Raw genomic sequence first — 230,686 nt, 5'->3', positions numbered from 1 at the left:
TTCCGGGCTGATGGAAAACTGGCTGTTTGCCCCCGATTCGTTCGACCTGCATGCGGAAGCGCGGGACTACGTCGCTATTCTGCTGGAGATGTATCAATTCTGCCCGACGCTACGCGGCCCGGAGAGCTTGTCAGCTTAAAGGTAGCGCGCGGATGGGCGTGAATTTTTAGCGCCGTCCGCCGCTATTCGCCAGCGCTGAGAAGTGCTATTCTGCGCGCTTGCGACGACCCCCGGTATTCTCCGGCATTTGCATTCATTCATATTAACTATGCTGCACACGATCTCCAGGCAACGCGCCACGTTCATCTTTATTATCACGCTGCTCTGTTTTATTGGCCTTTTCAGCCCAGTCCAGGGCCGCGCCGCGGATCTCCCCGATCGGGCAGAGGTGCAGAGCCAGCTCAATACGTTAAACAAGCAAAAAGAACTGACTCCGCAGGACAAACTGGTCCAGCAGGATCTGACTCAGACGCTGGAAACGCTGGATAAAATCGAGCGTATCAAAAGCGAGACGGCACAGCTGCGACAGCAGGTCGAGCAGGCGCCGGCGAAGCTGCGCCAGGCGGTGGAGAGCCTCAATAACCTGAGCGATGTCCCGAACGACGACGCGACGCGCAAAACGCTAAGTACGCTCTCCCTGCGTCAGCTGGAGTCGCGCGTCACCCAGACGCTGGACGATCTGCAGAATGCGCAAAACGATCTGGCGACCTATAACAGCCAACTGGTTTCCCTGCAAACGCAGCCGGAACGCGTGCAAAATGCGATGTTCAACGCCTCCCAGCAGCTGCAGCAGATCCGCAATCGTCTGAATGGCACCTCGGTGGGCGACGAGACCCTACGCCCGACCCAGCAGGTGCTGTTGCAGGCTCAACAGGCATTGCTCAACGCGCAGATCGAGCAACAGCGCAAGAGCCTCGAAGGCAACACTATCCTGCAGGATACCCTGCAGAAGCAGCGTGACTACGTCACCGCCTGGAGCAACCGGCTGGAGCATCAGCTACAGCTGCTGCAGGAGGCCGTGAACAGCAAACGGCTGACCCTGACCGAGAAAACCGCCCAGGAGGCGGTTACCCCCGACGAAACGGCGCGTATTCAGGCCAACCCGCTGGTCAAGCAGGAGCTGGATATTAACCATCAGCTCAGCGAGAAGCTGATCCAGGCAACAGAGAACGGTAACCAGCTGGTGCAGCGCAATATCCAGGTCAAAAACTGGCTCGACCGCGCGCTGCAGTCTGAACGGGATATTAAAGAGCAAATTTCAGTTCTGCGGGGGAGCCTGCTGCTGTCGCGTATTCTTTACCAACAGCAACAGACATTACCGTCGGCGGATGAGCTGCAGGATATGACCAACCGCATCGCCGACCTGCGGCTTGAACAGTTTGAGGTGAACCAGCAGCGCGACGCGCTGTTCCAGAGCGATGCCTTTGTCGCCAAACTGGAGGAGGGGCACAGCAGCGAAGTGAACGATGAAGTCCACGCCGCGCTACTGGAAGTGATCGACATGCGTCGCGAACTGCTTGATCAGTTCAACAAACAGTTGGGCAACCAGCTGATGATGGCCATCAACCTGCAGATCAACCAGCAGCAGTTGATGAGCGTCTCGAGCAGTCTGAAGGAAATTCTGACCCAGCAAATTTTCTGGGTGAACAGCAATAAACCGATGGACTGGGAGTGGATTAAGGCCTTCCCGGAAGCGCTGAAAGGTCAGTTTAAGGCGATGAAAATCACCGTGAACTGGGAAAAAGCGTGGCCTGCGGTGTTTGTCGCTTTCCTGGCCGGTTTACCGCTGCTGTTGATTGCCGGCCTCATCCGCTGGCGTCTGCAGTGGCTCAAGGATTATCAGGCAAAGCTTGCTTCCCAGGTGGGACAGCTGCGCAACGATACCCAACTGCATACGCCGAAGGCGATCCTGATCGATCTGATCCGCGCCTTACCGGTGGTGCTGTTGATTCTGGCTATCGGTCTGATCTTACTCACCATGCAGTTAAATATTAGCGGACTGCTGTGGGCGTACAGTAAAAAGCTGGCTATGTTATGGCTGGTGTTTGGCCTGTGCTGGAAAGTGCTGGAAAAGAACGGCGTCGCGGTCAACCACTTTAATATGCCGGCGCAGTTGACCAGCCACTGGCGGCGGCAGATTGTTCGCGTCAGCCTAGCGCTGCTGCCGCTGAATTTCTGGTCGGTGATTTCCGAACTGTCGCCGCTGAACCTGATGGACGACGTGCTGGGGCAGTTGGTGATTTTCTTCAACTTACTGCTGATCGCGGTGCTGGTTTGGCCGATGTGCCGGGAAAGCTGGCGCGATAAAGAGTCGCACAGCCTGCGCCTGCTGACGATCACGGTGTTGTCTATCGTTCCGGTGGCCCTGATGGTGCTGACGGCAACCGGCTACTTCTACACGACGCTGCGTCTGGCGGGACGCTGGATCGAGACCGTGTATCTGGTGATGATCTGGAACCTGCTGTACCAGACCGTGCTGCGCGGCCTGAGCGTGGCGGCGCGGCGTATCGCCTGGCGCCGCGCGCTGGCGCGCCGTCAACATCTGGTGAAGGAAGGGGCGGAAGGCGCCGAGCCGCAGGAAGAGCCAACTATCGCTCTTGAGCAGGTCAACCAGCAGACGCTGCGCATCACCATGTTGGTGATGGTCGCGCTGTTCGCGGTGATGTTCTGGGCGATTTGGTCTGATTTGATCACCGTTTTCGCCTACCTCGACAGCATTACCCTCTGGCACTACAACGGCACCGAGGCGGGGGCCAGCGTGGTGCGCAGCGTGACGATGGGCAGTTTGTTGTTCGCCATTGTGGCGTCAATGGTCGCCTGGGCGCTGATCCGCAACCTGCCGGGTTTGCTGGAGGTGCTGGTGCTGTCGCGGCTCAACATGCGTCAGGGGACCTCCTACGCCATCACCACCATTCTCAACTATGCGATTATCGCTATCGGGGCGATGACGGTATTCGGGGCGCTGGGTGTCTCCTGGGATAAACTGCAATGGCTGGCGGCCGCGCTGTCGGTTGGTTTAGGTTTTGGTCTGCAGGAGATCTTCGGTAACTTTGTCTCCGGCCTAATCATTCTGTTCGAACGTCCGGTGCGCATTGGGGATACGGTCACTATCGGAACCTTCTCGGGGACGGTAAGCAAAATCCGTATTCGCGCCACCACCATCACCGATTTCGATCGCAAAGAGGTGATTATCCCGAACAAGGCGTTCGTTACCGAGCGCTTGATCAACTGGTCGCTCTCCGACACCGTGACCCGGGTGGTGATCCGCCTCGGCGTCGCCTATGGCTCAGACCTGGATAAGGTGAAAGAGGTGCTGCTGAAGGCCGCGCACGATCATCCGAAAGTGATGCAGGAGCCGGCGCCAGCGGTTTTCTTCACCACCTTCGGGGCCAGTACCCTGGATCATGAACTGCGTCTGTATGTTCGAGAACTGCGCGATCGCAGCTACACGGTGGATGAGCTCAACCGCGCCATCGACCGCCTGTGCCGGGAGAATGACATCAACATTGCCTTTAACCAGCTGGAAGTTCATCTGCGCAATGAAAAAGGCGATGAAGTCACCGAAGTGAAACGGGACGGGAAAGGCGACGATCTGGCGCCCACCACCGCGTCCTGATCGAAGAGGGGCGGCGCAAAGCCGCCCCTGCTGTATCAGGGCGCCAGCGCGGCGAGTTCTTCATCGCTCAGCCCGGTGAGCTCCTGCACGGTTTGACGTTCGAGGCCGCGCGCCAGCATTCTGGCGGCGATGCTGCGGGTAGCTTCCTGCTCACCCTCTTGCTGTCCCTGTTTACGGCCTTTCTCTTCCAGCCATTCGGCAATGGTCATCATCAGCTCCTTATGCCTGGGCGACTGCGCCGCCAGCGTGCGGATCAGCGCCCCCGGATGTTCCGTAGTTCCCGCCTGCAACATATAGCGCAGCAGCGTATTCAGCTGCGCTTCTGTCAGATAGCCTTGCGTCATCAGCGCAATCAGCGGCACCTGCAGCTCGGCCAGATCGCGATGGCGGATATGCTTTTGCAGCAGCTCCAGCATGGCCATCCGCCGATGACGGGCGATCTGATTATCTGGCATTACGGTGAGGTCCACCAGCGGAAAATCATTGCTATAGAGCGCCTTCGCCAGCGCCGGATCGGCGAATAGCTGTTGCCAGTTGCGGGCCCAGGGCCAGGGGCTCACTTTGCCGTGATAAAACAGAATCGGCGCCACCAGCGGCAGCGTGTCGTGGCCGGCGTCCAGATGACGCTGCGTGGCGGCCAGCGCATAGCGCAGCAGGCGAAACGCCATCAGCTTGTCCGGGGTACTCTGGTGCTCAATCAGCGCGTACACATAGCCCGGTCCATGACGCGTGCGCAGTGAGTAAAGGATATCGGAATAGCTGGCGCGCAGGTCCTCTTCAACAAAGCTACCGGAGACCAGCTGCAGCGAATCCAGTTCGCAGATCGCCAGAAACGGCGCGGGGAGGTACAACTGCAAAAAATCCTTCGCGACCGCCTGATGCATGAGCATCTGGCGAAACACCGCGTCGTGTGGGGTTTGACTGACTTTTTCCATCAATATTGTCTCCAGTGGCGTCATGCGCAGAGGACCAGACTGCCAGCACACTGCCGGAGACAACATCCTACTTCTCTGGGTTTTGCGACCCGCTTTCCGCGTTTTTTAACTTGTTTGCATAATCCCGCCGGACAATTTCCAGCGCGCTCAGCACGGTTTGCGCCGGGATCTGATGCGATTCCAGCAACATGATTAAATCGACGGCCAGTTTGACCTCATCGGATGCATTTTCCAGCGACATCGGGCTCTCCTGTTAGCGCGTCAGCCGCGCCAGTACGTTTTCAATCTTGTCCAGCGCCTGTCGGCAGCGCGCCAACCGGCCGCTGTAGGCTTCAACTTCTTTCCCCAGCCGCTGCTGCTCGTCAAGGCTGGTCGCCTGCGCCAGCTGACGCTGGCGTTGGTCGCGCATCGCCACCAGGCGGCGCTCATACTCCTGATGCTGCAGGCGACGGCGCTGCCAGCGGCTCAACGTTGGCGACGCGTGGTCCCAACTGCGCAAGGACCAGGTGGCGGTTTCACGGCGCAGCGCGGCGATTTGCGCCGCCAGACGCTCGGCAATCCAGACCACCTGCGGCAGCTGCTGGCGCTCGACGGCCTGGCTCAGTTGGGAAAAGTTTTGCCGGGCTTCCGCCAGATAGGCCTGCATCAGCGTGCTGCGGGTATGAAAGAGCTGGCGGTCAAAGCGCGGGCTGAGGGTCGCGTGCTCCGCCAGCGGCGCCACCAGCGCGGCCAGCTCACTCAGCTGGTCGTTCAGCGTTTGTAAAAGTTGAGCAGTTTTCACCAACCCCCTCCATTTTCCGTCAGCCAACTGTGCTACAGTAGCCTCATCTGTTTGATAACGATTCGCATTATGCCACCTGTTATTTTAACCATTATCGGCTGGCTGGCGGTAGCGCTGGGTACGCTGGGCGTCTTCTTACCGTTGCTGCCGACGACGCCGTTTATTCTGCTCGCCGCCTGGTGCTTTGCCCGCTCATCGCCGCGCTTTCACCAGTGGCTGCTGTATCGCTCCTGGTTTGGCGGCTATCTTCGCCACTGGCAACAGTACCGCGCCATGCCTCGCGGCGCTAAACCGCGCGCCATTGCGATGATCGTGGTGACTTTTGCTATTTCGCTATGGCTGGTTAAGCTTACGTGGGTGCGCATCATGCTGTTGGTCATTCTGGCCTGTCTGCTGATCTTTATGTGGCGCATTCCGGTGGTTGACGCAAAGCAACAAAAGCACTGATGCGCAATAATGCCTGTTGCAATTGTTGCCGACAGCCAGTAAATTCTGGCGTTTTCGAGCGCGGGTAAGCCAGGTCAAAGGTTAAACAAATGTTTCTTTGACCCATTTTGCATGCCCGTGGGTAACACCGTTTCAATCAGGCATACACTTATGACCGCAACTGCACAGCAGCTTGAATATCTGAAGAACAGCATCCAGAGTATCGAGGATTATCCAAAACCTGGCATTCTTTTCCGCGATGTCACCAGCTTACTGGAAGATCCGAAAGCCTACGCGCTTAGCATTGAACTGCTGACCGAGCGCTACAAAGACGCGGGTATTACCAAAGTGGTAGGGACTGAGGCGCGTGGCTTCCTGTTCGGCGCACCGGTCGCGCTGGCGCTGGGCGTGGGCTTTGTTCCGGTACGCAAGCCGCGTAAGTTGCCGCGTGAAACCATCGCCGAGACCTATGAGCTGGAGTATGGCACCGATCAGCTGGAGATCCACGTTGACGCCATTAAACCGGGCGATAAAGTGCTGGTGGTTGACGATCTGCTGGCGACCGGCGGCACTATCGACGCCACGGTCAAACTGATCCGCCGCCTCGGTGGCGAAGTGCACGATGCCGCTTTCATTATCAATCTCTTCGATCTGGGCGGCGAACAGCGCCTGGAGAAGCTGGGGATCCACTGCTACAGTCTGGTGCCGTTCCCGGGCCACTAAGCAAATCCCTCCACATAGCCTCGCCGATCGGGCGGGGCTGTGATAGCATGACCCCTTCGTGATTTCACCTTCCAGCGTTTCAGAGCCAGCCCATGAGTTATCAGGTCTTAGCCCGTAAATGGCGCCCACAAACCTTTGCTGACGTCGTCGGCCAGGAACATGTGCTGACCGCACTGGCGAACGGCTTGTCGTTAGGGCGCATTCATCACGCTTATCTTTTTTCCGGTACCCGCGGGGTCGGGAAGACCTCCATCGCCCGTCTGCTGGCGAAAGGGTTAAACTGTGAAACCGGCATCACCGCCACCCCCTGCGGCGTGTGCGATAACTGCCGGGAAATTGAACAGGGGCGCTTTGTCGATCTGATTGAGATTGACGCCGCCTCGCGAACCAAAGTCGAAGATACCCGCGATCTGCTGGACAACGTCCAGTACGCGCCGGCCCGCGGCCGCTTTAAGGTCTATCTCATCGACGAAGTCCATATGCTGTCGCGTCACAGCTTCAACGCGTTGTTAAAAACGCTGGAGGAGCCGCCGGCGCACGTCAAATTCCTGCTGGCGACGACGGATCCGCAGAAGCTGCCGGTAACGATCTTATCCCGCTGCCTGCAGTTCCACCTGAAGGCGCTGGACGTTGAACAGATCCGCCATCAGCTGGAGCATATTCTTGGCGAAGAGCAGATTGCCTTTGAGCCCCGCGCGCTGCAGCTGTTGTCGCGGGCGGCCGATGGCAGCCTGCGCGATGCCTTAAGCCTGACCGATCAGGCGATTGCCAGTGGGGAAGGGCAGCTGACGGCCGCATCGGTGAGCACCATGCTCGGCACCCTTGATGACGATCAGGCGCTGTCGCTGATTGAAGCGCTGGTTGCTGCCGACGGCGAGCGGGTCATGGCGGGCGTCAATGACGCCGCCGCACGCGGCGTCGAGTGGGAGGCGCTGCTGGTCGAGATGCAGAGCCTGCTGCACCGCATCGCCATGGTTCAGCTGTCGCCTTCGGCGCTGGGCGCCGACATGGCCGCGGTCGAAGTGCGGATGCGCGAACTGGCGCGAACCGTACCGCCCGGCGACGTTCAGCTCTACTACCAAACGCTGCTGATTGGCCGCAAAGAGCTGCCTTACGCCCCGGAGCGGCGGATGGGCGTCGAAATGACGCTGCTGCGTGCCCTGGCGTTTCATCCGCGTAAGCCGCTGCCGGAGCCGGAGGTGCAGCCGGCACAGGCCGCCGCGCCCGCGCCGCGTCAGCCGGTTGCCCCCGCCGCGCCGCCGCCACAGTCGCCGCAGAGTTTGCCGCCGACCACCAGCCAGGTGCTGGCGGCCCGCAGCCACCTGCAGCGCAGTCAGGGAGCAACCACCCCAAAAAAGAGTGAACCGGCAGCCGCTTCCCGCGCGCGGCCGGTGAATAACGCTGCGCTGGAGCGACTGAGTTCGATTACCGAGCGCGTCCAGGCTCGTCCGGCCGCGGCCGCGCTGGAGCAGGCCCCGGCGAAGAAAGAGGCCTATCGCTGGAAGGCGACGACGGTGGTGGAAGAGAGCAAAGTCGAAGTCGCCACGCCCAAAGCGCTGAAAAAGGCGCTGGAGCATGAGAAGACGCCGGAGCTGGCGGCCAAGCTCGCCGAAGAAGCGGTCGAGCGCGACAGCTGGGCGGGGGAAGTGAGCCAGCTGGCGGTACCGAAGCTGGTCGAGCAGGTGGCGCTCAACGCGTGGAAAGAGCAGGAGGGCAGCCGCGTCTGTCTGCATCTGCGTCCCAGCCAGCGCCACCTCAATTCCGCCAGCGCGCAGCAAAAGCTGGCTGAAGCGCTGGGGGTGTTGTACGGTACGCCGGTTGAATTGACCATCGTGGAAGACGATAATCCCGCGATGCGTACGCCGCTGGAGTGGCGGCAGGCTATTTATGAAGAGAAGCTCGCGCAGGCGCGCGAAGCCATTATCGCGGATAATAACATTCAGACCCTGCGTCGTTTCTTCGACGCCGATCTGGATGAAGAGAGTATTCGCCCCATTTGAATGCCAGTCTGACTGGCATTCAGTACCTTTAACGATGACTGACTGAGAGAGAAGCCTATGTTTGGTGGAAAAGGCGGCCTGGGTAACCTGATGAAGCAGGCCCAGCAGATGCAAGAGAAAATGCAGAAGATGCAGGAAGAGATCGCTCAGCTGGAAGTAACCGGCGAATCCGGCGCGGGTCTGGTGAAAGTGACCATTAACGGCGCGCACAACTGCCGCCGTGTGGAGATCGACCCAAGCCTGCTGGAAGACGACAAAGAGATGCTCGAAGATCTGGTGGCTGCCGCGTTCAACGACGCCGCGCGCCGTATCGAAGAGACCCAGAAAGAGAAGATGGCTTCCGTTTCTGCCGGTATGCAACTGCCGCCAGGCTTCAAGATGCCGTTCTGATGCAAACCAGCCCGCTGTTAACTCAGCTTATGGAAGCGCTGCGCTGTCTGCCGGGCGTCGGCCCGAAGTCAGCGCAGCGCATGGCGTTTACCCTGCTGCAGCGCGATCGCAGCGGCGGGATGCGCCTGGCGCAGGCGCTGACGCGTGCGATGTCGGAGATCGGCCACTGCGCCGATTGCCGCACCTTCACCGAGCAGGAGGTGTGCAATATCTGCAGCAACCCGCGTCGCCAGGAAAATGGCCAGATCTGTGTGGTAGAGAGTCCGGCGGACATCTATGCCATTGAGCAGACCGGGCAGTATTCCGGCCGCTACTTCGTGCTGATGGGGCACCTGTCGCCGCTCGACGGCATCGGGCCTGATGACATCGGGCTCGATCGCCTGGAGCAACGGCTGGAGGCGGAGTCGATCACCGAGGTGATCCTCGCCACCAACCCGACCGTTGAGGGCGAGGCGACGGCCAACTACATCGCGGAGCTGTGCGCGCAGTATGGCGTCGACGCCAGCCGAATCGCCCACGGCGTGCCGGTGGGCGGCGAGCTGGAGATGGTCGACGGCACCACGCTGTCCCACTCCCTGGCCGGTCGCCACAAGATTACTTTGTGAACAAATGGAGGCGGCCTTCGCCGCCTCCGCTTGAAAAATTTCCCCGCTGTCCCCATCTCCCACTCAACGGTTTTTTACCCATTTAAAATGGCATTGTTGAGGTTGAATCAGATGAAAGGACAAGAAACTCGTGGTTTTCAGTCAGAAGTAAAACAGCTTCTGCACCTGATGATCCATTCCCTCTATTCCAACAAAGAAATCTTTCTGCGTGAGCTGATTTCCAACGCCTCTGATGCGGCCGATAAGCTGCGTTTCCGCGCGCTGTCGCAGCCGGATTTGTATGAGGGAGACGGCGAGCTGCGCGTGCGGGTTTCGTTTGATAAAGACAACCGCACCCTGACCATCGCCGATAACGGTATCGGTATGAACCGGGAAGAAGTTATCGACCATCTCGGCACCATCGCCAAATCCGGCACCAAAGCGTTCCTCGAATCGATGGGTTCTGACCAGGCGAAGGATAGCCAGCTGATCGGTCAGTTCGGCGTCGGCTTCTATTCGGCCTTCATCGTGGCGGACAAAGTGACCGTGCGTACCCGTGCGGCGGGCGACAAGCCGGAAAACGGCGTGTTCTGGGAGTCCGCCGGCGAAGGCGAATATACCGTAGCTGATATCACCAAAGCCGATCGCGGCACCGAAATCACCCTGCATCTGCGCGAAGGCGAAGATGATTTCCTCAACGACTGGCGCGTGCGCTCTATCATCAGCAAGTATTCCGACCATATCGCGCTGCCGGTTGAGATTGAAAAACGGGAAGAGAAAGACGGCGAAACCGTGGTTTCGTGGGAAAAAATCAACAAGGCGCAGGCCCTGTGGACCCGCAGCAAATCCGAAGTTAACGACGACGAATACAAAGAGTTTTATAAGCATATCGCTCACGACTACAGCGACCCGCTGACCTGGAGCCACAACCGCGTGGAAGGTAAGCAGGAGTACACCAGCCTGCTGTATATCCCGTCGCAGGCGCCGTGGGATATGTGGAACCGCGATCATAAACACGGCCTGAAGCTGTACGTCCAGCGTGTGTTCATCATGGACGACGCCGAGCAATTTATGCCGAACTACCTGCGCTTCGTGCGCGGCCTGATCGATTCCAACGATCTGCCGCTGAACGTCTCCCGTGAAATCCTGCAGGACAGCAGCGTGACCCGCAACCTGCGCACCGCGCTGACCAAACGCGCGCTGCAGATGCTGGATAAGCTGGCGAAAGACGACGCTGAAAAATACCAAACCTTCTGGAAACAGTTCGGCCTGGTGCTGAAAGAGGGCCCGGCGGAAGATCCGAGCAACCAGGAAGCGATCGCCAAACTGCTGCGTTTCGCAACCACCCATACCGACTCCTCCGCGCAGACCGTGTCGCTGGAAGAGTATGTCTCGCGGATGAAAGAAGGCCAGGAGAAGATCTACTACATCACTGCCGACAGCTATGCGGCGGCGAAGAGCAGCCCGCACCTCGAGCTGCTGCGTAAGAAAGGGATTGAAGTTCTGCTGCTCTCCGATCGCATCGACGAGTGGATGATGAGCTACCTGACCGAGTTCGACGGCAAAGCGTTCCAGTCTGTCGCTAAAGCCGACGAGTCGCTGGACAAGCTGGCGGATGAAGTGGACGAGTCCACCAAAGAAGCCGAAAAAGCGCTGGAGCCGTTCGTTGAGCGGGTGAAAAACCTGCTTGGCGACCGGGTGAAAGAGGTGCGTCTGACCCATCGTCTGACCGACACCCCGGCGATCGTCACCACCGACGCCGACGAGATGAGCACTCAGATGGCGAAGCTGTTCGCGGCAGCGGGCCAGGCGGCGCCGGAAGTGAAATACATCTTCGAACTGAACCCGGCGCATCAGCTGGTGAAACGCGCGGCCGATACCCAGGACGACGCCCAGTTCGGCGAATGGGTGGAACTGCTGCTGGATCAGGCGCTGCTGGCCGAGCGCGGCACGCTGGAAGATCCGAACCAGTTTATCCGCCGTATGAACCAGCTGCTGGCTTCCTGACGCGAACCTGAACGAGTAGCCCGGCCGAGCGACGCGACGCCGGGAACGGGATAAATGCCCCGTCTGAGCGATGTGCTCAGGCGGGGCATTTCACATTGGATTGCATAAAATATCTCACCATTAACCGTTTCAGCCGCACCGCCTTCCTTGAGCCATCGCCGTTCTGGTGGTATGGTTTAGCGTTTTTGAAAAATTGAATCGACTTTTGAGGGGATTTTCGTAATGCGTATTATTCTGCTTGGCGCTCCGGGCGCGGGTAAAGGAACTCAGGCTCAGTTCATCATGGAGAAATACGGTATTCCGCAAATCTCCACCGGCGATATGCTGCGCGCGGCGGTAAAATCCGGCTCTGAGCTCGGTAAGCAAGCGAAAGACATTATGGACGCAGGCAAGCTGGTGACCGATGAGCTGGTCATCGCGCTGGTGAAAGAGCGTATCGCCCAGGAAGATTGCCGTAACGGCTTCCTGCTGGACGGCTTCCCGCGGACCATTCCGCAGGCTGACGCCATGAAAGAGGCGGGCATTACCGTTGATTACGTGCTGGAATTCGACGTGCCGGACGAACTGATCGTCGACCGCATCGTTGGCCGTCGCGTCCACGCGGCATCCGGTCGCGTATACCACATCAAATTCAATCCGCCGAAGGTGGAAGGCAAAGACGACGTGACCGGCGAAGAGCTGACCACCCGTAAAGACGATCAGGAAGAGACCGTGCGTAAGCGTCTGGTAGAATACCATCAGATGACAGCGCCGCTGATCGGCTACTACACCAAAGAAGCGCAGGCGGGCAACACCAAATACGCCAAAGTCGACGGCACCAAAGCGGTAGCTGACGTGCGCGCCGAACTGGAAAAAATCCTCGGCTGATAAAGCCTTTTCTCATCCTGCTGCGGCAGGATGAGAACTCCTCTCATTTCTACCTTTTGCTATGATTGGTTCCGTTTAGCGCCATTTCAGCTACAATTGGCTGCGATTCAAATGGTTAAGAGGCGGTAATGCATCAGACGAAAACAGGTATCTTGCTGGCCAATTTAGGCACTCCCGATGCGCCCACCCCCGGGGCGGTGAAGCGCTATCTGCGACAATTCCTCAGCGACAAACGGGTGGTGGATACGTCTCGTCTGCTATGGTGGCCGCTGCTGCGCGGCGTCATACTGCCGATTCGCTCCCCGCGCGTGGCGAAGCTCTATCAGTCCGTGTGGATGGAAGAGGGATCGCCGCTGATGGTGTATAGTCGTCGCCAGCAGCAGGCGCTGGCTGCCAGGCTGCCGGATACCCCGGTGGCGCTGGGCATGAGCTATGGTTCACCGTCACTGGCCAGCGCGGTGGATGACTTACTGGCGCAGGGGGTGGAGCACATCGTGGTGCTGCCGCTGTATCCGCAATATTCCTGCTCGACGGTGGCCGCCGTCTGGGACGAACTGGCGCGGATTCTGGCGAAAAAGCGCGCCATTCCGGGTATCTCGTTTATTCGCGACTATGCCGAACATCCGGACTATATCCATGCGCTGGCGGCCAGCGTGCGCGCTTCCTTCGCTGTCCATGGGGAACCGGATCTGCTGCTGCTCTCCTATCATGGGATCCCGCAGCGCTATGCCAACCAGGGCGATGATTATCCTCAGCGCTGTCGCGATACGACGCGGGAACTGGTTTCCGCGCTGGGGCTGCCGCCGGAGCGGGTGATGATGACTTTCCAGTCGCGCTTTGGCCGGGAACCCTGGCTGACGCCGTACACCGATGAAACGCTAAAGATGCTCGGCGAGAAAGGGACGAAGCATATTCAGGTGCTGTGCCCGGGGTTTGCCGCCGACTGTCTCGAAACGCTGGAAGAAATCGCTGTCCAGAACCGGGAAATATTCCTCGAAGCGGGCGGCAAGCAATATGAATATATTCCGGCGCTTAATGCGGACGCAGCGCATATTGAGATGATGGTCAATCTGACGGCGCCTTATCGCTGATCGCGCGCAGGGCGGGGAATATGCTACTATTTCCCGCTTGTTCCCTGTTATTTAAGCGCCACTATGAAATTTCCCGGTAAACGCAAATCTAAACACTATTTTCCCGTTAACGCCCGCGATCCGCTGCTGCAGCAAATTCAGCCGGAGAATGAATCCAGCGTCTCCTGGGTGGTCGGTATCGACCAGACGCTGGTGGATATCGAAGCGAAAGTGGATGAGGCGTTTATCGTGCGCTACGGCCTGAGCGCGGGCCATTCGCTGGTGATTGAAGATGACGTCGCCGAGGCGCTGTACCAGGAGCTGGTGCGCAACAATCTCATTACCCATCAGTTTGCCGGCGGCACCATCGGCAATACCATGCACAACTACTCGGTGCTGGCGGACGATCGCTCGGTGCTGCTTGGCGTGATGTGCAGCAATATCGAAATCGGCGGCTACGCCTATCGTTACCTGTGCAATACCTCCAGCCGCACCGATCTGAACTATCTGCAGGGCGTCGACGGCGCCATTGGCCGCTGCTTTACCCTGATCGGTGACAGCGGCGAGCGCACCTTCGCCATCAGCCCGGGCCACATGAACAAGCTGCGTCCGGAAAGCATTCCGGAAGCGGTGATCGCCGGCGCCTCGGCGCTGGTGCTGACCTCTTACCTGGTCCGCTGCAAGCCGGGCGAGCCGATGCCGGACGCCACGATGAAGGCTATTGAGTATGCCAAAAAGCACGATGTGCCGGTGGTGTTAACCCTCGGAACCAAATACGTGATTGCCGATAACCCGGCGTGGTGGCAGGAGTTCCTGCAGGAGCATGTCTCTATTCTGGCAATGAACGAAGAGGAAGGGGAAGCGCTGACCGGCTTTGCCGATCCGCTGTCAGCGGCGAATAAGGCGCTGGACTGGGTCGACCTGGTGCTGTGCACCGCCGGCCCGGCGGGCCTGTATATGGCGGGCTTCACTGAAGAAGAGGCGAAGCGTAAAACCCAGCATCCGCTGCTGCCGGGGGCGATCCCGGAGTTTAACCAGTTTGAATTCAGCCGCGCGATGCGTCACCAGGATTGCGTTAATCCGCTGCGCATATATTCCCATATCGCTCCCTATATGGGCGGCCCCGAGAAGATCATGAACACCAACGGCGCAGGCGACGGCGCGCTGGCGGCGCTGCTGCATGACATCACCGCCAATAACTACCACCGCAATAACGTCCCCAACTCCAGCAAGCACAAATGCAAATGGCTGACCTATTCCTCGCTGGCGCAGGTGTGTAAATATGCCAACCGCGTGAGCTATCAGGTGCTGAACCAGCACTCGCCGCGTTTAACCCGCGGCCTGCCGGAGCGTGAGGACAGCCTGGAAGAGGCGTACTGGGATCGGTAAGCGCGTCCCTCTCCCGGCGGGGAGAGGGCAGTACATCAGCCGGTGACCACTTCGCCGGCCGGTGGCGTTTCCAGAAGCCGCAGCATGGCGCGGGCAATTTCCCGTTCGCCCATCACCACCTGATTGGCTCCGCGATCGATAATGTAGTCCACTTCGTCATCATAATGGGCGCGGGCGATAATCTCGATATTCGGACATTTTTCCCGTGCGGAAGCGACAATCTCTCCGGCCTCGTAGCCGTTAGGGATTGTCAGCAGCAGCCAGCGGGCGCAATCGAGATGCGCCAGCTCCATGATCTCTTCATTGGCGGCATTGCCGAGCACCGCGCTGATCCCGCGCTCGCGTAGCTCATCCACGCGGGTGCGCGAGGTTTCAACCACCACCAGCGGGATCCCCTGGGCCATCAGCTTCTCGCCCAGCAGGCTGCCGACGCGGCCGAAGCCGACCAACAGCGCGTGGTTGCAGATATCGACCGGCACCTGCTTCTCGTCTTCCAGGACCTCTTCCAGCGTCTGCTCGTCGAGGGTTTCGGTTTTATCGAGATATTTTTCCAGCAGGGTAAACAGCACCGGGTTGAGCATAATTGAGATGATCGCCCCGGCCAGCACCAGATTTTGTCCGGCCTGCGGCAGCAGGTTAAGCGCCATTCCCAGGCCGGCGAGAATAAAGGCAAACTCGCCAATCTGCGCCAGGCTGGCGGCGATGGTCAGCGCGGTGCGCGGCGAGTGACCAAACATCCGCACAAGGAAAAAGGCGGCTGCGGATTTACCAAAGATAATAATCGCCAGCGTCGCCAGCACCGCCAGCGGCTGTTGGACCAGCACCATCGGGTCAAACAGCATGCCGACGGAGACGAAGAACAGCACCGCGAAGGCGTCGCGCAGCGGCAGGGTGTCATGGGCGGCGCGGTGGCTGAGCTCGGATTCGTTAAGCACCATGCCGGCAAAGAAGGCGCCGAGGGCAAAAGAGACATCAAACAGCTCCACGGCGCCGAAGGCGATGCCCAGCGCCAGGGCCAGCACCGACAGAGTGAACAGCTCGCGTGAGCCGGTGGCGGCGCTGCGCGACATGATCCACGGCACCAGCCGGCGGCCGACCAGCATCATAATGGCGATAAAGGCCACCACTTTGCCAATGGTGATCCCGAGGTCGAGGGCCAGGGACGCGAAGCCGACGTTGCCTTTCTCCGCCATACCGGCAATCGCTGGCAGCAGGACCAGCGTCAGGACCATCACCAGGTCTTCCACAATCAGCCAGCCGATGGCGATTTGCCCGCGCTGGCTGTCAATCAGTTGTCGTTCCTCCAGCGCGCGCAGCAGCACTACGGTACTGGCAGTCGAGAGGCACAGGCCAAAGACGATGCCGGTCATCAGCGACCAGCCGAGGGCGGCGGAGAGCGCCATACCCAGCAGCGTCGCCACGGCTATCTGGGCGATGGCCCCGGGGATGGCGATCGATTTTACCGCCATCAGGTCTTTAAGTGAGAAATGCAGCCCGACGCCGAACATCAGCAGAATGACGCCAAGTTCCGCCAGTTCCGGAGCCAGTTTGGTGTCAGCAACAAAGCCAGGGGTGAAAGGTCCGGCCAGCACGCCCGCTAAGAGATATCCCACCAGAGGAGAAATACGTAGCTTATTGGCAATCATGCCGAGAATAAAGGCGAGCACGAGGCCGCCGACAATGGTGGTGATAAGCGGTGTTGCGTGGTGCATTCCGTCTCCTTTCCAGTGGTGTATCGGTCCATTTTGCTACCCTGTCCGGGTAATAGTTTATGACAAAAACGTTCACTTTGTTTATGAATAATTCTTGAGTTGTGCAAAAAAATGCAATTAGCCGATGAAAAGGCACAGAAGGGAAAATGGCGGGGGGAAATCGTGGAACAGGCTGATGACACAAGGGTTAACGGCGGCCAGGGTTGCACTTTGGCCGCCGAATAATCAGGCTTTTTGCCGGTTATCAGGAAGGAATATCGTCAGGAATCCCAGCAGCGGCAGGAAGGCGCAGATTTTATAAACCAGATCGATGCTGGTATGGTCCGCCAGCAGGCCTAACACCGCGGCGCCAAGGCCGCCCATGCCAAAGGCGAAGCCGAAAAACAGGCCAGAAACCATGCCGATGCGTCCCGGCAGCAGTTCCTGCGCATAGACCAGAATAGCGGAAAAGGCCGAGGCGAGGATAAAACCAATGATCACCGTCAAAATACCCGTCCATTCAAGGCTGGCGTAGGGTAAAACGAGGGTGAAAGGCGCTACGCCGAGGATAGAGCCCCAAATCACATACTTACGCCCAATTTTGTCGCCAACAGGCCCGCCAATCACCGTCCCGGCAGCCACTGCGAACAGGAAGGCAAACAGATGAAGCTGGGCGTTTTGCACCGTTAAGCCGAATTTATGCATCAGATAAAAGGTGTAATAGCTGCTGATGCTCGCCATATAGAAATATTTCGAGAAAATCAGCATCAGCAGAATGCCTACCGCCAGAATGACCTTCTTGCGCGGCAGCGGATTAACGATGGCCGGTTTCGGTTTGCCCTTATTCATTCGATGCTGCGCGGCATACCAGCGGCTGATTTGCGACAGCACGACAATAGCCAGCAGAGCGGCCAGCACAAACCAGGCGACGTTGCCTTTGCCGTACGGGGCGATGATCACCGCCGCCAGCAATGGGCCAAGCGAGCTGCCGAAGTTGCCGCCCACCTGGAACAGCGACTGGGCCAGGCCGTGACGGCCGCCGGAGGCCATCCGCGCCACGCGGGAGGATTCCGGATGGAAAACCGAGGAGCCGGTACCTACCAGCGCGGCGGCCAGCAGCACCATGCCGAAGCTACCGGCCAGCGCGAGGAGAATCAAACCGCAGAGGGTGAAGCACATGCCCACCGGCAGCGACCACGGCATCGAGCGTTTATCGGTGATGTAGCCAATCACCGGCTGGAATAGCGATGAGGTGAGCTGGAAGGTCAGGGTGATCATGCCGATCTGCACGAAGGTAAGGGAGAACTCCGCCTGCAGCAGCGGGTAGATAGCGAGAATAAGCGACTGGATCATATCGTTAAGCAAATGGGACAGGCTGATCGCGCCTAAGATGCCAAACGAGGTGCGTGCTTTTTGCGGCGGCGCAGCGGGGCCGGACAAGGGTTGAGCGGTCTGATTGATTGCCATAGGTTCACGTCACTTTTTTATATAGCTTTCGTCTTTTGTCCGCCATGGCGACTGCCCTGATTTTCCCGGCCACTGCATGGGAAATATGACGAACGGGCTGCCGCAATGCCATACAACGCGAAGGCGTATAGAGGATGCAGGTAGAATTATTATCCAACTAACATACCTGTTGATAAGGTTTGAAGGAAGTCGCAATTCTGAAAACATATTTGTCAACGCGACTAACTCGCTATACTTTCGGCACTTGGGATTAAGTCAGGGAGTGAAGCATGCATTATTTCAAACACAGCGTAGCGCTGGCGCTATTCGCCGCTTTATCGCTGGGCAGCTTGTCGGCACAGGCCTATGAGCAGGATAAAACCTATAAAATTACCATCCTGCACACCAACGATCACCACGGCCATTTCTGGCGCAATGACTACGGCGAATATGGCCTGGCGGCGCAGAAAACGCTGGTCGATGGCATCCGGAAAGAGGTGGCGGCGGAAGGGGGAAGCGTCCTGCTGTTATCCGGCGGCGATATTAATACCGGCGTACCGGAGTCTGATTTACAGGATGCAGAGCCCGATTTTCGCGGCATGAACCTGATCGGCTACGACGCGATGGCGGTGGGAAACCATGAATTCGATAATCCGCTGAGCGTACTGCGCCAGCAGGAAAAGTGGGCTAAGTTCCCGTTCCTGTCGGCCAATATTTATCAGAAAAGCACCGGCGAACGGCTGTTCAAACCCTGGGCGTTGTTTAAGCGCGGTGGGCTGAAAATCGCGGTGATTGGCTTAACCACCGACGATACGGCCAAGATTGGCAATCCGGAATATTTCACCGATATTGAATTCCGCAAACCGGCGGAAGAGGCGAAGCTGGTTATCCAGGAGCTGCAGCAGAATGAAAAGCCGGACGTGATCCTGGCCACCACCCATATGGGCCATTACGACAATGGCAACCACGGCTCTAATGCGCCGGGCGATGTTGAAATGGCGCGGAGTTTACCTGCGGGATCGCTGGCGATGATCGTCGGCGGTCACTCGCAGGATCCGGTATGCATGGCGGCGGAAAATAAAAAGCAGGTCGATTATGTGCCAGGCACCCCGTGCGCTCCGGATCGTCAGAACGGCATCTGGATCGTCCAGGCGCATGAGTGGGGCAAATACGTCGGCCGCGCCGATTTTGAGTTCCGCAACGGCGAGATGAAGCTGGTGCACTATCAGCTGATCCCGGTCAACCTGAAGAAAAAAGTGACTTACGATAACGGCCAAAGCGAGCGGGTGCTGTATACGCCGCAGATCGCCGAGAACCCGCAGATGATGTCGCTGCTGACGCCGTTCCAGAACAAAGGCAAGGCGCAGCTGCAGGTCAAAATCGGCAGCGTGAATGGTCATCTGGAGGGCGACCGCAGTAAAGTGCGCTTTGTGCAGACCAATATGGGCCACCTGCTGCTGGCGGCGCAAATGGCGCGCAGCAACGCGGATTTCGCGGTGATGAGCGGCGGCGGGATCCGCGACTCCATTGAGGCGGGGGATATCACCTACAAAGATGTGATGAAGGTCCAGCCGTTCGGCAATGTGCTGACCTATGTCGATATGAACGGCAAGGAGGTAGTGGATTACCTGACCGCCGTCGCGCAGATGAAGCCGGATTCCGGCGCTTATCCGCAGTTTGCCAACGTCAGTTTCGTGGCCAAAGACGGTAAGCTGAACGATCTGAAAATCAAAGGCGAACCGGTGGATCCGGCGAAGACCTATCGGATGGCGACGCTGAGCTTTAACGCCACCGGCGGCGATGGCTATCCGAACATCGCCGATAAACCCGGGTATGTGAATACCGGCTTTATCGATGCCGAAGTGCTGAAAGAGTATATCGAGAAGAACTCGCCGCTGGATGCCGCCGCCTATGAGCCGAAAGGCGAGGTGAGCTGGCAGTAAGCCTGGGCTTCAGGTTGGCTATTTTCCCGGTGGCGCTACGCTTACCGGGGCTACAAGTTGGGTATCCCGGATAAGGCGCGTGCGCCGCTATCCGGGATCGTTTTATCAATCGCGGCGGGCGATATCGGCGAACTTCGCATCGAGAAGCTGCGCCAGATCGCTGGCCGCCAGCTCAATATCCAGCCCGCGTTTGCCGCCGGAAATATAGATGGTGGCAAATTCCTGCGCCGGGGCGTCAATCACCGTCGGCAGGCGCTTCTTCTGCCCCAGCGGACTGATGCCGCCCACCAGATAGCCGGTGATACGCTGCGCCACCATCGGGTCGGCCATGTCGACTTTCTTAGCGCCCAGCGCTTTCGCCACTTTCTTCAAATCCAGCTGCCCGGCGACCGGAGTGACGGCCACCGCCAGATGCTTCATATCGCCGTTCACGGCGACCAGCAAGGTCTTGTAAACCTGGTCGGCATTGAGGCCGAGCTTGCGCACCACTTCATCTCCGAAGTTGGTCTCATTGGGATCGTGATCGTAACTGTGGATCTGAAAGGAAATTTTGTTTTTTTCGAGTAATTTAACGGCGGGAGTCATAGCTATCCTTCTTACCAACCGGTTTTGCGTGACGTCAGAATACGCCCGCAGGTTGTCTAAAAAATAGTACCATCTTGCGCAATAGTGTTGGCAGTGATGGTCACTTTGAGCGACAATCAGACGATCCGGGATGCAAATCCCGGGATAATAATAATGATGAAATTCCTCTTTGACGGGCCAATAGCAATATTGGCCATTTTTTTTATGTCAGCATATCCGGCAGATTCCCTTCGCCATACAGGTGCAGCGCGCCGACGGCAACCACGTAGCGCCCCGGCGGCAAGGCCAGCAGCGTCTCGCGCCAGGCGAGGTTGCGCTGGTGCATCAGCACATCATATAAAGACTGGCTAAAGGTCGTCGGCAGCGATACCGCGCCGCGCGACGGCGGTTGCTCCAGCCACCAGCCGATCATGACCTGCAGTAAACGGGCGTTGGTGCGCCAGTGGGTCAGCGTATCCTCCAGCAGCGCCATCCCCCCGTCGGGCAGATCGCGCAGCAGCGCGATTTGGCTGTCGGCGCCTTCCAGCTCCATCACCGCTATGTTGCTCTCGCGGGCGGCCATCAGCAACTGATAATCGATGCCGTAATCTGGTCGCAGCCCCAGCTTCTGCGCCTGGGTGGCCTGCAGGACCATCGCCACCTGCCACAGCGGCTGGCTGTCGAACAGCCCGACCGACAGGCCCAGCTCGCCGGCTCGCGCCTCTAGCTCGCTCAGCTGCGCATCGCTCAGGCGTTCCGCCAGCGGTGGGTAAGTGGGGAGATTGCTAAACGGGGTTTCATTGCCGCTGATATCGGCCTCGACGATTAACGCATCGGCCTGGCGTATTTTTTTCAGAAGCTTCGCCGGCGGCGGCGCCATGTCGCGGGTGCCCATATGGATACTGCCGACGAGGTGCAAATAGCGTTCGCCGGGCAGGACGATATCCATCGCAGGCCAGGAATAAGACGAGCCGGCGGCGGCTCGCCACAGCATTTTTATCCGGTTTAACAGGCCCATACGCGCTCCGAAGTGTGAGGACTTCATGCTAGCGCATATGGTGATACACGTCACCCTTCCGGCGGGCTTTTCTTGTCCCGGCAAAAAAAGGGCGCCGAACAACGTCGGCGCCCGTTTCATCTGACGGCGTTTACTCTTTTGGTTTAAAGCGCAGCAGGCGGTTGGCGTTACTCACCACGGTGATCGACGACAGCGCCATCGCCGCGCCGGCGACCACCGGGTTGAGCAGGGTGCCGGTCAGCGGCCAGAGGATCCCGGCGGCAATCGGGATACCCAGCGAGTTGTAGACAAACGCGCCCAGCAGGTTCTGCTTCATATTGCGTAACGTTGCTTTCGAAATCGCCAGCGCATCGGCCACGCCGTGAAGACTATGGCGCATCAGGGTGATCGCCGCGGTTTCAATAGCGACATCGCTGCCGCCGCCCATGGCGATCCCGACATCCGCCTGGGCCAGCGCCGGGGCGTCGTTAATCCCATCGCCAACCATCGCCACTTTGTGCCCCTGGCTCTGCAGACGCTTAATGGCATCGGCTTTACCGTCCGGCAGCACGCCGGCGATCACTTCATCAATGCCGGCTTCTTTGGCGATAGCCTTCGCGGTGGTGGGGTTATCCCCGGTAAGCATCACCAGCCGGTAGCCCTGCCGATGCAAACGCGCCAGGGCGTCGACGCTGTCTTCGCGCAGCGGGTCGCGGATGGCGAACAGCGCGGCGGCCTGACCATCCACCGCCAGCAGCACCGGCGTGGCGCCGCGTGAGGCCTGGGCTGTCATCTCGCTTTCCACCTCGGCGGTATTGATATGCTGCTCGTTGAGCAGCGCCTGGTTACCGAGCAGTAGACGATGACCTTCCGCCTCGCCGCTGACGCCAAGGCCGCGCAGGGTGCGGAAGCCGCTGACTTCCGGCAATGGGCCGTCGGCAGCTTTATCAAGGATCGCTCGCGCCAGCGGATGGCTTGAGCCCTGCTCCAGCGCGGCGGCAAGACGCAGCGCGGTATGCTCATCAACGCCAGCGAAAGTTTTCACCGCCACCACCTGCGGCTTGCCTTCGGTCAGGGTGCCGGTTTTATCGAACACCAGCGTGTCGAGTTCACTGGCGCGCTGCAGCGCATCGGCATCGCGCACCAGCACGCCATACTCCGCCGCCCGGCCAACGCCGGAGATAATCGACATCGGCGTCGCCAGGCCTAAGGCGCACGGACAGGCGATAATCAGTACCGTGGTGGCAATGACCAGGGTATAGACGATCTGCGGCGCCGGGCCGAAGAAGTACCAGATCGCAGCGCTAATCAGCGCAATGACGACCACCGCCGGAACAAATACGGCGGAGATTTTATCCGCCAGCTGGCCGATCTCCGGTTTGCTGCTCTGCGCCTGGCGCACCATGCGGATAATTCTTGCCAGCGTGGTCTGGCTGCCGACGGCGCTGGCGGTAAACAGCACGCTGCCATCCTGCACCACGGTCCCGGCGTGAATAGCATCGCCATCGCCTTTTTGCTGCGGCACCGGTTCGCCGGTGAGCATCGCTTCATCAAACCAGGCTTCACCCTGGCTTATCATACCGTCGACCGGGACGCGGTCGCCGGTAGTCAGGCGCAGCGTCATGCCCGCCTGAACTTCCGCGAGCGGCAGATCTTTCTCGCCCTCGGGCGTGACGACCCGCGCCGAAGGCGGCGTCAGGTCGAGCAGTTTTTCCAGCGCTTTCGAGGAGCGCTGACGCGCGCGGGCCTCCAGCATATGGCCGAGGTTAATCAGGCCGATAATCATCGCGCTGGCTTCGTAATAGAGATGGCGGGCTTCCATCGGGAACCACTGCGGCCACAGGTTGACGCTCATCGAGTACAGCCAGGCGACGCCGGTGCCGAGCGCCACCAGCGTATCCATGGTAGCGGTGCCGTTTTTCAGGCTTTTCCACGCGCTGCGGTAGAAGTGGCCGCCGGCGAAGACCATGACGGCGAGGGTGACAAGGCCGATAACCAGCCACAGCGAACGGTTGTCGTCGCTGACCATCATGTTATCGCCGATCATGCCCCAGACCATCACCGGCACGCCGACCAGCAGGGCGACAATCGCCTGCCAGCGAAAACGCTTCATCGTCGCGAGGGCGGTTTCCTGCTGGCGTTCGCGGCGTTGCAGATCGTCTTCGATCGCCTCCGCGCCATAGCCGGCTTTCTCCACCGCCTGCACTAATTCTGCGGCGGACGCACTGCCCATCACCAGCGCCGTGCGTTCCGCCAGGTTAACCCGCGCCTGTGAGACGCCCGGCACCGCGGCAAGCGCGTTTTGTACACGGGAGACGCAGCTGGCGCAGCTCATGCCGTTGATCAGCAGCTGTTGACTGTCATCTTCGTCATGGGCTGCCGGAAGCTCAGGAGTGGCCGCTGTCAGTGCTTCCGACGGGATTGATGATTCTGCCAGCGGTTTAGCCTTTGGGTGGCTGAGCTCCGCGCCGTATCCGGCTTGTTTAACGGTATCAATCAGCGCTTGCGCGCTGGCGCTGCCCGTCACATGGGCTTCAGTGAGGGTGACTTCCGCTTGCTCAACGTCAGGACGCTGCTCCAGACTCTCTTTCACGCGTTTGACGCAGTGGCCGCAGGAGAGGCCATCCAGCGTCAGGTCGATAGTGTTAGACATAAATAACTCCTGAATAATTTTCCGGTCAACGATTGACCAGAACCACTCTTTCATCGAGTATTAAGAAGGTTAAACCTTCCAGCAAGGGGAAGGTCAAGGAGAAAAAATGAATATCAGCGATGTGGCGAAAAAAACCGGCTTAACCAGCAAAGCGATTCGTTTTTATGAAGAGAAGGGGCTGGTGACGCCGCCGTTGCGGAGCGAAAACGGCTACCGCACTTACAGTCAGCAGCATCTCGATGAGCTGACGCTGCTGCGCCAGGCGCGGCAGGTGGGGTTTAACCTGGAAGAGTGCCGCGAGCTGGTGGCCCTGTTCAACGACCCGTCGCGGCACAGCGCCGATGTGAAAAAACGCACGCTGGAGAAAGTGGCGGATATCGAGAACCATATCCGCGAGCTGCAAAATATGCGCGCGCACCTGCTGGCGCTGGCCGAATCCTGCCCCGGCGACGACAGCGCGGAGTGCCCGATTATCGATAATCTTTCCGGCTGCTGCCATCGCAAGGCGCAGGCTTAACGGACGGCGGGTCTGATTCGTAGCGTAATCCCTTCTACGGCAATCACTTCAACCTTGCTGCCCGCCGCGAAGTCTTCATCGGCAATCACCGGCCAGGAGCTGTCGCCCACGCGGACGTGGCCGCGGCCGTTCACCAGCGGGGCATCCAGCGTCAGGCGGCGGCCCACCAGTTGCTGCCCGCGCTGGTTGAGCTGGGCATCGGCCGGGCGCTGCGTTTTGACGCGCTTGCGCAGCCATTTCGACCACAGCCACGCCGCCAGCAGGGTGAGAACGGCAAACAGCGTGCCTTGCCATTCCCAGCTCAGCGGCAGGAGCCAGGTCAGGGCGCCGGTCACCACGCCGGCGACGCCGCTCCACAGCAGGTATCCGCTGCCGCCCAGCATCTCGGCCGCCAGCAGCAGCCCGCCGAGGCTTAGCCAGAACAGATGGGGGTGTGCGAGGATCATGCCGATCATGATTTTTTCCGATCGCCAGCGCCTTCTTTGATCAGCTCGCTGATCCCGGCGATCGATCCCATCAGGCTGCTGGCATCCAGCGGCATCAATACCACTTTGCTGTTGTTAGCGGCGCCAATCTGCTGCAGCGCATCGGTGTATTTCTGCGCCACGAAGTAGTTGATCGCCTGAATATCGCCCGAGGCGATCGCCGAGGAGACCATTTGGGTGGCGCGGGCTTCCGCTTCGGCGGACCGTTCGCGAGCCTCCGCCTGCAGGAACGCGGACTGCCGTTCGCCCTCGGCCTTGAGGATCTGCGACTGCTTTTCCCCTTCCGCTTTCAGAATTTCCGCCTGTCGCACCCCTTCGGCCTCAAGGATGTACGCGCGTTTGGTACGTTCGGCTTTCATCTGGGCGTTCATCGAGGCGATAAGCTCCGCCGGCGGGCGAACGTCGCGAATTTCGACGCGGGTGATTTTCACCCCCCACGGGTTGGTGGCGTCGTCAACGATATGCAGCAGGCGGGTGTTAATGCTGTCGCGCTGGGAGAGCATTTCGTCCAGCTCCATTGAGCCGAGCACGGTACGGATGTTGGTCATCGTCAGGTTGACGATCGCCTGCTCAAGATTGCTGACCTCGTAGGCGGCCTTTGGCGCGTCGATCACCTGAATAAAGCAGACCGCGTCGATGGTGACGTTGGCGTTATCCCGGGAGATAACCTCCTGCGAGGGGATATCGAGCACCTGCTCCATCATGTTCACTTTGCGGCCGATACGGTCCATAAACGGCACGACTAAGCTTAATCCCGGCTGCAGCGTCTGGGTAAAACGCCCGAAGCGCTCCACCGTCCACTGGTAACCCTGCGGGACAATTTTCACCGCCGCGGCCACAATAACCAGCGCGACGAAAATAAGGATAGGAATAAAAATCAGCATCAAAAACCTCCTGTCTTGTTGCCTGGCGGGGCGCTACAAGGAAATAGCGCATGTTTAAACTGAGTATATCTTTCTCCTCATCCTGGAGAAAGGAAAGTGCGGTAAACTAGCGGTGTTTCAGAAAATAATCAGGAAGACTCATGAAGGAAAATAACGCGCTTTTGCGTCTCGACGGTGTGGGGTTTAAGACCGACGACGCCGTTATTTTACACAATATCAATTTTCAGCTTCGCGCCGGAGAATTCAAGTTGATTACCGGCCCTTCCGGCTGCGGGAAAAGTACCTTGCTGAAGATTATCGCCTCGCTGCTCAGCCCAACCTCCGGGCGCCTGTTCTTCGACGATGCGGATGTCGCGACGCTGTCGCCTGAAAGGTATCGCCAACAGGTTTCTTACTGCGCGCAGACGCCGGCCCTGTTCGGTGATTCGGTTTACGATAATCTGATTTTTCCGTGGCAGATCCGCAATAAACAACCGGATCCGCAGGCGCTGCTGGCCGATCTGCAGCGCTTTGGCCTTGACGAAAATATGCTGGAAAAATCCATTAACGAACTGTCCGGAGGGGAAAAGCAGCGCGTATCGCTAATCCGCAATCTACAATTTCTGCCGCGCGTGCTGCTGCTGGACGAAATTACCAGCGCGCTGGATGAAAGTAATAAACAGAATGTGAATGAAATTATTCATGGCTACGCAACGGAAAAACAGGTCGCTGTTCTGTGGGTCACCCACGATCGCAATGAAATTTCGCATGCCGATGAAGTGATTACGCTGCAACCTGCCGGCGGAAATATGCAGGAGGTACAGCATGAACGGGCATAACATTACGAACGAATCGCTGGCGCTGTCGATGGTGCTGGTGCTGATCGCTATTCTGGTCAGCTATCGGGAAAAGCTGGCGCTGGAAAAAGATATTATCTGGAGTATTTGCCGGGCGATCGTGCAGCTGATAATCGTCGGCTATGTGCTGAAATATATCTTTAACGTCAATCATGCGGTTCTGACGCTGTTGATGGTGCTGTTTATCTGCTTTAACGCGGCGTGGAATGCGAAGAAGCGCAGTAAATATATCGACAAAGCTTTTATCTCGTCGTTTATCGCCATCACTACTGGCGCTGGACTAACGCTGGCGGTACTGGTGTTTTCTGGCTCGATCGCCTTCGTGCCGATGCAGGTGATCCCGATTGCCGGGATGGTGGCCGGGAACGCCATGGTGGCGGTGGGGCTGTGCTACAACAATATGGGCCAGCGCTTCAGCAGCGAGCAGCAGCAGATTCAGGAGAAACTGAGCCTCGGCGCGACGCCGAAGATGGCCTCAGCGCGGCTGATTCGCGAGAGCATTCGCGCGTCATTGATTCCCACCGTCGATTCGGCGAAAACGGTCGGTCTGGTGAGCTTGCCTGGGATGATGTCGGGGCTGATTTTTGCCGGTATTGACCCGGTGAAGGCGATTAAGTACCAGATCATGGTGACCTTTATGCTGCTGTCGACCGCCAGCCTGTCGACGATTATCGCCGGCTATCTGACCTACCGGAAGTTCTTCAACGCCCGCCATCAGCTGGTGGTGACGCAGCTGAAAAAGCGCCCGTGAACGATCCCGGGTTGCGGCGTTCACGCCTTACCCGGGCTACTTAGGCTACGTTCCGCATAGTTCGCGTAGCCCGGATAAGCGCAGCGCTATCCGGGGAAGGCAACGGATTAGTACAGCAGCGAATAGAGCTGACGACGATATTTGGCGGCCAGCGCATCGCCGGTACCGAGGGCGGCGAGGATCTCCTGCAGCATCTTGCGCGCCTGGCCATCGCCGGCGCCTAAATCTTTCTGCAGATGGCTGAACAGCAGGGCCAGCGCTTCTTCATTACGCCCGACCTGATGCAGCTGCAGCGCCAGCTGGGAGGCCAACTGCGCATCCTCCGGATTCTGTTCCACCTGCTGCTGCAGTTGCTGGATTTCCGGGGTGTCGGCGGCCTGTTTGAGCAGCTCAATCTGCGCCACCAGACCCTGATAGTGGGTATCCTGATCCTGCAGAGGAATGGTTTTCAGCACGCTTTCCGCTTCATCGGAACGGTGCAGAGCAATCAGCGTTTCCGCCAGCAGCAGGCCAATCTGGCTTTCCTGATTCGACAGCTGCCAGGCTTCCTTCAGCAGCGGCAGGGCATCGGCGTATTTTTCTTCCTGCATCAGGGCCAGCGCCTGCTGAGCTTTCAGCTCCTCTTCACGGGGCAGGACTTTATCCAGCAGGGCGCGGATCGCTTCTTCCGGCTGCGGGCCTTCAAAACCATCCACCGGCTGGCCGTTCTGGAACAGATAAACCGTAGGGATGGCGCGCAGACCAAACTGTGAAGCGAGCATCTGCTCGGCGTCGCAATCGACCTTCGCCAGCGTGAACTGGCCGTTGTATTGGGCTGCCAGGCGCTCGAGCACCGGGGTCAGCTGTTCGCAGTGCTGGCTGCGGGCAGACCAGAAATAAAACAGCACCGGAACGTTCATGGACTGCTGTAGCGTCTGCTGCAGGTTCGCTTCGCTAATGTTGACAATATTCTGTTCGGACATGGGCATTTCTCGTTAGTCGATTTCTGTTTTACATGGGGGCGGCATTCCGCGCTTCAACTCAGCCGTGGATAATTTTGTCCATCGCGCGGGCAGGCAGCAGGCGCTTAAGCAGCGCCACCGCGTGGGTGACCAGGGTGACCGGATAGCGCAGCTTTGGTTTATCGCTGGTAAAAGCATGGCGCACTTTTTCCACCACCGCCTCCGGCCCGAGGGTAAAGCGGGCGGCGATGCCCGGATTTTCTACGGGCTTATCGCTTTGCGTCTGGTTGACGTTATCGGTAAAGCGGGTGCGGATCGGGCCCGGTTCAATCAGGCTGACCTGAATACCGCTGTGGCGCAGCTCCATGCGCAGCGCGTCGGACCATGCCTCGAGGGCATATTTACTGGCGGCATAGGCTCCGCGGCCGGGACTGGCGATAAGCCCCATCACCGAGGAGGTCATCACGATGCGCCCTTCGCCGTGCGGCGTCATCGCCGGCAGCAGCAGCATGGTGAGCTGATGCGCGCCGAAAAAGTTAGCGGAAAATTGCTGTTCCATCTGCTGGCGGCTGATGGTGTTCAGCGGGCCATAGACGCCATACCCGGCGTTATTGAACAGGCCGTAGAGACGATTATCGGTCAGCGCAATCACCTCCGCTGCCGCGCGCTCCACGCTCTGCGGGTCATCCAGATCGAGCAAAATACCGGTTAGCCCCAGCTCCTGCATCCGCGCGACATCCTCTGCTTTGCGGCAGGCCGCCAGCACGCGAAAGCCCTGGCGGGTTAAATCCAGCGCGCTTTCCAGACCAATTCCGCTGGAACAGCCTGTCACTAAAACCGTTTTTTGCATAACTTTACCTGTCAGCGACCCCTGGCGTTCAGGAGTCATGATTAACTAAGGGAGCCAGCCGCTTCGCCATCCAGTCGGCGATAAACGGCTGCGCGTCGCGATTTGGATGAATGCCGTCGTCCTGCATCCATTGCGGCTTGAGATAGACCTCCTCCATAAAAAAGGGCAGGAGAGGAATAGCGAATTCTTTGGCCAGGGCCGGGTAAATCGCGCCGAAGGCTTCATTATAGCGGCGGCCATAGTTCGCCGGCAGGTGAATTTGCATCAGCAGCGGCTCGGCGTTGGCCGCTTTGATATCTTTAATAATGGTGCGCAGCGTCTGCTCGGTCTGCTGCGGCGGAAAACCGCGCAGTCCGTCATTGCCGCCGAGCTCAACCAGCACCCAGCGCGGCTGGTGCTGCTTAAGCAGCGCTGGCAGGCGAGCCAACCCCTGCTGCGAGGTATCGCCGCTGATGCTGGCGTTCACCACCGGCGTTTTCGCCTGCCACTGCTCATTGAGCAGCGCAGGCCAGGCGGCGTTGGCCGCCATCCGATAGCCAGCGCTCAGGCTGTCGCCGAGGATCAGCAGCGTGTCCGCCGCCATCGCGCGGCAGGTAAACAGGAACAACAACAGGAAAGGCACATGCCAGCGGAAAACATACTTGAAGTTCATCATCTTAAGAAGTCCGTCGGTCAGGGGGAGCATCAGCTCTCCATCCTTACCGGAGTTGAGCTGGTTGTCAAACCGCGGCAGACCATCGCCCTGATCGGCGAGTCGGGTTCCGGTAAATCGACCCTGCTGGCGATCCTCGCCGGCCTCGACGATGGCAGCAGCGGGGAAGTATCGATGCTGGGCAAACCGCTGCACCGGATGGATGAAGAGGCGCGGGCGGCGCTGCGGGCGCAGCACGTTGGTTTTGTTTTTCAGTCGTTTATGCTGATCCCGACGCTCAACGCCCTGGAGAACGTCGAGCTGCCGGCGCTGTTGCGCGGCGCCAGCGATAGCCAGAGCCGGGGCGATGCCCGCGCGCTGCTTGAGCAGCTGGGACTTGGCAAACGCCTGCACCACCTGCCGGCGCAGCTCTCCGGCGGCGAACAGCAGCGGGTGGCGCTGGCCCGGGCCTTTAACGGGCGCCCGGCCATTCTGTTCGCCGATGAGCCCACCGGCAACCTCGATCGCCAGACCGGGGACAAAATTGCCGATCTGCTGTTCTCGCTTAATCGCGAACACGGCACCACCCTGATCCTCGTCACTCACGATCCGCTGCTGGCGGCGCGCTGCGATCGCCGTCTGCGCCTGGTGGATGGCCAGCTGCGGGAGGAAGCATGATCGCCCGCTGGTTCTGGCGCGAATGGCGCTCGCCGTCGCTGCTGATCGTCTGGCTGGCGTTAAGCCTCGCCGTGGCCTGCGTGCTGGCCCTGGGGTCGATAAGCGATCGGATGGAGAAAGGCCTTAGCCAGCAAAGCCGTGAGTTTATGGCCGGCGACCGTACGCTGCGCAGTTCGCGCGAGGTGCCCGCCGAGTGGATCGCACAGGCGCGGAAGTCAGGGCTGACCGTCGGCGAGCAGCTGAGCTTTGCCACCATGACGTTCGCCGGGGATACGCCGCAGCTGGCGGACGTTAAGGCGGTGGACGACCGCTATCCGCTGTATGGCACCCTCGAGACGCAACCGCCGGGGCTGAAGCCGCAGGCGGGGAGCGTGCTGCTGGCGCCAAGGCTGATGGCGCTCCTGAACCTGAAAACCGGCGATACGATTGACGTTGGCGATGCCACGCTGCGCATTGCCGGGGAGGTGATTCAGGAGCCGGATGCAGGGTTTAACCCCTTCCAGATGGCGCCGCGACTGATGATGAATATGGCCGACGTGGCAAAAACCGGGGCCGTGCAGCCCGGCAGTCGCGTCGCATGGCGCTATAAGTTCGCCGGCGACGCTGAACAGCTGGCCAATTATGAGCAGTGGCTGCTGCCGAAGCTCGGCCCGGAGCATCGCTGGATTGGTCTTGACCAGGACGACAGCGCGCTGGGCAAATCCCTCGAACGCTCGCAGCAATTCTTGTTGTTATCCGCGCTGTTGACGCTGCTGCTGGCCGTCGCCGCAGTGGCGGTAGCGATGAGCCACTACTGCCGCAGCCGCTATGATCTGGTCGCCATACTCAAGACGCTGGGCGCCGGAAGGTCGCAGCTGCGCAAGCTTATCGTCGGCCAATGGCTGCTGCTGTTGACGCTGTCGGTGATAACCGGCGGGGTGGCGGGCCTGGCGCTGGAGCGTCTGCTGCTGCTGGTGCTCAAACCGGTGCTGCCCGCCGCGTTACCCGCTGCCAGCGGTTGGCCGTGGCTGTGGGCTATCGGGGCGACAGGCGTCATTTCCCTGCTGGTGGGCCTGCGACCCTATCGACTGCTGCTGGCGACCCTGCCGCTGCGAGTGCTGCGTCAGGATGTGGTGGCTAACGTCTGGCCGTTGAAAATCTGGATCCCGGCGGTTAGCGTCGTGGTGGTGGGCCTGTTGGCCTGGCTGCTGGGCGGCAGCCCGCTGCTGTGGTCGGTGCTGGCCGGGGCGGTGGTGCTGGCGCTGCTGTGCGGCCTGGTGGGCTGGGGATTGCTGTGGCTGCTTAAACGCCTGACGCTCAAAGCCTTGCCGCTGCGTCTGGCGGTGAACCGCCTGCTGCGCCAGCCGTGGTCGACCCTCAGCCAGCTGGCGGCGTTTTCCCTGTCGTTTATGCTGCTGGCGCTCCTGTTGGTGCTGCGCGGCGATCTGCTTGACCGCTGGCAGCAGCAGTTGCCCCCGCAGAGCCCGAACTACTTTCTGATCAATATCGCCCCTGAGCAGATAGTGCCGGTGAAGACCTTCCTCGCCGAACACCAGACGCGGGCGGCGGAATTCTATCCGATCGTCCGGGCCCGTCTGACGCAGATCAACGGTCAATCCACGGACGGGAACAAAGACGAAGCGCTGAATCGCGAGCTTAATCTCACCTGGAGCGAACAGCGTCCGGATCATAATCCGCTGGTGGCCGGCAGCTGGCCGCCGAAGCCGGGCGAGGTATCGATTGAGGAGGGGCTGGCGCAGCGGCTGGGGATAAAGATCGGCGATACAGTGACCTTTACCGGCGATACCCAGGAGTTCAGCGCGAAGGTCAGCAGCGTGCGCAAAGTAGACTGGGAGAGCCTGCGGCCAAACTTCTTCTTTATTTTCCCCGCCGGGGCGCTGGACGGGCAGCCGCAGAGCTGGCTCACCAGCTTCCGCTGGGATAACGGTCCCGCGATGTTGACCCAGCTGAACCGCGAGTTTCCCACCGTCAGTCTGCTGGATATCGGCGCCATCCTGCGTCAGGTCGGCCAGGTGCTCTCCCAGGTCAGCCGGGCGCTGGAGGTGATGGTGGGCCTGGTGACAGCCTGCGGCGTGCTGCTGTTGCTGGCGCAGGTGCAGGTCGGTATGCGTCAACGCCATCAGGAGCTGGTGGTCTGGCGCACGCTGGGGGCAGGAAAATCGCTGCTGCGCGCTACGCTGTGGGCGGAGTTTGCCCTGCTGGGGCTGGTTTCCGGCCTGGTGGCGGCGATAGGCGCGGAAGTGGCGCTGGCGATGCTGCAGACGAAAGTCTTTGATTTTCCCTGGGCGCCGGACTGGCGCCTGTGGGTGTTGCTGCCGCTGACGGGAGCGGTGTTGTTATCCCTGTGCGGCGGCGGGCTGGGGCTGCGTCTGTTAAAAGGAAAAGCGCTATTCCGCCAGTTTAGCCAGTAAGAATATTGCATTTTGATGATGCGCCGCCTTTTTTGGCGGCGCTTTTATTTTAAACGCACAAATTGATAAATCATTGATTTTTAAGAGCACAAAACATTAAAAACCCAACAACACGCTATGCTGATTCGCGGTTAATATTCAACTGGAAAATATAAGGTGGCTTATTAATCAAGGAAAAACTATGGCACACACAATAAAAGCGCTGGCGATCTCGATCGGCGCAGCATTAGCGTTAACGTCATTGCCTTCCCACGCGGAGATTACGCTGCTGAAACAAGATCCGCAGGCGGGCGATCCGTTAAGCCGGCTTAACTTTACCGTCGGCGGCAGTATCCGGCCGCAGTTCAACATGATGACCGGCGATGGCGACAAAGGCTCCTATAAGCGTAACGGTTTTGACGGCGGCACCCGCTTCCGCTTCGCGGCGGATTACTACCTGTTCGATGATATTAGCTGGATCAGCTACTATGAGCTGGGCGTGAACATTCCGGCGCTGTTTGACTGGGATAACCACTACGCGGAAGGCGCGAACAATACCACCCGCCGCATGCTGTATACCGGCCTGAAAAGCGATACCTGGGGTACGTTAACCTACGGGCAGCAGAACAGCATTTACTATGATGTGGTGGGGGTGAAAACCGATATCTGGGACTACGATATGATCGGTCAGGCCCCGGGGAACGGTATTAATGGCGATTACGATGGCTCCTATCGTTCACGTAATATGCTGAAATATAAGAAAACTGTAGGTGATGTCGATCTTTACGGCTCTTATCTGTTCGAAGACAGCGAATACCTGCCGGGTAACGGCCTGCGTTACAAGCGTAAAGGCGGTGGTTCTGTTGGCGCGGACTACCACATCATGAAGGATCTGACCTGGGGTACCGCGTGGAACTACACCCGCGCCGAAATGCGCGACCCGTCAAGCGCCGACAGCAAAACCTATGACCAGAATATCGTCGGTACCGCGCTGAGCTGGACCCCGGATAACTGGACCTTCTCCTTCGGCGGCGGCTGGTATCAGAACTTCCTCACCACCAAGAAAACCGATGTGCATAATTACTTTGCCGGTGACGCCTGGGGGATTGAATATTTTGCGGGCTATAAATTCCCGATCAATCAATACGCTGTTAAATCTATTCAGCCGTACTTTATGGGCGACCGTCTGGAATATGTGAACGGCCGCAACTATCAGCGTATCGATAACGGTCTGGGGATTAGCTTCCAGCTGGATTACGGTTTCCGCGTTGACTACGAACACGTGTTTACCTCCAGCACCGACAACCTTGGCGATATGAACCTGGTCCGTCTGCGCTACGACTTCTAAGCGGTCACAACTCCCCGGTCGCGCGCGCTTACCGTGGCTACAAATCGCGCCGACCGGTAGCCCGGCTAAGGCGTTTACGCCGCAAGCCGGGACAATAGAGCATGCGATTACTTCGCCAGCCAGGCGGCGACCTCCTGCCAGCTGCCGCGAAAGAGAATTTTCCCGGCTTTTTTCCCCAACTGATAGCGATACATCGGGTCGTAGTATTCTTCCAGCAGCGGTACCAGCCAGGCAAAGTGCGCCTCGGTGCTGGCGGTGCGCTGCTGCTGCACCAGCGCCTCATCGAGCCGTTCAGTGAGCTGAGCAAAACGCTGCAGCCCCAGGCGACGGCGGATGGCAAACAGGCCGTGATGCAGATACTCGCCGTATGCCTGCCAGCCTTTCTCTTCGCCATACGCGGCGATAAAGTCGCGATACATGCGATCGAAATACTCTTCGCGCAGCCGTTCGAGGCGAACGTCAAACGGATCTTCCACCACCGCCAGCGGCGACTGCGCCATGCGGAGGCGCAGGCTCTCCGGTAGATGATTGGCGCCGATCATATGGCCTTCATCTTCCAGCACCCAGCGGGTCTGCTGTTCGGCTTTTTTAAGCAGGCTGACCGCCAGGTGGTTTTCAAAGGTGGCCTGCGGATGCTGATCCTGCAGGGTTCGACCGAATGAAGAACCGCGGTGATGAGCAAGCCCTTCCAGGTCGATACCGTCCGGGCGCGAGCAGACCAGTTGAGTTTTGCCGTTGCCGGTGCAGCCGCCAATCAGCACGATCGGGCGCTGCACCAGTTCGTCGGTGGCCTGGATCGCCGCCTGGCGTAGCGCTTTATAGCCGCCGACGATCAGGGGGTAATCCACGCCAGCTTCTTTCAGCCACTGCTGGACGATATGCGAGCGCTGGCCGCCGCGGGCGCAGCACAGGTAACCGTGCGGGTAACGGGCGCACGCTTCCAGCCACGCCTGAGTACGGCTGGCGCGCAGGTCACCCTGGACCAGTTTATGGCCGAGCGCCAGCGCCGCTTCCGGCCCCTGGCGCTTGTAGCAGGTGCCGACCGCGGCGCGTTCTTCATCATTCATCAGCGGCAGGTTGATCGCCGCCGGCATCGCGCTTTGGCTAAACTCCACCGGGGCGCGTACGTCAATCAGTGGCGTATCGCTGGCGAGGATCTGCAGAATATTTTTGGGTACTGATTCCATCATTTTAACCGTTAGGCAATCCAGACGCGTCGCTCGACGCGATAATTTTCCTATTGTACGCGGTGAGCGCCCGGGAGGATTGATTTTTCACGGTGTATTGCTGAATAGCTTCAGGAAGCCCGCAATTTCCGGTGCAGAATGGCTGAACAATGAAGCGATATCCTGTACCGCTTTACCATGATGATCTTTACGCCAGGCGAGACTCAATGGCGAAGGGGGACGCATGGTCGGAATGTGTCGGGCGATCAGCTTGCCCTGAGCGATAAGCGGCAGGCACAGCGGTTCCGGTAAAAAGCCGATGCCGACGCCGGCGAGATGGGCGGCAACTTTGGTTTCAATATCGGGAACCACTATCTCTTTTTGCCCGGGCAGACGCCAGGCGACGCGCTTCGTCAGCCGTCGGGCGCTGTCCTCAATATTCACCGCCGGATAGCGCCGCAATTGAGCCTCTGATAGCGGGTCGGTTTGCTGGCTTAGCGGGTGATGCGGCGACATCACGAAGAGCCAGGTCACCTCACCCAGTGGGTAGACCGCCATGTTTTCCGCTAACGGTTCGGTGCCGGTCACGCCAATCGCCAGGGAGAAGTCGTCATGCAGCAGCGTATCCCAGACGCCCATATAGATTTGTCGTGAAAAATGAAATTGCGTAAAAGGGTAGCGCTGGGTGAGCCAGGCCAGCAGCCGGGCAATGGCCTGCGGGTCGTACATCAGATTATTCACGACAATGTTGACCTGGCGCTCTACCCCGTCGTTTATCTGCTGAAGCTCGCCGGGCATACTATCAATCCACCCCAGCCACTCTCTGGCTTGCGCCAGCAGGTGCATCCCGGCCGGCGTCAACAGTACGCTGCGCGTTGTGCGGGAAAAGAGAGCGACACCGGTGTTGTCCTCCAGTAATTTGATGCGATAGCTGATGGTGGCGGTTGTTTTATAAAGTTTTTCCGCTGCTCTTGAGAAGCTGCCGGTCTCAGCGACGCTGACAAAGGTGCGTAATGTTTCGGGATCGAGCATCGCCATATTCCTCGTTATTTAATAATTGACCCATGATTTTTAAGTATTTTTTCATAATAACCTTTTCAATAATGTGGGTTAAATCAGATTTTGGAAAATTATTCCAACTTATAGTGTTGTCACGCTTAGATGGCTGTGGATTGCGCAGCTTCTCTACCCCCTTCGACGTTGGGAAGGGGAACGGTTTTTAATGAATAAGGAACAGCTCATGAAGCTTGAAGTATTGCCCCTGACGCGAGATGCATTCCGCCCGTATGGGGATGTTATCGAAACGGAAGGACAGGATTTTTTTCACATCAATGATGGCAAAGTACAGCGTTTTCACGATCTGGCGATGGTGGAGACGTTACAGCAGGATCGTACGCTCATTAGCATTAATCGTGCGCAACCCGCCGTGCTGCCGATTATTGTCACCGAACTGGAGCGCCATCCGCTTGGTACCCAGGCGTTTGTGCCGATGCGGGGGGAGGCCTTTGTCGTGGTGGTCGCGGCAGGCGGCGATGAGCCGGACATGAACACGCTGCGTGCGTTTATCTCAAATGGCCGTCAGGGGGTGAATTACCACCGTAATGTCTGGCACCATCCGCTGTTTGCCTGGCAGACGGAAACCGATTTTTTAACCGTCGATCGCGGCGGAAAAGACAACTGCGATGTCGTAAAGATCCCGACCGTGGAGCTGAGCTTTGCGTGAGGTTACACGTGACGCTGTCGATTATCTTGCATAACATGTGGGCGCTTACACACTATTTATGCTCAGGTTTTGAGCCGGAGATAATCGAGGTATGACAGAAGTGAGAAGGCGTGGAAGGCCTGGCCAGCAGGAGCCTTCCGCGCAAAAAGGCGCACAGGCGCTGGAGAGAGGGATCGCGATATTGCAATACCTGGAAAAGAGCGGCGGCAGCTCGTCGGTTAGCGATATTTCCCTGAATCTGGACTTACCGTTATCGACCACCTTTCGCCTGCTAAAAGTGCTGGAAGGCGCGGATTTTGTCTATCAGGACAGCCAGTTAGGTTGGTGGCATATCGGTCTTGGCGCGTTCAATATCGGCTCGGCCTACATCCATAACCGGGACGTTTTATCCGTCGGTGGGCCCTTTATGCGGCGGCTGATGCTGATGTCGGGGGAGACAGTCAACGTGGCGATTCGCAATGGCAACGAAGCGGTACTGATTGGCCAGCAGGAGTGCAAGTCGATGGTGCGAATGTGCGCGCCGCTCGGCAGTCGACTCCCGCTCCATGCTTCAGGCGCCGGGAAAGCGCTGTTGTATCCGCTGCCTGCGGAAGAGTTGGTGGATGTGATTGTGAAGACCGGCCTGCAGCGGTTTACGCCGACGACGATTGTGGATTTGCCGGTCCTGCAGCGAAATCTAGATGAGGCGCGAGCCTGCGGCTACAGCATTGACCAGGAGGAGCATGTGACAGGATTAAACTGTATTGCTTCAGCGGTTTACGATGATGTGGGCTCCGTGGTAGCGGCCATTTCGATTTCCGGACCTGCGTCCAGGCTAACCCCGGACCGTTTTGTCAGCCAGGGCGAGCTGGTAAGGGAGACGGCAAGGAATATCAGTACCGCGCTGGGCCTTAAACCCCAGGCCGACTGATCGCCGATCCAACCCGCTCACTTGAGCGGGACTTTTTTGATTATGTTTAGATTTGGAAAAATTTTCCAATAAAGTGAGGTTGTAAAAATGGCAAAAATGAGAGCCGTTGACGCGGCAATGTATGTTCTGGAAAAAGAAGGGGTTAACACGGCATTTGGCGTGCCTGGCGCGGCTATTAACCCGTTTTATTCTGCGATGCGTAAGCACGGCGGGATCCGCCATATTCTTGCCCGCCATGTTGAAGGCGCGTCTCATATGGCTGAAGGCTATACCCGCGCGACTGCCGGTAATATTGGTGTCTGTTTGGGGACCTCCGGTCCGGCGGGTACGGATATGATCACCGCCCTGTACTCTGCCTCCGCGGACTCGATTCCGATTCTGTGCATCACCGGCCAGGCGCCGCGCGCGCGCCTGCATAAAGAGGATTTTCAGGCGGTGGATATTGAATCTATTGCTAAACCAGTTACCAAGATGGCGGTGACTGTCCGAGAGGCGGCGCTAGTTCCGGGCGTGCTGCAGCAGGCTTTCCATCTGATGCGCTCCGGTAGACCGGGACCGGTGCTCATCGATTTGCCTTATGATGTCCAGGTGGCAGAAATCGAATTCGACCCTGAGCTTTACTCGCCGCTGCCGGCTTATAAACCGATCGCCACGCGTCCGCAAATTGAAAAGGCACTGGCGCTGTTAGTCCAGGCTGAACGTCCGGTGATTGTTGCCGGTGGCGGGGTGATTAACGCCGATGCCGCCGCGCTGCTGCAACAATTTGCGGAAATCACCCATGTCCCGGTGATCCCGACCCTGATGGGCTGGGGCTGTATACCGGACGACCACGAACTGATGGCCGGAATGGTCGGCTTACAAACCGCGCATCGCTACGGCAACGCCACGTTGTTGGCCTCAGATCTGGTGTTCGGGATTGGCAACCGCTTTGCGAATCGTCATACCGGCTCGGTTGAGAAGTACACCGCAGGCCGCAAAATTATTCATATCGACATTGAACCGACGCAGATTGGCCGTGTACTGTGCCCGGACTTAGGCATTGTCTCCGATGCCAAAGCGGCGTTAATTCAGCTGGTAGACATTGCGCAGCAAATGCAAAAAGAGGGTCGCCTGCCGCGTCGCGAGAGCTGGGTTAGCGAGTGTCAGGCGCGCAAGCGTACGCTGCTGCGTAAAACCCACTTCGATAACGTGCCGGTTAAACCGCAGCGCGTCTATGAAGAGATGAATAAAGCGTTTGGCCGGGACGTATGCTATGTCACCACCATTGGCCTGTCGCAAATCGCCGCCGCGCAGATGCTGCATGTGTTTAAAGACCGCCACTGGATCAACTGCGGTCAGGCGGGGCCGCTGGGCTGGACGCTTCCCGCTGCGTTGGGCGTTTGCGCTGCCGATCCTGAGCGCAACGTGGTCGCGATTTCCGGCGACTTCGACTTCCAGTTTCTGATTGAAGAGCTGGCGGTAGGCGCCCAGTTCAATATTCCCTATATCCATGTCCTGGTGAACAACGCCTATCTCGGCTTGATCCGCCAGTCGCAACGCGCCTTTGACATGGACTACTGCGTTCAGCTGGCGTTTGAAAATATTAACTCCAGCGAAGTAAACGGCTACGGCGTCGATCATGTGAAGGTCGCGGAGGGACTCGGTTGTAAAGCAATTCGCGTCTTCAAGCCTGAGGATATTGCCCCCGCGTTTGAGCAGGCCAAAGCATGGATGAAAGCCTATCGCGTGCCGGTCGTTGTGGAAGTGATCCTCGAGCGCGTAACCAATATCTCCATGGGCAGCGAACTGGATAATGTCATGGAGTTCGAAGACGTTGCCGATAGCGCCATTGACGCACCAACCGAAACTTGTTTCATGAAATATGAATAAATGAGGTGACATTATGTTGCGCTTTTCTGCCAACCTTTCCATGTTATTTCAGGAATATGATTTTCTGGATCGCTTTGAGAAAGCGGCGGCCTGTGGTTTTCGCGCTGTTGAATTTATGTTTCCCTATGACTATGCCCCCGAGCTATTAAAGCAAAAGCTGAGCGACAACCAGCTGGAACATACTTTACACAATTTACCCGCTGGTGACTGGGCGGCAGGGGAACGAGGCATCGCCTGTATTCCAGGCCGCGAAGTGGAGTTTCGCGAAGGTGTCGACGCCGCAATCCGCTACGCCAAAGCGCTGGGCAATCGTAAAATTAACTGTCTGGTCGGCAAAACTCCGGTGGGTTATCGCGAAGAACATATTCGCTCAACGCTGGTGGCGAATTTACGTTTTGCCGCCGCCGCGCTGGCCCAGGAAGGTATCCTGCTGCTAATTGAGCCGATCAATTACTTCGACATGCCGGGCTTTTATCTGAATACCACGCATCAGGCGTTGGCGCTGATTGATGAAGTGGGTAATGATAATCTGAAAATTCAGTACGATATTTACCATATGCAGCGTATGGAGGGAGAATTAACCCATACGATGCAAACTTACGCTAATCGTATCGGTCACTTACAGATCGCGGATAATCCGAATCGAGGTGAGCCCGGGACCGGTGAAATTAATTATGAGTATCTTTTTAATTTCATTGATAAATCAAACTATGACGGTTGGGTAGGTTGTGAATATAAACCATTGACTACCACCGAAGCGGGACTGACATGGTTTAATCGCTACCGCTAATTTTTAATTTATCGTTGGGCAGTATTTATTATTCCAGACGCAGGGGATTTATTTCCTGACAACCGGAAGGGATAGCTATTGCCCAGATAAATCGAAATATACATTGTGAGAGGATACTTATGAAGCTGGGATTTATTGGTTTGGGGATTATGGGCACCCCGATGGCGCTCCGTCTTGCCAAAGCAGGCCATGCACTGCACGTTACCACTATTGGGCCTGTTGCTGACGAATTGCTCAAGCACGGGGCGCAACATCTGGCCTGCGCAGAACAGGTGGCGGAGCAGTCAGACATTATTTTTATTATGGTACCCGATACCCCGCAGGTTGCCGAGGTGCTGTTTGGCGAACATGGTTGTGCTAAAGCGGTTCTGAAGGGCAAAATTATTGTGGATATGAGTTCTATCTCGCCGATAGAAACGAAACGTTTTGCGCAGCAGGTGCGGGATCTGGGCGCCGATTACCTTGATGCGCCGGTCTCCGGCGGCGAAATTGGCGCACGTGAAGGCACGCTCTCCATTATGGTTGGCGGCGATGAAAATATCTTTGCCCGCGTGAAACCGCTGTTTGATATTTTGGGTAAAAATATCACCCTCGTCGGAGGGAACGGCGACGGTCAGACCTGTAAAGTCGCCAATCAAATTATTGTCGCGCTGAATATTGAAGCGGTGTCCGAAGCGCTGGTTTTTGCCTCTAAAGCCGGGGCGGACCCTGCTCGCGTTCGTCAGGCTTTGATGGGCGGTTTCGCTTCCTCACGTATTCTGGAAGTGCACGGTGAAAGAATGCTCAACCGCACCTTTAATCCAGGCTTTAAAATTTCTCTGCACCAGAAGGATCTCAATCTGGCTCTGCAGAGCGCTAAAGCCCTGGCGCTTAATCTGCCGAATACTGCTACCTGTCAGGAACTTTTTAATACTTGTGCCGCCAATGGAGGGAGCGAGTTAGATCATTCGTCTCTGATTCAGGCCCTGGAATTAATGGCAAATCATCAAATAGCGTAATAAGCGTAAAGCTGCCGAAACCGGCAGCTTTATTTGAACCTCACAGGTGACTTTATGGATACAATCAATAACAAAGGTGTCGACTATTGGAAGAAAATAGTCGTGGTAATGAGTCTGGGCTGGGTGGCAATTTGGATCTATCGTACCGTGTTAACGCCGATTTATCCGGAGATTCAGGCGTCATTAGGTAACGTCAGTAATGCTGAAATTGGCGCGATTGCCAGCTTCTATTTTCTGGCCTACTGCGGCATGCAGATCCCCTGCGGCATTCTGGTGGATAAACTGGGCCAGAAAATTATGCTGATGTGCGGTTTTTCGCTATTTATTATCGGTACCCTGAGTATCGCTAATGCCGGAAATCTGACGCTGATTTATATCGGCTCGCTACTGGCCGGCGCCGGTTGCGCCTCCTTCTTTAGTTCCGCCTATTCGCTCTCCTCGGCCAACGTGCCGCAGGAACGCCGGGCGCTGGCGAACGCCATCATCAACAGCGGCTCTGCCATTGGCATGGGGATTGGCCTGATTGGTTCAAGTATTCTGGTCAAAAGCATGCACATGGCCTGGCAAAACGTGTTGTTTATCGTCGCTGCGATTCTGCTGGTGATGCTCTGCGTGTTTACCCTGGTCATTCGCCGCAAAATGAAAGAACCCGCCGCAGCGGAAAATAAAACGAACGCAGCGGCGTCAACGCCGGTTGCGGAAGAGAAATCGGCGCCGCTGTTCTCGCCATTACTGTGCAGCGTGTACTTCCTCTATTTCTGTACCTGCTACGGCTACTATCTGATCGTGACCTGGCTACCCTCTTATCTTCAGACCGAACGCGGGTTTGACGGTGGGGCGATTGGTTTTGCTTCCGCGCTGGTGGCGGTGGTCGGGGTGCCGGGCGCGCTGTTCTTTAGCCATCTCTCGGATAAATTCCGCGACAGTAAAGTCAAAGTTATTCTCGGGCTGGAGATAGTCGCGGCGGCCATGTTGATGTTTACCGTTCTGTCGCCAAATACCGCCATGCTGATGATTAGCCTGGTACTGTACGGGTTGCTGGGCAAAATGGCCGTTGATCCGATTCTTATCTCGTTCGTCTCCGAGCAGGCGTCAGCGAAAACGTTAGGCCGCGCCTTTAGCTTATTTAATTTCTTTGGTATGAGTTCTGCGGTAGTTGCACCGACGCTCACCGGCTTTATTTCCGACCTGACCGGATCGAAAGAAATTAGTTTTGTGATGTCTGCTGGACTGGTTGTTACCGGGACGGTAATTTTTGCCCTGATTACCTTGCGCAAGAATAAAATACCGTCAAAGTCCATCACCGTATAATAAAAATAAATAATAAAAATTGTTGTTCCACATAGCTAAACCTACAAACGTAATCCGATGCGTATTAAGAGGGAATTATGGAACAAACTCAAGACCTATACAAAACCAGGGGCTATAGTGATGATCTATTGCCGAAATCAGACGCTCAGCGTAACTGGAAAACATTCAATTATTTTACGTTGTGGATGGGTTCTGTACACAACGTACCAAATTATGTGATGGTGGGTGGTTTTTTTATCCTTGGACTTTCCACTTTTAGCATTATGATGGCGATAATATTAAGTGCCTTTATTATTGCCCTGGCCATGGTGTTTAACGGTGCTGCCGGAAGTAAATATGGCGTACCCTTCGCGATGATATTAAGAGCCTCATATGGAGTACGCGGTGCATTATTGCCCGGACTGCTCAGAGGCGGTATCGCGGCGATTATGTGGTTTGGCTTGCAATGCTACGCCGGATCGCTGGCATTTCTGATCTTATTAGGCAAATTATGGCCTGCGTTTCTGACGCTTGGCGGTGATTTTAAGCTGCTGGGGCTGTCATTGCCGGGGTTGATCGCCTTTCTGGTGTTCTGGTTGATTAACGTCGGGATTGGCTTTGGTGGCGGAAAAGTGCTGAATAAATTTACCGCAATCCTCAACCCCTGCATCTATATCGTCTTCGGCGGCATGGCTATCTGGGCCATTTCGCTGGTAGGATTCGGCCCGATCCTCGACTACCTGCCGACCGGGGTGGCAAAAGCGGAACATACCGGTTTCTTGTTCCTGGTGGTGATCAATGCGGTGGTGGCCGTCTGGGCCGCTCCGGCAGTCAGCGCCTCGGATTTCACCCAGAACGCGCGCTCATTTCGCGAGCAGGCTATTGGTCAGACGCTTGGACTCGTGGTGGCCTATATTCTTTTTGCGGTCGCCGGCGTCTGTATTATCGCCGGGGCCAGTATCCACTATGGTATGGATACCTGGAACGTGCTGGATATAGTGCAGAAATGGGACAGCCTGTTTGCCTCGTTCTTTGCGGTGCTGGTGATATTGATGACCACGATTTCCACCAACGCTACCGGTAATATTATACCGGCAGGCTATCAGATCGCGGCGATTGCTCCAGCCAAACTGACCTATAAAAATGGCGTGCTCATCGCCAGTATTATTAGCTTACTGATTTGCCCATGGAAATTAATGGAGAATCAAGACAGTATTTATCTCTTTCTCGATATTATTGGCGGGATGTTGGGGCCGGTTATTGGTGTAATGATGGCTCACTATTTCATCGTTATGCGTGGGCAAATAAATCTTGATGAACTTTATACCGCACCAGGGGATTATAAATATTTTGATAATGGTTTTAATGTTACCGCATTCCTGGTAACCATTGTAGCAGTTATTTTATCTCTCGGTGGGAAGTTTATTCCTTTGCTGGAACCTTTCTCCCGTGTGTCATGGTTTGTCGGTGTTATTGTCGCTTTTGTTGCGTACGCTTTGCTGAAGAAACGGGCGCAACCCAATAATCTGACACGGCCAAATACTGTTAGTTAATTTAATTTTAACCAGGAAAGTTTATTTCATGGATGAAGCATTACCGGCCAAAGCCATTGTTATTGCGGCACGCAATGTCGCAGCAGAAGTATGGCGGCTGACCCATCTGTACACATACAAGGAGTTATTATGTCTTTTGATTTAATCATTAAAAACGGCACTGTTATTCTGGAAAACGAATCCCGGGTAGTCGATATCGCGGTGAACGACGGTAAAATCGCTGCTATTGGTGAGCACCTGGGCGAGGCGAAGCAGGTCATGGATGCCACGGGGCTGATCGTTTCGCCGGGCATGGTCGATGCGCATACGCATATCTCTGAACCTGGTCGTACCCACTGGGAGGGTTACGAAACCGGGACTCGCGCGGCGGCAAAAGGCGGCATCACCACGATGATTGAAATGCCGCTGAATCAGCTACCGGCCACCGTTGACCGGCAGACCATTGAGCTGAAATTCGACGCGGCGAAAGGCAAACTGACCATCGATGCCGCGCAGCTTGGCGGCCTGGTCTCTTATAACCTCGACCGACTGCATGAGCTGGATGAAGTGGGAGTGGTGGGATTCAAATGCTTCGTCGCCACCTGCGGTGACCGCGGGATCGATAACGACTTCCGCGACGTCAACGATTGGCAGTTCTTCAAAGGCATACAAAAGCTGGCCGAAATGAAGCAGACCGTGCTGGTGCACTGCGAAAACGCGCTGATCTGCGACGAGCTAGGCGAAGAGGCGAAAAGGGAAGGCCGCGTGACGGCGCATGATTATGTAGCCTCTCGGCCGGTCTTCACCGAAGTGGAAGCCATTCGCCGCGTTCTGTATCTGGCGAAAGTCGCCGGTTGCCGCTTGCATGTGTGTCATGTCAGCAGCCCGGAAGGGGTAGCCGAAGTGACCCGCGCCCGTCAGGAAGGGCAGGATGTGACTTGTGAATCTTGCCCGCACTACTTTGTACTGGATACCGATCAGTTTGCAGAGATCGGTACCTTGGCGAAGCGCTCTCCGCCGATCCGCGATGCGGAAAACCAGAAAGGCATGTGGGAAAAACTGTTCAACGGAGAAATCGACTGCCTGGTCTCCGACCATTCGCCGTGCCCACCGGAAATGAAGGCTGGCAATATCATGCAGGCCTGGGGCGGGATTGCCGGTCTGCAAAACTGCATGGACGTGATGTTCGATGAAGCGGTGCAGAAACGCGGTATGTCTCTGCCGCAGTTTGCCCGTCTGATGGCGACCAACGCCGCCGATATTTTCGGCCTGAAGCATAAGGGCCGCATTGCCCCGGGTAAAGACGCCGACCTGGTGTTTATTCAGCCGAACAGCAGCTACGTCTTACGGGCAGAAGACCTCGAATATCGCCACAAAGTCAGCCCTTACGTGGGTCGCAAGATTGGCGCTCGGATTGCTAAAACCATTCTGCGCGGCGAGGTGATCTATGACATCGAACAGGGCTTCCCGCGCGAGCCGAAGGGGAAATTTATCCTTAAGCATCAGCAGTAACGGGCGAATAAAAAGTTGGGGAAGGTTTTCTCCCTCTCTCTTTGGGAGAGGGCCGGGGTTAGGGCATTGGTGGGTACATTTCCCCTCACCCTATCCCTCTTCCTAAAAGGGGAGAGGGGACCGTTTCTCGCCCCATTCCATATTTAGCGTCTGTTTAACGGCAGGCGCTTTTTCAGGATTTCATCATGGTGGTATTGCCGCTAAATAAACGTAACACCCTGGCGGGGTTTCAATGGTTCTTCTTTATTTTCTGCAACACCGTTGTGGTACCGCCAACATTACAGTCTGCTTTTCAGCTCCCTGCCAGCGCGTTAATTACGCTTACCCAGTACGGGTTTATCACCACTGGATTGGCCTGTCTGGCACAAGCGTTACTGGGACATCGTCGGGCGATTATGGAAGGACCGACGGGCCTGTGGTGGAGCACCATTCTGACGGTCACCGTGGGCGAAGCCGCACGAGGGACGCCGTTCGACAGCATCGCCTCCAGCCTGGCTGTCGGCATATTTTTCTCGGCGGCGCTCACCATCATTATTGGCGTAAGTGGCATTGGCCATCGCCTGGCGAAGCTGTTCAGCCCAACGGTAATGGTCTTTTTCATGCTGCTGCTGGGCGCGCAGCTGACTACCATCTTTTTTAAAGGCATGCTTGGGCTGCCCTTTAGTTCGACGCAGGTTAATCCGGGTATTCAGCTGGCACCATTTTGCCTGGCGCTGTCGGTGATGATTCTGGTGCTGGGAATGATCATTTTTCTCCCGGATGGTATCGCTCGCTACGCCTTATTGATCGGCACTCTGGCGGGCTGGGCTGGCTGGTATCTGCTGTTTCGCATGCCTCCCGCTACGGTAGCCTCAGGCCCCATTCACTGGCAGTGGTTCCCGCTGGGTTACGGCGGCCAGCTACGACCCGGCATCATTTTAACCGCCCTGCTGGCGGGACTGGTTAATATTACCAATACCTATGGCGCCATTCGCAGCACCGATGTTTTTTACCCCCAACAGGGAGCCAGTAATACCCGCTATCGACGCAGCTTTATAATCTCCGGTTTGATAACATTAATAACGGTTCCGCTCAACGTGGTGCCATTTTCCCCCTTTGTTTCGTCGACAGCTTTATTAACTCAAACTGGCGACACCTCGTGCCGGCCATTTATTATCGGCTGTTTGTGCTGTCTGCTGGTTGGATTATTTACGCCGCTGACCCACTTTTTTACCACCCTACCTTTACCGATCAGCAGTGCGGTCATGCTGGTCTCTTACCTGCCGTTGTTATATTCCAGTTTATCTTTCAGTAAGCAAATTACCTTTACCGCGCGAAATATCTATCGGCTGGCTCTGCCGTTATTTGTCGGCATTTTTTTGATGGGGCTACCGCCGGTTTATCTCCAGACGTTGCCTCTGACAATCAGACCACTCTTAGGTAACGGCTTACTAATCGGGGTGCTGCTGGCGGTAGCCATGGAGAATCTCATTCCCTGGGATCGTATTAAGTCATGACATTAAAAGGATGAACAATGAAAATTATTATTGCACCAGACTCGTTCAAAGAAAGCGTCAGCGCCAGTCGCTGCGCTCAGGCGATTAAGGCGGGCTTCGTCTCCATTTTCCCCCAGGCGGAGTGCATCTGCCTGCCGATCGCCGACGGCGGCGAGGGGACGGTTGAGGCAATGGTTGAGGCGACCGACGGCAAAATGGTGATGCTGCCGGCGATGGGACCGCTGGGAGAGGTGGTAGGCGCCTTCTATGGCCTGAGCGGCGACGGGCAAACCGCGTTTATTGAAATGGCAGCAGCCAGCGGGCTGATGTTGGTTCCCGCCGGGAGACGTGATCCCTTGCGGGCCACCAGCTTCGGGACTGGGGAGCTGATTCGCCATGCGCTGGACGCCGGCGTTCGCCATATTATCCTCGGTATTGGCGGCAGCGCCACGGTAGATGGTGGAATGGGCATGGCCCAGGCCCTGGGGGCACGTTTTCTTGACGAGCGCGGCGAGAGCGTAGGATTCGGTGGCGGCGCGCTGGCGCGGCTGGCTAGCATTGACTTACGCGACCTCGACCCGCGCCTGCGCAAATGCCGGATTGATGTGGCCTGCGATGTTGATAATCCACTGCTCGGCGAACGCGGCGCGGCGGCGGTCTTTGGGCCGCAAAAAGGAGCCAGCGCTGAGACGGTCGCTGCCCTCGAGCGTGGTTTGCAAAATTACGCACAGGTGCTGCTCACGGCAACGGGTACGGAGGTGACGAAGATTGTCGGCGGCGGCGCGGCGGGCGGTATGGGCGTGGCAGCTTGCGTATTCCTTAACGCGGCGCTGAAGCCGGGCATCGATATCGTGATTGAGGCGATGCAACTGGAGGAGGCGCTGCGCGACGCGAATCTGGTAATTACCGGTGAAGGGCGAATGGATTCGCAAACCGTCGGCGGCAAAGCGCCGATTGGCGTGGCGCGGCTCGCGAAAAAGCATGGCATCCCAGTGATCGGTATCGCTGGCGTTCTGGGGGACGGCGTGGAAGCGGTGCATCAGCATGGCATTGATGCGGTATTTAGCATTCTGCCCGCGCTGGCGCCGCTTGCCGAAGTGCTGGAACGCGGTGAGCAAAATCTGTATGCCTGCGCGCGCAATATCGCCTGTGCTATCAAGCTCGGCCAGAACATTCCCGCCTGAATAAAAAATGCCACGGTTCTCACCGTGGCAAAATCCAACATAGCTAAACAAAAAAAATTTATGCGATGGGTAACAAATCCGCCTTTGCTATTGTGCCCGAATTTCGCCGGGTGGCGGCTGACGCCTAACCCGCCGACGAAAGCGGCGAGATTTCCCCGTAGGCCCGCGCAAGCAAAGCGCCGCCGGGTAATACCAACGAGCGCAGTTTGTTAGCAATCAGATCTCAACGTCGCGGTTGCAATCTTTCGAGTAGATATAGCTGAACGCCTCACGCCCGACGCCGTATCCCGCCTGTAGGGAATAAGCGCCCATAAAGATATAGTCGCCTTTCTTCACCGGAACCCAGTTGTTATCGAGGTTATACACGCCCTGGCCGGAAAGAATATAGGCGCCGTGCTCCTGCACATGGGTTTCGATATAGCCGTGGCTGGCGCCCGGCTCGAAAGAGAGGATATGCATATTCATATCGAAGCCCAGCTCTTTTGGCAGGAAGTCGATCAGAACAACATCTTCCATTCCTTCATAATGAATACGCTCCAGCTGGCTGACGTTGCCGGTGACCAGATAAGGCGCATGGTCCGCTGTCGGAATATAGCGGCGCTTATAGAGAAATAGCTGGCTGTCGGCTGAATGGCTATTACTGAAAGTCATCCGTTCACCCGGTGGGCAGTAAAGATAGCCGCCTTCGGTCAGCGCAAAGGTTTTACCCTGCGCACCGGCGGTGATTTTCCCCTTAATCACATACAGGAAGGGGCTTTGTTGAATAAATCAGATTTCGGGTAAGTCTCCCCCGTAGCGGGTTGTGTTTTCAGGCAATACGCACGCTTTCAGGCATACCTGCTTTCGTCATTTTGTTCAGCGCTCGTACCAGGGCCATAGCCTCCGCAACCTGACCATCGTAGTCACGCAGCGTCAGTGAACCCCCGAACAGCTCTTTTACCCGGTACATCGCCGTTTCCGCTATCGAGCGACGGTTGTAGTCTGTTGTCCATTTCCACCGCGCATTACTCCCGGTCATTCGCTGATTAGCCACTGCACGGTTACGGTCTGCATATTCACCGGGCCAGTAACCCGCACCTTTTCGGGGAGGGATAAGCGCGCTGATTTTCTTACGCCGCAGTTCATCGTGACATAGCCGGGTATCGTAAGCGCCATCGGCGGCGGCTGACCTGATTTTCCGGTGGGTTTGCCGGATTAACCCGGGGAAGGCCTCTGAGTCCGTAACGTTGTTCAGCGACAGGTCAGCGCAGATGATTTCATGTGTTTTACTGTCAACGGCGAGATGCAGCTTACGCCAGATACGGCGGCGTTCCTGGCCATGCTTTTTGACTTTCCACTCGCCTTCACCGAAGACCTTCAGCCCGGTGGAATCAATTACCAGGTATGCGATTTCACCCCGGGTGGGCGTTTTGAAACTGACATTAACCGACTTTGCCCGCCTGCTGACACAGCTGTAATCCGGGCAGCGTAGCGGAACGTTCATCAGAGAAAAAATGGAATCAATAAAGCCCTGCGCAGCGCGCAGGGTCAGCCTGAATACGCGTTTAATGACCAGCACAGTCGTGATGGCAAGGTCAGAATAGCGCTGAGGTCTGCCTCGTGAAGAAGGCGCTGCCGACTCATACCAGGCCTGAATAGCTTCATCATCCAGCCAGAAAGTTATGGAGCCACGGTTGATGAGGGCTTTATTGTAGGTGGGCCAGTTGGTGATTTTGAACTTTTGCTTTGCCACGGAACGGTCTGCGTTGTCGGGAAGATACGTGATCTGATCCTTCAACTCAGCAAAAGTTCGATTTATTCAACAAAGCCACAGGAAGGTCTCAATGCCATCGCCGCCAAACCCGCTTTTATTACCGCCATTTTCATGTAGCGTCACCAGATAATCAACGAAGGATGCGCCTAATTTCGGCGTCGACAGAATAGTCACATCACAGTTAGCAAAATCCGGAATAATATTTTTGACCAGACCGTCCGGCGTCAGCAGGGCATAATTGCCGTGGCGTACGATGGAACGGCTGGCCAGTAAATCATCGCGATAGCCAACCACATTATTTAAATAACCCATATTTTATTCCTTATTCAGTCCAGGCCAGTTGATGCAACATTAAGGCGAGCGTTTTTACCCCTTCCGCCAAATCCTCTATATGCGTACTTTCAGCCGGGTTATGGCTGATGCCTTTGATGCTTGGCATAAAGATCATGCAGGTGGGGAAGCAGGGGGCGAAAATTTGCGCGTCGTGTCCCGCGCCGCTGTGCATCACGCGGAAATTCACCTTCTCCTTTTCGCACAGGGCAGTGAGTTGGGCGACCAGTCTTTTGTCCATGGGAACCGGGGCTTCATCCATCCACAGGTCGATTTCGATGCCAATATCCATTTCCTCGCAGATCCGCCGCATATCGCCTTCGATCATTTCAGTAAATGCCGTTAATGCAAGGGCATCGGTGTGGCGGCAGTCCATGGTAAAGATCGTTTTACCCGGCACCACGTTGACCGTATTCGGCTGCGGGTCGACTTTACCGAAAGTAAGCACCAGAGGGTCGCCGTGGGCTTTCGCTTTGGCGATGGATTCGCAGCAGATGCGGCTGAAAGCATGGACGGTGTCGCGGCGGTAGCCCATTGGGGTGGTGCCGGCATGGTTAGATTCGCCGTTGAGGGTAATGGTGTAGCGGCGTTGACCGACGATGGCGTTGACCACGCCGATGGACTGCTTGTTGGTTTCCAGCACGCGGCCCTGTTCGATATGCAGTTCAACGAAGGCTTTAATATCCCGGCGCGGCGCCAGCGGGGCGGTGGGCAGGCTAAAGCCACACTGCTTCATAGCATCGACAAACGCCACGCCTTTGGCGTCTTTAATCTCACGCACGTCCGCCGGGTTAGCGATGCCGACGATATTTTTGCTGCCCCAGAAGACGTAAGGGAAGCGGCTGCCTTCTTCTTCCGCTAACGCCAGCACCTCCACGGTACGCAGCGGTGCCCCGTAGGTCTCTTTTAGCCAGCGGACCGCCAGCCAGGCCGCCAGCGCGCCAAACTGACCGTCAAGATTGCCGCCGTTGACGACGCTATCAATATGCGAACCGCTGAGGATAACGTCGTCGGGAAAACGGCTACCGGGCAGGCGGCCATAAAGGTTACCGACTTCATCGAAGCGTGTTTCCAGCCCGCTGTCGCTCATCTTTTGTTTAAACGCCTGCTGCGCCTGCAACCACTCCGGCGAATAAAGCAAACGGGTAAGTCCGCCGGTAGGGTCGGCGCCGAAAGAGGAAAGCCAGGGCAATGTCTCTTCAATTGCCTGTCGAAAAGAATGAGTCATACATAACTCCTGTTACTTATTTTATTGAGCAAAAGGGGAATTGGTTTCATAAGAGCGGTTATATAAAGCGTCTGAAACCAGATAGTCATAAATCTCATCAACGATTTCGATCCCGTTGACAGCGCTGTTTTTCTCATTGATATCCAGATTCTGCCCCGGGTAATAAACCTGACTAAATCCAGGTGCTGGCGTAATGGCGCTTAATTCGCGCATGGTGTCGCTAATGTGCTGGCGAAATAAAGCGCTGGAGGAGAAAAAGTCAGGATTAATCACGATATGCAATTGTCCTAACTCACGTCCCTGGCTAAGGTTGTCGTACATCGAGCTGACCTGGCGACCAAACGGAAGGTTGAGCAAAATGCCGGATAGGACGTCAATCATCATCATCAGCCCGTAACCTTTGGGACCGGCGGCAGGAAGCAGAGCATGGACGGCAAAAGGATCCGTGGTTGGGGCGCCGTTTTTGTCCACCGCCCAGCTATCGGGAATGCTTTCATGGCGAGAACGAGCATCAAGGATCTTTCCCCACGCCTGGACGGTGGTGGCCATATCGAAGGTGATGATATCGTCGCCCTCGCCGGGAGCGGCGAAGGCCAGCGGGTTGGTGCCGTAGTAGATCTCCGCTCCGCCAAAAGGGACGACCATCGGGTCTGACTGACACAGCGAGAGGCCAATCAGCCCGGCGCGAGCCGCCTGCTGCGTGAAGTACGAGATGGCCCCGCTGTGTCCCATGCGCCGGATACCCACTACGGCTATGCCATTTTGCCGGGCGATCTCAATGGCATGTTCCATGCCCATTTTGGCGGCGACCTGGCCGGCGGCGTTATCGGCATGCAAAATGCCGCTGCAGGGACCGGTTTTTTCAAAGCTAAAGGTGGGATGACGATTGGTGCCGCCTTTTGAAATTCGTTCAGCATAATATTCAACACGAACCGCGCCGTGCGAATGAATGCCTCTGGCATCGGCATAAACCAACACATCGGCAATAATATCCGCGTGATTATGAGTGAGTCCTGCTGCGTTCAGCTTATTAGCAATAAGCTGATGAAGTGTTTCCCGACTGACTTTCATCTGTCTTCCTTTTAACGACGGTGTAGAGCCTGACTGCTGACTAAAATACGGGGAAAAGAAACTGAAATTGTGATCTGTATAGTTAAATGACCAGTGTTAGATTTTATTTGATAATCGTAATGGATTTGTCATAAATGGCCGTGTAATCGATTTATTAAAAAATCACTGCTAATGTCAGGCGGTTTGTTTGAAAGCCTGTAGTAATAATCCTCATGTGATTTTGGTCACGCCATTGATAATTCCATCCCGTTAGCCTGATTGCAGATTAACCATGCTCATTCAATTGCAATGGGTGCAATTATTGGGGAGTTATTATGATCCATGCCTTTATTAAAAAGGGCTGTTTTCAGGATTCAGTCAGTTTAATGATTATTTCACGTAAGCTGAGTGAGTCAGAAAATGTCGACGATGTTTCGGTCATGATGGGCACGCCGGCAAATAAAGCGCTGCTGGAAACTACCGGTTTTTGGCATGACGATTTTGCCACGGCGACGCCGAATGATATTTGCGTGGCGATCCGTACCGATTGCGCAGATGCATCGGTGACGGAAATGATTATCGCCCGCCTGGATGACGCCTTATCCGCCCTGGCGCAGGGAAGCGGACAAAGTCAGAGTCTGAACGTGGTTCGCCGCTGGCAAAGCGCGATGCAAAAACTGCCGCAGGCCAATATGACCTTAATTTCTGTTGCCGGAGAATATGCCGCGGAGCTGGCCCATCAGGCGCTCAGTAGTGAGAAAAGCGTGATGATTTTCTCCGACAACGTCACCCTGGAAGATGAAATTGCCCTCAAAACCCGCGCCCGTGAGAAAGGATTGTTGGTGATGGGACCTGACTGCGGCACCGCCATGATCGCCGGCACCCCGCTGGCCTTCGCCAACGTTACACCAGAGGGCAATATCGGGGTGATTGGCGCCTCCGGTACCGGTATCCAGGAACTGGTCTCGCAAATTGCCCTCGGCGGCGAAGGGATCAGCCATGCGATAGGTCTCGGCGGCCGTGATCTGAGCGCGGAAGTGGGGGGCCTTAGTGCGCAAACGGCGCTGGAAATGCTAACCCAGGATGCGCAGAGCCAGGTACTGGCCTTTGTATCCAAGCCACCTGATGAGGCGGTGCGCCTGAAGATAATTAACGCAATGAAACGCAGTGCTAAACCGGTGGTGGCGCTATTTCTTGGCTATGTCTCGCCAGTCAACCGCGATGAAAACGTCTGGTTTGCCCGCACGCTGGACGAGGCCGGTCGGCTGGCGTGTCTGTTGGCCCGAGTGGTACGCCACCAGGAAAATCTGACCGCAGTCGCGGATAAGCATATCCGCGGATTATATACCGGCGGCACGTTGGCGGCGGAATCTGCCGGGCTGCTGGCTGAGCGCCTGAACATCACTCCCGATGAGCATCACCCGCAGGGCATGATGCTCAACGCTCTGGGCCACCAGATCGTCGACCTCGGCGATGATTTCTACACCGTTGGTCGTCCACACCCGATGATTGATCCCTCCCTGCGTAACCAACTGATTGCCGAGCTCGGCGAGCAAACGCAGGTGGGCGTATTGCTGCTGGATGTGGTGATTGGCTATGGCGCCACCGTCGACCCGGCGGGATCGCTGGTGGAAGCATGCCGGCTGGCCTGGGCATTGAGGAGTGAAAGCCATCCGCTGCACGTTATCGCGACCGTGACCGGTACCGAAAATGACCCGCAGTGTCGTTCCCGTCAGATTGCCGAGCTGGAAGATGCCGGCGTGGTGGTGGTCGATAGCCTCCCGGAAGCCGCACTGCTTGCTGTTGCGCTGATTAGCCCTCAGCGGATGGCGGAGCCCGCACCGCGTTCCAGTCTGCTGGATGGGGTGGCGGTAATTAATGCCGGTCTGCGCAGTTTTGCGATCGATTTACAGTCCGCCGGAACGCCGGTTGTTCACTATCAGTGGGCGCCGATTGCCGGAGGAAATAAAAAACTGGCTCGTTTATTAGAGCGTTTGCAATAAGAGGTCCCTATGTTTACATCAGTGGCGCAGGCCAATGAGGCAGTAATTGAACGAATTCGGAATGCACGTCCGCACTGGCTGGATGTGAAGCCGGCAGGTGCGCTAATCGGGGCGCTGAATCAGAACAAAACGTTGCTCCACGCCGGGCCGCCGATGCGCTGGCAGGCGATGACCGGCCCAATGAAAGGGGCCTGCATTGGCGCATGCCTGTTCGAAGGCTGGGCGCAGGATGAAAAAACTGCCCATGCGATGCTGGAAAGCGGCGAAATTACCTTTATTCCATGCCATCACGTTAACGCCGTGGGGCCAATGGGCGGCATTACTTCGCCGAACATGCCGATGCTGGTGGTGGAAAATATCGCTGAAGGCAACCGCGCCTATTGCAACCTGAACGAAGGGATTGGCAAGGTGATGCGTTTCGGCGCTTACGGCGAAGATGTGCAGCAGCGCCTGCGCTGGATGCGCGATGTGCTGATGCCGGTGCTTAGCGCGGCTCTGAAACAGATGGAGCGCGGCATCGATTTGACGGCGATGATGGCGCAGGGCATCACCATGGGGGATGAGTTTCACCAGCGTAATATCGCCACCTCCGCGCTGCTAATGCGCACGCTGGCGCCGCATCTGGCGCGCCTTAATCACGACAAACAGCAGATAGCTGAAGTGATGGATTTCCTCGCCATTACCGATCAGTTCTTTCTCAACCTGGCGATGGCCTACTGTAAATCGGCGATGGATGCCGGGGCGCAGGTCCGCGCGGGCAGTATCGTCACCGCGATGACCCGCAACGGCGATATGTTTGGTATTCGCGTCAGCGGGCTGGGCGACCGTTGGTTTACCGCGCCGGTCAATACGCCGCAGGGGCTGTTTTTCACTGGTTTCTCGCAGGAGCAGGCCAACCCGGATATGGGCGATAGCGCCATTACTGAAACCTTCGGCATCGGCGGGGCGGCGATGATCGCGGCCCCGGGCGTCACTCGCTTTGTCGGCGCGGGTGGGATGGAGGCGGCGAAATCGGTCTCCGAGGAGATGGCGGAAATCTTCCTTGAACGCAATATGCAACTGCAAATTCCGGGCTGGGATTTCCAGGGCGCCTGTCTGGGGTTGGATATTCGCCGGGTGGTTGAAACTGGCATTACACCGCTTATCAACACTGGTATCGCGCATAAAGAGGCGGGGATCGGCCAGATTGGCGCCGGAACCGTCAGAGCCCCACTGGCCTGCTTTGAACTGGCGCTGGAAGCGCTGGCGGACGAGTTGGGCGTGAGCTGAGGCACGCAATGGATAAGATCCGTCCGCTGACAGGCAGCATTGACGCGCCGGACCATCGCCAGCCGTGGCGAACCGGCGGCCTCTGGCAGCGCACCATCAATCTCTATGTTGCAGGCGGCGCGATGCTGACGCTGCATCATCGGGGACAAGGCGTGAGCCCCGGCGGATGGGTATTACGTCACCGTGATTTTATCCGTTTACACGCGGCGCTGAAGGCGGGGGGGTTGCCGATAGCGCGTGATGACGGCATTCAGGTCGATAACCTTTTGCTGTTACCGCCACGCAGGCGCTGCTCCCTGCGGCCTCGATATCAGCCTGATGGCCCTTATCTGCCGGCAGCGCTCATGAAGCGCCCGGAAGAGACGGGCCTGTTTGGGCCGCTGCGGCAGGCTATCCATCTGCCGCATCATCCTGAGTTGCGGCAATTACGCCACTGTTTTGCTTCTGCGTTGACCGGGAGCCCCGTTGACTGGCGGCTGTGGTTGGGGAAGGGGCCAGGCCTGACGCCGAGCATGGACGATATGCTGATCGGCATGATGCTGTCCGCGTGGTGTTCTGGACAGATGTCGCGCAACAGCGGACACCATTTCTTTCATGCCTCCGGCGATCTGCATGCTGCCACAACGCAGGTCAGCGTCAACTATTTACGCTACGCCAGTAAGGGATGCTTCGCTTCACCGCTACTGCATGTTGTTAACGCGCTTCAGTGCGGACGACGAATTGAACCTGCCGTCGAAGCCCTGCTGGCGATGGGGCACACCTCTGGTGCCGACACGCTTCTGGGGTTCTGGCTGGCGCAACAAATAATGTAAGGACTTTTATGAAAACGCTGGTTGTTGCCCTCGGGGGTAACGCTTTATTACAGCGCGGAGAAGCGCTGACGGTAGAAAATCAGTATCGCAATATTCACAGTGCCGTTCCCGCGCTGGCGCGTCTGGCGCAGCATTACCGTTTGGCCATTGTGCACGGCAACGGGCCGCAGGTAGGCCTGTTGGCGCTGCAAAATCTGGCCTATAGCGACGTTGAACCTTACCCGCTGGACGTGCTGGTGGCGGAGAGCCAGGGCATGATTGGCTATATGCTGGCCCAATGTCTGGCGCAGGAATCGTTGGTACCGCCGGTATCGACAGTGATGACGCGTATTACTGTGGCATCGAACGATCCAGCCTTTTCGGCGCCGGAGAAATTTATCGGTCCGGTCTATGACCCTGAGTTACAGCAGCAACTGGAAGAGGAGTATGGCTGGACGATGAAGCGCGACGGCAAATACTTGCGTCGGGTTGTCGCCTCGCCAAGGCCGGTGAGAATTGAGGAGAGCGACTCGATTGAGCGTCTGCTGAATGAGGGACATGTCGTGATCTGCTGTGGCGGCGGAGGCATCCCGGTGCTCGAGAGCGGACAGGGCGCAGAGGCGGTTATCGATAAAGATTTGGCCGCAGCGCTACTGGCGGAACAGATTGATGCCGATGGTCTGGTGATCCTCACCGATGCGGATGCGGTATATGAACACTGGGGCACCCCAATGCAGCGACCGATCCGTGAAGCGACCCCGGAAGCGCTGGCGCCTTTTGCTCGCGACGATGGCGCGATGGGGCCGAAAATTTCGGCAGTCAGCAGCTATGTTCGCCGCAGAGGCAAGCGGGCGTGGATTGGTGCGTTATCACGCATTGAGGAGACTCTCGCCGGGCGGGCGGGAACCTGTATCAAGCCCTGACGTGGGACTACCGGCGGTGAGGATGTCTGAATATCGTGCATTTTGCCCCGGGACGGCGACGGAGGCGCGTTGCCAGGGCGACGAGTTCTGAATAGCTGGGTTTTTATCGGCCGGGCAAGCGTCAGCCGCCGCCCGGCAAGACAAAGGTAAGGCGTTACGCCAGCTGCGATTGCGCCCAGAACAGGCCGCTGGTGTACTCCGGCGGCAGCAGCGGCTTGATCGCTTCCAGCGTCGCGCTCAGGCGATCGGTATCGCTGTCGGTGAGGTTCAGGTGGCCGACTTTACGACCCGGGCGCACCTCTTTGTCATACCAGTGCAGGTGCACCAGCGGCAGCTTCAGCCAGTCGTAGTTAAGATCGGTGCCGATCAGGTTGATCATCACCGACGGGCTGTTGACCACCGGCGGCGGCAGCGGCAGGCCGGTAATCGCCCGCAGATGCAGCTCGAACTGGCTGATAGACGCGCCGTTCTGCGTCCAGTGGCCGCTGTTGTGCACCCGCGGCGCCAGCTCGTTAATCAGCAGCCCCTCGGCGGTAACGAAGCACTCCATCGCCATCACGCCGACGTAGTTCAGCTCGTTCATGATCGCCGTCAGCATGCTTTCCGCCTGTTCCTGCTGGCGAGCGTTGGCCTGCGGGAAGGCGACGCTGGCGCGCAGAATACCGTCCTGATGCAGGTTACGGGTCAGCGGGTAGAAGACGGTGCTACCGTCATGAGCGCGGGCGCCCACCAGCGATACCTCGCCGGAGAAGTTAATCCCCTGCTCGACGATGCACTCGCCGTAGTTATCGGCCGGTAGCTGATCGATCTCGTTTTCCCGCAGACGCCACTGGCCGCGGCCGTCGTAACCGCCAACGCGACGCTTAACGATCGCCAGTTCGCCAAGGCGGGCAAACACCGCCGGCCACTCGCTTTTATCCGCCAGCAGCTGCCACGGGGCGGTGGCGAGGCCAAGCTTGTCAAACAGCTGCTTTTGCGTCAGGCGGTCGGCGATAATCGGGAAGACATCGCGGTTGACGAACGCCGGGTGGCGGGCCAGCTCGCGGGTGAGGGCGGTTTCCGGCCAGCGTTCAATTTCTGCCGTGATGACGCTCTGCTGGAACGGCACCGCTTCCGGGTCGGCTTCCAGGCCGACCGGCCAAACGGCGATGCCCAGCGGCTCGCCGGCCTGGCGCAGCATACGGCCTAACTGGCCGTTACCGAGCACGCATACCTGTTTCATGCCGCACCCCGCGGATCCGGATTATCCAGCACTTCATCGGTTTGCGCCTGACGCCAGGCGCTCAGGCGCTGGTGCAGTTCAGCATCGTGCTGGGCAAGGATCTGCGCGGCGAGCAGGCCGGCGTTCGCAGCGCCAGCTTTGCCGATGGCCAGGGTACCGACCGGAATGCCGCGCGGCATCTGCACAATGGAGTAGAGGCTGTCGACACCGCTTAAGGCTGCGCTCTGAACCGGTACGCCGAGCACCGGCACCAGGGTTTTCGCCGCAATCATGCCCGGCAGATGCGCCGCACCGCCTGCTCCGGCAATAATCACCTGATAACCGTGGCTTTCGGCGCTTTCAGCAAAGCTGAACAGCTTATCGGGCGTGCGGTGGGCGGAGACCACTTCGACATGGTACGGAACGTTCAGGGCATCAAGGATTTCTGCGGTAAATTGCATGGTAGCCCAGTCGCTTTTGGACCCCATCACGATGGCGATACGCGCCGAATTATTGCGGGAAGACATGCGTCTTAAAACTCCTGTGGGTGTGTTTCACACTGCTTTAGAGGCCACAGAGAATAGCATGAACTGCCAGCAAGGAAAACGGTTGCGTGCGCATGGTTAGCCGTCTTTTGTCTCGCCTGGAGGTGATGGCGTGGGTGCCTGATTGACCTTTATCTCCCTCATGATACAGGTGATAAGCAGCACTACCCCCCACGGGAGCATCAGGGTGCCCATAAGCAGTAAATAGATTTGTACCAGCCGGCTATCGTGAGGGCGGGTGCAGAGCAAATAAATGGCATAAAAATAGATAGCCCACGCCAGCATCGCACACCAGACAAACGTCAGCGTGTTGCCGATAACGACGCCGATTAAGGCGATATAACTTACCCCTAACGGGTTGAGGATCGCGATGATCATTCCCCACATCAGCGGCTGACTCCACTTTTTCCTGCTCATGCTCGTTCCTTGAGAGTGACGTTGTGGAAGACTAGCATGCAGGACGGGGGGAAGCGCGCACCTTCGCCCGGGCAAAAGGCGCTTTCGGAATTGTGCTCGCGCAGGAATTAGAACGGAAAGTGGATTAGTTCGACGTCGTCCGGCGTCACCTTGACCATCGAACCTTCGCTGTGCCAGGCGCCAAGTACCACGCGCCATGCGGGTTGGCCGTTGGCCTGCAGTTCATGGACCGCCGGGCGATGAGTATGGCCGTGGATCAGCCACTGCACGTGATGCCGCTCCATCGCGTCAACTACCGCCTGTGGATTTACATCCATAATTTCCATTGATTTACTGCTGTTGGCGGCTTTGCTGTCGGCGCGCATGCGGGCGGCGATGCGACGGCGGATAAACAGCGGCAGGGCCAGGAACAGACGCTGGATCCACGGGGTGTGGACTTTGGCGCGAAACGCCAGATAGCCTTGGTCATCGGTGCACAGCGTGTCGCCATGCATGATCAAGACTTCACGGCCATAGAGGTCCAGTCGCTCTTCTTCGGCGAGCAGGATCATCCCGCTCTGGCGGGCAAAGCGCTCGCCGACGAGAAAATCGCGGTTGCCATGGATGAAGTAGCACGGCACGCCGGCGTCGACGACGGCTTTGATTGCCGAGGCAATTTGTTGGTGCAGCGGGTTAGGATCGTCATCGCCGATCCATGCCTCAAACAGATCGCCAAGGATATACAGAGCGTCCGCCTGGCGGGCTTCGCCCTGTAAAAAACGCAGAAAACCGGCGGTGATCGCCGGTTCTTCTGTTTGCAGGTGCAAATCTGCAATGAAAAGTGTCGCCACGAATTACTCGCTGACGGTGACGCTTTTGATGATCACATCATCTTTCGGCACATCCTGGTGCATGCCGCTGCGGCCGGTGGCAACCGCTTTGATTTTGTCCACCACGTCCATGCCTTCAACCACTTCCGCGAAGACGCAGTAGCCCCAACCCTGCAGGCTTTCGCCGGAGAAGTTCAGGAAGTCGTTGTCAACCACGTTGATGAAGAACTGCGCGGTGGCAGAGTGCGGCGCCTGAGTACGGGCCATCGCCAGCGTGCCGCGGGTGTTTTTCAGACCGTTGTTCGCTTCGTTCTGAATCGGAGATTTGGTCGCTTTTTGTTTCATGCCAGGTTCAAAACCGCCGCCCTGAATCATGAAGCCGTTGATAACACGGTGGAAAATGGTGTTGTCGTAGAAACCTTCGCGGCAGTAGTCCAGGAAGTTTTTAACTGTTTCCGGCGCTTTGTCGTCAAACGTTTTGATTACGATATCGCCATGATTGGTGTGGAAAGTAACCATTTTTGCATCCTGTTCCGATGAGTGTGGTGCCAGCACCCGGTGTCGGGTGAGATATAGGGGGGTGTTATAGCATAACCGCGGGGGTCGATGCACCTTGCAATGTGTGCTGCGTCCGGTCTGAATTATGGGTATTATAGAGACTTCATTACCCACACACGTCTACACGGAATCTTCGATGTTAAAAATTTTTAATACACTGACGCGCCAGAAAGAGGAATTTAAACCTATCCATGCCGGGGAAGTCGGCATGTACGTGTGTGGTATTACCGTTTACGATCTCTGTCATATCGGCCATGGACGTACCTTCGTCTCCTTTGACGTCGTGGCGCGCTATCTGCGTTTTCTCGGCTATAAGCTGAAGTACGTGCGCAATATCACCGATATCGACGACAAAATCATTAAGCGCGCTAATGAAAACGGCGAAAGCTTTGTCGCGCTGGTCGATCGCATGATTGCCGAAATGCACAAAGATTTTGACGCGCTGAATATTCTGCGTCCCGACAGCGAGCCGCGCGCAACGCACCATATTGCGGAGATCATTGAGATCACCGAGCAGCTGATCGCCAAAGGCCATGCTTACGTGGCAGATAACGGCGACGTGATGTTCGACGTGCCGACGGACCCGAACTACGGTCTGCTGTCGCGTCAGGATCTCGATCAACTGCAGGCGGGGGCGCGCGTCGACGTGGTTGACGTCAAGCGTAACCCGATGGACTTCGTCCTGTGGAAAATGTCGAAAGAGGGCGAGCCAAGCTGGCCGTCGCCGTGGGGCGCGGGCCGTCCGGGCTGGCATATCGAGTGCTCGGCGATGAACTGCAAGCAGCTTGGCAACCACTTCGATATTCACGGCGGCGGTTCGGATCTGATGTTCCCGCACCATGAAAACGAAATCGCCCAGTCCACCTGCGCCCACGACGGCGAATACGTCAACTACTGGATGCACTCCGGCATGGTGATGGTTGACCGCGAGAAGATGTCGAAATCGCTGGGTAATTTCTTTACCGTCCGCGACGTGCTGAAGTATTACGATGCGGAGACGATTCGCTACTTCCTGATGTCCGGCCACTATCGCAGCCAGCTGAACTACAGCGAAGAGAACCTCAAGCAGGCGCGTTCGGCGCTGGAGCGTCTGTACACCGCGCTGCGCGGGACGGACAAATCCGTCGACGCGGCGGGGGGCGAAGCCTTCGAAGCACGCTTTATCGAGGCGATGGACGACGACTTCAACACCCCGGAAGCCTATTCGGTGCTGTTCGATATGGCGCGTGAAGTAAACCGCCTGAAAACCGAGGACGCGGCCGCGGCGAACGCCATGGCGGCCCACCTGCGTAAGCTTGCTGCGGTGCTGGGTCTGCTGGAGCAGGAGCCGGAGGCGTTCCTGCAGAGCGGCGCGCAGGTTGACGACGCGGAAGTGGCGGAGATCGAATCGCTCATCCAGCAGCGTCTGGACGCGCGCAAAGCGAAAGACTGGGCGGCGGCGGATGCGGCGCGCGACCGTCTCAACGAGATGGGGATTGTGTTAGAAGACGGCCCGCAGGGCACTACCTGGCGCCGTAAGTAAACGCCATATCTAATATAAAGGCCACGCTTGCGTGGCCTTTTTGCGTTCAGGGTTTATTGAACCTGGTGTTCAGGTATAAAAACGCAAACAGAGTCGGGTAGATTCAGATGCTGACAGCCGGGTATCGCCCGGCTGTAACGCGCGATAAACCGAATCACGCTATCGCCGCTATTTAAACCCACTTTACCTTGCGCCAATAGCTCATCCGGCTGATCGTCGGTAAAAACATTGCTGGCCACCACCTTTGCGCCCAGGCGCTCAAAAAGCGTGACGTTGACCAGCGAGGGTTGGTACGACTCCTGCGCCAGCCAGTCTCTGGCCTGCTGACGTGACCAGATATGGCCGTCGTTGGCGCGGGCGAAGAGTTCCAGCAGCCAGCCGTTAGAGTTTTGATACGGCCCGGAGAAGGGCCAGGCGATCAGGTTATAGCGCGGGCTGTGGAACAGGTTCAGTTTGACAGGACTGTGTAAAAGCTCTTGTAAGGCGGCGTTAAGTTCGCCGCGCGGGCGTAAAACCGCTATCTGCTGGTTAACCAGTTCATCGGCGAGAAACTCATAGAGCCCCTGCACGTACAGCGCTGACCGCGCCGTACCGCAGGTATTCAGGTTATGGTACACCCGCCAGCTATTATCGGCCTGTCGGAGGGCGTAACCTGCGTGAGACCAGGTCAGCCCGCGGCTGGACATATCCTGACCCTGGCGCACTAAAATAACCACCGGTTCCGGCTCGCTGTTCAATTGCTGTTTGAGCCGTTGCGCCTGATGCATGGTGGCGGCGATAGTTTCTGCCGATGGCGACCCCGCGCCGCAATCGGTGCTGGCAGCCGTCGCGCTTAACGATGCCGCGCCCAGGCATAGGGCGACCGCCAGGCGCTTCATTTCGCCGACAGCGGTTGGTTAGCGGAGAGCGACGCGTCCTCTTGATTTACCATGTGGGCCAGAACCTTATCCTCTTTTTTCAGCAATGCGCCGGTGCCTTCCGGGGCTTTCTCCAGCGTCAGCTTATCCCCGGTTTTGAGATCGGCCTTTTCGACAACCTGCAGCGGCAGCACCATTTTGACGGTGTTCTGCTTAGGGTCTTTGGTGGTCAGCAGCGCGGTTTTTTGCTTTTTGTTTTTGTCGACAGAAGCGGTGATCAGTGCGACGGGAACCAGGACCGGCGAGAGAATAATACCGCTCACTAATGCCGAACTGCCGATGCTGGCAATTCCCGAAGAGAGAGCATAGACGGCGGTGGTACGCTCATCGGCATGAGCGATGGACGAAATTACCAGCAATGCTGCGGCGAAGATGGACGTTTTACGCATAGTAGTCCCTTAACGTTGAATAGATTGACGATATAGCCAGAGGAGTAACGCCAGTACGCTTGCCGGCAGCCAGACCCACTGCAGCTCAGAGAGGATCACCTGATGGCCATAAGGCGTGGCATAACGCGATAGCGCGAATGGCGCCACTTTAATCACCTGCCAGGGCAGGAAGAAGCGCTCATCGGACCAGGGCCACAGCCAGCCGACGCCTTTACCGCCGTCGGTGATGGCATCGAGCAGGCTATGTGATAACAGGCAGACGCTAAGAAACGCCCAACTGCGCACCAGCCCGCAGCGAAATTTCCTGCCAGCTATCGCCAGACACAGCAAAGGAACCACCAGCGCGAACAGTAACGAGTGGGTAAATCCGCGGTGGCCGAAAACGTTGCCGTAGGCGACGCCGAACTTAAACGCCAGCACGTCGGCATCCGGCAACATCGCCAGCGCTACGCCGGCCAGCAGCAGGTGCGGGGGAATAATTTTGCGTCCCAGCCCTAACCCCAGACACAGTGGAACAGCGGCATGAGTGATGATAGTTGGCATTGGCTTATATTCTGCAAATAAAAGCCTATTATCAGTAGGGTATTTGAGGATTACATCCCCGCATTATTCTGATTTTCCAGCGGGAGAGAGTTGGCGCCGGATCCGGCGCCAGAGAGGATTAGGCAATCACGGTAATGCTTTGACCGTCAAAGGTCACCGTTTGCCCGGCAACGATTTTACAGCGTTTGCGGGTTTCCACCGCGCCGTCGACTTTTACCAGCCCGTCGGCGATGGCGATCTTCGCCTGGGCGCCGCTTTCGCTCCAGCCTTCCAGCTTCAGCAGATCGCACAGCTCAACGTGCGGGTGTTTACCTAAGGAAAATGTCGCCATCTCAGGCCTCCTCAACGTCGTGATACTCTTCGCACGCCTGCAGCGTGTTCTGGATCAGGGTGGCGACGGTCATCGGGCCAACGCCGCCGGGAACCGGGGTGATGTAGGACGCGCGTTCGGCGGCATCTTCATACACCACGTCGCCGACCACTTTGCCGCTTTCCAGACGGTTGATGCCGACATCGACCACAATCGCCCCTTCTTTAATCCACTCGCCAGGAATAAAGCCCGGTTTGCCCACCGCGACGATCAGCAGGTCGGCGTTTTCGACATGATGGCGCAGGTTTTTTGTAAAGCGGTGGGTGACGGTGGTGGTGCAGCCGGCCAGCAGCAGCTCCATGCTCATCGGGCGACCGACGATATTGGAGGCGCCAATGACCACCGCATTGAGGCCGTAGGTGTCGATATTGTAGCGTTCCAGCAAGGTCACGATACCGCGCGGAGTGCACGGACGCAGGCGCGGCGCGCGCTGGCACAGGCGGCCAACGTTGTAAGGATGGAAGCCGTCGACGTCTTTATCCGGCGCGATGCGCTCGAGAACTTTGACGTTATCGATCCCTGCCGGCAGGGGCAGCTGAACCAGAATACCGTCGATGGTCTTATCGGCATTCAGAGTGTCGATAAGCTCCAGCAGCTCGGCTTCGCTGGTGGTTTCCGGGAGATCGTAAGAGCGGGAGACGAAGCCCACTTCTTCACATGCTTTGCGCTTGCTGCCGACATAAATCTGCGAGGCAGGGTTGCTGCCGACCAGCACGACGGCCAGCCCAGGGGCGCGTTTTCCGGCCGCAACGCGAGCCTTCACTTTTTCCGCAACCTCAGAGCGTACCTGCTGCGCAATCGTTTTACCGTCAATAATTTTTGCTGCCATCAGAGAGAGGATTCCATCTGTATCTTTACGAAAGGGGGATGAGGATATTTTGTCAGAAGCGGGCCTCGCTGTCAGTCCTCGTTTGCTGTTTTATCCTGTCTGAGGCTAATTTAGCCTGTTATGACCATGGTTATTACATGGTTATAGGTGCGTTGCGCCAGGCCACTGAGTCGATTTACGCGCGCATTAGGCCCGGCGGTATGCTTCTTGTACAGTTGGTGGAGGATATTTCGCCAGCGTCGTATAAGCCCCGCAGTTTCCTGGTAAAATGGATTGACTCGACCGACGTGGACCGTATAATTCCACGCGTTTCACTCCGCGAAGCACTCGCTTCTCAGGGCGCCCTTAGCTCAGCTGGATAGAGCAACGGCCTTCTAAGCCGTAGGTCACAGGTTCGAATCCTGTAGGGCGTGCCATTTAATAATCAATCACTTATCAACTTCCTCCAGTCGCTGATTTTTCCTTGTGGGACATATTTGGGACATCTTCTGCAAAAATTTGCAAAAATTGAGTCAATTTGACGTGCGTGCTCAGTTAAATGGTTAGGTGCCAGGTGAGCATATCGACGGACCATTTCGATGATTCTAATGTCTTGTAGTATCTGTCGGACGATGGCCAGTCAGAGTACAGCATTACTGCTCTGTAATATCGAACAGAATGGTTAATGCTGGTTATAGCTGAGTGCAGAATAAGCGCTCTGCAGGAATGTGAAAATATGTTGCCGGTAACAGGCTAATAGTCATTATAGCTTTAGGTTCTGTCTGACTGGGTTAACTATCGCATTTTAAGCTGGCGTGAAGTACAGTTGTTATAGATCAATATTGAACACTATTTGAAAGCATACCCTCGATGTTCATCCACTGCCTGGAAAGATCCGAATGAACATCAAATTCGTCGCCATCTCCGTATTCGCTGTTGTGTGCGTCTTTGCATCAGATATTTCCATCGCCAAATCGAATTCCTTAAGCGATGATCAGGTCAGTCAAAGGATTATTGATGACTCTGTCGCATCCTACCCCGGTACTTGTGCCTGTCCCTTCAATACCGCCCGGAACGGCAGCTCGTGCGGTGGCCGCAGTGCCTGGAGCAAAGCTGGTGGGTACTCACCTATTTGCTACAAGAAAGAGGTAACAAAGGAGATGGTTAAGGCGTGGCGACAAGAGAATCAATGATAACGATCAATATCTGAACCAGGTGATTACTTACACTGGAATAGTAGTTTAAATAATATTAAATGATTATTTCGAATACTGCAGCCCATTTGCAGTAAGCACTGTTCTGGTAGAGGCGGCAGAGGCCACGGCGTTTGTCTTTTTACCTTGTGATATTTGAACCCAGCAAATCTATTTCCCCTGCCTGATAGACTTAGTGTCACCGTATCCTGTTACTAAGAGCACGGGGCTACCTACTCATAAGATACTTCCTCTTCTTACGAGGAAACCGGTTCAGCGTGTTGTGTGTGGAGACAGTACCCATCAACTCAAACTGATAACAAAAAGTTTAATTTTTTTCCCCGCCGTGCTGACTATAGTTAGGGCACTTTCACTTGCCCAATAAGGTCACGATTATGAAATTAGTTATCGCCTCCGTAATTTCTCTGCTCAGCTTCAGCGCGCTGGCGGCGCCAGAGGGGACGCTCAGCGTACACATTCTTAATCAGCAAACCGGGCTCCCTTCACCGGGGGTGCAGATTGAGCTGGATAAACAGCAGGGGGAGAGCTGGCAGCATATCGCCACCGGTAAAACGGATGCCGATGGGCGGATTAAATCGCTCTATCCGCAGGAGGAGAATATGGAGCCGGGGGTGTATAAAGTGACGTTTAAAACCGGTGACTATTTTAAAAGCCAAAATATGAATACGTTCTTCCCGGTGATTCCGGTTATTTTCAATGTCACAAAGCAAAATCAAAAACTGCATATCCCGCTGCTGCTCAGTCAGTACGGATACTCTACCTACCGCGGCAGCTGATGACCCAAGCCGCTATCCAGCCAACGCCTGCGCGGCTTCCGCAGGCGTCACGCTTTCCTCGCACCACGATGTCCACGCCTAACGCTCGGTCTCTTTCTCTTTAAAGTGTTTAACGGCTTCGTCGTACATCGCCAGCAGGCCGGAAATTTCGCCTTCATATTGCGGCACGCGCTGGGCGCGAACGAGCTCAATCAGCAGCGCATAGGCTGCTTCTTCCGGGGCCGCATGTGGATTGATCAGTCCAGACATATCACCTCCTTAACAGTGGGCCTTTAGCCTACCCCTCGGCGGGGAAACGCAACAGCCTGATATGCAACCAGTACTTCTTATATGGCTCTTGTGAAACCTCAGAGGCGAAGACCACGGCGGAAATCAATTGAAGGAGGGGTTATCCAGACCACTGGCGTGGCGGTTAGCGGTGCATCTACACCGGCAGGAGGCTCATCATCAGCCAGGCGATGGCGATGCAGATAAGGGTCATCGACAGCACAAAATTCATGGTAGCTCCTCTTCATCCTTTCTTTACTCAACGTAAATTTTGACAGCGATGATCGCCTTTATCCTTGGCGATTTGTGCCGCTATCCGGCGGTGGGCTGGGGAAAGACGGCCTGTTTCCCCGTGAAGGCCAGCAAAATATCCTCTTTGTCAGGGTTATAGTGATGACATCAATGAATAAGCTGCATCACATTGGTTATGTTGGTCTTTCCGCCTGAAGAATGACTTCGGGTCGCTGATAAGCTTGCTGGGGGACTAACAGGATGAGCACTACACCGTTAACGCTTTCTTTTGCCGGACAACAACCGCCCATCGCCCTGCCGCAGGTGCCGGGAACGCGGGGGCCGGTGGGAGTCGATATGCGCGGGCTAAATCAGTCCGGATTCTGCAGCTATGACCCCGGCTTCGCCAATACCGCCGGATGCCAGTCGGCGATCTCGTGGATCGATACGGAAAACAGCGTGCTATTGCACCGCGGCTATCCGGTGGATCAGCTGGCTCGCCAGTGCGATTTTCTCGAAGTGGCCTACATCATGCTGAACGGTGACGCGCCGGATGAGGCCAGCTATCAAACCTTTCGCGAGACCATCACCCGCCATACTCTGGTCCACGAGCAGATAGCCCGCATGTGCAGCGGCTTTCGTCGCGACTCGCACCCGATGGCGCTGATGTGCGCCCTGGTGGGGGCGCTGGCGGCGTTTTATCATGACGTCCTGGACGTGGAAAATCCGCAGCACCGGGCGCTGGCCGCCACCCGGCTGCTGTCGAAAATGCCCACTATCGCCGCCATGAGCTACAAGTACACCATTGAGCAACCCGCAGCATATCCGCGCAACGATCTCTCCTATGCCGGTAATTTCCTGCAGATGCTGTTTGCTATCCCGGCGGAAAAATACGTTCTCAATCCGGTTATCGAGCAGGCGATGAACCAGATCCTGGTGCTGCATGCCGATCACGGGCAGTGCGCCTCGACCACTACGGTGCGCGCGGCGGGTTCCTCCGGGGCGAACTTATTCGCCTGCGTCGCCGCCGGGCTGGCGTCGCTGTGGGGGCCGATGCATGGAGGAGCAAATGAATCGAGCATGCGAATGCTGGAGGAGATTGAAAGCGTCGATCAGGTTCCGGCGTTTCTTCGCCAGGCGAAGCGCGATCCGCAGGCATTTCGCCGGCTGGGTTTTGGCAACTCGCGCTACCGTCACCGTGACCCGCGCGCCGATATCCTGCGTGAAACCAGCCATCGGGTGCTGGCGGAGGTAGGCATGTCCGACCGCCTGCTGCAGGTGGCGATGGCCCTTGAGGACGTGGCGCTGACCGACCCCTATTTTGTGGACAATGGCCTGTCGCCAAGCGTGGATTTCTATACCGCGGTGATCCTTAAAGCGATGAATCTGCCTTCGTCGATGTTTGCGGTGGTCACCGCGGTCGGTCGGACGGTCGGTTGGGTGGCGCACTGGAACGAGATGCACCAGGCGCCGCTGACCATCTACCGGCCACGGCAGATTTACGTTGGCGAGGGCTATCGGGATTACGTCTCCCGACGCGGCGAGCGGTCAACGGGCCCGCAGTGACTGCGGGCGAAGCGAACGCCAGCGCGACCTTCGTGGTGACTTATAACTGATCTGCCTGGCGGCGCGGCGCCGTCAGGCATGCGCCAGTAAAGGAAACATCAACTTCCTGTCTTTAAACAGGTTTTCCTTCTGGTCATAGACGAAGAGGATATCTTCTCCCTCTATCTTCTCATACTCGCCGAGCCGGTCTTCACTGGGGGTAAAACCGAGGATGGCCTGGTAAACGTGGTCATCGGCCAGTTCGTTGACCAGCGTCGACAGGCTCTTGCCCACGTCGCAGAATAGATCAAAGCAGATCAGCACCGGACCGTTTTGCATGGCGATGACCACCGCCTCATTTTTTGCCGAGTAATAGACAAAATGCTTCATAAAGGCTGAGCAGTAAAACATCAGCAGGCCAAAGTTATGCTCCACCCGCAGCGGTGAGAACGGGTTGGATTTTTCATAGTAATGGCGGAGCAGGGCGACATCGTCAGGGCTGTCCATATCCAGTTTACGAAAATCACCGGCTCGCGGGGAGACTGGCATAATATATTGATACTCTTCGCTGCGGGTGAAGCCAAATTTGGGGTAAAAATCCACCGTGGTGGGATTGGCGAATAAAAAGAAGGCGTCCGCCTCCTGCTGCCAGTCCTGCAGGATGTGATGGATAAGCTGGCCGGCTAATCCCTTATTACGGTGGTCCGGTTCGGTCATCACGGTGCCAATCTGAATATAACGCCGGGGCTCGCCCTGCCAGCGCAGGTCGATGATGTTGGCCGAAGCGTTAGCGATAACTTTATTGCGTTCGACAAAAGCATAGGGGATATAGGCGTCGGTCCAGTAACCTTGCTGATACCACTCTTCAAAAGACAGGTCAAAAGTCTTAACGGCAAGGTCAATGAAGCTTTTTCTTAATGGGTTATTTTCTCTGACTTGCTTCACTAATTGATAATTCATTGTCATAGTTCCTTCTCACTATGGCTTCTGAAAGCGGCGACGTCGGCAAAGGCACTTGCGTCGAATGAGCGCTGTAAACGTAGCATATCTGGGAAAAGGATCAGCAATGTCGATGCTTAACCTTTGCCCCAGTCACAAATAACCGCATGCTGACCGTGTCAGACCGGTCTGAACGGCCTGTTTGCATTCACTACCGCCATAATAAAGCGTGAGTAAAAGAGGTATTGGTCGCGAGGCTGAGGCAAATGTACTGGCTATTTTATCGACAATCGGCCGGGCCGTAGAGGTTAGGTTTATTTATTTATGCATTAAACAGGAAATTTTACGCGTTGCGTCTAATAATAGAGTAGTCCCCAGCGTAAGGGCTGAATTTATCCTGGAATCGGCTTATAATAACGCGCTTTGTGATTGAGTATTACCGCACGAATTGGAAAAATACTACGTGCAGGATCCGCTACTTTATTTCGCGGTTTTTGCTCAGCTATTATTGAGTGAATTAACAGGATTACTATGTCAAATTTACCCAAATTTTCCCGCGCGCTGTTGCACCCGCGTTACTGGCTGTTGTGGCTGGGAATTGGCTTTTTGTGGCTGCTGGTGCAATTACCGTATCCGGTGATCTACCGTCTGGGAACGGCGCTTGGGCGGCTGGCAATGCGGGTGATGAAAAGCCGCGCGCGGATTGCCAGACGTAATCTCGAACTCTGCTTTCCCGAGATGAGCGCCGCCGACCGCGAGGCGCTGCTGGTGAAAAACTTTGAATCGCTGGGCATGGGGCTGATGGAGACCGGCATGGCCTGGTTCTGGCCGACGCACCGGGTAGCGCGCTGGACCGAGACCAGCGGCGTTAACGAGGTGGTGGAGCTTCTGGAAGAAAAGCAGGGCATTTTACTGATCGGTATCCATTTTCTGACCCTCGAAATGGGTGCGCGAATGTACGGCATGTTTACCCCAGGCATTGGCGTCTACCGTCCTAACGATAACCCGCTGATTGACTGGCTGCAAACCTGGGGACGCTTGCGCTCTAACAAGACCATGCTGGATCGAAAAAATCTGAAAGGGATGGTCAGGGCGCTAAAAGAGGGGGAAATTCTCTGGTACGCGCCGGATCATGACTACGGTCCGGCCAGCAGCGTCTTCGCCCCGCTGTTTGCCGTCGAACAGGCAGCGACCACCACCGGTACCTGGATGCTGGCGAAAATGTCCGGGGCGACGATTGTGCCGTTTGTTCCGCGGCGCAAGCCCAACGGCATGGGGTATGAATTGATCTCCCTGACGCCGGAGCGCACGCCGCCGCTGGCGAGCGCCGAGGTTACGGCGGCCTGGATGAATCAGATTATCGAACAGTGCATCCTGATGGCGCCCGAGCAATACATGTGGCTGCACCGGCGCTTTAAGACCCGCCCGGAAGGGGTACCGCCGCGTTACTGAACGCCTCGGCCAAAAAATAAGCGCATCGGTAGCACGCTTAGTAAATCGCCGTCTATACTGAAAGGGCCTGACTGAAGGCTAATTCCAAGGAGATTGCAGGATGAAAAAAGTGATAGTCGCGTTAGCCCTTTCCGCCGTTGCATTTGGCGCCTCCGCCGCGCAGTTGATTACCAAAGAAGAAGTGAAACACTTCAAACTGACCAAAGTCGGGCCGATCTCGGTGGGGCCGTCCGGTGGCGAATTCTCTTCGCCTTCCGATCTGCACGATCAGCTCTCCAAGCTGGCCGATGAGAAAGGCGGAAAGTACTACGTGATCACCGCTGCGCGTGAGCATGGCCCTAACTTTGAAGCCACAGCGGAAGTGTATAAATAACCTTTTTTTAAAGCGTGCCGTATCGGCGCGCAACGCATTGAGCCTGGAGCGCGTTAAGCCTCCGGGCTTATTTTTTTCTGCTATCGGAATTGCCTTAGGCAATAGCGGCAGCGGAAATGCGTTTTTATCGCTATATATAGATTTCATGATCACGATGTTAATGAATTATTGCTTTTTATTGTTAATAAAGAGCCAATTCCGGCCTAATGCCTGAGGGAGTGACCCCTGGCAAAAATAGGTAGGACAAATGTGTTATCATCGCGCCTTTCCCTTTTTGTCTGGGGCTTTCTTGTATGCTACAACCTGTTGTTCGCGTCGGTGAATGGCTGGTAACCCCCTCTGTAAACCAAATCAGCAGGAAGGGGCGCCAGCTTACCCTTGAACCGCGTTTAATCGATCTTCTGGTCTTTTTTGCCCGCCATCCGGGGGAAGTGCTTAGCCGGGACGAGCTTATCGAAAACGTCTGGACCCGGAACGTTGTGACCAGCCACGTCGTCACGCAGAGTATTTCTGAACTGCGCAAGTCGCTCAAAGACGGCGACGACGTTAGCCTTGAGTACATCGCGACGGTACCCAAACGGGGGTATAAGCTCACGGTGCCGGTGATCTGGTGCACCGAAGAGGGGGAGGAGCTAGCCCCGTCGATGGAGGCGCTGACGCCTTCGCCGTCGACCGCCGTTCCTGCGCCGCCGGCCGCCGGTGCGCCATCCGACGTCTCTGTCCCTCTCCCTGATGCCGCCGCGCCGCCACCGGCTCCTACCGTGGCCAGCGCGCCGTCAGGCCGCAAGCGCCTCACTACCGCCCTGGTGTGGGGGCTGTTCCTGTTGGCGCTGGGCACCTGCGTGGCGCTGGTGGCGCTGTCGAGCATGGAATCGCGGCCGCCGGTCAACAAGGCGCGTCTGCTGCTCAATCCGCGCGATATCGATATCCACCTGGTGAATGGCAACTCCTGCGCTAACTGGTCGTCGCAGCACTCCTACGCCGTAGGACTGGCCAGCCTGATCACCACCTCGCTGAACACCTTCTCGACCTTTATGGTGCATGACAAAACGGACTACAACATCAATGAGCCGAGCAGCTCCGGGAAAACGCTGACCATCGAGTTCGTCAATCAGCGCCACTATCGGGCGCAGCAGTGCTTTATGTCGGTCCAGCTGGTGGACAACGCCGACAGCTCGACGATGCTGGATAAGCGCTACTTTGTGACCAACGATAACCAGCTGACCATCCAGAACGATCTGATGAACAGCCTGTCGGATGCCCTGGCGCAGCCGTGGCCGGCGCGAATGCAGGCGATGCTCAGGCAATATCAGCCCTCGCAAAGCGTGGCGTTAACCTATTTCTACCAGTCGCATCAGCTGTTAATGAAGGGCGACGTCGATTCATTAAGTAAGGCTAGTAGCCTGCTGGATGATGTGATTAAGCGGGCGCCGGATTTTATTTACGCCTATGCCGAAAAAACGCTGGTGGATGTATTGCGCCATTCGCAACAGCCTCTGGACGATAAACAGCTGGCCGCCCTCTACAGTGAAGTTGAGCGGGTAGGGGCGATGCCGGGTATAAAAGACATGGCGATTTATTATCAAATAAAAGCGGTGGATTCATTGGGGAAGGGCAAAGTCGACGAAGCAAATACCGCAATTAATAGTGCGATTGATTTAGAGATGTCATGGCTAAATTATGTGCTGTTAGGCAAAGTCTATGAGATGAAAGGTGAGAACCGTCTGGCTGCCGATTCTTACATCACGGCGTTTAATTTACGTCCTGGCGAAGATACCCTGTACTGGATTGAAAATGGGGTTTTCCAGACATCGGTTAACCGAGTAGTTCCATATCTCGACAACTTTCTCTCTTCAGAATAAGTAAACCCTCATCATGCGCAAGGTTTTGGGCATGGTGAGGTTAAATTTATGTTTCTCATGAAGCCTCTTGTTGTTATTTTTATTTAGCATTCAGGAGGCTTTAAATAACAGTCAGATAACACGCTCTCCTTCTTCTAACTCACTGTAATTCAACGATGTTTATCTTTTTCTGACACCCTGTTGTCATGTTTATATGTTAAGCGAAAAAGGTCAAAATATCATTTGTCTGATGTTTGTTTTTATATCACTTTATCTTTAGGACTTATCTCGTACAAATCAGTAATCTTGTTGGCAGTTGGTCGGGTCAATTAATGGTTCTGTATCATGATCTGTACCTCCCAAATAAACTTAGGAGAAAAACAACCATGAGTTCTGCCAAGAAGATCGGGCTATTTGCCTGTACCGGTGTCGTCGCCGGTAATATGATGGGGAGCGGGATTGCATTATTACCTGCGAACCTGGCCAGCATCGGTGGTATTGCCATTTGGGGCTGGGTAATTTCAATTATTGGTGCGATGTCTCTGGCTTATGTTTATGCCCGACTGGCCACTAAAAACCCGCAGCAGGGCGGTCCTATTGCCTACGCTGGCGAAATATCTCCGGCGTTCGGTTTCCAGACCGGTGTCCTTTATTATCATGCAAACTGGATTGGTAACCTGGCCATCGGGATTACCGCAGTTTCTTATCTCTCTACGTTCTTCCCAATTTTAAATAACCCGGTGCCAGCAGGTATTGCCTGTATTGCCATCGTGTGGATCTTTACTTTCGTTAATATGCTCGGCGGGACCTGGGTCAGCCGTCTGACCACCATTGGTCTGGTACTGGTGCTTATTCCGGTGGTCATGACCGCGGTCGTGGGCTGGCACTGGTTTGATGTCGCCACCTATCAGGCAAACTGGAACACCTCCAGCACCACTGATAGCCACGCGGTTATTAAAAGTATCCTGCTCTGCTTGTGGGCCTTCGTTGGCGTAGAATCCGCCGCCGTGAGTACCGGGATGGTGAAAAACCCGAAACGTACCGTGCCGCTGGCAACCATGCTGGGCACCGCGATGGCCGGTATCGTCTACATTGCCGCGACTCAGGTTATCGCCGGTATGTATCCTGCTTCTCAGATGGCCGCGTCCGGTGCGCCGTTCGCAATTAGCGCCTCTACCATCCTCGGCGGCTGGGCTGCACCGATGGTATCCGCTTTCACCGCCTTTGCCTGCCTGACTTCTCTGGGCTCGTGGATGATGCTGGTTGGCCAGGCCGGTGTGCGTGCCGCCAACGACGGTAACTTCCCGAAAGTGTATGGCGAAGTTGATAACAACGGTATTCCGAAAAAAGGCCTGCTGCTGGCCGCAGTGAAAATGACCGCGCTGATGGTGCTGATTACCCTGATGAACTCCGCCGGTGGTAAAGCCTCTGACCTGTTCGGCGAACTGACCGGTATCGCGGTACTGCTGACCATGCTGCCTTACTTCTACTCCTGTGTTGACCTGATTCGTTTCGAAGGCATCAACATCCGTAACTTCGTTAGCCTGATTTGTTCGGTACTGGGTTGCGTGTTCTGCTTCATCGCGCTGATGGGCGCAAGCTCCTTCGAACTGGCCGGCACCTTCATCGTTAGCCTGATTATCCTGATGTTCTACGGTCGCAAAATGCACCAGCGCCAGAACAACGCATCGGATAACAACACCACCGCTAACGCGCACTAATCAGTAACCCGTTTTCCTGAGGCTCCTTCCATCACCTGTCATCACGCGACGGGAGGGGCTTTCTACATCTGGAGATTTGACTATGAACGTTATTGCAATCATGAATCACATGGGGGTTTACTTCAAAGAAGAACCCATCCGTGAACTGCATCGTGCTCTCGAACGCCTGGACTTCCGTATTGTCTACCCGAACGACCGTGACGACTTATTAAAACTTATTGAAAACAACTCTCGTCTGTGCGGCGTGATCTTCGACTGGGATAAATACAATCTCGAACTGTGCGAAGAAATCAGCAAAATGAACGAGTACATGCCGCTGTATGCGTTCGCTAACACCTACTCCACTCTGGACGTTAGCCTGAACGATCTGCGCATGCAGGTTCGCTTCTTCGAATATGCGCTGGGCGCTGCGGAAGATATCGCGAACAAAATCAAACAGAACACTGACGAATACATCGACACCATTCTGCCGCCGCTGACCAAAGCGCTGTTCAAATATGTCCGTGAAGGTAAATATACCTTCTGTACCCCAGGCCACATGGGCGGTACCGCGTTCCAGAAAAGCCCGGTAGGCAGCATCTTCTACGATTTCTTTGGCTCCAACACCATGAAATCCGATATCTCCATTTCGGTTTCTGAACTGGGTTCCCTGCTGGACCACAGCGGCCCGCACAAAGAAGCGGAAGAGTATATCGCTCGCGTGTTTAACGCAGAACGCAGCTACATGGTGACCAACGGTACTTCTACCGCTAACAAAATCGTCGGCATGTACTCCGCGCCGGCCGGCAGCACCGTGCTGATTGACCGTAACTGCCACAAATCGCTGACTCACCTGATGATGATGAGCGACATTACGCCGATCTACTTCCGTCCGACCCGTAACGCCTACGGTATCCTCGGCGGTATTCCGCAGAGCGAATTCCAGCACGCGACTATCGCCAAGCGTGTGAAAGAGACGCCGAATGCGACCTGGCCGGTACACGCGGTTATCACCAACTCAACCTATGATGGTCTGCTGTACAACACCGACTTCATCAAGAAAACCCTGGATGTGAAATCCATCCACTTTGACTCCGCGTGGGTGCCTTACACCAACTTCTCGCCGATCTATGAAGGCAAATGCGGGATGAGCGGCGGCCGCGTCGAAGGGAAAGTGATTTACGAAACCCAGTCCACGCACAAACTGCTGGCGGCGTTCTCCCAGGCGTCGATGATCCACGTGAAAGGCGACGTTAACGAAGAGACCTTCAACGAAGCCTACATGATGCACACCACCACCTCTCCACACTACGGGATCGTGGCCTCCACCGAAACCGCGGCGGCGATGATGAAGGGGAACGCTGGTAAGCGTCTGATCGACGGCTCTATTGAACGTTCCATTAAGTTCCGTAAAGAGATCAAACGTCTGAAAGGCGAGTCTGACGGCTGGTTCTTCGACGTCTGGCAGCCGGAGCATATCGATGGTCCTGAATGCTGGCCGCTGCGTTCCGACAGCGCATGGCACGGTTTCAAAAACATCGATAACGAACACATGTACCTCGACCCGATCAAAGTCACGCTGCTGACTCCGGGGATGAAGAAAGACGGCACCATGGATGACTTCGGTATTCCGGCAAGCATCGTGGCGAAATACCTCGACGAACACGGCATCGTGGTAGAGAAAACCGGTCCGTACAACCTGCTGTTCCTGTTCAGTATCGGTATCGATAAGACTAAAGCGCTGAGCCTGCTGCGTGCGCTGACCGACTTCAAACGCGCGTTCGACCTGAACCTGCGGGTGAAAAACATGCTGCCGTCGCTGTACCGTGAAGATCCTGAATTCTATGAAAACATGCGTATTCAGGACCTCGCGCAGAACATTCACAAACTGATTGAGCATCACAACCTGCCGGATCTGATGTTCCGCGCGTTTGAAGTGCTGCCATCGATGGTGATGACCCCGTATGCCGCGTTCCAGAAAGAGCTGCACGGTCAGACGGAAGAAGTGTATCTCGAAGAGATGGTCGGCCGCGTCAACGCCAATATGATCCTGCCGTATCCTCCGGGAGTGCCGCTGGTGATGCCGGGTGAGATGATCACCGAAGAGAGCCGTCCGGTGCTGGAGTTCCTGCAGATGCTGTGCGAAATCGGCGCCCACTATCCAGGCTTCGAAACCGATATCCACGGCGCCTATCGTCAGGCGGATGGTCGTTACACCGTTAAAGTGCTGAAAGAAGAGAATAACAAGTAATAGACGCACACCAGGGAAGTGGCTTGCCACTTCCCTTTTTCACGCTGCAAGGAGAACACATGAAAACACCCTCACAGCCGCGCGCGATTTACTACATCGTTGCGATCCAGATCTGGGAGTACTTCAGCTTTTACGGCATGCGCGCCTTACTCATCCTTTACCTTACCCACCAGCTTGGCTTCGACGACAGCCACGCCATCAGCCTGTTCAGCGCTTACGCATCTCTGGTTTACGTTACCCCTATTCTCGGCGGCTGGCTTGCCGACCGCCTGCTCGGCAACCGCACGGCGGTAATTGCCGGGGCGCTGTTGATGACCCTCGGCCATGTGGTGCTGGGCGTTGAGTCGACCTCCGCATGGAGTTTGTACGTCGCGCTGGCGATCATCATCTGCGGCTACGGCCTGTTTAAATCCAATATCAGCTGCCTGCTCGGCGAACTGTACGCTCACGACGACCCGCGTCGCGACGGCGGTTTCTCGCTGCTGTACGCCGCCGGCAACGTCGGCTCGATTGCCGCGCCCATCGCCTGCGGACTGGCGGCGCAGTGGTACGGCTGGCATATCGGCTTCGCCCTTGCGGGGATCGGTATGTTTATCGGCCTGATGATTTTCTTAAGCGGCAGCCGCCACTTCCGGCATACCCGCGGCGTCGATAAACCGGCGCTGCGGGCGGTGAAGTTCGTGCTGCCGACCTGGGGCTGGCTGCTGGTGATGCTCTGCCTGGCGCCGGTATTTTTCACGCTGCTGCTGCAAAACAACTGGTCCGGCTATCTGCTGGCGATCGTCTGCCTGTTCGCCGCCCAGATGGTGGCGCGGATCATGATCAAAGCCCCGGAGCATCGTCGCGCGCTGTGGCAGATCGTCCTGCTGATGCTCGCCGGAACGCTGTTCTGGGTGCTGGCGCAGCAGGGCGGGAGCTCGATTAGCCTGTTTATCGACCACTTCGTCAATCGTCGTCTGCTGAACTGGGACGTGCCGACCGCGCTGTTCCAGTCAGTTAACGCGATAGCGGTGATGGCGGCCGGCGTGGTGCTGGCGTGGCTGATGCGCCCGGAAGGCAGCGTGCGTTCTGTGCTGCGCGTCTGGCTGAAATTTTCTTTCGGCCTGCTGCTGATGGGCGGCGGCTTTATGCTGCTGGCGCTCAATGCCCGCCATGGCGCGGCTGACGGTCAGGCCTCAATGGGCATGATGGTCGCCGGGCTGGCGATGATGGGCTTTGCCGAACTGTTTATCGACCCGGTGGCGATGGCGCAGATAACCCGTCTGAACATGCCCGGCGTCACCGGCGTATTGACCGGCATTTATATGCTGGCCACCGGCGCGGTGGCCAACTGGCTGGCGGGCGTGGTCGCCCAGCAAACCACCGAATCGCAAATCAGCGATACAGCGATTGCCGCCTATCAGCATTTCTTCGCGCAGATGGGCGAATGGACCCTCGGCTGCGTGGCGGTGATGGTCATTATCGCCTTTGCCGCGGCCTGTAGCGTTGGCAAACGTCGTGCGGCTGCCGGTGAAATTACCGGCGGCGGCGCCTGACGCTCGTCCCGGCTCGTGGCGTAAACACCTTGTCCGGGCTGCGATTCGTAGCCCCGGTAAGCGCAGCGCGACCGGGGGCATTACCTCAACAGCGGAGCGCGAAGTCGCTCCTTGCACAGCTTAGTGAACAGGAGGAGGATATTCTGGCATGCGCGGAGGCCAACGATAAAAAATACCGTTACTGAAGCCATAGCTGAGTGAGATCAGCTTGGAGTGAATCCAGGATCGTTAAGATTGTGCTCTGGTGTCTTCCCAGAGACAGGCCGCGCGGAAGGGTGACCTGGTTCAATTTATCGAAGCTAGTTTGAAAGCAAGGTTATGAGGAATCCATATGTCTGAACAACAAGCACAAGGTGCCGATGAGGCCATTGACCTTAATAATGAACTGAAAGCTCGTCGCGAAAAACTGGCTGCGCTGCGTGAGCAGGGCGTAGCTTTCCCCAACGATTTCCGTCGCGATCATACCTCTGACCAATTGCATGCTGAATTCGATGCGAAGGACAACGATGAACTCGCTTCCCTGAACGTTGAAGTTGCGGTGGCTGGTCGGATGATGACCCGTCGCGTGATGGGCAAAGCCTCCTTCGTCACCCTCCAGGACGTCGGCGGCCGCATTCAGCTGTACGTGGCGCGCGATGACCTGCCGGAAGGCGTCTACAACGAACAGTTTAAGAAATGGGACCTCGGCGATATCATCGCCGCCCGCGGCAAGCTGTTCAAAACGCAAACCGGCGAACTCTCGATCCACTGCACCGAGCTGCGCCTGCTGACCAAAGCCCTGCGCCCGCTGCCGGATAAATTTCACGGCCTGCAGGATCAGGAAGTTCGCTATCGCCAGCGCTATCTGGATCTGATCGCCAACGAAGAGTCGCGTCATACGTTCCGTATCCGTTCGCAGATCCTCGCCACCATGCGCCAGTTCATGGTGGCCCGCGGCTTTATGGAAGTCGAAACGCCGATGATGCAGGTGATCCCTGGCGGGGCGTCAGCCCGTCCGTTCATCACCCATCACAACGCCCTGGATCTCGATATGTACCTGCGCATCGCGCCGGAACTGTATCTGAAACGTCTGGTGGTTGGCGGTTTTGAACGCGTGTTTGAAATCAACCGTAACTTCCGCAACGAAGGGATCTCGGTACGCCATAACCCAGAGTTCACCATGATGGAACTGTATATGGCGTATGCGGACTACAAAGACCTGATCGAACTGACCGAGTCGCTGTTCCGCACCCTGGCGCAGACGGTGCTGGGCAAAACCGAAGTGCCGTATGGCGACCAGGTGTTTGATTTCGGCAAGCCGTTTGAAAAACTGACCATGCGGGAAGCGATCAAGAAACACCGTCCGGAAACCAACATGGCGGATCTGGATAACTTCGACGCGGCGAAAGCGCTGGCGGAATCTATCGGTATTCAGGTAGAGAAAAGCTGGGGGCTGGGACGCATAGTTACCGAAATCTTTGACGAAGTGGCGGAAGCGCATCTGATTCAGCCGACCTTCATCACCGAATACCCGGCGGAAGTTTCTCCGCTGGCGCGCCGTAACGACGTCAACCCGGAAATCACTGACCGCTTTGAATTCTTCATCGGCGGCCGCGAAATCGGTAACGGTTTCAGCGAGCTGAACGATGCCGAAGACCAGGCGCAGCGCTTCCAGGATCAGGTGAACGCCAAAGCGGCGGGCGATGACGAAGCGATGTTCTACGACGAAGACTACGTGACCGCCCTCGAGTACGGCCTGCCGCCGACCGCCGGTCTGGGTATCGGTATCGACCGCATGGTGATGCTGTTTACCAACAGCCATACCATCCGCGACGTGATCCTCTTCCCGGCCATGCGTCCGCAGAAGTAATCCGTTGCACTCCCTCCCGGCCTGCGCCGGGAGGTTCTCCCTGTATTATCCCCGGCCTGTCGGCAGAGCGATGTTATTACAGGACTTTTTGCAACGTGCCGCGCTGGCTGCCGTTTGCCCATACGCCGTTAAAGGCGTCGTTCAGCGTAAAGGCTGAGCTTTTCACCCGGAAGGTCAGTTTACCCTGGCTGGCTTTCGCCGCCTCAACCAGATGGCCGCGGGTTTTCACCGTTTTAGCGGTGACGGTAATCTCATCAATTTTATCGCCATACTCCGTATAAACATACCAGGTGCCCACCCAGGGGCCGAAGCCGCTATCGGCGTGCTGTGCGGCGGCGGCATTCTCGGCTTTGGTTTTATGAATATCGCAGGTGATCCCGTCGGTCATCTGCGTGCAGCCGGAACGTTCAAGCTGTTCCCGGTATTTCGCGCTAATGGCGTGGGCCGGCGCGGCGGCGACCAGCGCCAGGGGGAGGGTGGTGAAAAGCCAGGTCTTATTCATCTTATTGTTTCTCATCGCGATAGCGGCGTGCCGGGCCAGAGAGAGGGATACACGTTGGTGTATTCTCCCGTTGGCGTCAGAATAAAATAACCCAACCAGTCCTGATAAGTAATTAGCAAGAGGCTCTGGGGTTATTTATTAGTAAAACATCAAATTTTCATGCTTATTTCGCAAGCCAACCTTCCCACTGCTTGTCATATTATTGCAGAGAGAATGTTAATTATTTGATGTTTTAAAAGCGGCTATGTGTCATTCAGGCAAATAACAGCAGGCCTGTCCTTGGCGCACGGCAAAAGCCCGCGCTGGTGCGGTGTTGAGTTTTTTTCATATTGCTATCATCATATTTCGAATGAAAGGGATAACCTCTGAAGCGGGTTATTAAGCCAGTAATTTTTATCCGCAAAATAAGCCGGCGGCAAGCATTATTTCCATTTATTTTTCAGGGTTACCTGAAATAGCGAATATACCGCCAGCGCAATGATGGATTTCCATCATTTCTCCGTTTTCATCGTCGGTCGTCACCTGCTTATAGTGACGCCAGACAAGACCACAGGGTGGAAAGGAGAACAAGATGGCGACAGAGCAACTGCGGTGGGGCGTGAGCCCCCTGTGCTGGACCAACGATGTACTCGAGGATTTAGGTGGTGATATTCCCCTGGATACCTGCCTGCGCGAGGCGCGGGAGGCGGGCTATCAGGGCATTGAGTTAGGACGGAAATTTCCCCGCCAGGCATCAACCCTGGGCCCGCTGCTGGCGGCGGCTGACCTGCGCCTGGCGTCCGGCTGGTACAGCGGCATGCTGGCCGACCGCAGCGTGGAAGCGGAGCTGGAGGCGGTGCGGGAGCACGCCCAGCTCCTCCGGCAGCTCGGCGCGAAGGTGATGGTTTACGGCGAATGCGGGCAACTGCCAGGTGAAACCCCGCTTGATGAGCCTATTTCGCTCTCGCCGCCGTTAAGCCGCGTCAGCCTTGCGGCGTATTGCCACAAGCTGAATACCTTTGCCGACCTGCTGCTGCGCGACTATGACCTCCAGCTGGCCTATCACCATCATCTGATGATGCTGGTGGAGCACGATGACGAGCTGGAGCGGTTTCTGTCTCACACCCATGACAACGTCGGGCTGGCGTTTGATACCGGGCACGCCTTTGTCGCCGGGGTCGAGATCCCGCGCGTACTGCACAAATATGGCCACCGTATCCGCCATCTGCATCTGAAAGACGTGCGTCCCCAGGTGCTGGGGCGTCTGTATCGGGAAAACCTGAGCTTTAACGAGGCGGTGCGCGCCGGGCTGTTTACCATCCCAGGCGACGGCTGCATCGACTATGCGCCGATCCTCGACTTTGTCCGGGACAGCGACTACCGCGGCTGGCTGATTATCGAAGCCGATCAGGACCCGGCGATGGCGCCGCCGCTGGCCACCGCCAGCCGCGCCTATGCCTGGCTGGCGCACCATTTATCTTCCCCTTCATCGTCAGAGGAGTACGCATCATGAGCGCGCGGTTAAATATCGGCCTTATCGGCTCAGGTTTTATGGGGCAGGCACACGCTGACGCTTACCGTCGCGCGGCAATGTTCTATCCCGATCTGCCCAAGCGCCCGCATCTCTACGCGCTGGCGGATCAGGATCAGGCGATGGCCGAACGCCACGCGGCGAAACTGGGGGCGGAAAAGGCCTACGGCGACTGGCGCGAGCTGGTAAACGATCCGCAGGTTGATGTGGTGGATATCACCTCGCCGAACCATCTGCACTACACAATGGCGATGGCGGCGATCGCGGCGGGTAAACATGTCTATTGCGAGAAGCCGCTGGCGGTCAATGAGCAGCAGGCGCAGGAGATGGCGCAGGCGGCACGGCGCGCGGGGGTGAAGACCATGGTGGCCTTTAACAACATCAAAACGCCGGCGGCGCTGCTGGCAAAGCAGATTATCGCCCGGGGCGATATTGGCGAACCGGTGCGCTTTCGCGGCACCTTTGATCAGGGGTTTTATAACGACCCGAACCTGCCCTGGTCCTGGCGCTGCTCGAAAACTCTCGGCGGCAGCGGGGCGCTTGGCGACCTCGGCGCCCATACCCTGTCCGTCGCCCAGTTTTTGCTTGGCGGGATCCGTGAAGTGACCGCCAGCGCGCAAACCTGCCTGCGCCAGCGTCCGGTGCCGCAAACCGATGCCGGGTATGCCAGCCGGGTCGCGGCCGATGCCGAGTGGCGGGAAGTGGAAAATGACGATCAGGTTCAGTGCCTGGTCAATTTCGACAGCGGCGCGGCGGGAGTGATTGAGGCCTCGCGCATCGCCGCCGGGCGGATCTTCGGCGTGTTCTGGGAGGTTTCCGGCACCGAAGGCACGCTGTATATGGACGGGGAGCGCTTTAACGAACTGCAGGTATATCGCTTCAACGATGATAAACACGACCGCGGCTTTAAGACGCTGTATGCCGGGAGCCAGATCCCGGCCTATGCCGGCTTCTTCGGCTTCGATTTTGGCGGCGGTGGGCTGGGCTATTTTGACGTCAAGGTGATCGAAGTGCATGACCTGGTGCAGGGGATTTGCGGGGACGACGACTGCTATCCCAACTTTGAATTTGGTTTGCAGAATCAGCGCGTGCTGTCGGCGATTGAAGCCTCGATGGTCAGCCGTCGCTGGGTGAACGTGGTTAAAGACTAAGGAGCCGCTATGTTTCCGTCACACTTACCAACCCCGCGCCGCCCGGCGGCGCAGAGCATTCCCATCCTGCGCTGGGGCATTATCGGTCCTGGCTGGATCGCCGAGCGCTTTGTGCACTCATTGAAAACCTACAGCCGGCAGCAGGTGGTGGCGGTGGCCTCCCGCAGCCAGGCGAAGGCCGACCGGGTGGCCGCGGAATGGGGGATCCCCCAGGCTTACGGCCAGGTGGAGGAGATGCTGGCGCGTCCGGATATTGATGCGGTGTATATTGCGACGCCGCACAACCATCACTTTCCCGACGGCATGCAGGCGCTGAAGGCGGGCAAACACGTGCTGATTGAGAAACCCTTCGCCCTCAACCTCGGCGAAGGACGTGAGCTGCAGGCTGAAGCCGCCCGCCAGGGGAAGCTGGCGCTGGAGGCAATGTGGTGCGATTACGCGCCGAAATATGATGTGATCCGCCAGCTGCTGGAGGATGGGGCGCTCGGCGACCTGCATACCCTGCTGGCCGATCACGGCGAGTATTTCACCCCCGAGCACCGCATCTTCAATGCCGATCTTGCCGGCGGGCCGATGATGGACCTCGGCAGCTATTTGACCTCGTTTGCGCTGATGGTGGGCGGCATGCCGCAGGAGATTGTCGCCCGCGGCAGCGCCACGGCGGAGGGACTGAACGGTCAGACGTCGATGCTGTTCGGCTGGCAGAACGGGATGCAGGGGTTGTTAAACACCACTTTGTTCAGCAACACGCCGGGCGGGGCGGTGGTGGCCGGACGCCAGGCGACCCTGACGATCGACGGCCAGTTTTACGCCCCCGGCGGCTTCACGCTCGCCGCCAGCCAGGGCGGGCAGGTGCTGCGCTGGGAAGAGCCGCGCAATCGCTACGACCAGCTGTTCTGGCAGGCGGAGCATTTTGCCTGGTGCATCGGACAGGGGGTGCAGGACTCGCCGCTGCGGCCGCTCAGTCGGGTGCTGCAGAATCTGCAGGTGATGGATGAGGTGCGGCGCCAGGTGGGCGCGGTGTTTAACGAAGAACGCTAAGGAGCCGGCCGGGCATTGGTTTGTAGATAGCGCGAGCGTATCTGCCATTGCCCGGCAAAAGGACGCGTACGATGCCTGATGTCTGTTGCCCGGCGGCGCTGCGCTTGCGCGGGCCTACTATTTTACTGCAACCGTTTGATATTCCAGTGTATTAATGCCTGTGTTATGTAGGCCGGGCAAGGCGACGCCGCCGCCCGGCATAAAACGGCTCCGCGCCCGCTGTTCTTGCCCGGCGGCGCTGCGCTTGCGCGGGCCTACGATTTTACTGCAACCGTTTGATATTAAATCAGATTAATGCCTGTGTTATGTAGGCCGGGCAAGGCGACGCCGCCGCCCGGCATAAAAGCGGCTCCGCGCCCGCTGTTCTTGCCCGGCGGCGCTGCGCTTGCGCGGGCCTACGATTTTACTGCAACCGTTTGATATTAAATCGTATTAATGCCTGTATTATGTAGGCCGGGCAAGGCATCGCCGCCGCCCGGCATAAAAGCGGCTCCGCGTCGGCTGTTCTTGCCCGGCGGCGCTGCGCTTGCACGGGCCTACGATTTTACTGCAACCGTTTGATATTCCAGTGTATTAATGCCTGTGTTATATAGGCCGGGCAAGGCATCGCCGCCGCCCGGCATAAAAGCGGCTCCGCGCCCGCTGTTCTTGCCCGGCGGCGCTGCGCTTGCGCGGGCCTGAGATATCTATGCAACTGTTTGATATTAAAGTGGATTAATGCCTGTGTTATGTAGGCCGGGCAAGGCATCGCCGCCGCCCGGCATAAAGGCTGGTACAGCGCCTGATAGCGGTTGCCTCGCACCCGCTCAGCGACAGTCGTCGACGGCGACAAACTGACCATGCTGCAGGGACTGAACCGCCGCTTCGGCAATGGCCTGCGCCTGCAGGCCGTCCAGCAGGCCGGGCAGGTCGGCGACGGTTTCACCATTCAGGGAGCGAATAAAGGCGTCAAGATGCTGGTAATAAGATCCCTGTACCCGGCTGAACCAGTCTGGCCACAGGCCCGGCTCAATGCGCTGATTGCCACGCCACAGGGTAGGGCCCGCGGGCGACTGGCTACCGGACTCCAGCGCGCCTTCGGCGCCCAGCAGGGTGATCCGTTCATCGTACCCGTGGCCGGTGCGGCGGGTATTGTCCAGCTGCGCCAGCGCGCCGCCGCGCATCTGCATCATCAGGATGGAGGTGTCGACATCGCCAAATTCGGCAATGTCCGGCAGGGCCAGCGCCGCGCCCATCGCTGCTACGGTGCGCACTTCATCGCCAGTGAGAAAGCGCAGGAGATCGAAGAAGTGGATCGCCTGATCGCGCATCTGGCCGCCGGAGCTGCGCAGATAGTCGAGCGGCGGCATGCTGGAGGCGCGGCAGACCATCTGCACCAGCTCGACCCGGCCGATCAGCCCTTGCTCCAGCTGGCGGCGGAGCTGCTGATGGCTGCTATCGAAGCGCCGGTTAAAGCCGACAGTGACCGGCACGTTCAGGGGGAGCACCCGCTCCACCACCTCACGGGCGCGCGCCAGGGAGAGGTCGATCGGTTTTTCGCAATAGACCGCCTTGCCCGCCCTGGCGGCGGCTTCCAGCAGTTCGGCATGCGACGGGGTTGAACTGGCGATCAGCACCGCGTCGATGGCGTCGCTATGGATCGCCTCGCTCACGGTCACCGCCCGGGCGCCATAGCGGGCGGCCAGCGCCTGGGCGCGCTCCGGGGCGGCATCGGCCACCATCGTCAGCGCACTTCCTTCATGACGGGCAAGACTGGCGGCATGAACCTGACCGATAAAACCACTGCCTACCAGGGCAAAACGTTTGCAGATCATTTTTTTCTCCAGAATGGCGAGGGGACGCTGCCACCATAATCGGTTTGCTAAACTCACTGACACTGCCGTTTTGATGGATTTCCATCATGAAGAGAGGGGCGATGAAAAACATTTCACTGGCGATGCTGGCCAGACAGATTGGCGTCGGCGTGGCCACCGTTGACCGGGTGCTGAACGAGCGCGGCGGCGTATCGCCGCAGACCACGCGCAAAGTGCTGCAGGCGGCGCGCGAGGCGGGACTGAAGCGGATCCTGCCGGAGGAGCACCGCTTTCCCTGGCAGATTGAGGTCTTTCTCAGCAGCAATGACTCGTTCTTCTTTCCGCAGCTGGCGCAGGATTTTGCCGCCGTGGCGGATAGCCTCGGCTATCGCCGTCTGACCTTGCACCGTACCTTTGTCCCGGAGTCGCAGCCGACGACACTGGCCCGGCGCATTGCGCGCAGTTGCCAGCAGCGTCAGGGGATCATCGTCTTCGGCAATGACCATCCCGCGGTGCACGACGCGCTGCGCCGCTGCCGGGAGGCTGGCGTCCCGGCGATCACCCTGGCGACGGACCTGCCCGGCGCCGACCGACTCTGCCACGTGGGGATCAATCAGCTACAGGCTGGCCGCACGGCGGGGTTAATGCTGGGGAGAATGACGCCACGGCCCGGCGAGGTGCTGATGGTCAGCGGCCGGCAAGATTACAGCGCGCATCGCCTGCGCATTCAGGGGTTCCGCGAGGTGCTGAGCCAGCGCTTTCCCCACCTGCAGCTCAGCGACGTGCTGGCGGGCGAGGAGCGGCGGGAGCAGATCACCCGCCTGGTGGAGCAAGCCCTGTGCCGCAGCCGAAATATTGTTGGGATCTATAACACCGGGCTTGGCAATACCCAGATTGCCGAGGCGCTGGCCCGCCACCGCCGCGAAGGCGACGTCTGCTGGATCACCCATGAGCGTTACAACACCACCCGGCAGCAGCTGGCGAAGGGCAGCCTGGCGTTAACGCTCGATCAGAACACCCGCCAGCACGCCCAGCTGGCGATCGACCTGATGCTGCGCCATCTGGAGTCCGGCTACCAGCCGCAAACCTATGCCGACGGTAAAGTCGACTTTATCCTCTACAGCGCCGAGAACGTGGACTAAGGCGTGCGGCGCCTCCCTTCCTGACAACACGGATTTCCCCGGCGGGTAAATGACCACCCCGCCGGGAGGGATCGCTTCAAAGCGTTGTCTGCTTCTCATTTTTCGCTCATTTATGCGGCAATGTTAGATGTCTGTCAAAATTCTGTTACTGCATAGTTTTAAAATTTTCATTTCAGTTATTTACTTATAAAAGTTTCAAATGTCTTGTTAATGAAATAAATGGTCTGAAATCCAGGTTGCGGCGTAAATGGACTGATGTTTCAAAATAGTGATGATAAAACAGCCGTTATTTGTGATTTAGATCACGATGGAGTGCGAGAGGTGCCGCAGCGTCGTCGATATACCAGCAGACATTTGCCGCAACGTAACTGAAATTAATTTTTCATTTTGTTTCATTCACCGGCGTACCTACAAAATCAAGGATCAACTATGAATATTAAGAAAACGATTGTTGCCTCTTTGTTAGCCTGCATGCTGCCTGCGGTGGTTATGGCAAAAGACGTCTCTATTGGCGTCTCGATGGCGCTGTTTGACGATAACTTCCTGACGATCCTGCGTACCTCGATGCAAAAAGAGATGAAAAAAGATGGCGTTAAATCGCAGATCGAGGACGCGAAAGGGGATGTCTCCCAGCAGCTGCAGCAGGTGCAGAACTTTATCGGCCAGGGGGTGGACGCCATTATCGTCAACCCGGTGGATACCAACGCGGTGAAACCGATCATGGATCAGGCCACCAAAGCCGGGATCCCGCTGGTGTTTGTGAACCGCCGTCCGCAGGCGGAGCTGACCGACAAGATGGCCTATGTGGGATCGGACTCCATTCTTGCCGGCCGTCTGCAGATGGAAGCGCTGGCGAAAGCGATGAACGGTAAGGGCAATGTGGCGATCCTGCTCGGCGACCTGGCGAATGAATCCACTCGCGACCGCACCAAAGGGGTGGAAGAGGTGGTAGCGAAATACCCGAACATCAAAATCGTCCAGAAGCAGACCGCGAAATTTACCCGCAATGACGCAGTGGATGTGGTCAGCAACTGGATGACCAGCGGTGAGGATATCCAGGCCATCGCCTCCAACAACGATGAAATGGCGATCGGCGCCCTGCAGGCGCTGGGCAAAAACCCGAACCATATTCTCATCGCCGGCGTGGATGGCACCCCGGATGCCCTGCAGATGCTGAAGAGCGGCAAGATGATCGCCACCATCTTCCAGGATGCGAAAGGCCAGGGTGAAGGCGCAGTCGACGCGGCCATCAAGCTGGCGAACGGCGAGAAAGTGGAAAAAATCATCGACGTGCCGTATCAGCTGATCACCAAAGAGAACATGGCTGAATTTACCAACCGTAATCAGAAATAGTCCTGGCCAACCTGTGGTACGGAGGTGGATGTATGAACGCTTTTGCCCTTGAAGCCGAAGGTATCAGTAAGTTCTTCCCCGGCGTGAAGGCGCTCGATAATGTCTCATTGCGCGTGCGTCCGGGAACGGTGCATGCCCTGATGGGCGAGAACGGCGCCGGTAAATCCACGCTGATGAAATGCCTGATCGGTATCTATCGCCCCGATAAAGGGTCGATTCGCGTGAAAGGGGAGCCGGTGGAGTTTACCGACACCATGGATGCGCTGCGCTCGGGGATCTCGATGATCCACCAGGAGCTCAATCTGGTGCCGCATATGACGGTGGCGGAGAATATCTGGCTGGGGCGCGAGCCGATGAAGTACGGCTTTGTCGACCACGGCCAGCTGACCCGCCAGACCCAGGCGCTGCTGGATAAGCTCAATATCCGCTTAACCGCTGACCGGCTGGTGGGCGACCTGAGCATCGCCGCCCAGCAGATGGTGGAGATTGCCAAAGCGGTCTCATGGAACGCGGATATTGTGATCATGGATGAGCCCACCTCGGCGCTGACCGAAGGCGAGGTGGCTCACCTGTTCACCATCATCCGCGACCTGCGCGCCCAGGGTAAAGCGATCATCTATATCAGCCACAAAATGGATGAGATCTTTGCCATCACCGATGAGATCAGCGTCTTTCGCGACGGCACCTGGGTGGGGAGCAAAAACACCACCGAATTTACCCGGCAGTCGCTGATCACCCAGATGGTGGGCCGCGAATTAACCCAGCTGTTTCCGAAATTTAATAACACCATCGGCGAAGAGGTGCTGACGGTGCGCAACCTGACGCGTCAGGGCGTGTTCCATGACGTCAGCTTTAGCGTACGCCGTGGCGAAATCCTGGGCGTGGCCGGGCTGGTGGGCGCCGGGCGCAGCGAGGTGATGGAAAGCCTGTTCGGTATGGAGCGCTTCGACAGCGGCGAAGTGCTGATCGACGGGGCGCCGGTGACCATCGATTCCCCCTCCGTGGCGATTGAAAAGGGGATGGCATTATTAACCGAAGACCGGAAAAAGTCGGGCCTGTTTCTGGTGCTGTCGGTGCTGGAAAATATGAGTATCGTCAAAATGCCGGAATATATCGGCAAGAGCGGTTTTGTCCAGCACGTGAAAATGGCCGAAGACTGCATGGAGCAAATACGCCGGCTCAATATTAAAACGCCGACGATGGATCAAATTATTAATAACCTCAGCGGGGGGAATCAGCAAAAGGTCCTGATTGCGCGCTGGCTGTTAGCGCAACCGAAAATCTTAATTCTCGATGAGCCGACCCGCGGTATCGACGTCGGGGCGAAGGCGGAGATTTATCATCTTATCAGTGAACTGGCGAATCGGGGGGTGGCGGTGATTATGGTCTCCTCTGAACTGCCGGAAATCCTTGGCATGAGCGATCGGGTCATGGTGATGCATGAAGGTCGTATCACCGGCATCCTGGAAAAAGACGAAGCCGACCAGGAAACCATTTTGTCGTTGGCATCCCATTGAGGCACAGAGAATGAGTAATATGAAATTAACGGCGGCTCCGGCCAGCGAGGGTTCCTCCTTCTTCGCTAATTTGCGGCATAAAATGCCGAAAGATACCGGCATCTTTGTGGTGATGCTGGTGATTGCCCTGACCTTTGAAATCGCCGGCTGGTATGTTCGCGACCAGTCGTTCCTGCTCAATACCAACCGGCTGGTGCTGATTGTGCTGCAGGTGGCGATTATCGGCATCATCGCCGTGGGCGTCACCCAGGTGATCATCACCACCGGGATTGACCTCTCCTCCGGCTCGGTTATTGCCCTTGCGGCGGTGGTGGCGGCCAGCCTGGCGCAAACCTCCGATAGCCTGTCACCAATGTTCCCGGCGCTGGTCAACCTGCCGGCGGTGATCCCCATTTGCGCGGGGATCGGCGTCGGCCTGCTGTGCGGCCTGACCAATGGTTTCCTGGTGACGCGGACCGGTATCCCGCCGTTTATCGCCACCCTCGGGATGATGGTTTCGGCGCGCGGTCTGGCGCAGTATTACACTCAGGGCAACCCGATCAGCTTCCTCTCCGACAGCTTTACGGCGATAGGCCAGGGGGCGATGCCGGTGATTATCTTCTTCGTGATCGCCGCCGTGTTTCACATTGCGCTGAAGCATACCCGGTATGGCAAATATGTGTATGCCATCGGCGGCAACATGACCTCGGCCAAAGTGTCCGGCATCAATGTGAATAAATATCTGGTGATCGTCTACACCATCGCCGGGGCGCTCTCCGGGCTGGCGGGGGTGGTGCTGGCGGCGCGCGTCAGTAGCGGCCAGTCGAGCATGGGGATGTCCTACGAGCTGGACGCGATTGCCGCCGCGGTGATCGGCGGCAGCAGCTTAATGGGCGGAGTGGGGCGCATTACCGGCACCCTGATTGGCGCGATGATCCTTGGCCTGATCAAAAGCGGTTTTACCTTTGTCGGCGTCGATGCCTATGTGCAGGATATTATTAAAGGCATCATTATCGTTGCGGCGGTAACCATCGATATGCGTCGCAACCGGAAAAAACACTAATCTTATCAACGGGCGGCAACGGCGAAGGATGCCGTTGCCGCCCGTCCTGTCCAGAAATAAACAAAATACTCCCCGCCAGGCTCCGCCTGTCTGTTTTGCCCGCGCTGCGCATCCTGTACAGTTTCGCCACTTCCGTTGTCCATTCGTCAGGGGCCACGCGTGGCCTGCGGTTTCTGGAGTCGTATGAATACACCATCCTTTGGCAAATTCTCGCCGCGCTGGCTAGCGGGAAAAAGGGGCCTTATCGTCACGCTGCTCGCGGGGCTGGCGATCCTGGCGCTCGGTCGGGGCATGAATTTGCCGGCCAGAGAGGTTTACCGTGAGAGGCAGATCCGCCAGCTGGAGGAGGATGCGCAGTGGGTGGCGGAACGCCTTGAGCGGCGGATGAACATTCCGGCGCCGCAGCGGGAAGCGACCTGGCCGCTGGCGGCGATGCGCGCCGCTCTCCGGACCCTCGCCCGGGAGCGGCATTATCAGCTGCTGCTGGTGAATGGCGACGGGCATCTGCTGGCGGCATCGCACGCGCTGCCGGCCAGCGTGCTGGCCCAGGTGCAGGCGCAGTTCCCGCGAGAGATGCAGCCCCCGCTGTTCGGCAGCCACTACCAGACCATTCAGCCATTCGCCCCGCATCAGCGGATGTTAAGCCGGGCGCTGAACGGCAACGCGGGGCTGGCGGGCTGGAATCTGGTGATGCTGGCGCCGGATGGTGGATTGCCCTCGTTGCTGGTGGCTTACCGCTGGCCGGTAACGATCGGCCTTGGCGCGGTGCTCGCCAGCGCGCTGCTGGCGCTGAGGCAGGCGGCGCGCGCCAGGCGAAAACGCTAATTGCCAACCGCGCCGTCAGGGATGGCGAATCTGCAGGGTGGCGGGCAGGTAGCGCTGAAGCGGCTCCGGCGCCTGGCCGTCGATCAGCTGGCTGAGCAGATCATAGCAGTGCCAGGCCAGCTGGCGATTATCCTGCTGCACGGTATCAATGCGCAGGGAAAGCGAATCATACAGATAGTGATCGTCGAAGCTGGCGAGATGAATATTGGAATCCAGCAGATGATGCTGGCTCATATAGCGCAGCACCCCTTCGAGCAGCCCGCAGGCCGCGGTGAAGAGCGCCTTCGGCGGACGCCCCAGCCGCGCGCAGAGCGCCGCGAACATCTCATAGCCGGAGCTGGGGTGGTAGTTGCCGTTGATCACCCACTCGGGGCGCAGCGTGATCCCCGCCTGGGCCAGGCCCTGGGTGAACCCCGCCAGCCGGTCGCGCGACGGCGACAGCCGCGGCTGGCCGCCGAGAAACCAGAACTCGTCCGCATGCTGAGGCGCGATACGGGAGATCAGCTCGGCCGTTGGGGTGACCGAGTCGGTCATCACCAGCGGCAGGGCGCTGTCGCTGGGGGAGCGGTCAAACAGCACCACCGGCAGCTGTTCGCTGAGCTTCTGATAGTCGGCATCGCTGTGCATACAAGAGGCGACAATCAGGCCGTCGACCTGGCGGGCGATCATGTTATTGACCACCACGCTCTCCTGACCTGGGTTTTCGTCGGTGCAGGAGATAAGCAGCTGCACGCCGGCTTCCCGGCAGAGCGTCTCAAGCTCGTGGGAGAAAACGGCAAACCCGTAGTTGGTGATCTCTGGCACCACCAGACCAATGGTATGGCTGCGGTTATCGCGCAGCGAGCGCGCGTGAATGCTCGGCTGATAGTGCTGTTCGCGAGCGATCGCCAGTACGCGCTCGCGCGTCTCCTGCGCCACGCGCAGCTCTTTACCACGACCGTTGAGTACCAGGCTGGCGGTCGCTTTGGAGACGCCCGCCAGTTCGGCGATATCTTTGATAGTTACGCGTTTGGTTTTCATCAGCACCCGGGAGCCTGAAAGCAAAACGCTTATTCTACCATGCATGGCCGCAGCAGCCAGCGGCAGAATGCCACCGGCGTCGCACCGCTGAAGATGAGCTGCCCCGGATAGCCCGGGAAGAAGCGGCTGCTCATCACCCCTTCGCCATCGTTGATGAAAATCTCCACGCTGGAGCGGTCGATAAAGATCCGCAGGCGTCGCGCCTCGCCGCGCCAGTAGCGGTGATGCATCTCTGCCGTCTGCAGGCCGCGGCGCGACAGACGCAGGCCGTCGCGATTGACGGTGAGCTGCAGGGCGCCGGCAAAGTCCAGCCCCAGCGTGCTGTCGGGGGAAAGGTCAAAGGCCAGCTCCATCGGGGCGAGGGGCAGGGTCTGTCCGCGCCAGCCCTGGGCTTCCCCGCGCAGGGCGACCAGCTCGCGCAGCGGACGCTGATACAGAGTGCCAGCCTGCCACTCCAGCTCACGCACGCAGGTCATCTGATGGATCCAGCCCTGCGCGCGGGTGGGCTGATGCATCTCGTCCCCGTCGGGGACGCCCATCCAGCCGACCAGCAGGCGGCGGCCATCGTCGGCCTGCATGGTCTGCGGCGCGTAGAACTCAAATCCGCTGTCCAGCTCGTGCAGCGGGCCGTGGTCGAAGATCCCGCGTTCGGCGTCGAAGCGGCCTGCCATCCACACCGCCGGATAGGTATTGAGAAAGCGCTGCGCTTCGCGGGCCAGCCCCTGCGGGCAGCAGATCAGCAGGTGGGTGTCCGCCAGCGGAAAGAGATCCGGGCACTCCCACATGTAGCCGGCGTTCGCCAGGCCGTTCACGTCGTGCCCGGCGATCTCGCCCACCAGGCGCCACTCCCGCAGGTTGCTGGCGGTAAACAGCAGCACTTTGCCGCGCTGTTGCACATCCTGCGCCCCAAGAACCATGTACCAGCGCCCGTCCTGCCGCCACACTTTAGGGTCGCGCACATGGCCGGTATAGCCTTCTGGCAGCGGCAGCACCGGCCCCAGCTTGCGGAAGGTGCCATCAGCATTCTCGGTCGCCAGACATTGCCAGGCGGTGCGCCCGCCGTCGGGGAATTTCACGTTGCCGGTGTAGCACAGAGTCAGGGCGCCCTCGAACTCGACCGCGCTGCCAGAGTAGCAGCCGTTGCGGTCATACTCTTCATCCGGCATCAGGGCGATAGGTTCGTGCCGCCAGTGCAGCAGATCGGCAGAGCTCCAGTGTCCCCAGCACTTATAGGTATGGTCGCAGGCGAGCGGGTTCCACTGATAAAACAGGTGGTAACGCCCGGCGACCTGGCAAAAGCCGTTAGGATCGTTCAGCAGTCCGTTGACCGGCGCCAGATGCCATTGCGGATAATGGCTGTCGGCCAGCGCCTGCGGCTGGCCCTGCATAACGGCCTGCAGGATCGCAGGCAGGCGTGACGGTAATGACATTATTCAGCGTCCGTTTTGTATTTCAGCGTCAGAGAGAGCGCGAAGGCCACGGCGAAGGCGATCGCCATTCCGATAATGTAGTTCAGCAGCGAGCTGGCCTGCACGATAGCCATCCCCGGGATCGCCGTCAGGCCCACCGCGGTCATGTAGACGTGCATCGACACCACCCAGGCGCCGCCGGCGGCACCGCCCACCAGCGCGGCGATGAACGGTTTCACAAAGCGCAGGTTAATCCCGAAGATTGCCGCCTCGGTGATCCCCAGCATCGCCGAAAACGCCGACGGCAGGGTGATGGCTTTTATTTTGGCATCTTTGGTTTTAAACCACACCGCAAAGCAGGCGCCGCCCTGGGCGACGTTGGCCATCGCCCAGATCGGCAGCAGGAAGTTGACGCCAATCGATGGGTTGCCCAGCAGTCCGGCCTCGATGGCATGGAAGCTGTGATGGATACCGGTAATGACGATCACCGAATAGAGGCCGCCGAACAGCAGGCCCGCCAGCCAGCCGGCATGGCTGATAAGCGTGCTGAGGATAAACGAAATGCCGTCGCCGAGCGCGCGACCGGCCGGGCCGATCAGCAGCAGGGCGATAAAGCCGGAGATAATCACCGTCAGGAACGGAGTGAGGATCAGGTCCAGCGCGTCAGGGATCACGCGGCGCAGCCGCTTCTCGACCATGCTCATAAACCACACCGCCAGCAGCACCGGGAAGACGGTGCCCTGGTAGCCGATCATCGCCACTTCGATGCCGAAGAAATTCATGGTGTGGAAGCCGGCGGCGACGCCCCAGGCGTTGGTCAGCGCCGGGTGGGTGAGGATCCCGCCGAGGGTCGCGCCCAGATAGGGGTTACCGCCAAATTCGCGGGCGGCGGTAAAGCCGATCAGGATCGGCAGAATGATAAACGCCGCCGAACTGCACATATCCAGCATGATATAGAGAGCGTTGCTCGGGTCGACCCAACCGTAGGTTTTCACCATCCCCAGCAGGCCCATCAGCAGGCCGGAGGCGACGATGGCCGGAATAATCGGCACGAAGATGTTGGACAGCAGGCGGGCGATGCGCTGGAACGGGTTCAGCTTTTTCGCCGCCAGGTCGGCGGCTTCGGATTTGCTCGATTCGCTGATGCCTGCGGCCTGGATAAAGGCGGCATAGACTTTATTGACCACCCCGGTGCCGAAGATGATCTGCATCTGTCCGGCATTGCGAAAGCAGCCTTTCACCCCGTCGATTTTGCCAATCGCCTGCTGATCGGCGAGCGCGTCGTCGACCAGCACCAGCCGCAGGCGGGTGGCGCAGTGCGCGGCGCTGGCGATATTTTCCTTGCCGCCCAGCAGGGGAAGCAGTGAGCGGGAAATCTGTTCAAAATCCATAGTACCCTCTAAATGCATGATGATATGGCGTGGGCGGCGCCAGCCGTGGCAGGCGCCGCGAACCTTATATTTATGTGTTATTTACCCTGTCGCCCCGGTTGCCGTCAGAACCAGGTCTCCATTTGCATACCGAACGACCATTCGCCGCCCGATTTGAATCCGTTGCTGCCTAACGCGTCATCGTTGGCGTAGTTGTCCAGTTTTTTGCTCCAGTCCATCCACGATGTATAGAAGCGGATCTCCGGCCGCGAGAAGAAGTCGCCGATGCTGCCCACCTTGAAGGTCGGGGCGAAGGTCAGCTTGTAGAAGCTGCCATTGACCGCATGGCGATCGTTGTAGCCTTCAGGCTGCAGATCCATGTACTGATAGCTGCCCTCCCAGGCGAGGGCGAAGTTCTGCGTCACTTCCTGAATCAGACGCAGGTTGAGGGTGGCCCACTGATAGCTGTCGCCATCGACATAACGATCTTTACTGCTCTGCGCCAGCACGGCCGGGGCAATAAACCAGCGATCGCTCAGCGGCGTGGTGCCATAGCTGGCGAAGCGCCAGGTATTGGCCCCCGGGCGCAGCGCGCCGTCGGAGCCGATGCCTTTAACCTCGGCGCCCAGCCCGTGGCCGTACAGCAGGGCCGTTTTGCTGGTCCCGTCGCGCAGGCCATAGAAGCTCTCATTGTGCAGGCCCAGCAGGGCATGAACCCCGGTGTTAGCGGCATCGCCTTTCACCAGATTGCCGTTCGCGTCCTGGCGGTCGTCATTATCTTTCGCCCGCATCCCGCTGACCATCATCTGCACCGGGCCGGCAAAGTTATTCATGCTGACGATATAGTTCTGCACGCTGTTGCTGCTGTCGGCGATATCGCCAAAGTTGCGGCCGTATAACGAGAAGTTGCTGCGCAGGCTGTCGTTCCATTTCACATCGTAGATCCCGCCGCCGGTCCCGGCGAGGAACACCACATCCGAGTCAATCCAGTGGATGTCGAAGTTGTCGCGGTCAAAGCGTTTCCCGGCCCACAGGGTCGAGCCTTTGAACGGGCCTTCGAAGGTCGGCAGGTTGCCCAGCTCGACGAACGCCTGGCGCACGTTCAGATCGCTGCTGCTTGCCGTCCAGTCGTTATAGGTGGTCTGTCCGTCGGCCACCATCACTTTGAAACGGGTGGTCGCCCCGTTGTCCAGGGTCTGTTTATGTTCGAGGTTCATTTCCACATAGGTGTCGGCCTGGTTGCCCAGGCGACCAATGGCGCCGCCGGTCTCCCCGGCGGGGGTCATATAAGCGCCGGATTTGGTACTGGCGGCCGAGTCGTTCATGATCACCCCGGAACGCGCATAGCCGTGGAACTCAAAGCCGCCGGGCCGTTCGGCTTTTTCTTCCAGTTGAGTGGTGCGCCTGGCCACCTGCTGGGTGGTGGCCTGGGTTTGCTGCTGCTGCTGGGTTAACTGCTGAACTTTCTGCTCCGCTGAGGCGGCGCGGCTTTCGGCAGTGCTGGCGCGGGTCTCGGCGTCCTGCAGGCGTTTTTCCAGGGCGGCGAGACGCGCTTCAATGCTGTTCAGGTCTGTCTGCCCATGGGCGGCGGCGGTGCCGGTTAGCAAAGCAATAAGAATGGCTAACTTCCGTTTTTTATACATGTTGGTGACATCCAAAGGTAAATCAGTGAGTGTGCTAATGTTTGCTAAACCGGTTTAGTTGATATGGTAAACATGTCGGTAACGCGGTGAAAATAAAAATTGCTAAACCGGTTTAAGAATTGTGATGTCGCCAGCAAAGTGGGCCGTTAACCGGCCCAAGGGGATCACAGCGAGCGCTGAAGATCGTTCCTGTAGGGCAGGGCGGTCATGGCGCCTTTGGCGGTGGTGGCCAGCGCGCCGCAGGTTTGCGCCAGCGCGAGGTCGGGAGCCAGGGCTGCGAGGTTGTCCGGGATACCGTGGGCGGCGAGGCCGGCGAGTAGCCCGGCGACAAAGGCATCGCCGGCGCCGGTGGTATCGACGGCCACCACCGGGCGGGCAGGGAAGTGGCTAACCTGCCCGCGCAGGGCGGCCTGGACCCCCGCTTTACCCTGGGTCACCAGCAGTAGCGTCGGCTGGAAGCGGGCGTTCAGCCGGGCGATGCCGCTGACGATGTCGTCGCTGCCGCTGATAAACGCCAGCTCCTCTTCCGAAAGTTTTATGGCGTCGGCGAGGGCCAGCGCCCGGTCGAGACAGTCGCGAAGGTCCTGCGGATCCTGCCACAGGTCGCTGCGGATATTGGGGTCGAAGCTGACATAGCCCCCGGCGCGCTTTATCGCCTCCATCGCCGCGAATGTCGTGCTGCGGCTCGGCTCCGCGCTGAGAGCGATGGAGCAGACGTGCAGCCACTGACCGGCGGCAAACGGCGGGAGATCCTCGGGCTGAAGGAACAGGTCGGCGCTCGGACGGACCATAAAGGTAAAGGTGCGCTCCCCGTGGCTATCGAGATCGACCACCACCGTGGAGGTGCGCTGCGCCGCATCGAGGCGCATATAGTTCACATCCACTTGCTCCTGCGCCAGGGTGTGACGCATAAAACGGCCGAAGGGATCGTCGCCGACGCGGCCGATAAACCCGCTGTCACCGCCGAGCCGCGCCACGCCGACCGCCACGTTGGCCGGCGCGCCGCCGGGGCATTGCAGCAGGCGGCCCTCTCCATCGGGCAGGAGATCGACGACCGCATCGCCGAGTACCCAGATTTTTCCATTCATACGACAAGCTCCTCTAAGCTAAACTTTATTAAACCGGTTTAGCTCATTAAAGCACAGCCCACCGGTAAGCGGAACGATTGGGTCACGAAACAGGGAGGCGAGGGTAAAAAATGTGAGCCAGGCGGAATATTTCGCCACTCCAGATCTGGACTTTTCCTTCCCCACCCGCTTAGGTATAGTTCAACAGGTCGCGGTTAGCCCCGCCGCGGTGGCCAAAGGTAAAGGAGTGCGTAGCGCGATGAACCCCAGTTTTGGCGATATTTACGATCGGTACCAGAAGCTGACGCTGACTACGCATCTGCCGGCGGTGATCGCCTGCAGTGAAACGCTGAGTTTGGGCAAAGACCAGGGCTTTATTCCGCAGCCGGGCTATCTCTACTTTCTGCTGCAGGGGCAAATGACATTGGCCTTTGGCGATGAGCAGAACCTGGTCGGGATTGTTATCGCGCATATGCCGTTAGGATTACTGGAACATTATTGTCCGTCGGTCGCGCTCTATTATCAGTGTCTGGGCGAGTGCCAGCTGGTGAAAATAACCGCCAGCGATTTTGAGCGAATATTCTTTCATTCGTCGCCGGGCTATATGCAAGAGCTGACCACGATCCTGGCCTATATGGGCATATTTGCCCTTGATGCCCACTATGAACGCGGCAGCCAGACCAGCTTTCAGACCATTAAATCGATGCTGTCGCGCTATTTATATCGCGGCGAAATTGATGGGGGTCAGCATGAGAGCCTGTCGGCATTTATTATTAAACGAACCAATCTCTCGCGCAGCTATGTGTACCAGGTGCTGGCCGCGCTGCGCGAGGGGGGATATATCACGGTGAAAAAAGGCAAGCTGATCTCCATCGACCGTCATATTCCTGAGAAATTCTAAATCCGATTCGGCAGATTCACGCCATCACGTTGCTATTACCGCCAGGGAAAGCGCTAAGCGCGCTTTTTCCCCCGGCCCCGTTACGCCTGAATCTGGCTGTTTTATTTATTTAACCTTGCACTCTGGAGTTATTTTATGACCCTGGACTATGTGGCGCTGGCCATTCTGATCGCCGTGGCCTTAATACTTTTTTATGGCGTGATTGTTATTCACGATATTCCTTATGAAATCGCCAAAGAGCGGCGTCATCCTCATCAGGATGCGATTCATTATGCCGGTTGGGTCAGCTTATTTACCCTCCACGCGCTGTGGCCCTTGTTATGGATCTGGGCGACGCTGTGGCGCGAAGACCGCGGATGGGGGATGCGCCACATTGCCGACGAGCAGCAGGCGCTGCATCAGCGTCTGGAAACGGTGGTCCAGCAGCTGGAACAGGTCCAGCGCGAGGTGGACGTTCTGAAAGCGAAGGAGGCAAAATAATGGAAACGTTAATGTTGCTGACCTACGCCGCGCTATGCATCGTGGTGTTTAAAGTTTTTCGTATCCCGCTCAATAAGTGGACCGTGCCGACGGCGGTGCTCGGCGGTATCGCCCTGATTGGCGCGGTGATCTTCGGGATGAACTACAACTTCCCTTATACCGACGTCGGTAACCAGGTGTTTCGCACCGTGCCGATTGTGTCGCAGGTACGCGGCCGGGTGCAGAGCGTACCGGTGAAGCCTAACCAGATGCTGCATAAGGGCGATGTGCTGTTTACCCTCGACCCGACGCCGTTCCAGGCGAAAGTAGACGATCTGCAGGCGCAGATAAAAGCAGCCAGTCAGGATGCGCTCTCCTTAAACGCGGCGTTAAGCCAGGCGCAGGCCGAGCTGAGCCGTGCGGTGGCCCAGCGCGACCAGTCGCGGCGAGAGTATGCCCGCTATCGGGAGGGCCATGCCCAGGGCGCCTTCTCCGATCAAATGGTTGATACCCGTCTGCAGACGTGGAAAGCCGATGAAGCCAGCGTCAGCGCGGCTCAGGCGAAGGTGGTTCAGGCGCGTAATGCGCTGGACTCGGTGGTGAAGGGCAAAAACACCACCGTGGCCTCCCTGCTGGCGCAGCTGCAAAAGGCGCAGTTTCAGCTGGAGAACACCGTCGTCCGCGCCCCGGAGGATGGCTATGTCAGTACCGTCGGCTTACGGCCGGGCACCATGTCCACTGCGCTGGGGATGATCCCGCTGATGACCTTTGTGCCGGTGGAGGGCGCCGCCTCGCGGGAGTACGTCGCGGCATTTCGCCAGAACGCCCTGCAGCGTCTGCACAAAGGCGAGCCCGCGGAGCTGATGTTTCCGGCTATCCCGGGCACCGTCTTTCGCGGAGAAGTGGCCGACGTGCTGCCGGCGATTGGCGAGAGCCAGTTCCAGGGGCAGGGCAAACTGCTGACCACAGACGCGCTCAATACCCATGGCCGGGCGCTGGTGGTGCTGAAGGTGACCGATCCGCGTTTTGCCGAATACGCTCTGCCGCAGGGGGCCACCCTCGAGGCGGCGGTCTACTCGGATCATCTGAAAGAGCTGTCGCTGATCAGGAAGATCCTGATCCGTATGAAAAGCTGGGAAAACTATATCTATCTCGATCACTAAGCCGGCGGGCGCGGGGCGGACGAACCGCCCCGCGCCGCGGTCAGGCCTCGCTGTCCACCAGGCCGTCAATAATCACCTGCCGCACCCCCTGCGAACAGGGTTCAATACGCCCGCGCACCCCATAGACGGCCGCCAGAGTCTCGGGGGTGATGACCGCGGCCGGGGTGCCGTCGCCGAGCAGCTGGCCCGCCTTGAGCATCAGCACGTGGTCGGCGTGACGCAGGGCAATATTGATGTCGTGCACCACCACCAGGGTCACGATGTTGCGCCGCCGGGTCTCCCGGCGCACCAGATCCATCACGTGAAACTGGTAGTTGAGGTCAAGGGCGCTGAGCGGTTCGTCGAGCAGCAGCAGGCGCGGCTGGCGGATCAGCGACTGGGCGAGACCCACCAGCTGCTTTTGCCCGCCGGAGAGCTGATCGAGGTAGCTCATCGCCAGATGGGCAATCCCCAGCTGTCGCAGCAGCGCCATCACTTCCTCCTGGCGCTGCGGACTGTGGCGTCCTCCGGCGGCGCGCTGGGCAACGATAATCGACTCCAGCACATGCAGATGCACGCCGGCGGGCAGCGTCTGCGGAAGATAGACCACCTGCTCTGCGCGACGTGAGAACGGCTGCGTCAGCAGATTTTCCCCCTCCAGCAGCAGCTCGCCGCGGCAGGGGCCCAGACCCGCCATCGCCCGCATTAACGTTGATTTACCGCTGCCGTTTGGCCCCAGCAGCGCGGTGATTTTCCCTCGCGGCAGATGGGGAACCGTCAGGTTCTCGATCACCTTGCGTCTGGGGTAGCCGGCGCTGAAGTGAGACAGCGACAGCCCGGATAATGTCTGGTCGCTCATACCTGCCCCCGATGACGTAAAATGATGCTCAAAAAGAACGGGACCCCGACCAGGGAAGTGACGATCCCCACCGGAATAATGGCCCCGGGGATCAGGTTTTTCGAGGCGATGGAGGCCAGGGAGAGCACCAGGGCGCCGATCAGCGCGCTGGCGGGCAGGTAAAAGCGATGGTCTTCGCCGAAGAGCATCCGCGCAATATGCGGCGCCACCAGGCCGATAAAGCCGATTGGCCCGACAAAGGCCACCGAAAGCGCTGACAGGATGCTGATCCGCAGCAGCGTGGTCAGGCGCAGACGGCGAACGTTAATGCCAAAGCTGATGGCCCGGTCCTCGCCCAACCGCAGGGCGGTCAGCTTCCACGCGCTGCGCAGCGACAGGGGCATCACCAGCGCCAGGGCGACCAGCAGGATGGCGACTTTGCTCCAGGAGGCGCGATCGATGCTGCCCATGGTCCAGAACACCAGCCCCTGCAGCGTGTCTTCGTTGGCGATGAACTGCAGCATCGAGACCAGAGCGTTAAAGGTAAAGACCAGCGCGATGCCGAACAGAATGACGCCGGAGGTGGCCACCTGGGTCCAGCGGGTGATGCCGTCCAGCAGCAGGGCCGCCAGCAGGGCGAAGATAAAGGCGTTGGCCGAGATAAACCACTGGCCGGGAATACCGGGCAGGCCAATACCGAGCACAATCGCCAGCGCGGCGCCAAACGCCGCAGCCGAGGAGACGCCGAGGGTAAACGGGCTGGCCAGCGGGTTATTGAGGATGGTCTGCATTTCGGCGCCGGCCAGTCCCAGCGCCAGACCGACGATAATCGCCATCACCGCATAGGGCAGGCGGATATCCCAGACGATGGCGCGCGTGCCCGGATCGGCGCTGGCCGGATCGGTTAACGTCTGCCACAGGCTCTGCAGCGGCAGACCGGAGGGGCCGAGCATAAAATCGAGCAGCAGCGACGCGACAATCAACAGCGCCAGCAGGAGGATCAGCAGCAGACGGCGACGCACGATACGGCGATAGTCATCCATCACGCCAGAGGTCCCGGCGGGCAGCCCGTCGAGCACGGGGTCGGAGGTTAAACGCATGCTGTATTACTCGCTCTGCTGCCAGGAGAAGACGAACGGCTGGTCCGGCAGGTCGGTGAAATGGCGCACGATATAATGGTACGTCTCATCCGGGTTGAGATCGCCGAAGGCCTGCGGGTAGATATCTTTCGCCAGGTATTCCATGCCGACAATATTCCACGGGTGGTTATAGAAGTGGTGATAAACGCCATAGGCCCGCTTTTCCTGTACCGCCGGGATCTGGCTGACCCCAGGTCGCGCCAGCAGCGTCTGCGCCTGGGCCTTCACCGCCTCTGGCTTAACCGCATAACCCAGGGGCAGCACCTGGCTGTTGCCGCGCTTCGAGCCGGTCATGATCCAGGCGTCGGGCTTCATGCTGATTATTTTCTCCAGCGAAACGAACCCGGAGGCGCCCGGCAGCAGCTGCGAACCGATATTGTTCGCCCCGACCGCCTCCACCAGCCCGCCCCAGCCGCTGTGGCCATGAGTAAAGCAGCAGGCGTCGCTGTTGCCGGCCAGCGCTTCCACGAAGACGTTGGCCTTCGGCGTGATGGCCGCGGTTTTCTGGCGAATCGTCTGCAGCTGCTGACGATAGTAATCGGTAAAGGCTTTGGCCTGGCTCTCGCGGTTAAGGACTTTGCCCAGCAGGTCGATGCTGGGGGCGGTATCTTTCGCCGGGGCGATCTCATAGTCGACAAACAGCACCGGAACGTGCAGGGCGCTGAGCTTGTCGATGACGCCGCTCTCCATCAGCGCTGGCCTGGCGCGCAGCTGGGCGATCATCAGATCCGGCTGACGGGCGATGACGCTTTCAAGATCGACGTTCCCTTTATCGCTGAAGCCCATGTCAAGGATCGTGGCTGACTGCGGCCACGTCGTTTTCAGCATCTGCCAGGTGGCAACATCCTGCTTTTTCGCCAGATTATTCCATGCCACCAGCCGTTTAAACGGATTGTCCCGATCCAGCAGGGCGAGGGTCATAATGTCGCGGCCATCCTGCAAAATAATACGCTGCGGCTCTTTGGCGAGGGTGACCTGCCGGCCGTCAAGGTCCGTGACCGTCAGGGGATATTGGGTTGCATAGCTGAGGAGGGGCGTCGCGAGCAGCGCAGTAAGTAACAGCGATCTTACTGATTTTCTTGCCATAAAATGAGTTCCGTTTGCCAATTTATAAATATAATGATTCTGAGAATTATTCTCGAGTAAACGTCAACGGCAAGTATATCAAGGGCAAATTTCATAAAATGTAACAAACATGTTGGAAATTATGCCAACGCCGACAGGGCGCGCGCGGCGGCAGCATTTTCTGCCAAGGCTGGAGGTCGAAGACGTTTTTCAGGCTAATTCCTAATGTCATCCCCGGTTCGTTGTGCCATCCTGAATGCGACTCATAACACGACACGTGAGAGAGGATATTATGAAAAAAGCAATGATTGCGTTATCGGCTATTCTGGTTGCGGCTCCGGTTTTTGCTGCGACAACACATGCAACAGATGATACCGTCGCGGCGGCGAATGCCAACGCCAACACCGCTAAAGAGAAGCTGCATCAGGCCCAGCACGAGGGCGAAGAGCAGCAGCTGAAGGCGAAACACGCCGCCGAAGGCAAGCAGGACAGCGTCGGCAGCCAGGTGAGCGAAGGCGCGCAGAAAACCTGGAACAAGACCAAAGAAGGCACCGAGAAGGGGTGGGATAAGACCAAAGAGGTCAGTGAAAAAGGCTGGAACGCCACCAAATCCGGTGCGGAAAAGGGCTGGGATAAAACCAAAACCGGCGCCGAAGAGTTAAAAAATAAAGTGACTGAATAAGTCCTTTTACCTGTCTGAATAAAGGTCGCGAAAGCGGCCTTTTTTATTGCCCCGCCATCAGCACAACCTCTTCCCGACAGCCGATGCCAGGAATCGTCCTGGTTAACCAGTTACTCACTCTTTCTTCACATTTGCCCGGTACAAAGGAGCTGAATCAGGAGGTGTACCATGAAAAAGATGATTTCTCTGGCAGTAATTTTATCCTGTGTGCTGAGCGTCCCGGCCTTTGCCGATGGCCCGAACGACGGCCATCGTCCGGGGCAACCCACGGTGTGGCAGAACGGTCCGGACCATGACGGGCATGCACCGCAGGGCGGACCTGACGCGCATCATCAGGGCGACCATGACCAGCATGGCCCGGATCGCGAAGGCCATGACAAACACGATCTGGCACGTCATGAGCAGGACCATTTCGCCTGGCGCGGGAACGATTTCCGCAAAGGCCACCCGGCTCCGGCGCCGTTCCGTGGCGATGAATATCGCGTCCGTGACTGGAGCGACCGCGGCCTGCCGCCCCCGCCGGAAGGCCATCACTGGTCCTATATCGACGGTAACTATGTGCTGATCGCCGCGGCGACCGGGATCATCACCTCGATTCTGGTAAGTGGCGCCCTCGGCCACTAAATGCGCTGCTCCGCGACGCCGGGTCAGGAAAAGCCTGATCCGGCGATGGCGCACTCGCGGAAAGCTACGGATCCAGCGCAGCATCCGGCCAGTATTTATAACCATTGATCGTTGCCTGGGTGGACAGTTCTTTTTCGGTCAGATGATAAACGTTGACCTTCGAGAGCAACGAGGCGGTATCTGACGCCACGCCGCTGGAAGCGGCGGCGATCGGCGCGCTGCAGCCCGCCAGCGCAACGATTGCGAGAAGGAAAAGCCTCTGTAATTGCCTGTCCGTTTATTTTATATAACGCTGGATGTGGCCGTGCAGGGTAGGGTAAATAACGGGAAATCCTCAAAAAAATAAACTTTTATTTTTTAATTGCACTATTTTGATTATTCATTGCGCTGTGATGAGTGAATTATTAAATAAGATGCGTCCATTCCAGGTATTAGAAATGCTGCTTGCATAAACTTTTCATCGCGATACCGTGATAAGTCCTTAATTTATTTCCCGGAGAGCGGCATGAGTGATTATGTAATTCCAGAAATTAAAGCGACGGAAGCGGAAATGATTTCTATCCGTCATTATTTACATGCCAATCCGGAATTAAGTCTTGAAGAGTTTAATACCAGCGAACTGGTCGCCAGCAAGCTGACGGAGTGGGGCTATCAGGTGACGCGCGGTCTCGGCAAGACCGGCGTGGTCGGCAGCCTGAGCAAAGGCGATTCTCCGCGCACCATCGGTTTACGCGCCGATATGGATGCCCTGCCGATCGAGGAAACCACCGGTTTACCCTGGGCCAGCACGGCGCCAGGAAAAATGCACGCCTGCGGCCATGACGGTCACACCACCATTCTGCTGGCGGCGGCGAAATATATCGCCTCGCCGGCCTGTCAGTTCAACGGCACGGTGCATCTGATTTTTCAGCCGGCGGAAGAGGCTATCGGCGGCGCGGATTTAATGATTAAAGACGGCCTGTTCGAGCAGTTCCCCTGCGAACGCATCTTTGGCTTGCACAACATGCCAGGCCTGCCTGTAGGCAAGCTGGGCTTCTACGCCGGCAACTTCATGGCCTCGGCGGACACCGTCAAAATCACGATTACCGGCTACGGCGGCCACGGCGCCCACCCCGAGCGCACCGTCGACCCGATCGTCGCCGGTGCGGCGCTGGTGATGGCCCTGCAGAGCATCGTGGCGCGCAACGTGCCGCCGGGGGAAACGGCAGTGGTCAGCGTCGGCACCTTCCAGGCCGGTATCGCCTCCAACGTCATTCCGGAGAGCGCGGTGATGGAGCTGAGCGTGCGGGCGATGAAGCCGGAAATCCGCGACCTGCTGATCAAGCGTATTCACGAGCTCGCTGACTTTACCGCCAAAAGCTATGGCGCCAGCAGCGTAGTGGAGGTTTACGACTCCTATCCGGTATTAACCAACAGTCCTGAAGAGACCGATTTCGCCCGGGCGCTGGCGCTGGAGGTGTTTGGCCGCGAAGGGGTCCTGGAGTCGGTCTCGCCGATGAACGCCAGCGAGGATTTCGCTTTTATGCTGCGCGAACGCTCGGGCAGCTACTTCCTGCTCGGCAATGGTGAGAAAGGGGAGAAGGGCGGTTGCATGGTGCACAACCCCGGCTACGACTTTAACGATGACATTATCACCATCGGCGCGACGCTGTTCGCCCGTCTGGTGGAAAAACACTGTCGCTAATCTCTGGAGAAGAACGCGAATGAAAAAATCACTGTTGCTATGGCTGGCATTAATGGCGTCGACGTCGGCGCTGGCCGAAGGGGGAAAGGAGATCCGCTTCGGCGTCGACCCGACTTTCGCGCCGTTTGAATGGAAAGATCCGCAGGGCAAGCTGGCGGGGTTTGATATCGATTTAGGCAACGCCATTTGTCAGCAGCTGCAGGCGAAATGCGTGTGGGTGGAAAGCAATTTCGACGGCATTATCCCGGCGCTGAAGGCGCGTAAATTCGACGCGATCCTTTCCGGGATGTACATGACCGAGAAGCGCAAAGCGCAGATTGCCTTTAGCGACAAGTTGTATAACGGACCGGTGTTCCTCGTGGCGCGTAAAAATACCCTGCAAGGCAATACGCCGGAACAGCTGAAGGGCAAAACCATCGGTGTGGAGCAGGGCTCGGCGCAGGAGACGTATGTTAACCAGCACTGGCGGCCGCAGGGGATAAACATTGTGGCCTACCAGGGGGCCGATAGCGTGGTGCGTGACCTGGAGTCGGGGCGCATCGACGGCGCGGTGCTCTCCGGGATGATGGCCGACTACAGCTTCCTGCAGCAGCCGCAGGGTAAAGAATTCGCCTTTGTCGGCGGCCATCTGCAGGACGATACGCTGTTTGGCGCCGGGGCGGCGATAGGTTTGCGTAAAGACGATGAGGCGCTGCGTCAGGAAATTAACGGCGCGATTGCGAAGATTCTTGCCGACGGCACCTATAAAAAATTAGCTGGCAAATATTTTAGCTTTGATGTTTATTCCGGGACATAATGTCAGAGTGTACCTGCGGGCGTGGAGCGCCCGCCGTAAGATTCCTTTTCTGATTATCCAATCGACCTCCTCTCCTGACCCCTGTGGTTACCTGAGGGAAGCAGAATATAAGCTAAGGAGTACTCGGCATGATGACACGTCCTTTGGGCAAAACCGGATTTTCCATCGCCCCATTAGTCTTTGGCGGCAACGTCTTTGGCTGGACCATCGATGAAAAAACCAGTTTTGCTCTTCTTGATGCTTTCGTTGACCACGGTTTTGACGCTATCGATACGGCGGATGTTTATTCCCGCTGGGCGGAGGGCAACCAGGGCGGCGAATCTGAAACCATAATCGGCCGCTGGCTACAGGCGCGCCCCGGCATGCGCGATAAAGTCAAAATTTTCACCAAAGTCGGCTCCGATCTCGGCCTCCCCGGCCATAAAGGGCTCAGCAAAGCCTGGATCCAACAGGCGGTTGACGACTCTCTGCGTCGCCTGAATACCGATTATATCGACCTCTACTTCTCCCACTGGCCGGATCCGCAAACCCCGGTGGCGGAAACGCTGGAGGCCTTCCACAGCCTGCAGCAGGCCGGAAAAATCCGCGCGATGGGGGCCTCTAACCTCGATGCGATGCAGCTGGCGGGGGCGCTGGAGGTGGCGCGTAAGGGCGGCTTGCCTGCGTGGCAGGTGCTGCAGCCGGAATATAACCTCTACCACCGCTCTGCGTTTGAAGGCGCGCTGTGCGATCTCTGCGTCAGCCGCGATATCGGGGTGGTGACCTACTACAGCCTGGCCTCGGGGTTCTTAACCGGTAAGTACCGCCAGCCGTCGGATCTGACACAGAGCCAGCGCGGAAGCGGGATTGGTAAGTACCTGAATCCGCGCGGCATGCGGATTATCGATACCCTGGCGGCGGTCGCGGACGAGCAGGGCGCGAAGCCGGCTGAGGTTGCCCTGGCGTGGCTGATCGGCCGCGAAGGGGTGACCGCGCCGATCGCCAGTGCCACCAGCGTGGCTCAGGTGGAGAGTTTTGCCCGCGCGGCGGCGCTGAGCCTGAGCGCGGAGCAAGTGGCGCGGCTGGACGGCGCCAGCGCCTGAGGCAATCCCTCTTCCCGGCGGGGATAGGTGGGAAGGCTAAACATGACGCGGAGCGTAGGCCGGGTAAGGCGCAGCCGCCACCCGGCAAAATAACGGCGCAACCGGAAATGTCCCTGTTCGCGCTGCGCTTAGCAGGGCTACAGCTTCTGTGTTACTTCCGGGCCGATTGCGCTCCCGGTTAATTGTCTGCGTTATGGCAGTCATGGTGCAGGGAGCGCACAGGGGGCGGCCAGTCGCCGCCGCCCCCTGTACCCCCGGGCTCCGGCCAGCAACATCGCCGCTGCGCGGTCCCTTCGACTTATCCCTGCAGGCTTCGGGTCGGGCCGAGGCAGCGTCCGTGCAAAACACGGCCCTCAGCCCGCATCCATGCGGGCTGCCCCGGCCTTCCGGGAACGTCTCAGCGATGTTGAGGCCGCAACAGCGGCAGTTTCAGCAGCCCCAGGCCCGGCGGTGATTTGGGACCGTAGGCCGGGTAAGGCGCCAGCCGCCACCCGGCATAAAAGCGGCTCCGTGTCTGATGGCATCGCCCGGTGGCGCTGCGCTTACCGGGCCTACGAGGTGTGAGCCTGTGAGAGGCTCCTGTAGGCCGGGTAAGGCGCCAGCCGCCACCCGGCAATAAAGCGGCTCTGTGCCTGATGGCATCGCCCGGTGGCGCTGCGCTTACCGGGCCTACGAGGTGTGATCCTGTGAGAGGCTCCTGTAGGCCGGGTAAGGCGCCAGCCGCCACCCGGCAATAAAGCGGCTCCGAGCCTGATGGCATCGCCCGGTGGCGCTGCGCTTACCGGGCCTGCGAGGTGTGAGCCTGTGAGCGGCCCCGGTAGGCCGGGTAAGGCGCAGCCGCCACCCGGCGAAATGACGGGTGCGGTGCCTGAAAGCGTGCCCGGCGGCGCCCTACTATTCCTGATGGCGGGTGACGTTGAGGATCTTCGCGCTGGCGCCGACCGGGAAATTGCTGAGGGCGCCGAAATCGCTGCCCTGATAGCCCATGATCTTGCCGTCAGTGCGCATCTGCTGCAGATCGATGAGGATCACCCCCAGCGTGGGAATGATTTTCTCCCGCCAGACGAACAAATAGAGATCCTCAGCCACCTGCACATAGTGGCAGCGATCGACATCCGCCAGCCCCTTTTCCACGCCATCCAGACACTGCCAGGCGTAAAAATTGTCGTTGAGATAGATGTGCTCATAGCGCTCGGTCGGGCTGTAGGTGTACTGATTGCGCATGCCAATGAGCGCATCGGTAAAGCCCGGCAGCGGCCCCGGCTGGGCATCCAGGCGGGCGAAGACGAAACGGGCCTCAACCGCGGTCAGCGGCAACCCTTGTTCTACCCGGCTGAAGGCGTCCAGCCGCGCGGCGGCTTCGTCCGGCAGCTGGCCGTATACCAGCGTGGCATTGCGCTGCGTCAGGTTGCATACCGCGCTAATGCTGGCGTTATCCCGCTCCGGGTCAAGGAAGTCGATAAACAGAATGTCCGGGCGCAAGGCGGTCGCCCGCCAGGGGGCGCGCTTGCCGTTCCAGCTTAGCGTCTGCTCATCTTCGATAACCAGCTGCTGCGGCTCGCTCCCGGCGACATAAAAGGTAAAGTTTTCGCCTGCGGGCAGGCTGGCGGTAGCCAGCAGGTTACCGTGCGGCGCAAAACCATCGGCCAGCGCGCCGACCTGGATAAATACGGCTTCTGAAGTCATAGGGGCTCCTGAACAGAGTAGGGCGTTAGGCAAACGCCAGAGTGGGAACATCGACGATACTGGCCCCGCCGTCGGCGACCAGCGTAGCGCCGCTGATGATGGCGGCCTGCGGTGAACAGAGAAACTGACAGGCCTCGGCTATCTCCTCGGGGCTGGCGGGGCGGCGCAGCGGAACATCGCGACAGACCCGCTGATAAGCCTCAGCCAGCGACAGCCCTTCCGCCTGCATCAGCGGGCGCATCTCTTCATCCGCCATCGGCGTCGTGACCCAGCCGGGACAGACGGCGTTAGCGCGTACCCCCTGGGGGCCATAATCGCGGGCGACGGAGCGCATCAGGCCGATTAAAGCGTGTTTGGCGGTGACGTAGCCGCAGGCCTGCGGCCCGGCGGCCAGAGAGGCGATGGAGGCGACAAACAGCACATTGCCGCGGCGGGCAATCAGCGAAGGCAGGCAGGCGCGAACGCTGGCGAAGGCGCTGGTGAGATTGCCGTCCAGCGCCTCGCGCCATTGGCGGTCGCTGGTCTCGGCGGCGGGGCTGTTGCCCATCCCGCCGGCGCTGCAGATGAGGACATCAATCCCGCCGGTCTGGTCGAGGATCGCCGGTAGCAGCCGCTGGCGCCACACCTCGCCGTCGGCGGCATCGCCCACCAGCGCCGTGGCGCCGGTCTCATCGGCGACAGCCTGCAGCGGCGCTTCGCGCCGTCCGGTAATAAACACCCGGTCGCCCGCGGCGCGCATCAGCCGCGCGCAGGCAGCGCCAATTCCGGTTCCACCGCCGGTTATCACCACGACTCTCGCCATCCGCACTCTCCTGTAATGGGGTTTCCGATTACCTTAAAAAGCGCGTCAGGTCCCGGCTATCGCCCGGAAGAACGATAGCCGTGGTGGTTAATGGATCTCGCTCACAGGGATCGCCTGCGGCGCAGGCACCGGCTTCATGGTGGCGGGGTCGACTGCCAGATAGCGCCCGGTTTTGCTGTCGATGCCGACGTAGTCGATCATCTTGCCCTGTGCCCGGGTGACCATGGTGCGCTTAGCAAATGCCTCGTAGGCCTCGCTCATGGCTTTGACCCGATCGGGATGTTCGGCCGCGACATCATGCGTCTCCAGCGGGTCGTCGTGCAGATTAAACAGCTGCCACGGCGCGTCGCCGGCGGTGAGGCCGCGCGGCACCAGCCGTCGCAGCTTCCATTCGCCATCGACCCAGGCCGCCTGATGATGCAGTTCAACCCCGTAGTTGCCGCGCGGCGGCTCCTGTACTTCGCCGGTGAGATAGCGCTTAAAGCTGACGCCGATCATCGGCAACACCGGCTTCTTCGCCAGCGACTTGTTCGGATCGATGCCGGCGAACTCATATAGCGTCGGCGCCACGTCATACACCGCCATCGTCGAGGCGTCGATTTTACCGTGGCGGGTGATCCCGGGACCGGAGATCATAAAGTCGGTATTGATGCCGCCCTGGGCGCTGGTGGTTTTGTGATAATTGGCGTAGGGGGCGTTGCTGACGTTGGCCCAGTGCGGGCCGTAGGAGACAAATGATCCTTTGCGGCCGACGTTGTCATAGCTGTTATCGAACTGCTTCCAGAATTCCGGGGTAGATTCGTAGTAGAAACCCTGCGCCGGGTTGGCGCCGTTATCGGTTAAAAAGACCAGCAGGGTATTTTTATCGCGCCCGGTTTGTTTCAGCGTCTCCATCAGGGTGCCGATTTGCGCGTCCATATTGGCGATCATCGCCGCATACACCTGCATCACTTTCGCCGTATATTTCTGCTGCTCTGGCGTTAGCGCCTCCCACTCTTTATCCAGCTCCAGATGCGGCAGCGGGGTATCGTCATGGATAATTCCCAGCGCTTTCAGGCGGGCGATGCGCTGGCGATAGACCTCGGCGTAACCCTGCTCATACTGGCCTTTGAAGCGCTTAATCCACTCGTCCGGCGCCTGCAGGGGATCATGAGGGGCGGTGAAGGCCAGCCAGGCGAAGACCGGCTGTTCCTTCGGCGTCGCTTTAATCCAGCTGTTCATCTGGCGGGCGTAGGCTTCGCTGGAGTAAAAATCATCCGGTAGGGAGACGCGCTCGCCGTCGCGGGTGTAGTAGGTGTGGAAGGCTTCAACGGTCCCCAGCGGTATCGCGTCGTTAAAGTGGCTGGTGCCGCCGCCCATAAAGGCGAAGGCGTGATTAAAGCCGCGATCTTTCGGCGTGGCGCCGGGAACAAAACCGAGGTGCCATTTACCGGCCATCAGGGTGTTATACCCCGCGTCTTTAAAGCGCTCGGCCATGGTGGTGACGCGGTCGGTCAGCCGCAGCTCGTAGCCCTCCTTGCCAATGGTGCTGTCGTACCACCACATGCCGCCCATCCCAGCCTGCTGGTTACTGTTGCCGGTGAGCAGCATTGAGCGCGCCGGGGCCGACATCGGCGAGGTGTAATACTGGCTCATGCGTATTCCCTGCTCGGCCATCGCCTGCAGGTTGGGGGTGGGGATCTCGCCGCCAAAGGGGCTGATGTCCGAGTAGCCCATATCATCGGCGATAATCACGATGACGTTTGGACGCTCCTGCTGCGCGGCGTGCGCGCCACCGGCGAGGATCATGCTGACCGCCGCGGCCATGGCTTTTTTGTTCACGACTGACTCTCCTGTTCAGAGGGGGATATCATCAGGGTAAGGCGCTACGCAGTATGCGCAGTCCCAACAAACGCGGCCCGCCAGGCCTTCAGGCCATTAAGGTCGCGGGAAAAGGGGCGTAATGGTGCGAGGATGTCGCTAAAGAAGCGGTAGTAGCCGCCGCAGAGGCGGTTGTTGCCTGCGGCGTTGAGATGCGCCGGGCAGCCGCCCTGGCAGACCATTTTTACCGAGCAAGTCTGGCATTCGCGGCGCAGACTTTTCTGCTGACCGAAAGGCAGTTGCACCGAGGCGTCAACTGCGGCGGCGAGCGTCTGCTCATCGAGGCGGCCCAGCCGATGTTCGGCGTTGATCAGGTGGTCGCAGGCGTAGAGCTGTCCATCGGGCTCCATCACCAGGTTGCTGCCGCAGCGGGCGCTGTGCACGCAGCTGCCGCTGGTATGAGTGAAATACTGCGCCCACGCCTGTTCGATATTGATAACGAACACCCGCCCTCTATCGCAGCGCTTCCGCCACTGTCGCCAGATGCCGACCATAAAACGTCCCCAGTTATCGGCGCTGAGCTGGTATCCTTCGCGCAGGGCCGCGCCTTCGCTCATCAGCGGCTGAAACTGCAGATAGCGCGCGCCGAGGCTGACCAGCCGGTCATAAATCGCCGCCGCGTGGGCCGCCATCTCGTTATGCACCACCACCAGCAGATTAAAGTCCACCTGATGCTGATGGAGCAGGTCAATGCCGCGCAGCGCCGCCGACCAGGTCGACCGGCCGCGTTTATCCGGACGATGGTAGTCCTGCAGCGCTTCGTTGCCTTCGAGGCTCAACCCGATAATAAAGCCATGTTCGCGGAACAGTCGGCACCATGCGTCGTTGATCAGCGTCCCGTTGGTCTGCAGGCTGTTGCTGATAGTCACGCCGTCGGGGGCATAGCGCGCCTGCAGGGCGAGCGCTTTTTTGTAGAAGCTCAGGCCGGCCAGCAGCGGCTCGCCCCCCTGCCAGACAAAGTTGATTTCCCGCGCGCCGGCGGGCTGGGCGGCAATATAGCGGCGGATAAACTGCTCCAGCCGCGCGTCATCCATCTTGTTGACCGGCGTTTCGTCCTGCGGGTAATAGCAATAGCGGCAGGCGAGATTGCAGGCGGGGCCAATCGGCTTCATCAGAATATGAAACGGCACCGGCGAGCGCGGCTCAGCGGCCAGCGGAATTTGCTGCTGGCGCAGGGCGGCGATATTCAGCATCGGCTTATCCTCGGTTAATGACCGGTACTGTTGATATTATTTTGGCAACAGCGGGTCAGGCGTAATCACATGATTAAGCCGCGGCGAAAATTAAATGCATCCTGTTAAGGGTATAAGTGAAAAAAAACAAAAATCCATCGTTCTTTAGGATGAGAATCACGCGTCGGGAATAGGGTTTTTTTATCACCAGGGGCAGGTACGCCGGGTGTTAATCTTATTTGTTTATGTTTTAACGCCGCTATCGTAAAGCATGGCCGGGGTGTTTTTTAAATGCTTTATATAACAATGTATTGCTGAAAATTTTGTAACGGCTATCACATTGTTAATATGTTAATGATTGTGTTACTTAAATGTGAAATGTATGCTTCAATTATCAGTAGTCATCCATGTGTCATGTACCATCATCTCGACGGGGAGGCCCTATCATGTCTGCTTTGTTAAAAGCCAGCCGTAATGATGCGATAATAGCCCGTTGTTTACAGACTATTTCCCAGTTAATTCCACTAACTTCAGCGGTGTTTTATCGAGTAAATAATCGTTTAAAACCCGAAAACTATATATTGCATAATATTTCCGATAATACGCACCAACAATATCTGGAAAACTTCCAGCCGCTGGATCCGCTTCTGCCGTCGCACTTTAGCCACCAGAACACCACCGTGGCGGCGATGACGCCGCGGCTCTGCGACCGCAACCGGCATTACTATCATGAATTTATGTTGCCGAATAACGTGCGCGACATGACCGAGATCTTTATCCGCCGCGAGCGGCGGATCGTCGCCGGTATCTCGCTGATGCGCGACGTGCCTTTCTCCAGCGAAGAGCGCCAGCGGGCCCAGGCGGTGCTGCCGCTGGTAGAGCTGGCCATTCGCGACTGCCTGCAGGAAGAAGATGATCTGCCCGCCATCCTGACGGCGAAAGAGCGGGAAATCGTCGGCATGGTGCGCGAAGGCGCCAGCAATAAGCTGATTGCCCGCCAGCTGGATATCTCGCTCTCGACGGTAAAAACGCACCTGCGCAATATTTTCGCCAAGACCGAAGTGGTCAATCGTACCGAACTGGTTTCCCGAACCTGGATGCCGGCCGCTCAGCGTACGCTGCATCTGTAATCTGACTTTCGCATCCCGCGCGCGCCGTGGCAGCACGGCGTTTTCCTGATGCCTGTGGGTATCACTCCCTGGAGGATCCTCCGGGGGGAGGCTTTTTTGACCGGAGCACGCCCTACGATGTCGAGTACACCTCTCACTGATAATGCGCTTTCCCGGCCCGCCGGGCTGATGGTGTCCCTGCGTTTGCTGGCGGCGATCGTGATTTTTGCCGCTATTGCGCCGGGTATTCTGATGACCGCGCCGGCGGTGGCGGCGCAGCTGGCCAGCGAATGGCAGCTAAAACCCGGGCAGATCGGCTGGCTGTTCTCAGCGGAGCTGGGGGCGATGAGCCTGGCGACGCTCCCGGCGTGGTGGTGGATGAGCCGCCTCGACTGGCGGCGGGTTGCCCTGACGGCCGGGGTGGTGTTTCTGGCCGCCAACCTCGCCTCGGCGGTGGTCACCCAGTATGAGACGCTGCTGGCGGCGCGCTTTATCGCCTCGCTGGCGGGCGGCACGTTGATGATTTTGTGCATCAGCTGCGCGGCCGGAACGCCGAACCCGTCGCGGGTCTACGCCTTCTGGGTGCTCGGGCAACTGCTGTTAGGGATGCTTGGCCTGCTGGCGCTGCCCGGCCTGTTCGCGACCTTTGGCCTGAAGGTGGTGTATCTGATTCTCGCTGCCATCATGCTCTGCTGTTTGCCGCTGGTATCCGCTTTCCCTCCGCGCTTTCAACCGCTTTCAGTCTCCCGCCAGCAGCCGTCGACGGCGCTGTGGCGTCAGGCGCTGGCGGTGCTGGCGGTGCTCACTTTCTATATCAGCCTCAGCGCCGTGTGGACCTTTATCGGCACCATCGGCAGCGCGGCGGGGCTGAGCCCGACGCAGGTCGGTCTGGTGCTGGCGGCGGCGACGGTTTGCGGCATTATCGGCGCCGGCGGCGCAGCCCTGCGCGGCACCCGGCGGGCCGATCGTTTACCGGTGTGGCTGGGCTACGGCCTGTTGATCGTCAGCGTTGGGCTGCTGATCGGCCAGCCGCTGCTGGTGCGTTACGCCATCGCGGCGCTGCTGTTTAAGTTCACCTGGACCTTCGTGCTGCCCTTTATTCTCGCCCGCGTGGCCGGGCTCGATAACAGCGGTCGGCTGATGAACAGCATCAATCTGGTGATCGGCGGCGGCATGGCGGCTGGCCCGGCGCTTGCGGGGGCCTTACTACAACACTTCGCCAGCGCCGACCCGCTGCTGGCGGCGGCAGGCGTCTGCGCGCTGCTGTCACTGATTTTAATTGTGGCGGCGTCCGCCGCCGGGAAGGCTTAGCCCACGGGAGGATAGAGTGAAAAGAAAAACCGGTTTCTTCTTTGATGAACGTTGTTTCTGGCACAGTACCGGTCTGCACGCGGTGACGCTGCCAGTGGGCGGGTGGGTACAGCCGCCCGCCGGCGGCGGTCATGCTGAATCGCCAGAGACCAAACGGCGGATGAAAAACCTGATGGATGTCTCCGGGCTGACGCCGCAGCTGGCGCTGCGCAGCGCGGCGCCGGCGAGCCTTGAGGACCTGCGGCGGATCCACCCCGACAGCTATCTGGAGCGCTTCAAGGCGATAAGCGATAACGGCGGCGGCATGCTCGGCAAAGAGGCGCCGCTGGGGCCGGGCAGTTATGAAATTGCCTGTCTTTCCGCCGGGCTGGCCTGTGCGGCGGTGGAAGCGGTGCTGAAGGGGGAGCTGGATAACGCCTATTCGCTGTCGCGCCCGCCCGGACACCACTGCCTGCCGGACCAGTCGATGGGATTTTGTTTCCTCGCCAATATTCCCATTGCCGTCGAGCGAGCGAAAGCGCAGCTGGGGCTGGGCAAGGTGGCGATCATTGACTGGGATGTTCACCACGGCAACGGCACCCAGCATATCTACCTGCAGCGCGACGACGTACTGACTATCTCCTTGCATCAGGACGGCTGCTTCCCGCCGGGCTACGCCGGCGAGGACGATCGCGGCGTGGGCGCGGGCGAAGGTTACAACATCAATATTCCGCTGTTGGCCGGGGCGGGGGATGACAGCTGGCGCTATGCGCTGGAAACTATCGTTATTCCGGCGCTGGCGCGTTTTGAGCCGGAGCTGATCATCATCGCCTGCGGCTATGACGCCAACGCCATGGATCCATTAGCGCGGATGCAGCTGCACAGCGATAGCTTCCGGGCGATGACCGAACAGGTCCAGCAGGCGGCGGATCGCCTGTGCGGCGGGAAACTGGTGATGGTGCACGAGGGCGGCTACGCCGAATCCTACGTGCCGTTCTGCGGCCTGGCGGTGATGGAAGCCCTGAGCGGCATCCGCACTGAGGTCCAGGATCCGCTGCTGGAATTTATTCAGCAGCAGCAGCCGCGCGCCACGTTCGCGCAGTTCCAGCGCCAGGCCATCGATCGGCTGGCGCAGCAGTTTGGTCTGCTATAGTCGCTCACGCTCACGTTGATCCCTAAAGTCCCAATATGGGACTTTTACTTTACTTAGTCCCGAAATGGGACTAGTCTCTGCCCATGAAGATAATCTCAGTGAAAACCTTAAGGGACTTCTGGGCGGAGAATCCCGACGCTGAACAACCGCTAAAGGCCTGGGTAGACGAAGCGACAAAAGCAGACTGGAAAACCCCGGCGGAGATAAAGGACCAATACCGCAGCGCAAGTATTCTGAAAAATAAGCGGGTGGTATTCAACATTAAAGGAAATGATTACCGGTTAATCGTAGCCGTTGCTTATCTGCGGGGGTGGGTGTTCGTTAAGTTTATCGGTTCGCATAAGGAATATGACGAGATAAACGCTGAGACGATAGAGAGGAAGTAAATGATGAATGTGAAGCCTATCCGCACTGAACAAGATTACGAGGCCGCGTTACGCGCGGTTGAACCTTTTTTTGATAATGAACCTGCGCCGGACACGCCGGAAGGGGATTTTTTTGAGGTGATGTGCCTGCTGATTGCTGAATATGAAAAAAAGCACTATCCCATCGAGCCGCCGACGCCGATAGAGGCGATCAAGTTTCGCATGGAGCAGCAGGGGCTGACCGTCAAAGATCTGGAGCCGGCGATTGGTAAATCGAATCGCGTGTATGAAATTCTCAATGGTACGCGCAACCTGACGCTCCCGATGATTCGCCGGCTTCACGCACAGTTCGGCATTCCTCTGGAGAGTCTGATCGGCGCGTGATGGCGCGGGCATCCGGCTCACTCATGCATCCACTGACTTACCGCCTGATTAACCATCGCCAGCACGCTGAGCAGCAGCATCCGCTGCTGCGCTTCCAGCCGCAGATAACGGCGCAGCGGCGGCATTTTACAGACCACTTCGCTGGCGGCCCAGGGTTCAATGCTGCAGCGCCAGCCGCTACTATCAAAGGTCAGCGAAAAGCGGCGGTAATCCAGCTCGCTTAAGGTCTGCTGGAGATTAGGAAAACCGTTGAGATAGCCAGCGAGTTCCGCGCTGTCTTTGCCGCCGATAAAGCGGATCGGCTGGCGTTTCCACCAGCCGGATTGATGGGCGCGAATGTTACCGCGCACGGGCCGGGTCACCGGCCCCTCGACGACAAACTCGCAGCTGTGAATGCTGGCCATAAACAGCCGCTTCTGACGTACGCTGAAGGTGACGGCGGTGGCGTCGTTCAAGCGCAGCAGCGCGCTGCGTTCGCTCAGCTTTTCGCTGGGCCAGCCCGCCAGATCGCGCTGCACCGCGTTCATTAACGGCGTTTCAAACCAGGGGACGGAGGACATCTGGCGTCATCTCCCCGCGGGTCTGTTTTTCATAATTGTTGATGGCGCGCTCCACCACCTCTTCCACTACCAGCGGCTTGAACGGATTGACGCGCTGCACGCACACCGTCCAGAACAGGGCGTAAGCGGCGGTCAGGCCGAGCATTATGCCGAAAGGCACCAGCACCTGGCGGCTGTCCATCCCGGGCGGCGTGATATTGACGATAGCGATGATGATCCCGACGCTGGAGATAATCTGCGGCAGCGGGAACCACGGCGAGCGGTAGGCGCGCGGCAGGTCCGGGCGGCGAATGCGCAGCATCACCACCGACAGAGTAACCAGCAGATAGGCGACGCCCCAGGCGCAGACCGCGGCGAGGATCAGCGGCACGATGCGGTCCAGATCGCCGTTCAGATACCAGGCGTGCAGGCAAGGGATCGCCACCCCGATGGCAATGGCGATCACCGGTGTCTTAAAGCGCGGATGCAGCCAGGTCAGGAAACGGGGCAGCGCGCCGTCCAGCGCCATGCCGTAGATAATACGCGGCACGGCGGCCATCAGCGTATTGATGGTGGCGCAGCCGGCCAACAGCAGCCCGACCCCCAGCCAGTACTGGCCGGCGTGGCCCATCACCCGTTCGGCGAAGGCCGGGATCGCCATCGGTGTATCCAGCAGATGGACGTTGTTGGCCGCGTCGAGCACGGTATTCTCCACCTGGCGGTTGATCGCCGCGCCGTAGATAAACATGCAGCTGGCGACCCCCAGCAGGCCCAGCGCCATCGCCCGCGGTATGGTGCGGTGGGCCTGTTTGATCTCCGGCGCCATCGGCGTCACCAGTTCGCAACCGACGAACATAAACATCGCCATGCCGATATAGCCGAACAGGCCGTTGATATCGCTAACGTTCAGCGGCGTGCCGAACCAGCCGGACAGATGGGTGACCGGCGCCATAAAAATGCCGCACAGGCCGAAAATGGTCAGCGTGGTCCACATGCCGAAGGTCAGCACCACTTCGACCTTGCCGAAGATTTCCACGCCGATGGCGTTGAGCAAGCCGAAAATCACCACCATGCCGACGCCCACCATCCAGGTATTCTGGTGAGCGGCCATCTGGGCGTTAATCGACTCGAAGTTCACCAGCGCCATAATGCCCGCCAGGATCGTCTCCGCCGTCCCGGCGAAGATATGGACGATCAGATAGGCGCACAGCGCGCCGGTGATAGCGAAGAAGCGGCCCATGCCGCAGGAGATATAGTCGTACACCGAACCGGTGGTGGGAATGAGCGTCGCCGCCTCGGCAAAGGTGGTGACCTGCGCCTGCATCATAATAAAGGCCAGCAGTACCGCCAGCGCGAAGGTATCGCCGCCCATGCCGAAGCCGCTGGTGACCGTCAGGATCACCGGGCTGGCCATGATCAGCCCGACGGAGCTGGCGAGGGTGGTCGGGAAGCCGACGACGCCGCGCTCAAGATGGCTGGCGAGTCTGTTACTAAACATAGTCAACCTCTGCACAATAATGGGGTAGGGCAGGGAATAGCCAGCGCCACTCCCGGATAGTCATAATTTAGGCGGGCATCCTGCTCAACGAATATCGTCCGGAAGGTGGAGGGCGGCGCATGATTCTGTGACGCAGTCGATGAATGTCGCGGCGGATAAACAATATGACCCCGAAAACCGGGGCCATCCGTCTTGCCACGTTGCGCCTGTTTCTGCCGGATGGCGGCTGCGCCTTATCCGGCCTACGGTCCGTGCGGCCTGCCTTTAATTTGGCCTCAAACCCCTCGGTGGCGCTGCCGCTTACCGGGGCTACAGCGCTGTGCGATTTGGTAGCCCGGAGAAGGCGTAATGCGCCGCCGGGCATTATCAGTTTGTTAGCGGGTCTCGACGTTCGCCAGGTAGTGCTTCACAAAGCGCGGCGTCAGAATTTTCCACTCTACTTCGGTGCCCTGTTTAACAAACCAGCTGTCGCCCGGCGCAAAGCGCTGCGGCTCGCCGCCGGCGACGGTCAGCTCCACTTCGCCCTCCAGCACGGTGGCGTGCTCGGTAAACGGATAGGTCATGGTAAAGCTCCCCTCAGTGGACGAAAACAGTCCGCAGGTAAAGGCGTCCTGCGGCTCGCCGTAGATCATCGCGCCCGCTACCTGCGGGTCGCCAGCGGTCGGCGTCGCGCCGAGCAGGCTGACGCTGCCGATCGGCTGCAGATCAGGTACCGGGTGTTTAAGTTTAAAAGCGTGCATAGCGTTCTCCTGGTTAACTCCGGCCTTTCCAGAAACCGGCGGTTTGATGCATCAGTTTTCCGGCCGTGACTAATAGCAAGCGCAGACTGTCACGACCGTGGATGGTCGCGTGGGGGATGCTGCTCAGCAGGCGATAGCGGTCGGAACCGCCGTTGATCCCTTCGGCGAGGATTTTGCACACGATGTGCGACGGGGTGACGCCGAAGCCGGAGTACCCCTGGACGTAAAAGACGTTGTTGTGATCGCGTAGGGTGCCGATCTGCGGGAACAGATTGGCGCTACAGGCCATCGGCCCGCCCCAGGCGAAATCGATCTTCACATCCCTGAGATAGGGGAAGACCTCCGCCAGCAAGGTGCGATTCCAGGCGGCGAAATCGTTCGGCGTATACTCCACAAAGCGGGTGGCGCTGCCGAACAGCAGGCGGTTTTCCCGGGTGACGCGGTAGTAGTTAATTACCGGGCGAATATCGCTGAAGGCGCCGCGCAGCGGGCTGATGCGTTCGATCAGTTCATCGGAGAGCGGCTCGGTCGACACCTGGTAGGAGTAAGTGACCAGCGTCTTGTTGTAGATCTCCGGCTCCATATTGTTGAGGAAGCTGTCGCAGGCCCACAGCAGTTTGGCGGCTTTGACGCTGCCCATCGCGGTGCGCACTCGTACCTGTTTGCCGTAATTCACTTCCACTACCGGTGAGGATTCGAAAATCTTCACCCCCAGCGAGTGCGCGGCCTGCGCCGAACCAAGCAGCATATTGAGTGAATGGATCTGGCCGCCGCCCATATGTTTCAGCGCGCCGCAGTAGACCTCGGAGCCCACCACCTGCTGCACCTCTTTTCCGGTATACAGTTCGATCTCTTCATCCGGGGTAGCGGCTTTAAACTCCTTCTCCCACTGGCGCAGCGTTTTAAGCTGTCGCTGGTTATAAGCGAGATAGCCGTAGCCGGGCACGAAATCGGCGTCGATGTTGTATTTGCGGATGCGTTCGCGAATGATGCCCGCGCCGAGGTTGGCGATTTTAAACAGCGTCTCCAGCCCCTCTTTGCCGACGTGCTTTTTTACCGCTTCGATATCGTGGCCGATACCGGCCATCACCTGGCCGCCGTTGCGCCCGGTGCCGCCGTAGCCGAGATGGCGCGCCTCCAGCACTACCACGTTGGTGATCCCCTGTTCCGCCAGCTCAAGGGCGGTGTTAATGCCAGAGAAGCCGCCGCCGATAATTACCACATCGGCTTCAATATCTTCCCGTAGCGCCGGGAAATGGAGGTGATATTTCTTCGTCGCGCCGTAGTAGTTCAGCGCATCGATCTTGATGTTCATCGCGTTACCCTGTGGTCTTGCCTGGCTCAAGACCCTCATCACAGCACGCCGCGCGGGCGTTGAATATCGTCCGGAAGAATGACGTTCTTTAGAACGATAGGCTGCGGCGGGAAGCCGTGCTGTGATGGGTTAACTTTGCTGAAAAACGGGTGCTGACGATGAGCGAGATAACCTTACTGGCGGAAGTGACCGCCTTCTTACGCCAGCCGCACGGGCAGTTTATTGCCGGTCAACGTGAGGCGGGCCGCGGCGCGCCGTTCGCGGTGATCAACCCGGCGACCGGGCGGGCGATTGCCGAGGTCACCGCGGCGGATAGTGACCAGGCGGATCGCGCTATGGAGAGCGCCCGCCAGGCGTTTAGTCAGTGGCGCGAGATGCCGACGCTGGCGCGCGGCGCGCTGCTGCTGAAGCTGGCGGACACGCTGGCAGAGCATCGCGAAGCGCTGGCGCAGCTGGAAAGTCTCTGTTCCGGCAAAACTATCACGCTGGCGCGGATGCTCGAGCTGGACCAGTCGGTGGCGTTCCTGCGCTACTTCGCCGGCTGGGCGGGGAAAGTCACCGGTGAAACGCTGGATGTCTCGCTGCCATCGATGGCCGGGGAGAAATATACCGCCTTTACCCGCCGCCAGCCGCTGGGGGTGGTGGTTGGCATCGTGCCGTGGAACTTCTCCATCATGATTGCCATCTGGAAGCTGGCGGCGGCCCTGGTCTGCGGCTGCACCATCGTCCTCAAGCCGAGCGAATATACGCCGCTGACGCTGCTGCGCGTGGCGGAGCTGGCAAAAGCGGTGGGTATCCCGGATGGGGTGATTAACGTGGTCAACGGCGCCGGCGGCGAGATTGCCCAGCGGCTGATTACGCATCCGGCCTGCGCCAAGGTGAGCTTCACCGGCTCGGTGGCCACCGGTGAAAAAGTCCAGCAGTCGGCCAGCGCGTCAGGTAAACGGGTGACCCTTGAGCTGGGGGGCAAAAACGCCGCGCTGTTCCTCGATGACCTGACGCCGGAGGCGATGGTCAACGGCATTATTGAAGCTGGCTACCTGAACCAGGGGCAGATTTGCGCCGCTGCGGAACGTTTTTATCTGCCACAGGGAAAACTGGATGCGGTACTGGCGCTGCTGAAAGACAAGCTCAGCGCTTTTGCGCCGGGGTCGCCGCTGGATGAACGGACGCTGATGGGGCCGCTGGCCAACGGCCAGCAGTATGACAAAGTTTTGCGGCTCATTCAGACCGCCCGCGACGAGGGCGATACCATCGTCTGCGGCGGCGAAGCGCTACCGGGGGAGGGCTATTTCCTGCAGCCGACCGCGGTCAAAGTGCGCAGCGAAGAGAGCACCCTGATGCGCGAGGAGACCTTCGGTCCGGTGTGCAGTTTTATCGGCTATTGCAGTGAAGAAGAGGCGCTGGCACGAATTAATGCCTCACCGTATGGCCTGGCGGCCAGCGTCTGGTCGGATAATATTCGTCAGGCGCTACGCTACTCGGAGGCGATTGAGGCCGGCATCGTATGGGTCAATATGCATACCTTCCTCGACCCGGCGGTACCGTTCGGCGGCATGAAGGGCTCGGGCATCGGGCGCGAATTCGGCAGCGCGTTTATCGATGATTATACGGAGCTGAAGTCGGTGATGGTGCGCTATTAATCGCCGTTCAGCGACATAGCGCTGTCATGTGTCGCTTTGCGCCAGATAGGCAACACATTGTGTGCCTTCTGGCCTGCAATCCGGGCGGTGCACGGCATCGCTTCCGGGACGCTTTTCCCGTCACGGATCCTTTCTTCCCCTCCTAATCCGCCATTGCCGTAAAAAAAATCAGCAGATTATCTTTTTTGCCCGCCAGGACTTGTTTGACATTAGATAATGAGTATAGTTCTCATTCTCTTTTTCATTCGTAATTTTGGCAAGGTTCGAGCTGCGCCAGTGAGTCGTTCACTAAGAGTCGCGAAGGCGTAGGGTGACGTAAAGACAGCAGGCTGGAAACACACAATATCGGCCGCTGCGCGTCCATCGGGTCATTGATTTTTTATAGGGTTGATCCAATGAAATACACACTTCCGGCGTTGACGCTGGCCATCAGCGCGGCGTTAAGCGGCTGCGCGACGCCTCATTCCTCTGCCGTTTCCCAACCGGTTGTCGACTCGCCAGTCCCTAACGTGGCGCAACCGCTGCAGCGCCAGCTAGCGGAAGGGCTGTACGAGATGGCGTTAAGCCCGCAGGGTGATGCGCTGTACGTCGCCAGCGCTGAAGGCTTTAAAAATGTACAGGGCGGGGCGGTTTACACACTGGATCCGCACACCCTCAATACCATCGGCCTGACGCATACCGATCTGAAAAACTTCGCTTTACAGCTCTCTGCGGAGGGTAAAACGCTGTATGTCAGCAATTCGCTGGACGGCGGCATCAGCGCTATCGACACCGCCACCGGCAAGGTAAAAAACCGCCTGCTGTTCAGCGAGCGCAATGAAAAAGGTCGCCCTTATGGGGCCCGTCAGCTGCTGTTGCTGAATAATACTCTCTACGTTGGCGCGGTCGCCGACCCGGCGCAAATCTGGGTGGTTGACGCCACAACCCTGAAGCTGAAAACGCGGATTAAAAATACCGGTAAATGGATGACCGGCCTGCACTACTCCGCGCAAACCGGTCGCGTGTACGCCGCTAACGGCAGCGGTGAAATTCTGGTGATCAACCCGCGTAACCAACGCATTGAACAGCGCTGGAAGCCGCTGGGCGACAAGCCGGCGCTGCTGCTTAATATGGCCGAAGATAGCGACACCGGCCGTCTGTTCGTGACCGACAACTCGAAAGCGAAAACCACTCTGGTGCTGGATATCCACAGCGGCAAGCTGCTTAAACAGCTCGACGTCGGCGATTCGCTGGCGGTGCAGTTCAATAAGAAACGCCACGAAATTTATATTTCACAGCGTGAATCCGGCAAGGTCATCAGCCTTGACGCCAGCCGCTACACGCTGAAGAAAAGCTGGGCGCTGCCGGCCAATCCCAACAGCCTGCTGCTTTCCGCCGATGGTCAGACGCTGTTTGTCACCGTCAAACAGCCCTTCAATAAAGACCACTCCACTAAAGGCCCGGACAGCGTCGTACGTATCGACCTGAACGCGCAATAAAAATAACGGGTCCGGCGACGGGCCCTTTGATTCATTTATCCTCATCCATGGGGCAAATTATGCACACCACGCACTATTCATCCTTCCCGCTGCGTAAAACGCTGCTGGCCTTAGCCATCGGCGCCGCCAGTCAAACGGCGATGGCCGCGGACGTTGCCGCCGCGAAGCAGCCTGGCGAAGAGACCCTCATCGTCGAGGCTAACGAAACCAGCGATTTTAAATCCGGCGGCGACCTGGTGGTTCCGGCATTCCTCGATGGCCAGATCGCCCACGGCGGCCGTCTGGGGATGCTTGGCGAACAAAAAGCGATGGACGTCCCGTTTAACGTCATCGGCTATACCTCGAAGCTGATTCAGGATCAGCAGGCGAAAACTATCGCCGATGTCGTCAGTAACGAAGCTGGCGTGCAAGCCGTACAGGGCTACGGCAACTTCGCCGAGACCTATCGAATCCGCGGGTTTAAGCTCGATGGCGATGACATGACGATGGGCGGCCTGGCGGGCGTGGTGCCGCGTCAGGTGATGGACACCCAGATGCTGGAGCGCGTTGAAATTTTCAAAGGGGCTAACAGCCTGCTTAACGGCGCGGCCAGCAGCGGCGTCGGCGGGATGATTAACCTCGAGCCGAAGCGGGCGGAAGATCTGCCGACCGCACGCGTTGGCGTCGACTATACCTCTGATTCTCAGGTGGGCGGCACCCTCGACCTGGGGCGCCGTTTCGGCGACAACAACCAGTTCGGCGCCCGGGTCAACCTGGTGCACCGCGAGGGTGAAGGCGCTATCGATAATGATAAACGCCGTACCACGCTGGCTTCGCTGGGGCTTGATTACCGCGGCGACCGTTTCCGCTCCTCGCTCGATTTCGGCTATCAGAAGAAAACGTTCCACGGCGGTACGATGGGCGTCAATATCAGCGGCGTGGATTTCGTTCCGGCGCTGCCGGACAACAGCAAAAACTACAGCCAGAAGTGGGGCTATAGCGATATTGAAAGCGAGTTCGGCATGGCGAAGGCAGAATATGACCTGACCGATAGCTGGACGGTATACAGCGCCCTCGGCGGCCAGCATTCGCATGAAATTGGTACCTACAGCGCGCCGAAGCTTCTGAATAAAAACGGCGATGCGACGGTGGGCCGCCTGGATACTAACCGCATTATCGACGCGATCAGCGGCATGGGCGGGGTACGCGGCGATTTCAATACCGGCGCGATTTCGCATAAGGTGAACCTCGGCTATGCGGCGCAGGTGCATACCGATGCGACCGCCTGGCGGATGTCGGCCAGAAACCCGACCACTAATATCTATGACAACCATGATGTGGCGATGCCGGATAACGCCTATTTTGGCGGCAACTACCACGATCCGCTGGTCACCTCGCGCAGCCGTACGCAGGGCTGGCTGCTGAGTGATACCCTCGGCTTCTTTAACGATAAAGTGCTGTTTACCGCCGCTGCTCGTCATCAGAAAGTGGTTGTGCGCAACTACAGCAACGCCACCGGGCTGGAAGATACCTCTTCGCGTTATACCCAAAGCCGCTGGATGCCGACGTTTGGCCTGGTGTACAAGCCGTGGGAGCAGCTGTCGCTGTATGCTAACCATACCGAAGCGCTGCAGCCGGGCTCTGTGGCGCCGACGACGGCGGCCAATGCCGGGCAGAGTACCGGGATCGCGCACTCGAAGCAGGACGAAGTGGGCGTCAAGATCGACTACGGTACGATCGGAGGATCGCTGGCGCTGTTTGAAATCAAAAAACCGAACGCCATTTCCGATACCGCTGGCAATTACGGCCTCGACGGCGAGCAGCGTAACCGCGGCGTAGAGATGAACGTCTTTGGCGAGCCGATGCTGGGACTGCGTCTTAACGCCAGTACCGTCTGGCTGGATGCCAAACAGACTAAAACCGCTGAAGGCGCAACCGACGGTAAAGATGCCATCGGGGTGGCTAACTTCTACGCGGTACTCGGCGCCGAATATGACATCAAGCCGGTGGAAGGCCTGACCGCCACCGCGCGCGTCAATCATAGCGGCTCGCAGTATGCCGATGCGGCCAATACCAAGAAGCTGGATAGCTACACCACCCTGGATTTAGGCCTGCGCTATCGTATGCGTCTGAACGCCGACCAGAACGAAATGATCTGGCGCGTCGGGGTGACCAACGTGACCAACGAGAAGTACTGGTCTGGCATTGACGATACCGGTACTTACCTGTTCGAAGGCGATCCGCGTACCGTCCGCGTCTCAATGAGCTACGACTTCTGACGCTAAAAAAAGCGGGGCGGGCGGCTGACGCTCGCCCCACGCAACTTGCGACAATCCCCCCTAAGTGATAAAAGGTGCCCCTTCACAAAAACACACAGGGGAACGACGTGAAAGACGCGTCAACGTCGTCGGAGACCGTCACGGAAAGTGGCCCGACGCTTCATCGCGGTTTACAGAACCGTCACATTCAACTTATCGCCCTTGGCGGCGCCATTGGCACCGGCCTGTTTCTCGGCATTGGTCCCGCTATCCAGATGGCCGGTCCGGCGGTCTTACTGGGCTACGCCGTGGCCGGGATTGTCGCTTTTCTGATCATGCGCCAGCTGGGCGAAATGGTGGTGGAAGAGCCAGTATCCGGTTCCTTTGCCCACTTTGCCTATAAATACTGGGGGCCGTTCGCCGGCTTTCTCTCCGGCTGGAACTACTGGGTGATGTTCGTGCTGGTAGGGATGGCGGAGCTGACCGCCGCCGGGATCTATATGCAGTACTGGCTTCCTGACGTGCCCACCTGGGTTTGGGCGGCGGCTTTCTTCATCATTATTAACGCCGTCAACCTGGTCAACGTACGCTTGTATGGCGAAGCGGAGTTCTGGTTCGCGCTGATCAAGGTGCTGGCGATTATCGGCATGATTGCCTTCGGCCTGTGGATGCTGTTCGGCGGCCACGGCGGCAGCAAAGCCGGGTTCGACAATCTGTGGAAACACGGCGGCTTCCTCGCCACCGGCTGGCACGGACTTATTCTGTCGCTGGCGGTGATCATGTTCTCCTTCGGCGGGCTGGAGCTTATCGGCATTACCGCCGCCGAAGCGCAAAACCCGGAAAAGAGCATTCCAAAAGCGGTCAATCAGGTGGTCTATCGTATCCTGCTGTTCTATATCGGTTCGCTGGTGGTGCTGCTGGCGCTCTACCCGTGGGTGGAGATCAAATCCGACAGCAGCCCGTTTGTGATGATTTTCCATAATCTGGACAGCAACCTGGTGGCCTCCGCGCTGAACTTCGTCATTCTGGTGGCCTCGCTGTCGGTGTATAACAGCGGCGTGTACTCCAACAGCCGGATGCTGTTCGGCCTGTCGGTGCAGGGTAATGCGCCGAAATTTCTCGCCCGCGTCAGCAAGCGCGGCGTGCCGGTGAACTCCCTGCTGCTCTCCGGAATTATCACTTCGCTGGTGGTGGTGCTGAACTACCTGCTGCCGCATGAAGCGCTGGGGCTGCTGATGGCCCTGGTGGTGGCGACGTTGCTGCTGAACTGGATCATGATCTGTATGGCGCACCTGAAGTTCCGCGCCGCCCAGCGCCGCAAAGGGCGCGAATCGAAGTTCAAAGCGCTGCTGGCGCCCGCCAGCAACTACTTCTGCATTGCTTTCCTTGGGCTGATCCTGGCGCTGATGTGCACTATCGACGGCATGCGTCTGTCGGCGATCCTGCTGCCGGTGTGGATCCTGTTCCTGTTTATCGCCTTCAAACTGCTGCGCCGCCCGGCGTAAGCGAGATGCCCCGCCGTCCGGCGGGGCTGCCTGCCTTTTTATTGTGATCCTCTTCGCAGGCGGCGCATTTGCCTGGCGATCTTCTTTTTGTAATCGATTACTTTTGTTTTGAGTGGTTTTGTAATCGATTACTTTTCTGAGGGCGAGCAACATGGTCACAACAACAGAAGGTCGGGAAAGTGTCCGCGTGAGCCACCGTTTTCTGGTGCCGCGGCTGTCGTTAATGATGTTTATGCAGTTTTTTATCTGGGGCAGCTGGTCGGTGACCCTGGGGCTGGTGATGACCCGCTATGAGATGTCATTGCTGATCGGCGATGCGTTCTCCGCCGGGCCGATCGCCTCCATCTTGTCTCCCTTTGTGCTGGGGATGCTGGTGGATCGCTTTTTCGCCTCGCAGAAGGTGATGGCGGTGATGCACCTGGCCGGGGCGGCGATCCTGTGGTTTGTCCCGCAGGCGCTGGTGGCGCAGAACGGCGCGCTGCTGATTGGCCTGCTGTTCGGCTATACGCTGTGCTATATGCCGACCCTGGCGCTGACCAACAATATCGCCTTCCACAGCCTGGCCAATGTCGATAAAACCTTCCCGGTGGTCCGCGTGTTCGGCACCATCGGCTGGATTATCGCCGGGATCTGCATCGGGGTGACCGGTATCTCTGATACCACCGGCATCTTCACGCTGGCGGCGCTCTGTTCGGTCGCGCTGGCGCTCTACAGCCTGACGCTGCCGCACACCCCGGCGCCGGCCAAAGGCATGCCGGTTCAGTTTCGCGACCTGCTGTGCGCGGACGCCTTCGCGCTGCTGAAAACCCGCCATTTCCTGATTTTCTCCCTCTGCGCCACCTTAATTTCCGTGCCGTTAGGCACCTATTACGCCTATACCGCGTCGTATCTGGCGGATGCCGGCGTCAAAGATGTCAGCACCGCGATGTCCTTCGGCCAGATGTCAGAGATCGTCTTTATGCTGGTGATCCCGTTGCTGTTCCGTCGCCTCGGGGTGAAATACATGCTGCTCATCGGCATGGCGGCGTGGTTCGTCCGCTACGCCTTTTTCGCTCTCGGAGTCAGCGAGGAGGGGCGCTTCCTGCTCTATCTGGGCATTTTGCTGCACGGCGTGTGCTATGACTTTTTCTTTGTCGTTGGCTTTATCTACACCGACCGCGTGGCGGGCGAGAAGGTAAAAGGCCAGGCGCAGAGCATGATTGTGATGTTCACCTACGGGATCGGCATGCTGCTGGGCTCGCAGATCTCCGGCGCGCTGTATAACCATCTGGTGGCCGGCCAGAGCGTGCCTCAGGCCTGGGTGACCTTCTGGTGGATCCCGGCGGTGGCCGCCGCGGTTATCGCGCTGATTTTCCTTTTCTCTTTCCAGTACAACGAGAAAGAGCCGCACTAATTTTTCAGGAGGGGGTATGAAAACGATTAAGGGACCGGGCATTTTTCTGGCGCAGTTTATCGGGCCGCAGGCGCCGTTCAACACCCTGGCGGGGATAGCGCAGTGGGCCGCCGGCCTGGGGTACAAGGCATTGCAGATCCCCTGCAACCACCCGGCGATTTTTGATGTCGAGCGGGCGGCGGCGAGCCAGACCTACTGCGACGAGGTCAGCGGCATCCTGGCGGAGCATGGGCTGGTGATCAGCGAGCTGTCCACTCACCTTGAAGGACAGCTGGTGGCGGTGCATCCAGCGTATGACGCGGCGTTTGATGCCTTTGCCCCGGCGGCGCTGCATGGCGATCCGCAGGCGCGCCAGCGCTGGGCGGTGGAGAAAGTGCGCCAGGCGGCGGTAGCCTCCGGCCGCCTGGGGCTGCAGGCGCACGCGACCTTTTCCGGGGCGCTGGCATGGCCCTTTTTTTATCCGTGGCCGCCGCACAATCAGCCGCTTCTGGATGAGGCCTTTGCCGAGCTGGCCCGGCGCTGGCGGCCGCTGCTGGACCTCTTCGACGAGCAGGGGGTCGATGTCTGCTATGAGATCCACCCCGGCGAAGACCTGCACGATGGCGTGACCTTTGAGCGTTTTCTTGCGCTGGTGGATAACCATCCGCGCTGCAATATGCTCTATGACCCGAGCCACCTGCATCTGCAGCAGATGGACTACTTGGCCTATATCGATATCTATCATGCGCGTATTAAAGCGTTTCACGTCAAGGACGCCGAATTTCGCCGCAACGGGCGCAATGGCGTCTACGGTGGATACCAGCCCTGGCAGCAGCGGGCCGGGCGTTTCCGCTCTCCCGGCGACGGACAGATCGACTTCAAAGGGGTGTTCAGTAAGCTGACCGAATATGATTTTGCCGGCTGGGCGGTGCTGGAGTGGGAGTGCTGCCTGAAGGATAGTGAGACCGGCGCGCGCGAGGGCAGCGAGTTTATCCGCCGCCATATCATTCCCGTTGCCGGACGGGCCTTCGATGACTTTGCCGCCGGCGGGAGGGAATAACATGATTCAGGTCGCGATTATCGGGGCAGGGTTTATTGGCCCGGCGCATCTGGAGGCGCTCCGGCGGCTGGGAGATGTCGAGGTGGTGGCGCTGTGCGACAGCCGCCTTGAGGCGGCGCAGCGCAAGGCGCAGGCGTTGAACATTGCCCATGCCTACGACAGCGTGGAGGCGCTGCTGGCCCATCCGGGGCTGCAGGTGGTGCATAACTGTACGCCGAACCATTTGCATGCCCAGATTAACCGGCAGATCCTCGCCGCCGGGCTGCACGTCTTCTCGGAAAAGCCGCTGTGTATGACGGCGGAGGAGGCGCGGGAGCTGGTGGCGCTTGCCGCCCGGGCCGGCGTGGTGCATGGCGTCAGCTTCGTCTATCGCCAGTTCGCTATGGTCCAGCAGGCGGCGGCGATGATCCGCCATGGCGAGGTCGGCAGAATCTTCGCGGCCCACGGCAGCTATCTGCAGGACTGGATGCTGCTGGAGACCGACTACAACTGGCGGGTCGATTCGGCGCAGGGCGGCGCGTCGCGGACGGTGGCCGACATCGGCTCCCACTGGTGCGATACCGTGCAGTTTATGACCGGTCGGCGGATTGTCGAGGTGATGGCAGATCTGTCTATCGTCTGGCCAACGCGTAAAGCGCCGGTCAATGGCAAAGCGACCTTCAGCGCCGTTCACGAGGCGCAGGCATATGAAACGCGGCCTGTCGATACCGAGGACTTTGGCTCGGTGCTGTTGCGTTTTGACGATGGCAGCAAGGGCAGCTTTATGGTCTCTCAGGTGAGCGCCGGGCGGAAAAACCGTCTGGCGGTGGAGATTAACGGCAGCCTCTGTTCTCTGGCCTGGGATCAGGAAGTGCCCCAGCGGCTGTGGATCGGCCACCGCGAGCAGCCGGATCGCCTGCTCAGCGATGACCCGAGCCTGCTGCGGCCGGAAATCGCTGACAGCGCCCATTACCCCGGCGGCCATATTGAGGGCTGGCCGGACGCTTTTAAGAATATGATGGGGCATTTTTATCAGGCGGTGCGCGCCGGGAAGATGCCGGCGGCCGGGGCCCGGCGCTTCGCCGCTTTCGACGACGGCGCCGATGTGATGTACATCATCGAGGCGATCGTCAAAAGCCATCAGCAGCAGCGCTGGGTCAGCGTCGAACGCTGAGCGCAGGCGGGGCGCAGGATTATTTCACCCCAAGATAGCCGTCGAGATAGGCACCGGAGAGCTCGTTGCCGAACAGGACGGCATCTTTATTTTCCATCGCATTATCCCATTTGTCGCTGGCATTGCCGGTGAAGGCGTGCTCGGTGCGGGTGCCCTGCGCCGCCTGCTGTTTGATGGCTTCCGCGGTGCGGCGGGCATCACTTTCGCTCATGCCAGCGGCTTTATCCTGCTGTCCGCGGGCATACATCGCCGTAAAGGTCGGCAGGTTTAAACGGTAATTTTCCTGGCGGTTGACGGTGAAGTTGCCGCCGACAAAATCGGAGCGGTGGGCGACGAAGGCGTAGGCATGGCGTTCCGGTGACGATTTTGACGAGGTGCAGCCGGTGATCGTTGCCAGGGCACAGCTGAGGGCGAGAACCGCGGTGGAGAGCCTCATGGGGATATCATCCTTAATCATAAAAGAAAAAATGGGGCGCAGGCGGTCTGTTGCGCCTCCTGCGCTAATGAGAATATGAAACGGCAAAAGGATGCGCGTTAACGGGGCGGGAGAGAAGCCCTGATTATTAATAGTTTCCCGGGACACCGTCTCGCTGAGCTACGCTTTCGCGCCAGGCTGGCAGGCCAATCAGAGGTCATTTATGATAGCCTGCAGGATCCACCTCTATCGCAGGAAGTGCAGGGTTTATGTCTATTCAGAAAATTGCTCGTCTGGCCGGCGTCTCGGTGGCCACGGTGTCGCGGGTGCTGAACAACAGCGATACGGTAAAAGCCAAAAACCGTGAGCGCGTGCTGCAGGCGATCAAAGAGAGCAACTATCAGCCGAACCTGCTGGCGCGTCAGCTGCGAACCGCCCGCAGCAATATGATCCTGGTGATGGTCTCCAATATCGCTAACCCCTTTTGCGCCGAGGTGGTGAAGGGGATAGAAGAAGAGGCGGAGAAGAATGGCTACCGCATTCTGCTGTGTAACTCCGGGTCGGATCTGGCCCGCTCGACCTCGGGCCTGCAGCTGCTCTCCGGCAAAATGGTCGACGGCATTATTACCATGAACGCGCTCTCCAGCCTGCCGGAATTGACCACCATGATTGGCGACGCGCCCTGGGTGCAGTGCGCGGAGTATGCCGACACCGGCAGCATCTCCTGCGTCGGGATTAACGACGTTGAGGCGGCTCAGGGGGCGGTATCCCGGTTGGCCGATAGCGGCCGCCGACGCATCGCGCTCATTAATCACGACCTCAGCTATCGCTATGCCCGTCTGCGCGAGCGCGGCTATAAAAGCGTGCTGCACGTGCACGGTCTGGCGTATCAGCAGGTGACCTACGCGCAGGATCTTAGCGCGGCGGCCGGTAAACGGGCGATGGAGCAACTGCTGTCGCAAGACGAGAAGCCCGATGCGGTGTTTGCCGTTTCGGACTCCCTCGCCGCCGGGGCGCTGCGGGCTATCGCCCAGGCCGGACTGCGGGTGCCGGAGGATATCGCGGTGATCGGCTTCGATGGCACCGAGCTGGCGGAAGTGGTCTCCCCGCAGCTGACCACCGTCGAACAGCCCTCCCGGGCGATCGGCCGCACGGCGGTGTCTCTACTGATGAAACGCATCGACGATCCCGACGCTGCCGTCGAGCGGGTGATGATGGACTGGCGCGTGATAGACCGCGCCAGCGTCTGAGGATCAGCGGGAGAAGGCGCCGGTCAGCGCGCGAATATCGTTGCCGGTGGGCGTTTGATGAATGCGTAAGCCAAACTCATCCACCACGGCGAAGACATGGTCGAAAATATCCGCCTGGATCCCCTCATATTCCGCCCACACCACGGTGTTGGTGAAGCAGTAGATCTCGATCGGCAAGCCGTTGGCATCCGGCGCCAGCTGGCGCACCATCAGGGTCATATCCTGGCGGATGCGCGGATGATGGCGTAAATACTCCTGCAGATAGGCGCGGAAGGTGCCGACATTGGTCATCCGCCGCTCGTTGAGAACCGACTGTTCCCCGGCGTACTGCTGGTTCCAGGCGCTAATCTCCTCGTGGCGCGAATCCATATAGGGTTTGAGTAATTTCGCCCGGATCAGGCGCTGCTGCTCCTGTTCGTCAAGAAAATGAATGCTGGTGGTGTCGATGTTAAGGCTGCGTTTGATGCGGCGGCCGCCGGAGGCCGACATGCCGCTCCAGTTTTTAAACGAGTCGGAGACCAGCGACCAGGTCGGAATGGTGGTGATGGTATTGTCCCAGTTGCGTACCTTGACCGTGGTGAGGCCGATATCGATCACCGCGCCGTCGGCGCCGTACTTTGGCATCTCCAGCCAGTCGCCAAGCTTGAGCATATCGTTGGCCGAGAGCTGAATACCGGCCACCAGGCCGAGGATCGGATCTTTAAACACCAGCATCAGCACCGCGGCCATCGCGCCGAGCCCGCTAATCAGGATCGCCGGCGACTGGCCTATCAGTAGCGAAATAATCAGAATGCCGATAATAATCGCCGTCACCAGCTTAATTCCCTGGAATATGCCCTTCAGCGGCAACTGAGAGGCGGCGGGAAATTTCTGCGCCAGTTTTAAAATGACATCCAGCAGCGAGAAGAAGGACAGCATGGCATATATCATCACCCATAGCTGGGCCACGGTGGTTAATATTTCCGCGGCCTCGCTGCCTTTTTGCAGCCACAGCACCGCCTGGACGTTGACGATGATCCCCTGCAGGGTAAAGGCCAGTCGGTGAAAGAGTTTATTCTGCGTGATGATTTGCAGCCACAGATGGCTGCTGGCCAGCGCCCGTTTTTCAAATGCGCGCAGGACCACTTTGTGCAATATCAGATGCACGACCACGGCGGTGAACAAGATAATGCCGAAGATAATCATCAGCGAGCGGGTGGGGGTTATTTCGATTCCTAAGGCGGCAATTTGCGATATTAATTCCTGCATAACGTCTCCTGAATATCCAGCGGGTATGATGACCGCTGGATAGCTATTATGCAAATTACCGCCGCCGGTATTACGAGGCCACCGTCGCCGGCTGTCGGTTGAGATGATGGCGCAGCCACAGCGCTATCGCCCCCAGCAACAGCATCATGGCCACCTCGACCAGCAGAAAATCAATCAGCGCCTGCGGATAGTTTCCGCCGCCGCGACGGGCCAGCGCCAGGAACAGCGAACCAAGGATAGCCGGTCCGAGACCGAGGGTCGCCTGCTGCAGGGTGCTGAGGATTGCGCTCCCGGCCCCGGCGTCGCTGGCGCTGATATCGCGCATACCAATCCGATAAAAGCTGTTGACGATCAGCGCCTGGCCATAGCCGATCAGCGCCGTGGCGGGAACCAGCGTCAGGGCGCTGGTGGCGACGCCGAAGCGGGAGAAGGTGGCGCACAGCAGCAGGAGACCGGCGATCTGCACCGCCAGACCGGTCAGCAGGATCCGCCCCATGCTGTAGCGGGCGATAAGCCGCGGGGCATACAGCGCCGAAATAAAATAGGCCACGCCGAGGGCGATAAAGCTATTGCCGGACTGCCACGGCGCCATCCCCAGCCCCTCCTGCATGGTCAGCGCCATGCAGAACATAAAGCCGGACCAGGCGCTGAAAAACAGCAGGGCGATGGCCATCCCGAAGCGGATGCTGGTCAACTGCAGCAGACGCGGCGGCAGCAGAGGATGGTCGCCACGCTGCTGCTGGCGCAGGGCGCTCTGACGCATGGCGAACAGCAGCGGCAGGACCGCCACCAGCATCAGCTGCAGCCACAGCGGCCAGTGCAGCTCCGGACCGAGGGCCATCGGGAACAGCAGGCAGCAGAGGATCAGCGCGAGGTACAGCGTACCCTGCCAGTCAATCCGCGACGGCGTCTCGCGACGGGTTTCCGGCACATAGCGGCGGCTCAGAGCCAGCACCAGCAGGCAGATCGGCACATTGATAAAAAAGGCGTTGCGCCAGCCCAGCCCGGCGATGTCCGCCGACACCAGCCAGCCGCCGCCCATCTGACCGACGATAAAGGCGATCCCGCCGATCCCGCCATACAGGCTGATGGCCCGGGCGTGGGCGGGGCCTTTGAGGGTGACGTGCAGGGTCGCGAGGATCTGCGGCACAATCAGCGCCGCCCCGGCGCCCTGCAGGGTGCGGGCCACCAGCAGGGCGCCGATGCTGTTCGCCATCCCGCACAGCAGGGAAGCGATGCCAAAGAGGGCGACGCCCCACATAAACAGGCGCCGGCGGCCATAGTTATCGCCAAGCTTACTGCCCATCGCCAGGCAGACGGCAAAGGCGACGCCGTACAGCGCGACGATAAGCTCCAGCTGCGTGGCGCTGGCCGCCAGGGTGTGGGTGATGGCGTCCAGCGCCACATTGGTGATCGAGGTATCAATAAGCGGCAGCATCTGGCCGCTCAGCAGCAGCAACAGACCGGCGCGGCCGGGTGAAACAGCAGACGTATTCATGGGATTCTCCATTGCGTCATTCAGCAGACCGACGTAGCATTACCGATAAATTAAACGGGTACCAGTTCCTGTCTATACTGGTATTGGCACTACTATGCTGGAGGGGTGATGACCACGATGCCGCAACGGGAGTCGACGATCGCCGTGCCGGACGATCGACGCAAACAGCTGGGGGCCTTTCTGCGCGCCCGCCGTGAAAGCCTCGATCCGCAGCGCCTGGGGTTGCCCCGGGTGGGCCGCCGGCGCACGCCGGGTCTGCGCCGGGAAGAGGTGGCGATGCTCGCCGACGTCGGCGTTACCTGGTACACCTGGCTGGAGCAGGGGCGGGAGGTGAATCCGTCGGAGGCGGTGCTGGTGGGGGTGGCGAATGCCCTGCAGTGCAGTCCGCTGGAGACCCGGCATCTGTTCGTGCTCGCCGTGCTGACCCCGCCGGAAGCCACCCAGGTGACGGTGTGCGAAGGCATCAGCCCAGGGACCCGCCGGATGCTGGACAGCCTGATGCCGCAGCCGGCCAGCATTCAGAAACCGAACTTTGATATTGTGGCGTGGAACGACAGCTTCTGCCGCCTGATGGGCATCGATTTCGCCACCCTCCCGGAAGAAGATCGCAACTGCATTTATCTCTATCTGACCCATGAGACCTGGCGCAGCCGGATCGAAAATCGCGATGTGCTGCCGACCTTCGTCTCCTATTTCCGCGCCGCGATGGCCGAGCACCGCGGCGATCCGGCGTGGGAAAACAAACTGGCGCGCTTTTTCGCCGCCTCGTCGGAGTTTGAAGCGCTGTGGCATCAGCGCTACGAGGTGCGCGGCGTGGAAAACCAGATTAAACATTTTAACCACCCGCAGCTCGGGCGATTCAGCCTGCAGCAGATGTACTGGTATTCGGCGCCGCGCAACGGCTCGCGCCTGCTGGTCTACCTGCCGATGGACGAGGCGGGCGAGCAGGCGCTGGCGTGGCTGGACCAACATTAATCACAGGGAATCAGATGGCTGGCAATGTGCCATCTTCGGGTATTGCCCGGTCGGCGCTGCTGGACGGTTCCCTCTCCCTCCGGGAGTAGGGGGGAAGGCAAAGCCCTGCCGGGAAGTCTTTTATGTTATCTGTGGCTTCAGCGCACATTGCGCTCCCGGTTAGTCTTCTGCGTTATGTCTCTTACGGCGCAGGGAGCGCACAGGGGGCGGCCAGTCGCCGCCGCCCCCTGTACCCCCGGGCTCCGGCCAGCAACATCGCCACTGCTTGGTGCCTTCGACTTATCCCTGCAGGCTTCGGGTCGGGCCGAGGCAGCGTCCGTGCAAAACACGGCCCTCAGCCCGCATCCATGCGGGCTGCCCCGGCCTTCCGGGAACGTCTCAGCGATGTTGAGGCCGCAACAGCGGCAGTTTCAGTCGCACTAGTGGGTAAGTTAACGGCTGGCTGATACGGACCGTAGGCCGGGTAAGGCGCCAGCCGCCACCCGGCAATAAAGCGGCTCCGTGCCTGATATCATGCTCGGCGGCGCTGCGCTTACGCGGGCTTACGGTAAGGAGTAACAATCTGATATATAAATGGTTAATTAGGCCGGGGAGGGCGACAGCCGCTGCCCGGCAGAAAGGCGAGCATATTAGCGAAAACAGGTTTGTCATCAGTCTCAAGGAATGCCTATGAACGTAACCCGAAAAGAGCAGCGCATTATTCAGCGCGCGCTGAATGCCTGGCAGGCCAGCGGGGAGTTAACCCCCTCGGACAGCCAGCGGCTGGCGCAAACGATGCGCGTCTTCCCCTTTGACTGGCGGCGCCTGAGCCGCTATGCCTTCTGGACCGCGCTGGCCTGCGTGCTGATTTCCCTGGGCAGTCTGTTCGCCGACAGCGAGCTGGTGGCGTGGCTGCTGAGCCTGTTCAGCCACTCGGCGCTGATGCGGATCCTGCTGCCTGCGCTGCTGGCAGTCGTCTGCTACGGCTGGGGTTTTCGCCGCCAGCGGCGGGAGACGCAGTGGCACTACAGCACCGAGGCGATTTTGTTTCTGGGCGTCGTCTTTACCGCGGTGGCGCTATGGCAGCTTGGCGAACGGCTGGATAACGGCAGCGGCCATATCGCACCGCTGTTTCTGGCCGGATGCGTGATTTACGGTGCCATTGGCTATATTGCCCGCTCCGGGCTGGTGTGGCTCTTTTTTCTGCTGGCGCTGGGCAACTGGTTCGGCGCGGAAACCGGCTACGTCTCGGGGTGGGGCGCCTACTGGCTGGGCATGAACTACCCGATTCGCTTCGTCCTGTTCGGCGGCGCGCTGCTGGCGCTCTGCTACGGCGCGCAATCCCTGCTTCGCCAGCGGCAGCTGTTTACCGTCAGCAAGGCGATGGGCCTCACGTACCTGTTTATTGCGCTGTGGATCATGTCGATTTTCGGCAATTACGACGCAGACAGCTGGTACCAGGTGAGCCAGGCGCGACTCCTGCCGTGGGGGCTGCTGTTTGCCGTAGCGGCCGGCGTCTGCATTTTTATCAGCCTGAAAACCGATGACGGAATGCTGCGCGGCTTCGGACTAACCTTCCTGGCGATCAATCTCTATACCCGTTTCTTTGAGTTTTTCTGGAACGGGATGCACAAGGTGCTGTTTTTCCTGATCCTTGCCGTCTCGCTGGCGGTGATTGGCCGCTATGCCGAGCGCATCTGGCATGCGGGGAACGTTAAGCCATGAAAAATTAAGCGTTTTTAAAGAAGTGTGGCTGGCGGCAGCGACGTCCTGCGCGAATTGTCGTATAAGCGAATTTTACGCTTTTGACAGGGGAGCGAGATGAATAAGGAGTCGATTTTTCGCCAACTAGAACAACGGATCGCCGGGCGAGCGCTGACGGCGGAAGCGCTGGGCGAGTTTAACGCTATGGCCATCGCCGATAGCTTGAAGCAAAAACGCAGCATCATCAGCCATCATCTGAATAATCTCCATCGCGAGCAGCGGGTGGTCAAAGTGAACGGTCGCCCGGTGCTGTTTTTACCCGTTACCGTTCTGCGCGATCATCACCGCCTGGCGGTTCGGCACGGCGAATACGCCTCCATTCAGGCGCTGTGCGCGGATCGTCAGGATAGTCTGGCGCAGCTGATTGGCGCGCAGGGCAGCCTGCAGGAAGCATTGCGCCAGTGCAAGGCTGCCATCAGCTACCCTGGCGCAGGTCTGCCGCTGCTGCTGCGGGGCCCTACTGGCACCGGGAAAAGTTTTCTAGCTCGCCAGCTCTGGCACTACGCAATAGATGAAGGTATTTTACCTGCCGATGCGCCTTTTACCGTATTTAACTGCGCCGAGTACGCGAATAATCCAGAACTACTGACCTCGAAGTTATTTGGTCATGCGAAGGGGGCCTTTACCGGCGCCGATAAGGCCGTTCCTGGTCTTATCGAGACCAGCAACGGCGGGGTGTTGTTTATCGATGAGGTTCATCGGCTGCCGCCCGAAGGCCAGGAAAAGTTGTTTCATTTTATGGATAACGGTAGCTGGCGCCGGCTGGGGGAGAGCGCCGACGAGCGCAGCGCCACGGTGCGGCTAATTTTTGCTTCAACCGAGGATCTGGAAAAACACTTCCTGGCGACCTTTATTCGCCGTATTCCGGTGATTGTAAAAATTCTGCCGATCGCTGAACGCGGCCAATTCGAGCGGCTGGCGTTTATCCACCACTTTTTCCGCCGTGAAGCCCAGCGTTTGAACCACGATCTGGAGCTGGATGGCGAAATCGTCAGCCAGCTAATGCGTGAAACGCTTGAAGGAAATGTCGGTGGGCTGGAAAATTTGATTCGCAATATTTGCGCCAGCGCCTGGACATTTGGCGAACGTGATAGCGGTCTTTTACATATAAAAGCGGGTTTGCTGCCCGACCGATTACTGGCGGATGCGCCTTTTACCCTTCAGCAAAATAGCGAGCGGGTTATGATTTACCGCGATGGCGACGCGCAGCCTCTTTTTTCTGGTCGTCACCATGAATACCAACGGCTAACGGAAAATATTTGTAGCCTGTGCGAGGAGTTGGCTCAGGATAATATTAGCGTGCGGACCTTTGAAAAGCTTATTTATCAGAACGTGACGCTCTATCTTGATGCGCTGATGAATCAGGAGAGTACGGTCTCTCTGCAGGACAAACGGCTGCGCTTTATTGAAGATGTGGGCAAAGCAATCGCTGTCAATTATGACCTTCAGCTAAATGTCGAATTCGCTTATCTTACCGGCCGCTACCTCACCAGCCTCCCTCTGGCGCCGCGCAGCGTTGCTGAGCCCGTGCGTCTGGTGATGCAGCGCTGGCTGGACTCCTCGGCGGGGCTGGCGCAACGCATCGCGGAGAAACTACTGGATGTCGTCAATAATAAATACGATCTGCTCATCGATACGCTTGACCGTCTGGCGATTACCGCCATTGTCAGTAATGCTATCGATGCGACCAGCGGCGGAAAAGTGAAAGCGCTGATAATCGCCCACGGTTATTCGACCGCCAGCAGCATTGCCGGCGTTGCCAACCGCCTGATTGGCGAGAAGATCTACCAGGCCATGGATATGCCGATGGAGGTGGCGTTTAACGATGTCAGTCGCGCCGTGGTTGATTATCTCCAGCATACGGACACGCGTGCGGGTGTGATGGTGCTTATTGATATGGGCTACACCAAGGAGATTGCCGATGCGCTTTTGTCGGTGATTAACGGCCCGCTGGTAGTGGTGGATAACGTCACGACCCGCATGGCGCTGAACGTTGCCAGCGAGATCGCGTTGGGAAAAAACATCGAACAAATCGCCGAAGAGATCGTGCCGCTTAATCAGTCGCGTTGGGATGTGTTCTGGCCCGCAGAAAAAAAAGAGCGTGTGCTGCTGGTGACCTGTATTACAGGTATCGGTACCGCATTTAAATTTAAAAATCTGATGGAGAAGAGCCTGCTCAACGATTTTGATATTAACATCATCGCCTGCGAGTATACGCGCTTAAAAAACAGTCGTACGGTGGTATCGTTGCTCCACCAGTATGAAGTTATTGCGGTCGTGGGTACCCACGACCCGCAGCTGGCCGGAGTGCCCTGGGTTGGCATTGAGGAACTACTTGGCGAGCAGGGGCATCGACATCTGAGTCAGCTCTTAAGCGGCTATCTTAATGAAAAGCAAATTGCGCTGATTAATAAAAATATGGTTCGTGAGTTTTCACTGCATAACGTTGTCAACTCTCTGACGATACTGAATGCTGGAAAAACCATGGGCCATATCGAAACCATTATCGCTGAGTGGCAAAATACGCTTGGTTTTCATTTTAATAATAACTTAATTATCAGTTTATATGTGCATCTCAGCTGTATGATTGAGCGTCTGGTAATGCGTAATGAAATTAGCCATTATAAAGATCTTGAGCAATTTACCCGCCAGCATGGCGAATTTATTGCCATGGTGAATCACTCGTTCCAGCGCCTGAAAATACTCTATAACGTGGCGCTACCGGTAGCGGAAATTGGCTATATTCACGATATTTTTGAATTACGTATTGAAGATTTTAGCTGGTAATCCTCAACGCAGCCCCGGAGAATTACGCCGGGGCTGGCAGGCGGTTAGCGAATCAATATTCGACTTTCCACATATAGCGGCGGGTGGTCAGCGGGTGGTTGCGAGCGGTGGCCAGCGCCAGGTTGTAAACATCCAGTACGCAGTTGTGCAGCAGGCCGCAGAAATATTCGCGCACGCTGGCGTGCAGTGCGTCGATTCCCACCTTTTCCACGTCAATAATCTGCAGTTTTCCCTGGTAACGTTCGATAAAGCGGATCGCGCGATCATCCAGCGGGCGGGTGCGGCCGCTGCTTTTTAATAAAATAAACGGCGTTCCCGTTTCGGTAATCTCAAAGGGGCCGTGGAAATACTCGCCGCTGTGGATGCTGGCGGAGTTAATCCACTGCATCTCCAACAGAATACAGATGGATTCCTGATGCGCGGCGCCGAATGAGGGGCCGCTGCCCATCATGTAGATGACCTTTTCGGTCTTCCAGGCTTCGGCAAAATGGCGCGCATCCGCCTGAACCTGCTGCTGAGCGCCGCGTACCACGGATTCAAAACTGGCAAAGGCGCTGACCATCTCATCGTAATGGGCGTATCCCTCAGTTTGCGCAAGCACTTCCAGCGCCAGCCACAGGCTGTATGCCGCTTTTTGCTGCGTCGGATCGACGGTTTCGGGATAGCGCGCCCAGCAGTATTCAATAGTGTAATCGCTGTGTTCGCACAGCGGCGTGCCGGGGGTATATACCAGTCCAATAGTGGCGGCGCCTTTCTGACGCGCGATGCGGGCGGCTTCCACCGTTTCAGCGGTGTTGCCCTGCTGCGAGGCGAGGATCACTACGCTGTTTTTACCTAACGCGTTCGGCGTCGCATGGACAAATTCATTACTGGTAACATAGCCGACGGCCAGCTTTTTAGCTTCACAATCGAGAAAATATTTCCCCGGCCAGAAACCGGTTAATGAACCACCGCAGCCAACAAACCATACGCGCTCAATGTGCTGCTTAGATAAAATATCGCGAATAATAGTATGTGCGTTTTGATGAGCTATAGACATATTGGTCTCCTTGGGATGTATCGGGTCCTCCGCTGAAACGCGGATAACTTTTACTATGCGTCAATTAATTGAGTTGTTTACTTTTCATTTTCTGGTGGAACTGCGGATCCTTCGGTATTGCGGGATCGATGCCCTTCACTGGCGGCAGTCGGGCACAAACCATTTGTAACGGAATAATATATTCAAAGACCGCAAAGTCGGGATCGTTAATAAATGCGAAGGGCATATTTTTGCCGTTATTTTCGACTTGTGGACCAATGCGATAAATATGCTGAGTCCAGCCGCCAAGTATTTCCGCCAGGCGATCCTGACGCTCATCGGGAAACGGATCGAGCATGATCAGGGTAGAGCGCTCGTCGAAGGCGTTATAGATCCCGTGGATGAACTCCTCAAATTCGTAACCGGCAACCGGACAGCGTAGCGTTTCAAGCATCTTTAGCGCACCTTCCTGAACGGTGCCAAACAGCCTTGCCGGACCGGTCAGGCGAATATCCGCGCTGTCGATAAGCGGTCGGGCATGATTGAGAACCCACGCCTGCGAGGCCTCAATGAGCGTCGGCAAATGATTAAACGTGGTATCCATGCGGACGAGTAGCGCCTTGCGCTCCTCATCGCTCAGGCGCCGCTGGCGACTGGCGACAGCAAGCCCCAGCAGCATCAGATTAAGTATGGTGCAGTGATACCCTTTGGTTTTGGCGCCAGCCCGCTCTTCTCCACAGGGTACTGTTAAGACCAAATCTGCCGCCCGGTCGATAACGGCTGGCGCTTCCCCGGCCATGGAAGCGGTAAGATGCCCGGCTGCCCGGGCGCGTTCCATTGCGGCGAGGGTAGAGAGGCTGCCGCCTCCCTGAGAAATGCCGATGACCAGCGCTTTGTCGCTGAGGGTCAGCGCCGAATCATCCAGCAGAAAAGGCCAGTAGACATCAACGGGTAGCCCGCACCACTGCTGCATAAACGAGCGGGCGGTCAGCGCGCCGTGATAAGAGGTACCGGAGCCGGTCAGGATAATACGCGTGACGCCGCGCTCCGTTAGCGCTTTTGCCGCCTGCCAGAGATCTTCCCGCGTCTGCGTCAGCATAGCGAGCAGACAGGCGGGTGTTTCATTCATATAGTCTTCTACGTGCATGGGTGATATTCCTCTTCTTAAAGCAGGCCTAGCGCGCTGGCCGCCATGCCAAACGCGACGGTTCCTAGCAGGATCCAGTTAATATTGACTCCCTTGCGGATCAACTTGTACATCCCAAGGGTGAAAAGCAGCGGCAGCAGCGAAGGAAGTATTTTGTCAATAAACTCCTGCGCCTTCATGGTGGTCTGCCCGGCGGTAAAGCTGAGCGGGGTGGTGATATCTATCATGCTGGCGGTCATCGCGCCGACGACCATGAGGCCAACAATTGATGCGATATAGGTCACCCGGTCCATAAGGCCGCTTTGGTAAATTCTCATCAGCCAGGTCGTACCCGCCCGGTAGCCGAGCTTCAGGCCATACCAGCGGCACAAAAGATGCGGCAGGTTATAAACTAACAGCGCCAGTATCGGTCCCAGCAGGCTGCCCTGCTGGGCGAAATAGATACCCATCCCGGCGGCGATAACCTTTAATGATCCCCAGAATATGGAGTCGCCGATGCCCGCCAGCGGCCCCATCAGGCTGGTTTTAATCGCGTTTATCGACTCCTCATTAAATTCGGGGTTACGCTGGTTCTCTTCTTCCATGGCAATCGACAGGCCGAAGATAAAGGTCGAGAGATGGGGCGTGGTGTTAAACAGCACCAGATGACGCTGCAGGGCGCGCCCCAGCTCCGTTGGGTCCTGATAGATGCGCTTCAGGGCTGGCGACATTGCGAAGGCATAGCCCATATGCTGCTGGCGCTCGTAGTTCCAGGAGCCCTGTAGCGTAAAGGAGCGCCAGAACACGCTGCGTAAATCGCGGGCGGTGATGCGGCTTGCATCATCGCTTTGCGGCTGGGTAGCGCCAGTCACAGTTTGCGTCATTTCGCTCATGATTAGCTCTCCTGCTGCTTAAGATTAAGGAACTGGCTGATGATAAATGCCAACACCACAGCGAACAGCGCGATGGCGATAATATCCAGTTTGGTATATGCCGCTATCAGAAATCCCAGACCGAGGTACGGCATCAGTTTGCTGCTGAGCATCATGCTGATCAGCAGGGCGAAGCCGAGCGCTGGCAGGATCTTACTGGCGACGATCAATCCATTGGTTATCACCGGCGGAATGGCCTCCAGGAACCAGCTTACCGCCGAAGAACCAAGCAGAATGGCAAAAAATACCGGTAGAAATCCGTTTAAAAAATAGAGTAGCGTCGGACCGGCGAGGTGCATCAGGCCGACCATTCGGGTATTACCCTGTGCCGCATAGCGGTCCGCCAGATGACCAAAGCGGGCGTTCACCACGCGCACCAGGATTCCCAGCGTCTGCGCCAGCATTGAGACAGGGATGGCGATGGTGAGCGCAGCCTCTGGACCACGACCGGACATGATCGAAAACGCGGTGGCCAATACGGAGCCGGTCACGATATCTGGCGGGTGCGCGGCGCCGATGGCGACGTTGCCGAGGAAAATAAGCTCCAGCGTAGCGCCAATCAGAATCCCCTCATGTAAATTACCGCAGACCAGACCGGTGAGGGCGCACATCACCAGCGGTCGATCGATCATTGATACCCCAAGCAGGCGGCCATCAAGTATCCCCAGGGCAGCGATCAGTCCGAGTAACGTTGCGGTGAGCAACATAGTGACCTCCGAAGTTAAAGTTGGTCGTTAAGGAGTTCAGCCGAGTGGGCGGGTACCTGACGCATCTCCAGCCGAATACCTTTTTCTTTTAGCGCTCTGCTATGGGCGATTTCCTCTTCGGTCAGATAGATGGCCTTGCCGAATTGTCTTGCCCCTTCCTTCTGTGGCAGACCGCCGTAATTAATTGCGCTAATTCCTGGGACTTTTTCTACTAGCGCGAGGGTTTCCGCAGTATTGCCCAGGACCACCATGACTTTTTTATGATCCAACTTGCCGCTGTTAAGCTTTTCCGCCGCCTGTTCAACGGTGGCGATGTCCAGCGTGACGCCCGCTGGCTTTGCCAGGTTAAGCGACATCGTAATGAAGGCATCCGCCGCGGCTTTGGCGTTGGCGACGATGATATGGTCGATATCCAGCGCTCGGGTCCAGGCAAAAACCACCTGGCCGTGCAGCAGCCGATAATCAATGCGCACGAGTTTAATCATGAGATTCTCCCTGTGGGTCAGAGGATGGTTGTGTTATTAGAGGATTGATGAAAACAATGGATTCACGCGCCGCGCTGGTGGCGTAGATAATCGCGGCCTCGGTAGTGGCTTCTTCGCACAGCAGAAACTCTAGCAGCAGAGTCAGATTGATGCCGGCGACCACGAAAACGTTGCGATGTCGCATCAAGACGCTCACGGCGCTATTGTTGATACTGCCGCCAAGCAGGTCGGTGAAGATCACCACTTCATCACCATTCGCCTGGACGATGAGATGCTCCAGGGTTTGCTCCAGCTGTTCGGTGGTCACGATATCTTCGTCATAGGCGCAGACCGGGATAACGCCGTGTTCGTCGCCAATCAGCAGTGACAAACTGTTCACCAGTCCGCGAGCAAAATGGCCGTGGCTGGCCACATAGATATGTTTCACCCGGTTTCTCCTTCATCCAGATAGCGGTATCTGTTAAGAGCAAAGGGCGTGCCAGAAATGAAAAGTATTATTTATCAATTAATTAAATCGTCTGGTTCACACTAAAGTCGTTATTCCTGGCACAAGCGGGATTATGAGCGCCAGAAACTTGGCACAAACGGCAGAAAAGAGGGGGAAAGAGTGGGTGAAGAAAGTCCCGGGCGAGACGCTGCTGCGCCATGGCCCGGGCGTCCCCGGCAGAAGGGAATTAAATCTCGGTAATGGTCGTCGACTGCGGCAGACGCGACTTCGGCAGGGTAGCGTTGAAATCTTCTACGCTATGGTGGCCGACCGGGACCACCACCAGGCTGGTGTAGCCCTGGGCTTTCAGGTCAAATTCCTCATCGAGGATCGCAAAATCGACCCCTTCAATCGGCACGGCGTCGAGACCCATCGCCGCTACGCCCAGCAGGAAATTGCCGACGTTGAGATACACCTGTTTCGCCATCCACTGATCGTCATCTTTCAGCTCTTTGCGGTGCATATCGGCAAAGAAAGTGCGACCCTTGTGGTTAGCGGCTTTTGCGTCCGGGGTGGCGAAACGGCCATCGGCCTCTTCCTGATCCACCACGCGCTGCAGCCAGGCGTCGTCCATCGCGGTTTTCGCGCAGAACACCACCACGTGCGAGGCGTCGAGAATTTTACGTTCGTTGAACACGTAGGTGCCGCTGGCGGCTTTCGCCACGCGAGCTTTCCCTTCATCGGTGCTGGCGACAATAAAGTGCCACGGCTGGGAGTTGGTGCTAGACGGGCTGTACTGCAGCAGCGTTTTCAGCTGTTCCGCTTCCCCGGCAGTCAGCTTTTTCGTGGCGTCAAAGGCCTTGGTGGAATAGCGCTTCAAAGCGACCGATACGATATCCATAACTCTTCCTCACAGTTTACAGCACCTTACCGGTGCGTTCAGGAGAGGAAGAGTACAGCGAAGATCGCAAAATGATAAGGGTGAAAAATGCGATAACACTTATCGCATTTGGCTGAAAATCAGCGCGGACGCAGGCGCTGCTGGGCCTTTTTACTCAGCTTGTTCACCACCTGATGCCACGAATCGTCAATCAGCTCGGCCAGCAGATCCTCGCTGATATCCTCTCCTGGCACCACCGTGATCCAGTGTTTCTTGTTCATATGGTAGCCGGGTTCGATACTGCGATAAATTTGCTGATTCAGCAGCGACTTCTGCGGCTCGGCCTTGAGATTGACCAGCGCCCGCCCGCGAATAGTCATGGTGATCATAAAGATGCGGCCGTCGACCTTAAACACGTCGTACTCTGGCCCAAAGGGCCAGCAGTGTTCGGTAAACGGGTAGGTCAGGGCGATACGGTGAGCGCAGGGATGCAGTGTTTCCGGCGTCATTAGGCGTCCGCCTCATGCAGGGCGTGCCACATGGCTTCAAAGCCGAGGGCGATAATCTCCCGGGCGCGCTGCGGATCGTGGCTGGCGAATTCGATGGTGGTTTCCGCCAGCGACAGAAACAGGGCGTCGCCAAAGGCGCGGTACGCCTCGCTGAGGAATATCTCTTTCACCGACAGCTGGCACATTTCGTTGAGCTCCGGAAAGCTCTCTTTTACCTGGCGGCGGGTTTCGTCGGTGATGCGCTCGCTGAGCGCCATCCGGCGGATCGCTTTGTGCTCCATCGGGTTGCGCACGCCCCAGTCGATATAGCTGTTCCAGATATTGCGCGCGTTCTCTTTCGGGCGCTTCTCGTCCGGATCCAGCCCGGCGATCATTGTGCGCACCAGGCGCAGCTTAATCGCGAGGTACAGCTCGTTGAGCAACTCATCCTTGGTGGCGAAATAGCGAAACAGCGTTCCCTCGGCCACACCGGCGCTGCGGGCGATGGCCGACGTCGAGGCGGCTATGCCGGACTGGGCGAAAGCCGCGGTGGCAGCTTCCAGTAACGCTTGCTTTTTATCTTCACTCTTTGGACGAGCCACTACTTTTTTCCTCACGCAGGTTTAAACAAACCGCCGATCTTGGCACGTCTGACCAGGTCGCTGCAACGGCGGAACGCAAAAATTGAAAATCGTCTTGACGACTTTCATCGCTTTCCTAATAATGAGTGCGTACTCACTCATAATCAAGTTATATCATAAAGCCTCCGGGATGGGGGCTTTTGTCTGGTCAGGATATGAACCGTGTCACTTTCAGCGTGGTCGCCATCATGTTACTCGCAGCAGCAACGACATTGCCGTTTGTTCTTAATGCCGGTTTTGGTAAAGCGCCGCAGGGGGCACAGCTTAGCCAGGTGGAAGCGTCTCCCCACTACCGGGACGGCCAGTTCCATAACCAATTGCCCACGCCAGGGTTCACCGGGCAGAAAAATATGCTGGCGGCGTGGTGGGATTTCCTGATGACCAAACGGGAAAACGCCCGTCCCGCGCAACCGCTGCCGCTGGTGAAAACCGATCTGGCGACGCTGCCCCTCGGGCAGGACGTGATGGTCTGGCTCGGCCACTCCTCCTGGTACCTGCAGCTGGCGGGAAAACGCATCCTGATCGACCCGGTGTTCAGCGATTACGCGGCGCCGTTCTCCTTTATCAATAAAGCCTTCCCCGGCGACTATCCGTGGCGGGCGGAAGGGATGCCGGAGATCGATCTGCTGATCATCTCCCACGATCACTACGACCATCTGGATTACGCCACCATTCGCGCCTTACTGCCGAAAATTAAGCGGGTCATTACGCCGCTGGGGGTCGGATCGCATCTGCGCTACTGGGGAATGGACGGGGCGCTGATTACCGAAGCGGACTGGCAGCAGGCGGTACCGGCCAGCGACGAGCTCACCGTCCACGTGCTGCCGGCGCGGCACTTTTCCGGCCGTGGGCTGAAGCGTAACCAGACGCTGTGGGCCAGTTTTCTGTTCGTTACCCGGCAGCAAAAGATTTATTACAGCGGCGACAGCGGGTATGGGCCGCACTTTAAAGCGATAGGCGATGAGTTCGGTCCGGTCGATCTGGCGATCATGGAGAACGGGCAGTATGACCAGGACTGGAAATATATCCACATGATGCCGGATGAAACGGCTCAGGCTGCCGACGACCTGCGCGCTCGCGCGGTGCTGCCTGGGCATGCAGGACGATTCGTTTTGGCGAAACACAGCTGGGATGAACCGTATCAACGGCTGGCGGCTGCCAGCGAAGGAAGGGCCTGGCGTCTGCTGACGCCTGTGCAGGGCGAGCCGGTGTGGGTCGCCGATAAGACGCAATCATTTAACGCCTGGTGGCGCTAAGCGCCAGTGCAGTATCAGAGGAGAGAGCATATGACGATTTCCGCTCAGGTGATTGATACTATCGTCGAGTGGATTGATGATAACCTGCATCAACCGCTGCGTATTGATGATATCGCTCGCCATGCCGGGTATTCGAAATGGCATCTGCAACGGCTGTTTTTACAGTACAAAGGGGAGAGCCTGGGGCGCTATATTCGCGAAAGGAAGCTGCTGCTGGCCGCCCGCGATCTGCGCGACACCGATCAGCGGGTCTACGATATCTGCCTGAAGTATGGCTTCGATTCGCAACAGACCTTTACCCGCGTCTTTACCCGTACCTTCAATCAGCCGCCGGGCGCCTACCGCAAAGAGAACCACAGTCGCGCCCACTGAGGCGCGCCTCTCCTGGTTTACCGCTCGAGGGAAAACCAGCGACGCCACACCCAGCGCAGCACCAGATACTCAATGGCGCCCAGCGCTAAGAACCACAGACAAAACAGCACCGTATAGAGCTGGTTGAGATCCATCATATGGAATGTCTCAACCAGCTTTTGCGCCAGCGTCAGGCCCAGCGAAGGCGCGGGCAACAGCAGACAGGAGAGCAGGGCCAGCAGTAAGATCCCGGCGGCGGAGAGCAGCGTTTCCAGTGGATGTTTCATGTCATGTTAATCATCAGTTAAAAAACATATTGTCCGGTAAAATAATGCTTAACGCAATATGCTTTGTTTTTTTACTCGCTATAACACGACTATTTTAAATATTATCGCCTGCCTTTCGCTCTCATGTTAATTAATCTGAAATAGTTTGTAATTAAGTTAATTTCAGCCGGGTGTAAATTAACGTCATTATTATGCCAGCGCTTTTACAAAACTGTAAGTGCTATATCCCACCAGCGTAGCAATGATGATGGCTAGCGCGATGTACAGCGCCAGACGGCGCCCGCGGTAGATTCCAAACATATTTTACCTCGTTTAGTTTTGGTTTATTAATATTCTGTAATAGTTGGTTTGTGGAATTAACTTATCACAAAATTTTTATTTTGCGAAAAATTTAGACTTGTATTGGTTCACATTTTTATCGGCATTTTTGCCCTCTTTTACTTCATTGGCCAGGAATGATTTCAGGCTTTCCGACTCACGGAATTTATAAGGAAAATGTAAATTGACCAAGATGAATAACCCAAAGTTTACGACGCCCTCGGGCGACACCGCGCCACGGCAGGTCTGGCAGCAGACCGTTGACGCAGTGCTGGCGCAGACCAAAAGCCAGGCCGCTGGGTTAAGTTCCGCAGACGCCGCCGAGCGCCTGAATACCTGTGGGCCGAATGCGCTGCCGGAAAAGAAAGGCAAACCGGGCTGGCTGCGCTTTCTCGCCCACTTTAACGACGTACTGATTTACGTGCTGCTGGCCGCCGCGGCGCTGACCGCCATCATGGGGCACTGGGTCGATACCCTGGTGATCCTCGGCGTGACGGTGATTAACGCCCTGATCGGTCATATCCAGGAGAGCAACGCCGAAAAATCGCTGCAGGGGATCCGCAACATGCTCTCCAGCGATGCCCGCGTCCAGCGTAACGGCAAGCATGAGACTATCCCGACGCGCGACCTGGTTCCGGGGGATATCGTTATCCTGCGCGCCGGCGACCGCGTGCCGGCGGATATGCGCCTGATTGAAACCCACAACCTGCGGGTGGAAGAGGCGATCCTCACCGGCGAGTCGACGGTGGTGGATAAAATCACCGACGCGCTGGAGGGCGATCTGCCGCTGGGCGACCGGGTGAACATGGTCTTTTCCGGGACCACCGTCAGCGCCGGCGGCGGCGTCGGCGTGGTGACCGCCACCGGCGCGCAGACCGAACTCGGCCATATCAACCAGATGATGGCGGGTATTGAGAAGCACCGTACCCCGCTGCTGGTGCAGATGGATAAGCTCGGCAAAGCGATTTTCGCCATTATTCTCGCCATGATGGTGGCGCTGTTTATCTTCAGCCTCGCGCTGCGGGATATCCCGATGGGCGAGCTGCTGCTGTCGCTGATTAGCCTGGCGGTAGCCGCGGTACCGGAAGGACTGCCGGCGATCATCTCGATTATTCTGTCGCTCGGCGTGCAGACGATGGCGCGCAAGCGGGCGATTATTCGTAAGCTGCCGACCGTGGAAACCCTCGGCGCCATGACCGTGGTCTGCTCGGATAAAACCGGCACCCTGACGATGAACGAAATGACCGTCAAAGCGATCATCACCGCCGACTGCTGCTATCGGGTGGAAGGCGACAGCTACGAGCCGCAGGGGCGGATCTTCCTCGAGGGGAGCGATGAGCCCGTGCAGGTTCAGCCCGGCACCGTGCTGGAGACCTGGCTGCGCACCATCGACCTGTGTAACGACAGCCAGCTTACCCAGGATGAGCGCGGTCTGTGGGGGATCACCGGCGGGCCGACCGAAGGGGCGCTTAAAGTGCTGGCGGCGAAAGCGCAGCTCCCGGCGGTGGAGGCCCGTCTGGTGGCCAAGATCCCCTTTGACTCGCAGTACAAATATATGTCGACCCTGCAGCACATCGATGGCGATGCCCGGGTGCTGATCACCGGTGCGCCGGACGTTATCTTCGCCATGTGCCGCGAGCAGATGAGCCGCCACGGCGCGGTGCCGTTCGAGGCGCAGTACTGGGAAGAGGAGATGGCGCGCTTCGCCCGTCAGGGACTGCGGATGGTGGCGGCGGCCTGTAAGCCGGCCAGCCTTGATGCCACCACCCTCAACCATGAGGACCTGCAGGAGGGGCTGATTTTCCTCGGCATCGCCGGGATGATGGATCCCCCGCGTCCGGAAGCCATTGACGCCATCCACGCCTGCCAGACCGCCGGCATCCGCGTGAAAATGATCACCGGCGACCACCCGCAGACGGCGATGAGCATCGGCCAGATGCTGGGGATCACCAACAGCAGCCAGGCCATGACCGGCTACCAGCTGGAGCACATGGACGATGCGGCGCTGGCGAAGGCGGCGGTGGAGTACGACATCTTTGCCCGTACCAGCCCGGAGCATAAGCTGCGCCTGGTGAAAGCCCTGCAGGATAACGGCGAAGTGGTCGGCATGACCGGCGACGGCGTCAACGACGCGCCGGCGCTGCGCCAGGCCGACGTGGGTATCGCCATGGGTATCAAAGGCACCGAAGTCACCAAAGAGGCGGCCGACATGGTGTTAACCGATGATAACTTCGCCACCATCGCCAGCTCGGTAAAAGAGGGCCGTCGGGTCTATGACAACCTGAAGAAGACCATCCTCTTCATCATGCCGACCAACCTGGCGCAGGGGCTGCTGATCATCATCGCCCTGCTGGCGGGGAACATTATTCCGCTGACCCCGGTGCTGATCCTGTGGATGAACATGGCGACGTCGGCGACGCTCTCCTTCGGCCTGGCCTTTGAGGCCGCAGAGCGCAACGTGATGAACCGTCCGCCGCGTAAAACCGGCCAGCATGTGATGGATGGTTTCGCCGTGTGGCGAGTGGCTTTCGTCGGGTCGATGATCGCGATTGCCGCCTTTATCCTTGAGGCCTGGCTGGCGCCGCGCGGCCACAGTCCGGAGTTTATCCGCACCGTGCTGCTGCAGATGCTGGTGACGGCGCAGTGGGTCTACATGATCAACTGCCGCAGCAGCGACAGCTTCTCCCTGAGCATGGGTCTGCTGCGCAACAAAGGCATCTGGCTGGTGACCGGCGTCCTGCTGCTGATGCAGCTGGTCATTATCTATGTCCCGCTGATGCAGAGCATGTTTGGTACGGAAGCGCTGCCGCTGCGCTACTGGTTTGTCACTCTGGTCATCGGCGTCGCCATGTTCCTGGTGGTGGAAGTCGAGAAGCGTCTGACGCGCCGGTTCCGCAAAACGGCCTGAACAATCTCGCGCGCCTCGCTGCAGGCGCGCGTTACTGTCGCAAGGATCCTCTATGATTAAAACCTTCCGCTTTGCTCTGCTGGCCTGCGGTCTGGTCGGCGGCGCCCTGACGGCGACCGCCGCGCCGGCGGTGCCGGTCCGCGTCGCCACGGTTGAACTGGCTCCTCATGCTGAAGAACGCGCTATCCCCGGGCGGGTCGAGGCGATCCGCGCCGTCGACATTCGCGCGCGCACCGAAGGGGTGATTGTTCAGCGCCACTTCCAGGACGGGCAGTATGTTACCGAAGGCGACCTGCTGTTTACCCTCGACGACGCGCAGCCCCGCGCGGCGCTGGCTCTGGCGCAGGCCGAGCTGAAAAGCGCCGAAGCCTCATTACGTCAGTCGCAGCAGTTGCTCACTCGCTACGAGCGGCTTATCAACAATCACTCCATCAGCCGCAACGACGTCGATACGGCCCGGATGCAGCGCGACGTCGCCGCCGCTGCCGTGCAGCAGGCCAAAGCCCGCGTCGAGGCCCAGCGGATAGTGCTCAGCTACACCCGGATTGCGGCGCCGGTGACCGGTCGCGTGGGCCATAGCGCCTTTCACGTCGGGACGCTGGTCAATCCGTCCAGCGGCGTGCTGGTGGACATTGTGCAGTTGGATCCGGTGCGGGTCTCGTTCGCCCTCGACGAAGCCGCGTTTTTCAGCAAAACCGGCCAGCACGCCGATATCCACGCTCTGAAGCAGGCGTGGCTGGCGCAGATTGAGGTTGATGGTAAACGGCGCGACGGGGTGTTGACCTCTATCGATAACCGGATCGACGCCCGCACCGGCAGCGTAGCGGTGCGGGCCGAGTTCGCCAATCCGCAGCACCGTCTGCTGCCGGGGGGCAGCGTGACGATCCTGTTCCGTCCGCAGGAACTGCCGTCGCGAGTGATGGTCCCTGCTGCCGCCGTGCAGCAGGATCCGCAGGGCTTTTTCAGCTGGGTGCTGAAGCCGGACCACACCGCCGGGCAGCGTCGTCTGACCCTCGCGGGGCAGCAGGGGCAGCAGTTTGCGGTCGAGAAAGGGCTGCAGGCGGGCGAGCAGGTGATCACCGACGGCGCGCAGCGGTTGCGCGAAGGCGCCGCGGTGCAGGTGCTGAACTAGCTAAGGAGAAGGGATGCTGACCTTTTTTATCCGTCGTCCGCGATTTGCCATGGTGATCGCGCTGCTGCTGGCCTTTGTCGGCGCGGTGTCGCTGAAGCTGATCCCGGTGGAGCAGTACCCGGCGATCACCCCCCCGGTGGTGAACGTCAGCGCCAGCTGGCCGGGCGCCAGCGCGTCAGACGTGGCGGAAGCCATCGCCGCCCCGCTGGAGACCCAGCTCAACGGCGTCGATCATATGCTGTATATGGAGTCCACCAGCTCGGATGAGGGGACGTACCGCCTGAGCATAACCTTCGCGGCGGGCACCGATGCCGACCTGGCGGCGATCGACGTGCAAAACCGGGTGGCGCAGGCGCTGGCGCAGCTCCCGGCGGAGGTGCAGCAGAATGGCGTCCAGGTGCGCAAGCGCGCCAGCAATCTGCTTATGGGGGTAAGCCTCTACTCACCGCTGGGCACGCTGTCGCCGCTGTTTGTCAGCAACTACGCCAGCACCCAGGTGCGCGAGGCGCTGGCCCGCCTGCCCGGCGTCGGCGAGGTGCAGATGTTTGGCGCCCGGGATTACAGCATGCGCATCTGGCTGCGCCCGGACCGCATGAACGCGCTCAACATCACCACGGATGATGTCGCCCAGGCGCTGCGCGAGCAGAATGTGCAGGGCGCGGCGGGGCAGGTGGGCACCCCGCCGGTATTTAACGGCCAGCAGCAGACGCTGACCATCAACGGGCTGGGGCGTCTGAACGAGGCGGCCAGCTTTGGCGAGATTATCCTCCGCCGCGGCGCGCAGGGGCAGCTGGTGCGCCTCGCCGACGTGGCGACCATTGAGCTGGGCGCCCGCAGCTACAGCTCCGGCGCCCAGCTGAACGGTAAAGCGTCGGCCTATCTGGGGATCTATCCGACGCCCACCGCCAACGCCCTGCAGGTCGCCAGCGCAGTGCGTGCGGAGCTTAACCGCCTGCACACTCGCTTTCCGGCGGATCTCACCTGGGAGGTGAAGTTCGATACCACCCGCTTTGTGGCGGCGACGATCAAAGAGATCGGCGTCTCGCTGGCGCTGACCCTGCTGGCGGTGGTCGTGGTGGTGTCGCTGTTCCTGCAGAGCTGGCGGGCGACGCTGATCGTAGTGCTGGCGATCCCGGTGTCACTGATCGGCACCTTTGCGGTGCTCTATCTGCTGGGCTACAGCGCCAACACCCTCAGCCTGTTCGCGATCATTCTCGCCCTGACGATGGTGGTGGATGACGCCATTGTGGTGGTGGAGAATGTGGAAACCAAAATGGCGGAAGGGCTGGATCGCCTGCAGGCCACCGCCCAGGCGCTGCGGCAGATCGCCGGGCCGGTGATCGCCACGACCCTGGTGCTGCTGGCGGTGTTTGTGCCGGTGGCGCTGCTCCCGGGGATCGTCGGCGAGCTGTACCGGCAGTTTGCCGTGACGCTCTCCACCGCGGTGGCCCTGTCGAGCCTGGTGGCGCTAACCCTGACGCCGGCCCTCTGCGCGCTGCTGCTGCGCCCGCGTCCTGCCCGGCCGGCGGCGGTGTGGCGGGCGTTTAACCGTCTTCTCGACGGCACCCGCGACGGCTATGGCCGGCTGGTAGGCTGGATGAACCGCCGCCCCTGGCTGGCGCTGGCGGCGACGGTGGCGGCAGGCGCGCTGGTGGCGTTCAGCTTCACCTCGATGCCGAAAGGCTTCCTGCCGCAGGAAGATCAGGGTTACCTGTTTGCCAGCGTGCAGCTGCCGGAGGCGGCGTCGCTGGAGCGTACCGAAGCGGTGATGGCCCAGGCGCGCAAGCTGCTGATGGCTAACCCGGCGGTGGAGGATGTGATTCAGGTGTCCGGGTTCAACATTCTCAACGGCACCAGCGCCTCTAACGGCGGGTTTATCTCGGTAATGCTCAAGGACTGGCATCAGCGGCCGCCGCTGGATGCGGTGATGGCGGATATTCAGCGCCAGCTGCTGTCGCTACCCGAGGCGACGATCATGACCTTCGCACCGCCGACCCTGCCGGGCCTGGGCAATGCCTCGGGGTTTGATCTGCGCATCCTGGCGCAGGCCGGTCAGTCGTCGGCGGAGCTGGAGCAGGTGACGCGGGAGATCCTCCAGCTGGCGAACCAGCATCCGCAGCTGAGCCGGGTGTTTACCACCTGGAGCAGCAACGTGCCGCAGCTGACCCTGACGGTCGACCGCGACCGGGCGGCGCTGCTGGATGTGCCGGTGGCGCAGATCTTCAGCAGCCTGCAGACGGCGTTCGGCGGCACGCGCGCCGGCGATTTCAGCCGTAACAATCGTGTCTATCATGTGGTGATGCAAAATGAGATGCAGTGGCGCGAGCGGGCTGAGCAGATTAGCGAGCTGTACGTCCGCAGCCGCGACGGCGAGCGGGTGCGGCTGAGCAATCTGGTCACCATTACGCCGACGGTGGGGGCGCCGTTTATTCAGCAGTACAATCAATTCCCGTCCGTGTCGGTGAGCGGTTCAGCGGCCGAGGGGGTCAGCAGCCGCACGGCGATGGCGGCCATGGAGCAGATTTTGCAGGCCCATCTGCCGCCGGGATATGACTATGCCTGGAGCGGGATCTCCTGGCAGGAGCAGCAGACCGGCAATCAGGCGGTGTGGATCGTGCTGGCGGCGGTGGCGATGGCGTGGCTGTTTCTGGTGGCGCAGTATGAGAGCTGGACGCTGCCGGCGAGCGTCATGCTCTCGGTGCTGTTCGCCATCGGCGGAGCGCTGCTCTGGCTGTGGACCGCGGGCTATGCCAACGATGTGTATGTTCAGATAGGGCTGGTGCTGCTGATCGCCCTGGCGGCGAAGAATGCGATTCTGATCGTTGAGTTCGCCCGCAGCCGGCGCGAGGAGGGGCTGTCGATAGTCGACGCTGCGCGCGAGGGGGCTACCCGCCGCTTCCGCGCGGTAATGATGACCGCGGTGTCGTTTATTATCGGCATCATGCCGATGATGCTCGCCACCGGCGCCGGGGCGCAGAGCCGGCGGATCATCGGCACCACGGTATTCAGCGGGATGCTGGTGGCGACGATGGTTGGCATCCTGTTTATCCCGTCGCTGTATGTACTGTTTCAACGTATGCGCGAGTGGGCGCATCGGCGGGGGTAAGCGCGGCGCTACCGGTCGGTAACGGGGATACTCCAGGCTGCAACGACTACCGGGCGGTCCCCTCTCCCTTTGGGAGAGGGGTAGGGTGAGGGTGGGTTTTGCGTTCACGTTGCGTTTGGGCGTGAGCCCCGCCTTATCTGCCGACCTTCGGTTCGCCGATTTCAGCGGGAATCGGCCCTGCTGCACGCCCGTAGATTTCAGGAGCCACACCATAGCGAACAGACTCTGTAGGCCCGGTAAGCGCAGCGCCACCGGGCAAGGACATCGGGCACGGCGGCAATACCTTGCCCGGCCTGTCGTTAATTTATTCACTCTCCTGGCTGGAATGGCCGCCCCCAAACGCGCCCGCTATTTTCTCTCCACCGTTATCATGGTCACGAACGGATGATACTGCCACGGCACGCTGCCGCCTTTGCGGTACATCTTCGACAGGGTGCCGTCGAGATAAAGCATCTGCCGCACGCCAAGCTTTGACTGCGCATAGCAGGCAAAATCGTAAAAGTTGGTCTCGCGATCGCTGAGCATAAACACCACCCGGCCCTGCTTATCGATACCAACCCCGTTGCGCAGCTTGCGCGAACTGGCGGAGGGCTTCAGTCGCCAGTTGATGACGCCATTTTCAATCAGCATCGGGCCGGACTGCACCGCATAGCGGATGGCGGGAGAGGGTTTGTACGCCGGCAGCGGCACGATTTTCGCCCGGCCGTTTTCCACCAGGAATACGCCGCCGGGGCGGATAAAGAAGTTCCCGCCGCCGGCGGAGCGGTTGACCGGCGTCAGCCGTTTGCCGTCTTCGATATACAGCCCCAGCGGCGCGTAGGCCTTATCGTAAATGCCGCCGTTCATCGCCATCTGCACTCGGCCGTCGCCATCGATACCCGCCAGCAGCGAACGCAGGGAACCCCAGGCTTTGCCGTGCCGATCCTGCCAGTACATCGCAATGCGCTCTTTCTGCGCATCCACCCGATAGCTCTGCAGGGTCAGCGTCGGGTCGGTGAGGGTACAGGCGGCGCTGGCGACGGCGGCCAGGGGCAGCAGCGCCAGAGGGAGCAGGCAACGTAATAACATGGGCAGTCCTTTCTATAGTCTGCGCCGAGTATACCCGCCTCGCTGCCTTATGCCGCCCAAATCTCACAGTGTTTTTGCACCAGCCCGGAAAGCGAACCGCCGTTGGCGATAAAGTCGCGCATCTGCTGCGCCTCGCTGTGCGGCGATTTCGCCTGGCGAACCACCGCCTCCAGCGCTGCCGTCGCCTTCAGCTGATGGGCGAAAGGGGCCAGCCGGTCGGCGAGCTGCAGGATCTCCTGGCGGATGCTGCGCTGCTCCCCGCTGCGCACGTCGGTGAGGGTCCCGTCCAGCCCGTAGCGGCAGGCCTGATAGCGGTTAAAGGGGTACAGCAGATAATCATCAGGCTGGTGCTTAAAAGGGCGCTCCGTCAACAGCCAGCAGGCCAGGGTCTGAATAAAGCCGGCGATGTGGATCGCCTGGGCAAGGGTCAAGGGGGTGTCCATCACCCGCACCTCGACGGTACCAAACTGCGGGCTGGGGCGAATATCCCAGTGCAGATCCTTCATGCTGTCGATCATGCTGGTGTAGCTCAGCTGGCGGAACAGGCGACGAAACCCCTGCCAGTCGGCCACCCACGGCATCGGACCGTTGTCGGGATAGGAGGAGAAGCGGTTCAGGCGTGAACAGGCGAAGCGGCTGTCGGTACTGTCAAACCACGGTGAGGCGGCGTTAAGGGCGATGAAGTGCGGTACAAAGCGCGACAGGCCATGCAGCAGATAGATGGCGTCGTCACCGCTCTGGCAGCCGACGTGCACATGCTGGCCAAAGACCGTCGCCTGCTGTGCCAGATAGCCAAAATGCTCGACGGTTTTGACATAGCGCGGGTTATCGCTGATTTGCTGGCGCTGCCAGGCATGAAAGGGGTGGGAACCGCCGCCGCAGATCTGCAGATGATGGCGCAGCGCCGCGCGCTGGACCGCCTGCTGGATGGCGCTGAGCTGGATTTGCGCATGGCTGATGTCGCGGCACACCCCGGTGGCGATCTCCAGCATGCTCTCGGTGATGTCGTGTTTGGCTTCTCCCACGGTCAGCTCATGCTGGACGTCGGCAATCAGCGTCGAGGCATCCTGGCTGAGGTCGTAACCCGGCGGGTTCACCACCTGCAGCTCCAGTTCGATACCGAGGGTAAAAGGATCGGAGCGGTGAAAATCGGCTAAAGGCATAGTCTCTCCCGGTCGATGTGTTCCCTGAAGTATATACCCGTCACACATTTACGTTGGCTTTGCTACGCAGCTTATCCATTCGCCTCGCGCCGCATCCCGCGATATTAGGCGACGCGTCAGGTCAATTGTTGCCCCCGTTCTCTTCGCCAACCCGCTGGCGGCCAAATTTGCGCGAGCCCACCACGCACAGCACCACGCCCAGCGTAACCGCCAGCATCAAAGGGCTGACGGTTTCGTGCAACAGCGCCGCCGACAGGCCAAGTCCGAAGAACGGCTGCAATAGCTGGAGCTGGCCGACGGCGGCGATCCCGCCCGCGGCCAGCCCTTTGTACCAAAAGATGAAACCGATCAGCATGCTGAACAGCGACACATAGCCGAGCGCCGCCCAGGAGGAGGCCGAGATGGCATGCCAGGATGCGGGCTGAACCAGCAGCGAGGCGGGGAGCATCAACGGCAGGGCAATCACCAGCGCCCAGCAGATCACCTGCCAGCCGCCGAGCTCCCGCGTCAGCTTCGCCCCTTCCGCATAGCCGAGGCCGCAGACGATAACCGCCGCCAGCATCAGCAGATCGCCGCTGAGTGAGGCCGCCGCATTTTGCGTCAGGGCGAATCCCACCACCAGCAGGCTGCCCAGCAGCGAAAAGATCCAGAAAGCCCGCCGCGGGCGTTCGCCGCCGCGCAGTACGCCAAAGAGGGCGGTCATCAGCGGCAGCAGGCCAATAAACACAATCGAATGCGCCGAGGTGATGCGCTGCAGGGCCAGCGCCGTGAGTAGCGGAAAGCCGAGCACCACCCCGGATGAGACGATGATCAGGGACACAAGCTGCGCCAGGCGCGGGCGTTTCTGGCGAAAGCCCACCAGCAGCGCGATGGCAAGCAGCCCGGCGATAGAGGCGCGCAGAAAGGTCAATAACAACGGATCCATATCCTGCACCGCCAGCCGCGTCGCGGGCAGCGAACCGCTGAAAATGATCACCCCCAGTAAACCATGAAGCCATCCGGACCAGGGGCCGGGCGCCGATTTATCCATTATTGAATCTACCACGTTAACCTCGCGTTATCAGATGTGCTGTGCCCGCTTGAGCATCGTCTGCGGCGATGGTAATGTGCCCAATCTAATACAATCAAATTATTGTCATAGATACATTTCACGATGAAAGCCCGATATAAAGCCGTTGTCGACCGATATGCGCAGGCGATCCGCAGCGGGCAGCTGCCCGCCGGCAGCCGTCTGCCGACGCACCGTACCCTTGCCGCCGGGGAGCGCATCTCGCTGGCCACCGCCACGCGCGTCTACCGTGAACTGGAAGAGATGGGGCTGGTTAGCGGCGAAACCGGCCGCGGCACCTTCGTGCGCGACCTCTCGCTGCCTCCGGGGCACGGGGTCGATCAGCAGGTGGTCGCCGCCGATGTCGTGGATCTCAATTTCAACTACCCTTCGCTGCCGGAGCAGGGCGATGCGCTGCGCGAGGCGCTCAGGCAGCTGGCGATGGCGGGCGATATTGACTCGCATCTGCGCTATCAGCCTCATGCAGGGCGGCTCGCCGAGCGGGACATTATCGCCCGCCATTTGACCTGCCAGCACTTTGCGCCGGACGCGGAAAATGTCCTGATCGTCAACGGCGCACAGCACGGGCTGGCGGTGACCGTCATGGGGCTGTTACGTCCGGGGGATGTGGTGGCGGTGGATGCGCTGACCTATTCGGGCTTCAAGGTTCTGGCGGCGCTGTATCATCTGGAGCTGGCGGCGATCCCCTGTCGACCGGAGGGACCGGACCTGCAGGCGCTTCAGACGCTGTGCCAGCAGCGGCGGGTGCGGGCGGTGTATACCATGCCGACGCTGCACAATCCGCTGGGCTGGGTGCTCAACACCGGGCAGCGACAGGCGCTGGCCGATCTTGCGCGCCAGCACGATCTGCTGATTATTGAAGATGCCGCCTACGCCCGGCTGGTGAGCCGTCCGCCGCCGCCGGTGGTCAGCTATGCGCCGGAAAGAACGGTGTATGTCACCGGATTTTCAAAAAATATCGCCACCGGACTGCGCGTGGGCGTGGTGATTTCTCCGCCGCGCTATCGGCCGGAGATTGAGCGCGCCATCCGGGCCACGACGTGGAATACGCCGACGCTGATAAGTTCGCTGATCTGCGCCTGGATTGAAGATGGCACGGTGGCGCGCTTTGAAACGCAGAAACGCCAGGATGCGCGACAGCGACAGCAGGTGGCCCGCGAGGTGCTTTGTGGGCTTCCCGTCGTCAGTCATCCCGATTCGTACTTCGTCTGGCTGCCGCTGGGTGAAGAGAGCCGAGCCGATCGGCTGGCGAATGCGCTGATGGAACGCCGCATTTCGGTATCGACCGCCGAGCCGTTCTGCGTCTCCGCCACGATCCCGCAGGCGTTGCGCATTGCGCTCGGATCGGTGCCTTTCGACAGCCTGCGCCCGGCGCTGCTCAGCGTGCGCGACGCCGTTGAGTATGAACAATACCGCTAACCCATCTGCTCCAGCTGGCCGCGCAGGACCTCCACCCCCTGGGCGATGGCGTCAGGGTTAATGGCGTGGAATCCCATGCGAAAATAGTTATCCGGCGGCGCGGCGTTAAGAAAATGGCGCGCCCCGGGCTCAATCAGCACGCCGGCGTGGGCGGCGCGCCAGGTGAGCTGCTGGGTGTTGATCTGCGCCGGGGTCTGCAGCCAGAAGGCGTTAGCATGTTCGCTCCCCGCCAGCGCGCGACACGACGGCAGATAGCGCTGCAGGGCGGCGTGCAGACGCTCCCAGCGCTGGGCGGAGTCATAGTGGTAGCGCCGCAGATGGGTCTCATAATGGCCCTGTGCAAGGAAGTGGGCCATCTGGTACTGAATGTTGGTCGGCGGATGGCGATAGACCAGCCGGCGCAGGGCGCGCGCCTCGTCGATCAGGTCCGGGTCGGCGACCATAAACCCCAACCGCAGCCCCGGTGACAGCGCTTTTGACAGGCTGCTGACATACACCACCCGGCCGCTGCGATCGCTGGCCTTCAGCGCCGGCAGCGGGTTGAGGGTAAAGTTACTCTCCGAGTCATAATCATCTTCAATAATGACCGCGTCATGGCGGGCGGCATGCTCCAGCAGCTGGCGACGCCGCGCACTGCTCATGGTCACCCCGGTGGGCACCTGATGACCTGGAGTGACATAGTAGTAATCGCAGGGACGCTCATTAAGCACGATCCCCTCTTCATCCACCGGGTGCGGCACCACCTCGGCGTCGGCGAGCAGAAAGGTGTTGATGGCTTCGCGGAAGCAGGGGTTTTCGACGCCAATGCGGGTGGTGGAAGAGAGCAGCAGTCGGGTCAGCAGGTAGAGGGCATTTTGCGAGCCAAGGGTGATGAGAATTTCATCCGGCGCGGCGACAATGCCGCGCTTGGGCAGCACCCGGGTGCGGATCTGCTCGATCAGCATCGGCACATCCTGGTCAATATGGTCGATGACCCACGCCGGGTCGCGCACCCCGCCGTGCAGCCAGTTCGCCGCCGAGCGCCAGGTGGCCAGCGGGAATTGCCGGGTATCGGGCTGGCCGTAGATAAACGGGTAGCGGTAGTGCATCCAGCCCGCCGGTTTGAGGATCGACTCCTGCTGGCTGGGGGTCATCTGCAGCCGGTCGCCCCAGCGTGGTGCAGCCGCTTCGCGCTGCGGTGCACTCTCGACGGCGGCAGGCGAAGCTTCATGATAGTCGGGATGCAGGTAGTAACCGCTGCGTGGGCGGCTAATCAGGTAGCCCTCGTTGACCAGACTTTCAAACACCAGCGCGGTGGTGTTACGCGAGACGCGAAGCTGGCTGGCCAGCTGGCGACAGGAGGGCAGCGGGGTGTCGGCGGCGAAGATCCCGCTGAGAATGGCATTCACCAGCGTCTCTCGCACCTGTTCCTGCAAACCGCGGCCAGGCTGAAAATCAACGTGTAACAGGTGACGGATCATACGGGGCTCCTCTGGCAATAACGCATTGCGACCACCCGTTACACTCAGCAAATTCCATACCACCCTGCCGCCATCTGACACAGCGATGCGGCCCATCTGGCTCTATACGGAATTGAAAAACGCTCCCACATTAAAAACGTATTCAGCCGCCGTGGACCGGAACGTCCCCGGCCACTATTTTGCAGAAACCTTTTCGCGTTCTGGAATGAACCCGTCTGGCCAATCCATCAGGGGTGAAATAATGAAAAAATAATTGGCATCAATGTGTCTGAGCGCTGTATTAACGGTCGCTTTTTCTTATCACGCCGTCGCGGCCGATCTTCCGGAAATAGAAAAGTCCGGCACCTTGAAAGTGGCGACGGAAGATGATTATGCGCCATTTAACTTTATGAATAATGGCCAGGCCGATGGCTTTAACAAAGATATGCTTGAGGAATTACGTAAGTACGCCAAATTCCATGTCGACCAGAGCATATTACCGTGGACCGGATTATTAGCGGCTGTCTCCACCGGGCAATACGATATGGCCTTAACCGGGGCGGTTATTACCGATGAGCGGCTGAAGGTCTTTGATTTCACCCCACCGTGGGCCTCCGCGCAGCACTATTTCGTCAAACGCGCTGGCGATACCTCGCTAAATACCATTGCCGATCTCAGCGGCAAAAAAGTGGGGTTACAGGCCGGGAGCGCGCTGCTGGCGCGTTTGCCGGAGCTGAAGGCGATGCTGGAGAAGACCGGCGGCAAGCTGGGGCCGGTGGTGGAGTATCCCTCCTATCCGGAAGCCTACGCCGACCTGGCGAACAAGCGACTGGATTACGTGATTAACGTGGTGATCTCGGTAAACGACCTGGCGAAAGCCAAACCGAAGGTCTTCGCCAAAGGGCTGGCCGTCTCCGGACCGGGGTATATGGCGTGGCCGATCCCGAAAAACTCGCCGCAGCTGCTGGCCTATATGACCAGGTTTATGAACCACATGAAGGAGACCGGCAAGCTCGCCGAGCTGCAGAAAAAATGGTTCGGCGAAACCTATGACAACCTGCCGACCGAGGCGATCACCAGCCCGGAACAGTTTCACAAACTCGCCGGACTGTAATATTCCGCGGCGGGCGACCGCCGCCTGTTGCTGAGAAGGAGGGCCTCATGGATGCAATTTCCTGGCAGTTATTAATCGAAGGCGCATGGACGACCCTCTGGATTTCGGCCATCGCTATCGCCTTCGGGGTGGTGGCTGGCCTGCTGATCGCCCTGGTACGGATGCTGCGCCTGCCGGTGATCGACCAGCTGCTGGTGGTCTATATCAGTCTGGCCCGCGCGACGCCGCTGGTGACGCTGGTGCTATTTCTGTTCCTTTCCCTGCCCACGATGGGCATTAACCTCGACAAGAACGTGGCCGCCATCGTGGCGCTGACGCTTAACACGTCGGCGTTTAACGCTGAGATCTGGCGCAATGCCTTCCGCACCTTTCCGCGCGAACAGCGGGAGGCGGCGGAGTCGGTAGGGATGCGCCGCTGGACCTACTTCCGCTACATCATGCTGCCGCAGATGTGGATCGAGAGCCTGCCGGCGCTGGTCAATGAGATGTCCTTTTTGATCAAAGGTAGCCCGGCGATCGCCGTGATTGGCGTGGTGGATCTCACCCGGGTCACCAACCGTGTCTCCTCGGTCACCTACGAGCCGCTGTCGCCGATCCTCGCCGCCGGCCTGCTGTATGTGGCGATCATCGGCTGTTTGTTGAAGCTGCAGGGTATCGCGGAACGTAAAGCCAGGCGTCTGGCGCGCTAGGAACGGGAGGCATTATGAATCAGTGGGGCGTTATCTGGTCGGTTCGCGATAGCTTTATTGCCGGGTTATTCGCGACCCTCGAACTGTTTATTACCGCCGCCCTGGCGGCGCTGATTATCGGTATTGCGCTGTGTTATTTTAGCGAATATCAAAAGAAAGTAATTAACCGGATTATTATTGGTTTCGTCAGCCTGATGCGCGCGATCCCTTTTTTGATCCTCGCTTATCTTCTGTATTACGGACTGCCGCAGCTCGGTATTAGCATGGAGCCGTGGACCGCCGGTTTACTGGCCCTGATTATTTATCATGGCGCCTATTTCTTTGAAATATTGCGCAGCCAGCGGCGGGTATTTTCCGGCGGATATATTGAAGCGGCGATTGCTCAGGGCTTTTCTCGCTATGCCATTTTTCGGCGGATTATTTTACCCAATATCGTCTCTTCCGCCTTACCGCTGATCGGCAATCAGCTGATTATTTGCCTGAAGGACACCGCTTTCCTGAGCATTATTACCGTTCAGGAGATCACCGCCGCCGCCAACAGCGTCCAGGCGACCTATTTTATTCCGTTTAACGCCTTTATCGTCGCCATTGGGCTTTACTGGGCGATCAGCATTCTACTGGAGCTGCTGATTAAGCGCCTGACCGCCTGGGGAGCCAAAAGAGGAATGAGCCATGCCTGAGTCTATTGCCGTAAGCGTCAAAAACGTCTCCAAACAGTTCGATAATGTGGAAGTCCTGCGGGATATTAACCTGACGGTGGAGAAGGGGACCGTGGTGAGTATTCTCGGCTCGTCCGGGTCGGGAAAATCCACCCTGCTGCGCTGTATGAACTGGCTGGAACAGCCGGACCGCGGTGAAATTCATATCGGCGGTCAGCGGCTGGGGATTGATGAACAGCGCGGCCGGGCGATGTCGCACCGCCAGCTGGCCAAAATCCGCGAGCGGGTGGGGATGGTCTTTCAGAGTTTTAACCTGTGGCCGCACCTGACCGTGCAGCAGAACGTCAGCGAGGCGCTGCTGCGCGTTAAGGGCATGAAACGAGACGAGGCGAAGGCCATGGCCATGCAGCAGCTGGAGAAAGTCGGCATGGCGCACAAAGCCGATGTCTACCCGATCACTCTCTCCGGCGGACAGAAGCAGCGGGTAGCGATCGCCCGTTCGCTGGCGATGTCGCCGGAAGTTATTCTCTTCGATGAACCGACGTCGGCGCTGGATCCGGAGCTGGTTAATGAGGTGTTGGGGGTAATGAAAGCCCTTGCCGCCGAGGGCTACACCATGGTGGTGGTGACCCACGAGATGGATTTTGCCCGCCAGGTGTCCAACGAGGTGGTGTTTCTGGAGAAGGGACTGCTGATTGAGAAGGCGCCGCCGGAGAAGTTCTTCACTCAGCCTGACTCCGAACGCGTCAGGCAGTTTCTGCAAAGCAGCCGTTAGTCCGGCCTGCATCCCCTGCCGGTATCGCCGGCAGGGGATGCGTCGGGTTTCGCTTAATCCCGGTCGATGGCGAACGGCTGCCACGCCTGACGCACCGGCATCACCTCCACCCGGTTAATGTTCATATGCGCCGGCAGCGTGGCGATATAAAACATCTGCTCGGCGATATCGTGCGCGCTCAGCGGCGTGGTGCCGCGATAGAGCTTATCCGATGCCGCCTGGTCGCCTTTGGTACGCACCAGGGTGAATTCGGTCTCGGCAATCCCCGGCGCCAGATCGGTGACCCGCACGCCGGTGCCAAGCAGATCGCAGCGCAGGTTATAGCTGAACTGCTTCACAAACGCCTTGCTGGCGCCATACACATGGCTGCCGGGATAGGGCCACTGCCCGGCGATCGAGCCGATATTGATAATACTCGCCCCGGCGCCATGGCGGATCAGCGTCGGCAGCAGGGCGTGAGTGACTGTCACCAGACCGGTGACGTTGGTGTCGATCATCGTTTTCCAGTCCTCCAGCGCCACCTCCTGCGCCGGCAGCGGCGACAGCGCCAGCCCGGCGTTGTTGATCAGGGTGGTGATATCGGCGAAATCGGCGGGCAGCGACGCCACGGCGGCAGCCACCGCCTCGCTGTCACGAACGTCAAGCTCAATAATATGCACCGGCACCCTGGCGGCGAGTCTGTCCTGCAAGGCCTTCAGTCGCGGATAGCGGCGCCCGCTCAGCACCAGCGACCAGCCCGCGTCGGCAAACACCTGCGCTGCCGCTTCGCCAAAACCCGAGGTCGCCCCGGTGATAAACACTACGTTGCTCGTTGCCATCTCATTCTCCTGTGCGGTTGTCCCTTCACTATAAAAACGCCGGCCGACAAGGCACAGGGCCAGACGACGGGCGGGGATGTGACACCGTGTCACATCGTTATGCGCGCACTGGCTCTATCCGATTTGCGCGGCCAAGGCCAATGATGAAGCCAACCACTACGACATGAGAGAGGGCAGGGTATGAAGCTGGCAATTCACAACGAGGTCGCGGTAAGCAATGACGAAGTTCGGCAATTAGATCGCGCCTATGTGTTTCATTCATGGTCGATGCAGGGCAATCTCAACCCGCTGGTCATCGCCGGGGCGCAAGGCTGCGAGCTATTGGATTATGAGGGGAACACCTGGCTCGATTTCAGCAGCCAGCTGGTGAACGTCAACATTGGCTATCAGCACCCCCGGGTACTGGCGGCCATGAAGGCGCAGCTGGAGACCCTGGTCACCATCGCGCCCGCCACCGCCAACCTTGCCCGCGGCGAAGCGGCGAAGCGCATCGTCGACCTGGCGCCGGCGGGCTTCAGTAAGGTGTTCTTCACTAACGCCGGGGCGGATGCCAATGAGAACGCGATTCGCATGGCGCGGCTCTATACCGGGCGCGACAAGGTGCTGTCGGCCTATCGTTCCTATCATGGCAACACCGGCAGCGCGATCGCCGCTACCGGCGACTGGCGCCGGGTGCCGAATGAGTTCTCCCGCGGCCACGTTCACTTCTTCAACCCCTACCTTTACCGCAGCGAGTTCAACGCCGCGACTGAGGAAGAGGAGTGCCAGCGCGCGCTGGCGCATCTGCGGCGGATCATTGAATGCGAGGGGCCGACGGCCATCGCGGCGATCCTGCTGGAGTCCATCCCCGGCACCGCCGGGATCCTCGTGCCGCCGGCAGGCTATATGCAGGGCGTGCGCGCCCTGGCCGACGAGTTTGGCATCGTGCTGATCCTCGATGAGGTGATGGCCGGCTTTGGCCGCACCGGCAGCTGGTTCGCCTTCGAGCAGGATGGCGTGGTGCCGGATCTGGTGACCTTTGCCAAGGGGGTTAACGCCGGCTACGTGCCGGCGGGCGGGGTGCTGATTAGCGAGCCGATTGCCCGCTACTTTGACGACCACTTCTTTGCCGGGGGGCTGACCTACTCCGGCCATCCGCTGGCGATGGCGGCGATTGTCGCCACCATCGACGCGATGAAAGAGGAGAAGGTGGTTGAGAACGCGGCCTATATCGGCAACGAGGTGCTGCGCCCCGGTCTCGAGGCGCTGGCGGAGAAGCACGCCATTATCGGCGAGGTGCGCGGTCGCGGCCTGTTCCAGGCGCTGGAGCTGGTGAGCAGCCGTGAACAAAAAACGCCGCTGACCGCCGCCGACATGGCTGCGATCAAAGGGGCCCTGACCGAAGCCGGGCTGCTGGCCTTTGTGGTGGAGAACCGCATTCACGTGGTCCCGCCGTGCACCATTACTGCTGAGCAGGTGGCGCAAGGGCTGGCGATTTTTGATGCGGTCTTTGCTCGCTTTGCCAGTCTGGCGAAGTAGGGGAGGGGGCCGGATACTGTTGCCCGGCGGCGCGCTTGCACGGGCCTACGGGGTGTGAGCCTGTGAGTGGATCCTGTAGGCCGGGTAAGGCGCAGCCGCCACCCGGCGAAATAACGTCACAACTGAATATTTCCCTGTTCGCGCTGCGTCTGGCAGGGCTACAGCTTCTGTGTTAATTCCGGGCAGATTGCGCTCCCAATATTTCTTCTGCGTTATGTCATTCATGGCGCAGGGAGCGCACAGGGGGCGGCCAGTCGCCGCCGCCCCCTGTACCCCCGGGCTCCGGCCAGCAACATCGCCGCTGCGCGGTACCTTCGACTTTTCCCTGCAGGCTTCGGGTCGGGCCGAGGCAGCGTCCCTGCAAAACACGGCCCTCAGCCCGCATCCATGCGGGCTGCCCCGGCCTGCCGGGAACGTCTCAGCGATGTTGAGGCCGCCAGCACCGGCAGTTTCAGCGACCCCAGCGCCAGCGGTGATTTGGGGCTGTAGGCCGGGTAAGGCGCAGCCGCCACCCGGCGAAATCAAGGATACCGTGCCTGATATCTTGCCCGGCGGCGCTGCGCTTGCCGGGCCTACGGGGTGTGAGCCTGTGAATGGATCCTGTAGGCCGGGTAAGGCGCAGCCGCCACCCGGCGAAATCAAGGATACCGTGCCTGATATCTTGCCCGGCGGCGCTGCTGGACTGACCCCATAAAGTTGGATGGTTCATATTAAGCGGCTCTCAGAGCCTGGGTTCGGTACTCTACCGGACTCAGGCCTTTTAATTTCAGGCTTATCCGCTCGTTGTTGTAGTAATGGATATAGTCCTCTACGGCTTTTCTTAGCGCACTGACACTCCTGAACTCCCTCAGATAAAAACACTCCGATTTCAGGGTACCGAAGAAGTTTTCCATCACTGCATTATCCAGGCAGTTTCCTTTACGCGACATACTCTGCGTCATCCCATGCGCCTTTAAACGTTCCTGATAGCTCCTCATCCTGTAATGCCAGCCCTGATCCGAGTGCAGCAGCGGAGCATCTCCCGGTCTGAGCTTCGGGAACGCACCGTCCAGCATCGTATTCACCATCTCCATCACCGGCCTTTCCGACAGGCTGTAGGCGATAACCTCCCGGTTAAACAGATCGAGAACTGACGACAGGTAAAGCTTTTTTCCCTGTACCGGGAACTCTGTCACATCTGTTACCCATTTTTCGTTGGCTTTTGACGCACCGAAGTTCCGGCTCAGGATATTGGGCGCGGCCTCGCCCGTTCTCCCTTTCCAGGCACGATATTTTTTCGCCCTTATCACAGACCGGAGTGACAGTTCTGCCATCAGCCGCTGCACTGTTTTATGGTTTATCCGCAGCCCCTGTTTTCTCAGTGCGAGCGTGATCCTGCGGTAGCCATAACGACCTTTGTGATAGTGGTATATCTTCCTGATGTTCTCTTTAAGACCCGCATACCTGTCCCCTTGCTTCAGTGCATTCATATTGTAATACCACGTGCTACGGGACATACCGGCCGCCCGCAGAAGGTCCCGCAGAGCGTGTTCATGCCTTAGTTCACTGATTATCAGGGCTTTTTGCCATTTTTTTCGCTCTGAACCAAGGCTTTCAACTTTTTTAGATAGGCATTCTCTGCCCGCAGATAACGCAGTTCGGCCCTGAGCTCTTCGGGGGAGAGTTTTTCCAGCTCTTTATCTGTCAGTGGTGGGATATTTTTTGGCTTTGTCATTTGTCCGGGCCGTCCGCATTGCATGTTTAAAAGACCTTCCGCTCCGGCATCGTTGTACACGTCGAGCCAGCGCCGGACAAGTATTTCTGCGGAGAGATTAAACCGGGCAGCCGCTTCACGCATCGTCAGGCGGTCACTGATAACCGCCCGGACGACCACGAGTTTAAATTCATCGGAATAATGATTATTTTTTGCAGTCAGGCCTTCTGCACCGTGGAACTGCCATGCCCTGACCCAGCGACGGACAGATGTTCTTTCAATACCAAAAAGGTCGGCTGTACTCTGTTCTCCGTCTTTACCGGACAAATAATGATTAACCACAGCCAGTTTTGTTTCAGGGGAATACTTTGGTTTAGCCATAAAACTGCACCTTACTCAGTTGGGTGTCCAACTTTTGGGGTGCAGTCCATGCGCTTGCACGGGCCTACGGGGTGTGAGCCTGTGAGTGGATCCTGTAGGTCGGGTAAGCGAAGCGCCACCCGACAAAACAACCGCGCATCCGCTGACCTCACCTCATCCGGTGCTCTCCGTTGACCAACGCTTCGCGATCGAAAAAGCGCTGGATCACGCCCTCCGCCATAAACGCCGCCCGATCGGACATATGGGCTATGACGTCGGCATCATGGCTGACCAGCAGATAGGTCATGCCGTGCTCCTGTTTCAGACGATTAAGTAGATTAAGGATTTCCGCCTGTACCGACATATCCAGCGCCGAGGTCGGCTCATCCAGCAGCAGGATCTGCGGGCGCAGCAGCAGGGCGCGGGCAATGGCCACGCGCTGCCGTTGGCCGCCGGAGAGCTGATGCGGATAGCGGCGCACGGCGTCGGCGGGCAGACCCACCTGCTCAAGGGCGGTGGTTACTCGCGGGGCAACGTCGCGGATGCCGTGGATCTGCAGCGGCTCCGCCAGGGTGCGCCACAGGGTATGGTTGGGATGCAGCGAGGCGTACGGATCCTGAAACACCATCTGCACGTTGCGCCGCAGATCGCCCTGAAAGCGGGCGCCCGGCGTAATGGCCTGGCCGAGCAGATCCACGCTGCCGCGCCATTCGCGCTGCAATCCGGCCAGCACGCGCAAAATCGTCGATTTGCCGCAGCCCGAGGCGCCGATCAGGCTGAAGGTTTCCCCGGCGTCGACACGGAAACTGGCGGCGGAGACCGCCGTCTTCGCGCCGAATGTAACCTGTAAATCCTGAAGATTAACGATCGCCATGGGCTGTCTCCGTAAAGTCCTGGGTTCTGTCGAGGGTCGGCAGCATCTGGCCGTAGGTGTGCGCATTTGGCCGGCAGGTCCACAGGGTGCGGGTGTAAGGGTGCGTCGCGCTCGGCAGCGCCCGCGCCGGCATCTCGTCGACCTGTCTCCCCTGGTACATCACCAGCACGCGATCGCAATGCGCGGCTACCAGCGGTAGATCGTGGCTGATCAGTAACATGGCCATCTGCCGCTGCGCGCTCTGCTCCACCAGCAGCTCGAGGATCTGGTTGCGCAGGCGGGCGTCGAGGGCCGAGGTCGGCTCGTCGGCTATCAGCACCTTCGGGTTATTGAGCAGCGCGAGGGCGATCATCACCCGCTGTCCCATCCCGCCGGAGAGTTCGCCGGGATAGCGGCTGAGGACCGGCAGATCCAGACCGACGGCGGCGATGGCGTCTTTGACCGCCTCGGCGCGCGCGCGGCGGCTGAGACGCTGATGCAGGGTTAACGCCTCCTCCAGCTGCGTCTGAATGGTCTGCACCGGATTCAGCGCATAGCGCGGGTCCTGCAGCACCATGGCGATATCGTTGCCGCGCAGCGCGCGCCAGCCGCGGGCGCTGAGGGTCAGCACATCGCGCCCCAGCACCTCCAGCCGTTCAGCGCTCACCACCCCGGGCTTGCGCACCAGGCCCATCAGCGCCCGGGCGGTCATCGATTTGCCGGAGCCGGATTCGCCCACCAGCGCCAGCCGCTCGTTGCCGAGGGTGAAGCTGACGTTGTCCACCACCCGGGCGGTGGGATAGTCGACGGCGAGTCCCTGGACGGTCAGTCGGATGTCAGTCATGTTGCGGCTCCAGAATATCGCGCAGGCCATCGCCCAGCAGGTTAAACGCCAGGCTGGCGAGCAGGATCGCCGCGCCGGGGATGGCGGCGATCCACCATTGGTCGAAAATCACCTGCATCCCGTCGGCAATCATCGCTCCCCACTCCGCCATCGGCGGGCGGGCGCCCAGACCGAGAAAGCCGAGCCCGGCGGCGGCAAGGATAATGCCCGCCAGATCGAGCGCCAGCCGGACAATCGCCGACGGCAGACACAGCGGCAGAATATGGCCGACCAGCAGCCGCCCGCCGCGGATGCCCAGCATCTCCGCCGCGGCGAGGTAGTCGCTATGGCGCAGGCGCTGAATTTCGCTGCGCGCCTGACGGGCGTAGGCCGGCCAGGTGGTCAGGGCTAACGCCAGCGCGCCGTTGACCAGCCCCGGGCCGAGCATCGCCACGAACGCGAAGGCGAGGATCAGGCGCGGCATCGACATCACCACGTCGGTAAAGCGCATCAGTATCCGCTCCAGCCACCCGCCATAGTAACCGGAGAGGATACCCACCAGCAGACCGACGGGCAGGGTAATGGCGGTCACCAGCGCCACCAGACCCAGCGCCGGGCGGGCGCCGTAGAGCAAGCGCGACAGCAGGTCGCGGCCGTAGCTGTCGGTGCCGAGCCAGTGTCCCGCCCCGGGCCCCTGCAGACGAGCGGCGGCATCCTGCCAGTTGGGATCGTGCGGCGCCAGCCACGGGGCGAACAGCGCGGTCAGCACCAGCAGGATCACCAGGGTCAGGCCGCTGAAGGCGGCGGGTGAGCGGCGCAGACGGCGTAAAAACAGATAAGTCGGCATCAGCGCACCCTCGGGTCGGTTAACCGTACCAGCAGGTCGGTCAGATTATTGATCAGCACAAAACTCACGCCGATCAGCAGCGTGCCGCCCATGATCGCCGTGGTATCCCCGGCGAACAGCGCCGTGGTGAGGTAGCGGCCGATCCCCGGCCACGAGAAGACGGTTTCGGTGAGCACCGCCCCTTCGAGCATGGAGGTCCAGGCGAGGGCGGTCACCGTCAGCAGAGTGCCGCGGATATTGGGCAGGACGTGGCGCAGCAGAATCGTCATCTCTCCGGCCCCTTTGGCCCGCGCCAGCAGAATGTACTCTTTGTTCATCTCGCTCAGGCAGGCGGAGCGGGTCAGGCGGGTGATGCTCGCCAGCGAGTAATAGGCCAGCACCAGCACCGGCAGCGTCAGATGGCCGATCGCATTTTTAAACGCCGCGGTATCGCCGGAGAGCCAGGTGTCGATCAGCGCAAAACCGCTGCGTGGCTCGACGGTGTACTGATAAATATCGTCGAGGCGACCCGGGCCCGGCGCCCACTGCAGCCGGGCGTAGAACAGGGCCAGCATCAGCAGGCCGAGCCAGAAAATGGGCACCGAGTTGCCCAACAGGGTAAAGGTGCGAACCGCCAGATCCCACGGCGAACCGGCGTAACGGGCGCACAGCACCCCGGCGACGATGCCCAGTACCGCGCCGACGATCAGCGCCAGGGTCGCCAGCTCAAGGGTCGCCGGAAAGACCGCCAGCAGGTCGTGGAGCACCGGCTGGCCGGTGGCGCTGGCGATGCCAAGATCGCCATGGGCCAGGTTGACCAGGTAGTGCCAGAACTGCACCGGCAGCGGCTGGTCGAGACCCAGCTGATGGCGAACCTGGTCATAGGTCGACTGGCTGGCATGGTCGCCGACGATCTGCAGTACGCGGTCGACGGGCGACAGCGCGGAGAGCGAGAAGGTGACCAGCAACAGCCCGAACAGCGTGAGCAGCAGCGTAAACAGCCCCTGCAGCAGGCGGGTAAGGTGAGTGGAAAACGATGGCATGGAGAATGGAAATTCCTGGTATATCAGCATTGTACCCGGCGGCGCGATGCCGACCGGGCCCGGGTGAGGAGTCGGTCATCCGGGCAGACAAGGCCGCCGTACCCGGTGACAAAACCCGCTTACTTGGTCACGTTATCGTACCAGACCATGTCGGCGTTCAGTCCCTGCTGATAGCCCTTCACGTTGTCACGCACCACGATCTGGGTTTTCCCCTGGTCAATAAAGACGTACGGCGAATGCTGGAGCAGGGTTTCCTGCATCGTTTTGTACAGGTCGAGGCGTTTCGCCGGGTCCGGCTCCGCCACCGCGGCGAGGGTGGCTTTATTCAGCTCAGGGATCTGCCAGCCGTTGAGCCCGGCCACGGTGCTGGATTTACCATCGTTCCAGGCAAAGGCGCTGGCATTGGAGTGGGCATCAAAGTAGTCGGGGATCCACAGGCGGATCGCCGCCTGATGCTGCTTCGCGCGCACCCGGGCATAGACCTGGCTGCCGGCGGCGGGTAGCAGATCCACCTTCACCCCGCCCTGGGCAAAGCTGGCCTGCAGCGATTGGGCGATGGTGATAAACGGCGGTTTATTCTCCACATCGAGGGTGAAGTGGGCATCCTTAATGCCCGCTTTATCGAGGATAGCCTTAGCTTTTTGCGGGTCAAAGGTGAACGGATTAGTCTCCAGCGCCCCCGGCAGGCCGGCCGGCAGGAAGCTTTGGTGAATAAAGTACTGGCCTTTCAGCAGATTTTTGGTGATGCCATCATAATCAACCAGCCAGCGCGCCGCCTCCCAGAAGGCCGGATTATTGAGCAGCGGGTTGGCGCTGTTGGCGGTATTAAACACCAGGTAGTTCTGCTCGGCGGACGGGATGCTCAGCACCTTCACGCCGGGTTTATCCTGCAGGGCGGCAATCTGGTCAGCGCCGAGATCGCGCGCCACGTCGGCATCCCCCTGCTGGATCAGCAGGCGGCGGGAAGCCGGGTCGGGGACGTTTTTAATAATGATGCTCTTGATCTTCGGCGCGCCGGTGGGGGAGCTGGCGTTGGCCTCCAGCACGATGGCCTGATGCGGCTGGTAGACGCGCATTTTATAGGCCCCGCTGCCCGCCGAGTGCATCTTCAGCCAGTCGTTGCCGAAGTCATTATTTTTCGCGTTCGGCGCCACCTGTTTTTCATCAACGATAGAGGCGATGGGGGTGGAGAGAATATTCAGCGCCACCGCCGGGCTGACGTCGGCGGTCCAGTGCAGCGTCAGGGTATGGTCATCAACCTTTTTCAGCTGGCTGGCGATGTTGTCCGGCTGCCAGCCGAGCACGTTGAGAATAAACGCCGGCGATTTATTCAGCGTCACCGCGCGGGTGTAAGAGAAAATCACATCTTCCGGGCGCAGCGGATTACCGGAGGCGAATTTGGCATCCGGCTTCAGTTTAATGGTCAGGGTTTTCGCCGCCGGATCGGCCTGCCAGCTTTCGGCGAGGATCGGTACGATTTTTTCAGGGTTGTTGCGGTCCGGCTGCACCAGACGCTGATAGAGGCTGGGGACCGTCTGAATGCTGGAGAGTTCGTTAGCTTCCGCCGGGTCGAGGCTGACGATATCGTCGAGACCCTGGGCGACCACCAGCGTGTTGGGCGGCGTGGCGGCATGCGCGGCGGCGGAGAGCGCCGACAGTAGCAGTAAAGGCAACAGTTTTTTGGTCATGTGCAATCCCTGAAGAATGGTTATTTTATTGTTTTATGCCTCGCTACGTTAGGCCGCTTGCCATAAGGCGTAAAGTCAAAATAAGGATATCCTTATGCTAAAAACGCATATTCAAGAACGACAGGTTATTGCCGGTCGCGCAGAAGCGCCTTTCTCCGCTGCGGGGTTCTTGCTATAACGCATTGTCTATTGCGAGGAGGTGGGTGTGCCGGAAATCAATGAGTATGGCCAGCAGGTGAACGACCTGGTCCCTGGCTGGCAGGGGGCGCAAGTCCTGCGGCGGACGGCGTTAAATGGCCGTTTTTGCCGCCTGGAGCCGCTGGACGTTGACCGTCATGCGGCGGATCTGTTTGCCGCCTATGCGCTCGGCGACAACAGCGACTGGACGTGGCTGGCGTCTACGCGGCCGGAGAGCGTGGCGGCGACCGCCCACTGGATCGCGGGCAAGGTGAATGATGATGCCCTGGTGCCGTATGCGGTGGTTGACCTGCGTAGCGAGCAGGCGGTGGGCATTGTCAGCTATATGGCGATCGAGCGGGAAATGGGCACGGTTGAGATCGGCCATGTCACCTGGTCGCGACGGATGAAAAACACCCCGCTGGGTACCGAAGCGGTCTGGCTGCTGCTCACAAACGGCTTTGACCATGGCTATCGTCGGCTGGAGTGGAAATGCGATTCGATGAATGTCGCCTCGCGCCGCGCCGCCGAGCGGCTGGGCTTTAGCTGGGAAGGACGTCTGCGGCAGAGGCTGGTGCGTAAAGGGCGGACGCGCGACAGCGATATGCTGTCCATCATCGACGGCGAGTGGCCTGCGCGCGATGCGGCGCTGCGGGCGTGGCTGGCGGCGGAGAACTTTACTGCCGACGGTCAGCAGATTAAGCGCCTGGAGGCGTTTCGCTAACATCAACCTATGGGGTCAAAACCCGGAACGGCACCCCGGTCGCGCTGCGCTTACCGGGGCTACGTTACATCGCCTCAGGGTAGGCCGGGCAAGGCGTAGTCGCCGCCCGGCATTGACCTGTTAGCGGCGAACCGGCGCGTCGCCAGCGACATAATACGTCGCGGTGCTGCGCGGCAGCGGCTGGCGGCCGCGAATGGCGTCGGCCATCTTCTCGCCGATCATAATGGTGGTGGCGTTGAGGTTGCCGGTGATGATCTGCGGCATGATCGAGGCGTCGACCACCCGCAATCCTTCCAGACCGTGGACGCGGCCCTCGCCATCGACCACCGCCATCTCGTCGTAACCCATCTTACAGGTCCCGCACGGGTGGAACGCGGTCTCGGCGTGGTTGCGCACAAACTCATCCAGTTCGGCATCGCTCTGGCATTCTATTCCCGGACTGATTTCGCGACCGCGATACTTATCCAGCGCCGGCTGGTTCATGATCTCCCGGGTAATGCGGATGGCGTCGCGGAACTCCTGCCAGTCCTGCTCATGGGACATATAGTTAAACAGGATCGCCGGATGGGCGTGCGGGTCGCGCGACTTCAGGCGCACGTGGCCGCGGCTGGGCGAACGCATCGAGCCGACGTGGCACTGGAAGCCGTGCTCTTTCACCGCGTTGGAGCCATTGTAGTTAATCGCCACCGGCAGGAAGTGGTACTGAATGTTCGGCCAGGCGAACTCTGCGCGGCTGCGGATAAAACCGCCCGCTTCGAACTGGTTGCTGGCGCCGATGCCGGTGCCGCCGAACAGCCACTCGGCGCCGATCTTCGGCTGGTTCCACCACTGTAGCGCCGGGTAGAGCGATACCGGCTCTTTGCACTCGTACTGCAGATACATCTCCAGATGGTCCTGCAGGTTCTCACCCACGCCGGGGAGATCGTGCACCACCGGGATATCGAACTGCCTGAGCAGCTCCGGGTTACCCACGCCGGAGCGCTGCAGGATCTGCGGCGAGGCAATCGCCCCGGCGCACAGCAGCACCTCTTTGTTGGCCGTCGCTTTTGACGGGATCGTGCTCTCTCCCTCCAGCCACTCGACGCCCACCGCGCGCTTGCCGGCAAAAATAATGTGATCGGTCAGCGCATGGGTGCGGATGGTCAGGTTCGGGCGACCGCGCGCCTGGTCGAGATAGCCGCGGGCGGTGCTGGCGCGACGGCCCTGCGGCGTCACGGTGCGGTCCATCGGGCCAAAGCCTTCCTGCTGGTAGCCGTTGAGATCGTCGGTACGCGGATAGCCCGCCTGCACCCCGGCTTCAACCATCGCCTCGAAGAGCGGATTATTGCCCGGCTTCGGCGTCGTCACGCTCACCGGGCCATCGCCGCCGTGGTAGTCGTTAGGCCCGATATCGCGGGTTTCCGCTTTCCGGTAGTAGGGCAGGCAGTCGAGATAGCTCCAGTGTTCCAGACCCGGCTCTTTGGCCCAGTTATCCAGATCCATCGCGTTACCGCGAATGTAGCACATGCCGTTGATCAGCGAGGATCCGCCGAGCCCTTTGCCGCGTCCGCACTCCATGCGGCGATTGTTCATGTACGGCTCAGGTTCGGTCTCGTAGGCCCAGTTGTAGCGCTTGCCTTGCAGCGGATAAGCCAGCGCGGCGGGCATCTGGGTGCGGAAATCGAACCGGTAGTCAGGGCCGCCGGCTTCCAGCAGCAGGACGGTGGTGTTTGGATCTTCAGTCAGTCGTGTTGCCAGAACGTTGCCGGCGGAGCCGGCACCAATAATGATGTAGTCAAATTGCAAAAAAACCTCCCGGTTAAAATATGGACTGGAATTTACCCATCTCAACCTGGATGGACTTCACCTGGGTGTAACTCTGCAGCGTCATCACGCCGTTCTCGCGGCCAATGCCGGAGTGTTTGTAGCCGCCAACCGGCATTTCCGCCGGGGATTCCCCCCAGCTGTTGATCCAGCAGATGCCGGCTTCCAGCTGGTGGATAATTCGGTGAGCGCGGTTGAGGTTGGGCGTCACCACGCCGGCGGCGAGGCCGTATTCGGTGGCGTTGGCGCGGCGAATGACCTCCGCTTCGTCGGCATAGCTGAGGATCGACATCACCGGGCCGAAGATCTCTTCGCGCACGATGGTCATCTCGTCGCTGCAATCGGTAAACACCGTCGGGGCGACCCACGCGCCGTTATCGAAACCGTCGCCTTTCAGCGCCTCGCCGCCGCACAGCAGGCGCGCGCCTTCGCGTTTGCCGCTCTCGATATAGCGCAGAACGTTGTCGCGATGGGGGAAGCTGACCAGCGGGCCGAAGTTGGTGTCATCGGCAAACAGATCGCCGGCGCGGATGCGGGCCACCCGCTCGAGGATCTTGTGCTCGAATTCCGCCTTCCGTTTCGCCGGGACAAACACCCGGGTGCCGTTGGTGCACACCTGGCCGGAGCTGTAAAAGTTGGCCATCATGGCAATATCGGCGGCGAGGTCGAGGTCGGCATCGTCGGCGATAATCAGCGGCGATTTGCCGCCCAGCTCCATGGTGACCTCTTTCAGTGATGAAGCGGCCGAGTTGGCCATCACTTTTTTGCCGCTGGCGACGCCGCCGGTGAAGGAGATTTTGGCGATGTCCGGATGCTCGGTCAGATACTGGCCGGTTTCCGCGCCGATCCCTGGCAGGACGTTAAACACCCCGTCCGGCAGGCCCGCTTCGCTGTAAATTTCCGCCAGCTTGAGGGCGGTCAGCGGGGTGACTTCGCTCGGTTTGAAAATCATCGCATTGCCAGCGGCCAGCGCTGGCGCCGATTTCCACAGGGCGATCTGGATCGGGTAGTTCCACGCGCCGATCCCGGCTACCACCCCCAGCGGTTCGCGACGGGTATAGACGAAGGAACTGTCGCGCAGCGGGATCTGGCTGCCTTCCAGCGCCGGGATCAAGCCAGCATAATACTCCAGCACGTCGGCGCCGGTGACGATATCGACGGCGGCGGTTTCGCTGAGAGGTTTCCCGGTATCCAGCGTCTCCAGTCGCGCCAGCTCGTCGTTGCGCTGGCGCAGAAGGTCGACGGCGCGACGCAGGATACGCGAGCGTTCCATGGCGGTCATCGCCGCCCAGATTTTTTGCCCACGCTGTGCGCTCTCGACGGCGCGGTCGACATCCTCGCGTCCGGCAGCCTGAACGGTCGCCAGCACCTCGCCAGTGGCAGGGTTGATGGTCTCGAAGGTGCGACCGCTGGTGGCCGATGTATAACCACCATTAATATAAAGCTGCTGTTCTGCCATTCGGGACATAACGCCTCCTCGGTTATGGGTTCGGTAAATGCTGACGAATAAAGTGGCTGGTCAGCGACTGCGCCAGCGTTTTATCCAGCGGTTTGCCGCTGAGCGCCGCCCGCAGCCACAGGCCGTCTATCAGCGCCGCCAGCCCGTAGCCGGCCTCCTGCGCCTGCTCGCGCGGCAGCTCGCGGCGGAATTCGTACACCAGGTTCGACAGCAGGCGACGGCTGCTGACCTGCTGTAACCGATAAAGCATCGGCTGATGCATGCTGCTGGCCCAAAAGGCCAGCCAGGCCTTCATCGCCGCGCTGCTGATCTGCGTCTCATCAAAGTTGCCGCCGACAATCGCCTGCAGGCGCTGGCTGGCGCTGCCGTCCGGCAGAGCGTGCAGACGGTTGAGCACCGCGTCGCGCAGCTGGCTGGTGATGTCGCGCATGGTCGCCTCCAGCAGACCATTTTTGTCTTTGAAATAGTGACTGATGATCCCCGTCGATACGCCCGCCCGCCGGGCGATCTGCGCGATGGTCGCGTCGTGCATTCCGACTTCATTTATTGCGTCCAGCGTGGCGTCGATCAGCTGCCTGCGCCGGATCGGCTGCATCCCCAGTTTGGGCATTTTTGCCACTCCATTCATCAGCGTTGGTTAACTATTAAAGCGGTTTTTGATTGGACGTTCAATATAAAATGTGTCTTAATTGTTGCGGATTTGGATTTTAATAGTTACAAAAACAGTGGGGATACTGGATGACAGATCTTTCGCAAAGCAGAGAAAAGGACAAAATCAATCCGGTGGTTTTTTATACCTCGGCCGGACTGATTTTGTTGTTTTCCCTGATGACGATCTTTTTTCGCGATTTTTCTGCCGAGTGGATTGGGCGCACCCTGGACTGGGTGTCGAAAACCTTCGGCTGGTACTATCTGCTGGCGGCGACGCTGTATATCGTCTTCGTCGTCTGCATTGCCTGCTCGCGCTTCGGCTCGGTGAAGCTCGGGCCGGAGCAGTCAAAGCCCGAGTTCAGCCTGCTGAGCTGGGCGGCGATGCTGTTCGCCGCCGGCATCGGCATCGACCTGATGTTCTTCTCAGTCGCCGAGCCGGTGACGCAATATATGCAGCCGCCGGAAGGGGCGGGGCAGACCATCGAGGCGGCGCGCCAGGCGATGGTCTGGACCCTGTTTCACTATGGCTTAACCGGTTGGTCAATGTATGCCCTGATGGGCATGGCGCTGGGATACTTTAGCTATCGTTATAATTTACCTCTCACCATCCGCTCGGCGCTGTACCCGATTTTTGGCAAACGGATCAATGGGCCCATCGGCCACAGCGTCGATATTGCGGCGGTGATCGGCACCATCTTCGGCATCGCCACCACCCTCGGTATCGGCGTCGTGCAGCTCAACTACGGTCTGAGCGTGCTGTTCGATATTCCGGACTCGCTGGCGGCGAAAGCGGCCCTGATTGCGCTGTCGGTGATCATCGCCACCATCTCGGTCACCTCCGGGGTGGACAAGGGCATCCGCGTGCTCTCCGAGCTGAACGTCGCCCTCGCGCTGGGGCTGATCCTGTTCGTGCTGTTCATGGGCGATACCTCCTTCCTGCTCAATGCGTTAGTGCTCAACGTCGGCGACTACGTCAATCGCTTTATGGGCATGACGCTGAACAGCTTCGCCTTCGACCGGCCGGTGGAATGGATGAACAACTGGACGCTCTTTTTCTGGGCGTGGTGGGTGGCCTGGTCGCCGTTTGTGGGCCTGTTCCTGGCGCGCATTTCGCGCGGGCGCACCATCCGCCAGTTTGTGATGGGCACCCTGATTATTCCCTTCACCTTTACCCTGCTGTGGCTGTCGGTGTTCGGCAACAGCGCGCTGTATGAGATCATCCACGGCGACGCGGCCTTTGCCCAGGAGGCGATGGCCCACCCGGAGCGCGGCTTCTACAGCCTGCTGGCGCAGTATCCGGCGTTTACCTTTAGCGCGTCGGTGGCGACCATCACCGGTCTGCTGTTTTACGTTACCTCCGCCGACTCCGGCGCGCTGGTGCTGGGGAATTTCACCTCGAAGCTGAAGGACATCAACAGCGACGCCCCGAACTGGCTGCGCATCTTCTGGTCGGTGGCCATCGGTCTGTTGACCCTCGGGATGCTGATGACCAACGGCATCTCGGCGCTGCAGAACACCACGGTGATCATGGGGCTGCCGTTCAGCTTTGTGATTTTCTTCGTGATGGCCGGACTGTATAAATCTCTGAAAGTGGAAGATTACCGCCGGGTCAGCGCGAGCCGCGACACCGCCCCGCGCCCGATGGGCCTCCAGGATCGTCTGAGCTGGAAGAAGCGCCTGTCGCGGCTGATGAATTACCCGGGCACGCGCTATACCAAACTGATGATGGAGACGGTGTGCTACCCGGCGATGGAGGAGGTGGCCCAGGAGCTGCGGCTGCGCGGCGCGGCGGTGGAACTGAAGAGCCTGCCGCCGGAAGAGGGTGAGAACCTTGGCCACCTCGATCTGCTGGTGCACATGGGCGACGAGCAGAACTTTATCTACAAGATCTGGCCGCAGCAGTACTCGGTGCCGGGCTTTACCTATCGGGCGCGCAGCGGGAAATCCACCTATTACCGGCTGGAGACCTTCCTGCTGGAGGGCAGTCAGGGTAACGACCTGATGGACTACAGCAAAGAGCAGGTGATCACCGATATTCTCGACCAGTACGAGCGGCACCTGAACTTTATCCATCTGCATCGGGAAGCGCCGGGGAACAGCGTGATGTTCCCGGATGGCTAATCAGGGAAGCCCCCGTCGGGGAAAGGCTGACGGGGGCGATGGTCGTTACTGGTAGTTAAAGGCGTCCGGGTGGTTGTCGAGGCTGCCGCTGAGGGCGGCAAACAGCACGGTTTTGCCATCGATGGACAGGGCATCGCTGACGTTAAGCCAGGTCAGCTTCTCCTGGTCGGTTTTTTCATCGACCACCGAGTAAACGCCGGACATCTGTTTGCTTTTTTCCGACCAGATCACCGCGATACGTTCATGGCCGCAGTCGTGGGGTTTGCAGGCGCTTAACACCTGCCAGGATTCGCTACCCAGTTTCACCGTCTGCGCGGGCGAACCGGTGCCGCCGGTGGTCACCCAGGCGGGCAGCTGATGGCCTTTGACCATCTGGTTAAACGACGCCCGGGTGGCGGCATCGTGAGCCAGACTGTTCAGCGTGACATCGCCTTGCGCCATAACGCTGGCGGAGGCGGCTAAGGCGACGATAGCGGTAAGAGCTTTAAACATGTTTCCTCCTGGACTTATTCCGTCCTCATAACAAGCCTCTTTATAGTGAGCGTAGAGAATGATTAATGCAAACTCTGACATATTTTCTGTGAATGATTAGAAGCGGTGCGCGCATGGACGTTACGCTAAGCGATATGCCATGATGCGGATTGATTTATTTTCCAAATATATGCCCTTGGGATAAAGCAGTTAGCGAAGTGGCATAGTTATTCAGGCGATAAAGCATGGCGTATGTGAATCATCTACTGACGTTTATTGAGAGTAATCCGGCGCTGGCGGTGGGGTTTAATCTTATTCTGCTGCTGCTCTCCGGCATATTTGCCCATCTTTTATGCAAGTTCTTGCTGATTAAAGTGGTGCGTAAGGTCTTCTTTAGTAGCCACAAACAGGATGTGCCGCTGGAGAAGGATCGACGCATCGCCGAAAAGCTGTCCAATTTCATTCCGGTTATTATCGTCTATTACGTTCTGCAGTTTATGCCGGCGATGCCGGCATCGCTGGTGACGGCGATTAATACTATCTGCGGGATCTTGTTTTTTATTTTTATGTCGGTGTTTTTCAACGAGATGCTGGATATTGTCAACAGCTCCTATCTGCGAAAGACCAAACGTAAAAATCATTCCATTAAGGGCTATATCCAGATAGGCAAAATCTTAGTCCACATCCTGGCGGCGATTATGATCCTCGCCGTGATGTCGAACAAATCGCCGATCATTATTATCTCCAGTCTGGGGGCCGTGGCGGCGGTACTGATGATCGTGTTCCAGCATACTCTGCTGTCGCTGGTGGCGAACGTTCAGCTGTCGTCCAACGACGTGCTCCAGCTGGGGGACTGGATTGAAATGCCTGACAAGAACCTCAGCGGTGAGGTGACGGATATCGCGCTGCACACCATTACCATCCGCAACTGGGACAATACCATCTCCCGTATCCCGACCAAGAATTTCCTCACCGAGACCTATACCAACTGGCAGGCGATGTTCTCCTCCGGGGCGCGGCGGATCATGCGCAGTATCGCCATCGATCAACACTCGGTGCGTTTTCTCGACCAGGAGATGCTCTCCTCGATGCTGACCATCCGCGGGGTGAGTGAGCCTCTGGCGACGCTGCTTGACGGCCGGGATCCCGGCGGCGTGGCCGACCGCTGGTTTGTCGATAACGGGCTGACCAACCTGACCCTGTTTCGCCACTATCTGATGCACTATCTCGCCGAGCGGCCGGATATTATTAAGGAGATGTACATTGTGGCGAGAACGCTGAAACCTTCGCCGTCGGGCATCCCGCTGGAGATTTACTGCTTCACCACCTCAACGCTATGGAAAGACTACGAAAACACCCAGTCGGCGATATTTGAGTACATTACTGCGGTGGCCGGACAGTTTTCCCTGCGCCTCTATCAGTATCCCGCCGGGCACGATTTCTGGCGTCTCTCCCAGGAGCACGCCGCCCGGACGGGCCTGCCGCCGTCGGCCGAAGGCTAAGCGCTGATATGCTGGCGCCAGAGGGCGATCTCCTCCTCCAGCCAGGCGATGAACCGGGCGACTTCCGGCCGGTTCTCCGCCTGCGGGGAGACGGTTAGCCAGTAGTGCCAGGGGTAGGGGACGGTGACGGCGGTGAGCTGCACCAGCTCGCCGCGGGCTATCGCCCCCGCCACCAGGGAGCGCCGCTCCAGCGCCACGCCGGCCCCCAGGCGGACCGCCTCCAGCACCAGATTGGAGTCGTTCAGGCGCAGGCCCGCGGGGACGATCGGCTTTTCCAGCCCCGCCTGGCTGCACCAGGCGTTCCAGGACTCCATGGAAAAAATAATATCGCTGGCGGCGATCGCCTGCGGGGTGGTCGGCAGGTTACCGCCGCGATAGCCGGGGGCGGCGACCACCAGCTGTTCATCGGCAAACAGATGCCGGCTTTCCATTCCCTCCCAATCGCCTTGCCCCATGCGAATGGCCAGATCGATACCCTCCTGTTGCAGGTTAACCACCGCCAGGCTGGTCAGCAGGCGCACCGCGATCTGCGGATGCCGCGCCTGAAAGCGCGCCAGCCGCGGCAGCAGCCAGTGACAGCCAAAGGAGGGGAGCGTCGCCAGGGACACTTCCAGGGTGCGGGGTTTGATCTGCACCATGCGCGTGGCGTCGGCGATGTGCTGTAACGCCTCGCGGATTTGCAGGGCATAGAGCCGTCCTTCTTCCGTGATGCGCACTCCGCGGCCGTGGCGGATAAAGAGCGTGACGCCGACCAGGGCTTCCAGCTGTTTGATGTGCTGGCTGACCGCCGAATGGGTCACGCTCATCTCGTGGGCGGCCTGCGTTACGCTGCCGAGGCGCGCCACCGCCTCAAAGCTGCGCAGGCTGGCGACAGGGGGAAAATCTGCCATGGTGATCTCTTAGTCAGTGAGTCGATACGTTAACGTTACTACCGGGTTAGCGGGTTTTATAGCCGCCGCGAACAGGCTGAAAAGGGGGCTAAATGCTGCCTCAGTCGGTATAGCACAAGGGGGAGTGGAGGGCTACAGCGAGTCGCCTATCTGTTAGTTTTACTAACCCTTGCGGTAAGTATCTGGTGATATTCGCGGCATCGGTTTTCCAGTAAGGTAAAGCCGCAACCTCTTTATCGCAGGCAGGAGTGACGATGAAACTCATTGGTATGATGGATTCACCTTATGTAAGACGCGTGGCGGTTTCTCTGGCGCTCTATGGCGTGGAATTCGAGAGCCTTCCGCTATCGGTCTTTAGCGGCTTTGACGAATTTTCCCGCATTAATCCGGTGGTCAAGGCGCCGACGGTGGTGCTCGATAACGGGACGCAGCTGATGGACTCCACGCTGATCCTCCACTATTTCGAAACGACCAATCCGGCCGGGCGCCGGCTGCTTCCCGCGCATCCCGAGGCGCTGGCCCGCGATCTGCACCTGCTGGGGGTGATCCTCGCCGCCTGTGAAAAAGCGGTCCAGCATGTTTATGAGCACCGTCTGCGGCCGGAAGAGAAGCAGCATCAGCCGTGGATAGCCCGGGTGACCGGCCAGCTGCTGGCCGCCTGTCGGGAGTGGGACGCCCGGCTGGCAGACCGCGCCGTCGCCGCGCAGCCGGATCAGGTGATGGTCACCAGCACGGTGGTCTGGTCCTTTATCCAGTTGATGATCCCGGCGGTGGTGTCGGCCGCGGCGTTTCCGCATATTCGCGCGCTGGCGGAGAAGGGGGAGGCGCTGCCGGCGTTTCAACAGTATCCGCTGGGTTAACGGCAGGGGGCGTTGGATTGCAGCCGGACGAAGACGTTATCGCCCGGCTGGGTTGCGCTCAGCGTCTTGCCAGCGTCACCGCGTGTTGCCAGGACTGCCATCGCTGCACAAGCCGATGATGCCGGAGCAGGTCTGGTGCATAAGTGATGTGTTCTGGTAAAAAGGGCTGAAGCTCTGCCACCGTCAGCTTGTGCAACGCTTTACGCGCCAGCAGTGCCGCGCCGGTCGCCGACAGCTCGGCCACATCGCTGCGCATCACCGGACAACCTAGCAGGTCGGCCTGGTACTGCATTAACCAGTCGTTTTTGGTGGGTCCCCCATCCACCAGCAGCGTGTTGAGCGTAAAGCCATGATGGGCACGCATCGCAGTGATTACATCGGCAATCTGGTAGGTAATTGACTCTAGCGCGGCACGAATGAGATGGGCCCGCTTCACGCCCCGGCTTAATCCATGGATCAAACCGCGGGCCTTATCGTCCCACCAGGGTGCGCCCATGCCGGTGAGCGCCGGCACAAAAAAGACGCCTAAGGTGGAATCTACCGAACGAGGCAGAGCATTCAGCGCCTGGGCCAGTTCGGCGGGAGAGCGTTCGCTCAATCCGGTACTGTCGGCCATCCACGCCACCGCATCGCCGGTATGGGGAATGTTCCCCTCGAGTGCGTAGACCAGCTTTTCTCCGTCGTGCCAGGCCACCGTGGTGGCGAGATTGCTGACGTGAAACGCCACCGAATCGACGGGCGCCATCACCGAGGTCCCTGTACCGTAAGTGGCTTTAACACAACCGGTGGCGCCCAGACCGTGGGCGAAAAGGGCGGCATGCGAATCGCCAATCATCGCCATTACCGGGATCCCATCAGGGAGGGTGGCTAAACCAGCGGTGTAACCAAACAGTCCACTTGAAGGTTTTATCACCGGGAGTGCTGCACGCGGAATGCCAAACAGGGCGAGCATATCGGTATCCCAGTCCGCTGTTTGCAAATTCATGAGCTGTGTACGAGACGCGTTGGCGTAATCACAACAAAAATGCTGGCCTTGCGTCAGGTGCCAGAGTAGCCAGCTATCCACCGTACCGAGGCAAATCTCGCCATCTTTCGCTCGGTTCAGACCATCCGGAGTGTGGTCCAGCAGCCAGCGCATTTTCGAGGCGGAAAAGAGCGGGGCGACTGGCAGGCCGGTTACCGCCTTGATCTGCGGCTCATGACCTTGTTCACGCAGCATGTGGCAAAATGCGGCAGTACGTGAACATTGCCAGCTCAGGGCAGGCGCTATGGCCTCGCCCGTTTCCCGATACCAGCCCACGACGGTTTCGCGCTGGTTGCTGATCGCCAGGGCCGCCACACGCTCCTCGCCAACGGCGGCCACTGTGCGAGAAATCACCTCCAGCGACGCGGCAAGCAGAAGCTCCGCTGACTGTTCAACCCATCCTTCCTGCGGCGTAGCGATCTCAAGCGCGCGGGAAAATTGCGCGATTACCCGCCCGTGGCTGTCGAAGGCAACGGCTTTGGCATTGGTTGTGCCCTCATCGAGGGCAATAATAATATCCTTGTTTACCGACATAGCGGCCTCCGGCCTTACTGGTGGAGATAGGTCGACACGCCCAGGTAGCGCGTAAATGCCTCGTGCAAAATTGCGGCACTGGCAGAATGGTTCATCGCGACATGGTGCTCAAAGCCGTTGCGGCAGATCCACGACAGCAGATTTTCCAGGTGGGGAACCTGAATGACCGCCCGACAGCCTACCGTATCGAGGGGATCGTCAACTGACTGACCTTCTCCGACGTAGGCCTTGATTTCGCCAGTCAGGTCGTCGGTGCTGAGGCGAAAATAGGTCAGCGCGCCGCTTTTCATGCGACCGTGCACGGCACCGCAGGTGTTTTCTTTGCCGACGGTGGTGCCGATAATATCGGCCGTTCCCATGTGCGGCGACTCAAGGCTGGCCGAGGCAAAGTTCCCACAATGGAACAGCACACATTTATCACGATCGTCGCCGAAGTTATTGTTCCAGTCTGCGATCGAGGCGGGGCTCAGGTTGCTGCTGGCGAGCGCGTACATGGAGAGCGCGCCCATGACATCGACCTCACAGGCGCTTGGCATCAGTTGTCCGGACATCACGCTCATGATGGAGCAGACGTTAATCCCCAGATTTTCCTGCAGCGAGGTCCAGCACTGAATTGCGGTGGTGTCGATGTCGTTGGCAACAATCCACTCGCTCAGGACCACAAACAGTTTCGCCATGGTGATCAGTTTATCTGCCGGAATACCGCTGGCGTCGGCATTATCGATCAGCAGGCGGCGCTTCTCATCGACACGAATATCGTCATCACGCAGGGCTTTAATCCGGGTAAATACCTCTGATAGATCTAACGTTTCCACTGCGATGCCTAAACGTTCGAGCAGTTTTTCACTGTAGCGAACGGTGTTAAAGCCCGCTGGACGGGCGCCAATCGCGCCAACGCGCACGCCGCGCATACTGTTCACCACGCGACATATCTGCGTGAAGCGCCGGAGATCCTGCTCAAACACCTCGCCGCTAAGCGCGCAAACGTGCTGGGTGGTCAGCGTAAACGGGATACCGTACTGGCGCAGGTTGTTGCAAAGGGAAATTTTGCCGCAAAAGCTATCGCGGCGAGTCGACAACCCCATTTTATCCAGATTATCCTCTTCGGCCTGAATAAGCACCGGGACGTTGAGACCGGAGAGGCGCAACGTTTCGGCGATGGCTTTTTCATCACCAAAGTTGGGTAACAGCACCACGACACCGTGAATGTTGTCGCGGTGGGTGCGGAACAGCTCGGCGCAAATTTTGGCATCCTGCCGGGTTTCCACGCCACCCAGTTCCGTCTGGGATGGATCAAGCATAATAGTGTTAATCCCAAGGCGGCTAAACAGCGCTACCGCCTGTTCGCGCGCTTCGGCGACCAGGTAGCTGGGGAAAAATCCCCGGTTGCCAATAATGACGCCCATGGTGAGTTGTTGAGGAATACGGGACATTGCGTTCTCTCCAGTAAGATGTTCTTGTTATTTTTCAGCATGCTTTTTTTGTGAGCAGCTTGCGGGCGTGCTTCACCACCCCGGCGGCATCAATTTCATGGCGCGCGCGCGTGGCGGCGCGATCGGCGGCAATGGCGTATTGCCCGTCAGGGATACCTAAGCGCCGCAACGGGATAGCGCACCCGGCCTCGGCCAGCACTTCCGCCACCAGGCTCCCGACGCCGCCGTTGACGTTGTGTTCTTCCACCGTGATTGCGGCCGGACAGGACTGGATTGCCGCCAGTAGCGCCTGGGTATCACAAGGACGAATAGATGGGACACTGATAACGGTGGCGTCAATACCTTCTGCAGCGAGTTGTGCGGCGGCTTCCACAATTTCATGTACCGTTGAGCCCATGGCAACCAGCGCAATATCGCGCCCCAGACGCAGCACATCAATGTTGCCCGGAATAAACCGGTAATGTTCATCATGCAGTTCCGGCAGCGCTTTACCGTCGAGGCGGATATACACTGGCCCGACGTGGGCAAGGGCATAATCAATAATCTGCCGGCACTCGCCGGGACTGGACGGTGCGTAAATTTCAATATTGCCAAAACCGCGCAGAATGGCGATATCGTCAATACTGTGGTGGGTGCTGGCCAGTGGACCGTAGCTGGCGCCCGCGTTCAGCCCGAACAGTTTGACGTTGGTGTTGTTGTAGCAAACGTCGACCTTAATCTGTTCATTAGCACGTGAAATAAGGAATGGCGCCGCGTTGCAGGTCACGGCCACTTTACCCCCCAGCGCCAGGCCGGCGGCAGTGCCAACCAGCGTCTGCTCGGCGATGCCGACGTTGACCAGCCGGCCAGGGAATCTTTTGATAAACGGGGCAATTTTCGCCGTTGAGGTGGAGTCGGCCACCACCGGCACCAGATCCACGCCGCGGTCTACAGCATCAATAAAGGCATTCACCATCACCGTGGCGAGATGTTCGCTATTACTCATCTTTCAGTTCCTCCAGCGCCAGTTCAATTTCTTCTCCTTTCGGTACCCGGTGATGCCATTCGGGGCGTCCCTGAATAAAGGAAATACCTGCGCCTTTGGTGGTATTGGCAATCACGACGTGTGGTTTCCCGTTCGGCTGCAAGCGCTCAAGCGTGGCGACCACCTCCGCCATATCGTTGCCGTTGCACTGTGTGACCTCCATGCCGAAAGCGCGCCATTTTTCATCCAGCGGATCGGTATTCATGATCTCTTTGGTCGCACCGGCCAGCTGCAGATTATTTTTGTCGTTGATAATAATAAGGTTATCCAGTTGGTAGTGGGCGGCGACCAGCGCGGCCTCCCAGTTGCTGCCCTCCGCCAGTTCGCCATCGCCGGTGACGACAAATACGCGACGCGGGTTGTTATCGCGTTTCGCTGCCAGCGCAATGCCTACCGCCACGGGCAGACCATGGCCCAGCGCACCGGTATTGAGCTCAATACCTGGCGTTTTGTGCTTTACCGGGTGTCCTGGCAGAGCCGAGTCGGCGTGTTGATAGGTTGCCAGCCAGTCAACGGGAATAAAGCCTGCTTCGGCCAGCACGCAGTAGTAACCACCGACAGCGTGCCCCTTCGACTGAATATAGATATCGCGGTCGTCACTCTCTTTTCGCGCAGGGGAGCAGTTAAGGATACGAAAATAGAGGGCGGTCAGAAGTTCGACTTGTGACAGATCGGCACCGGTGTGGCCGCCTGCCGGGCTTTCCGCATTTAAGACGATGATGCGGCGGCGGATGGCGCGTGCTTTTTGTTCTAACTCCTTAACGGAGAGTGAAAACGGATTCATAAAACACCTCTTGAAAGTAAATTCTTGTGTGAATAAATATTCCAGCAGGGTAAAGAAACACTTCCCATCCTGACTACCTTTTATCGTCGACAAAACAAGGTATTAATAAGTGATTGAATATATATTCACTACTGATTTATTATTCACATTGGTAAGATATGCCCTGTGACGGGGTTTGTCCACGATTTGTACGGCCTATTTTCTAAAAAAGGAGAAAACGATCACATTTGGATCGTCGGGAAAAGGGCGCTGCGCTTGTTATCTATTCAATGATGCATAAAAATAACGAGCAGAAAACAGAGGGGAATGCCATGTCGAAGCAGGATGAACAGCGGTTGCTGGTGAAGATCGCCACGCTTTACTACAGCGAGAATAAAAAGCAGTCCGAGATCGCCTCGCTGCTGCATCTGTCCCAGTCTTTTGTTTCACGGGCGCTTACCCGCTGTCAGAAAGAGGGGCTGGTGAAAATTACCGTGGTCCAGCCGACAAACATTTTTGTCGATCTGGAAAAGGCGATTGAGGAGCGTTTTGGCATTCGACAGGCGATAGTCGTGGATGTGGGCGAGAACGCCAGTTACAGTCAGGTAAAGCATGCCATCGGCAGCGCAGCGGCGCACTATGTCGAAACGCGGCTGCGGCCGGAAGACCTCGTGGGGATCTCGTCCTGGAGCAGTACGATCCGCTGCATGGTGGATGAGATGCATCCGCAGAACATTCGCGCCGCCGGGGTGATACAGCTGTTGGGCGGCGTCGGTCCCAACGGCAACGTGCAGGCTACCATCTTAACCCAGCAGCTGGCGGCGCATTTAGGCTGCCCGGCTTGGCTGTTGCCGTCGCAGAGTATTGAGCACTCCGTGGAGGAGCGCAGCCGTCTTGTAAACAGTCCGGACGTCGCGGCGGTGGTGGCGAAATTTGCCGAAGTGGATGTGGCCATCGTCGGTATTGGTGAACTGGAGCCTTCGCAGCTGCTGAAAAATTCCGGTAACTATTATAATGAAACCATGCTCCAGCTGCTGGCGGCGCGCGGCGCGGTGGGGGATATCTGCCTGCATTACTATAATGCGGCGGGCAAACCGGTACTGAGCCAGGATGAGGATCCGGTGATCGGTATGGAGCTTGATCAAATTCGTCGTTGTCCGCAGGTGATTGCGCTGGCTGGCGGCGTGGACAAAGAGAACGCCATCCGCGGCGCGTTGCAGGGCGACTATATTGATGTCCTGATCACCGACTTCCCGACCGCGCGCGCGTTAATTAAGGGTTAAGCGGGGGTGAAGACTGGCGTGCCTGGCGCGCCAGCGTCGCCAGTTCGTCCGCGCTGAGGCGAGTCATCCGCAACACGGTTTCAGTGTCCATACCGTTCTCTAACATCATCAGCGCGATGCGGCAGGCTTCGCGATGCTCACCCGCTTGTAAACCTTCGTTCAAGCCTTCCTGTAACCAGCGTTGTTTTCCCTCTTCGCGACCTTTCTCCTTCAGGTACTCGGCAATCGTCATCAGGGTATCCTCATATTGCGGCAGACGTTCGACCAGCTGGTCGATAAAGTTTTCCGGGTCGGCGCTATTGCCATGCAGCGACATATAGGTAAATAACGTTTTGAACTGCTGGTGGTCAGTGTATCCCATCAGCACCACCTCCACCAACTGCTGGAGGATATGGCTGAGATCGCGTTGACGGATGTGTTTCTGGACCAGTTCCAGAAGCGCGATCCGCCGATGCTGTAATATGGCGTCGTCGGGAATATCGGTCACATCGACGAGCGGAAAGGCCCCGAGATAAAGCTGTTTTGCCGGTGAGTCAGGTGGGAACTCGTCCAGCCAGCACAGTGAAAAGGGATAGGGAGAAATGCTGCCATGATAAAACAGCATGGGAATTACCAGCGGCAGCGCTTTATGGCCGCGATCAAGATGCTGTTGCATGGCCGCGAGGGCATAGCGCAGGAGTCTGAACGCCATATGGCTGTCCGGGGTGCTCTGATGCTCAATGACGACATAGATATAGCCTTCTCCCTTGCTGGTATGCAGAGAGTAGAGAATATCGGAATAGCTGGCGCGCAGGTTGTCCTCAACAAAGCTCCCGGATTCCAGGTGCAGAGTGCTTAAGTCGCACAGTTGCCGCAGCGCGGGCGGCAGATGAATATCCAGAAAATCGCGTGCGGTTTCGCTGTCGCGCAGAAAGCGCTTAAACAGACTGTCGTGCGGGGTCGAGTGAGGACGTTTTTTCATGGCTTCCTTGCCTGGCAGAGCAGAATGGCGGGATGCTACCACTGCTTGCCGTCGGGCAGGATTTTTCGATGAGATTTTGCGAAGCGCCTCGGAGAAAGGCGCATCGTGAGTCAGGCCCGCTCCCCCTGTGGCCTGAGCCACAGGAGGTCTTGCGGTTACTTATTCTCCATGACCGCTTTCTGGGCGACCACCGCCGCCTTCTGCTGCATCCGGTTTTGCATCTGATCGATAATGACCGCCACAATAATCACGATCCCTTTGATGACCATCTGCCAGAACTCGCTTACCCCCATCATCACCAGCCCGTCGGCGAGAAAACCGATGACAAACGCACCAATCAGCGTACCCAGAATGGTTCCCCGGCCGCCGGCCAGCGATGTTCCGCCCAGTACGACGGCGGCGATAGCATTCATCTCAAAAGCGGTACCGTTAGCCGGATGGCTGGCCAGCAGCTGTGCGGAGACCACGATCCCGGCTATGGCGGCGCAAAAGCCGGACAGCGTGTAGACCAGCACTTTAATTTGCTTCACTTTCACGCCGGATAGCTCGGCGGCACGCTCATTGTCACCGATCGCATAAACATGGCGGCCAAAAGGCAAACGCCGGGCGATATAGGCGATGATCAGCGCCAGGAGGATCATCAGCCAGATGGCCCACGGGATGCCAAAGAGCGCACCTGCGCCAATTTCATCGAAACCCGTGTTGCCCAGCTGCGGATTGCCCGCGAGCCCGGGGAAGGTTTGGCCATCAGAGGTCAGCATCGCGGCTCCGCGGAGCACATACATAGTACCGAGGGTGCAGATAAACGGCGCCACATTGTAGCGGGTAATGATCCAGCCATTAACGGCGCCAATCAGCGCGCCTATCAGCAGCACCAGGGGCACAATGACCCACACGCTTGGAAAAATGGCGATACCGAACATCGGCAAGACGATCCCTTTGGTGATAAGCCAGCCGGCTATCATTCCGCAGAGACCGAGCGTAGCGCCAATCGAAAGGTCGATACCGGCAGTGATAATGACAAAGGTGATCCCCAACGCCAGAAAGGCGTTAATCGCAATGTGTTTAATCATAATCACCATGCTGCCAGCGGATAAAAAACCGGGCACGGTCATCGTGAAGAAGCCGACAATCAGGAACAGCGCGATAAAGGTGCGCAGTTTTAATAACAACAGCAGGATATTTTCACGGGAGAGAGAGGCTCCGCCGCGCGGCGCCAGTGCGACCGATTGTGTCATTTTCATCTTAGAACCCCTGAGCGCTTGCTGAAACCAGCGCCGACTCTTCGGCCTGGTCACGAACGATATCGGCGGTCAGTTTGCCGCCTGACATCACCAGGATACGGTCAGAGACCGCCATGATTTCTTTTAAATCGGAGGTGGAGAACACCACCGCCATTCCCTGCTGCGACAATTGCACCATCATGCGAAACACATCCCCCTTGGCGCCGATGTCGATTCCGCGCGTAGGCTCGTCAAGAAACAGCACCTTCGGATTGGTTAACAGCGAACGGCCAATAACCACCTTTTGCTGATTGCCGCCGCTGAGCGCCTGGATCTCGACTCCTGGTGATGAGACCTTGATGGATAGATTGCCAATTGTGCTGGCGACGACGGCCTCTTCCTCTTTATTGGCAATGGTTACCCCGCGCTGAAGACGACGCCACAGGCTGGCAATGGTCAGATTGCTGGCGACTGAAGAGATCGGAAAAATCCCGGTCCGCTTACGATCTTCCGGCACCAGACTCATGCCCATGCGGATGCGTTCGGCCGTGGTTAACCGCTGGGGAACCGGTTTGCTGTCCAGCCAGATCTTGCCAAAGTAGTGGCGCGCTGTCCCCAGCAGACATTCAAACAGCTCGGTTCGTCCGGCGCCCATTAGACCGTAGATCCCAATAATTTCACCGGCATGTGCTTTAAAACTGACGTTATCCACCACCGTATTGCCCGCGGCATTCACGCAGGTCAGGTTCTCCACTTCCAGCAGTGGGGCACCGAAGCGGCGATTCGGGGGAAGAAAATGACTTACCGGATCGCTTCCAAGCATTTCACGGACGATCCATGGCACATCAATTTCACTCACCCTGGCCTCCGCCTGGAATTTGCCGTCACGCAGAATGGTAATGACGTCGCCGATGGCCATCAGCTCTTCCAGACGGTGTGAGATGTAGATGATGGACACCCCCTGACGCGTCAGCTCGCGGATGACCCGAAACAGGATATCCACCTCGGTTTTGCTTAAGGCGGATGTAGGCTCATCAAGGATCAGAATGTCCGCATTTTCCGCCAGCGCTTTGGCTATCTCAACCAACTGCTGCTGACCGACCTTCAGGTTACCCACCAGCTCCCGCGGCGAGATCGGCTGATCGAGTCGCTGCAACAGCTCCGCGGCTTGTCGTTCCTGCTCTGCTTCGTTAATTGGCGTAAGCCCGCGCTGTAGCTCGCGACCAAGAAAGATATTTTCCGCGACGCTAAGATTTTCAAACAGGTTCAGCTCCTGATGGACCATACCAATGCCGTGGGCGGCGGCCTCGCGGGTGCTGGAGAAATGGACTATGTTGCCGTTGAGTTCCATTTCGCCCAGGCTCGGCTGTTGCACACCGGCGAGAATTTTCATGAGCGTTGATTTACCCGCGCCATTTTCGCCGATGATCACGTTAACTTTGCCACGCCAGACGTTGTAGTCGACGTTATCCAGGGCCACCGTGCCGGGGAACAGCATGGAAATACCACGGGTGCGTAAAATGATTTCCTCTGCGGGTGAACTGGCCATCAGCGCGCCTCCTGTTTTAGCTCAAGAGCGGCCGCATCCTGCAGGCTGCCGTTAACCACCGTGACCGCAAAGAGAATATCGACAGGCTTGCCTGTCCAGCTCGCGTCCACTGTCGGCAACGATTTTATTGCCTCCCGGTTGTAGGCGCGTGAAAGCTGCGCAAACTGCACCTGGTTGGTAAAGTCTTCAAATTTAAAACCGCTGGCATCGCGAATGGCGTTGCCTCTCATGACAGGACCCAACTGCACGACCAACGGCTGGCCCAGTAGCGTAAGAGTGAGCTTTTGCTCGCGTGGGTTGCTGACGTCAGTCCCGGTCACCTCGCTGTTCAGGCGGACAAAGACGCTCTGTGGCGTAGCGCCAGACGCCTGGCGCACTTTTTCCAGCGCAGTCGCGTCCAGCGCATGTTGGTTCGCTGCGTCAATCACTCGAGATTGCCAGGTTTGTTGCGCGATCTGCTGCGGGGTGAGATGGTCGAAGCTGGGTTTCGCGTTCGGGTCGGCAGGCAGCACTGGCTTGCCATTCTCATCTAAGTCCACCACCGTGCAGGCCGTCAGCAACAGGGCGGCGCAGCCCATCAGCACGGCGCCCCATTGTTTTAACCGCATCATTTCCGCCTTACTCGCTGAGGTTGAACATGTTGAGTTTTTTCGCATTGCCACTATCGATGAGGATGCAGTCCATCAACTGCTTCTCTTCTTTCTGGGCTTTCCCGTTCTTCAGGAAAAAGTCCGCCTGTTCCACGGCCATTTGCGCCTGCTTCCAGCCGGGCTGGAGAACCGTGGCCTTAATGTTGCCCTGCTTGAGTATCGAGTCGCGCGTGTAGTCGCTGCCGTCGAAGCCGACAACAATCACGTCGTTTTTACCCGCGGCTTTCAGCGCCGCTTCCGCCCCCAGCGCCATGGTATCGTTGCCGGAAATCACGCCGACGATATCCGGATTCGTCTGCAGAATGGCTTCCATACGGGTAAAGGCCTCCGTCTGGCTCCAGTTCGCCGTCTGCTGGGCGACCATTTTCATTTCCGGATAGTCGTCCAGCACATCGTGATAACCCTGCGAGCGGACGCTGGCGTTAGTGTCTGACTGACGACCTAATAGTTCGACATACTTGCCTTTACCGTTGAGGAGACTGGCAAACTTTTCTGCGCCAAGCTGGGCGCCCTGATAGTTGTTAGAGACGATCTGCGCCACGGCGACGCCGGTTTTATTGATCTCCCTGTCGATTAAAAATGCCGGCACACCTGCCGCTTTTGCTTTTTCCAGCGGGCCGACGGTAGCATCCGCGCCAGCATTATCAAGGATGATGGCTTTGGCTTTCCGCGCAATAGCCGTTTCAATCAGTTGGTTTTGTTTGTTGACGTCGTCGTCGTGAGAGGCGACCAGGGTGCTGTAACCCAGTTCTTTTGCTTTCGCCGCTGCGCCGTCAGCCTCGGCTTTAAAGAAAGGATTATCATGTGAAGGGGTAATGATTGCGATCAGGCCATTATCGGCGGCGAAAAGTGAGCCAGATGCGGCCATCATGGAGGCAAACAGAACAGACTTTATCAGGGTAGTTTTCATTATTATCTCCGCATTGAATATATATTCAATAATGATTTATTATTCAATGTAACCATAAAGCGGCCAGTCAGAACTGTCTACGGTTTGCACAGGTAATTTCTTAAAAAGCGAAAAGGATCACGCTTCGCGAGTCGGGCAGGTACAGGTAATAACGAGATCGTCTTTTATCAGATGATTGATTTGAAGGGGGAAATCAGCAAGTTGCAGGGAGAAGCTGGCGGTAAAACGTAAATGGATCTGCTGCGTAGTGAGTGCCACAATCCGGGCGCTGTGGAAGCCGGGCAGGCCGGAAGCGTGTGAGGACCAGGCCTTAAACCCACTCTCTTTTGCCGAAAACGCCAGCGTCAGCGCCAGCGGGAAGGGCAGGCCGCTGCGCAGCAGCGCTGTTTTTTCCGCCGGACCGATAATGCTGCTCTCCAGTTCCGCCGCCAGCTGGGGGGTAAACCGGCGCTCGATATCGACGCCCACCGGCCGATCGGCGATCACCGCCAGCGCGCGCTGGCCGCAATGACTTATGCTGCCGAACCAGGGCGTGGGCCACAGCGGCTGGCGCTGGTCGCCGATGGCGGGAAGCCGTTTCTCCCCCACCTCGCGCAGGGCGTATGCCGCGGCGATGCGTCCGGCCAGGTGCTCCGCCTGCCGCTTGCGGCCCCACCCGGTCAGGCTGGCGTGATAGGGCAGCCAGAACAGATCTTCAGGCTGGAAAGTCGCCGGGTCGAAGTCGATCTGCTGGATGGTATAGCCGGCCAGAGGCAAAACGGTGCGATGGTGGCGCATAGGATAAGGTTACCGCGGTTGCCCCCGCCCTTTGTCCAGCAAGGGCGGGGGAGGGAGAACCCGCTATCAGAAGTGGGTGTTGACGCTCATATACCAGGTGCGGCCCGATTCGTTATAGGTCTCGGCGCCGGCGCCATACATATAGCCGGTGGCGCCCCCGGTGGTCTGGGCGTTGCCCGCGCGCCAGTGGCGCTTGTCGAAGACGTTATCCACGCCGCCGGTCAGACTGACGTATTTGGTGACGTCCCAGGTCGCGCTCAGGCCGAGGATGCTGTAGGGGCTGACCTCGTTCTTCTCGCTACCGGTAACCGGTTGACCCTTGTAGTTGTACTTCTTCGGCTCCTGCTTGCCGTACCAGGTAAAGGTTGACTGCAGCGAAACGTCATCGCGTACCTGCCAGCTCAGCGTAGAGTTCAGCGTGTATTCCGGGATAATCGACAGACGATCGCCGGTCTCTTTGTTCTTACTCTGCAGCATATAGGTGATGTTGTTGGTCCAGTTCACGGTCTCGCTCACTGGCACGTTCAACGTCCCTTCCAGGCCTTCCACCACCGCTTTCGGCACGTTTTCCCATTGGTAGAGGTCAGTGCCGCTGCCGTTGGTATAGACCGGGGCATAGCCCGCTTCAATCTTATTGCGATAGTCGTTGCGGAACCAGGTGACGCCCGCCAGCCAGCCGTCGCGTTTAAACTCGAGGCCAATCTCTTTGTTGATGCTGGTCTCGGCTTTTAAGTCGTCGTTACCCTGCAGATAGCAACCGGATTTACTGGCGTAGCAGCCCTGTCCTTTGCTGTAGAGAATATAGTTCGGGTTGGTCTGATACAGGCTCGGTGCTTTATAGGCGCGAGCGATACCCATCTTCAGCGTGAAGTCGTCCCACAGCCCCTGCGACAGGTTGAGGGACGGGCTCCAGTTATTGCCGACAATGCTGTGATGATCGAAACGCAGCGCCGGAGTCAGCATGGTGGTGTCGGTCAGCTCCATGTTGTTCTCGGCGAACAGCGAGAAGATTTCCGCCTGCGAGTACGGGCTGCGGCCGGTGCTGTCGTAACCCGGAATTTCGCCTCCCGACAGCGCCTGGGTGTTGGAGGCGTTATCCTTCATCCGCTGTTGATTCCACTCGCTGCCCAGCGTCAGGTTCTGATTAACCAGGTAGTCGAACGGGATACTGACTTCACTGTGCAGCATCACATCTGACAGATCGATATCCGAGAACTGATTACTGTTAAAGATCCCCTCGGTGCCCCCGGCCAGGCCTTCGCCTTTGCGCGAGTTGCGGGTGCGCTCGTACTGCGCCCAGTTGCTGGTGGTCACCCCGTTGTCCCAGGCGCCGTTCCAGGTGACCGAGTAGGTGTTGCGGTACAGCCGGTTGGTCTCTTTGCCGTAGTTCTCTTTTACCAGGTCGTTGGAGTTGGTGTTCTGGGTATCGCCGGCGTAGAGGTTGCCCTGGCGGCTGTAGCCGGCCTCAAACTCCAGCGACTGCATCGGAGCGAATTCCCAGCGCACCAGACCATCGATGTTTTTGTTTTTCACCCCTTCGCGCCCGGCCGGCAGAGTATCGGCATAGATCCCGGTACGCTCGGACTGATGGCCCTGGTTGATATCCCAGGCGTCGGCCTGCGTTTTGTCGAGGTTACCGAACAGGCGGAAGCTAAAATCGCCGCCCAGCGGGCCGCTGAGGCTGAAGTTAGTGCGTTTGGTGGAGCCTTCATCCTTGTGCTCCGGGGCGTTCATATAGGTGTTCCATGAGCCGTGCCACTCATCGCCGGTTTTTTTGGTGATGATATTCACCACGCCGCCGGCGGCGCCGTTGCCGTAGCGGGCGGCGGCCGGGCCGCGAATCACTTCGATACGTTCGATTATCTCCGGCGGCACCCAGCTGGTATCGCCGCGGGTGTCGCGCTCGCCGCGCCAGCCAAGGCGCACGGAGTTGCGGCTGGTGACCGGCTTGCCGTCGATCAGGATCAGGGTATTTTCCGGGCCCATGCCGCGGATATCAATCTGGCGGTTGTTGCCGCGCTGGCCGCTGGTGGAGTTGCCGGTCAGGTTGACTCCCGGCATGGTGCGAATGATCTCCGAGACGTCGCGCGCCGGGGGGCGTTTGCGGATCTCATCGGCGGTGATGGTGGAGACGCCCGGCGCCTGCAGGTTCTGCTCGGCGGCGGTGACCACCATGGTCTCTTCAGCGGCGCTGTTTTTATCGTCGGTGGCGGTTTCCGCTGCGCTTAACGGAAAAGCAACCCCGTAAATTCCCAGATTGACCAGCAAGGCCAGGGATTTGATCCTGTTATTCATTGTTATTCCTGCTTTTTGTCGCCACGTTCCCCAAACGCCCCTTCCCACCGGGAGGGGAGGCGGCATAAATGTTGCCAAAAGCGGGCAAAGGCACTCCGTCGCTGGCTGAATAAGCCCGATTTGACATGTTCTGATGAAAGACGCGCTTCCCACGGCGCGCTAATACGCTATTGCAAATGCAAATAGTTATCAATAATATTATCAATAAATAATGACAATTAATTAAAAAAGTCACGCTATACATAGGGTTAATGACAGAATGTTAAGGACAGGAAGCGAGGAGTGGTGGCAAACCCTGCGGGGGCCGCAGTGCCGCGCAGTGGATGACGCCATCGAGGTAACGTTCTGGTGGCGGGACCCGGCGGGGGATGAAACCTGCTCTCCCCATCGTCGGGTATGGCTCTATATCACCGGCGTGACCGACCACCATCAGAATGCGCGTCCGCAATCGCTGCAACGTCTCCCCGGGACCGACGCCTGGTTCTGGCGCACTACGCTGTCGCCGACCTGGCGCGGCAGCTACTGTTTTATTCCCTCCGACCGTGACGATGATTTTTCCCCTGAGGTGTTCAGCGCTGATGCGCCCGACCGCGCGCTGCTACGCGAAGGCTGGCGCAAACTGCTGCCGCGGGCGATAGCCGATCCGCTGAACCCGCACAGCTGGCGGGGCGGACGCGGCCATGGCGTGTCCGCCCTGGAGATGCCGCAGGCCCCCGCGCAGCCCGGCTGGGACCCGCTTAATGAGGCGCATCCTGCCGCCCGTTGCCTTGAGTGGCGCAGCGCGCGTCTGGGCAACCATCGCCGGGTCTGGATCTACACCACCGGCGAGGCTGTCGACCCGCAAACGCGGCCGCTGGCGATCCTGCTCGACGGCCAGTTCTGGGCCGAGAGCATGCCGGTGTGGTCGCCGCTGGCCGCCCTGACCCGCGAGGGGAGACTACCGCCGGCGGTCTACCTGCTGATCGACGCGATCGACAACCAGCGCCGCGGGGTTGAGCTGCCCTGTCACCGCGATTTCTGGCTGGCGGTGCAGGAGGAGCTCCTGCCGCTGGTCCACGGCTATGCCCCGTTCAGCGACCGCCCGGATCGGACGGTGGTGGCCGGGCAAAGCTTCGGCGGTCTGGCGGCGATGTTCGCCGCTCTCAACTGGCCGCAGCGCTTTGGCTGCGTGCTCAGCCAGTCAGGCTCCTACTGGTGGCCGCACCGTGATGGCCGCGGGACGGGCTTTATCGGCGAACAGCTTCGCCAGGGTGAGGTGTCCGCGGCCGGGCTGCGCGTCTGGCTGGAAGCGGGCCAACGCGAACCGATCATTTTTCGCGCGAACCAGGCGCTACTAGCGCAACTCACCACAACACAGCAGACGATTTTCTGGCGTCAGGTTGACGGCGGGCATGATGCGCTTTGCTGGCGCGGCGGGCTGACGGCAGGGCTTATCCAGCTCTGGCAGCCTCTGCTGTCGCACCCTTAGCATCGCGTTTTACGACAGGAGTTTGATATGCAATTCAGTAACCCCTTCGACAATCCGCAAGGGCAGTTTTACATTCTGCGCAATGATCAGCAGCAGTACAGCCTGTGGCCGGCGCACTGCGACCTGCCTGCCGGCTGGGCGGTGGTGTGCCCCCCGCAGTCGGCCGAGGCCTGCAACGCCTGGCTGGCGGCCAACTGGTCAACCCTGACCCCCGCCCATCATGCGTCATAAGGAGCTGACAATGACCACTCGTTTACCGCTGGTTGCCGCGCAGCCGGGGATCTGGATGGCCGAGCGCCTCTCCACTCTGCCAGGCGCCTGGAGCGTGGCCCACTATGTTGAACTGCGCGGCGCGCTCGACCCGACGCTGCTGGGAAAAGCGATTGTCGCCGGTCTGCAGCAGGCGGACACCCTCAGCTTGCGCTTTGAGGAAGAGGAGGGGGAAGTCTGGCAGTGGCTGGCGGCCGACCGCACCTTTGCCGAACCGTCGATCATTGACCTGCGTACGGCGCCGGATCCGCATCGCGCCGCCACGGAGCGGATGCAGGCGGACCTGGCGCAGGATCTGCGCGTCGACGGCGGCAACCCGCTGGTGTGCCATCAGCTGCTGCGCGTCGGCGACGACCGCTGGTACTGGTATCAGCGATATCACCACTTGCTGGTGGATGGCTTCAGCTTCCCGGCGATAACCCGGCAGATCGCCGCCATTTACCGCGCCTGGCAGCGGGGGGAAGCCACTCCTGAGTCGCCTTTCACCCCCTTCGCCGAGGTGGTGGACGAGTACCAGCGCTACGCCGGCAGCGAGGCCTGGCAGCGGGATAAAGCTTTCTGGCAGGCCCAGCGCCAGGCGTTACCTGCGCCTGCCTCACTCTCTGCCGCGCCGCTGGGCGGGCGCGCCGCCGGGAGCGATATCTGGCGGATGAAGCAGGAGATGAACGCCGACGCCTTCCGCCGCCTGGCCAGCCATGCGCCGCAGTGTCAGCCCGCTGACCTGGCGCTGGCGCTCACCACGCTGTGGCTGGGCCGCCTGTGCAACCGGATGGACTACGCGGCGGGCTTTATCTTTATGCGCCGGATGGGTTCAGCCGCGCTGACCTCGACGGGGCCGGTGCTCAATGTCCTGCCTCTGGCGGTGCATATTGACGCCCGGGAGACGCTGGCAGACCTGGCGATACGCCTCGCCGGTCAGCTGAAAAAGATGCGCCGCCATCAGCGCTATGACGCCGAACAGATCGTCCGCGACAGCGGCAAAGCGGCAGGGGACGAACCGCTGTTCGGCCCGGTGCTGAACGTCAAAGTCTTTGATTACCAGCTGGATATCGATGGTGTGCAGGCAGTGACCCACACCCTCGCCACCGGCCCGGTCAACGATCTCGAGCTGGCGCTGTTCCCGGATGAGACCGGCGGGCTGTCGCTGGAGATCCTCGCCAACAAGGCCCGGTACGACGAAGCCGAGCTCCGTCGCCACATGGCGCGACTGACCGCGCTGCTGGCGCAGTTCGCCGCCGATCCGACGCTGCGCTGCGGCGAAGCAGAGATGCTCTCCGCCGACGAGCTGGCCCGGCTGGCGGCGGTCAACGATACCGCTGTGCCGCTGCCTGCCACCACCCTCAGCGCGCTGGTGGCCGACCAGGCGCGGAAGACCCCGGATGCGCCGGCGCTGGCGGACGCCCGCTGGCAGTTCAGCTATCGCGAGATGCGTCAGCAGGTGGTGGCGCTCGCGCAGCTGCTGCGTCAGCGCGGCGTGAAGCCTGGGGACAGCGTGGCGGTGGCCCTGCCGCGCTCGGTGTTCCTGACCCTGGCGCTGCACGGCATTGTCGAAGCGGGGGCCGCCTGGCTGCCGCTGGACACCGGCTACCCGGACGACCGCCTGCGGATGATGCTGGAAGACGCCCGGCCGTCGCTGCTGATCGCCACGGAGGACCAGCTGGCCCGCTTCAGCGATATTCCGGGGCTGGAAAGCCTCTGCTACCAGCAGCCGCTGGCCGCCGGGGATGACGCGCCGCTGGCGCTGTCAAAACCAGACCATACCGCCTACATCATCTTTACCTCCGGCTCCACCGGGCGGCCGAAAGGGGTGATGGTCGGCCAGACCGCCATCGTCAACCGCCTGCTGTGGATGCAGGATCGCTATCCGTTATCTGCCGACGACGTGGTGGCGCAGAAAACGCCGTGCAGTTTCGACGTGTCGGTGTGGGAATTCTGGTGGCCGTTTATCGCCGGCGCGCAGCTGGTGATGGCCGAGCCGGAGGCGCACCGCGACCCGCAGGCGATGCAGCAGTTCTTCGCCCGCTACGGCGTGACCACCACCCACTTTGTGCCGTCGATGCTGGCGGCGTTTGTCGCCTCGCTGGATGCCGACAGCGTCGCTGCCTGCCGCACGCTGCGGCGGGTATTCTGCAGCGGCGAAGCGCTGCCGGCGGAATTGTGCCGCGAGTGGGAGCGCTTAACCGGCGCGCCGCTGCATAACCTGTACGGCCCGACGGAGGCGGCGGTGGACGTCAGCTGGTACCCGGCCTGCGGCCCTGAGCTGGCGGCCGTGACCGGCAGCAGCGTGCCGATTGGCTGGCCGGTGTGGAACACCGGGCTGCGCATTCTCGATGCCGCGATGCGCCCGGTGCCGCCGGGGGTGGCGGGGGATCTTTATCTCACCGGCATCCAGCTGGCGCAGGGCTATCTGGGGCGCCCGGATCTCACCGCCAGCCGCTTTATCGCCGACCCGTTTGCCCCCGGCGAGCGGATGTATCGCACCGGCGACGTGGCGCGCTGGCTGACGAACGGCGCGGTGGAGTACCTTGGCCGCAGCGACGATCAGCTGAAGATCCGCGGGCAGCGCATCGAGCTTGGCGAGATTGATCGGGTGATGTCGGCCCTGCCGGACGTGGCGCAGGCGGTGAGTCATGCCTGCGTCTTCAACCAGGCGGCGGCGACCGGCGGCGATGCCCGACAGCTGGTGGGCTATCTGGTCTCTGACTCCGGCCTGCCGCTGGATACCGCGGCGCTGAAAGCGCGGCTGGCGGAACAGCTGCCGCCGCATATGGTGCCGGTGGTGCTGATGCAGCTCGCTGAGCTGCCGCTGAGCGCCAACGGCAAACTGGACCGCAAAGCGCTGCCGCTGCCGACCCTCGGCGGCGAGCGCAGCGGCCGGCCGCCGGAGCCCGGCATGGAAACTCTTGTCGCCGCCGCCTTCAGCCAGCTGCTGGGCTGCGAGGTGAACGATATCGACGCCGATTTCTTCGCCCTTGGCGGTCATTCGCTGCTGGCGATGCGCCTGGCGGCACAGCTCAGCCGCCAGCTGGCGCGGCAGGTGACCCCGGGGCAGGTGATGGTGGCCTCGACGGTGGGCAAACTGAGCGCGCTGCTGGCCGCCGATCTCAGCGATGAGCAGGCCCAGCGCCTGGGGCTGGATACGCTTCTGCCGCTGCGCGAGAGCGACGGCCCGACGCTGTTCTGCTTCCATCCCGCCTCCGGCTTCGCCTGGCAGTTCAGCGTGCTAGCGCGCTATCTCAGCCCGCGCTGGTCGATTACCGGTATTCAGTCGCCGCGCCCGCAGGGGCCGATGGCCAGCGCCGCCAGCCTCGACGAGGTCTGCGAGCATCATCTGCGCACGCTGCTGGCGCAGCAGCCGCACGGCCCTTATTACCTGTTCGGGTATTCGCTGGGCGGCACCTTAGCCCAGGGGATTGCCGCCCGCTTGCGCCAGCGCGGCGAAGCGGTGGCCTTCCTCGGCCTGCTGGATACCTGGCCGCCGGAGACGCAAAACTGGGCAGAGAAAGAGGCCAACGGGCTGGATCCCGAGGTACTGGCGGAGATCGACCGCGAGCGCGAAGCGTTCCTCGCCGCCCAGCAGGGGCAAGCCTCCGGCGAGCTGTTCAGCGCCATCGAAGGCAACTATGCCGATGCGGTGCGGCTGTTAACCACCGCGCATAGCGCGAAGTTTGACGGCAAGGCGACGCTGTTCGTGGCGGAGAAGACGCGGCAGGAGGGGATGGATCCCCAGGTCGTATGGGGCCCGTGGGTGGGGGAACTGGAGGTGTTCAGCCAGAACTGCGCCCACGTCGATATCATCTCCCCGCAGGCCTTTGAGGCCATCGGTCCGGTGGTCAGGGAGATTCTGGGGTAACGGTTGAGTTCGGGCTACAGCAGGTAGCCCGGCTCAGCGTAGCGCAAGCCGGGGAAAGAGGAGATTACCGGCGGCCCAGCGGGACCACCAGCGGCGTATGCGCCACCGGATCTTCAATGATCGTGCAGCGCAGACCGTAAATCCGTTCAATCAGATCGGCGGTGACGATCTCCTTCGGCGCCCCCTCGGCGACGATCCTGCCGTCGCGCAGGGCGATCAGGTGGGTGGCGTAGCGGCAGGCCTGGTTAAGATCGTGCAGCACCGCCGCCAGGGTATAGCCCTTCTCGCGATTCAGCTCGCTCAACAGCTCCAGCAGGTCGATCTGATGGCTGATGTCCAGCCAGGTGGTCGGCTCATCCAGCAGCATAATCGCCGTTTCCTGGGCCAGCACCATCGCAATCCACGCCCGCTGCCGCTGGCCGCCGGAAAGCGTGTCGACGCTCTGCAGCGCCAGATCGCTGATCCCGGTCGCCCGCATCGCCTTGTTCACCGCCTCTTCATCTTCTTTGCGCCAGCGGGTAAACAGCGGCTGGTGCGGATAGCGCCCGCGGGCCACCAGCTCCTGCACCGTGATATCGCCAGGGGTGGTGGCATTCTGCGCCAGCAGCCCGATGCGGCGGGCAACCTCTTTACTGGCGTACTGCTGGATCTGCGCGCCGTCGAGCCAGACGTGGCCGCTGGCGGGCGTCATCAGGCGACTGAGGGTGCGCAATAGCGTCGACTTGCCGCAGCCGTTGGGGCCGATAATGGCGGTGAAGTGACCGTCAGGGATGGTCACGTTCAGCGACTCGGCGATGGTCTTGTTCCCGTAGGCCAGGGTTAACTGCTCGCCGCGCAAACGGGAGGGGACAGCACTCATTTTTTGCGGGACTCCTGAATCAACAATGCAATAAGGTAAATACCGCCGAGGCTGACGGTTAACACGCCAACCGGCAGCTGCCACGGCATAAACAGCCGTTGGGCGCCATAATCGGCCAGCGCCAGCAGCAGCGCGCCGCACAGGGCCGACTGGGTCAGTCCCCAGCGGGCCGTGCCGCTCAGGCGGCGGGCGATATGCGGCGCCACCAGCGCGATAAATGAGATCGGCCCGGCCAGCGCCGTCGAGGCGGCGGTGAGCACCACCGCCACCAGCATCAGCAGCAGGCGCGAACGCTCGACCTGCACCCCCAGCGCGCAGGCGGTATCGTCGCCCATCTCCAGCAGCCGCATCCGGCGAACCAGCAGGGCGCTGCCCACCAGCATCAACAGGATCAGCGGCGCCGACGGCCAGGTTTTACCCCAGGTCAGGCCGTTAAGCGATCCGGCGTTCCACAGGCCCGCAGAAAGGGCGGTCTCCAGCGAGGCGCGCAGCAGCAGCCAGGTGTTGAATGCCACCAGCATGGCGCGCACGCCGATGCCGATAATGATCAGGCGGAAGGTTTCGATCCCGTTGCGCCAGGCCAGCAGCCAGACCACCAGCGAGGTCAGCACGCCGCCAAGCATCGCCGCCAGGGCGATCGCCGTCAGGTTCTGGCCGAAGAGGACCATCGCCACCAGCACGCCGCTCCAGGCGCCGGTGTTAAAGCCCATCACGTCCGGGCTGCCGAGCGGGTTACGGGTCAGCGACTGGAAAATGGCGCCGCTAACGCCGAGCGCGGCGCCGATGAGCAGCGCCATTAACACCCGCGGCAGCCGCCATTCGTTCACCACCATCGCGACGTTGCGCGGCGCATCGCCGAACAGCGCCGAGAACACCTGGTCAATCGTCAGGGGCACCGGGCCTTGCGCCAGCCCGAGCAGAGAAATCAGCAGGCTGGCGGCCATCAGCAGCAGACAGCTGGCTATCAGGCGGCGGGACGGAGCAATCACAGTCCACCTCCCCGCGGCTGGCGGCGCACCAGCCAGATCAGCACCGGCGCGCCGAGAAAGGCGCTCACCACCGATACCCGCAGTTCGCCGGGCACCAGCAGGCGGCCAATCACGTCGGCAAACAGCAGCAGGGCCGGGGTGGCGAGCAGGGTGACCGGCAGCGACCAGCGATGATCGGCCCCCACCAGCCAGCGCGCCATATGCGGCATCATCAGGCCGATAAAGGCGATGGGGCCGACGACGGCGGTGGCGCTGCCGCACAGGACGGTGATGACGATCAGGCCGATCAGCTGGGTGCGGGCGACGCGGCTGCCGAGGGCGGTGGCGGTATCGTTGCCCAGGCTCAGGCTGTTCAGCGCCCGGCTCAGCAGCAGAGCGGCGATCCCCGCCACCACTACCGGCAGCAGGACAATTTTCAGCGTTTGCAGGGTGCGGATATCCAGCGAACCGGCCTGCCAGAAGCGTAGCTGATCGTAGACGTCCGGGTTGAGCAGGGCGATGCCGTTGGACAGCCCCTCGAGTACCGCCGCAAGGGCGACCCCGGCGAGAGTGAGGCGCACCGGGCTCAGCTGACCGCCGCCCTGGCTGCCGGTAAAGGCTACCAGCAGCGAGGCGCAGAGCGCGCCGCAGAATGCCAGCAGCAGCTGCTCCTGCGGGGAAGTGATCCCAAACAGCGCCGCGCCGAGGACGATGGCGAAGCTGGCGCCGGAGTTGACCCCCAGCAGGCCGGGGTCGGCCAGCGGGTTGCGGGTGAGCGTCTGCATCAGCGCGCCGGCGAGGCCGAGGGCGACGCCGGCCAGCAGACCGGCCAGAGTGCGCGGCAGGCGCGCGTCCAGCACGATAGTGCAATCAGCGCTTTGACAGGTTCCGCTGAAGGCGGTGAATACCGTGCCGATCGGCAACGATTTGGCGCCGATGGTCAGGCTAAGCGCGGCGGCTAAGGCGAGTAATAGCAACAATCCGGGCACGGCGACAGAGCGTACCGCGGTCGTAGAAAACGACATAACTGACATCCCTGATATGATAATGATAGTAATTATCGTTATCGATTTTATTCAGCTATGGTAGCATGACCCACAGTAAAAAGGGTATTAAAAATAACGACAAGGCGCTGTAATGAACCGACAATCCTGGCTGCTCAATCTCAGCCTGCTGAAAACTCACCCGGCGTTTCGCGCCGTTTTTATCGCTCGCTTTATCTCTATTCTGTCGCTTGGCCTGCTGGGCGTGGCCATTCCGGTGCAGATCCAGATGATGACCCATTCGACCTGGCAGGTCGGGCTGTCGGTGACGCTGACCGGGGCGTCGATGTTTGTTGGTCTGATGGTGGGGGGCGTGCTGGCTGACCGCTATGAACGTAAACGCCTGATCCTGCTGGCGCGCGGCACCTGCGGCGTGGGCTTTGTCGGCCTGTGTCTGAACGCCCTGTTGCCGGAGCCGTCGCTGGCGGCGATCTACCTGCTGGGGATCTGGGACGGGTTCTTCGCCTCGTTGGGGGTGACCGCGCTGCTGGCGGCGACCCCGGCGCTGGTGGGACGGGAAAACCTGATGCAGGCCGGGGCCATCACTATGTTGACGGTGCGCCTGGGCTCGGTGATTTCGCCGATGATCGGCGGCCTGCTGCTGGCCACCGGCGGCGTGGCGTGGAACTTCGGCCTGGCGGCGGCGGGGACCTTTATCACCACCTTAACCCTGCTGCGTCTGCCGCAGCTGCCGCCGCCTCCGCAGCCGCGCGAGCATCCGCTGCGCTCCCTGCTGGCGGGGCTGACCTTCCTCTGCCGAAGCCCGCTTATCGGCGGGATTGCGCTGCTTGGCGGTCTGCTGACCATGGCCAGCGCGGTGCGGGTGCTCTATCCGGCGCTGGCCGGTAGCTGGCAGATGTCGGCCGGACAGATTGGCCTGCTGTACGCCGCTATTCCGCTCGGTGCGGCGCTGGGGGCGTTGACCAGCGGCCAGCTGGCCCAGACGGTGCGGCCGGGCGCGCTGATGCTGGCGACGACGGTGGGATCGTTTGTCGCCATTGCGCTGTTCAGCCTGATGCCGCACTGGGCATTGGGCGCGCTGTGCCTGGCGCTGTTTGGCTGGCTGAGCGCTATTAGCTCGCTGTTGCAGTACACCCTGATTCAGACCCAGACGCCGGAACATATGCTCGGGCGGATTAACGGTCTGTGGACCGCGCAAAACGTCACCGGCGACGCCATCGGCGCGGCGCTGCTCGGCGGCTTAGGGGCGGTAATGACGCCGGCGGCATCCGCCAGCGCCAGCGGCTGGGCGCTGGCGCTTGTCGGTGTGCTGCTGGTTGGGCTGCTACGCGAGCTGCGCCGTTTCCAGCGCCCGGAAATTGTCAACGAAAGTTAAGTAGGGTGCGATTGCCCGGTGGCGGCTGCGCCTTACCGGGCCTACGGTACGGCAGGCCGGTACAAGCTCAGTAGGCCGGGCAAGCGCAGCGCCGCCCGGCAAAGAGTTCAGGTTGCGTGCCCCGGCCTGATGCCCGGTGGCGGCTGCGCCTTACCGGGCCTGGGGTACGGCAGGCCGGTGCAAGCTCAGTAGGCCGGGCAAGCGCCGCGCCGCCCGGCAAAGAGTTCAGGTTGCGTGCCCCGGCCTGATGCCCGGTGGCGGCTGCGCCTTACCGGGCCTACGGTCTGGACTGGGGGACGCTGGCATTGTAGGCCGGGCAAGCGCAGCGCCGCCCGGCAAGGTGTGCAGGCCGAGTGCCCGTCCTGATGGCGCAGCCCGCGTTAGCCGAACAGGCTGGAGAGACGCTGGAGCACCAGCAGAGCGCTGTAGTAGTCAAGGCGGAAGGTCTCGGTGCCCAGCGGGTAGACGCGTTTGCCTGCGACCGCCGGGAGATGCGCCAGCAGCGGGTTGGCGTAGATGGCATCCGCATCTTTCTGGTCGCCGGCGAACAGGAACAGGCTCTGGCCGTTCAGACCGGCCGCGAGGTTCTCCCCGCCCAGTTGCACGATATCGTGGCGTTTACCCTGGCTATGGCTGGCGGGCAGGCCGCCCGGCAGCGTCGCCAGGCTAAAGCCCAGCTGTTCGAGCATCTGCCCCTGAGCCGATTCCGGCGTCCAGATATTGGCGCTGTGCGCGGCGGCGGTATAGACCAGGGCGGTCACCGGCTGCGGCGGCAGTTTCATTTTTTCTTTTAACGAAACGAGCTGTTTATTGAAGTCGGCAATGCGCGCGCTGGCCTGTTGTTCATGACCGGTGATCTGCCCCAGCTGGGTGAGCAGGGTTTGCCAGCTTTTATCGTCATAGTTGATGACCAGCGTCGGGGCGATGGTTTTAAGCTGATCGTACAGCGGCAGGGCGGAGTCGCCGCCGGTCGCGCTCACCAGGATCAGATCCGGCATCTGGGCGGCCACCGCTTCGGCGCTTGGTTCGCCGATGTACAGCCGCGCCAGCTTGCGGGCTTTGGCAACCTCGCTCCACTGGCGCAGAAAGCCCTGGCTATCGGCGACGCGGTTGTTCGGCGTGGTCGCGCCGCTGGCGACCACCGGAGCGTCAATCGCCAGCAGCGAACCGGTAAGCGTCACGCTGGTGGAGACAATGCGCAACGGCTGGCTCGGCAGGGTATGCGTCCCGTAGCTGTCGGTGACCTGGCGCGGCCAGTCCGCCGCCTGGGCTGAGGTAATTCCTAAAAGCAACAGCATGCCGGTCAGCGCACCGCGGCGGCAGAAAGAAAAGAAGTTCACGTCATCGCATCCTGATTTGAAAGGTGATAAATGCGTCTCATTTTCAACTTTGTGTCAGCAGGATGCAAGCCAAAGTGGCGGCGCCATGACGTAACGCGGTTGACATGGCGGGCAATACCTTTTAGGTTAGCCAACCAAAATATAAATGATAATTATTCTTAATATCTTTATCGTTTTTGGAGGATGATATGGAAACGTCACTGGCTGAGGATGTAAAGAAACCGACCCGGACCCTGTCGCCGGACAGCTTCTTCTTTATGTCGCCGTACCGCAGTTTTACCACTTCAGGCTGCTTCCGTCGCTTCTCACAGCCCGCCGTTGGCGGCGATGCGCTGAACGGCGAGTTCCAGCAGCAGATGGCGGCCGCCTTTGCCGAGGCCCGGGCGGCGGGGATCCGCAAGCCGGTGATGGTCGGGGCTATCCCGTTCGACACCTGTCAGCATTCCGAGCTCTATATCCCCGAGCGCTGGGAAGCGTTCTCTCGCCCGGAAAAGCAGCGTTCCGCCCGCTATGCCGCGCCGCTGGAGGCGATGGAGGTGGTGGAGCGTCGGGAGATCCCGGAGCAGGACGCGTTTTTAGCCATGGTGGAACGCGCCGCCGCGCTGACCGCCACCCCGGAAGTCGACAAAGTGGTGCTATCAAGGCTTATCGATATTACCACCCGCGACCGCGTCGACAGCGGCGCGCTGATGGAGCGACTGATCGCCCAGAACCCCGCCAGCTTTAACTTCCACGTGCCGCTCTCCGACGGCGGCGTGCTGCTGGGCGCCAGCCCGGAGCTGCTGCTGCGTAAAGAAGGACAGCACTTCAGCTCTCTGCCGCTGGCCGGCTCCGCCCGTCGCCAGCCGGACGATGTGCTGGATCGGGAAGCAGGCAACAGGCTGTTGGCCTCCGGCAAAGATCGCCACGAGCACGAGCTGGTGACCCAGGCGATGAAGAGCGTGCTGGGCCCGCGCAGCAGTCAGCTGTCGCTACCGGAGTCGCCGCAGCTGATTACCACCCCGACGCTCTGGCATCTGGCGACGCCGATCGCAGGCACCGCGCTGGCGGAAGAAAACGCCATGTCGCTGGCCTGTCTGCTGCACCCGACGCCGGCGCTGAGCGGTTTCCCGCATCAGGCGGCGAAGCGCCTGATTGCTGAACTGGAACCCTTCGATCGCCAGCTGTTCGGTGGCATCGTCGGCTGGTGCGATGACGAAGGCAACGGCGAGTGGGTGGTGACTATCCGCTGCGCGCGTCTGCAGCAGCGTACGCTGCGCCTGTTTGCCGGCGCGGGCATTGTTCCGGCCTCCTCGCCGCTGGGCGAATGGCGCGAAACCGGCGTCAAACTGACCACCATGCTTAACGTATTTGGCTTGAACTAAGAGGCAAGGATGATTGCATTTACCCGTTGGCCGGAAGAGTTTGCGGCCCGCTATCGTCAAAAAGGCTACTGGCAGGATCTGCCGTTAACCAATCTGATCACCCGTCACGCGGACAATGACGCCGTGGCGATTATCGATGGCGAGCGGCAGATTAGCTACCGCCAGTTTAACCAGCTGGTGGACAACCTCGCCTGCTCGCTGCAGCGCCAGGGACTGAAGCGCGGGGAGACCGCGCTGGTGCAGTTGGGCAATGTCGCCGAGTTTTACATGACCTTCTTTGCGCTGCTGCGCATCGGCGTCGCGCCAGTGAACGCTTTGTTCAGCCACCAGCGCAGCGAACTTAACGCCTACGCCGCGCAGATTAAACCGGCGCTGCTGATTGCCGATCGCGAGCACGCGCTGTTTGCTGACGATAGCTTTCTCCACGCGTTTATCGCGGAACATCCTTCCCTGCGCGTCGCACTGTTGCGTAACGACGGCGGCGAGCGCGATCTGGCGACGGAGATTAACCGCCCGGCGGATAACTTTATCGCCAATCCAACCCCTGCCGACGAAGTGGCCTTTTTCCAGCTCTCCGGCGGCAGCACCGGGACGCCGAAGCTTATCCCACGCACCCATAACGATTACGACTACAGCATCCGCCGCAGCAATGAGATCTGCGGGATTAACGCTGAAACGCGCTACCTCAACGCGCTGCCGGCGGCGCATAACTATGCGATGAGTTCCCCGGGTTCGCTCGGCGTCTTCCTCGCCGGCGGGCGGGTGATCCTCGCCGCTGACCCGAGCGCCACGTTGTGTTTCCCGCTGATCGAAAAACATCAGATTAACGTCGCGTCGCTGGTGCCGCCGGCGGTCAGCCTGTGGCTGCAGGCGATTCACGAATGGGGCAGCAACGCCCAGCTGCAATCGCTGCAGCTGCTGCAGGTCGGCGGCGCGCGCCTGTCAGCGACACTCGCCGCGCGCATTCCGGCGGAAATCGGCTGCCAGCTGCAGCAGGTGTTCGGCATGGCGGAGGGGCTGGTGAATTACACCCGCCTTAACGATAGCCCGGAGCGGATCATCAATACCCAGGGCTGTCCGATGTGCCCGGACGATGAAGTGTGGGTGGCGGATGCCGACGGCAACCCGCTGCCGCGCGGCGAAGTGGGCCGCCTGATGACCCGCGGGCCGTACACTTTCCGCGGCTACTACAACAGCCCGCAGCATAACGCTGAAGCCTTTGACGCCGAGGGGTTTTATTGCTCCGGCGATCTGATTTCGATCGACGAAGATGGGTATATCACCGTCCAGGGCCGGGAAAAAGATCAGATCAACCGCGGCGGCGAGAAGATCGCCGCTGAAGAGATCGAAAACCTGCTGCTGCGCCATGAGGCGGTGATCCACGCCGCGCTGGTCAGCATCGAAGACAATCTGCTGGGCGAGAAAAGCTGCGCTTATCTGGTGGTGACCTCGCCGCTGCGCGCCGTCGCCGTGCGCCGCTTCCTGCGCGAGCAGGGGGTGGCGGAATTTAAACTGCCGGACCGCGTGGAGTGCGTTGCCGCGCTGCCGCTGACGCCGGTGGGCAAAGTCGATAAAAAACAATTACGTCAGTGGCTGGCCGAAGGCAAGCTGGGCTGAAGGAGAACAGAGAATGGCAATCCCTAAATTACAGGCATATGCGCTGCCGGAAGCCAGCGATATCCCGGCGAACAAGGTCAACTGGGCCTTTGAGCCGTCGCGCGCCGCGCTGCTGATCCACGATATGCAGGAATATTTCCTCAACTTCTGGGGCGAAAACAGCGCGATGATGGAGAAAGTGGTGGCTAATATCGCCGCCCTGCGCGACTTCTGCAAACAGAACGGCATTCCGGTGTACTACACTGCCCAGCCGAAAGAGCAGAGCGATGAAGACCGCGCCCTGCTGAATGATATGTGGGGGCCGGGTCTGACCCGCTCGCCGGAGCAGCAGCAGGTGATTGCCGCGCTGGCGCCGGATGAAGACGATACCGTGCTGGTGAAATGGCGCTACAGCGCGTTTCATCGCTCGCCGCTGGAGGAGATGCTGAAAGAGACCGGCCGCGATCAGCTGATCATCACCGGCGTTTACGCCCATATCGGCTGCATGACCACCGCCACCGATGCTTTCATGCGCGATATCAAACCGTTCTTTGTCGCCGACGCGCTGGCAGATTTCAGCCGTGAAGAGCACCTGATGGCGCTGAAATATGTCGCCGGCCGCTCCGGACGGGTGGTGATGACCGAAGAGCTGCTACCGCTCCCAGCCTCCAAAGCGGCGCTGCGCGCGCTGATCCTGCCGCTGCTCGACGAATCCGACGAACCGCTGGATGATGAAAACCTGATCGATTACGGTCTGGATTCGGTGCGGATGATGGCCCTGGCCGCCCGCTGGCGCAAAGTGCACGGCGATATCGACTTCGTGATGCTGGCGAAAAACCCGACCATCGACGCCTGGTGGGCGCTGCTCTCCCGCGAGGTGCACTAATGGCGGCGCTGGATTTTCGCGGTCAGACCGTGTGGGTGACCGGCGCAGGTAAAGGGATTGGCTATGCCACCGCGCTGGCTTTCGTCGAGGCCGGGGCTAACGTCACCGGGTTCGACCTCGCCTTTGACGGCGAAAGCTATCCGTTTGCCACCGAAACGCTGGACGTCGCCGATGCCGACCAGGTACGCGAGGCATGTAGCCGGCTGTTGGCGAACACCGAGCGTTTAGATGTGCTGGTGAACGCCGCCGGGATCCTGCGCATGGGCGCTACCGACCAGCTGAGCGCGGAAGACTGGCAGCAGACCTTCGCGGTCAACGTCGGCGGGGCGTTCAACCTGTTTCAGCAGACGATGGCCCAGTTCCGTCGCCAGCGGGGCGGGGCGATCGTCACCGTCGCCTCCGATGCTGCGCACACGCCGCGCATCGGCATGAGCGCCTATGGCGCCTCGAAGGCGGCGCTGAAAAGCCTGGCGCTGACCGTCGGGCTTGAGCTGGCGGGCTGCGGGGTGCGCTGTAATCTGGTGTCGCCGGGCTCCACCGATACCGATATGCAGCGCACCCTGTGGGTCAGCGACGATGCAGAGCAGCAGCGGATCCGCGGCTTCGGCGAGCAGTTTAAGCTCGGCATCCCGCTGGGTAAAATCGCCCGCCCGCAGGAGATCGCCAATACCATTCTGTTCCTCGCCTCTTCTCACGCCAGCCATATCACCCTGCAGGATATCGTGGTTGATGGCGGCTCGACGCTGGGGGCGTAAATGGCCTGGAAGCGAGAGCTTACGCTGGCGGCGCTGAACGCCAGCAGCGAAAATACCATGGTGGCGCATCTTGGCATCATCTACACCCGACTGGAAGAGGGGCTGCTGGAGGCGGAGATGCCGGTGGATGCGCGCACCCATCAGCCGTTTGGCCTGCTGCACGGCGGCGCTTCCGCGGCGCTGGCGGAGACGCTGGGCTCGATGGCCGGTTGGCTGATGACCGAAGAAGGGCAGTGCGTCGTCGGGACTGAGCTTAACGCCAGCCATCACCGGGCCGTCTCCAGCGGGAAAGTGCGCGGCGAGTGCCGTCCGCTGCATCTTGGTCGCCAGAGCCAAAGCTGGGAGATTGTGGTGTATGACGAGAAGGGGCGGCGCTGTTGCACCTGTCGTCTGGGCACCGCGGTGCTGGGCTAAGAAGCCGCTGTTTCCCCGGCTTGCGCTACGCTTAGCCGGGCTACGTATCGGCGCAATGGGGTAGCCCGGATAAGGCGCAGCGCGCCGCCATCCGGGAGTGTCCCTGCTCGCATTGCGCTTAGCAGGACTACGGATCTGTAGGTCGGGTAAGGCGTTAGCCGCCACCCGACAAAAAAAACGGCACCGTTCACGGTAACCCTTTCATTCATTTTCCTGCCTTAAGTGATCTCGCTAGCAATGTGAGACAAATCTCTGTGGGTGTACGGCATCTGCGATGTTTCGGTGTTGTTAAATTCTGCGTTGTGATCTAGAAACAAAATGTAACATCCTGATTACCCTACCGGTGGACCACAACAATGAATAATTCAGGGAAATACCTTATCTGGGCGCTGCTCTCCGTCATCGGAGCCTTCGCCCTCGGCTATATCGCTTTAAACCGGGGTGAGCAGATAAACGCGCTGTGGATTGTCGTCGCCGCGGTCTGCGTTTATTTGATCGCGTATCGTTTCTACGGCCTGTATATCGCTAAAACCGTGCTCGGCGTTGACCCGACGCGGATGACGCCCGCGGTGCGGCATAACGATGGCCTCGACTACGTTCCAACCGACAAAAAAGTGCTGTTCGGTCACCATTTTGCCGCCATTGCCGGCGCGGGGCCGCTGGTGGGCCCGGTGCTCGCCGCGCAGATGGGCTACCTGCCGGGGATGATCTGGATCCTCGCCGGCGTGGTGCTGGCTGGGGCGGTACAGGACTTTATGGTGCTGTTTGTTTCGACCCGCCGCGATGGCCGTTCGCTTGGCGAACTGGTTAAAGAGGAGATGGGGCCGACCGCTGGCGTCCTGGCGCTGGTGGCCTGCTTTATGATCATGGTGATCATCCTCGCGGTCCTGGCGATGATTGTGGTGAAAGCGCTGACCCACAGTCCGTGGGGGACATACACCGTCGCCTTTACCATTCCGCTGGCGATCTTTATGGGCATCTACATCCGCTATCTGCGTCCGGGACGCATCGGCGAGGTGTCGGTGATAGGCCTGGTGATGCTGGTGTTCGCCATCATCTCCGGCGGCTGGGTGGCGGAAAGCCCGACCTGGGCGCCGTGGTTTGATTACACCGGCGTACAGCTGACCTGGATCCTGGTGGGCTACGGATTTGTGGCTGCGGTACTGCCGGTCTGGCTGCTGCTGGCCCCGCGCGATTATCTCTCCACCTTCCTGAAAATCGGCACCATCGTGGGGCTGGCGATTGGCATCCTGATTATGCGCCCGACCCTGACGATGCCGGCGCTGACCAAGTTCGTCGATGGTACCGGCCCGGTATGGACCGGCAACCTGTTCCCGTTCCTGTTTATCACCATCGCCTGCGGCGCGGTCTCCGGCTTCCACGCGCTGATCTCCTCCGGCACCACGCCGAAAATGTTGGCCAACGAAAGCCAGGCCTGCTTTATCGGCTACGGCGGCATGTTGATGGAATCCTTCGTCGCTATTATGGCGCTGGTGGCGGCCTGTATTATCGATCCGGGCGTCTACTTCGCGATGAACAGCCCGATGGCGGTGCTGGCGCCGGCGGGTACCACCGATGTCGTCGCCTCGGCAGCGCAGGTGGTGAGCGGCTGGGGCTTTAGCATTACGCCTGATACGCTGCATCAAATCGCCAGCGAGGTCGGCGAACAGTCGATTATCTCCCGCGCCGGCGGCGCGCCAACGCTGGCGGTGGGGATGGCCTACATCCTGCACGGCTCGCTGGGCGGACTGATGGATGTCTCGTTCTGGTACCACTTCGCCATTCTGTTTGAGGCGCTGTTTATCCTGACGGCGGTTGACGCCGGCACCCGCGCGGCGCGCTTTATGCTGCAGGATCTGCTGGGCGTGATTAGCCCGGGGCTGAAAAAAACCAGCTCGCTACCGGCCAACCTGCTGGCGACCGCGCTGTGCGTCCTGGCGTGGGGCTACTTCCTGCATCAGGGGGTGGTCGATCCGCTGGGCGGGATTAACACCCTGTGGCCGCTGTTCGGTATTGCCAACCAGATGCTGGCGGGGATGGCGCTGATGCTCTGCGCGGTGGTCCTGTTCAAGATGAAACGCCAGCGCTACGCGTGGGTGGCGCTGCTGCCGACCAGCTGGCTGCTGATCTGTACGTTGACCGCCGGCTGGCAGAAGTCGTTTAGCCCGGACACCAAAGTTGGTTTCCTGGCGATCGCTAATAAATTCCAGGCGATGATCGACAGCGGCAACATTCCGCCGCAATATACCGAATCACAGCTGGCGCAGCTGGTGTTTAACAACCGTCTCGATGCCGGGCTGACCATCTTCTTTATGATTGTGGTGGTGGTGCTGGCGCTATTCTCGATTAAAACCGCGCTGGCGGCGCTGAAAGAGGATAAACCGACGGCGAAAGAGACGCCGTATGAGCCAATGCCTGAAAACCTGGACGCGATTGAGACCCAGGCGAAAGGGGCGCATTAACCGGTGTGCCGGGTGGCGGCTTAGCCTTACCCGGCCTACATTTCCGATCCTCCCTCTCCCTTTGGGAGAGGCTCGGGGTGAGGGATACAAAAGAGAAATGACTTATGTTTGACACCCTCTCCAAAGCAGGAAAATATTTAGGCCAGGCCGCCAAAATGATGATCGGCGTGCCGGATTACGATAACTACGTCGAGCACATGCGAATAACCCACCCGGATCAGACGCCGATGACTTATGAAGAGTTCTTTCGCGAACGCCAGGACGCGCGCTACGGCGGCAAGGGCGGGGCGAAGTGCTGTTAACCCTCTTTCGGCAGATAGAGGCTGATCTGCTCCTGAGTACAGCCGTAAATCGCCGCCAGCTTCTCGCGGGTGCGCTTTTGCGGACGGGAGTCCAGCGCTTCCAGCTGTGACACCGCGGACTGGCTGATGCCAAGCTTTTCGGCTACCTCCTGCTGGGACATCCCGCGCAGGATGCGCCACGCGGCCTGCAGGCTGACGTTTTCTTTATGCATCACGTCGCATACTTCGCCCGGCAGCATGACGTCATCATAGATATCTGATTCATAAGGAATATCTTCCCAGTCGCTTTCATCCTCGTCGTCGTACTCCAGCAGAGCCAGGCGCATACGAAAGTAATCGCTGTAAGGAATGACGACATACTGGTCTTTTCCTTCTTCATCCTTGATGTACTGAATAGTCATATTCGGTATCTTCCTCATGAAGGTAGGTGGTGGTGGTTCGGCGTTTAACCGCCACGACGTAGCAGGTATCGCCCGGCGGATCCCCAAAGGTGTAGATGACTCTGTAATCACCTAATCGCAGCCGGTAGTGGTTTTCGGGAGAGGACAATTTTTTGATATCCGAGATAGGTGAAGCTTTATCATCCATCTTCTCCAGCCTGGATTTAATGCGACTCTTATACCGAGTATCGATTTTAGAAAATTGCTTATCTGCCGTTTTTGACCAGACAATTTTCATCCGTACCTCCACTGTACGCCCACACAAAATATAAGGAAATAATAAGACTATTAGATAAATTCCGAATTTCTTATGGGGTACTGTAGAGCGGAGAAAAAACGCAGGTAAGAGGCAAAACGCAACCCGTCGAGGCGGCGCGGAAAGGCCTCTGCCGGGCGACAGAGGCTTGCAGAAAATGTGCGATCAGGCGTTCAATCCGCCATCCACGTCCAGCCCCGTACCGGAGATCTGCCCGGCGGCCGGGCTGGCGAGGAAGGTGACCGCCGCGGCGATGTCTTCCGGCTGGCCGTAGTGACCGACCGCAATCATCTGGCGCTGGGCTTCCGCCTGTTCTCCGTCTTCCGGGTTCATATCGCTGTTGGTCGGCCCTGGATGGACAAGGTTAACGGTGATCCCGCGAGGGCCTAAATCACGCGCCAGGCCACGGGTCAGGGCGTTGAGGGCGGACTTGGTCATGGCGTAAACCGCGATGCCCGGCATGGCCACGCGGTTAGCCAGACAGCTGCCGATGTTGATGATTCGTCCGCCATCGGCCATATGCACCAACGCTTCCTGGGTGGCGATGACCACCCCACGGATATTGACGTTGATAAGCGCGTCAATGTCCGCCAGCGTCATGGATTCCAGTGGACCGCCGCGGGCTATTCCGGCGTTGTTGACCAGAATGTCCAGCCCGCCGAGGGACCGGGCCGCATGGGTGACGGCATCCTGAATCGCCTGCGCGCTGGCGCTGTCGGCCTGTACCGCTTCGCCGTACCGACCCAGCGCCTTTATTTCATCGGCGACCGCCTGGGCTTTATCGACCGATTTTTCATACGTAATAACCACATCGGCGCCGGCGCGCGCCAGCGACAGCGCGATTGCGCGACCCAACCCACGGCTGGCGCCGGTAACCAGCGCCTTCTTACCTGTTAAATCGATCTGCATGATGACCTCGTTGCGAGAGTGGTGAGCATCATCATTAGGTATAGACGGTCGGGGTGATTAACGGCTGAAGTATTCCACCTTCTCAAACGCCGCGCGCAGAACCTCAGGGGTTAACGTCACCGGTAAATAGTGAATCGACTCGCCCGGGCGCAGGGTATGGGCAATGACCCGGTCCAGCTCTGCGCGGTTATTGATATCGACCTCCAGCGCCGCCAGGGTGGTCGGCAGGTTAAAGCGCTGATACGCCTGCACTAACTGCGCCAGCACATCGTCCTGACCAAGCAGGGCGCTCTGTACCAGAATGCCGTAGGCCACTTTGGTACCGTGGAGAAATTTATCCGTCTGCGGCAGCACCGTCAGTCCGTTGTGCACCGCATGGGCGGCGGCGACCCGGGTGTAACGTTCCCCCAGCCCGCCAACCATCCCGCCGCCGGCTATAATCGCCTCCACCACATCGCGAAACGCCTGGGTCAGATCGCCGCGGCGCTGGTCCGCCAGCGCCGTTTCGCTGCTGGCCAGCAGCACATCGCGGATCGCCAGCGCGCCGTTAATCCCCAGCCGCACGGTGAGCGGTAGCGCCTCCGGCTGCGGCGCCAGCACCACGGCCTCATACCATTTGGCTAAGGTGTCGCCAATGCCCGCCAGCAGGTACTCCGCCGGAGCGTGGAGAATGATGCGCGGTTCGACCAGCACCAGGAAGTTGGCGTCATCGAAGATCTCAAAATTCAGGGCCTGTCCGGCGTCGTTATACCACACCGACAGAGGCGTCCACGCCGCGCAGGTGGCGGCGATAGTCGGGATGGCCACCAGCGGTACCCCCAGGCGGCGGGCCAACACTTTCGCGCTGTCGAGCAGCGCGCCGCCGCCGACGCCAATCACTACCGCCCGATCGTCACCTGAGGCCTGCACCAGCCCCGCCACGTCGCGTTCGCTGCAGTGGCCGGTAAAGCGGATCTTTTTCGCCTCCGGCAGGTGGAAGGCCGCCGGCAGAAAAGGTTCTGCGCCGGCCAGGGCGCGCTCGCCATAGACCCACACCGCTCGCGAGAGCTGGTCGGCGTTAAAAAAATCGCTCAGTCGCTCAAGGCTGCCGGGGTGGGAGAAATAGTTGGCCGGGCCGGGCACGACGCGGATATCGCTGTTGCTCATGGAAGCTGTCCTTATGGGTGTTGGGCTAACCTGATGTTATGTCTGGACATCCAGATGGCTAATATTATTTCGTTGTATCTTATGCTTTTTACGCAGTTGTCAGCCAGCGGCGGCTATGAAAAATTCGTTAAATCAGAAGATTAATTGCCGCACGGGAGCAGTGATGAGCGCGAATCGCCTTGAGATGCATAACATTAGCCTGGCCTTCTCCGGCTTTCAGGCGCTGAACAAGGTGGACTTTACCCTCCATGGCGGGTCGGTGCATGCCCTGACCGGGGCCAACGGCGCGGGTAAGTCGACGCTGATGGCCGTGCTGTGCGGCACCCACGCCCACTATGAGGGCGAAGTGACGATCAACAACCAGCCGGTCATCATTCGTTCGCCGCGGGATGCTAAACAGCTGGGGATCCACCTGGTGCAGCAGGAGGTGGACGTAGCGCTGGTGCCGGGCCTGAGCATTGCGGAAAACATTATGCTGGACAGGCTGGCGGAGCCGGGCATGACCTTCCGCTGGTCGCGGGTTCGGCAGCTGGCGCGCGAGGCGCTGGCGCAGCTGGACGTTGCGCTGGACGTCCGGCGCTCCATTGACAGCTGCACGCTCGCCGAAAAACAGCAAATCCTGCTGGCCCGCGCCCTGTCGCATCATTGCCGCTTTTTGATTCTGGATGAACCCACCGCGCCGTTGGATCAGCATGAAAGTGAGCGTCTGTTTGCGGTAGTACGCCGTCTGCAGCATCAGGGGATCGGGGTGGTGTTTATTTCGCATCGTATCCATGAGCTGAAGGCGATCTGCGACACCCTGACGGTGCTGCGCGACGGGCGGCTGATTGAGAGCGGCCCGATGGCGCCGCTGAGCGGCGAACAGATCGTCGAAAAGATGCTGGGCCACGAGCTGAGCGATATCTTCCCGCCGCCGCGCCCGCCGCACGGCGAAGAGGTGCTGTTGCAGGTTGACGGTCTGCATGATGAGGCGCTGCTGCAGGATATTTCGCTGCGCCTGCGGAAGGGGGAAATCCTCGGGATCGCCGGGCTGGCCGGCGCGGGCAAAACCGAGCTGTGCAAAGCGCTGTTCGGCGCCAGCAAAAGCCGGGTGCAGCGGGGCGAGCTGAACGGTCAGCCGTGGCGGCCGCGCGATCCGGCCGACTCGGTAGGGCGCGGCCTGGCGCTGGTCCCGGAGGAGCGACGCAAAGAGGGCATTTTCATTGAAGAGCCGATCGCGATGAACCTGGCGGTCAGCGCCGATAACAGCTTTTCGCGCTGGAGCCTGTTCGGCCATCGGCAGGCCTGGCGCTGGGCGGAGGAGGTGATTGCCCGCCTCGGCGTGCGCGCTACCGGTCCCGGTCAGACGCTGCGCCGTCTTTCTGGCGGCAACCAGCAGAAGGTGGCCATTGGCAAATGGCTGCGCGGTGATGCCAACGTTTTGATTTTTGACGAACCGACCAAAGGGGTCGATGTGAAAGCGAAAACCGATCTGTTCATGCTGATCGATGGTCTGGCGCGGGAAGGCAAAGGGGTGATTTATGCCTCGGGTGAATTCGCCGAGCTGGTCGGTTTATGCGACCGCATCTGCGTACTGTGGGACGGACGGATCGTAGCGGAGATCCCCGGCGCGGAAGCCCGGGAAGAGACACTGCTTTATTATTCAACCGGAGGAGCGGCAGCGTGAGCAAGGCCCTGGCAGTAAACGCGACGGTATCGGGCCGTCAGCGATTTTTTGATTTTCTCTATAAGTGGGGCATGTTGCTGACCGTGGTGCTGCTGGTGGCGGTCTTTGGCCTCGCCTCGGACAACTTCCTTGACCCGTTCAACATCATCAACATTCTGCGCTCGATTGCCATCGTGACGGTGATTGCCATTGGGGTGTCGATTTCCCTCACCATCGGCGGCTTCGATCTGTCCGTCGGATCGACGGCATCGCTGGCTAACGCGCTGGTGATTTCCCTGTTTGTCTGGCATGGCCTGGGGACCACCGAAGCGATTCTGATAACCCTCGCGCTCTGCACCCTGGTGGGGCTGTTTAACGCCTTTCTGATCGTGGTGCTGCGCATTCCTGACATGCTCGCCACCCTGGCCAGCCTGTTTGTGATTCAGGGCGTGGCAATGACCTACAGCTACGGTGGGTCGATTACCGAAAACATGGTTCTGCCGAGCGGCGAGATGGCGGAGGGTACTATCCCGGCGGCCTTTGGCGCGCTGGGGCAGGTGCCGACCATCGTCATTATCATGCTGGTGGTGACGCTGGTCGCCCAGCTGGCGCTGTCGTTCACTACCCACGGACGGCGGATGTACGCCATCGGCGGCAACCCGGAGGCGGCGCGGCTCTCCGGCCTGCGGATCACGCGTTACAAAGTCGCAGCATACGTGATTGCCTCGCTGCTGGCCGGGCTCGGCGGCATTCTGCTGGCCTCGCGCATCGGCTCTTCGCAGGTCAACGCCGGCGGCGGCTATCTGATGGACGCGGTGGCCGCGGCATGGATCGGCTTTTCGCTGGCGGGCTCCGGCAAACCAAACGCCCTGGGGACGCTGGTGGGGGCGGTGATCCTCGGCGTACTCTCCAACGGGCTGGTGATGCTCTCGGTGCCGTATTACGCGATGGACATTATTAAAGGGTTGGTGCTGGCTGGCGCGCTGGCACTGACCTATTTTCAGCGCCGTACTTAACATTTTACAGGGTAAACCGCATGAAAAAGATCGCACTCTCTCTGATGACGCTGGGTCTGTTGCAGTCGACGGCGGCGCTGGCCACCGCCCCGACGCCGGTGCCGGCGGCGATTGCCGAACACAACGGCCCGATCCGCATTGCCGTGATCCGCAACCTCGGGTCTGACGATAACACCACCCAGTTTGTCGCCGGGGCGCTGCAGGAAGGCAAAAAGCTCGGTTTCAAAATCAGCACCTTCCTGAGCAACGGCGATGACGCCAAATTCCAGGACTTCGTCAACCAGGCCATCAGCCAGAAATACGATGGCATTATTCTCTCTCAGGGGCGTGACCCGTATTCCACCGCCCTGGTGAAGAAGGCGGTGGACGCCGGGATCAAAGTGGCGGTGTTCGATACCGCGGTGAGCGGTGAGATCCCCGGGGTGACGGTCAGTCAGCAGGATGATGCCTCACTGACCGAGCTCTCTTTTGGCCAGCTGGTGAAAGACTTCAACGGCAAGGCCAACATCGTCAAGCTGTGGGTGGCGGGCTTCCCGCCGATGGAGCGCCGTCAGGCGGCTTACCAGACGCTGCTGAAGCAAAATCCGGGGATTAAAGAGCTGGAGTCGATCGGCGCCGTGTCATCCGATGTGCAGGGCGACACTGCCAACAAGGTGGGGGCGATCCTCGCCAAGTATCCGAAAGGGAAAATTGACGCGATCTGGGGCACCTGGGATGCCTTTAGCCAGGGAGCTTATAAAGCGCTGAAAGAGAATGGCCGCACCGAGATCAAACTCTACAGCATTGATATTTCCAACCAGGATTTGCAGCTGATGCGCGAGGCCGGCAGCCCGTGGAAGGTGAGCGTGGCGGTGGATCCGAAGCTTATCGGCGCGACCAA

General features: G+C 59.1%; 205 protein-coding genes, 1 tRNA gene, 4 pseudogenes and 1 other annotated feature (2 of these 211 running past the window's edge). Of the genes and pseudogenes, 108 read left to right on the top strand and 102 right to left on the bottom strand.

Going from position 1 to position 230,686, the window contains the following annotated elements:
- Positions 1–139, top strand: the final stretch of a protein-coding gene (gene acrR, locus ACR809_RS19295; protein ID WP_002892080.1) for a multidrug efflux transporter transcriptional repressor AcrR. 512 nt of this gene lie to the left of the window's left edge; only the last 139 of its 651 coding nucleotides appear in the window; its start codon lies off the left edge, out of view; its stop codon occupies positions 137–139.
- Between the two features lie 129 nt (positions 140–268).
- Positions 269–3,616 (top strand): mechanosensitive channel MscK, encoded by a 3,348-nt coding sequence (gene mscK, locus ACR809_RS19290; RefSeq protein WP_122051510.1) that lies wholly within the window; start codon positions 269–271, stop codon positions 3,614–3,616.
- 35 nt (positions 3,617–3,651) lie between these two features.
- Here the strand turns inward: mscK and ACR809_RS19285 are convergent, their stop codons facing one another.
- The 3 genes from ACR809_RS19285 to priC form a co-directional block, all read right to left on the bottom strand.
- A complete protein-coding gene (locus ACR809_RS19285) occupies positions 3,652–4,551 on the bottom strand; it encodes an Rpn family recombination-promoting nuclease/putative transposase (protein WP_122051509.1) in 900 nt (299 codons plus the stop codon).
- A gap of 67 nt (positions 4,552–4,618) precedes the next feature.
- Entirely contained in the window at positions 4,619–4,792 is a 174-nt protein-coding gene (gene rsmS / locus ACR809_RS19280; RefSeq protein ID WP_002892136.1) for a pleiotropic regulatory protein RsmS, read from the bottom strand.
- A gap of 12 nt (positions 4,793–4,804) precedes the next feature.
- Positions 4,805–5,332, bottom strand: a complete 528-nt coding sequence (gene priC, locus ACR809_RS19275) for a primosomal replication protein N'' (protein WP_122051508.1) — start codon at positions 5,330–5,332, stop codon at positions 4,805–4,807.
- 69 nt (positions 5,333–5,401) lie between these two features.
- Between priC and ACR809_RS19270 the strand changes: the two genes are divergently transcribed.
- From ACR809_RS19270 to ACR809_RS19230, 9 genes are all read left to right on the top strand, one after another.
- The gene (locus ACR809_RS19270; RefSeq protein ID WP_002892144.1) at positions 5,402–5,779 is read left to right on the top strand and encodes a DUF454 family protein; all 378 of its coding nucleotides are present in this window, start codon (positions 5,402–5,404) and stop codon (positions 5,777–5,779) included.
- Between the two features lie 150 nt (positions 5,780–5,929).
- On the top strand, positions 5,930–6,481 hold the full coding sequence (gene apt, locus ACR809_RS19265) for an adenine phosphoribosyltransferase (protein WP_002892145.1): 552 nt from the start codon (positions 5,930–5,932) through the stop codon (positions 6,479–6,481).
- Between the two features lie 92 nt (positions 6,482–6,573).
- The gene (gene dnaX, locus ACR809_RS19260) at positions 6,574–8,481 is read left to right on the top strand and encodes a DNA polymerase III subunit gamma/tau (protein ID WP_122051507.1); all 1,908 of its coding nucleotides are present in this window, start codon (positions 6,574–6,576) and stop codon (positions 8,479–8,481) included.
- Positions 7,814–7,878, top strand: a sequence feature (DnaX frameshifting element). Its footprint overlaps the gene before it by 65 nt.
- A gap of 57 nt (positions 8,482–8,538) precedes the next feature.
- Positions 8,539–8,871, top strand: coding sequence for a YbaB/EbfC family nucleoid-associated protein (locus ACR809_RS19255; RefSeq protein ID WP_002892173.1), 333 nt, complete (start codon positions 8,539–8,541; stop codon positions 8,869–8,871).
- Complete coding sequence (gene recR / locus ACR809_RS19250; protein WP_004178772.1) at positions 8,871–9,476, top strand: recombination mediator RecR; 606 nt, start codon at positions 8,871–8,873, stop codon at positions 9,474–9,476. The genes ACR809_RS19255 and recR overlap by 1 nt, the downstream gene beginning before the upstream one ends.
- Positions 9,477–9,587: 111 nt before the next feature.
- Positions 9,588–11,462 carry a molecular chaperone HtpG gene (gene htpG, locus ACR809_RS19245; protein WP_002892181.1) on the top strand — a complete coding sequence of 625 codons (1,875 nt, stop codon included), beginning with the start codon at positions 9,588–9,590 and terminating at the stop codon, positions 11,460–11,462.
- A 222-nt stretch (positions 11,463–11,684) separates the two neighbouring features.
- Positions 11,685–12,329, top strand: a complete 645-nt coding sequence (gene adk / locus ACR809_RS19240) for an adenylate kinase (RefSeq protein WP_002892184.1) — start codon at positions 11,685–11,687, stop codon at positions 12,327–12,329.
- A 128-nt stretch (positions 12,330–12,457) separates the two neighbouring features.
- Positions 12,458–13,420, top strand: a complete 963-nt coding sequence (gene hemH, locus ACR809_RS19235) for a ferrochelatase (RefSeq protein ID WP_002892189.1) — start codon at positions 12,458–12,460, stop codon at positions 13,418–13,420.
- A 63-nt stretch (positions 13,421–13,483) separates the two neighbouring features.
- On the top strand, positions 13,484–14,788 hold the full coding sequence (locus tag ACR809_RS19230; RefSeq protein ID WP_002892192.1) for an inosine/guanosine kinase: 1,305 nt from the start codon (positions 13,484–13,486) through the stop codon (positions 14,786–14,788).
- 35 nt (positions 14,789–14,823) lie between these two features.
- On the opposite strand, the gene ybaL is transcribed toward ACR809_RS19230, so the two are convergent.
- Both ybaL and ACR809_RS19220 read right to left on the bottom strand, forming a co-directional pair.
- On the bottom strand, positions 14,824–16,500 hold the full coding sequence (ybaL, locus tag ACR809_RS19225) for a YbaL family putative K(+) efflux transporter (protein ID WP_002892195.1): 1,677 nt from the start codon (positions 16,498–16,500) through the stop codon (positions 14,824–14,826).
- Between the two features lie 225 nt (positions 16,501–16,725).
- Positions 16,726–17,946, bottom strand: a complete 1,221-nt coding sequence (locus ACR809_RS19220; RefSeq protein ID WP_004147385.1) for an MFS transporter — start codon at positions 17,944–17,946, stop codon at positions 16,726–16,728.
- 269 nt (positions 17,947–18,215) lie between these two features.
- Between ACR809_RS19220 and ushA the strand changes: the two genes are divergently transcribed.
- A complete protein-coding gene (ushA, locus tag ACR809_RS19215) occupies positions 18,216–19,868 on the top strand; it encodes a bifunctional UDP-sugar hydrolase/5'-nucleotidase UshA (protein WP_002892203.1) in 1,653 nt (550 codons plus the stop codon).
- 105 nt (positions 19,869–19,973) lie between these two features.
- On the opposite strand, the gene ybaK is transcribed toward ushA, so the two are convergent.
- The 3 genes from ybaK to copA form a co-directional block, all read right to left on the bottom strand.
- Positions 19,974–20,453, bottom strand: a complete 480-nt coding sequence (gene ybaK, locus ACR809_RS19210) for a Cys-tRNA(Pro)/Cys-tRNA(Cys) deacylase YbaK (protein WP_002892205.1) — start codon at positions 20,451–20,453, stop codon at positions 19,974–19,976.
- Between the two features lie 202 nt (positions 20,454–20,655).
- On the bottom strand, positions 20,656–21,450 hold the full coding sequence (locus ACR809_RS19205; protein ID WP_012737522.1) for a TraB/GumN family protein: 795 nt from the start codon (positions 21,448–21,450) through the stop codon (positions 20,656–20,658).
- A 130-nt stretch (positions 21,451–21,580) separates the two neighbouring features.
- Positions 21,581–24,082: a copper-exporting P-type ATPase CopA gene (gene copA / locus ACR809_RS19200; protein ID WP_004178775.1), complete on the bottom strand. Its 2,502-nt coding sequence runs from the start codon at positions 24,080–24,082 to the stop codon at positions 21,581–21,583.
- 106 nt (positions 24,083–24,188) lie between these two features.
- Between copA and cueR the strand changes: the two genes are divergently transcribed.
- Positions 24,189–24,599: a Cu(I)-responsive transcriptional regulator gene (cueR, locus tag ACR809_RS19195; RefSeq protein ID WP_002892208.1), complete on the top strand. Its 411-nt coding sequence runs from the start codon at positions 24,189–24,191 to the stop codon at positions 24,597–24,599.
- On the opposite strand, the gene ACR809_RS19190 is transcribed toward cueR, so the two are convergent.
- Complete coding sequence (locus ACR809_RS19190) at positions 24,596–25,054, bottom strand: NfeD family protein (protein ID WP_004142979.1); 459 nt, start codon at positions 25,052–25,054, stop codon at positions 24,596–24,598. The two genes, cueR and ACR809_RS19190, sit on opposite strands and share 4 nt — an antisense overlap.
- Positions 25,051–25,968, bottom strand: a complete 918-nt coding sequence (locus ACR809_RS19185; protein WP_002892258.1) for an SPFH domain-containing protein — start codon at positions 25,966–25,968, stop codon at positions 25,051–25,053. Before ACR809_RS19185 ends, ACR809_RS19190 begins: the two co-directional genes overlap by 4 nt.
- A gap of 140 nt (positions 25,969–26,108) precedes the next feature.
- Between ACR809_RS19185 and fetA the strand changes: the two genes are divergently transcribed.
- Both fetA and fetB read left to right on the top strand, forming a co-directional pair.
- Positions 26,109–26,786, top strand: coding sequence for an iron efflux ABC transporter ATP-binding subunit FetA (gene fetA / locus ACR809_RS19180; RefSeq protein WP_004177224.1), 678 nt, complete (start codon positions 26,109–26,111; stop codon positions 26,784–26,786).
- Positions 26,773–27,555 carry an iron efflux ABC transporter permease subunit FetB gene (fetB, locus tag ACR809_RS19175; RefSeq protein WP_004177223.1) on the top strand — a complete coding sequence of 261 codons (783 nt, stop codon included), beginning with the start codon at positions 26,773–26,775 and terminating at the stop codon, positions 27,553–27,555. Before fetA ends, fetB begins: the two co-directional genes overlap by 14 nt.
- A 107-nt stretch (positions 27,556–27,662) precedes the next feature.
- Here fetB and ACR809_RS19170 read toward each other — a convergent pair whose 3' ends face one another.
- From ACR809_RS19170 to tesA, 3 genes are read right to left on the bottom strand one after another with little or no spacing between them, the layout of a single operon-like run.
- Positions 27,663–28,517, bottom strand: coding sequence for a co-chaperone YbbN (locus ACR809_RS19170; protein WP_002892263.1), 855 nt, complete (start codon positions 28,515–28,517; stop codon positions 27,663–27,665).
- A 58-nt stretch (positions 28,518–28,575) separates the two neighbouring features.
- Positions 28,576–29,385: an SDR family oxidoreductase gene (locus tag ACR809_RS19165; RefSeq protein WP_009484702.1), complete on the bottom strand. Its 810-nt coding sequence runs from the start codon at positions 29,383–29,385 to the stop codon at positions 28,576–28,578.
- Positions 29,375–29,998 (bottom strand): multifunctional acyl-CoA thioesterase I/protease I/lysophospholipase L1, encoded by a 624-nt coding sequence (gene tesA, locus ACR809_RS19160; RefSeq protein ID WP_004196998.1) that lies wholly within the window; start codon positions 29,996–29,998, stop codon positions 29,375–29,377. Before tesA ends, ACR809_RS19165 begins: the two co-directional genes overlap by 11 nt.
- On the opposite strand from tesA, the gene ybbA reads away from it, so the two are divergent.
- Positions 29,969–30,655: a putative ABC transporter ATP-binding protein YbbA gene (gene ybbA, locus ACR809_RS19155; RefSeq protein ID WP_004146399.1), complete on the top strand. Its 687-nt coding sequence runs from the start codon at positions 29,969–29,971 to the stop codon at positions 30,653–30,655. The genes tesA and ybbA overlap by 30 nt on opposite strands.
- Positions 30,652–33,066, top strand: coding sequence for a putative ABC transporter permease subunit YbbP (ybbP, locus tag ACR809_RS19150; RefSeq protein ID WP_004147400.1), 2,415 nt, complete (start codon positions 30,652–30,654; stop codon positions 33,064–33,066). Before ybbA ends, ybbP begins: the two co-directional genes overlap by 4 nt.
- Here the strand turns inward: ybbP and ACR809_RS19145 are convergent.
- Positions 33,043–33,156 (bottom strand): hypothetical protein, encoded by a 114-nt coding sequence (locus tag ACR809_RS19145; protein ID WP_020316407.1) that lies wholly within the window; start codon positions 33,154–33,156, stop codon positions 33,043–33,045. The genes ybbP and ACR809_RS19145 overlap by 24 nt on opposite strands.
- 91 nt (positions 33,157–33,247) lie before the next feature.
- On the opposite strand from ACR809_RS19145, the gene ACR809_RS19140 reads away from it, so the two are divergent.
- A complete protein-coding gene (locus tag ACR809_RS19140) occupies positions 33,248–34,393 on the top strand; it encodes a porin (protein ID WP_004142997.1) in 1,146 nt (381 codons plus the stop codon).
- A gap of 107 nt (positions 34,394–34,500) precedes the next feature.
- On the opposite strand, the gene mnmH is transcribed toward ACR809_RS19140, so the two are convergent.
- Both mnmH and allS read right to left on the bottom strand, forming a co-directional pair.
- On the bottom strand, positions 34,501–35,580 hold the full coding sequence (gene mnmH / locus ACR809_RS19135; protein WP_040181942.1) for a tRNA 2-selenouridine(34) synthase MnmH: 1,080 nt from the start codon (positions 35,578–35,580) through the stop codon (positions 34,501–34,503).
- A gap of 87 nt (positions 35,581–35,667) precedes the next feature.
- A complete protein-coding gene (allS, locus tag ACR809_RS19130; protein WP_012737527.1) occupies positions 35,668–36,591 on the bottom strand; it encodes an HTH-type transcriptional activator AllS in 924 nt (307 codons plus the stop codon).
- A gap of 208 nt (positions 36,592–36,799) precedes the next feature.
- Between allS and allA the strand changes: the two genes are divergently transcribed.
- The 10 genes from allA to glxK all read left to right on the top strand — a co-directional run bounded on the left by allA (position 36,800) and on the right by glxK (position 48,842).
- Positions 36,800–37,282 (top strand): ureidoglycolate lyase, encoded by a 483-nt coding sequence (allA, locus tag ACR809_RS19125; protein ID WP_087787921.1) that lies wholly within the window; start codon positions 36,800–36,802, stop codon positions 37,280–37,282.
- A 91-nt stretch (positions 37,283–37,373) separates the two neighbouring features.
- Complete coding sequence (gene allR, locus ACR809_RS19120; protein WP_012737529.1) at positions 37,374–38,192, top strand: HTH-type transcriptional repressor AllR; 819 nt, start codon at positions 37,374–37,376, stop codon at positions 38,190–38,192.
- An 87-nt stretch (positions 38,193–38,279) separates the two neighbouring features.
- Positions 38,280–40,061: a glyoxylate carboligase gene (gene gcl, locus ACR809_RS19115; RefSeq protein WP_014907964.1), complete on the top strand. Its 1,782-nt coding sequence runs from the start codon at positions 38,280–38,282 to the stop codon at positions 40,059–40,061.
- 13 nt (positions 40,062–40,074) lie between these two features.
- Complete coding sequence (gene hyi, locus ACR809_RS19110) at positions 40,075–40,851, top strand: hydroxypyruvate isomerase (RefSeq protein ID WP_012737531.1); 777 nt, start codon at positions 40,075–40,077, stop codon at positions 40,849–40,851.
- Between the two features lie 119 nt (positions 40,852–40,970).
- The gene (gene glxR, locus ACR809_RS19105) at positions 40,971–41,849 is read left to right on the top strand and encodes a 2-hydroxy-3-oxopropionate reductase (RefSeq protein ID WP_012737532.1); all 879 of its coding nucleotides are present in this window, start codon (positions 40,971–40,973) and stop codon (positions 41,847–41,849) included.
- 54 nt (positions 41,850–41,903) lie between these two features.
- Entirely contained in the window at positions 41,904–43,160 is a 1,257-nt protein-coding gene (locus ACR809_RS19100; RefSeq protein ID WP_040222130.1) for an MFS transporter, read from the top strand.
- A gap of 77 nt (positions 43,161–43,237) precedes the next feature.
- On the top strand, positions 43,238–44,692 hold the full coding sequence (locus tag ACR809_RS19095; protein ID WP_048264408.1) for an allantoin transporter: 1,455 nt from the start codon (positions 43,238–43,240) through the stop codon (positions 44,690–44,692).
- Between the two features lie 129 nt (positions 44,693–44,821).
- Positions 44,822–46,183, top strand: a complete 1,362-nt coding sequence (allB, locus tag ACR809_RS19090; RefSeq protein ID WP_122051506.1) for an allantoinase AllB — start codon at positions 44,822–44,824, stop codon at positions 46,181–46,183.
- Positions 46,184–46,368: 185 nt separating this feature from the next.
- Entirely contained in the window at positions 46,369–47,679 is a 1,311-nt protein-coding gene (locus tag ACR809_RS19085; RefSeq protein WP_021466558.1) for a uracil/xanthine transporter, read from the top strand.
- Positions 47,680–47,696: 17 nt separating this feature from the next.
- Entirely contained in the window at positions 47,697–48,842 is a 1,146-nt protein-coding gene (gene glxK / locus ACR809_RS19080; RefSeq protein ID WP_117023150.1) for a glycerate 3-kinase, read from the top strand.
- A 216-nt stretch (positions 48,843–49,058) separates the two neighbouring features.
- On the opposite strand, the pseudogene allE reads toward glxK, so the two are convergent.
- The 5 genes and pseudogenes from allE to allD all read right to left on the bottom strand — a co-directional run.
- A pseudogene (gene allE, locus ACR809_RS19075) lies at positions 49,059–49,592 on the bottom strand ((S)-ureidoglycine aminohydrolase); the annotation flags it as partial.
- A 58-nt stretch (positions 49,593–49,650) separates the two neighbouring features.
- Positions 49,651–50,619 (bottom strand): IS5-like element IS903B family transposase, encoded by a 969-nt coding sequence (locus ACR809_RS19070; RefSeq protein WP_162992557.1) that lies wholly within the window; start codon positions 50,617–50,619, stop codon positions 49,651–49,653.
- A 27-nt stretch (positions 50,620–50,646) separates the two neighbouring features.
- Positions 50,647–50,907 (bottom strand): annotated as a pseudogene (locus ACR809_RS19065) ((S)-ureidoglycine aminohydrolase); the annotation flags it as partial.
- Between the two features lie 10 nt (positions 50,908–50,917).
- On the bottom strand, positions 50,918–52,153 hold the full coding sequence (gene allC / locus ACR809_RS19060) for an allantoate deiminase (protein ID WP_012737539.1): 1,236 nt from the start codon (positions 52,151–52,153) through the stop codon (positions 50,918–50,920).
- A 21-nt stretch (positions 52,154–52,174) separates the two neighbouring features.
- Positions 52,175–53,224 (bottom strand): ureidoglycolate dehydrogenase, encoded by a 1,050-nt coding sequence (allD, locus tag ACR809_RS19055; RefSeq protein WP_012737540.1) that lies wholly within the window; start codon positions 53,222–53,224, stop codon positions 52,175–52,177.
- A 314-nt stretch (positions 53,225–53,538) separates the two neighbouring features.
- Here allD and ACR809_RS19050 point away from each other — a divergent pair, with 314 nt between their 5' ends.
- Genes ACR809_RS19050 through ACR809_RS19035 form a run of 4 tightly spaced genes read left to right on the top strand, consistent with a single transcriptional unit; the run spans position 53,539 to position 58,189 of the window.
- Entirely contained in the window at positions 53,539–55,206 is a 1,668-nt protein-coding gene (locus tag ACR809_RS19050) for an acyl-CoA synthetase FdrA (RefSeq protein ID WP_122051503.1), read from the top strand.
- A gap of 9 nt (positions 55,207–55,215) precedes the next feature.
- A complete protein-coding gene (locus tag ACR809_RS19045) occupies positions 55,216–56,475 on the top strand; it encodes a DUF1116 domain-containing protein (protein ID WP_012737542.1) in 1,260 nt (419 codons plus the stop codon).
- Between the two features lie 8 nt (positions 56,476–56,483).
- Complete coding sequence (locus ACR809_RS19040; RefSeq protein WP_117023149.1) at positions 56,484–57,287, top strand: DUF2877 domain-containing protein; 804 nt, start codon at positions 56,484–56,486, stop codon at positions 57,285–57,287.
- A gap of 8 nt (positions 57,288–57,295) precedes the next feature.
- Complete coding sequence (locus ACR809_RS19035; RefSeq protein WP_012737544.1) at positions 57,296–58,189, top strand: carbamate kinase; 894 nt, start codon at positions 57,296–57,298, stop codon at positions 58,187–58,189.
- 154 nt (positions 58,190–58,343) lie between these two features.
- On the opposite strand, the gene purK is transcribed toward ACR809_RS19035, so the two are convergent.
- The 5 genes from purK to ppiB all read right to left on the bottom strand — a co-directional run bounded on the left by purK (position 58,344) and on the right by ppiB (position 61,680).
- On the bottom strand, positions 58,344–59,411 hold the full coding sequence (gene purK, locus ACR809_RS19030; RefSeq protein ID WP_012737545.1) for a 5-(carboxyamino)imidazole ribonucleotide synthase: 1,068 nt from the start codon (positions 59,409–59,411) through the stop codon (positions 58,344–58,346).
- Positions 59,408–59,917, bottom strand: a complete 510-nt coding sequence (purE, locus tag ACR809_RS19025; RefSeq protein WP_004151322.1) for a 5-(carboxyamino)imidazole ribonucleotide mutase — start codon at positions 59,915–59,917, stop codon at positions 59,408–59,410. The genes purK and purE overlap by 4 nt, the downstream gene beginning before the upstream one ends.
- Positions 59,918–60,013: 96 nt before the next feature.
- The gene (locus tag ACR809_RS19020; protein ID WP_004191612.1) at positions 60,014–60,352 is read right to left on the bottom strand and encodes a hypothetical protein; all 339 of its coding nucleotides are present in this window, start codon (positions 60,350–60,352) and stop codon (positions 60,014–60,016) included.
- Between the two features lie 107 nt (positions 60,353–60,459).
- Positions 60,460–61,182, bottom strand: a complete 723-nt coding sequence (gene lpxH / locus ACR809_RS19015; protein ID WP_025368382.1) for a UDP-2,3-diacylglucosamine diphosphatase — start codon at positions 61,180–61,182, stop codon at positions 60,460–60,462.
- 3 nt (positions 61,183–61,185) lie between these two features.
- Positions 61,186–61,680 (bottom strand): peptidylprolyl isomerase B, encoded by a 495-nt coding sequence (gene ppiB, locus ACR809_RS19010; RefSeq protein ID WP_004151319.1) that lies wholly within the window; start codon positions 61,678–61,680, stop codon positions 61,186–61,188.
- A 175-nt stretch (positions 61,681–61,855) separates the two neighbouring features.
- On the opposite strand from ppiB, the gene cysS reads away from it, so the two are divergent.
- The gene (gene cysS / locus ACR809_RS19005) at positions 61,856–63,241 is read left to right on the top strand and encodes a cysteine--tRNA ligase (protein ID WP_004143010.1); all 1,386 of its coding nucleotides are present in this window, start codon (positions 61,856–61,858) and stop codon (positions 63,239–63,241) included.
- 53 nt (positions 63,242–63,294) lie between these two features.
- Here cysS and ACR809_RS19000 read toward each other — a convergent pair whose 3' ends face one another.
- The 5 genes from ACR809_RS19000 to folD all read right to left on the bottom strand — a co-directional run bounded on the left by ACR809_RS19000 (position 63,295) and on the right by folD (position 66,289).
- A complete protein-coding gene (locus ACR809_RS19000) occupies positions 63,295–64,119 on the bottom strand; it encodes a DUF2145 domain-containing protein (RefSeq protein WP_122051502.1) in 825 nt (274 codons plus the stop codon).
- Positions 64,116–64,547: an STM0539 family protein gene (locus tag ACR809_RS18995; protein WP_122051501.1), complete on the bottom strand. Its 432-nt coding sequence runs from the start codon at positions 64,545–64,547 to the stop codon at positions 64,116–64,118. The genes ACR809_RS19000 and ACR809_RS18995 overlap by 4 nt, the downstream gene beginning before the upstream one ends.
- Before the next feature lie 9 nt (positions 64,548–64,556).
- Positions 64,557–65,090 (bottom strand): metal-dependent hydrolase, encoded by a 534-nt coding sequence (locus tag ACR809_RS18990; RefSeq protein WP_122051500.1) that lies wholly within the window; start codon positions 65,088–65,090, stop codon positions 64,557–64,559.
- 118 nt (positions 65,091–65,208) lie between these two features.
- Entirely contained in the window at positions 65,209–65,421 is a 213-nt protein-coding gene (gene ybcJ / locus ACR809_RS18985) for a ribosome-associated protein YbcJ (RefSeq protein ID WP_012737550.1), read from the bottom strand.
- 1 nt (position 65,422) lies between these two features.
- On the bottom strand, positions 65,423–66,289 hold the full coding sequence (folD, locus tag ACR809_RS18980) for a bifunctional methylenetetrahydrofolate dehydrogenase/methenyltetrahydrofolate cyclohydrolase FolD (protein ID WP_004143017.1): 867 nt from the start codon (positions 66,287–66,289) through the stop codon (positions 65,423–65,425).
- A gap of 339 nt (positions 66,290–66,628) precedes the next feature.
- Between folD and ACR809_RS18975 the strand changes: the two genes are divergently transcribed.
- A tRNA-Arg gene (locus ACR809_RS18975) sits at positions 66,629–66,705 on the top strand.
- 19 nt (positions 66,706–66,724) lie between these two features.
- Here the strand turns inward: ACR809_RS18975 and ACR809_RS18970 are convergent.
- Positions 66,725–66,869 (bottom strand): annotated as a pseudogene (locus ACR809_RS18970) (integrase); the annotation flags it as partial.
- A gap of 298 nt (positions 66,870–67,167) precedes the next feature.
- Between ACR809_RS18970 and ACR809_RS18965 the strand changes: the two are divergent.
- Positions 67,168–67,461: a hypothetical protein gene (locus ACR809_RS18965; protein WP_002892360.1), complete on the top strand. Its 294-nt coding sequence runs from the start codon at positions 67,168–67,170 to the stop codon at positions 67,459–67,461.
- Positions 67,462–67,856: 395 nt separating this feature from the next.
- Complete coding sequence (gene uraH / locus ACR809_RS18960; protein ID WP_032445656.1) at positions 67,857–68,258, top strand: hydroxyisourate hydrolase; 402 nt, start codon at positions 67,857–67,859, stop codon at positions 68,256–68,258.
- A gap of 78 nt (positions 68,259–68,336) precedes the next feature.
- Here the strand turns inward: uraH and ACR809_RS18955 are convergent, their stop codons facing one another.
- A complete protein-coding gene (locus ACR809_RS18955) occupies positions 68,337–68,507 on the bottom strand; it encodes a hypothetical protein (RefSeq protein WP_002892370.1) in 171 nt (56 codons plus the stop codon).
- 324 nt (positions 68,508–68,831) lie between these two features.
- Here ACR809_RS18955 and ACR809_RS18950 point away from each other — a divergent pair, with 324 nt between their 5' ends.
- The gene (locus tag ACR809_RS18950) at positions 68,832–68,972 is read left to right on the top strand and encodes a hypothetical protein (RefSeq protein WP_004142684.1); all 141 of its coding nucleotides are present in this window, start codon (positions 68,832–68,834) and stop codon (positions 68,970–68,972) included.
- Between the two features lie 45 nt (positions 68,973–69,017).
- A complete protein-coding gene (locus ACR809_RS18945; protein WP_004178865.1) occupies positions 69,018–70,322 on the top strand; it encodes a citrate synthase in 1,305 nt (434 codons plus the stop codon).
- 72 nt (positions 70,323–70,394) lie between these two features.
- Here ACR809_RS18945 and ACR809_RS18940 read toward each other — a convergent pair whose 3' ends face one another.
- Positions 70,395–71,261, bottom strand: a complete 867-nt coding sequence (locus ACR809_RS18940) for a GNAT family N-acetyltransferase (protein WP_002892397.1) — start codon at positions 71,259–71,261, stop codon at positions 70,395–70,397.
- Positions 71,262–71,771: 510 nt separating this feature from the next.
- On the opposite strand from ACR809_RS18940, the gene ACR809_RS18935 reads away from it, so the two are divergent.
- The 7 genes from ACR809_RS18935 to lysS all read left to right on the top strand — a co-directional run bounded on the left by ACR809_RS18935 (position 71,772) and on the right by lysS (position 82,241).
- Positions 71,772–72,692: a Kdo(2)-lipid IV(A) acyltransferase gene (locus tag ACR809_RS18935; RefSeq protein ID WP_002892400.1), complete on the top strand. Its 921-nt coding sequence runs from the start codon at positions 71,772–71,774 to the stop codon at positions 72,690–72,692.
- Between the two features lie 100 nt (positions 72,693–72,792).
- Positions 72,793–73,065 (top strand): DUF1471 domain-containing protein, encoded by a 273-nt coding sequence (locus ACR809_RS18930; RefSeq protein WP_002892402.1) that lies wholly within the window; start codon positions 72,793–72,795, stop codon positions 73,063–73,065.
- Between the two features lie 293 nt (positions 73,066–73,358).
- Entirely contained in the window at positions 73,359–74,927 is a 1,569-nt protein-coding gene (cadC, locus tag ACR809_RS18925; protein ID WP_004147422.1) for a lysine decarboxylation/transport transcriptional activator CadC, read from the top strand.
- Between the two features lie 365 nt (positions 74,928–75,292).
- A complete protein-coding gene (gene cadB, locus ACR809_RS18920; protein ID WP_002892484.1) occupies positions 75,293–76,627 on the top strand; it encodes a cadaverine/lysine antiporter in 1,335 nt (444 codons plus the stop codon).
- Between the two features lie 82 nt (positions 76,628–76,709).
- Positions 76,710–78,857 carry a lysine decarboxylase CadA gene (gene cadA / locus ACR809_RS18915; RefSeq protein ID WP_002892486.1) on the top strand — a complete coding sequence of 716 codons (2,148 nt, stop codon included), beginning with the start codon at positions 76,710–76,712 and terminating at the stop codon, positions 78,855–78,857.
- A 59-nt stretch (positions 78,858–78,916) separates the two neighbouring features.
- Positions 78,917–80,392, top strand: a complete 1,476-nt coding sequence (gene dtpD, locus ACR809_RS18910) for a dipeptide permease DtpD (RefSeq protein WP_004151795.1) — start codon at positions 78,917–78,919, stop codon at positions 80,390–80,392.
- 331 nt (positions 80,393–80,723) lie between these two features.
- On the top strand, positions 80,724–82,241 hold the full coding sequence (gene lysS / locus ACR809_RS18905) for a lysine--tRNA ligase (RefSeq protein ID WP_002892491.1): 1,518 nt from the start codon (positions 80,724–80,726) through the stop codon (positions 82,239–82,241).
- 76 nt (positions 82,242–82,317) lie between these two features.
- Here the strand turns inward: lysS and ACR809_RS18900 are convergent, their stop codons facing one another.
- A complete protein-coding gene (locus ACR809_RS18900; RefSeq protein WP_122051498.1) occupies positions 82,318–82,743 on the bottom strand; it encodes a hypothetical protein in 426 nt (141 codons plus the stop codon).
- Positions 82,744–83,314: 571 nt separating this feature from the next.
- Here ACR809_RS18900 and iolE point away from each other — a divergent pair.
- Genes iolE through ACR809_RS18885 form a run of 3 tightly spaced genes read left to right on the top strand, consistent with a single transcriptional unit; the run spans position 83,315 to position 86,445 of the window.
- Positions 83,315–84,235, top strand: coding sequence for a myo-inosose-2 dehydratase (gene iolE, locus ACR809_RS18895; protein WP_122051497.1), 921 nt, complete (start codon positions 83,315–83,317; stop codon positions 84,233–84,235).
- Positions 84,232–85,404, top strand: coding sequence for a Gfo/Idh/MocA family protein (locus ACR809_RS18890; RefSeq protein WP_032445667.1), 1,173 nt, complete (start codon positions 84,232–84,234; stop codon positions 85,402–85,404). Before iolE ends, ACR809_RS18890 begins: the two co-directional genes overlap by 4 nt.
- Before the next feature lie 9 nt (positions 85,405–85,413).
- A complete protein-coding gene (locus ACR809_RS18885) occupies positions 85,414–86,445 on the top strand; it encodes a Gfo/Idh/MocA family protein (protein ID WP_101971901.1) in 1,032 nt (343 codons plus the stop codon).
- Positions 86,446–87,251: 806 nt separating this feature from the next.
- Here ACR809_RS18885 and ACR809_RS18880 read toward each other — a convergent pair.
- On the bottom strand, positions 87,252–88,259 hold the full coding sequence (locus ACR809_RS18880) for a Gfo/Idh/MocA family oxidoreductase (RefSeq protein WP_004177011.1): 1,008 nt from the start codon (positions 88,257–88,259) through the stop codon (positions 87,252–87,254).
- A gap of 101 nt (positions 88,260–88,360) precedes the next feature.
- Here ACR809_RS18880 and ACR809_RS18875 point away from each other — a divergent pair, with 101 nt between their 5' ends.
- The 5 genes and pseudogenes from ACR809_RS18875 (at position 88,361) to ACR809_RS18855 (ending at position 94,085) form a co-directional block, all read left to right on the top strand.
- The gene (locus tag ACR809_RS18875; protein WP_004191476.1) at positions 88,361–89,380 is read left to right on the top strand and encodes a LacI family DNA-binding transcriptional regulator; all 1,020 of its coding nucleotides are present in this window, start codon (positions 88,361–88,363) and stop codon (positions 89,378–89,380) included.
- Positions 89,381–89,809: 429 nt separating this feature from the next.
- The gene (locus ACR809_RS18870) at positions 89,810–90,733 is read left to right on the top strand and encodes a sugar ABC transporter substrate-binding protein (RefSeq protein WP_002892597.1); all 924 of its coding nucleotides are present in this window, start codon (positions 89,810–89,812) and stop codon (positions 90,731–90,733) included.
- A 32-nt stretch (positions 90,734–90,765) separates the two neighbouring features.
- Complete coding sequence (locus ACR809_RS18865; RefSeq protein WP_004142660.1) at positions 90,766–92,250, top strand: sugar ABC transporter ATP-binding protein; 1,485 nt, start codon at positions 90,766–90,768, stop codon at positions 92,248–92,250.
- A gap of 19 nt (positions 92,251–92,269) precedes the next feature.
- Positions 92,270–93,292, top strand: a complete 1,023-nt coding sequence (locus tag ACR809_RS18860) for an ABC transporter permease (protein WP_004152946.1) — start codon at positions 92,270–92,272, stop codon at positions 93,290–93,292.
- Between the two features lie 183 nt (positions 93,293–93,475).
- Positions 93,476–94,085 (top strand): annotated as a pseudogene (locus ACR809_RS18855) (hypothetical protein).
- A 47-nt stretch (positions 94,086–94,132) separates the two neighbouring features.
- Here ACR809_RS18855 and ACR809_RS18850 read toward each other — a convergent pair.
- The 5 genes from ACR809_RS18850 to ACR809_RS18830 form a co-directional block, all read right to left on the bottom strand.
- Positions 94,133–95,143: a LacI family DNA-binding transcriptional regulator gene (locus ACR809_RS18850; protein WP_014907957.1), complete on the bottom strand. Its 1,011-nt coding sequence runs from the start codon at positions 95,141–95,143 to the stop codon at positions 94,133–94,135.
- Positions 95,144–95,166: 23 nt separating this feature from the next.
- Positions 95,167–96,567 (bottom strand): sucrose-6-phosphate hydrolase, encoded by a 1,401-nt coding sequence (locus ACR809_RS18845; RefSeq protein ID WP_016946060.1) that lies wholly within the window; start codon positions 96,565–96,567, stop codon positions 95,167–95,169.
- Positions 96,567–97,937, bottom strand: a complete 1,371-nt coding sequence (locus tag ACR809_RS18840) for a sucrose-specific PTS transporter subunit IIBC (protein ID WP_002892640.1) — start codon at positions 97,935–97,937, stop codon at positions 96,567–96,569. Before ACR809_RS18840 ends, ACR809_RS18845 begins: the two co-directional genes overlap by 1 nt.
- 104 nt (positions 97,938–98,041) lie before the next feature.
- Positions 98,042–99,559 carry a carbohydrate porin gene (locus tag ACR809_RS18835; protein WP_004147437.1) on the bottom strand — a complete coding sequence of 506 codons (1,518 nt, stop codon included), beginning with the start codon at positions 99,557–99,559 and terminating at the stop codon, positions 98,042–98,044.
- 164 nt (positions 99,560–99,723) lie between these two features.
- Complete coding sequence (locus ACR809_RS18830) at positions 99,724–100,647, bottom strand: aminoimidazole riboside kinase (RefSeq protein ID WP_122051496.1); 924 nt, start codon at positions 100,645–100,647, stop codon at positions 99,724–99,726.
- 238 nt (positions 100,648–100,885) lie between these two features.
- Between ACR809_RS18830 and ACR809_RS18825 the strand changes: the two genes are divergently transcribed.
- From ACR809_RS18825 to ACR809_RS18815, 3 genes are all read left to right on the top strand, one after another.
- Positions 100,886–101,527 (top strand): helix-turn-helix domain-containing protein, encoded by a 642-nt coding sequence (locus ACR809_RS18825; protein WP_162992556.1) that lies wholly within the window; start codon positions 100,886–100,888, stop codon positions 101,525–101,527.
- Between the two features lie 135 nt (positions 101,528–101,662).
- Positions 101,663–102,007, top strand: coding sequence for a DUF3302 domain-containing protein (locus ACR809_RS18820; RefSeq protein ID WP_002892695.1), 345 nt, complete (start codon positions 101,663–101,665; stop codon positions 102,005–102,007).
- The gene (locus tag ACR809_RS18815; RefSeq protein ID WP_002892697.1) at positions 102,007–103,149 is read left to right on the top strand and encodes an HlyD family secretion protein; all 1,143 of its coding nucleotides are present in this window, start codon (positions 102,007–102,009) and stop codon (positions 103,147–103,149) included. The genes ACR809_RS18820 and ACR809_RS18815 overlap by 1 nt, the downstream gene beginning before the upstream one ends.
- Positions 103,150–103,189: 40 nt before the next feature.
- Here the strand turns inward: ACR809_RS18815 and ACR809_RS18810 are convergent, their stop codons facing one another.
- The 3 genes from ACR809_RS18810 to ACR809_RS18800 are packed head-to-tail and all read right to left on the bottom strand — an operon-like array spanning position 103,190 to position 106,191.
- Complete coding sequence (locus ACR809_RS18810; RefSeq protein WP_002892698.1) at positions 103,190–103,987, bottom strand: ABC transporter ATP-binding protein; 798 nt, start codon at positions 103,985–103,987, stop codon at positions 103,190–103,192.
- Entirely contained in the window at positions 103,984–105,012 is a 1,029-nt protein-coding gene (locus ACR809_RS18805) for a FecCD family ABC transporter permease (RefSeq protein ID WP_072143255.1), read from the bottom strand. The genes ACR809_RS18810 and ACR809_RS18805 overlap by 4 nt, the downstream gene beginning before the upstream one ends.
- Positions 105,013–105,072: 60 nt before the next feature.
- The gene (locus ACR809_RS18800; protein ID WP_009308082.1) at positions 105,073–106,191 is read right to left on the bottom strand and encodes an ABC transporter substrate-binding protein; all 1,119 of its coding nucleotides are present in this window, start codon (positions 106,189–106,191) and stop codon (positions 105,073–105,075) included.
- Positions 106,192–106,462: 271 nt separating this feature from the next.
- Between ACR809_RS18800 and ACR809_RS18795 the strand changes: the two genes are divergently transcribed.
- Both ACR809_RS18795 and ACR809_RS18790 read left to right on the top strand, forming a co-directional pair.
- Positions 106,463–106,852: a hypothetical protein gene (locus ACR809_RS18795; protein WP_002892699.1), complete on the top strand. Its 390-nt coding sequence runs from the start codon at positions 106,463–106,465 to the stop codon at positions 106,850–106,852.
- A gap of 168 nt (positions 106,853–107,020) precedes the next feature.
- The gene (locus ACR809_RS18790; RefSeq protein ID WP_122051494.1) at positions 107,021–107,476 is read left to right on the top strand and encodes an RcnB family protein; all 456 of its coding nucleotides are present in this window, start codon (positions 107,021–107,023) and stop codon (positions 107,474–107,476) included.
- A 64-nt stretch (positions 107,477–107,540) separates the two neighbouring features.
- Here the strand turns inward: ACR809_RS18790 and ACR809_RS18785 are convergent, their stop codons facing one another.
- Entirely contained in the window at positions 107,541–107,666 is a 126-nt protein-coding gene (locus ACR809_RS18785; RefSeq protein WP_016831715.1) for a hypothetical protein, read from the bottom strand.
- Between ACR809_RS18785 and ACR809_RS18780 the strand changes: the two genes are divergently transcribed.
- The 4 genes from ACR809_RS18780 (at position 107,629) to ACR809_RS18765 (ending at position 111,038) form a co-directional block, all read left to right on the top strand.
- Complete coding sequence (locus ACR809_RS18780) at positions 107,629–107,766, top strand: hypothetical protein (RefSeq protein WP_048289174.1); 138 nt, start codon at positions 107,629–107,631, stop codon at positions 107,764–107,766. The genes ACR809_RS18785 and ACR809_RS18780 overlap by 38 nt on opposite strands.
- A 215-nt stretch (positions 107,767–107,981) precedes the next feature.
- Positions 107,982–109,160, top strand: a complete 1,179-nt coding sequence (locus ACR809_RS18775; protein ID WP_122051493.1) for a M20 aminoacylase family protein — start codon at positions 107,982–107,984, stop codon at positions 109,158–109,160.
- A gap of 19 nt (positions 109,161–109,179) precedes the next feature.
- Positions 109,180–109,956 (top strand): ABC transporter substrate-binding protein, encoded by a 777-nt coding sequence (locus ACR809_RS18770; protein ID WP_002892707.1) that lies wholly within the window; start codon positions 109,180–109,182, stop codon positions 109,954–109,956.
- A 128-nt stretch (positions 109,957–110,084) separates the two neighbouring features.
- A complete protein-coding gene (locus ACR809_RS18765; protein WP_004147443.1) occupies positions 110,085–111,038 on the top strand; it encodes an aldo/keto reductase in 954 nt (317 codons plus the stop codon).
- An 894-nt stretch (positions 111,039–111,932) separates the two neighbouring features.
- Here the strand turns inward: ACR809_RS18765 and ACR809_RS18760 are convergent.
- The 4 genes from ACR809_RS18760 to ACR809_RS18745 form a co-directional block, all read right to left on the bottom strand.
- Positions 111,933–112,724 carry a MoaF C-terminal domain-containing protein gene (locus tag ACR809_RS18760; RefSeq protein ID WP_004151806.1) on the bottom strand — a complete coding sequence of 264 codons (792 nt, stop codon included), beginning with the start codon at positions 112,722–112,724 and terminating at the stop codon, positions 111,933–111,935.
- A gap of 25 nt (positions 112,725–112,749) precedes the next feature.
- Positions 112,750–113,526, bottom strand: a complete 777-nt coding sequence (locus ACR809_RS18755; RefSeq protein ID WP_049185604.1) for an SDR family NAD(P)-dependent oxidoreductase — start codon at positions 113,524–113,526, stop codon at positions 112,750–112,752.
- An 87-nt stretch (positions 113,527–113,613) separates the two neighbouring features.
- Positions 113,614–115,347, bottom strand: a complete 1,734-nt coding sequence (locus ACR809_RS18750; RefSeq protein ID WP_122051491.1) for an arylsulfatase — start codon at positions 115,345–115,347, stop codon at positions 113,614–113,616.
- A 44-nt stretch (positions 115,348–115,391) separates the two neighbouring features.
- Positions 115,392–116,579: an anaerobic sulfatase maturase gene (locus tag ACR809_RS18745; RefSeq protein ID WP_004176995.1), complete on the bottom strand. Its 1,188-nt coding sequence runs from the start codon at positions 116,577–116,579 to the stop codon at positions 115,392–115,394.
- A gap of 425 nt (positions 116,580–117,004) precedes the next feature.
- Between ACR809_RS18745 and ACR809_RS18740 the strand changes: the two genes are divergently transcribed.
- The 5 genes from ACR809_RS18740 to ACR809_RS18720 all read left to right on the top strand — a co-directional run bounded on the left by ACR809_RS18740 (position 117,005) and on the right by ACR809_RS18720 (position 120,859).
- Positions 117,005–117,688 carry a helix-turn-helix transcriptional regulator gene (locus ACR809_RS18740; RefSeq protein ID WP_002892774.1) on the top strand — a complete coding sequence of 228 codons (684 nt, stop codon included), beginning with the start codon at positions 117,005–117,007 and terminating at the stop codon, positions 117,686–117,688.
- Positions 117,689–117,805: 117 nt separating this feature from the next.
- A complete protein-coding gene (locus ACR809_RS18735; protein ID WP_004183273.1) occupies positions 117,806–118,978 on the top strand; it encodes an MFS transporter in 1,173 nt (390 codons plus the stop codon).
- Between the two features lie 16 nt (positions 118,979–118,994).
- Positions 118,995–120,110: a class II histone deacetylase gene (locus tag ACR809_RS18730; protein ID WP_004151809.1), complete on the top strand. Its 1,116-nt coding sequence runs from the start codon at positions 118,995–118,997 to the stop codon at positions 120,108–120,110.
- An 83-nt stretch (positions 120,111–120,193) separates the two neighbouring features.
- A complete protein-coding gene (locus ACR809_RS18725) occupies positions 120,194–120,496 on the top strand; it encodes a type II toxin-antitoxin system HigB family toxin (RefSeq protein WP_004178884.1) in 303 nt (100 codons plus the stop codon).
- Positions 120,497–120,859 (top strand): helix-turn-helix domain-containing protein, encoded by a 363-nt coding sequence (locus ACR809_RS18720; protein WP_004178885.1) that lies wholly within the window; start codon positions 120,497–120,499, stop codon positions 120,857–120,859.
- 17 nt (positions 120,860–120,876) lie between these two features.
- Here ACR809_RS18720 and ACR809_RS18715 read toward each other — a convergent pair whose 3' ends face one another.
- The 4 genes from ACR809_RS18715 to ACR809_RS18700 all read right to left on the bottom strand — a co-directional run bounded on the left by ACR809_RS18715 (position 120,877) and on the right by ACR809_RS18700 (position 124,951).
- A complete protein-coding gene (locus ACR809_RS18715; protein ID WP_095221041.1) occupies positions 120,877–121,419 on the bottom strand; it encodes a DUF3156 family protein in 543 nt (180 codons plus the stop codon).
- Positions 121,397–122,896: an APC family permease gene (locus ACR809_RS18710; RefSeq protein WP_002892820.1), complete on the bottom strand. Its 1,500-nt coding sequence runs from the start codon at positions 122,894–122,896 to the stop codon at positions 121,397–121,399. Before ACR809_RS18710 ends, ACR809_RS18715 begins: the two co-directional genes overlap by 23 nt.
- Before the next feature lie 374 nt (positions 122,897–123,270).
- Positions 123,271–123,636 carry a cupin domain-containing protein gene (locus ACR809_RS18705; protein WP_002892824.1) on the bottom strand — a complete coding sequence of 122 codons (366 nt, stop codon included), beginning with the start codon at positions 123,634–123,636 and terminating at the stop codon, positions 123,271–123,273.
- A gap of 13 nt (positions 123,637–123,649) precedes the next feature.
- Positions 123,650–124,951: an NAD(P)/FAD-dependent oxidoreductase gene (locus ACR809_RS18700; RefSeq protein WP_004176990.1), complete on the bottom strand. Its 1,302-nt coding sequence runs from the start codon at positions 124,949–124,951 to the stop codon at positions 123,650–123,652.
- A gap of 158 nt (positions 124,952–125,109) precedes the next feature.
- Here ACR809_RS18700 and ACR809_RS18695 point away from each other — a divergent pair, with 158 nt between their 5' ends.
- The 7 genes from ACR809_RS18695 (at position 125,110) to ACR809_RS18665 (ending at position 135,399) form a co-directional block, all read left to right on the top strand.
- Positions 125,110–126,594: an aldehyde dehydrogenase family protein gene (locus ACR809_RS18695; RefSeq protein ID WP_122051490.1), complete on the top strand. Its 1,485-nt coding sequence runs from the start codon at positions 125,110–125,112 to the stop codon at positions 126,592–126,594.
- 395 nt (positions 126,595–126,989) lie between these two features.
- Positions 126,990–128,072 carry a YncE family protein gene (locus ACR809_RS18690; RefSeq protein ID WP_004147457.1) on the top strand — a complete coding sequence of 361 codons (1,083 nt, stop codon included), beginning with the start codon at positions 126,990–126,992 and terminating at the stop codon, positions 128,070–128,072.
- A 59-nt stretch (positions 128,073–128,131) separates the two neighbouring features.
- Positions 128,132–130,330 (top strand): TonB-dependent receptor, encoded by a 2,199-nt coding sequence (locus ACR809_RS18685; RefSeq protein WP_122051489.1) that lies wholly within the window; start codon positions 128,132–128,134, stop codon positions 130,328–130,330.
- Between the two features lie 107 nt (positions 130,331–130,437).
- A complete protein-coding gene (gene pheP, locus ACR809_RS18680) occupies positions 130,438–131,814 on the top strand; it encodes a phenylalanine transporter (protein WP_004151811.1) in 1,377 nt (458 codons plus the stop codon).
- 187 nt (positions 131,815–132,001) lie between these two features.
- Complete coding sequence (locus ACR809_RS18675; RefSeq protein ID WP_004198867.1) at positions 132,002–133,207, top strand: MFS transporter; 1,206 nt, start codon at positions 132,002–132,004, stop codon at positions 133,205–133,207.
- 16 nt (positions 133,208–133,223) lie between these two features.
- Complete coding sequence (locus ACR809_RS18670; RefSeq protein ID WP_016946856.1) at positions 133,224–134,246, top strand: sugar phosphate isomerase/epimerase family protein; 1,023 nt, start codon at positions 133,224–133,226, stop codon at positions 134,244–134,246.
- A gap of 1 nt (position 134,247) precedes the next feature.
- On the top strand, positions 134,248–135,399 hold the full coding sequence (locus ACR809_RS18665) for a Gfo/Idh/MocA family protein (RefSeq protein WP_016946855.1): 1,152 nt from the start codon (positions 134,248–134,250) through the stop codon (positions 135,397–135,399).
- 19 nt (positions 135,400–135,418) lie between these two features.
- Here ACR809_RS18665 and ACR809_RS18660 read toward each other — a convergent pair whose 3' ends face one another.
- Positions 135,419–135,835: an Exc2 family lipoprotein gene (locus tag ACR809_RS18660; RefSeq protein ID WP_004183289.1), complete on the bottom strand. Its 417-nt coding sequence runs from the start codon at positions 135,833–135,835 to the stop codon at positions 135,419–135,421.
- 248 nt (positions 135,836–136,083) lie between these two features.
- On the opposite strand from ACR809_RS18660, the gene ACR809_RS18655 reads away from it, so the two are divergent.
- Positions 136,084–137,064, top strand: a complete 981-nt coding sequence (locus tag ACR809_RS18655; protein ID WP_004176981.1) for a LacI family DNA-binding transcriptional regulator — start codon at positions 136,084–136,086, stop codon at positions 137,062–137,064.
- A gap of 3 nt (positions 137,065–137,067) precedes the next feature.
- Here ACR809_RS18655 and ACR809_RS18650 read toward each other — a convergent pair whose 3' ends face one another.
- Together ACR809_RS18650 and ACR809_RS18645 are read right to left on the bottom strand one after the other, a co-directional pair.
- Complete coding sequence (locus ACR809_RS18650; protein ID WP_002892943.1) at positions 137,068–138,312, bottom strand: mechanosensitive ion channel family protein; 1,245 nt, start codon at positions 138,310–138,312, stop codon at positions 137,068–137,070.
- A gap of 70 nt (positions 138,313–138,382) precedes the next feature.
- The gene (locus ACR809_RS18645) at positions 138,383–139,810 is read right to left on the bottom strand and encodes an MFS transporter (protein ID WP_122051488.1); all 1,428 of its coding nucleotides are present in this window, start codon (positions 139,808–139,810) and stop codon (positions 138,383–138,385) included.
- A 108-nt stretch (positions 139,811–139,918) separates the two neighbouring features.
- Between ACR809_RS18645 and ACR809_RS18640 the strand changes: the two genes are divergently transcribed.
- The 3 genes from ACR809_RS18640 to ACR809_RS18630 all read left to right on the top strand — a co-directional run bounded on the left by ACR809_RS18640 (position 139,919) and on the right by ACR809_RS18630 (position 145,315).
- Positions 139,919–140,785 (top strand): helix-turn-helix transcriptional regulator, encoded by an 867-nt coding sequence (locus tag ACR809_RS18640; protein WP_122051487.1) that lies wholly within the window; start codon positions 139,919–139,921, stop codon positions 140,783–140,785.
- Between the two features lie 669 nt (positions 140,786–141,454).
- Positions 141,455–142,489, top strand: coding sequence for a hypothetical protein (locus ACR809_RS18635; RefSeq protein ID WP_038806924.1), 1,035 nt, complete (start codon positions 141,455–141,457; stop codon positions 142,487–142,489).
- Positions 142,490–142,585: 96 nt separating this feature from the next.
- Entirely contained in the window at positions 142,586–145,315 is a 2,730-nt protein-coding gene (locus ACR809_RS18630; protein WP_122051486.1) for a sigma 54-interacting transcriptional regulator, read from the top strand.
- Positions 145,316–145,367: 52 nt separating this feature from the next.
- On the opposite strand, the gene ACR809_RS18625 is transcribed toward ACR809_RS18630, so the two are convergent.
- The 9 genes from ACR809_RS18625 to ACR809_RS18585 all read right to left on the bottom strand — a co-directional run bounded on the left by ACR809_RS18625 (position 145,368) and on the right by ACR809_RS18585 (position 151,980).
- Positions 145,368–146,354, bottom strand: coding sequence for an SIS domain-containing protein (locus tag ACR809_RS18625; protein WP_004147471.1), 987 nt, complete (start codon positions 146,352–146,354; stop codon positions 145,368–145,370).
- Between the two features lie 64 nt (positions 146,355–146,418).
- Positions 146,419–147,480, bottom strand: a complete 1,062-nt coding sequence (locus ACR809_RS18620) for an SIS domain-containing protein (protein ID WP_040026607.1) — start codon at positions 147,478–147,480, stop codon at positions 146,419–146,421.
- Positions 147,481–147,497: 17 nt separating this feature from the next.
- The gene (locus ACR809_RS18615; protein WP_004176976.1) at positions 147,498–148,352 is read right to left on the bottom strand and encodes a PTS system mannose/fructose/sorbose family transporter subunit IID; all 855 of its coding nucleotides are present in this window, start codon (positions 148,350–148,352) and stop codon (positions 147,498–147,500) included.
- Positions 148,353–148,354: 2 nt separating this feature from the next.
- On the bottom strand, positions 148,355–149,098 hold the full coding sequence (locus ACR809_RS18610) for a PTS mannose/fructose/sorbose/N-acetylgalactosamine transporter subunit IIC (protein WP_004183295.1): 744 nt from the start codon (positions 149,096–149,098) through the stop codon (positions 148,355–148,357).
- A 14-nt stretch (positions 149,099–149,112) separates the two neighbouring features.
- Positions 149,113–149,583: a PTS sugar transporter subunit IIB gene (locus tag ACR809_RS18605; protein ID WP_004176974.1), complete on the bottom strand. Its 471-nt coding sequence runs from the start codon at positions 149,581–149,583 to the stop codon at positions 149,113–149,115.
- Complete coding sequence (locus ACR809_RS18600; protein WP_002893017.1) at positions 149,576–150,010, bottom strand: PTS sugar transporter subunit IIA; 435 nt, start codon at positions 150,008–150,010, stop codon at positions 149,576–149,578. The genes ACR809_RS18605 and ACR809_RS18600 overlap by 8 nt, the downstream gene beginning before the upstream one ends.
- A gap of 247 nt (positions 150,011–150,257) precedes the next feature.
- Positions 150,258–150,911: an oxygen-insensitive NAD(P)H nitroreductase gene (gene nfsB, locus ACR809_RS18595; protein WP_004178896.1), complete on the bottom strand. Its 654-nt coding sequence runs from the start codon at positions 150,909–150,911 to the stop codon at positions 150,258–150,260.
- 119 nt (positions 150,912–151,030) lie between these two features.
- Positions 151,031–151,399 (bottom strand): MmcQ/YjbR family DNA-binding protein, encoded by a 369-nt coding sequence (locus ACR809_RS18590; protein WP_004142557.1) that lies wholly within the window; start codon positions 151,397–151,399, stop codon positions 151,031–151,033.
- A complete protein-coding gene (locus tag ACR809_RS18585; RefSeq protein WP_004176968.1) occupies positions 151,399–151,980 on the bottom strand; it encodes a TetR/AcrR family transcriptional regulator in 582 nt (193 codons plus the stop codon). The genes ACR809_RS18590 and ACR809_RS18585 overlap by 1 nt, the downstream gene beginning before the upstream one ends.
- A gap of 179 nt (positions 151,981–152,159) precedes the next feature.
- On the opposite strand from ACR809_RS18585, the gene ACR809_RS18580 reads away from it, so the two are divergent.
- Both ACR809_RS18580 and ACR809_RS18575 read left to right on the top strand, forming a co-directional pair.
- Positions 152,160–153,275, top strand: a complete 1,116-nt coding sequence (locus tag ACR809_RS18580) for an MBL fold metallo-hydrolase (RefSeq protein ID WP_012737592.1) — start codon at positions 152,160–152,162, stop codon at positions 153,273–153,275.
- Positions 153,276–153,305: 30 nt separating this feature from the next.
- Positions 153,306–153,647, top strand: coding sequence for a RamA family antibiotic efflux transcriptional regulator (locus ACR809_RS18575; protein WP_002893035.1), 342 nt, complete (start codon positions 153,306–153,308; stop codon positions 153,645–153,647).
- Between the two features lie 17 nt (positions 153,648–153,664).
- On the opposite strand, the gene ACR809_RS18570 is transcribed toward ACR809_RS18575, so the two are convergent.
- Positions 153,665–153,913 carry a DUF1158 domain-containing protein gene (locus ACR809_RS18570; protein ID WP_002893037.1) on the bottom strand — a complete coding sequence of 83 codons (249 nt, stop codon included), beginning with the start codon at positions 153,911–153,913 and terminating at the stop codon, positions 153,665–153,667.
- A 502-nt stretch (positions 153,914–154,415) separates the two neighbouring features.
- Here ACR809_RS18570 and ACR809_RS18565 point away from each other — a divergent pair.
- From ACR809_RS18565 to ACR809_RS18555, 3 genes are read left to right on the top strand one after another with little or no spacing between them, the layout of a single operon-like run.
- Entirely contained in the window at positions 154,416–157,139 is a 2,724-nt protein-coding gene (locus ACR809_RS18565; protein ID WP_032419261.1) for a cation-transporting P-type ATPase, read from the top strand.
- 52 nt (positions 157,140–157,191) lie between these two features.
- On the top strand, positions 157,192–158,271 hold the full coding sequence (locus ACR809_RS18560; RefSeq protein ID WP_042939223.1) for an efflux RND transporter periplasmic adaptor subunit: 1,080 nt from the start codon (positions 157,192–157,194) through the stop codon (positions 158,269–158,271).
- Between the two features lie 13 nt (positions 158,272–158,284).
- Complete coding sequence (locus tag ACR809_RS18555) at positions 158,285–161,377, top strand: efflux RND transporter permease subunit (RefSeq protein ID WP_117243194.1); 3,093 nt, start codon at positions 158,285–158,287, stop codon at positions 161,375–161,377.
- 348 nt (positions 161,378–161,725) lie between these two features.
- Here ACR809_RS18555 and ACR809_RS18550 read toward each other — a convergent pair whose 3' ends face one another.
- From ACR809_RS18550 to ACR809_RS18540, 3 genes are all read right to left on the bottom strand, one after another.
- Positions 161,726–162,445, bottom strand: a complete 720-nt coding sequence (locus tag ACR809_RS18550) for a phosphodiester glycosidase family protein (protein WP_004176956.1) — start codon at positions 162,443–162,445, stop codon at positions 161,726–161,728.
- Positions 162,446–162,492: 47 nt separating this feature from the next.
- Positions 162,493–163,608 (bottom strand): YbdK family carboxylate-amine ligase, encoded by a 1,116-nt coding sequence (locus tag ACR809_RS18545; RefSeq protein ID WP_004176954.1) that lies wholly within the window; start codon positions 163,606–163,608, stop codon positions 162,493–162,495.
- A 121-nt stretch (positions 163,609–163,729) separates the two neighbouring features.
- A complete protein-coding gene (locus tag ACR809_RS18540) occupies positions 163,730–164,638 on the bottom strand; it encodes a DMT family transporter (RefSeq protein WP_004214945.1) in 909 nt (302 codons plus the stop codon).
- Positions 164,639–164,761: 123 nt separating this feature from the next.
- On the opposite strand from ACR809_RS18540, the gene ACR809_RS18535 reads away from it, so the two are divergent.
- Positions 164,762–166,096, top strand: coding sequence for an aminotransferase-like domain-containing protein (locus tag ACR809_RS18535; protein WP_020804990.1), 1,335 nt, complete (start codon positions 164,762–164,764; stop codon positions 166,094–166,096).
- Here the strand turns inward: ACR809_RS18535 and pdxR are convergent.
- Entirely contained in the window at positions 166,093–167,556 is a 1,464-nt protein-coding gene (pdxR, locus tag ACR809_RS18530; RefSeq protein WP_004191435.1) for a MocR-like pyridoxine biosynthesis transcription factor PdxR, read from the bottom strand. The genes ACR809_RS18535 and pdxR overlap by 4 nt on opposite strands.
- 262 nt (positions 167,557–167,818) lie before the next feature.
- Here pdxR and ACR809_RS18525 point away from each other — a divergent pair, with 262 nt between their 5' ends.
- The 4 genes from ACR809_RS18525 to ACR809_RS18510 are packed head-to-tail and all read left to right on the top strand — an operon-like array spanning position 167,819 to position 170,772.
- Entirely contained in the window at positions 167,819–168,649 is an 831-nt protein-coding gene (locus ACR809_RS18525; RefSeq protein WP_004196118.1) for a transporter substrate-binding domain-containing protein, read from the top strand.
- A 47-nt stretch (positions 168,650–168,696) separates the two neighbouring features.
- On the top strand, positions 168,697–169,338 hold the full coding sequence (locus ACR809_RS18520; RefSeq protein ID WP_085898568.1) for an amino acid ABC transporter permease: 642 nt from the start codon (positions 168,697–168,699) through the stop codon (positions 169,336–169,338).
- A 14-nt stretch (positions 169,339–169,352) separates the two neighbouring features.
- Positions 169,353–170,018 (top strand): amino acid ABC transporter permease, encoded by a 666-nt coding sequence (locus ACR809_RS18515; protein WP_002893189.1) that lies wholly within the window; start codon positions 169,353–169,355, stop codon positions 170,016–170,018.
- Entirely contained in the window at positions 170,011–170,772 is a 762-nt protein-coding gene (locus tag ACR809_RS18510; RefSeq protein ID WP_004151676.1) for an amino acid ABC transporter ATP-binding protein, read from the top strand. The genes ACR809_RS18515 and ACR809_RS18510 overlap by 8 nt, the downstream gene beginning before the upstream one ends.
- A gap of 53 nt (positions 170,773–170,825) precedes the next feature.
- Here the strand turns inward: ACR809_RS18510 and ACR809_RS18505 are convergent, their stop codons facing one another.
- Complete coding sequence (locus tag ACR809_RS18505) at positions 170,826–171,590, bottom strand: SDR family NAD(P)-dependent oxidoreductase (RefSeq protein ID WP_004178931.1); 765 nt, start codon at positions 171,588–171,590, stop codon at positions 170,826–170,828.
- Positions 171,591–171,770: 180 nt separating this feature from the next.
- Between ACR809_RS18505 and ACR809_RS18500 the strand changes: the two genes are divergently transcribed.
- Positions 171,771–173,108 (top strand): aspartate aminotransferase family protein, encoded by a 1,338-nt coding sequence (locus ACR809_RS18500; protein WP_122051485.1) that lies wholly within the window; start codon positions 171,771–171,773, stop codon positions 173,106–173,108.
- Positions 173,109–173,482: 374 nt separating this feature from the next.
- On the opposite strand, the gene ACR809_RS18495 is transcribed toward ACR809_RS18500, so the two are convergent.
- The 7 genes from ACR809_RS18495 to ACR809_RS18465 all read right to left on the bottom strand — a co-directional run bounded on the left by ACR809_RS18495 (position 173,483) and on the right by ACR809_RS18465 (position 180,394).
- Entirely contained in the window at positions 173,483–173,620 is a 138-nt protein-coding gene (locus tag ACR809_RS18495) for a hypothetical protein (protein ID WP_021441387.1), read from the bottom strand.
- Between the two features lie 198 nt (positions 173,621–173,818).
- Positions 173,819–175,182 (bottom strand): IS3-like element ISKpn1 family transposase gene (locus ACR809_RS18490; RefSeq protein WP_085955203.1). Its coding sequence is split into 2 segments (ribosomal slippage): positions 173,819–174,714 and positions 174,714–175,182, totalling 1,365 coding nucleotides; the frame shifts between segments, so codons are not numbered across the junction.
- A 148-nt stretch (positions 175,183–175,330) separates the two neighbouring features.
- A complete protein-coding gene (locus ACR809_RS18485) occupies positions 175,331–176,035 on the bottom strand; it encodes an ABC transporter ATP-binding protein (protein ID WP_004183317.1) in 705 nt (234 codons plus the stop codon).
- On the bottom strand, positions 176,022–176,858 hold the full coding sequence (locus ACR809_RS18480; protein ID WP_004176938.1) for an ABC transporter ATP-binding protein: 837 nt from the start codon (positions 176,856–176,858) through the stop codon (positions 176,022–176,024). Before ACR809_RS18480 ends, ACR809_RS18485 begins: the two co-directional genes overlap by 14 nt.
- Complete coding sequence (locus ACR809_RS18475) at positions 176,851–177,684, bottom strand: ABC transporter permease (protein ID WP_004142505.1); 834 nt, start codon at positions 177,682–177,684, stop codon at positions 176,851–176,853. The genes ACR809_RS18480 and ACR809_RS18475 overlap by 8 nt, the downstream gene beginning before the upstream one ends.
- Complete coding sequence (locus ACR809_RS18470) at positions 177,684–178,706, bottom strand: ABC transporter permease (protein WP_004183321.1); 1,023 nt, start codon at positions 178,704–178,706, stop codon at positions 177,684–177,686. The genes ACR809_RS18475 and ACR809_RS18470 overlap by 1 nt, the downstream gene beginning before the upstream one ends.
- A gap of 119 nt (positions 178,707–178,825) precedes the next feature.
- Complete coding sequence (locus tag ACR809_RS18465) at positions 178,826–180,394, bottom strand: ABC transporter substrate-binding protein (protein ID WP_048333047.1); 1,569 nt, start codon at positions 180,392–180,394, stop codon at positions 178,826–178,828.
- A 205-nt stretch (positions 180,395–180,599) separates the two neighbouring features.
- Between ACR809_RS18465 and ACR809_RS18460 the strand changes: the two genes are divergently transcribed.
- Positions 180,600–181,295, top strand: coding sequence for a GNAT family N-acetyltransferase (locus tag ACR809_RS18460; protein WP_110226059.1), 696 nt, complete (start codon positions 180,600–180,602; stop codon positions 181,293–181,295).
- A gap of 120 nt (positions 181,296–181,415) precedes the next feature.
- Here the strand turns inward: ACR809_RS18460 and betA are convergent, their stop codons facing one another.
- Genes betA through betI form a run of 3 tightly spaced genes read right to left on the bottom strand, consistent with a single transcriptional unit; the run spans position 181,416 to position 185,167 of the window.
- Positions 181,416–183,080 carry a choline dehydrogenase gene (betA, locus tag ACR809_RS18455; RefSeq protein WP_004142489.1) on the bottom strand — a complete coding sequence of 555 codons (1,665 nt, stop codon included), beginning with the start codon at positions 183,078–183,080 and terminating at the stop codon, positions 181,416–181,418.
- 13 nt (positions 183,081–183,093) lie between these two features.
- The gene (gene betB, locus ACR809_RS18450; protein WP_004178943.1) at positions 183,094–184,566 is read right to left on the bottom strand and encodes a betaine-aldehyde dehydrogenase; all 1,473 of its coding nucleotides are present in this window, start codon (positions 184,564–184,566) and stop codon (positions 183,094–183,096) included.
- Positions 184,567–184,579: 13 nt separating this feature from the next.
- Positions 184,580–185,167: a transcriptional regulator BetI gene (betI, locus tag ACR809_RS18445; protein WP_004151671.1), complete on the bottom strand. Its 588-nt coding sequence runs from the start codon at positions 185,165–185,167 to the stop codon at positions 184,580–184,582.
- Positions 185,168–185,295: 128 nt separating this feature from the next.
- On the opposite strand from betI, the gene betT reads away from it, so the two are divergent.
- On the top strand, positions 185,296–187,329 hold the full coding sequence (betT, locus tag ACR809_RS18440) for a choline BCCT transporter BetT (protein ID WP_004142478.1): 2,034 nt from the start codon (positions 185,296–185,298) through the stop codon (positions 187,327–187,329).
- A 45-nt stretch (positions 187,330–187,374) separates the two neighbouring features.
- Here betT and ivy read toward each other — a convergent pair whose 3' ends face one another.
- Positions 187,375–187,821, bottom strand: a complete 447-nt coding sequence (ivy, locus tag ACR809_RS18435) for an Ivy family C-type lysozyme inhibitor (RefSeq protein WP_004178946.1) — start codon at positions 187,819–187,821, stop codon at positions 187,375–187,377.
- A gap of 224 nt (positions 187,822–188,045) precedes the next feature.
- On the opposite strand from ivy, the gene ACR809_RS18430 reads away from it, so the two are divergent.
- The gene (locus ACR809_RS18430; RefSeq protein WP_004147504.1) at positions 188,046–189,302 is read left to right on the top strand and encodes a mechanosensitive ion channel family protein; all 1,257 of its coding nucleotides are present in this window, start codon (positions 188,046–188,048) and stop codon (positions 189,300–189,302) included.
- Here ACR809_RS18430 and ACR809_RS18425 read toward each other — a convergent pair.
- The gene (locus tag ACR809_RS18425) at positions 189,299–190,192 is read right to left on the bottom strand and encodes a LysR substrate-binding domain-containing protein (protein ID WP_122051484.1); all 894 of its coding nucleotides are present in this window, start codon (positions 190,190–190,192) and stop codon (positions 189,299–189,301) included. The genes ACR809_RS18430 and ACR809_RS18425 overlap by 4 nt on opposite strands.
- Before the next feature lie 254 nt (positions 190,193–190,446).
- Between ACR809_RS18425 and ACR809_RS18420 the strand changes: the two genes are divergently transcribed.
- The gene (locus ACR809_RS18420; protein WP_122051483.1) at positions 190,447–191,052 is read left to right on the top strand and encodes a glutathione S-transferase family protein; all 606 of its coding nucleotides are present in this window, start codon (positions 190,447–190,449) and stop codon (positions 191,050–191,052) included.
- Positions 191,053–191,110: 58 nt separating this feature from the next.
- Here ACR809_RS18420 and ACR809_RS18415 read toward each other — a convergent pair whose 3' ends face one another.
- From ACR809_RS18415 to ACR809_RS18400, 4 genes are read right to left on the bottom strand one after another with little or no spacing between them, the layout of a single operon-like run.
- A complete protein-coding gene (locus ACR809_RS18415) occupies positions 191,111–192,610 on the bottom strand; it encodes an FGGY family carbohydrate kinase (RefSeq protein WP_122051482.1) in 1,500 nt (499 codons plus the stop codon).
- Positions 192,611–192,624: 14 nt separating this feature from the next.
- Positions 192,625–194,043: an L-fucose/L-arabinose isomerase family protein gene (locus ACR809_RS18410; protein ID WP_023287353.1), complete on the bottom strand. Its 1,419-nt coding sequence runs from the start codon at positions 194,041–194,043 to the stop codon at positions 192,625–192,627.
- A gap of 34 nt (positions 194,044–194,077) precedes the next feature.
- Entirely contained in the window at positions 194,078–195,028 is a 951-nt protein-coding gene (locus tag ACR809_RS18405) for a transketolase family protein (protein WP_122051481.1), read from the bottom strand.
- The gene (locus ACR809_RS18400) at positions 195,021–195,851 is read right to left on the bottom strand and encodes a transketolase (RefSeq protein ID WP_004178953.1); all 831 of its coding nucleotides are present in this window, start codon (positions 195,849–195,851) and stop codon (positions 195,021–195,023) included. Before ACR809_RS18400 ends, ACR809_RS18405 begins: the two co-directional genes overlap by 8 nt.
- Before the next feature lie 311 nt (positions 195,852–196,162).
- On the opposite strand from ACR809_RS18400, the gene ACR809_RS18395 reads away from it, so the two are divergent.
- A complete protein-coding gene (locus ACR809_RS18395; RefSeq protein WP_004178954.1) occupies positions 196,163–197,113 on the top strand; it encodes a sugar-binding transcriptional regulator in 951 nt (316 codons plus the stop codon).
- Here the strand turns inward: ACR809_RS18395 and ACR809_RS18390 are convergent.
- The 7 genes from ACR809_RS18390 to fepA all read right to left on the bottom strand — a co-directional run bounded on the left by ACR809_RS18390 (position 197,103) and on the right by fepA (position 205,478).
- Positions 197,103–198,074, bottom strand: coding sequence for an Rpn family recombination-promoting nuclease/putative transposase (locus ACR809_RS18390; RefSeq protein ID WP_122051480.1), 972 nt, complete (start codon positions 198,072–198,074; stop codon positions 197,103–197,105). The two genes, ACR809_RS18395 and ACR809_RS18390, sit on opposite strands and share 11 nt — an antisense overlap.
- Before the next feature lie 155 nt (positions 198,075–198,229).
- Positions 198,230–199,318 carry an ABC transporter permease gene (locus ACR809_RS18385; RefSeq protein WP_004885708.1) on the bottom strand — a complete coding sequence of 363 codons (1,089 nt, stop codon included), beginning with the start codon at positions 199,316–199,318 and terminating at the stop codon, positions 198,230–198,232.
- 1 nt (position 199,319) lies between these two features.
- The gene (locus tag ACR809_RS18380) at positions 199,320–200,846 is read right to left on the bottom strand and encodes a sugar ABC transporter ATP-binding protein (protein WP_025368360.1); all 1,527 of its coding nucleotides are present in this window, start codon (positions 200,844–200,846) and stop codon (positions 199,320–199,322) included.
- Positions 200,846–201,454: a DUF2291 family protein gene (locus tag ACR809_RS18375; protein ID WP_032419240.1), complete on the bottom strand. Its 609-nt coding sequence runs from the start codon at positions 201,452–201,454 to the stop codon at positions 200,846–200,848. Before ACR809_RS18375 ends, ACR809_RS18380 begins: the two co-directional genes overlap by 1 nt.
- A gap of 10 nt (positions 201,455–201,464) precedes the next feature.
- Positions 201,465–202,406 carry a D-ribose ABC transporter substrate-binding protein gene (locus tag ACR809_RS18370; protein WP_004178959.1) on the bottom strand — a complete coding sequence of 314 codons (942 nt, stop codon included), beginning with the start codon at positions 202,404–202,406 and terminating at the stop codon, positions 201,465–201,467.
- Positions 202,407–202,523: 117 nt separating this feature from the next.
- Complete coding sequence (gene entD, locus ACR809_RS18365) at positions 202,524–203,183, bottom strand: enterobactin synthase subunit EntD (RefSeq protein ID WP_122051479.1); 660 nt, start codon at positions 203,181–203,183, stop codon at positions 202,524–202,526.
- Positions 203,184–203,249: 66 nt separating this feature from the next.
- The gene (gene fepA, locus ACR809_RS18360) at positions 203,250–205,478 is read right to left on the bottom strand and encodes a siderophore enterobactin receptor FepA (protein WP_109226253.1); all 2,229 of its coding nucleotides are present in this window, start codon (positions 205,476–205,478) and stop codon (positions 203,250–203,252) included.
- Positions 205,479–205,737: 259 nt separating this feature from the next.
- On the opposite strand from fepA, the gene fes reads away from it, so the two are divergent.
- The 3 genes from fes to entF are packed head-to-tail and all read left to right on the top strand — an operon-like array spanning position 205,738 to position 211,069.
- Positions 205,738–206,946, top strand: coding sequence for an enterochelin esterase (gene fes, locus ACR809_RS18355; RefSeq protein ID WP_004176920.1), 1,209 nt, complete (start codon positions 205,738–205,740; stop codon positions 206,944–206,946).
- A 27-nt stretch (positions 206,947–206,973) separates the two neighbouring features.
- Positions 206,974–207,177 (top strand): MbtH family protein, encoded by a 204-nt coding sequence (locus ACR809_RS18350; RefSeq protein WP_004178967.1) that lies wholly within the window; start codon positions 206,974–206,976, stop codon positions 207,175–207,177.
- A gap of 10 nt (positions 207,178–207,187) precedes the next feature.
- A complete protein-coding gene (gene entF, locus ACR809_RS18345) occupies positions 207,188–211,069 on the top strand; it encodes an enterobactin non-ribosomal peptide synthetase EntF (RefSeq protein WP_122051478.1) in 3,882 nt (1,293 codons plus the stop codon).
- Between the two features lie 64 nt (positions 211,070–211,133).
- Here entF and fepC read toward each other — a convergent pair whose 3' ends face one another.
- The 3 genes from fepC to fepD are packed head-to-tail and all read right to left on the bottom strand — an operon-like array spanning position 211,134 to position 213,921.
- Positions 211,134–211,928 carry an iron-enterobactin ABC transporter ATP-binding protein gene (gene fepC / locus ACR809_RS18340; RefSeq protein WP_002893737.1) on the bottom strand — a complete coding sequence of 265 codons (795 nt, stop codon included), beginning with the start codon at positions 211,926–211,928 and terminating at the stop codon, positions 211,134–211,136.
- Positions 211,925–212,917: an iron-enterobactin ABC transporter permease gene (fepG, locus tag ACR809_RS18335; RefSeq protein ID WP_032419236.1), complete on the bottom strand. Its 993-nt coding sequence runs from the start codon at positions 212,915–212,917 to the stop codon at positions 211,925–211,927. Before fepG ends, fepC begins: the two co-directional genes overlap by 4 nt.
- A complete protein-coding gene (gene fepD, locus ACR809_RS18330; RefSeq protein ID WP_004176917.1) occupies positions 212,914–213,921 on the bottom strand; it encodes a Fe(3+)-siderophore ABC transporter permease in 1,008 nt (335 codons plus the stop codon). The genes fepG and fepD overlap by 4 nt, the downstream gene beginning before the upstream one ends.
- Before the next feature lie 112 nt (positions 213,922–214,033).
- Between fepD and entS the strand changes: the two genes are divergently transcribed.
- Positions 214,034–215,275, top strand: a complete 1,242-nt coding sequence (gene entS / locus ACR809_RS18325; protein WP_004147525.1) for an enterobactin transporter EntS — start codon at positions 214,034–214,036, stop codon at positions 215,273–215,275.
- Between the two features lie 380 nt (positions 215,276–215,655).
- On the opposite strand, the gene fepB is transcribed toward entS, so the two are convergent.
- On the bottom strand, positions 215,656–216,615 hold the full coding sequence (gene fepB, locus ACR809_RS18320) for a Fe2+-enterobactin ABC transporter substrate-binding protein (protein ID WP_004147526.1): 960 nt from the start codon (positions 216,613–216,615) through the stop codon (positions 215,656–215,658).
- 188 nt (positions 216,616–216,803) lie between these two features.
- Between fepB and entC the strand changes: the two genes are divergently transcribed.
- The 7 genes from entC to ACR809_RS18285 all read left to right on the top strand — a co-directional run bounded on the left by entC (position 216,804) and on the right by ACR809_RS18285 (position 224,394).
- Positions 216,804–217,979, top strand: coding sequence for an isochorismate synthase EntC (gene entC, locus ACR809_RS18315; protein ID WP_021464372.1), 1,176 nt, complete (start codon positions 216,804–216,806; stop codon positions 217,977–217,979).
- A gap of 9 nt (positions 217,980–217,988) precedes the next feature.
- Positions 217,989–219,596, top strand: coding sequence for a (2,3-dihydroxybenzoyl)adenylate synthase EntE (gene entE, locus ACR809_RS18310; protein ID WP_020324573.1), 1,608 nt, complete (start codon positions 217,989–217,991; stop codon positions 219,594–219,596).
- Positions 219,597–219,609: 13 nt separating this feature from the next.
- A complete protein-coding gene (gene entB / locus ACR809_RS18305) occupies positions 219,610–220,461 on the top strand; it encodes an enterobactin biosynthesis bifunctional isochorismatase/aryl carrier protein EntB (protein WP_021313366.1) in 852 nt (283 codons plus the stop codon).
- Between the two features lie 8 nt (positions 220,462–220,469).
- Entirely contained in the window at positions 220,470–221,216 is a 747-nt protein-coding gene (gene entA, locus ACR809_RS18300) for a 2,3-dihydro-2,3-dihydroxybenzoate dehydrogenase EntA (RefSeq protein WP_031592820.1), read from the top strand.
- Complete coding sequence (gene entH / locus ACR809_RS18295) at positions 221,217–221,630, top strand: proofreading thioesterase EntH (protein WP_002893892.1); 414 nt, start codon at positions 221,217–221,219, stop codon at positions 221,628–221,630.
- Between the two features lie 356 nt (positions 221,631–221,986).
- Positions 221,987–224,092, top strand: a complete 2,106-nt coding sequence (gene cstA / locus ACR809_RS18290; protein ID WP_002893896.1) for a pyruvate/proton symporter CstA — start codon at positions 221,987–221,989, stop codon at positions 224,090–224,092.
- A 104-nt stretch (positions 224,093–224,196) separates the two neighbouring features.
- Positions 224,197–224,394 carry a YbdD/YjiX family protein gene (locus ACR809_RS18285; RefSeq protein ID WP_002893903.1) on the top strand — a complete coding sequence of 66 codons (198 nt, stop codon included), beginning with the start codon at positions 224,197–224,199 and terminating at the stop codon, positions 224,392–224,394.
- On the opposite strand, the gene ACR809_RS18280 is transcribed toward ACR809_RS18285, so the two are convergent.
- From ACR809_RS18280 to ACR809_RS18265, 4 genes are all read right to left on the bottom strand, one after another.
- On the bottom strand, positions 224,391–224,795 hold the full coding sequence (locus ACR809_RS18280; RefSeq protein WP_004176911.1) for a helix-turn-helix domain-containing protein: 405 nt from the start codon (positions 224,793–224,795) through the stop codon (positions 224,391–224,393). The genes ACR809_RS18285 and ACR809_RS18280 overlap by 4 nt on opposite strands.
- Positions 224,770–225,072, bottom strand: a complete 303-nt coding sequence (locus ACR809_RS18275; protein ID WP_002893907.1) for a type II toxin-antitoxin system RelE family toxin — start codon at positions 225,070–225,072, stop codon at positions 224,770–224,772. Before ACR809_RS18275 ends, ACR809_RS18280 begins: the two co-directional genes overlap by 26 nt.
- Before the next feature lie 183 nt (positions 225,073–225,255).
- Positions 225,256–225,999: an SDR family NAD(P)-dependent oxidoreductase gene (locus ACR809_RS18270; protein WP_002893908.1), complete on the bottom strand. Its 744-nt coding sequence runs from the start codon at positions 225,997–225,999 to the stop codon at positions 225,256–225,258.
- Between the two features lie 57 nt (positions 226,000–226,056).
- A complete protein-coding gene (locus ACR809_RS18265; protein WP_047680819.1) occupies positions 226,057–227,145 on the bottom strand; it encodes an oxidoreductase in 1,089 nt (362 codons plus the stop codon).
- 163 nt (positions 227,146–227,308) lie between these two features.
- Between ACR809_RS18265 and ACR809_RS18260 the strand changes: the two genes are divergently transcribed.
- The 3 genes in view from ACR809_RS18260 to ACR809_RS18250 are tightly spaced (at most 20 nt apart) and all read left to right on the top strand, a layout consistent with a single transcriptional unit that may run on beyond the window.
- On the top strand, positions 227,309–228,811 hold the full coding sequence (locus tag ACR809_RS18260) for a sugar ABC transporter ATP-binding protein (protein WP_023279184.1): 1,503 nt from the start codon (positions 227,309–227,311) through the stop codon (positions 228,809–228,811).
- Positions 228,808–229,806: an ABC transporter permease gene (locus tag ACR809_RS18255; RefSeq protein ID WP_002894035.1), complete on the top strand. Its 999-nt coding sequence runs from the start codon at positions 228,808–228,810 to the stop codon at positions 229,804–229,806. The genes ACR809_RS18260 and ACR809_RS18255 overlap by 4 nt, the downstream gene beginning before the upstream one ends.
- Before the next feature lie 20 nt (positions 229,807–229,826).
- A protein-coding gene (locus ACR809_RS18250; protein ID WP_002894036.1) for a sugar ABC transporter substrate-binding protein crosses the window boundary here: on the top strand, positions 229,827–230,686 show its 5' portion. The gene runs 205 nt beyond the window's last position; only the first 860 of its 1,065 coding nucleotides appear in the window; it begins with the start codon at positions 229,827–229,829; its stop codon lies off the right edge, out of view.

This window comes from Klebsiella sp. CD33, assembly GCF_051992865.1.
GTDB lineage: Bacteria > Pseudomonadota > Gammaproteobacteria > Enterobacterales > Enterobacteriaceae > Klebsiella > Klebsiella pneumoniae.
Note: the sequence above shows the minus strand (reverse complement) of the source record. Positions and strands in the feature narration are given on the sequence as shown.

Excerpts from the sequence above, each read along its gene's own strand:
- mscK (WP_122051510.1), top strand. The coding sequence starts at position 269 with ATGCTGCACACGATCTCCAGGCAACGCGCCACGTTCATCTTTATTATC.
- ACR809_RS19285 (WP_122051509.1), bottom strand. The coding sequence starts at position 4,551 with ATGGAAAAAGTCAGTCAAACCCCACACGACGCGGTGTTTCGCCAGATG.
- rsmS (WP_002892136.1), bottom strand. The coding sequence starts at position 4,792 with ATGTCGCTGGAAAATGCATCCGATGAGGTCAAACTGGCCGTCGATTTA.
- ACR809_RS19270 (WP_002892144.1), top strand. The coding sequence starts at position 5,402 with ATGCCACCTGTTATTTTAACCATTATCGGCTGGCTGGCGGTAGCGCTG.
- apt (WP_002892145.1), top strand. The coding sequence starts at position 5,930 with ATGACCGCAACTGCACAGCAGCTTGAATATCTGAAGAACAGCATCCAG.
- dnaX (WP_122051507.1), top strand. The coding sequence starts at position 6,574 with ATGAGTTATCAGGTCTTAGCCCGTAAATGGCGCCCACAAACCTTTGCT.
- ACR809_RS19255 (WP_002892173.1), top strand. The coding sequence starts at position 8,539 with ATGTTTGGTGGAAAAGGCGGCCTGGGTAACCTGATGAAGCAGGCCCAG.
- recR (WP_004178772.1), top strand. The coding sequence starts at position 8,871 with ATGCAAACCAGCCCGCTGTTAACTCAGCTTATGGAAGCGCTGCGCTGT.
- htpG (WP_002892181.1), top strand. The coding sequence starts at position 9,588 with ATGAAAGGACAAGAAACTCGTGGTTTTCAGTCAGAAGTAAAACAGCTT.
- adk (WP_002892184.1), top strand. The coding sequence starts at position 11,685 with ATGCGTATTATTCTGCTTGGCGCTCCGGGCGCGGGTAAAGGAACTCAG.
- hemH (WP_002892189.1), top strand. The coding sequence starts at position 12,458 with ATGCATCAGACGAAAACAGGTATCTTGCTGGCCAATTTAGGCACTCCC.
- ACR809_RS19230 (WP_002892192.1), top strand. The coding sequence starts at position 13,484 with ATGAAATTTCCCGGTAAACGCAAATCTAAACACTATTTTCCCGTTAAC.
- ybaL (WP_002892195.1), bottom strand. The coding sequence starts at position 16,500 with ATGCACCACGCAACACCGCTTATCACCACCATTGTCGGCGGCCTCGTG.
- ACR809_RS19220 (WP_004147385.1), bottom strand. The coding sequence starts at position 17,946 with ATGGCAATCAATCAGACCGCTCAACCCTTGTCCGGCCCCGCTGCGCCG.
- ushA (WP_002892203.1), top strand. The coding sequence starts at position 18,216 with ATGCATTATTTCAAACACAGCGTAGCGCTGGCGCTATTCGCCGCTTTA.
- ybaK (WP_002892205.1), bottom strand. The coding sequence starts at position 20,453 with ATGACTCCCGCCGTTAAATTACTCGAAAAAAACAAAATTTCCTTTCAG.
- ACR809_RS19205 (WP_012737522.1), bottom strand. The coding sequence starts at position 21,450 with ATGGGCCTGTTAAACCGGATAAAAATGCTGTGGCGAGCCGCCGCCGGC.
- copA (WP_004178775.1), bottom strand. The coding sequence starts at position 24,082 with ATGTCTAACACTATCGACCTGACGCTGGATGGCCTCTCCTGCGGCCAC.
- cueR (WP_002892208.1), top strand. The coding sequence starts at position 24,189 with ATGAATATCAGCGATGTGGCGAAAAAAACCGGCTTAACCAGCAAAGCG.
- ACR809_RS19190 (WP_004142979.1), bottom strand. The coding sequence starts at position 25,054 with ATGATCGGCATGATCCTCGCACACCCCCATCTGTTCTGGCTAAGCCTC.
- ACR809_RS19185 (WP_002892258.1), bottom strand. The coding sequence starts at position 25,968 with ATGCTGATTTTTATTCCTATCCTTATTTTCGTCGCGCTGGTTATTGTG.
- fetA (WP_004177224.1), top strand. The coding sequence starts at position 26,109 with ATGAAGGAAAATAACGCGCTTTTGCGTCTCGACGGTGTGGGGTTTAAG.
- fetB (WP_004177223.1), top strand. The coding sequence starts at position 26,773 with ATGAACGGGCATAACATTACGAACGAATCGCTGGCGCTGTCGATGGTG.
- ACR809_RS19170 (WP_002892263.1), bottom strand. The coding sequence starts at position 28,517 with ATGTCCGAACAGAATATTGTCAACATTAGCGAAGCGAACCTGCAGCAG.
- ACR809_RS19165 (WP_009484702.1), bottom strand. The coding sequence starts at position 29,385 with ATGACTCCTGAACGCCAGGGGTCGCTGACAGGTAAAGTTATGCAAAAA.
- ybbA (WP_004146399.1), top strand. The coding sequence starts at position 29,969 with ATGCCAGCGGAAAACATACTTGAAGTTCATCATCTTAAGAAGTCCGTC.
- tesA (WP_004196998.1), bottom strand. The coding sequence starts at position 29,998 with ATGAACTTCAAGTATGTTTTCCGCTGGCATGTGCCTTTCCTGTTGTTG.
- ybbP (WP_004147400.1), top strand. The coding sequence starts at position 30,652 with ATGATCGCCCGCTGGTTCTGGCGCGAATGGCGCTCGCCGTCGCTGCTG.
- ACR809_RS19140 (WP_004142997.1), top strand. The coding sequence starts at position 33,248 with ATGGCACACACAATAAAAGCGCTGGCGATCTCGATCGGCGCAGCATTA.
- mnmH (WP_040181942.1), bottom strand. The coding sequence starts at position 35,580 with ATGGAATCAGTACCCAAAAATATTCTGCAGATCCTCGCCAGCGATACG.
- allS (WP_012737527.1), bottom strand. The coding sequence starts at position 36,591 with ATGCTCGATCCCGAAACATTACGCACCTTTGTCAGCGTCGCTGAGACC.
- allA (WP_087787921.1), top strand. The coding sequence starts at position 36,800 with ATGAAGCTTGAAGTATTGCCCCTGACGCGAGATGCATTCCGCCCGTAT.
- allR (WP_012737529.1), top strand. The coding sequence starts at position 37,374 with ATGACAGAAGTGAGAAGGCGTGGAAGGCCTGGCCAGCAGGAGCCTTCC.
- gcl (WP_014907964.1), top strand. The coding sequence starts at position 38,280 with ATGGCAAAAATGAGAGCCGTTGACGCGGCAATGTATGTTCTGGAAAAA.
- hyi (WP_012737531.1), top strand. The coding sequence starts at position 40,075 with ATGTTGCGCTTTTCTGCCAACCTTTCCATGTTATTTCAGGAATATGAT.
- glxR (WP_012737532.1), top strand. The coding sequence starts at position 40,971 with ATGAAGCTGGGATTTATTGGTTTGGGGATTATGGGCACCCCGATGGCG.
- ACR809_RS19100 (WP_040222130.1), top strand. The coding sequence starts at position 41,904 with ATGGATACAATCAATAACAAAGGTGTCGACTATTGGAAGAAAATAGTC.
- ACR809_RS19095 (WP_048264408.1), top strand. The coding sequence starts at position 43,238 with ATGGAACAAACTCAAGACCTATACAAAACCAGGGGCTATAGTGATGAT.
- allB (WP_122051506.1), top strand. The coding sequence starts at position 44,822 with ATGTCTTTTGATTTAATCATTAAAAACGGCACTGTTATTCTGGAAAAC.
- ACR809_RS19085 (WP_021466558.1), top strand. The coding sequence starts at position 46,369 with ATGGTGGTATTGCCGCTAAATAAACGTAACACCCTGGCGGGGTTTCAA.
- glxK (WP_117023150.1), top strand. The coding sequence starts at position 47,697 with ATGAAAATTATTATTGCACCAGACTCGTTCAAAGAAAGCGTCAGCGCC.
- allC (WP_012737539.1), bottom strand. The coding sequence starts at position 52,153 with ATGACTCATTCTTTTCGACAGGCAATTGAAGAGACATTGCCCTGGCTT.
- allD (WP_012737540.1), bottom strand. The coding sequence starts at position 53,224 with ATGAAAGTCAGTCGGGAAACACTTCATCAGCTTATTGCTAATAAGCTG.
- ACR809_RS19050 (WP_122051503.1), top strand. The coding sequence starts at position 53,539 with ATGATCCATGCCTTTATTAAAAAGGGCTGTTTTCAGGATTCAGTCAGT.
- ACR809_RS19045 (WP_012737542.1), top strand. The coding sequence starts at position 55,216 with ATGTTTACATCAGTGGCGCAGGCCAATGAGGCAGTAATTGAACGAATT.
- ACR809_RS19040 (WP_117023149.1), top strand. The coding sequence starts at position 56,484 with ATGGATAAGATCCGTCCGCTGACAGGCAGCATTGACGCGCCGGACCAT.
- ACR809_RS19035 (WP_012737544.1), top strand. The coding sequence starts at position 57,296 with ATGAAAACGCTGGTTGTTGCCCTCGGGGGTAACGCTTTATTACAGCGC.
- purK (WP_012737545.1), bottom strand. The coding sequence starts at position 59,411 with ATGAAACAGGTATGCGTGCTCGGTAACGGCCAGTTAGGCCGTATGCTG.
- purE (WP_004151322.1), bottom strand. The coding sequence starts at position 59,917 with ATGTCTTCCCGCAATAATTCGGCGCGTATCGCCATCGTGATGGGGTCC.
- ACR809_RS19020 (WP_004191612.1), bottom strand. The coding sequence starts at position 60,352 with ATGAGCAGGAAAAAGTGGAGTCAGCCGCTGATGTGGGGAATGATCATC.
- ppiB (WP_004151319.1), bottom strand. The coding sequence starts at position 61,680 with ATGGTTACTTTCCACACCAATCATGGCGATATCGTAATCAAAACGTTT.
- cysS (WP_004143010.1), top strand. The coding sequence starts at position 61,856 with ATGTTAAAAATTTTTAATACACTGACGCGCCAGAAAGAGGAATTTAAA.
- ACR809_RS19000 (WP_122051502.1), bottom strand. The coding sequence starts at position 64,119 with ATGAAGCGCCTGGCGGTCGCCCTATGCCTGGGCGCGGCATCGTTAAGC.
- ACR809_RS18995 (WP_122051501.1), bottom strand. The coding sequence starts at position 64,547 with ATGCGTAAAACGTCCATCTTCGCCGCAGCATTGCTGGTAATTTCGTCC.
- ACR809_RS18990 (WP_122051500.1), bottom strand. The coding sequence starts at position 65,090 with ATGCCAACTATCATCACTCATGCCGCTGTTCCACTGTGTCTGGGGTTA.
- ybcJ (WP_012737550.1), bottom strand. The coding sequence starts at position 65,421 with ATGGCGACATTTTCCTTAGGTAAACACCCGCACGTTGAGCTGTGCGAT.
- folD (WP_004143017.1), bottom strand. The coding sequence starts at position 66,289 with ATGGCAGCAAAAATTATTGACGGTAAAACGATTGCGCAGCAGGTACGC.
- ACR809_RS18965 (WP_002892360.1), top strand. The coding sequence starts at position 67,168 with ATGAACATCAAATTCGTCGCCATCTCCGTATTCGCTGTTGTGTGCGTC.
- uraH (WP_032445656.1), top strand. The coding sequence starts at position 67,857 with ATGAAATTAGTTATCGCCTCCGTAATTTCTCTGCTCAGCTTCAGCGCG.
- ACR809_RS18955 (WP_002892370.1), bottom strand. The coding sequence starts at position 68,507 with ATGTCTGGACTGATCAATCCACATGCGGCCCCGGAAGAAGCAGCCTAT.
- ACR809_RS18945 (WP_004178865.1), top strand. The coding sequence starts at position 69,018 with ATGAGCACTACACCGTTAACGCTTTCTTTTGCCGGACAACAACCGCCC.
- ACR809_RS18940 (WP_002892397.1), bottom strand. The coding sequence starts at position 71,261 with ATGAATTATCAATTAGTGAAGCAAGTCAGAGAAAATAACCCATTAAGA.
- ACR809_RS18935 (WP_002892400.1), top strand. The coding sequence starts at position 71,772 with ATGTCAAATTTACCCAAATTTTCCCGCGCGCTGTTGCACCCGCGTTAC.
- ACR809_RS18930 (WP_002892402.1), top strand. The coding sequence starts at position 72,793 with ATGAAAAAAGTGATAGTCGCGTTAGCCCTTTCCGCCGTTGCATTTGGC.
- cadC (WP_004147422.1), top strand. The coding sequence starts at position 73,359 with ATGCTACAACCTGTTGTTCGCGTCGGTGAATGGCTGGTAACCCCCTCT.
- cadB (WP_002892484.1), top strand. The coding sequence starts at position 75,293 with ATGAGTTCTGCCAAGAAGATCGGGCTATTTGCCTGTACCGGTGTCGTC.
- cadA (WP_002892486.1), top strand. The coding sequence starts at position 76,710 with ATGAACGTTATTGCAATCATGAATCACATGGGGGTTTACTTCAAAGAA.
- dtpD (WP_004151795.1), top strand. The coding sequence starts at position 78,917 with ATGAAAACACCCTCACAGCCGCGCGCGATTTACTACATCGTTGCGATC.
- lysS (WP_002892491.1), top strand. The coding sequence starts at position 80,724 with ATGTCTGAACAACAAGCACAAGGTGCCGATGAGGCCATTGACCTTAAT.
- ACR809_RS18900 (WP_122051498.1), bottom strand. The coding sequence starts at position 82,743 with ATGAATAAGACCTGGCTTTTCACCACCCTCCCCCTGGCGCTGGTCGCC.
- iolE (WP_122051497.1), top strand. The coding sequence starts at position 83,315 with ATGGCGACAGAGCAACTGCGGTGGGGCGTGAGCCCCCTGTGCTGGACC.
- ACR809_RS18890 (WP_032445667.1), top strand. The coding sequence starts at position 84,232 with ATGAGCGCGCGGTTAAATATCGGCCTTATCGGCTCAGGTTTTATGGGG.
- ACR809_RS18885 (WP_101971901.1), top strand. The coding sequence starts at position 85,414 with ATGTTTCCGTCACACTTACCAACCCCGCGCCGCCCGGCGGCGCAGAGC.
- ACR809_RS18880 (WP_004177011.1), bottom strand. The coding sequence starts at position 88,259 with ATGATCTGCAAACGTTTTGCCCTGGTAGGCAGTGGTTTTATCGGTCAG.
- ACR809_RS18875 (WP_004191476.1), top strand. The coding sequence starts at position 88,361 with ATGAAAAACATTTCACTGGCGATGCTGGCCAGACAGATTGGCGTCGGC.
- ACR809_RS18870 (WP_002892597.1), top strand. The coding sequence starts at position 89,810 with ATGAATATTAAGAAAACGATTGTTGCCTCTTTGTTAGCCTGCATGCTG.
- ACR809_RS18865 (WP_004142660.1), top strand. The coding sequence starts at position 90,766 with ATGAACGCTTTTGCCCTTGAAGCCGAAGGTATCAGTAAGTTCTTCCCC.
- ACR809_RS18860 (WP_004152946.1), top strand. The coding sequence starts at position 92,270 with ATGAAATTAACGGCGGCTCCGGCCAGCGAGGGTTCCTCCTTCTTCGCT.
- ACR809_RS18845 (WP_016946060.1), bottom strand. The coding sequence starts at position 96,567 with ATGTCATTACCGTCACGCCTGCCTGCGATCCTGCAGGCCGTTATGCAG.
- ACR809_RS18840 (WP_002892640.1), bottom strand. The coding sequence starts at position 97,937 with ATGGATTTTGAACAGATTTCCCGCTCACTGCTTCCCCTGCTGGGCGGC.
- ACR809_RS18835 (WP_004147437.1), bottom strand. The coding sequence starts at position 99,559 with ATGTATAAAAAACGGAAGTTAGCCATTCTTATTGCTTTGCTAACCGGC.
- ACR809_RS18830 (WP_122051496.1), bottom strand. The coding sequence starts at position 100,647 with ATGAATGGAAAAATCTGGGTACTCGGCGATGCGGTCGTCGATCTCCTG.
- ACR809_RS18825 (WP_162992556.1), top strand. The coding sequence starts at position 100,886 with ATGAACCCCAGTTTTGGCGATATTTACGATCGGTACCAGAAGCTGACG.
- ACR809_RS18820 (WP_002892695.1), top strand. The coding sequence starts at position 101,663 with ATGACCCTGGACTATGTGGCGCTGGCCATTCTGATCGCCGTGGCCTTA.
- ACR809_RS18815 (WP_002892697.1), top strand. The coding sequence starts at position 102,007 with ATGGAAACGTTAATGTTGCTGACCTACGCCGCGCTATGCATCGTGGTG.
- ACR809_RS18810 (WP_002892698.1), bottom strand. The coding sequence starts at position 103,987 with ATGAGCGACCAGACATTATCCGGGCTGTCGCTGTCTCACTTCAGCGCC.
- ACR809_RS18800 (WP_009308082.1), bottom strand. The coding sequence starts at position 106,191 with ATGGCAAGAAAATCAGTAAGATCGCTGTTACTTACTGCGCTGCTCGCG.
- ACR809_RS18795 (WP_002892699.1), top strand. The coding sequence starts at position 106,463 with ATGAAAAAAGCAATGATTGCGTTATCGGCTATTCTGGTTGCGGCTCCG.
- ACR809_RS18790 (WP_122051494.1), top strand. The coding sequence starts at position 107,021 with ATGAAAAAGATGATTTCTCTGGCAGTAATTTTATCCTGTGTGCTGAGC.
- ACR809_RS18775 (WP_122051493.1), top strand. The coding sequence starts at position 107,982 with ATGAGTGATTATGTAATTCCAGAAATTAAAGCGACGGAAGCGGAAATG.
- ACR809_RS18770 (WP_002892707.1), top strand. The coding sequence starts at position 109,180 with ATGAAAAAATCACTGTTGCTATGGCTGGCATTAATGGCGTCGACGTCG.
- ACR809_RS18765 (WP_004147443.1), top strand. The coding sequence starts at position 110,085 with ATGATGACACGTCCTTTGGGCAAAACCGGATTTTCCATCGCCCCATTA.
- ACR809_RS18760 (WP_004151806.1), bottom strand. The coding sequence starts at position 112,724 with ATGACTTCAGAAGCCGTATTTATCCAGGTCGGCGCGCTGGCCGATGGT.
- ACR809_RS18755 (WP_049185604.1), bottom strand. The coding sequence starts at position 113,526 with ATGGCGAGAGTCGTGGTGATAACCGGCGGTGGAACCGGAATTGGCGCT.
- ACR809_RS18745 (WP_004176995.1), bottom strand. The coding sequence starts at position 116,579 with ATGCTGAATATCGCCGCCCTGCGCCAGCAGCAAATTCCGCTGGCCGCT.
- ACR809_RS18740 (WP_002892774.1), top strand. The coding sequence starts at position 117,005 with ATGTCTGCTTTGTTAAAAGCCAGCCGTAATGATGCGATAATAGCCCGT.
- ACR809_RS18735 (WP_004183273.1), top strand. The coding sequence starts at position 117,806 with ATGTCGAGTACACCTCTCACTGATAATGCGCTTTCCCGGCCCGCCGGG.
- ACR809_RS18725 (WP_004178884.1), top strand. The coding sequence starts at position 120,194 with ATGAAGATAATCTCAGTGAAAACCTTAAGGGACTTCTGGGCGGAGAAT.
- ACR809_RS18720 (WP_004178885.1), top strand. The coding sequence starts at position 120,497 with ATGATGAATGTGAAGCCTATCCGCACTGAACAAGATTACGAGGCCGCG.
- ACR809_RS18715 (WP_095221041.1), bottom strand. The coding sequence starts at position 121,419 with ATGTCCTCCGTCCCCTGGTTTGAAACGCCGTTAATGAACGCGGTGCAG.
- ACR809_RS18710 (WP_002892820.1), bottom strand. The coding sequence starts at position 122,896 with ATGTTTAGTAACAGACTCGCCAGCCATCTTGAGCGCGGCGTCGTCGGC.
- ACR809_RS18705 (WP_002892824.1), bottom strand. The coding sequence starts at position 123,636 with ATGCACGCTTTTAAACTTAAACACCCGGTACCTGATCTGCAGCCGATC.
- ACR809_RS18700 (WP_004176990.1), bottom strand. The coding sequence starts at position 124,951 with ATGAACATCAAGATCGATGCGCTGAACTACTACGGCGCGACGAAGAAA.
- ACR809_RS18695 (WP_122051490.1), top strand. The coding sequence starts at position 125,110 with ATGAGCGAGATAACCTTACTGGCGGAAGTGACCGCCTTCTTACGCCAG.
- ACR809_RS18690 (WP_004147457.1), top strand. The coding sequence starts at position 126,990 with ATGAAATACACACTTCCGGCGTTGACGCTGGCCATCAGCGCGGCGTTA.
- ACR809_RS18685 (WP_122051489.1), top strand. The coding sequence starts at position 128,132 with ATGCACACCACGCACTATTCATCCTTCCCGCTGCGTAAAACGCTGCTG.
- ACR809_RS18670 (WP_016946856.1), top strand. The coding sequence starts at position 133,224 with ATGAAAACGATTAAGGGACCGGGCATTTTTCTGGCGCAGTTTATCGGG.
- ACR809_RS18665 (WP_016946855.1), top strand. The coding sequence starts at position 134,248 with ATGATTCAGGTCGCGATTATCGGGGCAGGGTTTATTGGCCCGGCGCAT.
- ACR809_RS18660 (WP_004183289.1), bottom strand. The coding sequence starts at position 135,835 with ATGAGGCTCTCCACCGCGGTTCTCGCCCTCAGCTGTGCCCTGGCAACG.
- ACR809_RS18655 (WP_004176981.1), top strand. The coding sequence starts at position 136,084 with ATGTCTATTCAGAAAATTGCTCGTCTGGCCGGCGTCTCGGTGGCCACG.
- ACR809_RS18650 (WP_002892943.1), bottom strand. The coding sequence starts at position 138,312 with ATGCAGGAATTAATATCGCAAATTGCCGCCTTAGGAATCGAAATAACC.
- ACR809_RS18645 (WP_122051488.1), bottom strand. The coding sequence starts at position 139,810 with ATGAATACGTCTGCTGTTTCACCCGGCCGCGCCGGTCTGTTGCTGCTG.
- ACR809_RS18640 (WP_122051487.1), top strand. The coding sequence starts at position 139,919 with ATGACCACGATGCCGCAACGGGAGTCGACGATCGCCGTGCCGGACGAT.
- ACR809_RS18635 (WP_038806924.1), top strand. The coding sequence starts at position 141,455 with ATGAACGTAACCCGAAAAGAGCAGCGCATTATTCAGCGCGCGCTGAAT.
- ACR809_RS18630 (WP_122051486.1), top strand. The coding sequence starts at position 142,586 with ATGAATAAGGAGTCGATTTTTCGCCAACTAGAACAACGGATCGCCGGG.
- ACR809_RS18625 (WP_004147471.1), bottom strand. The coding sequence starts at position 146,354 with ATGTCTATAGCTCATCAAAACGCACATACTATTATTCGCGATATTTTA.
- ACR809_RS18620 (WP_040026607.1), bottom strand. The coding sequence starts at position 147,480 with ATGCACGTAGAAGACTATATGAATGAAACACCCGCCTGTCTGCTCGCT.
- ACR809_RS18615 (WP_004176976.1), bottom strand. The coding sequence starts at position 148,352 with ATGAGCGAAATGACGCAAACTGTGACTGGCGCTACCCAGCCGCAAAGC.
- ACR809_RS18610 (WP_004183295.1), bottom strand. The coding sequence starts at position 149,098 with ATGTTGCTCACCGCAACGTTACTCGGACTGATCGCTGCCCTGGGGATA.
- ACR809_RS18605 (WP_004176974.1), bottom strand. The coding sequence starts at position 149,583 with ATGATTAAACTCGTGCGCATTGATTATCGGCTGCTGCACGGCCAGGTG.
- nfsB (WP_004178896.1), bottom strand. The coding sequence starts at position 150,911 with ATGGATATCGTATCGGTCGCTTTGAAGCGCTATTCCACCAAGGCCTTT.
- ACR809_RS18590 (WP_004142557.1), bottom strand. The coding sequence starts at position 151,399 with ATGACGCCGGAAACACTGCATCCCTGCGCTCACCGTATCGCCCTGACC.
- ACR809_RS18575 (WP_002893035.1), top strand. The coding sequence starts at position 153,306 with ATGACGATTTCCGCTCAGGTGATTGATACTATCGTCGAGTGGATTGAT.
- ACR809_RS18570 (WP_002893037.1), bottom strand. The coding sequence starts at position 153,913 with ATGAAACATCCACTGGAAACGCTGCTCTCCGCCGCCGGGATCTTACTG.
- ACR809_RS18560 (WP_042939223.1), top strand. The coding sequence starts at position 157,192 with ATGATTAAAACCTTCCGCTTTGCTCTGCTGGCCTGCGGTCTGGTCGGC.
- ACR809_RS18555 (WP_117243194.1), top strand. The coding sequence starts at position 158,285 with ATGCTGACCTTTTTTATCCGTCGTCCGCGATTTGCCATGGTGATCGCG.
- ACR809_RS18550 (WP_004176956.1), bottom strand. The coding sequence starts at position 162,445 with ATGTTATTACGTTGCCTGCTCCCTCTGGCGCTGCTGCCCCTGGCCGCC.
- ACR809_RS18545 (WP_004176954.1), bottom strand. The coding sequence starts at position 163,608 with ATGCCTTTAGCCGATTTTCACCGCTCCGATCCTTTTACCCTCGGTATC.
- ACR809_RS18540 (WP_004214945.1), bottom strand. The coding sequence starts at position 164,638 with ATGGATAAATCGGCGCCCGGCCCCTGGTCCGGATGGCTTCATGGTTTA.
- ACR809_RS18535 (WP_020804990.1), top strand. The coding sequence starts at position 164,762 with ATGAAAGCCCGATATAAAGCCGTTGTCGACCGATATGCGCAGGCGATC.
- pdxR (WP_004191435.1), bottom strand. The coding sequence starts at position 167,556 with ATGATCCGTCACCTGTTACACGTTGATTTTCAGCCTGGCCGCGGTTTG.
- ACR809_RS18525 (WP_004196118.1), top strand. The coding sequence starts at position 167,819 with ATGTGTCTGAGCGCTGTATTAACGGTCGCTTTTTCTTATCACGCCGTC.
- ACR809_RS18520 (WP_085898568.1), top strand. The coding sequence starts at position 168,697 with ATGGATGCAATTTCCTGGCAGTTATTAATCGAAGGCGCATGGACGACC.
- ACR809_RS18515 (WP_002893189.1), top strand. The coding sequence starts at position 169,353 with ATGAATCAGTGGGGCGTTATCTGGTCGGTTCGCGATAGCTTTATTGCC.
- ACR809_RS18510 (WP_004151676.1), top strand. The coding sequence starts at position 170,011 with ATGCCTGAGTCTATTGCCGTAAGCGTCAAAAACGTCTCCAAACAGTTC.
- ACR809_RS18505 (WP_004178931.1), bottom strand. The coding sequence starts at position 171,590 with ATGGCAACGAGCAACGTAGTGTTTATCACCGGGGCGACCTCGGGTTTT.
- ACR809_RS18500 (WP_122051485.1), top strand. The coding sequence starts at position 171,771 with ATGAAGCTGGCAATTCACAACGAGGTCGCGGTAAGCAATGACGAAGTT.
- ACR809_RS18485 (WP_004183317.1), bottom strand. The coding sequence starts at position 176,035 with ATGGCGATCGTTAATCTTCAGGATTTACAGGTTACATTCGGCGCGAAG.
- ACR809_RS18480 (WP_004176938.1), bottom strand. The coding sequence starts at position 176,858 with ATGACTGACATCCGACTGACCGTCCAGGGACTCGCCGTCGACTATCCC.
- ACR809_RS18475 (WP_004142505.1), bottom strand. The coding sequence starts at position 177,684 with ATGCCGACTTATCTGTTTTTACGCCGTCTGCGCCGCTCACCCGCCGCC.
- ACR809_RS18470 (WP_004183321.1), bottom strand. The coding sequence starts at position 178,706 with ATGCCATCGTTTTCCACTCACCTTACCCGCCTGCTGCAGGGGCTGTTT.
- ACR809_RS18465 (WP_048333047.1), bottom strand. The coding sequence starts at position 180,394 with ATGACCAAAAAACTGTTGCCTTTACTGCTACTGTCGGCGCTCTCCGCC.
- betB (WP_004178943.1), bottom strand. The coding sequence starts at position 184,566 with ATGTCCCGAATGGCAGAACAGCAGCTTTATATTAATGGTGGTTATACA.
- betI (WP_004151671.1), bottom strand. The coding sequence starts at position 185,167 with ATGCCCAAACTGGGGATGCAGCCGATCCGGCGCAGGCAGCTGATCGAC.
- betT (WP_004142478.1), top strand. The coding sequence starts at position 185,296 with ATGACAGATCTTTCGCAAAGCAGAGAAAAGGACAAAATCAATCCGGTG.
- ivy (WP_004178946.1), bottom strand. The coding sequence starts at position 187,821 with ATGTTTAAAGCTCTTACCGCTATCGTCGCCTTAGCCGCCTCCGCCAGC.
- ACR809_RS18430 (WP_004147504.1), top strand. The coding sequence starts at position 188,046 with ATGGCGTATGTGAATCATCTACTGACGTTTATTGAGAGTAATCCGGCG.
- ACR809_RS18425 (WP_122051484.1), bottom strand. The coding sequence starts at position 190,192 with ATGGCAGATTTTCCCCCTGTCGCCAGCCTGCGCAGCTTTGAGGCGGTG.
- ACR809_RS18420 (WP_122051483.1), top strand. The coding sequence starts at position 190,447 with ATGAAACTCATTGGTATGATGGATTCACCTTATGTAAGACGCGTGGCG.
- ACR809_RS18415 (WP_122051482.1), bottom strand. The coding sequence starts at position 192,610 with ATGTCGGTAAACAAGGATATTATTATTGCCCTCGATGAGGGCACAACC.
- ACR809_RS18410 (WP_023287353.1), bottom strand. The coding sequence starts at position 194,043 with ATGTCCCGTATTCCTCAACAACTCACCATGGGCGTCATTATTGGCAAC.
- ACR809_RS18405 (WP_122051481.1), bottom strand. The coding sequence starts at position 195,028 with ATGAGTAATAGCGAACATCTCGCCACGGTGATGGTGAATGCCTTTATT.
- ACR809_RS18400 (WP_004178953.1), bottom strand. The coding sequence starts at position 195,851 with ATGAATCCGTTTTCACTCTCCGTTAAGGAGTTAGAACAAAAAGCACGC.
- ACR809_RS18395 (WP_004178954.1), top strand. The coding sequence starts at position 196,163 with ATGTCGAAGCAGGATGAACAGCGGTTGCTGGTGAAGATCGCCACGCTT.
- ACR809_RS18390 (WP_122051480.1), bottom strand. The coding sequence starts at position 198,074 with ATGAAAAAACGTCCTCACTCGACCCCGCACGACAGTCTGTTTAAGCGC.
- ACR809_RS18385 (WP_004885708.1), bottom strand. The coding sequence starts at position 199,318 with ATGAAAATGACACAATCGGTCGCACTGGCGCCGCGCGGCGGAGCCTCT.
- ACR809_RS18380 (WP_025368360.1), bottom strand. The coding sequence starts at position 200,846 with ATGGCCAGTTCACCCGCAGAGGAAATCATTTTACGCACCCGTGGTATT.
- ACR809_RS18375 (WP_032419240.1), bottom strand. The coding sequence starts at position 201,454 with ATGCGGTTAAAACAATGGGGCGCCGTGCTGATGGGCTGCGCCGCCCTG.
- ACR809_RS18370 (WP_004178959.1), bottom strand. The coding sequence starts at position 202,406 with ATGAAAACTACCCTGATAAAGTCTGTTCTGTTTGCCTCCATGATGGCC.
- entD (WP_122051479.1), bottom strand. The coding sequence starts at position 203,183 with ATGCGCCACCATCGCACCGTTTTGCCTCTGGCCGGCTATACCATCCAG.
- fepA (WP_109226253.1), bottom strand. The coding sequence starts at position 205,478 with ATGAATAACAGGATCAAATCCCTGGCCTTGCTGGTCAATCTGGGAATT.
- fes (WP_004176920.1), top strand. The coding sequence starts at position 205,738 with ATGTTAAGGACAGGAAGCGAGGAGTGGTGGCAAACCCTGCGGGGGCCG.
- ACR809_RS18350 (WP_004178967.1), top strand. The coding sequence starts at position 206,974 with ATGCAATTCAGTAACCCCTTCGACAATCCGCAAGGGCAGTTTTACATT.
- entF (WP_122051478.1), top strand. The coding sequence starts at position 207,188 with ATGACCACTCGTTTACCGCTGGTTGCCGCGCAGCCGGGGATCTGGATG.
- fepC (WP_002893737.1), bottom strand. The coding sequence starts at position 211,928 with ATGAGTGCTGTCCCCTCCCGTTTGCGCGGCGAGCAGTTAACCCTGGCC.
- fepD (WP_004176917.1), bottom strand. The coding sequence starts at position 213,921 with ATGTCGTTTTCTACGACCGCGGTACGCTCTGTCGCCGTGCCCGGATTG.
- entS (WP_004147525.1), top strand. The coding sequence starts at position 214,034 with ATGAACCGACAATCCTGGCTGCTCAATCTCAGCCTGCTGAAAACTCAC.
- entC (WP_021464372.1), top strand. The coding sequence starts at position 216,804 with ATGGAAACGTCACTGGCTGAGGATGTAAAGAAACCGACCCGGACCCTG.
- entE (WP_020324573.1), top strand. The coding sequence starts at position 217,989 with ATGATTGCATTTACCCGTTGGCCGGAAGAGTTTGCGGCCCGCTATCGT.
- entB (WP_021313366.1), top strand. The coding sequence starts at position 219,610 with ATGGCAATCCCTAAATTACAGGCATATGCGCTGCCGGAAGCCAGCGAT.
- entH (WP_002893892.1), top strand. The coding sequence starts at position 221,217 with ATGGCCTGGAAGCGAGAGCTTACGCTGGCGGCGCTGAACGCCAGCAGC.
- cstA (WP_002893896.1), top strand. The coding sequence starts at position 221,987 with ATGAATAATTCAGGGAAATACCTTATCTGGGCGCTGCTCTCCGTCATC.
- ACR809_RS18285 (WP_002893903.1), top strand. The coding sequence starts at position 224,197 with ATGTTTGACACCCTCTCCAAAGCAGGAAAATATTTAGGCCAGGCCGCC.
- ACR809_RS18280 (WP_004176911.1), bottom strand. The coding sequence starts at position 224,795 with ATGACTATTCAGTACATCAAGGATGAAGAAGGAAAAGACCAGTATGTC.
- ACR809_RS18275 (WP_002893907.1), bottom strand. The coding sequence starts at position 225,072 with ATGAAAATTGTCTGGTCAAAAACGGCAGATAAGCAATTTTCTAAAATC.
- ACR809_RS18270 (WP_002893908.1), bottom strand. The coding sequence starts at position 225,999 with ATGCAGATCGATTTAACAGGTAAGAAGGCGCTGGTTACCGGCGCCAGC.
- ACR809_RS18265 (WP_047680819.1), bottom strand. The coding sequence starts at position 227,145 with ATGAGCAACAGCGATATCCGCGTCGTGCCCGGCCCGGCCAACTATTTC.
- ACR809_RS18260 (WP_023279184.1), top strand. The coding sequence starts at position 227,309 with ATGAGCGCGAATCGCCTTGAGATGCATAACATTAGCCTGGCCTTCTCC.